Genomic DNA, 230686 nt, shown 5'->3' with positions numbered 1-230686 from the left:
CAGCAATGGCACTGCCGTAGCAATCCCAGGCCCGACATACTTCGCTGCATACACCTTCGTCGAAACACCAACCGGGGGATTGAACATGAAGATTGGCTTTATCGGTGTGGGAAGCATGGCCAGAGCGATCATTCCGTTGCTCATCCGGGCCGGCCATCACGTATCGGCATGGAACCGTAGTCACGCTGCGATGATGGATCTTGAGGGAGTAAGCGTTCTCGAATCACCGTCCTCGGCATTTCAGCAAAAGGTCGTCATCAACATGCTTGCCGATGATGCCGCCGTCAGGGAGGTGCTGCTGTCCAGCGCAGCCCTGGAAAACGCAGACAGGGCTTGCGTGCATATCGTGATGTCGACTTTGTCGCCTTCGATCATGGTGGAGTTGCAGGGCATACATGATGCAATCGGCATTGAATTGATCGCGGCGCCGGTTTTCGGTGTGCCTGCCGTGGCGGCAAATGGCGAGTTGAATATCCTTGCGGCCGGATCGCAGGTAGCTGTCTCGAGGGTCCAACCGCTGTTTGACCTACTCGGGAAAAAGACCTGGTATTTGGGCGATCAACCTGAACTGGCGTGTATCGCGAAAATCGCCGGCAACATGATGATCACTCAAGCCATCCAGTCGCTGGGCGAAGCAACAGAACTTGTTCAACGCCATGGACTGAGCCCCTCGATGTTCCTCAACCTCATGACCCAGACTCTGTTCACCGGCCCTGGTTACCAGCGCTATGGGCAGAACATCGTGCACAGACGTTTTGAACCGGGTTTCAAACTGTCTCTTGGCCTCAAGGATATAAATCTGGCTATTGATGCGGCACGTCTCAAGCGCCTGGAACTGCCTGCAGCCGATGCCGTGCGATCGAAAATGACATCCGCAGTAGCCCGAGGAGATGGGCACAAGGACTGGTCGGTTTTCGCTACGCAGATAGTTACCCAATCAACCGATCATGCCCAGCAACCCTGGCGAAGCGCACCGATAAAACGTACGCGGCGTGGCAACTTCTGGGTGACCGAAGCCCGCGTTACCCAGAACGGTAAAAGCTTTCCGAAAGGTCCGATGTACGTAGCCTGGGAGTCCCCCGAGCACATCACTCAACCCTATCCTGTAGTGCTGGTGCATGGAGGCACGCTGCAAGGCACTGAATGGCTGGATACACCCGATGGTCGCCCGGGCTGGGCCCAGCGGTTCGTCGAAGCAGGCTTCGTAGTCTTTCGCGTCGACAGACCCGGCCACGGGCGATCGCCGTATCACCCCGACATCATGGGACCGATGGGTCCAGCGTTTTCCTATGAGCGCGCCCGCGAAGTTTACTTCCCAGAGGGAGGCGGAGAAACACAATGGCCGTTTGAGCTGGATGACGAAGCAGCGTTTGACGCCTTCATTGCAGCCTACGGTCCTATGCCGGCCGACCTCGGAACTTCGCAGAACCTGGACGCGGATCGACTGGCCGAACTGCTCGACAGAATCGGTAAGGCCATCATCGTTACGCATTCCGCTTCCGGGCCCAGTGGCTGGTTGGTCGCCGATCGTCGACCCGACCTGATCGCAGGGATTGTGGCGGTGGAACCTATGGGGCCGGTATTTGGCCACACGCCGGGTATAGGTAGCCTCGAATGGGGACTGACCGCCGCTCCTTTGACTTTTGATCCGCCTCGCAAGACGGCGGAGCAAGTCCGCACAGCAGAACCATCAACCCTGAAAATTCCCGGGTTGCAGGGCGTTCCGGTAGCGCTGGTGACAGGTGAGACATCAGCGTTTGCTGCTTACGCATCCACCATCGTCCCTTTCCTGCGAAATGCCGGTGCCAACATTCACCACCTGGATCTACCGGCGCTCGGTATTCACGGCAACGGCCACGGATTGATTTATGAACGCAATTCAGATTCGGCTTTCAAGGTAGTCACGCAGTGGCTGGAGAAATCGTTGAGCATGCCCGATCCCGCGTAAAGCGCCGGCTCAGGCTCTCCGTCCAATCATGAAGGGACCAAGGATGAGTACAGACAAGCCCCATAGAACAACTGCCACGAGGTTATCCATGGAAAATTCCGACATCACGCGTCAACTCTCTGCATTCAGACAAACCATCGACAATATCGACGCCGCGCTCATCCACATGCTTGCTGAACGATTCCGCTGTACTGATGAGGTCGGTTTGCTTAAAGCCCGACATCAATTGCCTGCGGTAGACAAGAACAGAGAGCTGCTTCAATACGAACGCCTGACAGCCCTCGCCCAAGAGGCCAAACTCGATACGGCCTTCGTCCAGAAGCTGATGCAGTTTGTCATCGGTGAAGTGGTCGACCGCCACAGACAATTTGCGGCCAGGCATGCCCCAGGATTATGCAAGGGCGCTGTCCTCAAACCTGAAAATACCGCCGTCTAACCCGCCGCCTACCTCCACTAGACGCCCTGGAATTGCCGATAGATCGCAGACAACTCGATAGAGACGCGACTGAATAAGCCCCTTCTCCGACCGATTCCTGAAGGCAATTAGACAATCAAGACGAGCAGAACCGCATGAAATGGCCAACGATCGATCAAATTCGCAGTTTCACTGTTTTACCCTCTGGCTACACATGGGATTACCTGAAACGCGAGGAGATCGATGTAGCGATAATTTTTTTCCAGACGTGGTTCCCCTCCATAAGGGTGGGGTTAGGGAGCCCTTTTGTGAACCAGCAATTTTATGAAGACAACGTAGTGCTCGAAAACGACCTAGAGCGGGGAATGTTCGCTATCGTGGTCCGCCAGAATCATGAAATCGTCGCGATAGCAACGTGGGAAAAAATTGACGGCGCTGATGTCATCTTCGGGCGAGTGGGCGCGGTAGCCAAACATCATAGACAAACCAAACTGGCCGTAGCTGCCCAAGACCTCGGAGAAAAAATGGGAAGGTTCATGGGCGCCGGCTTGATCTATGGTATGGCGACAACCCGCGCTCCGTATATGCAACAAGCATTGGAGCATGCGGGTTACAAAGCCGTAGGAATAATGCCTGGCTTCGACCAAGAGGAAGCAGAGCCAGGAATCGTGCGCAGGGTGTACGAAGTTATCTACGCAAAGCAACTCGCACCCCACTCCAATTTTCTGATTCCGTCAGTGCACAACCTTACACCTACCGTCGCTCGGCTATATGCAGAAATATTTCACGAAACAATCAAAATTGACTGAGAGGCAAACATAAAAACCAGCATGTTTCAGATCAAATAAAGATCCCCGCTCACGCTTATTGCGTTGCTCGGGAGCGCCGCTTTAGCTTGCGTGCCAAAAGAACGCGAAGGCGCACCGAATACCAGGTACTGCCATACTGGAGTCAGTCGCAGGTCACAATTCAAGATCACTCGCACACTCAATGCGATTGGGGGCAAAACTGGGGGGGCATATTTGATATTTTTCCGCCTGAAAATATCGTCCTAGAGCCAAGTCAAAATGTTTTTTGGCGACCCCGATAGCCTGTAACGGAATTCCACTGAGCCATTTTACAACAGTGCCAACAGTCTACTATCCGGGAAACCTGCGGTTTACTTGCCCAGTATGTTCTTCAACGCAGCGGTATGGCCGGCCGGGTCGTTTACGCTGGACATCACTTCGATGACGGTGATCTTCTCATCGTTCATAGTCATCAACGAGGCCATCAGTAGTTTCAGGCCGTTGAAATCGTCGGTGCCGTCCAGGCGGTACATCTTCAGGCCGTTCACCTGAATGGTCTTCTCGCTAGTCATGCGAAAGTTGGGTGATGCGGCCTGCTGCGTTTCCTTCACAGTATCCACGGCGAGGAGAAACGCAGCGTCCGGGGTGGTGCCCGCAGTCGGCGCCGGACCTTCGGTAACGATGATGGCTCGCTCGCTTTTCGGATCGAAGTACATCGTGCCGCCGTTATCGCTGTTCAAGGTACGGGCCTCGACGCCGTTCAACACGAACTTCAGCTTGCCGCCTGCCAGGGACACCGCTTGCGTATCCGATGCCGTCGTAGCGGTTTTTTCAGGCGAGGCAGCAACTGCCGTGGTGGCCGCGCCGCTCAAGGCAGCAAGCACGCACAAGGAACGGGTCCAGCCCAACAGCAAATGCTTCGACATTGATAGCGCCTTTGTTTTCAGGCCGTCGAATACCGACGGCCTGTCGTGCGAACAGCCTAGCTTACTGGCCGCACGACCAGTTCAGAAAGTGCCATCATCAAACGCCTGAGTCGTGAGACACAAACAGAGGCCATCAACTGCGCTTCGGACCTTGATCGCCGACATCAGGGCGTGCCGCCCAGCAAGCTCAACAACCGTTTGAAGTTATAGGCGAGCAGTAGCGTTAGCGCAGCAGGTCGATGTTCTCGTCGATTCGACCTTGAATGATGTCCAGGGTGTCTTGGGTGATCAAGCGTGGGGACAGGTTCTCGGCGATGGTTGCAAACTGGCTAGCGACGCGGCAAATATTGTCAATGATGCCCCCAGCAGTCTCCGCTGAGACCTCTGCTTCGTCCGCAAGTCTGAGCATCGCATCCCGGTCAACCTCCAAAGCCTCGCCCATCACGTCCATCTGATGATAACCACCCGGTCCCTCGCAAAAAGTCACGTCGTAGGCCGGCGCCAGCCGCCATGCACCGGACGGCGACATGACGTAGGCGAAGTTTTTGGGGTGGTCGTCTCGGTTGTTGAACGCGACATTAAAGACGGCACGCTCGAAGGCGATAGCTTTCTCTCGCACATCGTTGGTACACATCTGTGTCGCACGCAGGAAATTGACGTAGTCCAGGGCTCCCGGCGACTTGTAGTCCGCGCCGGTAAAGGCTGCAAGACTTTGCATGGGCACCCGCTGACCGTCTATTCGATCAAAGCGTTTACTCGCAAAGGCTGCCAGCCCGCCGGGCAGACTGAAGTGCTGCGTGTCCGGAGTCTGGATGCCACACATGCGCAAGCACTCGGCATAGACCATTTCGATAGCACACACTTCGGGATGTTCTTCTTTTGCCGGGAACTTGATCAGCCAGGCGTCAAAACCCGGCTTCGCGGCGGTGGTAAAGGCTCCATCTTGAGGATCGCGATAGACCAACGCCTTCGGCCTGGCGCCTTGAGGCGAGCCCCCCACCAGCAGCAATGTCTGCAGGAATTCCCCACCTTCACCCCTGAGAACTTCCCGAACCTCAGCGGCGAGCAGCTCAAGGGGGATATGCGCTTCTGGCTCCTGCCCCTCGGGCGCCACGGGTTCGAACGACATTGCCCCCATGGCATTGTTGCCAATATACGCCAGCCGTTCCAGAGGCCCTATGCGTGCTGTGTTGAGGCCGCGGCGCCTGAACAACCGATCCATCAGCAGCATGCCCCAACCGTCAGGCAACGAGTCATAAACAGGCCCTGGCAGGCCCAATTGGTGGGACGGAAAGCCTCGACGTAACTGGCCCCCCTCCAATGGAAGTGTGTAGGACGACAGCTCCAAACCTCTACGCTTCGCTTCACTGCTGTACTCAAACACAATCTGCGGGCGACCGGTAATGGCGGTCGTAGACACAAGTGTGCCCCACAGCCAACGTTCACCCCAGCCACCATAGAAGACGTCAACTTGCTCAAGCATTGTCGGACTTCCTCTTGGCACGATGACGATTGGCACTGTTTTCGTATCGGCGAATGTCTTCAAGGCTGTCCAGCTTTGGCAAAAACAGTCCCTCAAGCTCCTTGGTTCGCCCAAGGACCATGGCCACACGGACCACATTCTCGAACCCGACATTACGCCCAGCTTCAAGGTTGGAGACGGTATTGGTCCCGATACCGGCGCGACCCGCCACATCGGCTTGCGTCATCTGCAGAGCCAGCCGCTCCGTGCGCAAGCGATCGCAGAGTCGCTTGACGATCTCACTCGGCTTACTGAAGCTTAAATCCAGCATCACGTCCCTTCCGTTGCTGCACACCGTTTAATGCCCAAAATTATAGAATTAACCACTGCTCACTTCAATGCAGGTAATTCCCTGATTTTGTGATTTATCTCGGTTTTTTCGGCATTAAACACAGCTTACTGGAATTAACCGGCATTGAAGGATTCGCCACCGCTCCGATCTCTGCCGGATCAACCATGCGCCCAACTAGATTCATCGAGGCGAACTTTTAGCCGTCGCGCGATTGGAGAGAACCGGACAAGCGTGTCCATGGCTACCGCCTCAAGCCCCGAGGCTCAAGATCCCGTCGGCAAATCTCTGGGGCGCCTCTTGAGGCACGTTGTGGCCGATGTTTTCCAGGATTTCCCGGCGATACGGCCCGGTAAAATGACGGGCGAACGGGTCCTCTTCGGCAGGCGGATCAACCGCATCAGCGCCACCCTCCAGAACCAATGAAGGCACCGCGATCCTGGGTTGTGCGGCAAGCCGGGATTCTATGTTCCGATAGGCTGGATCTCCCTCGGCCAATCCGAAACGATGACGGTACGAGTGTGTTACCACGTCAACAAAGTCGTCGTTCTCAAACGCTGCAGCGGTCGTTTCGAACGCCTCCTGGGTGAACCTCCAGGTGGGCGACCACATGCGCCATAACAAGCGGCAGAAATCCTTTCTGTTCGAGGTCAATCCAGCGCGACCACGGTCACCGTGAAGATAATACTGATACCAGAGGAGGTGCTCAGCCTCGGGGGAAACAGGCTGGTGCGCTTCAGCGATATTCTGAATACTGTAGCCACCACAGCTGACCAAACCGCTTACCCGTTCCGGCCATAGCGCGGCGACGATGCAAGCCGCTCTTCCGCCCCAGTCATAACCCGCAAGTAAAGCTTTTTCGATTTTCAGTGCGTCGAGAAAAGCCAACAGGTCGGCTCCTATTGCCGCCTGCTCTCCAGAGCGCATCGTCTGCTCATCCAGAAATCGGGTGGGGCCGTAGCCACGCAGGTAAGGCGTCAAGCATCGCTTTCCAGCTGAAGCCAGGATCCTGGCGACTTCATCGTAGGCATGCACGTCATAGGGGAAGCCGTGGAGCAACACCACGGGCGCCCCGTCTAACGGACCGATCTCCAGATAGGCGATTTCCAGAACACCGGCTTTAACAGTTTTCATCATTGCCTCCTGCATGGCACCTGCGATCAAAAAATCGGACAAGGAAAAACAAGCCCATGCTCAATGAATCGATAACCTCGCCTTCCATCAGAAGCGAGAAGCGTCCCGCCCGGAATCGACGCCAGCGCACCGCCGAAGGTCCAGGAAAACCTTCAGGCATGGGCGCAATCGGGAATGGCGGCGCGGGCCGTATGGGAGGGCAATTCCGCGAACAGTTCCTGATACTCCGCGGCAAAATGGCTGAGGTGATAAAAACCCCATTGGGCGGCAGCGTCGCCGATCGACAGATGGGACGCCCGGGTAGACATCAAGGTCCGGCGCACACCGTTGAGCCTCACGGAGCGCAGATAGTTGAGCGGCGTGGTTTCGGCAACCGAGCGGAAGCTGTTCTGCACGGTACGCCGGCTCACCTGGAGGCGCTGGCAGAGGTCGTCCACGCTGGGCACGTTGTTCAGTTCCGCGGTCGCCAGGCGGTGGCATTTTTCGACGATATAACTGCGCGTCGAGCTTGGCGTGCGCTGCTGCTTGTCGCAGGCCGGATCGGTCATCAGTTGCAGCAACTCGCCGAGCATGGCCTGTTCCAGCGCCAGCTCGCGAGCTTGCGTCGGGTCGAGCTCTTCGCTTGAGAGGGCCAGGGAGAATGCCGCCAGCACGCGACGGCGGGCATCGGCATAACGTTGGGTGGGCAGCCTGATGACCGGCTGACGCAGCAATTGACCGATTTCCTTTGCCGAGGTGGTTTGTGCCAGCGCCTGTTCGAACCATTCGCGCTCGAAGGTAATGGCCAGCAGCTCCATGCCCATCGGCATATGGAACATGAACTCCTCGCCCCCGTGCAGGAAGAACAGGCTGCTGTCGTCGACCTCCCGCCCTTGCATCCGGATCGAACCCGGAACCGTGATGGGCACGGCGAAACACATCTTGCCCCGGGGCGCGACGCCGTGCTGCACGACACGCTGGTTGATCTTCTCGCGAAATACGTGGCAGCGCGCGGTGCTCAGCTGTATGAGCGAGCTCTCGGCCGAGCCGGCGGTCAGTTGGTTGTAATCCTGATTCCACTCCTGGACGGTAGCGGCGTGGACATGAATATCGCGGAAATGGCTGATGTTGTGGTTCTTCATGATGACGAAAGCCTCTGCCGATATTCTTGTTATTGGGATCGTCTTTGTGCGCAATATTCTCACGATAGGAGAATTCTGCAAATTTATTTGGCTGGCTGTCAGCACTCATGCCGGAACGCTTCGGGACGGCCAGCCAATGTGCCGATTCGGGCTACCGGCCACGCACGGGCGACGGGGATGATCGGAACACTGAAACCGACATCCCGAGAGACCGTCATGAGTGAAGCCAAACTTGAATCCCTGCATTTTGCGGATGCCCCGCGGATTACCTCCGCCATTCCCGGCCCCAGGACCATCGAGGCCCTGGCGTTATCGGCGCGTACCGAGTCGATGGCACGCGGCGGCGGACGCATGCCCGTGGCCATGGACCGGGCTTTTGGCGCGACCTTCAAGGACCCCGATGGCAACACCTATATCGACCTGTCCGCGGGCGTGGGCGTCAGCAGTGTAGGTCGCTGCCACCCGAAGGTCGTGCAAGCGATCCGTGAACAGTCCGAAGTGCTGATGCACGCCTTGGAAGTGAACAGTACCCGGCGCACCGAACTGGCGGCGAAGATTGCCGAAATCGCCCCCGACGGCTTGCGCGGCGATTGCATCACGTTCTTCACGCAAAGCGGCAGCGACGCGCTGGAAGCCGCGGTCAAGTTCGCCAAGCGCATTACCGGGCGGCATCAGATCATCGCTTTCCACGGTGGCTACCACGGCGTCTGGAACGCCTCGGGCGCGCTGACCACCGGCACGGCCTACCGCAAGGGCTACGGCGCCCAGATGGGCGGAGTCATTCATGCGCCCTACCCTTACGCCTATCGTTTTCCCTTCGACACCACGCACAAAAGCGCCGAGCAGATCGCCGGCGAATACGTGGATTACTTGCTGAACACCCCTTACACCGCCGCCGATGACGTGGCCGCGGTAATCGTCGAACCGGTCCAGGGCGAAGGCGGCTACGTGCCTCCGTCGCCAGAGTTCCTGCAATTGTTGCGCAAGGCCTGCGACCGCAGTGGCGCGTTGCTGATCGTCGATGAAGTGCAGTCCGGCGCGGGACGCACCGGCAAGATGTGGGCGGTCGAACATTCAGGCGTGAAGCCCGACATGCTCACCTTCGGCAAGGGCATCGGCAGCGACCTGCCGATGGCGGGCCTGATCATGCGCTCGGACCTGGCGGCGGCGATTCCTGACGGCTCGGTGCCCAATACCTTTGCCGCCAACTCACTCTCGGCGGCAGTGGCGCTGACCAATATCAGCATCCTCCAGGACCCCGAGCTCGACCTGCTCAACCGCGCCCACACGCTCGGGCTGGAAGCGCAGGAACGCATCCGCGGTTTCGACAGCCCGTTCATCGGCGAGGTACGCGGTCGCGGCCTGATGATCGGCATCGAGCTGGTCGAGGACCCGGTCACCAAAGCGCCGCTGGCGCCGGCCAGGATCGGCCAACTGATGGGCTACCTGCTGAACCACGGCGTGCTGATGATTCCCTGCGGTCGCTACAGCAACGTGATGCGGGTGATGCCTTCGCTGACGATCCCACGCTCGCTGTTCTTCAAGGCCCTGGACATTTTTGGCGACGCCCTGGCCACCCTCAAGGCATGACCGTCCACTTCAATTTATTACGGACTGCAAAATGACCCAGCACTTCAAGCACTTCATCGAAGGCGCGGCCTTCGAAGCCTCAGACGGCCGCCGCATCCCCCTCGTCGACCCAGTGACGGAACAGGCCTACGGCAGCTCCGCGCGTGGCACCGCCGAAGACGTCGACCGTGCGGTGAACGCTGCACTCGACCAGCTTGAGCGTGGCGCCTGGAGCCGGCTTGACGGCGCCCAGCGCGCGCGACTGCTGTCGAAACTGGCTGACCTGGTCGAGCGCGACACCGAACAGCTCGCCGACCTCGACGCCAATGCCATCGGCCGCTCCCCCCTCGAACCGCGCCGGATGGACATCCCCAACGCCGTTGCGAACCTGCGCGCCGCCGCCGGCTGGGCCAATCAGCTGGAGGGCCGGACCATCCCCTCCGGCGGCTATTTCGGCACCAGGACCCTGTCGTATACGGTGCGCGAACCGGTGGGCGTGGTCGGCGCCATCGTCCCTTGGAACTCGCCGTTGATGATCACCGTCTGGAAGCTCGCCGCGTTACTCGCGGCAGGCTGCACGGTGGTCATCAAGCCTTCGGAAGAAACCCCGCAATCGGCCCTGCACCTGGCGGCGCTGGCCCAGGAAGCGGGCTTCCCCGACGGGGTGATCAACGTGGTCACCGGTTACGGCGATGAAGTCGGCCGTGCCCTGTGCGAACACCCCCACGTTGCCAAGATCAGCTTCACCGGCAGCCCCGAAGCGGGTCGCGAAATCCAGCGCACCGCCGGTGTGCTGTTCAAGCGCGTCGCCCTGGAGCTGGGCGGCAAGAGTCCGCAGATTGTCTTCGACGACGCCCCCTTCGACGATGCGCTGCACGGCTGCTCGCTCGGCCTGTTCGTCAACCAGGGACAGATCTGCGCGGCCGGCTCGCGCATCCTGGTCCAGCGCGGCATCGCCGAGCGCTTCGCCGTGGCGCTTGCCGATGCGGCACGAGCGGTCAAGGTCGGCGATCCTCGGCAAGCTGGCATACAGATGGGCCCCGTGGCCAAAAAAGCCCAGTTCGAGCGCGTCAACCGGTACATCCAACTGGGCATCGAGCAAGGTGCCACGCTGTTGGCTGGCGGCGTATCGACGCCCGAAAGGGGCTGGTTTGTCCAGCCGACCATCTTTGCCAATGCACGCAATGACATGGCGATCGCCCGGGACGAGATCTTCGGCCCGGTCGGCACCGTGATCACTTTCGACAGCGAAGATGAGGCGCTTGCCTTGGCCAACGATTCTGCTTACGGCCTCGCGGCGACGGTCTGGACCCACGACCTGGCAAAAGCGCATCGCGTGGCTGGCGCGGTGAAGGCCGGTGCTGTGGGTGTCAACTGCTGGAGCCCGCTGGATGCCAATCTGCCTTGGGGCGGGGTGAAAGCCAGCGGCATTGGCCGTGAAGGCGGATTCGCCGGCGCGTTGGCCTACACCGAAGAGAAAGTCATCACCTTATTGCTGCCCACCTGACAGCCATCCCTGCACTGACCGAGCGACCCTCGATGCGCTGATTAGCCGTGGGTCGCTCAGGTGCATTTTTGTTACCGATGGAGAGACCGCGATGAATCCGGCAAATCAAACAGCTGTTGATCGGTATCCGACGTCCCTGCGACTCCTGCATTGGGTGCGCGCCGTGCTCATCGCTGGCCTGCTCTGGGCAGGCTGGCACATGACCGGGCTGGATGACGAAGTGGCGAGCAAGTACGAGCTTTATTATCCGTGGCACAAATCGTTCGGGGTGTTGGCATTCTTGCTGGTGCTGGTCCAGATCGTCTTGCGCGTGCGAACCCCCAGGCTGCCGCAGCCGCCGGAATCATTGGCGCGCTATGAACGGATATCGTCAAGGCTTGCGCACCGTACCTTGTATGCGCTGCTGGTGATCGTGCCGTTGATGGGCTATTCGATGTCGAGCACCTACACGATGAGCGACGGGGTGTTCTTCTTTGGCGTTAACCTTCCGGAGCTGCTTGGAAAAAATGACGATTGGTTCGTCGTCTTCCAATGGCTGCACAAGGTGCTCGCCTACACGCTGCTCGGCCTGATCCTGGTGCATGTCGCCGGCGCGCTCAAGCACCGGTTCCTCGACCGCGATCCCCGACGCGACGTGCTGCGCCGCATGCTCTGACGGCCTCGGCCTGATCACTTCTCCCACCGGATGCGCCACGGTGAGTGGCGCATCCGGATCAAGCTACCCGCAACGGATGCCGCGAACGGCGACTCAGAACGTCACCCACACGATGAACTGCAGATACGTGTTGGTCGAGGCGCTGCCGCTTTGCAGACCGCCGTCGCCCAGCCACTTCCTCGGTTTGTAGAAACCCACCAGCGGCGAAAGCGTGACGTTGTCGGTCACACTCCAATCCAGGTACAGGTCGACCTCCCGCGCGCTGAAATCCTGCGCGTCGCGGTCGGAGAGCTGGTCGTAGTGAAAGTACATGGCGTTGAGAGTCAGCCTGTCAGTCGGCTGGACCGAGAGCAGCACGTCGTTGATCTGCATGTTCGAGGTCACCGAGGCGGCATAATTCGCCGCGACCTCACCCTGGTAGCGTTTGCGAAAACCGCCCTGGAAGAGAAAGTCCCAACCTTGCGAATAGCGTGAATACCGATAGCTCACCGCCGGTTGCCATCGAGCCTCGGTGAAGGTGTAGCCCGCATCGAAGAACATCGCCCGCTGCGACCCGGAACGTTTTTCCTGGCGCGCCACTTCGAAGGCGAAGTCGGCATTCACGATGCCCGCATTGCCCTGGCCACGGATGCTGTAGATGTCCATACCCTTGCGTTCAAGTCGATCGGCAAAGGCGTATCGCTCGTTGACATCGAGGCCGTGTACATACGTCGAACCGATCGAGCCGATGGGCGTCGTGTAGTCGAGGGTCGCAGCCGCCACTTCGGTCTCCGACTGCCCGGGGTTGTCCGATTTCAGCCATATCAGGCTGCCGTGGAGCCCCTGCGTTCCGCCCAGTTTCAGGACCGCGGTGTTGCCGAACGCCAGTCGTGGGCCAAGGTAGAAGGCACCGCCCCGATCGAACCGGCCATCCGCGACGCCGGCGATGGGGCTGAAGGCCTTGCCGGGCGCAAAGCCGTCGTCGGTGATCAGGAATCCATCCACCGTGACGATTTGTCGGCCGAAGGAGAAATCAACGCCGTCAGTCCCTAGCGCCGGGATAAGGTCACCTGATTTCCAGCCCAGGTAGGCGTCCTCCACGGCGGTTCTTCTTTCATCACCGACCGTGAGGCTTCCGGCGTCGCCATCGCCCCAGGACCCTGTGCTGATCAGGCTGAACCCACCGTAGACCGAGCCGACACCGAGCTTGTTGGTCGTGCCGTTTACACCGTACTTGGCGAAGCCTTCCTGCCACCGCATGCTGCCGGGTTCCTCCTGCGGGTTGGCAAGATAATTCTTCTCACTGCCGAACCAGCCGAACCCCGCCCAGAGATCGGCGTTCAGCACGGTTGCACCATCGTCCTCGCTGTAGAACTCATAGGCCTGTGCCTGCGGCTCCAATGTACAGACTGCGAGCAGTGAAATTGACAGGGCATAAGGGGGGGTGCGCATGACGTCTCTCCTGTTCTTATATTTATGAGGCGAGTCATGAGTGTTCCGATTCGGGCTGCCCATGCGGTAGCCCAAATCAGCATGTGCAAAGGGCTGGCCGCCCATTCCCGTGGCGCAATTTCTCGCTGCCGCAAAATATTTCCGATGACCTTATCGGTTGCCGTTTTGGGCTACGGCCTCGACATGCGCCGCCCCTATGCTGGGGCCATAAGAACGCATAAGAACGAGGAACCCGTCATGTCCCCATTACCGCTGCTACGTCAGGGGCTTTGCCTGCTGGCCGTCGTCGCCTGCAGTGCCCTGCCATCGGTAGTTACCGCCCACCATTCATTTGCGCTTTTCGACCAGACCAGGACGGTCACGGTCAAGGGCGTCGTCGAGCGCTTCGCCTGGACCAATCCGCACGTCACGATTTACCTCGATACGCCCGGCCCGCCGCCCCAGCGATTCAAGATCGAGACCGGCAGCGTCAACGCTTTGCAGCGCGCCGGCTGGAGCGCCGACTCGATCAAGGCCGGCGAGAGCGCCGAGGTGACCTTCAAACCGCTGAAAAACGGTGACCCGGGCGGGTTGCTGCTGGAAATCAGGATCGGTGAAGTCGTGCTCTCTGGCGGCGGATAGAAGAAGCAAGGCTGACCACCGAACTGAACCGTCCAGCAGCGTGGAGACCTTTCAATGAAACCGACACGAACCTTGAACGCGGCGATGATCTTCCTGGGCATCGCCCTCGCGACGGGTAGCGGGATATGCCGCGCCACGCCGTCCTCTTCCCCGAACGACAAACACAGCGTGGGCATCAGCGGCACCTGGGAAAGAACTCCGGACGACTGGTTCGGTGAAAACCCGGACGACCCGGTGCACCCGGGCGGGCCGATGGATCTGAAGCAACCCTATGCCAGCGCATACGCCGCGCTAAAAAAACAGCAGGCCGCCGCGAACGAAGCCGGGACGCCCATCGCGACGACCAGCTCTCGCTGCCTGCCCGAAGGAATGCCGACGTTGATGGCGGCGCTCTTCCCGATCCAGATCATTCACGACGACAAGCAAGTGATTGTCCTTGGGGAATACCTCCAGCAGGTGCGGCGGATTCCCCTGAACGAAGCAATGCCGGCGAAAGAGAAACTGACACCTGCCTACCAAGGCCATTCGCGCGGCCATTGGGAAGGCGACACGCTGGTGGTGGAAACACAACGTGTGCGCACGGACGTGACCTTCTACGACGTTCCCCACAGCGAAGAGATGAAGATCACCGAACGCATCCGGCTACGCGGGCCGGATCAGTTGGAGAACCAGGTCGTGATCGAAGATCCGCAAGTGCTCAAGACCCCGTATCACTTCACCTTCGACTACAAGCGCTCCAACTACGCCATCCAGGAGTACGTCTGCGAGAACAACCAGATCGTGATCGACAGCGAGGGCAAGGCGTCCCTCAGCCGCGAGTAAAGCCCTGTCGACGAATATTTTGGAGATGACCGGATTGAAACGATCGATAGCCATCAGCCTCCTTCGGCCAACGCTGCCCGGCGCCCTGCTCTCGCTGATCCTCATGTTCGACGCGTTCGCCGAGGTGCCACGCATGCCCACCGCCATCGCGGTGCCGCCCTCCGGCAAGCCACCGTTGTCGTCGGCGAAGTACCCGGGCACCGAACACAGCGACCTGGAGAAATACGACTACATCGAGGAAGAGTTTTACCTGCAAGGCGTCGCCCCGGCCATTACCGCTGCGGGCGAAACGCTGCTGGAGGCGCCTTACACCACACGCCTGCTGGTACGCAGACCGGCAGATCCCGCACGCTTCAATGGCACGGTGGTGATCGAGCCGTTCAGCTGGTTTGGCGAACGCGGCGCCGGATGGATCCTGACTCGCAACTACTTGCTGCGTCGAGGTTACGCTTACGTCGGGTACACGCTGAACATGAACAAGCCGGCGGTCGATCCCAAGTTCATCTCGGAGACCGCGGCGGCCGAAGCCGAGCAGATCGCCCAGTACGGACGGATCGTGAACCTCGAATTCATGCGTCGTTTCGACTACTCACGCTACGCCCCACTGGGTGCCTACTACGATCCCCAGCGCTTCACTCGTGGCGAAGGCCCCGACCCCTTCATTCCACAATCCCAGGGCATCGCGGCGCAACTGGCGTTGCTGTTGAAGACCGATGGACCACAGAGCCCCTTGGCTGGCTTCGATGTGCAGCGCATCTATGTCAACAGCTGGGCAGTGACAGCGCAGGTCTGGATGGACTATCTCGACCAGGGCCGGCATCAGCAATGGCGCATGCCCGACGCACGGCCGCTGATCGATGGCTACATGACGGGACGCATGGCCTATGGCGAGGTCGGCGGCGAGGTCATCCGGATGCCAAGCCGGATGCCCGAGGGCGTACCGTTCGTGACCGTCTACAGCCAGTCCGAGCTGATGCACGACATTCTCGAAGGCATCGATCTGCCAGCGGATACTGACAGCCCACAGGTTCGCTATTACGAAGTGACCGGTATGCCACATCTACGGCTGGCTGACCTCGGTACGGAGCATACCGAACGGGTCGCGGCCGATATCGGCAAGGGTGACGACCCACAGTGCCGGACGCTGTACGACGAACCCGCGGAGCTGGTCGTCTCGGCGCTCCTCGATGGCCTGGACAAATGGGTCCGCGAGCGCAAACCCATGCCCAAGGCTGCGCGCGTCGTCCGCGAGGGCAAATCCGCCGCCCGCGATCCCGCCACCCACAACCTGCAAGGCGGTGTACGCCCGCCGTGGGTCCAGGTGCCCAGCGCGACCTACCTGACTGAACAGGAAACCGGCTGCGGGCTGATCTACGACACCAAGGTGCCCTACTCCAGGGAAATGCTTCGCCAGCGCTACGCAAACTTCAGCCAATACGAGCAAGCTTTCGAAGACGCCAAGAGCGTATCGGTCAAGCAACGCTATCTCCTTCCGGAAGACGCGCCGGGCCTGCGTCCGATCGCAAGGCCGGAAGACTTCTAAATCCATTGTGGAAGCACAGCAGATGTCAGCAGAACTCATCATCGCCTGGATCTACGCGTCACCATTGAGCACCGCCATCAGGGACATGTCCTGGGTCGTGCCGACGGTACAGAGCGTCCATATCCTGGCCATCGCAGTGATCTTCGGCGCCGCGGTGATTTCCGACCTTCGGTTGGCCGGCGCGCTTGCCACCGATGAACCCTCGCGTGGCGTCATCGCGCGTTATTACCCGTGGATGCGCAACGCCCTCGGCATCCTGCTCCTCACCGGGCTGGTGATGATCATTGGCGAGCCGGACCGCGTGCTGGTCAACACCACGTTCTGGCTGAAGATGTTGCTGGTCATTGGCGTGTTCACGCTGGCCTGGTCGATCCGGCGTCCGTTGCTGCGGCCCGCCGATGGCGATGACGAGAAGCGTCCGGTCAAGGCGCTGGCCTGGCTCTCCATTGTTTTGTGGTGCGTCGTGATCATCTGCGGTCGCTGGATCGCCTACTGATTCCGCGTTTTCAACGAAAGCTCTCAGGTATTCGTCATGGATCTTCAAGCATTACTGCAACCCCTCGAGGCCAGCGCATTAGCCGCCCAGATCCGCGAGTCGGCTTCCGTTTTTCCCGCCCTGGAATCGGTACACGTGATCGGCATTGCCCTCGTGTTCGGAACCATCGCCGTTGTCGACTTGCGCCTGCTTGGCATTGCCTCCCATCGTCGAAGCGCGCTACGGCTTATCGAGGAATTGCTGCCCTACACCTGGGTCGCCTTCGCCGCCTGCTTGATCACCGGGCTGCTGATGTTTGTCTCCAACGCGACCACCTATGCGCAGAACAGCGTGTTCTGGTGGAAGATGGGCGTGTTGCTGCTGGCGGGGCTCAATATGGGGATATTCCACCTGGGCGCCTATCGCCGCATCGATGAATGGGACACGACACTGCCGCCCCCCGGCCCGGCGCGCCTCGCAGGTTTCAGCTCGTTGACGCTGTGGGTGAGCGTGATCTGCCTGGGCCGCTGGATCGGGTTCGTCTGATGGCTGACTTGCCGCGAGACTGGGCCGGCCGTTATTGCTATGCGTTCACATCAACGACCGTACGCCCGCGCACCTTTCCTTCCAGCACCTGAGCGGCGACCTCTGGAACCTGCGCCAGGCCGACGACCTGGGTGGTCCGGGCGAGCTTGTTCACGTCGAGATCCCGGGCCAGTCGCGACCATGCTTGCAGGCGAACCTCTTGCGGAGCATTCACCGAATCGATACCGGCAAGGGTCACGTTGCGCAGGATGAAGGGCAGCACCGAGCCGGGCAGATCCGCCCCCTGGGCCAGGCCGAAAGCGGCGACAACGCCACGATATCGAGTCTGTGCCAAGGCATTGACCAGGGTATGGCTGCCGACCGAATCGATGACGCCGGCCCAACGCTCCTTGGCAACCGGAGCACCCGGCTCGGACAAGGTATGGCGATCGATGATCTCGCCGGCACCGAGATCGCGCAGGTAATCGGCTTCTTCCTGGCGGCCGGTCGAGGCAATCACCCGATAGCCCAGGCCGGACAACAGTGCGATTGCCACCGAGCCCGCGCCGCCGTTGGCGCCGGTCACCAGAACGTCGCCACGCTCAGGCGTCAGGCCGCCATGTTCCAGAGCCAACACGCTGAGCATCGCGGTGTAGCCGGCGGTGCCGATGGCCATGGCCTGGCGGGTCGAAAAAACTTCCGGAACCTTCACCAGCCAGTCGCCGCTCACCCGCGCCTTCTGGGCAAAGCCGCCGTGGTGGGTCTGGCTCAGCCCCCAACCGTTGAGCAGCACCCGATCGCCAGCCTGGAAACCGGCATGACTGGAGCTTTCGACAACGCCGGCAAAGTCGATGCCGGGGATCAGCGGAAATTGGCGGATCACTGGTGTGCGACCGCTAAGCGCCAAGGCGTCCTTGTAATTGACGGTGGAGTACTCGATCGCGACGGTGACGTCGCCGGGCATCAGGTCCTCGTCCTTGAAGTCGACCAGGCGGGTGGAAATCACGTCAGCGGTTTTGGTGCAAAGCAGCGCTTTGAAGGTCATTGTTGGTTTCCTCTTCATTTTGAGCGGGTCGCGGCCAACGCAGCGAATGCGGGCCCTGGCCCGGCTGGCAATTCACGCGAGCTGCAGGGCCTTGCGGATGCCCGTGTCCAGCACGCCAGCCGGCGCGAAGCGACGCATGAACTGCAACTGCGCGGCTGTCTTGCCGGCGGTGTAACGCAGCTTCGGCCGCTCGGCGCGAGCCGCCTTGAGCACCACGTCAGCCACCACGTCGGGGCCCTCGGCGGTCGCCATCGCCTGGTTGACGACCTTGGTTACCTTAACCCGAATGTCCTCATACACGTCCAGCTTGGCGTCAGCCTGCAGGCTGTTGCTTTCGAATGCCGTGCGCGTATAGCCGGGCTCGATGACGACCACCCGGATGCCATGGGTACGCAACTCGTGATCCAGCGCTTGAGAATAGCCATCCACCGCATGTTTGCTGGCCACGTAGAGCGCCACATAAGGTACGGATACGACACCAAGAATGGAGCCGATGTTGATGATTCGACCGACGCCCTGACGTCGCATGTGGGGCACAACGGCGCGGGTCATGCGCACGACACCGAGGAAATTGGTATCGAAGACGGCCTTGGCCTGCTCGATCGAGCTTTCTTCCGCCGCGGCCGGGGCGAGTCCGAAACCGGCATTGTTGACCAGCAAATCGATGCGCCCTTCCCGGCGCAGCAGCTCGCCGACAGCGGCTTCGACGCTGGCGTCGTCGGTTACGTCCAGCGCCAGCATCGAAAATGCCTGATGAACCGCCGGTGTACCTCGCCGGCTGGTGCCATATACGGTGTAGCCGGCCGCCGCGAGCTTGTTCGCGATGGCCTCACCGATGCCGGACGAAGCGCCGGTCACCAACGCTACGGATTTAGTAATGGTCATACAGTGTTCCTCTGGCTGCCTGGCGGGATCCGGCATCAACGCGTGTCGGGGAACTCTATGATGATGATCATAATTATAGACGTCAATACTTTTGATTTCGACTGACATCTAATTTACCAGAACGACACGCAGGCATCACCGCCAGCGGCAGATCGACGCGGTGCATTGCGTTGAGTGAGAATCGTCGTCGGCCCGCGCCACTAAACGCTTGGAAACACCGGGTGACGGTGAGGGGAAGACCGCAGGCTCGATGGAGAGGCATGCGCCCCTCCACCTCCGCCGTTTACTCGCGCGCTTGTATCAAGCCAGCAGATCGTTCGAGCTCAAGGAATTGACGCCTAGCAACTGAATCTCGAAATCCGCGTTCAGGTCGCCATTGACGTTGCCGTAAAGCACGTGGTCGACGAAGCGTAATTGCCCGGCCCCGGTAAAATCAGCCGAGTCGATAAAGCTGAACGTATCGTTCAGCGCGGTCAGTGTGTCGGCATCCAATCCCGAAAGATCGATTTTATCGCCCTGCAGAGCGCTGAAATCAAAAATGACATCACGCGCGCTACCGCTGCCCAGGTCATCGAGCGCAGTGAAAACAAACTGGTCGGCTCCATCACCACCGATGAGGGTGTCTGTTCCAATCCCGCCGATGAGTATGTCATTGCCAGCGCCGCCTTCGAGCTGGTCGTTGCCGGCACCACCTTCCAGGGTGTCCGCACCACCCAGGCCATCGAGTACGTTGGCTGCGCTGTTACCGGTCAGTCTGTTGTCCAGCCCGTTGCCGATAAGCGTGAGGGAGTCGGTATAGAGCAACTGGCCGTCTTCGATATTGGCCGACAAGGTGTAGTTCACCGAGGTACGGATCAGGTCATGACCTTCGTCGGCAAGCTCGACGACCGTGTCGCCAGCATTGTCGACCACGTAGTTGTCATCCCCCAGGCCGCCTATCAGCGTGTCCTGCCCCGCTCCGCCATTGACGACGTTGTTGCCGGCGTTGCCGGTCAGCACGTTGGACAGTTCGTTGCCGCCGGCGTTGACGTTGGCGTTGCCGGTCAACGTCAGGTTTTCCAGGTTGTTGCCCAGTCGCCAGGCCACCGATGAAACGACGGTGTCGATTTCATCGGCCACGGTGCTCGCTTCATTGACGACATCACCGACGTTGTCGACCACGTAAGTATCAGCACCGGCGCCCCCTTCCAGGGTATCCGCACCACCAAGGCCATCGAGTATGTTGGCGGCGCTGTTACCGGTCAGCCTGTTGTCCAGCGCGTTGCCGATAAGCGTGAGGGAGTCGGTATAGAGCAACTGGCCGTCTTCGATATTGGCCGACAAGGTGTAGTTCACCGAGGTACGGATCAGGTCATGACCTTCGTCGGCAAGCTCGACGACCGTGTCGCCAGCATTGTCGACCACGTAGTTGTCATCCCCCAGGCCGCCTATCAGCGTGTCCTGCCCCGCTCCGCCATTGACGACGTTGTTGCCGGCGTTGCCGGTCAGCACGTTGGACAGTTCGTTGCCGCCGGCGTTGACGTTGGCGTTGCCGATCAACGTCAGGTTTTCCAGGTTGTTGCCCAGTCGCCAGGCCACCGATGAACGAACGGTGTCGATTTCATCGGCCACGGTGCTGGCTTCGTTGATGACATCGCCGACGTTGTCGACGAGGTAGGTGTCACCACCAGCGCCGCCGGTCAGGGTATCCGCACCACTGCCGCCGTCGAGGATATTGGCCTCGGCGTTCCCGGTGATGCGGTTGTTCAGCGCGTTGCCGGTTGCATTCAGGTTGCCGCTGCCGATCAACTTCAGGTTCTCGAAGTTGGCACCCAGGGTATAGCTGACGGTTGAAAGAACACTGTCGATCTCCGTAAGCGAAGCATCTCGCTCAATGATCGTGTCGGACAGGCTGTCGATGTAATAACTGTCGTTGCCGGCACCGCCGTCGAGGATGTCCGCACCACCGAGGCCGTTGAGCACGTTGCCGGCACTGTTACCGGTCAGTCTGTTGTCCAGCGCGTTGCCGATAAGCGTGAGGGAATCGTTATAGAGCAGCTGGCCGTCTTCGATATTGGCTGACAAGGTGTAGTTTACCGAGGTACGGATCAGGTCATGACCTTCGTCGGCAAGCTCGACGACCGTGTCGCCAGCATTGTCGACCACGTAGTTGTCGTCCCCCAGGCCGCCTATCAGCGTGTCCTGCCCCGCTCCACCATTGACGACGTTGTTGCCGGCGTTGCCGGTCAGCACGTTGGACAGTTCGTTGCCGGCGGCGTTGACGTTGGCGTCGCCGGTCAACGTCAGGTTTTCCAGGTTGTTGCCCAGTCGCCAGGCCACCGATGAAACGACGGTGTCGATTTCATCGGCCACGGTGCTGGCTTCGTTGATGACATCGCCGACGTTGTCGACGAGGTAGGTGTCACCACCAGCGCCGCCGGTCAGGGTATCCACACCACTGCCACCGTCGATGATATTGGCCTCGGCGTTCCCGGTGATGCGGTTGTTCAGGGCGTTGCCGGTTGCATTCAGGTTGCCGCTGCCGATCAGCTTCAGGTTTTCGAAGTTGGCACCCAGGGTATAGCTGACGGCTGAAAGGACACTGTCGATCTGCGTGAGCGAGGCATCTCGCTCAATGATCGTGTCGGACAGGCTGTCGATGTAATAACTGTCGTTACCGGCGCCGCCGTCGAGGGTGTCCGCACCACCGAGGCCGTTGAGTACGTTGCCCAGTTCGTTACCGATCAGCGTGTCATCGTAGGCTGAACCGACCGCATTCTCGATTTTTGCGCCATAGGCGATTGCCAACCCTTCGTTGAAGAGAGTCAGCGTGTTGACGTTCAAGAACGCCTGGCCGATCTTGCTGAACGCGCCCTCATTCAGATTGATGCGTACCGCTGCCGCCTGATTACTCGCGTCGATGGTGTCATTGCCGCCGGCATCCCAGATCGTCTCGAAAACCGACTGGCCAGCAGCCCAGCTATAGGTGTTATTCCCGGTCTGCCATTGGTTATTCGCCCCATAAAGGCTCTGTATGGCGGCGATGTCGAGCAGCATCGGCGTGGTCGGTTCATAGAGGTACGGGTCGTTGTAACTCATGACGGTGTAACGTACGTCGTCAAACTCGGTAGCAAGCACCGTGGGATTGAAGCCGCTGGTGGAAAACGGATGTTTGAGGCCCAGCGCGTGCCCGATCTCATGCACAAAGGTCAAGTAGTCGTAGGATCCTTTGACGGGCGCTGGATCATTCGTCGACGGGCCGATCCAGACATCACCGGCAGTAGGGCTGGTGCCAGGCATATAAGCCCAGGCGGCGACACCGTCATCCATCCCTTGGTAACCACCAAATCGCAAGTCACCGACATTGCTGAAGGATTCGCCGACCTGCGTGAACTGAATGTTGGCAACCGAACTCCACGCACCCAGCGCGCTGACGACGCTGTTCTGCTGGGCCGGAGTCAGGACGTAGGTGGCCAGGTCCTCGTTGTTGTTGCTGTAATCGAAGGTGAAACGTGAATTATCGGTAATGAAGCTGTACGTCAATGAGGTAACGGGCATGCAATTGTTCGTGGAATTGCCTGACCAATAAGTGCCGTAAAGCAAACTATCGACTTGCGCATTGCCGGTCAGGCTGGCAGACGAAACAGATGAATAACCGAAAAATGGACTGGGCATGGGAGCTTCCTGTGGGCAATCTGCGGTCTATCCTGGATGCGACCGCTACAAAGGGATCATTTTGCATCAGAAACTGACACATTAATATCATTTGGCCATTATTGTGCCGAACGGTCTGACCAAGGCGCAACCAGCCAGTCGTTGGCCTTGCGGATGTCCTCGTCTGCCAATCTTCCACTCCAGCGATGCAGCACGAGCAGACTGGTCACGAACCGGTATTGGGACTGATAGAAATCGCGTCGTGCACGAAACTCTTCCTGGATGCTATCCAGCACGTCCACGGCATGCTTGACGCCGTAGTTGAAGGCTTTTTCGGTGGCTACCCGGGACTTTTCCGCGGACTCCAGGGCGCGTCGGGTCGCCTTGATACGGCTGAGTTCGGCCGTCATGCCCAGATAGGCAGTGCGAGTTTCCTTGATGACCTGGCGGCGCAAGGCCTCCAGTTCCTGCTGGGCGACCTCCTTGTCGCTTTCCGAACTGGACACCCGTGCGCGGGTGGAGCCGCCACTGTAGAGGGGCACTTGCAAATCAAGGGAAGCGACCAGGTTATCCGTGCGGGGAGCCAAGGCACCTTCGTAACCGATGTCACTGCGTTGCGCCGTGAGATTCAGGCCCAGCCTGGGCAGATGACCGGCCCTGGCTTCACCAACAGCCGCCTCGGCTGCAAGGATACTGTGTTCGCGGGCATGCAGTGCCGGGTTGCTATCGAGCGCTGCATGCACCCAATAGTCCTGCGCTTGCGCCGGCAGGCTGAAAGCAGGATTTTCTGCGATGCGCTTGAACGGCTCATGGACATCACGCCCCACCAGCTCGGAAATGGCCTCACGACTGATCGCGACCTTGTTGCTGGCTTCGATCTCGTCTGCCTTGAGCGCATCCACGCGGGCCTCGAGATCAAGCCTGTCGGTTACCATCGCCATCTGGCGCGCATACAAGGCATTTATTCGCTTGAGGTTGCGCTCGGTTGCGTCCAGTTCACTGCGCACCAGGGACAGTTCGTCCTCGGCCGCGAGAACGGCAAAGTAGCGTTCAGACAAATCGATACTGGCCTGCACCTGGGTGTCGTCGGATTCGTATTCACTCTGCCGCGCCAACTCCACATATTTGCGGTAGCTGCGCCAGACCTGCGGATCGTAGATCACTTGGTTGAGCACCACGGCCATGCGCTTGCCGTTGTACTGGATGCGGCTGACATCATCGTCACGCCGGCTGCGATTGACGCTACCACTGGCGTTGAGCTGCGGCAGCAGTTGGCCGAACGCGGCGCGTTCGTTGCCCTTCCCGCTGCGAACCAAGGCCTGTGCTCGCAGAACGCGTGGATCGGCGCCCTGCGCTTCCTGATGCAATTGCCACAGATCCACGTGGGAAGACGTTGGCCCGCTGTCCGCAAGGGCGCCGAGCGATGCGAGGATCGCGCACAGGATGATCAGGGATCTCATGTCAATCCTCGATCATCGAACGGGCGAAAGCATTGCTGGCAGGCTGCATCAGGTACTCCAACAACGTCCGCGCCCCTGTGTTGATCAGCACTTCGACCGGCATCCCCGGCACCAGGGCACGATCGCCCAGCGCCTGGCGTCCCTTGTCGGTCAACGCTACACGCGCCAGGTAATAAGCAGTGCCGGTGTCCTGGTTGACCAGACGATCCGCCGATATCTGCACCAGTTGCCCTTCGATGACAGGGGTGGTGCTGCTCTTGAACGCGCTGAAGCGAATGTCCGCCAGCCTGCCCGGCGCGATACGGTCGATGTCCACGGTCGAAACCTGCGCCTCGACAATCAGCTCTTCATTGGCCGGGACAATGTCCAACAGGGCGGTCCCAGGGCTGACCACGGCGCCCAGGGTGTGCACGGTCATCCCTATGACCCGGCCTGACTCCGGGGCGAGAATGTCGGTGCGCTGGTCGCGATCCTGCAAGGTGGCCAGTCGTTCGCGCAACTCGTAGACCTTGCTTCGCGCTTCACCCAGCAAACCTGCCACTTCACTGGCGAAGGTTTTTTTCAATTGGAGAATCTTCAGTTGTGCTTCGTCCGCATGGACGCGCGCTCGTGCGCTCTCCGACTGGCTTTCGGCTATTTCAGCCTGCAAGCGCGACAGGCTGCGCTCTTGCTCGCGCAGACGTTGTTTATCCACGTAGCCTTCGGCCAACAATGCACGCAGGTCGACAATCTCTTCTTCATAAGACGTGGCCAGCGCTTGCTTGCTGGCGACGATGGCCTTATAGCCTCGAATCTGCTCTTCGATCTGGCCGATGGACTTCTCCTGCAAGGCGATTTCGCCCTGCAGCGAGGTCCTTCGGGCCTGGAAGATCCGCGCTTCACTGTCGCGGGCTTCGCGAACGCGCGGGTCGGCGGGGTCGAGGGTGGACACGGCCAGCGGCTCCGGCAATGCGTCACGCTCCGCCACCAGTCGGGCTTCGAGTTCGAGCGCAGCAATCAATTGGCTGCGCATCGCCTCCATTTCCGAACGGGCCTGGGTATTGTCGAGCACCAGCAGCACATCGCCCGCTTTCACCAGGTCACCCTCACGCACACGTAGCTCGCGCACGATGCCGCCTTCCAGATGCTGCACAGTCTTGCGATAGCTTTTTACCGTGACCACACCCGGCGCGAGGGCTGCGCTGTCCAGCGGCGCCAGGGCCGCCCAGCCACCAAACAGGCCAAAGGTGACCAGCAGCAGGAAGTAACCGATGCGCCGTACCGGCCTGTCATCTATGGCCAACCCGGCCACATCAACGGAAAACTGCTTACTGTTTTGCATAAAGCTGCCCATCCGCATCCTGCGGCTCAATGGCTCCAGCCTGGCGAGCCGCTGGCGTAGCGCCCTGCAGCCGCGCCATGACACTGTCGCGAGGCCCGAACAGGCTCCTTTCGCCATGGTTGAGAACCAGTAATTTATCCACCTGGGCCAATACCCCGGATCGATGGGTAATGACAAACACCGTGGCCCGGCTCTGCCTGAGCTTTCGCAGCGCCTCGGCGAGCATTTTTTCTCCGGCGTCGTCCAGGTTGGAATTCGGTTCATCGAGCACTACCAGGCGCGGTTCCCCGTACAAGGCGCGGGCCAGCCCGACACGCTGGCGCTGCCCGCCGGACAGCCCACCGCCGTTGGCGCCAATCAGCGTGTCGTAGCCATCGGGCAATTGCAGCACCATCTCATGCACCCCGGCCATGCGTGCGGCGGCGACCACCGCAGCAGCATTCATCGGGCCGAAACGCGAAATGTTCTGGCTGATGGTGCCTTCGAACAGTTCGATGTCCTGCGGCAAGTAACCGATATACGCCCCCAGCTCCTCCCGGCGCCATTGGCTGATGTCCGCGCCGTCCAGGCGCACGGTGCCGGTCAGGCTTGGCCAGATTCCCAGCAACGCCCGGGCCAGCGTCGATTTGCCTGCACCACTGGGGCCAATGATGCCCACTGCTTCTCCAGGAGCTACGTTGAAGTCCAGGCCACGGATAATCGGTTTGCGACTGCCCGGTGAGCCGACCGAAAGGCCCTCGACGCGGACCGCACCCTCCGGTGCAGGCAGTGACATGCGCTCCGGATCCGCGGCGTGCCTGGCCAGCAACTCATGCAGCCGTGCGTATTGCGAGCGTGCGCCCAGGAAGTTTTTCCACACGCCAATCAACTGGTCGATGGGGGCCAGCGCGCGGCCCAGCAAAATGGAGCCGGCAATCATCAGTCCGGGCGTGATTTCATGATTGATCGTCAAGTAAGCGCCCAGGCCCAACACCAGCGATTGCACAATCTGGCGGAACGTCCTGGATATCGCCGCAACGGTCGTGGCGCGGTCGCTGGCCAGGCTTTGCAGGGATAACACCGTATGGACCCGCCTGCTCCAGTGTTCGCGAAGGCTGGCAAGCATGCCCATCGACTCGACCACCTCGGCATTGCGCAAGCTTTTGTTGGTAAAAGCGGTGGCGGCCATCTGCTCGCGATTGGCATCCTGCAGCGGCACTTGCGTGAGCTTTTCGTTGACGAAGGCCAGCGCTCCCAGCAGGACCGCGCTCAACAATCCCATCCAACCGTACCAGGGATGGAAGATGAACATGACGGCCAGATAGATAGGAATCCATGGCGTATCGAAAAACGCAAAGAGACCGTTGCCGGTCAGGAACTGGCGCAACGCGTTCAGGTCGCTCAATGGCTGTGCGGTGGCGTCCATGCCGCTGGTATTGAGTGCCTGCCTGAAACTGGCGTCGAACAGACGCTGCCCCAGCAGCGTGTCGAGGCGCGTGCTGATGCGTACCATGATCCGCGAACGAACCCATTCCAGGCCGCCCATCGTGCTCATCAACAGCAACATGATCAGCGTCAGCATCAACAGGGTGGACAGGCTGGCGCTGGCTACCGCGCGGTCATACACCTGCAACATGTAGAACGAGGGGACCAGCATCAGCAAATTGACAAAAAAACTGAAAAAGGCCACGGAAAGAAAGCTGCCCTTGCATGCGACAAGCGCGCCTTCCAACTCGGTCCGGGTGTGGGCTGACATGGTTCATTCCCTGAGGTCCGCTTATGTTCAAACCTGCGAGGATCGTAGGGAGTACAGATACACGAACGCCTTCAAAAGCAATCGCAGGACAGGTCGCAAACGCCTGCGCGACAAAGATTATGTGCGCTGTATCGGCAAACACGAGCAGTTCTGAAGGGAAACTTTTCAGCTGCGACAACCGGCTAAATTACGAGCCCGCAGGCTTTCGCCGGCAGGATGATCTATACCTACTGGTGTACGCACCCGGGCTACACGACAATAAAGACATGCCCGGGAAGCACGGCCGAACCGCCAGGCAAACACCGCCTTCCCCGGCACTGGCCTGAACGATAATGTACCCGCGTCGCGCATGTAGAATGGCGGCCCTTTTTTCAATGCCTGAAGTATCGACCATGAGCCGGATCCCACGCGTATTGAATGGTCGTCCCAAAGCACTCTGGCGGCTCTGCTTTTCGCTATTGTCATTGGTTATCCTTCATGCGCACGGCGAGCCACAAGTCATCGAGCTGCACATCCCGGACGCACCGCCGCTGACGTTCATCAACGACCCCAAGGGGTACGGCATCGTCGGTGACGTCGCGGTGCAGGCGATTACCCGGGCCGGGTACACGCCAAAGATCCACCTCCTGCCCTGGGCCAGGGCACAGAAACATGTCAGCGAAGAACACGACTACCTGATAGCTCCCTTGTCGCGCATTCCCGTGCGCGAGGAGCGCTTCACCTGGATCGCTTCGATCATGCCCATGGAGCGCGCCTTCTTCAGCCTCGACCGGCAGGTCACCAGTTTCGACCAGGCGAAAGCAACCTACCGCAAGATCGGCGTCGGCCTGGGCAGTGCACAAGAGGACATCCTGCGCGCCGAAGGCTTCAGCGACGAACAGATCTATCCGCTGGCCATCGGTGACAACCCTGCCCAGATGCTGTTGATGGGACGTATCGATGCCTGGTTCAACGGTGTTCCGGAGAGTCGCTACATCTGGCCGAAGGTGTCCAGGCGCAAACTGCTGATGAGCCCGGTTGGCAGCAGCGCCGACCTCTATCTGGCGTGTTCCAGGCGCTGCTCCGAAAAAATCGTCGAAGACTTGCGTGGGGCCGTGGAGGCGCTGCGCAAGGACGGCACGATCAAGCGGATACGTGAGGTATATCTGCCTGACTAAGTAGCCGGCTGGGACCGATCCACTGCACAGTTGCCGTATGCCATGGCTCATCAATGGCTTATATCATTCCGAATGATAGTTACCTTTGCTTCATTCGATTCGTTCCTTTCAGCCTTGCCACGCATCATCCGCCCATCTCAATACACTTGGCGGATGCTATCCATGGAACATTCACTTTCTAAATTGCGCTTTCCCCTGGCACTGTTGGCAGTGCTGGTGATCAGCGCGTGCGGCAAGACCCCCGACACGGCAGCTTCGATGCCGGCGGCCAAAGTCAGTGTGGCCAAGGTACTGGAGCAACCCGTCAACGAATGGGACGAGTTCACCGGGCGCCTCGAAGCGCCGGAAACCGTCGAGATCCGCCCGCGCGTTTCCGGGCAGATCGATGAAGTGGCCTTCACCGAAGGCGCGCTAGTCAAGAAAGGCGACCTGCTGTTCCAGATCGACCCGCGCCCGTTCCAGGCTGAAGTGCGTCGTCTCGAAGCCCAGCTCGCCCAGGCTCGTGCCACCGCGACCCGCAGCGAGAACGAGGCCCAGCGTGGCGAACGCCTGCGCTTGAGCAATGCGATCTCCGCTGAACTGGCGGATTCGCGCACCACCGCAGCCCAGGAAGCCCGCGCCGCCGTGGCCGGCATCCAGGCGCAACTGGACCTGGCCAAGCTGAACCTGAGCTTCACCCGGGTCACCTCGCCCATCAACGGCCGTGTCAGCCGGGCGGAAATCACCGCCGGCAACCTCGTGACCGCCGACGTCACGCCACTGACCAGCGTGGTCTCCACTGACAAGGTCTACGCCTATTTCGACGCCGACGAGCGCGTCTTCCTCAAGTACACCCAACTCGCCCGCCAAGGCCAGCGCGGCCAGGCCACGCCGGTCTACATGGGCCTGTCCAACGAGGAAGGCAACCCGCACCTGGGCCAGATGAACTTCGTCGACAACCAGGTCAACCCGCAGACCGGCACCATCCGTGGCCGCGCGGTGTTCGACAACAAGGACGGCGCCTATACCCCTGGCCTGTACGCCCGGCTGAAACTGGTGGGCAGCGGCACCTACTCCGCCGTGCTGATCAACGACGAAGCCGTCGGCACCGACCTGGGCAAGAAATTCGTGCTGGTGATGGACGCCGACAACAAGCCGGCGTACCGCGCCGTCGAGCTGGGGCCGAAAATCGAAGGCCTGCGCATCGTGCGCAACGGCCTGAGCAAGGACGACACCATTATCGTCAAGGGGCTGCAACGGGCCCGTCCGGGTTCGCCGGTCACGCCTGAAACCGTGCCGATGGCCAGCGAGCAGACCCTCGCCGCCCTGGCACAACAACGTAAAGCGCTCGAAGCCAGCAACCTGCCCCAGGTCGCGCCCAACAAGGCAGCGTCCGGCTCGGCAGGCAAACTGGCCTCTGCGTCCCCACGCGGCTAAGGGACTGAACTCAAGATGAAATTTTCCCAGTTCTTCATTTCTCGGCCGATCTTCGCAGCGGTGCTCTCGCTGCTGATCCTGATCGCCGGCGCGATCTCGCTATTCCAGTTGCCGATCAGCGAATACCCCGAAGTCGTGCCGCCGACCGTGGTCGTGCGCGCCAACTTCCCCGGTGCCAACCCCAAGGTCATCGGTGAAACCGTAGCAGCGCCTCTGGAACAAGCCATCACCGGTGTCGAGAACATGCTCTACATGTCCTCGCAGTCCACCGCCGACGGCAAGATCACCCTGACCATCACCTTCGCCCTGGGCACCGACCTGGACAACGCCCAGGTGCAGGTACAGAACCGCGTCACCCGCACCGAGCCCAAGTTGCCGGAGGAAGTGACCCGGATTGGCATCACGGTGGACAAGGCCTCGCCCGACCTGACGATGGTCGTGCACTTGACCTCGCCGGACAAACGCTACGACATGCTTTATCTGTCCAACTACGCCTTGCTCAACATCAAGGATGAACTGGCGCGCCTCGGCGGCGTCGGTGATGTGCAGTTGTTCGGCATGGGCGATTATTCCTTGCGGGTCTGGCTCGATCCGAACAAGACCGCGTCGCGCAACCTGACCGCCACCGACGTTGTCACGGCGATCCGCGAACAGAACCGCCAGGTTGCCGCCGGTGCCCTTGGCGCGCCTCCAGCGCCGAATGCCCAGGCGTTCCAACTCTCGGTCAACACCCAGGGTCGCCTGGTCAGCGAGGAAGAGTTCGAGAACATCATCATCCGTTCCGGCGCCAATGGTGAAATCACGCGCCTGAAAGACATCGCCCGGGTGGAGCTGGGTTCCAGCCAATACGCCCTGCGCTCGTTGCTCGACAACCAGCCGGCAGTGGCGATCCCGATCTTCCAGCGCCCTGGTTCCAACGCCATCCAGATTTCCAACGATGTGCGCGAGAAAATGGAGGAGCTGAAGAAAGGCTTCCCGGCCGGCATGGACTACAGCATCGTCTATGACCCGACGATCTTCGTGCGCGGCTCCATTGAAGCGGTGGTGCACACCCTGTTCGAAGCGCTGATCCTCGTGGTGCTGGTGGTGATCCTGTTCCTGCAGACCTGGCGCGCCTCGATCATCCCGCTGGTGGCGGTGCCGGTGTCACTGATCGGTACATTCGCGGTCATGCACCTGTTCGGCTTCTCACTCAACGCGCTGTCGCTGTTCGGGCTGGTACTGGCCATCGGTATCGTCGTCGACGATGCCATCGTGGTGGTGGAGAACGTCGAGCGGAACATCGGCCTAGGACTTACGCCGGTGGAAGCCACCAAGCGTGCCATGGGTGAAGTGACCGGGCCGATCATCGCAACGGCACTCGTACTGTGTGCGGTGTTCGTTCCCGCCGCCTTCATCAGCGGCTTGACCGGGCAGTTCTATAAACAGTTTGCCTTGACCATTGCCATCTCGACGGTGATCTCGGCGTTCAACTCGCTGACCCTGTCGCCAGCCCTGGCCGCGGTCTTGCTCAAGAGCCATGACGCGCCGAAGGACCGTTTCTCGCGGTTCCTCGACAAGATTTTCGGCGGCTGGCTGTTCCGACCGTTCAACCGCTTCTTCGACCGCGCCAGCCACAGCTACGTAGGCGCCGTCGGCCGCGTGATCCGCAGCAGCGGCATTGCCCTGATCCTTTACGCAGGCTTGATGGTTCTGACCTTCTTTGGTTTTTCCAGCACGCCGACCGGTTTCGTACCCGGCCAGGACAAGCAATACCTGGTGGCCTTCGCGCAACTGCCGGACGCCGCGAGCCTGGACCGCACCGAGGATGTGATCAAGCGCATGTCCGAGATGGCCCTCAAGCAGCCGGGCGTTGAAAGCGCGGTGGCCTTCCCGGGTCTGTCGATCAACGGCTTCACCAACAGCCCGAACGCCGGCATCGTCTTCGTCACCCTCAAGCCCTTCGATGAGCGCAAGGACCCGAGCATGTCGGCCGGTGCCATCGCCGGTGCGTTGAACGGCCAGTATTCGGAGATCCAGGAAGCCTACATGGCGATCTTCCCGCCGCCGCCGGTACAGGGCCTGGGTACGATCGGTGGTTTCCGCCTGCAAATCGAAGACCGGGGCAACCTGGGCTACGACGAGCTGTACAAAGAAACGATGAACATCATCACCAAGAGCCACAACGTGCCGGAACTGGCCGGGTTGTTCACCAGCTACACGGTGAACGTGCCTCAGGTCGATGCCGCCATCGACCGTGAAAAAGCCAAGACCCACGGCGTAGCCGTCAGCGACATCTTCGATACCCTGCAGATCTACCTGGGCTCGCTGTATGCCAACGACTTCAACCGCTTCGGCCGTACCTACCAGGTCAACGTCCAGGCCGAGCAGCAATTCCGCCTCGAGTCGGACCAGATCGGCCAGCTCAAGGTGCGCAACAACCGTGGCGAGATGATCCCGCTAGCGACCTTCATCAAGGTCAGCGACACCTCGGGGCCGGACCGCGTGATGCACTACAACGGCTTCATCACCGCTGAAATCAACGGTGCCGCCGCCCCGGGCTACAGCTCCGGCCAGGCTGAAAAAGCCATCGAGAAACTGCTCAAGGACGAATTGCCCAACGGCATGACCTACGAGTGGACCGACCTGACGTACCAGCAGATTCTTTCGGGCAACACCGCGCTGTTCGTGTTCCCGCTCTGCGTACTGCTGGCGTTCCTGGTGCTCGCCGCCCAATACGAAAGCTGGAGCCTGCCGTTGGCGGTGATCCTGATCGTACCGATGACGCTGCTGTCGGCGATTACCGGGGTGATTCTTTCCGGTGGCGACAACAACATCTTCACCCAGATCGGCTTGATCGTACTGGTGGGACTGGCCTGTAAGAACGCGATTCTGATCGTCGAGTTCGCCAAGGATAAACAGCTCGAAGGCATGACTCCGCTGGCCGCCGTACTGGAAGCCTGCCGTCTGCGTCTGCGGCCGATCCTGATGACCTCCTTCGCCTTCATCATGGGCGTGGTGCCCCTGGTGTTCTCCAGCGGCGCCGGTGCGGAAATGCGCCACGCCATGGGTGTCGCGGTGTTCTCGGGCATGCTTGGGGTGACCTTCTTCGGCCTGCTGCTGACCCCGGTGTTCTACGTATTGATCCGTAACTTCGTCGAGCGCAGCGAGGCCCGCAAAGCGGCCCGGGCCTTGAAACTGGAGGCGCAACAATGAGTTTGAAAGCGTTCGTGCCGAGCTTGCTGGTCCTGGCATTGAGTGCCTGCGCCGTGGGCCCGGACTACCAGGCACCGAAAACGGAGGCGGCCAACATCACGGCCGCCACCGACGGCGCCGCCGGCCAGAAGAACTTCGACCGCGCCCGGTTCGAAGGTATCTGGTGGCAGCAGTTCGACGACCCGACCCTCAACGCGCTGGTGACTCGCTCACTGGAAGGCAACCGCGAGTTGCGCGTGGCCTTCGCCCGCCTGCGGGCCGCCCGGGCAATTCGCGACGACGCCAGCAATGACGCCATGCCGACCATCACCAGCCGCGCCAGCAGCGAGTTGGGCAAAGGCCAGAACCCGATGGGGCAGACCGACGACCGGGTCAACTCCGAGCGTTACGACCTGGGCCTGGACATGGCCTGGGAACTGGACCTGTTCGGCCGCATCCAGCGCAACCTGGAAGCGACCGATGCCGACCAGCAGGCCGCCGAGGCCGACCTCTATCAGTTGCAGGTGAGCATGATCGCCGAACTGGTGGACGCCTACGGCCAACTGCGCGGCGCCCAGCTGCGTGAAAAAATCGCCCTGGCCAACCTGCAGAACCAGCAGGAGTCGCGCAAGATCACCGAAAGCCTGCGTGATGCCGGCGTCGGCGATCAGCTCGACGTGGTGCGTGCCGATGCGCGCCTGGCCGCGGTGGAAGCCAGCGTGCCGCAACTGCAAGCCGAACAGGCGCGCCAACGCAACCGCATCGCGACATTGCTGGGCGAGCGTCCAGACAAGCTGAGCGTGGACCTGAGCCCTAAACAGCTGCCGGCGATTGCCAAGGCACTGCCGATTGGCGACCCCGGTCAACTGCTGCAACGCCGTCCGGATGTCCTGAGTGCCGAGCGTCAACTGGCGGCCGCCACGGCGCGCATCGGCGTCGCCAAGGCCGACCTGTTTCCGCGGGTCAGCCTCAGCGGTTTCCTCGGCTTCACCGCCGGGCGCGGCTCGCAGATCGGTTCCTCGGCGGCCAATGCCTGGGCACTGGGTCCGAGCATTACCTGGGCCGCGTTCGACCTGGGCAGTGTGCGAGCGCGCTTGCGCGGTGCCAGCGCCGAGGCTGATGGCGCCCTGGCGAACTATGAACAGCAGGTGCTGCTGGCCCTGGAAGAATCGGAAAACGCCTTCAGCGATTACGGCAAACGCCAACAGCGGCTGATCTCGCTGATCCGCCAGAGCGAATCGAGCCGCGCGGCCGCCAACCTAGCCGAGATTCGCTACCGCGAAGGCACCGAGGACTTCCTCGTGCTGCTCGACGCCCAGCGTGAACGCCTCGCTGCAGAAGACAGCCAGGCCCAGGCCGAAGTGGAGCTGTATCGCGGCATCGTCGCGATCTACAAGGCCTTGGGCGGCGGCTGGCAACCGGAAACCGTGGCCAGCAACTGAGCCCTCCCCAACCGAGCTCCTTTGGTTGGCCGCAACCAACCAATCCCTTTGCCCCGCGTCTCATTCGGTCGCGGGGCTTTTTTTGGCTGTCGCCAGTCTCGCTCCCTTGGAAGGTTCAACTGCTCTAGTGTGGGAGCGAGCTTGCTCGCGATAGCGGTGTGTCAGTCAATATCCATGTCACTGCCCCACCGCCATCGCGAGCCAGCTCGCTCCCACAGGTCCTTCACCGCTATTGAGGTTTGACTCAAGCCCGGACCTGACCGAAGCTTGCGACATTTCACGCTTCTGGTTACGGATTACCTGAATGTCCTCGTCTCGCCGCTATCTGCTCCTCAGCCTCGCCGTCGTCCTGGCCATCGGCCTCGTCGCGATATGGCTACGCAGCACCACGCCGCAAATCCCCGAAGCAATCAAGCGTGGCTACAGTGAGGCCCTGGACAACGCCCGCAACGGGCAGCCCGGCGCGGCGCGGATGCTTTACCAGCAACTCGGACGCCCGGACCTCTCGCCCAAGCGCCGCGTACGCTTGCACGCCGAGCTGCCCAACTACCCGAGCCCCCAGGCGCTGAAACTGGCGCAAGCGGACTTGCACAGCGAATCGCCACAGGTGCGCCGCGCGGCCATCGACAGCATCGTCGGGCTGGTGCCGAACGCCCAGCGCAGCCTGTTGCTCGGCCCGCTCCTGGACGATAACGAGCCGGATGTCCGGTTTGCCGCCGTGAATGCCCTGCTGGGCCTGTCGCCAGATGAACTGGGCCTGTATTTCGGCGCGATGCAGATCGCCGCCGATACCTGGAAGCAGGTGCTCAACGACGCTCCGCCCACCACCGAGTCGCTCTATCAGCTCGCCCGGCTGTACCTGCATAACGCTGATCTGAAAAAAGCCCAGCAGGCGCTGGAGCAGGCCCTGCGCCTGCAGCCGGACAACCTGCCGGCGCTGGTCATGCAGGTCGATGTGCTGGACCGACAAGGCCAGGCCGAAGCTGCACGACAACTGCTCGCCCGGCAGTTGCAAACCCAGCCGGCATCGGCTTATCTGCAACATGCGCTGGGCATGTGGCTGCTCCAGCACGGGCAGACCGAATACGCCGTGCTTGGCCTGGCCAAGGCGGTGGAGCTTGAGCCTGAGAACCGGCACTACCGCTATGACCTGGCGACCACTTTGCACGCCGAGCAGGAGGTGGAAGCCGCGCAGAAACAGCTACAGGAAATCGTCCAGCGCTACCCTGCCGATCGCAAGGCGCGGGTATTGCTGATCAATTATTGGAAGGAGACCGGTCAGTTGCAGCATGTCCAGGTTTTATTGGCCCAACTGGAACAACTGAACCCCGACGACCCCGCGATACAACAAGGCCTGTAGGCCCATTTGCGCGGGTGGAAAGTTGTGCAGCAGTGCGCGTTTTGTCAAAGGAAGCGGAACCGCCATCACTGCCAAAGGTCAAGTGTTCAGGCAGTTCATTTTCAGGCGATACCCCGCCTGCTGCCCACTTCCCTAGTCATGAGAGGGTTATTTTTGATTACATCTAACGAGTCGATCAGCGCAAAAGCCGCCACCGGTATCGAAGGGCTGGACGATGTCCTTTCCGGTGGTTTGTCCCGGGGCCACGTGTTTCTCCTGGAGGGAGAACCGGGTACCGGCAAGACCACGGTCGCGTTGCATTTCCTGATGGCCGGCGCCAAGGCCGGCGAACGCTCGTTGTACATCACGCTATCGGAAACCGAGCGTGAATTGCGTCAGGGCGCAGCCTCACATGGGTGGACGCTGGATGAAAACATCCACATTTTCGAGCTGACCCCGCCCGAGAGCCTGCTCAACGCCGACCAGCAGCAGAGCCTGCTGTATTCCTCGGACCTGGAACTGGGGGAAGCGACCCGACAGATCTTCGAAGTGGTGGAGCGCATCAAGCCGACCCGGGTCGTGCTGGACAGTCTTTCGGAGATCCGCCTGCTGGCGCAAAGCTCCCTGCGCTATCGTCGGCAGATCCTCGCGATCAAACACTACTTCGTGCGTTATGACGCCACGGTCCTGCTCCTGGATGACCTCACCACCGAGTCCCTGGACAAGACCGTGCACAGCGTGGCCCACGGCGTCATCCGCCTCGAGGAACTGACCCCCAACTACGGTGCCGAACGGCGCCGGCTGCGGGTGGTCAAGTATCGCGGGCAGAAATACCGTGGCGGCTACCACGATTTCACCATCATGAGCGACGGCCTGCACGTCTTCCCTCGCCTGGTGGCCGCCGAGCATCGCGGCCAGTACCTGCGTCAGCAGCTGTCCAGCGGCATCGCCGAAATGGACGCGCTGTTGGGCGGTGGCATCGAGACCGGCTCCAGCACGCTGATCCTCGGCCCGGCCGGTACCGGCAAATCGCTGATCTCGTTGATCTTTGCTGCAGCTGCCGTGCTGCGCGGAGAAAAAGCCGCGCTGTTCATCTTCGATGAAGAGTTGGGCCTGCTGTTCGAGCGCATGAAAAACATCGGCATCGATCTGCACGAATTGCAAAAAACCGGCAATCTGCTGATCGAGCAAGTCGATGCCGCAGAGTTGTCTCCGGGTGAGTTTTCCCATCGTGTGCGGCGTTGCGTCAGTGACGGCAATATCAAGACCGTGGTGATCGACAGCATCAACGGCTACCAGGCCGCCATGCCGGAAGAAAACGCCCTGGTCCTGCACATGCATGAGCTGTTGCTCTACCTCAATCGCAAAGGCGCGGCGACCTTCATGACCGTCGCGCAACACGGTCTGGTGGGCGACATGCAGGCGCCGGTGGACATTACCTATCTGGCCGACACCGTTATCCTGTTGCGTTACTTCGAAGCGCTGGGCAAGGTTCGCCGCGCGATATCCATTATCAAGAAACGTACCGGCAGCCATGAATCGACCATCCGTGAATACCGCATCAGCAAACAGGGCATGACCATTGGCGAACCGCTTGACGCTTTCCAAGGCGTATTGCGCGGCGTACCTACCTATGTGGGCGCGGATAACCCGCTGCTCGGGGATGATACCCAGTGATGTCGGCCGAGCCACTGTCCGAGCGGGCGCTGATTCTCGCGCCGCTGGGACGGGACAGCCAGATTGCCCTCATGATTCTCAAGGAAGCCGGTTTCAACGGCCTCGTTTGCAGTCACCTGGGCCATTTGTGCGAAGAATTGGGGCAAGGTGCCGGGCTTTTGGTGATCTCATCGGAAGCCCTCGTCGGACCGGATCTGGAAACCCTGTTCCAGCACATCGAACAGCAGCCGGCCTGGTCCGATTTACCCATTGTCCTGCTGACTCATCACGGCGGCCCGGAGCAGAACCCCGTGGCACGCATCGGCGTGCAGCTGGGCAACGTGACGTTCCTGGAGCGCCCGTTCCATCCGGTGACGCTCGTCAGCCTGGTGACCACGGCGCTGCGCGGACGCCGCAGGCAATACGAAGCGCGGGACCGGCTGATCGATCTGAGCAACAGCGAGCTGCGCCTGCAAACGACCCTCGAAACCCTGGAACAACAGGTCGAGGAGCGCACCGCCCAGCTGCGTCATAACGAAGAAGCTCTGCGCCAGTCACAGAAAATGGAAGCGGTCGGCCAACTCACCGGCGGCATCGCCCATGACTTCAACAACATGCTCACCGGCATCATCGGTAGCCTCGAATTGCTGCGCCGACGCCTGGCCCGCGGCCGCACCGAAGACCTCGACAGCCTGATCGACCTGGGTGTGACCTCGGCCAATCGGGCGGCTGGCCTGACGCATCGGCTGCTGGCTTTTTCCCGGCGGCAATCGCTGGACTCCAAGGCTGTGCAAATGAACACGCTGGTGCTGTCCATGGGCGAGTTGCTGCAACGCAGCCTCAACGAGAGCATCCGCCTGGAGATGCAACTGGACGAACAGCTGTGGATCGCCGAAGCCGATCCCAATCAACTGGAAAGCGCCCTGCTCAACCTGGTACTCAACGCCCGCGATGCGATGCCGGGTGGCGGCAAACTGCTGGTGCAGACGTTCAATCGATACCTGGACACCGGCTTCACCGATGCCTACACCAACCTTGAGCCCGGGGACTACGTGGTGTTAAGCGTGCAGGACAGCGGTTGCGGCATGCCCGAATCGGTGATTAACCGCGCGTTCGATCCGTTCTTCACGACCAAGCCTATCGGCCAGGGCACCGGCCTGGGCCTTTCGATGATCTATGGCTTCAGCAAGCAGTCCCGTGGCCACGTGACCATCGACAGCGAGGTCGACAAAGGCACCACCGTGAACCTTTATCTGCCGCGCTTTGTGGGCGAGGAGATACACGAACCGGCCGTCGCCACCCAGCAGGCGCCTTATGCGCAGGATGGCGAAACCGTGCTCATCGTCGAAGATGATGCGGCGGTGCGGGTGCTGGTCAGCGCAGTGCTGAGCGAGTTGGGCTACGCCTTCGTCGAGGCCGGCGACGCAAACGCGGCGATGCCGATCCTGCAATCGAACCAGCGCATCGACCTGTTGATCAGCGATGTGGGCCTGCCCGGCATGAATGGGCGGCAACTGGCGGAAATCGGCCGGCAGATCCGCCCCGATCTCAAAGTGCTGTTCATCACCGGCTACGCCGAACACGCGGCCGTGCGCGGCGGTTTCCTCGACCCTGGCATGCAGATGATCACCAAACCATTCACGTTTGATCTGTTGACGGCGAAGGTACGGGAGATGATCAAGGTTTGAGACCTCCACGGGCGCCGAATCAACGCCTCCAGCCAGGCTGGCGACTCTTACGGCTGTACGTCGCTCCCACAGGGGTTCCATGTATGCCGTGAGGCTGTGTCTGCCCAAAATCCAATGTGGGAGCGAGCTTGCTCGCGATAGCGGTGGGTTAGCTGCGCAAGTGCTGGCATTTACCACGCTGTTGCTCTGCTTTTGATGTTGATCTCGGCGCCCCGTTAACCACGCTGGCCGAACGCAGGCATTGTGCAGTGGGCATCCCGGCATGGATGCCGGGATAGCCGCGCTGGGCCAGGGACGGCCCTTCGCGGCGGGCCCACGGAGCAATGCCGGAGTGAGGGCACACCGAGCCTAGGCGAGGTGCCGAGTGGTGGGGCAAAGCGTTTTGGGTTACTTTTTGGCGTCTGAAAAAAGTGACCCGCCGTAAGGGCGGAACCCTAAGTAGCCGTTACCGCAGAAACGGATATACACCCATTGAAGCCCAAACAACCGGCTGACTACGACAACATCCCCTGCATGATCTCCTGCAACACATCCAGATCAAACGGCTTATCCAGAATCGGCGCCTTGCGCGTGATAGGGCTGTCAGTCTCACGCACTTCTTGAGCATACCCACTGATAAAGATGACCTTCAGATCTGGACGCAACCTCACCGCAGGCTCGGCGATCTGCACCCCGGAAATCCCCCCCGGCAGACGGAAGTCGGTAATCATCATGTCCAAGTGAGGCTTGCTCGCCAGAATCTCGAACGCCTGCTCGCCGTTTTCAGCCTGGAGCACCCGATATCCTTCGCCAGACAGGTACGCCGACAGCACCATCAGGATCGACGGATCATCCTCGACAATCAGTACAACGTCTTGCGCATCTTCACTCATGAGAAGCCTTTGTTGGATCAATAGCTGCTGATACGACCTTGGGGCCACTCAGAGGTTGCGTCCGTTCGCCAGTTTTCTGAAAAGGCAGACAAACGCGAAACAACGCCCCTTCGTTGAGGCGGCTATTGACCGTGATGATACCGCCATGGGCGGTGACAATCTGCTCGGAGATGAACAAGCCCAGCCCCAGGCCAGCGGTGGCGGCCTTGGAAGACACCCGCTCGAACTGTTGGAAGATGCGCTTCTGGTTCTCTTCGCTGATGCCGATACCGTGATCCTGCACTTCGATGCAGGCGTGGTCGGGCGTCTGGTAGACGCGCACCTCGATCGGGCTCTTGCTGCCATAACGCAACGCGTTGGTCAGCAGGTTCGAGACCACCTGCTCGATACGAAACTCATCCCAGTGCCCTTCCACCATAGGCTCGGCGGTACAACTCACGGAGCATTCGGCGGCAGCGATCTGCGGCTGGAAGTTGCGCAGCAGGTTCTCCACCAGCGCCGTCAGGTTGAAGCGAGTCGGACGGATGGACAACTTGCCGGTACGAATCCGGGACACGTCCAGCATGTCCTCGATCAAGCGGATCAGGCTCTTGATCTGGCGCTCATCGCGTTCAACCATCGCCTTGATCTTGTCCAGGGTGAACGCCGAAGCGTTGTCGCGCGCCAGGTGCATCTTGCGCAACTGCGTTTCCAGGATCAGGCCGTTGAGCGGCGTACGGACCTCATGGGCGACGATCGACATGAAATCGTCGCGCATGCGCACCGCCTGCTCGAGCTCGCCACGGGTGGCTTGCAACTGCTGGAGCAATTGCTCCTGCTCCCGGCGACTCTGCTCGAGAGCGAGCACCTGCTCCTTCATCGCCTTGCGCTGGCGATAGAGCTCGACGAACACGCTGACCTTGCTTTTGACCGCGTGGGTGTCCAGCGGCTTATGCAGGAAATCCACCGCGCCGCTTTCATAGCCCGTGAACGCATAGTTGCGCTCGCGGCCGGCGGCACTGACAAAAATGATCGGGATACTGCGGGTCTTTTCCGTGCCGCGCATCAGCTCTGCGAGTTCGAAGCCGTTCATGCCCGGCATCTGCACATCAATGATCGCCAGGGCAAAATCGTGTTGCAAAAGCAGCGACAGCGCTTCATCCGCCGACAAGGCCTTGAAGACCTCGCGGTCTTCGCGCTTGATCAGCGCTTCCAGGGCCAACAGATTCTCCGGCAGATCATCGACGATCAGCAGTTTGGCTTGAATATCTCTTGGCATGTGGTTCATTCCAGCCCGGCCAGCAATTGGCCGATGCCCTGTAAAGTTAGGATATGGTCGGGCTCGTGCAACGCAAGCGCCGCTTCGGGCATGGTGGAAACCTGTGCCTCCTTCGGGTCCTGGACGACGGTGATGCCGCCCAGCTCTTTCACCCTGGCCAACCCCTTGGCGCCGTCACTGTTGGCACCGGTCAAGACCACTGCCAGCAGACCAGGACCATAGACATCGGCGGCCGACTCGAACAACACGTCGATCGATGGCCGCGAATGGTGCACCGGCGCTTCAAGGCTCAGTGACAGGCTGCGATCAGCCTCGATCGACAGATGATATCCGGGTGTTGCGACATACAAGGTGCCCGGGCGTATGTCTTGCTTGTCCCGGGCTTCTTCGACGGGTATCGCCAGGCGATGACGAAACACCTGGGCCAACTGGCTGTTGCGTTCGTCGGGCAAATGCAGCACCACGAGGACAGGCAGGGTGAAGCCCTTGCGCAGAGGCGTGAAGATGTTGAGCAGCGCTTCGACGCCTCCGGCGGAAGCGCCGACCACGATAGCCTCGATCAGGGGCCTGGATCTGTCCGTCATTGGGCTCATAACTTGCGATAGATCCGTTCCTGTTTGACCAGCGGCTCGAATTGCTTGCCGAAAGCCGAAAAGTCCAGTGTTTCCTTACTGCCCAGCACCAGGAAACCACGATGGCAAAGGGACTCATGAAACAGTCCGAATGCGCGATCTTGCAGCTTTTTATTAAAATAAATCAATACGTTACGACATGAAATCAATTGAGTTTCAGAAAATACACTGTCCGTCGCCAGGCTGTGATCGGCAAAGGTCACGTTCTGACGCAGGGTTTTGTCGAACATGGCGTAATCGTAGGCGGCCGTGTAGTAGTCGGCAAACGAACGCCGGCCTCCGGCGAGCTGGTAATTCTGGGTGTAGGCCCGGACATTTTCCAGGGAAAAAATGCCTTGCTTGGCTTTCTCCAGTGACCGCGGGTTGATGTCCGTGGCGTAGATCAGCGTACGGTCCAACAGCCCTTCTTCGTGCAGCAGGATCGCCATGGAGTAGACCTCTTCACCGGTGCTGCAGCCGGCGATCCAGATCTTGATCGACGGATAGGTCTTGAGCAGCGGCACCACTTCCTCGCGAATGGCCAGGAAGTGCGCAGGGTCGCGAAACATCTCGCTGACCGGAATCGCCAGCAGTTGGAGCAATTGCATGAACGCGCCCGGGTCGTGCAGCACGCGCTCTTGCAAGGCCGAGATGGTCTTGCATTCGAACTGATTCAACGCATGCAGGACCCGACGCTTGATGGAGGCGCCGGAATAGTCACGAAAGTCGTAGCTGTACTTCAGATAGATCGCTTCGATCAACAAACGAAGTTCGATGTCAGTGTTTCGTTCCACTAGATTCTTTCCATATTCGGCAACCACACGCGAATCAGTGAGAACAGCCGATCCAGGTCGATCGGCTTGGCCAGGTAATCGTTGGAGCCCGCCGCCAGGCAACGCTCCTGGTCATCCTTCATGGCCTTGGCGGTCACGGCGATGATCGGCAACTTGCGCCAGCGGGGGTCCTTGCGGATCAGCGCGGTGGCTTCAAAGCCGTCCATTTCGGGCATCATCACGTCCATCAGCACCAGATCGATATCCTCGACTTCGTTCAGGCGTTCGATCGCTTCGTAACCGTTACGGCCGATGACCACGACGGCGCCTTTCGCCTCCAGGGCGCTGGTCAGGGCGAAAATGTTGCGCACATCGTCGTCCACCAGCAGCACCTTGCGGCCTTCGAAAACCTTGTCGCGGCTGCGGGCGGTCTGCAGCATCCGCTGTCGTTCATGGGACAACCGCGATTCGACTTTGTGCAGAAAGAGTGTGACTTCGTCCAGCAGGCGTTCCGGCGAGCGCGCGCCCTTGATGATGATCGAGCGCGAATATTTGCGCAGTTCGGCTTCTTCATCACGGGTCAGGTTGCGCCCGGTGTAGACGATCACCGGCGGAAACGAGCAGATCTCTTCGCTGGACATGCGCTTGAGCAAATCATTGCCGAGCATATCCGGCAGCTTGAGATCGATGATCATGCAGTCATAGACATGCGTGCGCAGCAGGTCCAGGGCCTGCTGCGCCAGGCCGACGGCGGTGATCTCGATGTCATCGTCGCCGATCAGCCGGGTAATGCTGTCGCGCTGCAAGTCATCGTCTTCCACCAGCAGCACGCGCTTGACCTTCTGGGTCAACTTGGCTTCCAGGCGTGCGAAAACATCCTTGAGCTCTTCTCGGGTCGTCGGTTTGACGGCATAACCGATGGCGCCCATGTGCATCGCCGCTTCGACGCGGTCCTCGACGGAAATGACGTGCACCGGGATGTGCCGGGTCTGGGCCTGCTCCTTGAGCCGCTGCAACACGGTCAGCCCGGAATGGTCCGGCAGGCGCATGTCCAGCAGGATCGCGTCCGGGCTCAGTTGCAAGGCCAGGTCAAAGCCTTCGTCAGCGCCATGGGCAACCAGGCATTGGTAGCCGAGTTCATGGGCCAGATCGAACAGGATCCGGGCGAACTTCGGTTCGTCTTCGATAACCAGAATGCAACGGGTATCGAAAGGCGCCTTGTCCCGGTCATCGGCGAACTGCGGGACAGGAGTTTCCACCTCGGCGATCAGTGCCGGAGCCGGCACACGGGCCGGGGCCGGGGCAGTGGTCGTCGGGGTGAACGCCATCGGTTCGACAGGCGCCTCCCCTGGCTCGACATAACGCTCAGGCATTACCAGCGTGAACACACTGCCCTGCCCCGGCTCGCTGGAGACCGAGATCGAGCCGCCGAGCAACGTCGCCAGGTCGCGGGAAATCGACAGTCCCAGGCCGGTGCCGCCGTAACGCCGATTGGTGGTGCCGTCGGCCTGGCGGAACGCCTCGAAAATACTCTGCTGCTGGTCGGCGGCGATGCCGATCCCCGAATCGCGCACCATGAACGCGATACCCGAGCCAGGCTGGCCGGTGACGGTCAGGCAGACGGAACCCTGCTCGGTGAACTTCACCGCATTGGACAAAAGGTTCTTGAGCACCTGCTCCAGGCGCTGGCGATCGGTATACAGCATCGACGGCGCGCCAGGCTGCAACTGCACCTCGAAACTCAGGCCCTTGTCGGCCGCCAACGGCTTGAACATGTCCCGCAGCCCTTCGACCAGGCGAGGCACGCTGGTGTTTTCCGGGCGCACCTCGAGTTTTCCGGCCTCGACCTTGGAAATGTCCAGGATGTCGTTGATCAGGTTCAGCAAGTCATTGCCGGCGGAGTAGATCGATTCGGCAAACTTGACCTGTTCGTCGCTGAGGTTCTTCTGCGGGTTCTCCGCCAGCAGCTTGGACAGGATCAACGAGCTGTTCAGCGGCGTGCGCAGCTCATGGGACATATTGGCGAGGAACTCGGACTTGTACTTGCTCGAACGCTGCAGCTCTTCGGCGCGCTCCTGCAACTGGATCTGGGCCAGGTTCAACTCGCTGTTCTTCTGGTCCATGGCGTCGCGCTGCTCGGCCAACTGCTCGTTGGTCTGCTCCAGCTCCTGTTGCTGGGCTTCCAGGTGGGCCTGGGATTCCTTGAGGATGCGCGACTGTTCTTCGAGCTCTTCGTTGGCCGTCTTGAGTTCTTCCTGCTGCACCTGCAGCTCTTCGTTGAGTTGCTGGGTTTCGGCCAGTACTTCTTGCAGACGCTGACGGTACCGGGCCGCCTCGATGGAGGTACCGATGTTGCCGGCGACCAGTTCCAGCAACTCGGTGTCCCGCCCGGTCAGGGGACGCAGGAAGCCCAGCTCGATGACACCATTGATGCGGTCGTCGTCACGGGTCGGCACCACCATCACGCAGTTGGGCAGCCCTTGGCCGAGCCCTGAGCTGACCTTGAGATAATCGCGTGGCACGTCATCCAGATGGATGAGTCGTCCTTGGCGTACGGCCTGTCCGACGATGCCCTCGCCGTCCATGACCACCTGGTGTTGTTCGTCGTCTTCCCGGGACATGCCATAGGTGGCGATGCGCTTGAGCACGCCGTTTTCTTCCCGCGCATACAGCGCGGCAACGACGCTGCCCAGGTACTGGGCGCAGAACTGCAGGATGTTGCGCCCCAACAGATTCAGCGTCAGTTGGCCGAGCACCTGCTCGGCCAGTTGAGTCTGGCCGTTGCGCAACCACGCCTGCTTTTCCAGATGCAGGGCGCTTTCTTGCTGGACTTTCAGGCTCGCGCTGTAGTTGCTCGACAGGGCCAGCAGATCGCGCCGCCCCACGTAAGCCAGCAACCCGCTGATGGCTGCGACGAAGAGCAAATACAGGGCAATGCTCCAGAGCGTGGTGGTACGCACCTGCTCGTTGCGCTCGGCGCGCAACTGCTGCTCGGTTGCGACGATGTCTTCGAAGGTCGTGCGGATCTCGTCCGTCAGCCGTTTGCCACGCCCCTTCTTCACCGCACCGCGGTAATCACCGCTGCTGCGCTGCAGGTCGATCATGCTCTGGGCATAGTTGGCCCATTCCGTCTGCAGTGCCTGGACCTTACGCAGGCGATCGGTCTGGACGGGATTGTCGGCTGTCAGTTCCAACAATGTATCCAGCGCCACGGCGATGCGCGGCTTGGCCACCTCGTAAGGGTCGAGGAAATGCTCATCGCCGCTCAGCAGGTAACCGCGCATGCCGGTTTCCAGATCGACGCTCAGCTTCAGCGCTTCATTGGCATTGTTGATGACCCTGTCGGTGTGCCCGACCCACTGGATCACCGACAGCAGATAAGTGATCAACACGATGAAAAACACCGCGCTGAGTGCGCCCATGCCCAGTGGCAGGCTGATATTGCGGCTCAGGAGTTTACGAAAACTTTGTTCGTCGACCGAAGACGAAGGAGTCATGGAAAAGGCCTTGGTGGACAGTTGAAGACGATGGAGTTTGCCCAAAAATACGGGTTGGATCCACACATCTGACAAGGCAATGCCACAATTTCCTGACGGTACGACCGGGTCATAAGGATGCGACTATCCTTGTCAGCTCTTGTACTATAGATCCTTTCTTGTACAACCTCGGGAACTTGTGCCGCTTCGCGACTTCTCATGCATACGGCTACTTTTGCCGCGCCCCTACCGATTCCATCTTCCGAGAAGTCTATTATGTCCGTCCCCGCCTCTGACACCCCCTCCACCATCCTGGTAGTCGAAGACGACAACATCGTGCGCATGTTGATCGTCGACGTGCTGGAGGAACTGGAATACAAGGTTTTGGAGGCTGACGGCTGTGAGCAGGCGCTTGAGTTTCTGCGCAATGAAGCTCAGCCCATCGCCCTGATGATGACGGACGTCGGCCTGCCGGTCATGGACGGCCGCGAACTGGCGAAACAGGCCCAACTGGCCAGGCCAGGGCTGCCGATCCTGTTCGCCAGCGGTTACGCCGAAAGCATCGATGTGCCCGAAGGCATGAACGTGATCGGCAAACCCTTCTCCATCGACCAACTACGCGACAAGGTCAAAAAGATTCTTTCTTGAGCCCAGGCGCATTCTTGGTCACTATCGGCGCCCCGCGCGCCGACCGCGCCTGACCCGCCTCAAGGAATGTCCGTCATGTCTCATCCCACCGCCACCAAGGTCCTGGTGATCGGCTATGTCTGGCCCGAGCCACGCTCATCGGCGGCCGGTGGGCATGTCATGCAGTTGTTGGAGGCTTTTCTCGGGCAAGGCTGGGACATCACCTTCAGCAGCCCGGCCAGGCCCGGGGAAAACCGCGCCGACCTGATCGCCCTGGGCATCCGCGAGGTACCGATCGAGCTCAATAGCAGCAGTTTCGACGCGTTCATCAGCGAACTCGCGCCCGATGTCGTCCTGTTCGACCAGTACATGATGGAAGAACAGTTTGGCTGGCGAGTCGAGAAGCACTGCCCCGACGCCCTGCGCGTGCTGGAAACCTCCGATCTGCAAAGCCTGCGTCACGCGCGGCACCAGCGCTTGAAGGATCGCTTGAAAGCTGATGAAGCCGGCGAGGATTTCAGCGACCTGTTCGCCCCCGCCCTGCGCGAAGAATTCGAGCTCATGGCCGACACCGACCTGGCCAAACGGGAAATTGCCGCCCTGTATCGATGCGATCTGAACCTGATGGTGTCCGAGGTCGAGATCGAGCTGTTGGTGGAGCACTTCAAGGTGCCCCGTGAACTGTTGCTCTGGTGCCCCTTGATGCTCGACCTGCCTGAGCAAGCCTTCGTACCTTTCGAAGAACGGGCGAACTTCCTCAGCATCGGCAATTTCCGCCATGCACCGAACTGGGACGCCGTACTCTGGATGAAAAATGCCGTGTGGCCGCTGATTCGCCAGCGACTGCCCGGTGCACAGCTGCATCTGTATGGCGCCTACACCCCGCCCAAGGCCGCAGCGCTGCATAACCCGGCCCAAGGCTTCCACATCATGAACTGGGCGGAGGACGCCTTGCAGGTCATGTCCGCGGCGCGCATCTGCCTGGCCCCCCTGCGTTTCGGCGCAGGCATCAAGGGCAAACTGATCGAAGCCATGCTCTGCGGCACGCCCAGCGTCACCACGCCCATCGGTGCCGAAGCCATGCACGCCGGCATGCCTTGGCCCGGTGTCATCGCGCAGAGCGCCGAGGACATTGCCAGCGCCGCCGTGCAGTTGTATAGCGATCAGGCACGCTGGGCCGATGCCCAGGATGCCGGGCTGGCTTTGCTGGCGGCGCGCTTTCGCCGGCAGGTGCACGGCCCGGCGCTGATCGACAGCATCAACGCCTGTCGTGCCGATCTGTCGCGCCGACGCCGGGACAACTTCACCGGCAGCATGCTGCGCCATCATCAGCACAAGAGCACCCAGTACATGTCCCAGTGGATCGAAGAGAAGAACCGCAACAGCTGACCGGCCTTCTCCCGGGGCTGGAACCTGCGCGGCGAAGGGGGCATTATCCAGCGGCGATAACAATAAAAGCGCCAGGCCCATGACCCGAACAGCCAGAGTCACCGACCCTTCCTACGAGTTGATGGACGACCACAACGGGCTGTCCATCATCTATCGCCAGCACGGCTTTCCCTGCCCGCTGGTGCGCTGGCATTTCCACAAGGAATACGAGCTGCACCTGATCGTCGCCAGTTCGGGCAAAGTCTTCATCGGCGACTACATCGGCAATTTTTCTCCGCAGTCGCTGTTCCTTACCGGCCCCAACCTGCCCCACAACTGGATCAGCCAGGTGGCGGAGGACGAAGTGGTGCCCAAGCGCGACATGCTGGTGAACTTCACCGATGAGCTGTTTGAAAGCGGCAACCAGGTGTTCGCCGAGCTCAAGACCCTCGCTCCGCTGCTGGAGCGTGCCCAGCACGGCATCGAATTTCGCTGCAAGCGCACCATCCGCCAGGCCATGACGTTGATGCAACGCATCGCCGACGCCCAGGGCATGAGCCGACTGGGCTATTTTTTCATTCTCATGGAGCTGCTGGCGGCCTGCGACGACTTCCAACTGCTTTCGGGCGCCACCACGCCCCACGCGGCGGACGAGCACAGCATCGACCGCACCAACCGCGCGGTGGATTACATCTTTGCCCACTACGCCAGGGAGTTGCCCCTGGAAGAAGTCGCCGAGCACCTGGGCATGAAACCCACCTATTTCAGCCGGGTTTTCAAGCAAGCCACGGGGCGTTGCTTCATCGAGTTCGTCAACCGACTGCGCATCAGCAAATCCTGCGAGTTGCTGGCCGATGGCGACAAACCGGTGACCGACGTGTGCTTCGAGTCGGGCTTCAACAATATTTCCAACTTCAACCGGCGCTTCCAGCAACTCAAGGGCATGACGCCATCTCATTATCGGCGGCTGGCGGTCCAGCGGCTGACCGAGCAGAACCAGGCCTGACCCACCCTCAGCCTTCCCCTTGTGGCGAGGGGATTTATCCCCGCTGGGCTGCGAAGCGGCCCCAAAATGTATTGGCCACTGCCGGGTGTCAGGCAGGACGCAGGGGGCCGCTTCGCGCCCCAACGGGGATAAATCCCCTCGCCACAAATGATTACCATCAAACCCACAGTGCAAAAAAGTATCAGTAAAAGTGCGACGAATGATTTGTCATGCAATCCATTGAGGGCTGTAATCAGCGCACATTCTTCCTCTCATCCGGAAGACACAAAAACAATAACTGTCCTTCTGCAGCCCGTGGGCGCGGAAAAGGAGTGCGCGATGAAACCTTCGGTAAAAGCTCTGCTTGTCTCCACCTGCATGACCCTCAGCAGCGTCAGTTTCGGCGCGCAAACCCTGACCATTGCCACCGTCAACAACAGCGACATGATCCGCATGCAAAAGCTCTCGAAGACCTTCGAGGCCGAGCACCCGGACATCACGCTGAACTGGGTGGTCCTCGAAGAAAAACGTCCTGCGTCAACGCCTGACCACCGACATCGCCACCCAGGGTGGACAGTTCGATGTGTTGACCATTGGCATGTACGAAGCCGCACTGTGGGGCGCCAAGGGCTGGCTGGAGCCCATGAAAGACCTGCCGGCTTCCTATGACCTGGACGACGTCTTCCCTTCCGTGCGTGATGGCCTGTCGGTCAAAGGCTCGTTGTACGCCCTGCCGTTCTATGCCGAAAGCTCGATCACCTATTACCGCACGGACCTGTTCAAGAACGCCGGGCTGAGCATGCCTGAGCATCCGACCTGGACCCAGATCGGTGAATTCGCGCAAAAGCTCACCGACAAGTCCAAGGAACAGTATGGTCTGTGCCTGCGGGGCAAGGCCGGTTGGGGCGAGAACATGGCGCTCATCACGACCCTGGCCAACGGTTTTGGCGCGCGCTGGTTCGATGAGAAGTGGCAGCCGGAATTCAATGGGCCTGAGTGGAAGGATGCCCTGAACTTCTATGTCGACAACATGAAGAAATCCGGCCCGCCGGGCGCTTCCAGCAACGGCTTCAACGAGAACCTGGCCCTGTTCAACAGCGGCAAGTGCGCGATTTGGGTCGATGCCAGCGTCGCCGGTTCGTTCGTGACCGACAAGACCCAGAGCAAGGTGGCCGATCACGTCGGGTTCACCTTCGCCCCCCACGAGAAAACCGACAAGGGCACTTCGTGGATGTACTCCTGGTCGCTGGCCATCCCGACCAGCTCCAAAGCCAAGGACGCGGCCAAGGTCTTCACCACTTGGGCAACGTCCAAGGAATACGGCCAACTGGTCGCCAAGACCGACGGCATTGCCAACGTACCGCCAGGCACCCGCGCCTCGACCTACAGCGACGAGTACATGAAGGCCGCGCCGTTTGCCAAGGTGACACTGGAGTCGTTGAAAGTCGCCGACCCGAAAGCACCGACGCTCAAGCCCGTGCCTTACATTGGCATCCAACTGGTGACCATTCCTGAATTCCAGGCCATCGGCACCCAGGTCGGCAAGTTCTTCTCCGGCGCGCTGACCGGCCAGCAGAGCGTGGACCAGGCATTGACCGCCGCGCAGTCCACCACCGAGCGCGAGATGAAACGCGCCGGGTATCCAAAGTAATCCACTTTCGCCTTTATGTGGGAGCGAGCTTGCTCGCGATGAGGTCGGCACATTCAACACTTTTGTTGCCTGACACTCCGCCATCGCGAGCAAGCTCGCTCCCACAGTGGATTTTCGTAGGCCTGCCTAAATCGGTTCAATGCCATGAATAGCTCAACGACAACCGCCAAAGCCCCCATCGAGATTGCTCCGCCGCCAGCCCGCAAGATCCGCCTGGCCAACCCCGGCTGGTTCCTGGTCAGCCCTTCGGTCGCCTTGTTGCTGCTGTGGATGATCGTGCCGCTGGGCATGACCGTCTATTTCTCGATGATCCGCTACAACCTGCTCTACCCCGGTGAAAACGAATTCGTCGGGCTGGAGAACTTCACTTACTTCCTGACCGATTCGGGCTTCATGCCCGGCGCCACCAATACCCTGCTGCTGGTGGGCAGCGTGCTGCTGATCAGTATCGTGCTCGGCGTGTTGATCAGCGCGTTGCTGGAGGCCAGCGAGTTTTTCGGTCGCGGCATCGTGCGGGTGTTGCTGATCTCGCCATTCTTCATCATGCCCACCGTCGGCGCGCTGATCTGGAAGAACCTGATCTTCCATCCGGTCTCCGGCATCCTCGCCTCGGTGTGGAAACTCTTCGGTGCCCAGCCGGTGGACTGGCTGGCGCATTACCCGTTGCTGTCGATCATCATCATCGTGTCGTGGCAATGGCTGCCCTTCGCGATCCTGATCCTGATGACCGCCATGCAGTCCCTCGACCAGGAACAGAAAGAAGCCGCGCGCCTGGACGGTGCCGGGCCGATCGCGATTTTCTGGCACCTGACCCTGCCACACCTGGCGCGTCCGATTGCCGTGGTGCTGATGATCGAGACGATTTTCCTGCTGTCGGTATTCGCCGAGATCTTCACCACCACCAACGGTGGCCCCGGCTACGCCTCCACCAACCTCGCCTACCTGATCTACAACCAGGCGCTGGTGCAGTTCGACGTCGGCATGGCGTCAGCCGGTGGTCTGATCGCCGTGGTGATCGCCAACATCGCCGCCATCATCCTGGTCCGGATGATCGGCAAAAACCTCACCGACAAGCATTGAGGCCGTCGCCATGACTCTTCAACAATCCCGTCGCCTGCAAAGCCTGCTGCTGGGCACGCTGGCCTGGGCCATCGCGATCCTGATCTTCTTTCCGATCTTCTGGATGGTGCTGACCAGCTTCAAGACCGAAATCGATGCCTTCGCCACGCCGCCGCAGTTCATCTTCGCGCCGACGCTGGAGAACTACCTGCACATCAACGAGCGCAGCAACTACTTCAGCTTCGCCTGGAACTCGGTGGTGATTTCCTTCAGCGCCACCGCCCTGTGCCTGCTGATCGCGGTGCCGGCGGCCTACTCCATGGCGTTCTACGAAACCCAGCGCACCAAAGGCACGCTGCTGTGGATGCTCTCCACCAAAATGCTGCCGCCGGTGGGCGTGCTGATGCCGATCTACCTGCTGGCCAAGCAGTTCGGCCTGTTGGACACGCGCCTCGCGCTGATCATCATCTACACCCTGATCAACCTGCCCATCGTGGTCTGGATGATTTACACCTACTTCAAGGACATCCCCCGCGACATCCTCGAAGCCGCGCGCCTGGACGGTGCCACCCTGTGGCAGGAAATGGTCCGCGTGCTGCTGCCGATCGCCAAGGGCGGCCTGGCGTCCACGGTGCTGCTGTCGCTGATCCTGTGCTGGAACGAGGCGTTCTGGTCGCTGAACCTCACCTCATCCAAAGCCGCGCCGCTGACGGCGCTGATCGCCTCGTATTCCAGCCCCGAAGGTCTGTTCTGGGCGAAGTTGTCCGCCGTCTCGACCCTGGCCTGCGCGCCGATCCTGATTTTCGGCTGGATCAGCCAGAAACAGCTGGTGCGCGGTTTGTCCTTCGGCGCGGTGAAGTAACGCGCCCTACCCAGTTATCAGAAGTGGAGGCCCATCATCATGGCCAACCTGAAAATCAAGAATCTGCAAAAAGGCTTCGAAGGCTTTTCCATCATCAAGGGCATCGACCTTGAAGTGAACGACCGCGAATTTGTGGTCTTCGTCGGCCCCTCGGGTTGTGGCAAGTCGACCCTGCTGCGGCTGATCGCCGGCCTGGAAGAAGTCAGCGACGGCACCATCGAGCTGGACGGCCGGGACATCACCGAAGTCAGCCCGGCCAAGCGCGACCTGGCGATGGTGTTCCAGACCTATGCCCTGTACCCGCACATGAGCGTGCGCAAGAACATGTCCTTCGCCCTCGACCTCGCCGGCGTGCCCAAGGCCGAGGTGGAAAAGAAAGTCAACGAAGCGGCGCGCATCCTCGAACTGGGACCGATGCTGGAGCGCAAGCCCAAGCAGCTGTCCGGCGGCCAGCGCCAGCGTGTGGCGATCGGCCGGGCCATCGTGCGCAACCCGAAAATCTTCCTGTTCGACGAGCCCTTGTCGAACCTCGACGCCGCTCTGCGCGTGCAGATGCGCCTGGAACTGGCGCGCCTGCATAAAGAGTTGCAGGCGACCATGATCTACGTGACCCACGACCAGGTCGAAGCGATGACCCTGGCCGACAAGGTGGTGGTGCTCAACGGCGGGCGCATCGAGCAGGTCGGCTCGCCGCTGGAGCTGTATCACCAGCCGGCCAACCTGTTCGTCGCCGGGTTCCTCGGCACGCCGAAGATGGGTTTTCTCAAGGGCAAGGTCACCGGCCTCGACGGCCTGGGTTGTGAAGTGCTGCTGGACGCCGGCACCCGCATCAGCCTGCCGCGCAGCGGCGCCAACCTGAGCGTCGGCGGCGCGGTAACCCTGGGGATTCGTCCGGAACACCTGAACCTGGCGCAACCGGGCGATTGCACGCTGCGGGTCACCGCCGATGTCAGCGAACGCCTGGGCAGCGACACCTTCTGCCATGTCGTCACCGCCTCCGGCGAAGCCCTGACCATGCGCGTGCGTGGTGACCTGGCGAGCCGTTTCGGCGAGCAACTGGAGCTGCACCTGGACGCCGAACACTGCCACTTATTCGATGCCGAAGGCGTAGCGGTTTCCCGCGCGCTGCGCGCTGCCGCCTGATTGCCGAGATTTGCGATGAAACTCAACCGACAGAACCTGCACAACCTCAACGCCGAGGTCGCCCTGCCCGCATACAACCTGGGCGACCGCCGCTTGGGCATCGCCCACATCGGGGTCGGCGGTTTCCACCGTGCGCACCAGGCGTATTACACCGATGCGTTGATGAACACCGGCGAAGGCCTCGACTGGGCTATCTGCGGCGTCGGCCTGCGCGCCGAAGATCGCCGGGCCCGGGATGATCTGGCTGGCCAGGACTACCTGTTCACCCTGTATGAACTGGGCGACACCGATGACACCGAAGTCCGGGTCATCGGCGCGATCGCCGACATGCTGTTGGCCGAGGATGGCGCCCAGGTCTTGATCGACAAACTGGCCGACCCGCAGATCCGCATCGTCTCGCTGACGATCACCGAGGGTGGTTATTGCATCGACGACAGCAACGGCGAATTCATGGCCCATCTGCCGCAGATCCAGCACGACCTGGCCCATCCGGACGAACCGCGGACCGTGTTCGGCTTCCTCTGCGCAGCGCTGGCCAAACGCCGGGCTAAGGGGACGCCGGCGTTCACCCTGATGTCCTGCGACAACCTGCCCCACAACGGCGCCGTCACGCGCAAGGCGCTGCTGGCGTTTGCCGCGTTGCGAGACCCCGAACTGAGACAATGGATCGAGCAGAACGTGAGCTTTCCCAACGCCATGGTCGATCGCATCACCCCGATGACCAGCAGCGCCCACCGCTTGCAGCTGCACGACGAGCATGGCATCGACGACGCTTGGCCAGTGGTGTGCGAACCCTTTGTGCAATGGGTGCTGGAGGACAAGTTCGTCAATGGTCGCCCGGCCTGGGAGAAGGTCGGCGTGCAGTTCACCGATGACGTTTCGCCCTATGAAGAGATGAAGATAAAGTTGCTCAACGGCAGCCATCTCGCGTTGACGTACCTGGGTTTCCTCAAGGGGTATCGTTTCGTCCACGAAACCATGAACGACCCGTTGTTCGTGCGTTACATCCGCGCCTACATGGACCTGGACGTGACGCCACAACTGGCCCCAGTGCCGGGCATCGACCTGACGGAATACAAGGACACCCTGGTGGAGCGCTTCTCCAACCAGGCCATCGCCGACCAGTTGGAACGGGTGTGTTCGGATGGCTCGTCGAAATTTCCCAAATTCACCGTGCCGACCATCAACCGCCTGATCGCCGACGGCGGCCAGACCCGCCGCGCGGCGCTGGTGGTGGCGGCCTGGGCTGTTTACCTCAAAGGGGTAGATGAAAATGGCACGACCTACTCGATCCCCGACCCACGCGCGGCGTTCTGCCAGGCGCTGGTGGCCGACGACGCGCTGGTGACCCAGAGAATGCTTGCAGTGGAAGAAATTTTTGGCACGGCCATCCCCCGTTCGCCCGAGTTCGTGGCAGCATTCGAATGGTGCTGCAACAGCTTGCGCGAGCAAGGGGTGAGCAAGACGCTTGAGCGGGTACTGGCTGATCAAGGCTAGATACAACCCGCTCTTGTGGTGAGGGGGTTTATCCCCGCTGGGTCGCGAAGCGGCCCCCGATAGACTGCCTGAAACACCGCAACAGCAGGTAAATTTTGGGGCCGCTTCGCAGCCCAGCGGGGATAAATCCCCTCGCCACAGGTTGTCCCTTACCACGGTGTTGTATCGACTGCTCTTTGATCCGAGGATTTCCATGGCAAACCAACAACTGTTCCTGGGCATCGACTGCGGCACCCAAGGCACCAAGGCGCTGATCCTCGACTCGATCAGCGGCCAGGTACTCGGCCAGGGCTCCGCCGCCCACGACATGATCAGCGGTGCCAACGGCCGCCGGGAACAAGACACCCGGCAATGGCTCGACGCGTTCACCCAGGCCACTCGGCAAGCGCTGGCGGATGCACAGGTCGATGGCCAGTCGATTCTCGGCATCGGCGTATCCGGCCAGCAGCACGGCCTGGTGTTGCTCGATGACCAGGGCCAGGTCCTGCGCCCGGCAAAACTGTGGTGCGATACCGAGACGACCGCGGAAAACGATCGTCTCCTGGCGCATCTCGGTGGTGAAGAAGGCAGCCTGGAACGCCTCGGTGTGGTGATCGCCCCGGGCTACACGGTGTCCAAACTGCTCTGGACCCGGGAACAGCACCCGCAGGTTTTCGAGCGGACCGCCAGCATCCTGCTGCCCCACGACTTCCTCAATTACTGGCTTACCGGGCGCCATTGCAGCGAGTATGGCGATGCCTCGGGCACCGGCTACTTCAACGTCCGTACCCGCCAATGGGATCGCGCGCTGCTGCGCCATATCGACCCCAGCGGCCGGCTGGAGTCGGCCTTGCCCGAGCTGATCGAGGCCCATCAGCCAGTCGGCAGGATCCTGCCCGAGATCGCCGCACAACTGGGCCTCAACCCCGACGCGGTGGTCGCCAGTGGCGGCGGCGACAACATGATGGGCGCCATCGGCACCGGCAACATCCAGCCCGGCGTGATCACCATGAGCCTCGGTTCCTCCGGCACGGTGTATGCGTATGGCGCGGAGCCCGTGGTCAGCCCGCAAGCATCCGTGGCGACGTTCTGTTCGTCGAGCGGCGGCTGGCTGCCGTTGATCTGCACCATGAACCTGACCAACGCCACCGGAGCGCTGCGCGAGCTGTTGGAACTGGACATCGATACGTTCAACACCCTGGTGACCCAGTCGCCGATCGGTGCCGAGGGCGTGTGCATGCTGCCGTTCCTCAATGGCGAGCGCGTCCCCGCCCTGCCCCATGCCACCGGCAGCCTGCTGGGCCTGACGACCACCAACCTGACCCGGGCCAACCTCTGCCGCGCGGTGGTCGAAGGCACGACCTTCGGCCTGCGTTATGGCCTCGACCTGCTCCGTGCCAACGGGCTCAAGGCCCAGAGCATTCGCCTGATCGGCGGCGGCTCGAAGAGCCCGGTCTGGCGACAGATCGTCGCCGACATCATGGACACCACCGTCATCTGCACCGAACAGAGCGAAGCCGCTGCCCTGGGCGGGGCGATCCAGGCGGCGTGGTGTCATGGCGCCGGGCAAGCCTCCCTGGCCGACCTGTGCGAGCGCTGCGTGAAGCTCGACCCGGCCAGCGAAACCCGCCCCGTCGCGACCCACGTCGCGGCGTCACAACAAGCCTACGAACGTTACCGGCAATACGTCGCAACCCTTTGAGAGCAAGCAATTATGTATCTGGTATGTGGTGAAGCGCTGTTTGATTTTTTCAGCGCAAACGAAGCGCAGACTCCGGCTTCGCAGGTGAATTTCAAGGCGCTCGCCGGTGGTTCACCGTTCAACGTGGCGGTGGGTTTGCGTCGGCTGGGGATCGAGTCGGCGCTGTTCACCGGGCTGTCTACCGACTATCTGGGCCGCCGCTTGAAACAGGTGCTGGTGGACGAAGGCGTCAGCACTCAATTTGCCCAGGACTTCGAGGCCCCCACCACCCTGGCCATGGTTGCTGTCGGCGCCAACGGCTCGCCCCACTACAGCTTCCGTGGCGAAGGCTGCGCAGACCGGCAATTGAGCGTGGAGCATTTGCCGACGCTGGGCCCGCGAGTGCGCGGCCTGCATGTGGGTTCGTTCTCATTGGTGGTGCAACCGGTGGGCGATACACTGCTGGCCCTGGTACAACGCGAAAGCGGCCGGCGCCTGATCAGCCTCGACCCGAACGTGCGGCTCAATCCGCAGCCAGACATCGAGTTGTGGCGTTCACGGATCGCGACGCTGGTGGAATATGCCGACCTGATCAAGGTCAGCGATGAGGACCTGAGCCTGCTCTACCCTGATCGGGATCCCCATGAAGTGATTGGTGGCTGGCTGGAGCACCGCTGTCAGTTAGCCTTCCTCACCCGTGGCGGCCAGGGCGCAACGGTGTTCAGCCGCCAGCATGGCGTATGGTCGCTTCCCGCCTGCCCGGTTCAGATCGCCGATACGGTGGGCGCGGGCGACACGTTCCAGGCTGCGCTGATCGCTTGGCTGACGGAACAGCAACTGGATCATGTGGAGGGTTTGCATTCGCTGAGCGCGGAGCAGATTGGGAAGATGCTGGACTTCGCCATGCGCGCTGCGGCGCTGACGTGCGGCAAAGTCGGGCCAGACCTGCCCTATCGGCAGCAACTGGTCTGAAACGAATCGAAAACTGGACGCCGGGTTCGAACAACGTCGGACCCGGTCGTCAGGTGTGCAAAGGTCGGGCGGTGCTTAACGCCCGCTCATCCGGTGTTGCTGGTGGAAATAGTTTGCGTGGCCGTGACCCTGGCCACGGTCGAGTTCGGTACGCAGTTCCGCAATCAGATCGTTGATGGCGCGGCAGCCGGTGAGCTTGGTGGCGTCAATATCGCTCTTGACCAACGCCACGCGGTCGGTCTCGTGGTCGTCGTAGATTTTAACGGTCATGGACAGATCAGGTGACAAGGTGCATTGCGAGCGTTTGGGCAGCAGGCTGCTTTCAATGATGTTTCGCATTTCGAGGGCAGATAAAAACATGGCAACTCTCTCCTTTTGAGGCAGCCAATTTATGTTCACGACGGCGGTATTTTCGTCCGATTCTTCCCTGCGGACAGGACTTCGAATGCCGTGCCGTTCGTTCATTTTGGCGTTTTCTGGTGTTGGAGCCCGTCATCGGACTCTGATATCAACCCGCAAGAAATATGCCTGTAGCCGTTTACATCGGTACTGTTACAAATCAGTTACTTAGCCAGCAGTTCCAGCGAAGCGGCCATGCAAAATGCAAGGAAACGCTGTTTTATCCATGCAAACTGCAATCGCCCGCTCGATCTGCCAAGCTCAGAGTAGCCACTATTTCGACTTCATGGGCGGCGCCCGTCGGCGACTTCAGGAAATCGGACGCACGGAGCCCTCTCAAGACGCAGCCACCGCCGCGCGCTCTGCCACATGGCCCAAGCTGTCGAAGTTGATGTTGGCGCCAGAGTTGATCGCCACCAGGGTCTGGCCTTGCGCTCCGCGGTCCGCCACGTAGCGCTTGATCCCCGCTACCGCCAGGGCGCCCGATGGCTCGGTGATCGAGCGGGTGTCGTCATAGATATCCCGGATCGCGGCGCAGAGCTGGTCGTTGCTGACGGTGATCACTTCATCGACGCAGAAACGACAGATATCGAAGCCATGGGCGCCGATCTGTGCGACGGCCACGCCGTCGGCGAATGTGCCGACGCTCGCTAGCGTCACCCGCTCCCCTGCTGCCAGTGCGGCCTGGAGGCATGCGGAGTGTTCCGACTCGACGCCAATGACGCGCACCTCCGGACGCAGGTATTTGACGTAAGCCGCCACCCCGGCAATCAAGCCGCCACCGCCGACCGGAACAAAAATGGCATCCAGCTGACCTGGGTGCTGGCGCAGGATCTCCATCGCGACGGTTCCCTGCCCGGCGATGACTTGCGGGTCATCGAACGGTGAGACGAATTCCCGCCCGGTCTGCCGAGCCAGGTCCAGGGCGAACTCCAGGGCGAATGGAAAACTCTCACCGTGCAGCAACGCTTCGGCCCCGCGACTGCGCACGCCGAGTACTTTCAGTTGCGGCGTCGTGCGCGGCATGACAATGCACGCCGAGATACCCAACGCTTGAGCCGCCAGCGCCACGCCTTGGGCGTGGTTGCCCGCCGATGCGGTGATCACGCCACGGCTGCGTTGCTCCGGGGTCAGTTGCACGAGCTTGTTATAAGCGCCGCGGATCTTGAACGAGAACGTCGGTTGCAAGTCCTCGCGCTTGAGCAGAATCCGGTTGCCCAAGAGCTGGGAAAGCGCCGCAGCCGCTTGCAGTGGCGTGGGCACCGCCAGTTCGTACACCGCAGCGGCAAGGATCTTCTTGACGTAGTGTTCCAGCAGCGTCTGCTCGGGGCTGGTTGGGGTCATGGCGGTCTCCTGGTCGGGTAAAGCCCTGGAGACAGAAAGAAAAAACCCGCCTCTAGGGCGGGTTGGGTGCAGTCGTCAGCTAGCCCGCCAGATAAGGAATGGCGGTAATAATGCTTGGCTGGCTGCGCAGTACGGTGGAATTCATGGTTGGAAACTAGCCGCGAGGGGCCGGGAAGTCAACGAAAAATCTCCAGTCCAAAGCGGTTCACTTGAGAAGCAGGTGAATCCGTGGCGAGGGGATTTAGCGAAACGTCGCACCGCCCCGCTGGGGTGCGAAGCAACCCTGAAACCTGCCACCAGGGAGTGCCAGGTTGGTCGCATTCAAGCTCTTTGGGGCTGCTGCGCAGCCCAGCGGGGATAAATCCCCTCGCCACAACTTCATAGCACGGCTATTGCTTCAGCCCGACCTTGTACAGCGCACCGTCATCGTCGTCCGTCAGCACATAGAGGAAACCATCCGGCCCCTGGCGAACATCGCGGATACGCTCCTTGAGCTCGCCGAGCAAACGTTCTTCATGAACGACCTTGTCGCCGTCGAACTCCAGGCGAATCAGGTCCCTGGAAACCAGCGCCCCGACAAACGCGTTGCGTTGCCAGGCCTTGAACCGGTCATTGTCGTAGAACGCCATGCCGCTGAGCCCTGGCGATACCTGCCAGACGTGATGGGGGCCGACGGTACCCTTCGCGGTCTTGCCTTGGGCCTCGGGAATCGGCGCGCCGGAATAGTTGTCACCGTGAGTCGCCAACGGCCAGCCATAGTTCTTGCCGCGCTCGATGATGTTCAGCTCGTCACCGCCCTTGGGACCATGCTCGTTTTCCCAAAGCGTGCCATTCCAGGGATTGAGCGCGGCGCCTTGGGGATTGCGCAAGCCGTAGGACCAGATCTCCGGACGGACGTTTTTCTGGCCCACGAAGGGGTTGTCGTCCGGCACCTTGCCGTCGGGATAGATCCGCACGATCTTGCCTTGCAGCTTGTCCAGGTCTTGTGCGGTCGGACGGTCGTTGTTTTCCCCCAGGGTGATGAACAGATAGCCGTCCCGGTCGAATACCAGGCGCGAACCGAAATGGTTGCCCGTCGAGAGCTTGGGTTGCTGGCGGAAAATCACGTCGAAGTTGTCCAGGCGCGTCATGTCGCTGGACAACTGCCCACGGCCCACCGCCGTGCCGGCCTTGCCATCCTCGCCCGCCTCGGCATACGACAGGTAGACGGTGCGATCCTGTTTGAAGTCCGGAGACAGCACAACATCCAGCAAACCACCCTGCCCCTTGGCCCAGACATCGGGAACACCGCTCAACGGTGCAGACAATTTCCCGTCGGCCTTCACCCATCGCAGGTTACCGGGACGCTCCGTGACCAGCATGCCCTGCTGGTCCGGCAGGAACGCCACGGACCAAGGCCGCTCCAGCCCCCGGGTGACCGTGGTGACTTCGACGGTGCCGTCCTCGGCCTTGAATTGCTGGACTGACGCGGCAGAAGCCGGCGTTGAAAGGGCCAGGGCAGCGCTGGCGCAAAGTGTTGCCAGGAATGTTTTACGCAACATGCACACTTCCTTCTGTGGTGGTGTTGATCGGCACGGTGTCTCAACGATTGCCGTTAATGGTGTGCCGGGGAGGCGTCGGCGACTCGATGGTCGGGCGTGGCGATCCCGCTGGCGGCCCGGAACGCGGGTAGCCGTTGCCGATGCCACCATTCTCCAGGGTCGGCGGCCGGGGCACCGGAACCGTCGGGTTGTTCCTTATGCCCGGCACGTTGGGCTGGGTGCCCTGCATGCTGTTCGGGTTGGCCCTACGAATCGGGCTGTTGTAGGGATTGTTGTTGCCCGGCAGGTTCTGCGCCACGAGTACTGGATCGGCGCCGGGCACAGCCGCCTGGGCGGTGGCTGCCGTCAGCAGCACCAGAGCGGCGAGTATCAGCCTGTTCATCGAGACCTTCCTGATTCATGAGATGGCACCCGCATTTCGAAAACACGCTACGCCGCAGGTTCGCCGTTGTTAAGCAAAATATCCTCATGAAGATGTAACCAGGCGTCTCCAACTCAGCGCCCCTGAAGGCCCCCAACCGCAGCCAGCCGGCGCCCGGCGGAAACTTTTCCAGAGACCCAAGGGTCACCAGAGAGACTATTCACCGGCAAGGAAACTCCACCATGGCACGGGCTATCTGGAAAGGCGCAATCAGTTTCGGGCTGGTCCACATTCCCGTGGCCCTGGTGTCGGCCACCGCGTCCCAGGGCGTGGATTTCGACTGGCTGGACAAACGCAGCATGGACCCGGTGGGCTACAAGCGGGTCAACAAGGTGACCGGCAAGGAGGTGACCAAGGACGACATTGTCAAAGGCGTGCAATATCAGAAAGGCCAATATGTGCTGATCAGCGAAGAGGAGATTCGCGCCGCCCACCCCAAGTCCACCCAGACCATCGATATCTTTTCCTTCGTCGACAGCGAGAAGATCCCGCTGCAGAACATCGAAAAGCCGTATTTCCTCGCGCCTGACAAACGGGGCGGCAAGGTCTACGCCCTGCTGCGCGAAACCCTGCTCAAGACCAACAAGGTCGCGCTGGCGAATGTGGTGATGCATACCCGCCAGCACCTGGCCGCGCTGATGCCCCTGGAATCGGCCCTGGTGCTGGTGCTGCTGCGCTGGCCCGCCGAAGTCCGCGAACTCGACGTCCTGGAACTGGGCGACGAAGTCACCAACCCGACGCTGGCGAAGGGCGAACTGGACATGGCCAAACGGCTGGTGGAAGACATGAGTGGCGACTGGGAACCCCAGGAGTATCGCGACAGTTTCCAGGAAAAGATCATGGAACTGGTGGAGAAAAAAGCCACCGAAGGCCGGCTCGAAGCGGTGGAAACCGACCCCGGCGAAGAACAGCGCAAGACCGCCGACGTCATCGACCTTACCGAGCTGCTCAAGCGCAGCCTCGGCGGCAAGGGCAAGACGGCGGAAAAACCTGCCGAAAAGCCTGCGGCAAAATCGACCAAGACGCGCAAATCCGCTCCTGCTAAAAAAGCCACCAAGGCCTCCCGGGGCTAACCCCCGGGCGCCTGTAATACAAGGGAATCTGTCATGGCCAAGGCCGAGAGTGAATATGCCCGCCTGTCCGCCGTGGAGGCGGATGAACCAACGACTCGTAGCCGTACCCGCCGGAATGCGCAGACCGACACGGGGCGAATCCCCGAACGTCTGTCGCCGCAGCTGGCCACACCGGTGGAGCAACCGCCGGCCGGTGAGTGGCGCTATGAAGTGCAGTTTCATGGCTACCGGTTGATGGCGCGTATCGAGAATGGCGAGGTCCGGCTGTTCAATCGCCACCATGCGGACTGGACCGATCGCCTCACGCTGCACGCCGACGCCCTGGCCCAGTTGAATCTGGGCGACAGCTGGCTCGACGGCGAACTGGTGCTGCTCGATGAGACCGGGCATTCCGACTTCCCTGCCCTGCGCCAGGCCTTCGAGATCGGCCGCAGCGTCGACATGCTGTATTTCCTTTTCGACGCACCGTTTCTCAATGGCGTCGACCTGCGCGACAAGCCGGTTGAAGAACGCCGCGCAGCCTTGAAAAATGCGCTCAAAAGCAACGCCAGCAAGCGCCTGCGGTTCTCCGAGGCGTTTTCCGCCAGCCAGCATGACATCTTCGAAAGCGCCAGCGCCCTGTCACTGGACAGCGTGGTTGGCAAGCGTCTGGGCAGCCCTTATGCCTCGGGACGGAACGCCGATTGGGTCAAACTCAAATGTCGGCTGCGCCAATGCTTCGTCATCGTCGGGTTCACCCGCCCGCAAGGCACGCGCAACGGCTTCGGCGCACTGTTGCTGGCGGTCAACGGGCCGTCGGGGCTGGTCTATGCCGGCCGGGTCGGCACGGGCTTCAGCCAATCCCAACTCAAACAACTGCATGAACAGCTATGTGCCTTGGAACGCGAAACGTCGCCACTCGACCAGCCGCTCAAAGGCGCACCGGCGCGCGGCGTGCATTGGGTCGAGCCGACGCAGGTCTGCGAAGTCGAATTTGCCGAATGGACCCGCGACGGGCTGGTGCGTCAGGCGGTGTTCCTCGATCTGCCGGGCGACCGGCAGGTCAGTCGAGTGACGCGTGAACAACCCATGCCCATCAAAGCCACGCCCGCCAAGCCCAAACGCCGCAGCAAGGCCGACACGGCGAAAGTCGACGGCGTGGTCATCACCCACCCGGACCGCGTCATCGACAGCGTCAGCGGTGTGCAGAAAGCCGAACTGGCCCAGTATTACCTGGACATCGCCCCCTGGATCCTGCCGCATCTCAAGTTGCGGCCGGTCTCCCTTGTACGGGCGCCGGAAGGCATTGGCGAGGAGCTGTTTTTCCAGAAGCACGCCGATCGCCTGGAAATCCCCCATATCAGGCAACTCGATCCGACGCTGGACCCGGGCCATGCGGCCCTGATGGAAATCGACAGCATCCATGCCCTGGTCGGCGCGGCGCAGATGGGCGCGGTGGAACTGCACACCTGGACGGCGACCCATGACCGGATCGAGACGCCCGATCTGTTTGTGCTGGACCTGGACCCGGATCCGTCGTTGCCCTGGAGCGCCATGCTCGACGCGACGCGCATGACCCTGTCAGTACTCGACGAGCTGGGTTTGCAGGGGTTTCTCAAGACCAGCGGCGGCAAAGGCATGCACGTGATCGTGCCACTGGCGCGTAGCGAGGGGTGGGACGTCACCAAGGCCTTTGCCAAGGCCATATCGCAGTTCCTGACCCGGCAGATGCCGCAACGGATCACCGCGACCATGGGCCCGAAAAACCGCGTGGGCAAGGTCTTTATCGACTACCTGCGCAACGCCCGCGGTGCCAGCACCGTCGCCGCTTATTCGGTGCGTGCCCGGCCGGGCCTGCCGGTTTCGGTACCGATCGCCCGGGACGAACTCGCCGGCCTGCGCAACGCGCAGCAATGGGATATCCATACCGCGCTGGAACGGGCCAAGGGCCTGGGCGCCGATCCGTGGGAAGGCTACAACCATCGCCAACGGATCACGGCGAAGATGTGGGAGCAGCTGGAGGCTGAAAAACCGGGCGGCTGAACCGTTCAGATCCAGATGAAGATCGCCAGCAGGCCGCCAAAGAACGCCCATTTCTGCAGGTAATACAGCTTGCGATTGCGCTTTTTCAGCGCTTTGCCTTGCAGGCGGATCTTGTACAGCCGGGAAAACGCCCGGTTCAGGCCACCGGTCCGGTCCCCGGCGTCATTCGGCGCGCCAGCGGCGGCCATCACGGTACGGCTGAACCAGCGATTGAAGGCGGTGGCCCAACCAAATCTCATCGGCCGCTCCACGTCGCAGAACAGGATGATGCGGTTCTGCGCCGTGGTGTTCTCGGCGTAATGGATGAACGTTTCGTCGAACACCACCGCCTCGCCGTCGCGCCAGTGATAGGCCTCGCCGTCGACATTGATATAGCAGCCGGCGTCGTTGGGTGTCTGCAGGCCCAGGTGGTAGCGATAAGACCCGGCATACGGATCGCGATGACGCACCAGCTTCGAACCCGGCGGCAGCTCGGCGAACATCGCGGCCTTGATCGAGCCGATGCTCTGCACCAGTTCGGTGGTGCGCGGGCACAGCTTCATCGCCGAGGGATGGCTGTCGCCATACCACTTCAGGTAGAAGCGCTTCCAGCCAGTCTTGAAAAACGAGTTGAAGCCCACGTCGTCATATTGATCGGAGCGTTTGATCTCCCCTGCTTGCAGCAGGCTCTGCCCTTCGGCGCGGATCTCTTCCCAATGCGCCTGCAAGGGGCTCAGGTCGGGAAACTGGGCCGGGCTCAGGAAAGGCCTGTTGGGCAGTTTCGAACACAGGTAGAGCAGGCAATTGATCGGCGCAAGGAAGGATGAGTGATCGCTCAGCTGGCGCCCGAGTTTATGCCGCACGCGCCCGCGCAGGTGCACATAGCCAATGGAAAGTACGTAGATTGCGACAATAATGAGCTTCACGGATTCGGTCAGGGTCCAGAAGTGAACAGGCTGCTTCTCCGGGGCCAGCCAAGCGGCAAGGGAGATGGCGTCGAGTGAGATGGCATTTTAGCCACAGTTGGCGATTTAAAGTTATCCCCGCGTTGTGAAAAACTGTCTTGCCTGGGTTACACCCTATCGTTAACGCGGCCAGATCAGTACAATCGCCGCCAACTATCAAGCGCCCCCTCTGGCTGACACCGGCAATCCCGGCTTCGGCGCATATCCACTCGGGCCAGGCGCTCCGTATGCAGCTGTCCTCTTATGCCGGATGGACCCTTGCGCCAGTGACCGCCAAGCCGCTTGCGCGGTCGCGACTTGCGCAAACAGGTACTGAACAGGTACTGCCGCACCCTTAGCTACTCTGAATGTTCCGCAGGATAAACCTTTGATCTCTACAGCTAACATCACGATGCAGTTCGGCGCCAAGCCACTGTTCGAAAACGTCTCTGTCAAGTTCGGCGCGGGTAACCGCTACGGCCTGATCGGCGCCAACGGTTGCGGCAAGTCGACCTTCATGAAAATCCTCGGCGGCGACCTCGAGCCGTCCGGCGGCCAAGTGATGCTCGAGCCGAACGTGCGCCTGGGTAAACTTCGCCAGGATCAGTTCGCCTACGAAGAATTCACCGTGATCGACACCGTGATCATGGGTCACGAAGAGCTGTGGAAGGTCAAGGCCGAGCGCGACCGCATCTATTCGCTGCCGGAAATGACCGAAGAAGACGGCATGGCCGTGGCTGAGCTGGAAACCGAATTTGCCGAGATGGACGGTTACACCGCCGAATCTCGCGCCGGTGAACTGCTGTTGGGCCTGGGGATTGGCATCGAGCAGCATTTCGGTCCGATGAGCGAAGTGTCGCCAGGCTGGAAACTGCGCGTATTGCTGGCCCAGGCGCTGTTCTCCGACCCGGAAGTGCTGCTGCTCGACGAGCCGACCAACCACCTGGATATCAACACCATCCGCTGGCTGGAAAACGTGCTGACCCAGCGTTCGAGCCTGATGATCATCATCTCCCACGACCGTCACTTCCTGAACAGTGTCTGCACCCACATGGCGGACCTGGACTACGGCGAGCTGCGCCTGTTCCCGGGCAACTACGACGAGTACATGACCGTGGCGACCCAGTCCCGCGAGCAACTGCTGTCGGACAACGCCAAGAAGAAAGCACAGATTTCCGAACTGCAGTCGTTCGTCAGCCGTTTCTCGGCCAACGCCTCGAAAGCCAAGCAGGCCACCTCCCGCGCCAAGCAGATCGACAAGATCCAGCTGGCCGAGGTCAAGCCATCGAGCCGCGTCAGTCCGTTCATCCGTTTCGAGCAGACCAAGAAGCTGCACCGCCAGGCGGTCATTGTCGAACGCATGGCCAAGGGTTTCGACGGCAAGCCGCTGTTCAAGGATTTCAGCTTCACCGTCGAAGCCGGTGAGCGCGTGGCGATCATTGGCCCGAACGGCATCGGCAAGACCACCTTGCTGCGCACCCTGGTCAATGAACTGGAACCGGATGCCGGTACCGTGAAATGGACCGACGCCGCAGAACTGGGCTACTACGCCCAGGACCACGCCCATGACTTCGAAGATGACGTCAACCTGTTCGACTGGATGGGTCAGTGGACCCAGGGTGGCGAGCAGCTGGTTCGTGGCACCTTGGGCCGCATGCTGTTTTCCAACGACGAGATCCTCAAGTCGGTCAAGGTCATCTCCGGTGGTGAACAAGGCCGCATGCTGTTCGGCAAGCTGATCCTGCAAAAGCCGAACGTGCTGGTGATGGACGAACCGACCAACCACCTGGACATGGAATCCATCGAAGCGCTGAACCTGGCGCTGGAAAACTATCCGGGCACGTTGATCTTCGTCAGCCACGACCGTGAGTTCGTGTCGTCCCTGGCAACCCGCATCATCGAGCTCAGCGCCGACGGCGTGGTCGACTTCAGCGGCACCTATGACGACTACCTGCGCAGCCAGGGTGTGTTGTTCTAAAACAGCCGCAAGCTGAAAGTGAAAGCCCTGTCCATGTGACAGGGCTTTTTTTTCATGACCGCGACGTAAAACCTGTGGGAGCGAGCTTGCTCGCGATGAGGCCCAGCCTGTCAGCATCTCATTGCGTGACCCACCGCCATCGCGAGCAAGCTCGCTCCCACAATGGCCCTGTTCCCATAGCAAAGTGGGTGACCTAGCTGACTATGAAGCTATCATTGATAGCGAACCGTTAGCCTGCTTCCTTTTCTCCCCCGCACGCGCCATGATGAAGCACTCTTACCGCTGCCCGCGAACGAGCTGCCATGCCAACGCCCCAGCCCGCCCCAAGTTCCCTGTCGATCACCTTGCAGATCGTCTCGATCGTTTTTTATACCTTCATCGCCTTCCTCTGCATCGGCCTGCCGATTGCCGTGTTGCCTGGGTATGTCCATGAGCAACTGGGCTTCAGCGCCGTGGTCGCCGGGCTGACCATTGGCTCGCAGTATCTGGCGACGTTGCTCAGCCGGCCCATGGCCGGGCGCCTGTCGGACAATGTCGGCACCAAGCGGGCGATCGTCTACGGCCTGGTGGGCATCCTGCTCAGTGGCGTGCTGACGCTGTTGTCGACGCTGCTGCAAAGCTTTCCGTTGCCCAGCCTGTTGATCCTGATTGCCGGGCGTTTGCTGCTCGGGGTCGCCCAAGGCTTGATCGGCGTCGGCACCATCAGCTGGTGCATGGGACAGGTCGGCGTGGAACACACCGCCCGCTCGATTTCCTGGAACGGCATCGCTTCCTATGGCGCCATCGCCATCGGCGCACCGCTGGGCGTGGTCATGGTCGGCGGCCTGGGTTTCGCCAGCCTGGGCATCGCCTTGTCCTTATTGGCTGGCGGCGCATTGCTGCTGATTCGCAACAAACCCTCGGTGCCGGTCGTTCGCGGCGAGCGCCTGCCCTTCTGGGCCGTGTTCGGACGCATTGCACCGTTCGGGACGAGCCTGTGCCTGGCCTCGATCGGCTATGGCACCCTGACCACCTTCATCACCCTGTTCTATCTCAGCCGAGGCTGGACCGGCGCCGCCTGGTGCCTGAGCGTTTTCGGCATCTGCTTCATCCTGTCACGGTTGCTGTTCATCTCCAGCATCGCCCGCTTCGGTGGCTTCAGTTCGGCCATTGTCTGCATGAGCATCGAGACCCTGGGCCTGGTGCTGCTGTGGCTGGCGCCGTCCACCGCATTCGCCCTGGTCGGCGCGGGGCTGGCGGGCTTCGGGTTGTCGCTGGTGTACCCGGCGCTGGGCGTGGAGGCTATCAAGCAGGTGCCCAACAGCAGCCGCGGCGCCGGGTTGAGCGCCTATGCGGTGTTCTTTGACCTGGCACTGGCGATTGCCGGACCGTTAATGGGCGCGGTGGCATTGAACCTGGGCTACTCGTCAATCTTTTTCTTCGCCGCCTTGCTGTCGATCATCGGCCTGGGCCTGACGCTCGTGCTGCGTCGGCGAGCCGAAAGCCCGCATCACTGATCGGCGGTCCGCAGGCCCGCGCGGGTCGGTTTTCCCAACGCCTGGCTGAAGAAGCGACTGGCTTCGGTGATCATCGTGCGGTGGATGTCCTTGCGATCAACGCCGTCGGCATCGGTGCACAGCGCCGGCATCGCGGCGATCTGCTCGTCCGTGCAGGGCGCCATGAAAACAAAGTGCCCCGCCCCGGCCAGGGTCTTGAAATCCGGCGCGGTAGGCAGCTTGCGCGCCAGGGCCGCAGCGTTCTTGTCGAAAGCCACCAGTTTGTCGCCGTCGCCGCTGTAGAGCAGCACCGGCACATGGACATCGGCCAGCGTGTGCCGACCAAACTTCAAACTCAACGGCGCCATCAGCAACAGCGCGCGGACCCTGGGATCGGCCACCGGATACAGGTCATCGCGGTCGGCGATCAGCTCACCCTGGGTATTGCAGGCGTCACGGTCATCCGGTCGCTCCTGGCAATAACGGCGCAGGCGATTGAGGTCCGGCGTGGCGCCGGACAGGATCAGCGCGGTTTCGCCACCGGCCGAATAGCCGATCACACCCACCTGCCCGGCGTTGACGAAGGGCGCCAGCATCGGGTCATTCAGCGTCACGGTGATGGCTTCGGAGATCTGGATCGGCCGCCCGTACAAGTTACTCAGCGTACCGAGCCGGCTGTGATCCTGGGCGTTATCACCGGGGTGAATCACCGCCACCACGACGAAGCCCTTGCGAGCCAGCGACGTGGCCAGATCATGCAGGGCCAGCGGCGTGCCGGTATTGCCGTGGGACAGCATCAGCAGCGGAAACCGCCCGATGGCGATCTGTGCATCCGCCGCCGCATCGATCTGATAGCCGCCCAACAGACTGGATTGCTCCTTCGCGGTGGAGGGGTAAAACGCGATGGCATGCATCGGCTGGTGGTCCAGCGGATCAGGAAAATCCAGCTCATGAAAGCCCGCGCTCCAATGCGGATGTGGCGCCGGCGCGGCCTGCACCGAACCGAGACCGCTGACCCAGCAAAACAGCAGCAGCGCACCAAGACGCATCATTGAATAGTCCACCCTCACCCACCCACCGGGAGCCACGTCGCTCGCCGCTCCGGCCATGCACGACCTGCGCCATGATTGCCAGCGCCAAATGCAGGAAAACCCTGCACCCCAGCCATCCGATGACGACGAGAATACAGGGTTTTCCGAAGGTTGCCCGCAGAGCTTGATGCCTCTACGCAAGCCTTACGCAGCGGCGAACTGCTGGCTGATCTGCAGCTTGGCCTCGCTGATGGCCTTGGTGCGCATGTCGTCACCGTAAGCCAGGCCTTCAGCGCGAACAAATTCGATGTCGGTAATGCCGAGGAAACCGAACATCAGCCTCAGGTATTGTTCATGCCCCACGCTGCTCGGTTGACCGGCATGCAGGCCGCCCGAGGTGGAAACGATGACCAGCTTCTTGTCGCCACACAGGCCTTCCGGGCCGGCTTCGGTGTAGCGGAAGGTCTGGCCGGCCACGGCGATGCGGTCGATCCAGGCTTTGAGTTGGGTCGGGATGCTGAAGTTGTACATCGGTGCTGCGATCACCACCGCGTCGGCAGCGAGGAACTCGGCCAGGGTCGACGCGCTGAGGTCAGCTTCGTGCTGTTGAGCGGCGTCGCGCAATTCGGCGCTGGTGCCGGCAGCGACCAGGGTCTGCGCGGAAAAGTGGCTGATGGCGTCAGCGGCCAGGTCACGATAGGTGACGTTGATAGCTGGCTCGGCGGCTTTCCAGGCTTGCACCAGTTCACGGCTCAGTTGGCGCGAAGCGGAGTTGTCGCCGAGGATGCTCGAATCGATGTGCAACAGTTTCATGTGAATGCTCTCCAAGTGAGGATCGCAACCAGGCGATCAATTGAGAACAATCCTATCGATGAAGCCAATCAGAAATAAGTCTGCAAGAATGTGATGGTTCGTTCCACTGACAGGACAATCGATTCGACATGCAAGACCTTAATGACCTTTATTACTTTGCCAAGGTGGTTGAAGCCGGTGGCTTCGCGGCCGCCGGGCGCTTGCTGGGCATCCCCAAGTCACGCTTGTCACGGCGAATCGCCGAGCTCGAAGAGCGCCTTGACGCCCGACTGCTGCAACGCACCACCCGCCAGTTGAAGCTGACCGCCGTGGGGGAACGTTACCTGCGTCATTGCCAGGCCATGTTGCTGGAAGCGGAAATGGCCGACGAAGCGGTGGCGAGCATGTCCAGCGAGCCCCGTGGGCGTTTGCGAGTGTCGAGCCCGGTGGGCCTGGCACACCAGTTCCTGCCGGTAATCATCGAAAGCTTCCTGGCAAAATACCCCCAGGTGCAGTTGGAGATGATCCTGCTCAACCGGCGCGTGGATCTGATCAGCGAGGGCATCGACGTCGCGTTGCGCGTCCGTGACCTGGGCGACGAAGACCCGCTGCTGATGACCCGGCGCTTGCGCCAGGCGCGCCTGACCCTGGTTGCCAGCCCGGCGCTCGTTGACGGGCGACAGATCGAAACCCCGGACGACCTCAGGCAATTGCCGGTGCTGGGAGCGCTGGAGGCGGATCGCCTGGTGCATGTGCGCTTGCTCAGTACCGCGGGGCAAAGCGTCGAGTTGGCCCTGGAGGCGCGCCTGGGCATCGACGACTTTATTGTGCGGCGCGCCTGCACCCTGACGGGCCTGGGCTTTACCTTGTTGCCGAGCATGTATTGCGAAGAAGAACTGCGCGACGGTCGACTGGTGGAGCTGTTGCCTGGATGGTCATCACCGGATGGCTGGCTCCAGGCGGTCTATCCTCACCGGCGCGGCATGCTGCCGGCGGTGCGCGCGTGGATCGATCATCTGGTGGAAGCTTTTGAACAATGTGGAGAAAGGACGCTATGAGCTTGAGCGAAGAGGACGTCGCGCGGTTTTGCCTGGGCTTGCCGGGCGCCCGGGAAGACTATAAGTGGGGCGGCGTGCGAGTATTTTCGATCGCCGGCAACAAGATGTTCGCCTTGCAGAACCTGCGGGGGGATTCGTTGGCGTTCAAGGTCGACAAGGACCTGTTTCTCGGCCATTGCGACCGCCCCGGTATTCATCCGGCGCCGTACCTGGCCAGGGCCCAATGGGTCATCATGCAAGTGCCCTACCCGCTGGGCGATGATGAGCTGCGCAGTTTGTTGCGACGTTCCCATCAGTTGGTGGTCAGCAAGTTGCCCAAGCGTACGCAGGTGGGGTTGTTGCTGTAGCGGCTCAGTCGGGTTGCGACCGCTGCATACCAATGTGGGAGCGAGCTTGCTCGCGATGGCGGCGCCACAGCCAATGAAGATGTTGGATGTACCGACGTCATCGCGAGCAAGCTCGCTCCCACAGGGGACGCGTACCGATCAGAACAACGCCAACAGATGGCCACCCAGGAACAACTGGTCGATCCAGAACCCCTGGTGCAACAACACGATGAACCAGAACACCACTTGAAACGACACTTTGCGGGTCTTGTGGCGAAACACCTGCTGGGCCAGCAGTGCGCCCGGCCAGCCACCGGCGAGTTCGACCGCGTGCAGAACGTTCTCCGGTGTGCGCCAGGCATCGGCGCGTGCCTTGCGCTTGTCGCTCCAGTAAAGCAGGAACGCCACGGCACTGACGACTCCGTAAGCCGTCATGGGCACCCACGACTCGCCCCGCAATCCAAGCAGCAGCGAGCCAGAAAGCGGCAACGCGCACAGAATCGCAAACACCATCAGCTTGAGGCGCAGGTTCTGCACGGCCCCGCCGGTGTTACGTGCGACTCGCCTGGCCGATTCGTTCAAGGCTGGGCAGCCGTCCAGTCGACCCAGCCGAATTGCCAGGTCGCCAGGATCAACAGGCCGAACGCAATCCGGTACCAGGCGAACACCGCATAACTGTGGCTGGCGATGAAGCGCAGCAGGCCCTTGACCGCGATCATGGCGAAGATGAACGCCGTGATGAAACCAATGGCAAACACCGGGAAATCCGCCGGGACGAACAGCTCGCGGTATTTATAACCCGAGTAGACCGCCGCGCCGACCATGGTTGGCATGGCCAGGAAGAACGAGAATTCGGTGGCGGTCTTGCGCGACAGGCCGAACAGCAGGCCGCCAATGATGGTCGCACCGGAGCGAGAGGTGCCGGGAATCATCGCGATGCACTGGGCCAGGCCGACTTTCAGCGCATCCTTCCAGGTCATGTCATCCACGGTTTCGGCGTGCACCGTGTGCTGGCGCCTCTCGGCCCAGAGCATCACCAGACCACCCAATACCAGTGCCGTGGCGACCGTGATCGGGTTGAACAGGTAATGGTGGATCCAGTCGGCAAGCAGTACGCCCAGTATCACCGCAGGAAAAAACGCGATCAACAGGTTGGCGGTGAATCGGCGCGCGCCGGGCTGGGTCGGCAGGCCCAGCACCACGTCGAAGATCTTGCGCCGAAACTCCCAGACCACCGCCAGGATCGCACCGAGCTGGATGATGATGTTGAACGCCATCGAGCGCTCCCCACCGAATTCAAGCAAGTCGGCGACGACGATCTGGTGCCCCGTACTGGAAATCGGCAGGAACTCCGTCAGCCCTTCTACCACGCCGAGAATCAATGCCGAAAAGGCCGTCCACAAATCCATTCATCCCCCAGAAAAGCCTGTCGTTTCAGGCCTTGTCGCTATTCAAATGTTACGCAAGTGCACGCAGCGGCTGCACGATAACCGCGACCTTGCAAAAAAAACCAATGAAAAATCAGAAGCGACTCAGGTTTTGCGCTGCGGGGCCGAAATCCTATCAGACAAGCCCTGATAACGCTGCCGCGTTATGACCCAGGTCAATCGCGCGTAGACGTCGAGCGTTAAAGTGCCGCCGTCGTTAATGACAAGAATAAAAACCGGAGTGACAGCGTATGAATAGCTTGCGCAGTGTATCGATCAGCCGACGCCTGTGGCTCATCCTGGTCGTGGCCATCGTGATGTTGTTCACGCTGGGCGCGTTCATGCTCAAGCAGATCCACACCGATCTGTATCAGGCCAAGGTGCAGAAAACCCAACATGTGGTCCAGACCGCCAGCGGCGTACTGAGCTATTACCATGGCCTGGAGACTGCCGGCACCCTGACGCGCGAGGCGGCGCAGAAGCAGGCGCTCAGCGCGGTGCGCGGCCTGCGTTATGACCAGAATGACTACTTCTGGATCAACGACCTGGCGCCGGTCATGGTCATGCACCCGACCAACCCGAAACTTGAAGGGCAGAACCTCTCGGCCATTCGCGATCCGAACGGTTTTGCGCTGTTCAACGAAATGGTCGCCATCGCCAAGGCCAAGGGCGCCGGCATGGTGAATTACCTCTGGCCCAAGCCGGGCGCCGAGGCACCGGTGGGGAAAACGTCCTATGTAAAACTGTTCGAGCCTTGGGGCTGGATCATCGGTTCCGGCGTGTACGTGGATGATGTACAGGCCGAATTCCGGTCCCAGTTGATCAAGGCTTCCTTGATCGGCCTGGCGATCACCTTGTTCATGGGCCTGCTGTTGACCCTGATCGTACGCAGCATCGTCCGGCCCCTGCAGGAGACAGTCAATGCCATGGCCAACATCGCCAGCGGCGAGAGCGACCTGACCCGCACCCTCGACACCCATGGCCAGGACGAAGTCACGCAATTGGCCAGGCACTTCAATGCCTTCACCGCCAAGCTGCGCCAGGTCGTGGGTCAGTTGCAGGCCTCAGCCAGTGAGTTGGGGCAATCGTCCAGCGACCTGGGCAACGATGCCGCCCAGGCCCAGCAGCGCAGCCAGCAGCAATCTCAACAGATGGAGCTGGTGGCGACCGCCATCAACGAAGTGACTTATGGCGTGCAGGATGTGGCGAAGAATGCCGAACATGCCGCCAGCGAAATGCGCGACGCCGAATCCCAGGCCCAGCAGGGCCAGGTGAACATCGACGGCAGCCTGCAGCAGATCGACCGGCTCTCCCAGACCATCGACCAGGCCGTGGAAGTGATCCGCACCCTGGCCAGCGAAAGCACCCAGATCGGCAGCGTGCTGGAAGTGATCCGCTCGATTGCCGAGCAGACCAACTTGCTGGCGCTCAACGCCGCCATTGAAGCCGCCCGCGCCGGCGAGCAAGGCCGTGGGTTTGCCGTGGTAGCTGATGAAGTGCGCTTGCTCGCCCAGCGCACGCAGAAGTCCACCGCTGAAATCCAGGCGATGATCGAGCGCCTGCAAAATCATTCCGAAGCCGCGGTGAAAGTCATCAGCGACAGCAGCCGTGCCTCGCAACTGACCATCGAGCAGGCCGGACTGGCCGGCGCCAGCCTCAACGCCATCGGCCAGGCCCTGCGCAACCTCAACAGCCTGAACGCCTCCATCGCCAGCGCCACCCTGCAACAGGCGCATGTGGTGGAAGACATCAACCAGAACGTCACCCAGGCCGCTGGCCTGTCCCACAGCACCGCCATGGCCGCGGAACAGTCGAGTGTGGCAAGCGCCCGCCTCAAAGGCCTGAGCGAACAACTGAACGGCCTGCTCAAGCAGTTTCGGGTCTGAGGCTGATGGTCCCACAATGGATTTGTGTTGGCCTCATATCTGTGTCCAGCGCAAATTCCCTGTGGGAGCGAGCTTGCTCGCGATGCGGTAGCACATTCAGCATTGATGCAAGCTGACCCACCGCCATCGCGAGCAAGCTCGCTCCCACGGGGGCTTGCGGTGGGCACAAGATCTGAGGGCAACACAAAACCAATGTGGGAGCGAGCCTGCTCGCGAAGGCGATAGCACAGCCAGCACCAGGATTGGAGCTCCGCCCGCCATAACGTTTACAATCCCCGCCCTCTTCGTCTTCCCCAAGGAACCGCCATGTCCGGGCTTGAACTGTTTGCCGCAGCCCTCGGCGTGATCGCTGTCTGGTTGACCGTCAAGCAGAATCCCTGGTGCTGGCCGATCGGCCTGGTCATGGTGCTGCTGTACAGCTGGTTCTTCTTCGACGTGAAGTTGTACTCCGACATGCTCTTACAGATGGTCTACGCCGTCCTGCAACTGTATGGCTGGTGGCAGTGGACCCGTGCCGGACACAATCACCACGGTCGGCAGGTGACGTATCTAGGTACGCCGTCAGTGCTGCTCAGCCTCGCCATCGGTGCGACGGGCAGTCTGATGCTCGGGGCGGCCATGGCGCACTGGACCGATGCTGCCCAACCCTGGCTCGACGCGGCGCTGACCGGTTTCAGCCTGGTGGCCCAGTGGTGGATGGCGCAAAAGCGTGTGCAGTGCTGGCCGCTGTGGATCGTCCTGGATGTGATTTTTGTCGGCCTGTTCGTCTACAAGGGCCTGTACCTGACCGCCGCGCTCTATGCCCTGTTTACCCTGCTGGCGGTGCAAGGCTGGCGGGAATGGCGCGCCGACCCGGCCCTGCGCACATGAAAGTAGTCGTACTGACCGGCCCGGAATCCAGCGGCAAGAGCTGGCTCGCCGGGCAATTGCAGGCGCATTTCGGTGGTTTGCGGGTGGACGAATACGTGCGCCACTTCATGGAGCAAACCCAGCGTGATACCTGCCTGGCCGACATCACCGATATCGCCACCGGGCAAGTCGCCTGGGAAGACGCGGCTCGCGCCCGGCAACCGGCGCTGCTGATCCTCGATACCCATCTGTTGAGCAATATCCTCTGGAGCCAGACCCTGTTCGGTGATTGCCCGGAATGGCTCGAACCCGCCTTGCTGGCGCGCCATTACGATTTGCATCTGCTGCTCAGCCCCGAGCAGGTCGAATGGGTCGGCGACGGTTTGCGCTGCCAGCCGGAGCTGGCAGAACGGGTGAGGTTTTTCGAGACCCTCAGCGACTGGCTGGTTCGCCACCAACAACCGTTCCTGTTGATTGAAGGCGACTGGGAGCAACGGCGCGAGCAAGCGTTTGCCGCCGTTGCGCGGCTCCTCCAGGCCTGAGGTTGTTTCATCGTTGAAACATCATTGATGCGCCGAGCCCAGATGCAAAGCCACTCCCATCCGTTACGACCCTGACTGTAAAGTCACTGATACACCACGCCCCGAACGCATGGATCCAGAGCCCTGCGGCAGCGGCGGCCCGTTGCGGGCCACGAGCCTGTCTCAGCGATGAAACAGGTTTCGCCCACGGATCTGCGCCCTTCTTACAAGCTATTGAATACGAAGTCTTTTTCAAACACGGCACAACACCTGCTCTTCCCTTCGCAGCGCTGACTAGGGCCAGCGTCCAGCGAAGAAGGAATCGATGTCATGGGGACTTCCAACAGAAATCTGACCTGTCTGTTGTTGATCGGCTGCGCCGTCGGTGCGACGACGCTCAGTCTGCCGGCCCAGGCCGAGGGTAACGGCGTCATCGTACTCGACCGCGACGTGCAACCGGTTCATTTCGGTCGCAATGGCGGCAAAGACCCCTACCCGACCACCGTCAATGCCAATCCGTCCGTCCGGATCAACCAGGCGACCGCCAGTACCGAGCTCAGCGACGGCGAATTTGCCGGTGTCGCCAGCGGCTCGACAATACGCAACACAATTACTCCGAATACTGGCGTGCAGGGCGTCAATGTCGTGACCAACCCCAACGGCATGCCGGGCATGAGTGCTGGCCACGGTGGCGGCAGCGGTGGCGCCATCTCGGGCACCATCAACCGCTCGCTGAGTTCTGGCCTGGCCCCTCTGGGTCGTTTGGCGGGAGGCCAGTGAGATGAATCCAACCTGGCTCATGGTTGTCCTGCTCGGCAGCTCCACCGTGCTCGCCGCCCCGGGCGTGGCGGTGGTCAACCAGGCCGACCTCGGAAATTCCGGCGGTCGTTACACCGGTAATTTCAACGTCAACCAGGCGGCCGGCGACCAGACGCAGCAGACCAACACCCGCGCCATCGCCATCGGCACCGATGCCCACGCAAGCACCGTCGTGCACCAGCGCCTCGATACGCCGGCCGACCCGTCGATGAACGCGAGCGCGCGTATCGGCGGCAGTTCTTTCACCAACGGCAACGGCGTGCTGGGCGTCAATCAGTCCGCCGGGGCCAACAACCAGATGGCCAATGTCATGCGCGTGGGTATCAGTGCCCACCCGCAGAGCATGGACGACAGCGCCCTTTCCCAACAGAACGTGGCGCTGGTACCGAACTCGGGAGCAACTGACACCCCAACCGGCAGTCGCCAGGTCGCCACCAGCGACCAGGCCTTCACCGGCAGCCGAGGGGTGATCCAGGTGAACCAGAGTGCCGGGGTGGGGAACCGCATGGCCAACACCCTGAGCATCCGGGTCGCAGACTGATCCGGCGCAGTGGATAAGAACGTACCGACACTTAACCAACGACACGCAAGGAGAAACACCATGAAACCTACAATGGCGCTCAAACCATTGGTTTTCGCTCTCGCCGCGGTCATGGCAATGGCTGCGCAGGCCGGCGGAAACGGTAACGGCCACGGCAACGGTCATGGCAACCATGGCCCTCAAGGGCCGACGCTGGATCAATTGCTGTCCATCAGCGCCGGCGCTGGGGCCACCGTGCTGGACGAGCAGAACAGCGACGGCAACGTAGTGACCAACCAGGCCACCCGCAACACCGCTGAAGCCACTGACTCGCTCAACGGCAGCAACGGCAATATGGGCGCCAACATCGCCGCCGGCGACGGCAATCAGCAAGACAATGCCGCCGCCCTGGCCACCGCCGACGAAAGCTTCATCTTCGGTTCGGCTGTCGCAGCGTCCAGCGCCACACAAGTCAATAACAACAACTATGTGAAGAACAACTCGACGCAGAACAACGCCTCGCTCACCAGCGCGGGCAACAACGGCTCCGGCAACATCGGCATCAACGTGACCGCCGGCAACTTCAACCAGCAGAAAAACAACCTGGCCATCGCCGTATCGGGCGGTCGTGTCGCCCAGGCTTCCGCCGCGGCCGACCAGTCGTCCACCGGCCTTGTCGTCGACAACAAAGGCGTGCGGACCTACAAGACCGACACCCTCACCAGCACCTCCGAGGCTTCCGGCACCTTCAAGGCCAAAGGCACCGGTACCGTCGAGGATGACGGCGGCTGGGGCAACAAGGGCGGTTACGGTGGTGGTCACGATGACGACAAGTTCAAGTTCTCCGCCGTGGGCACTTTCGAACTTGCCGGCAGCAATACCCAACAGGTGCTGACTCGCGACGGCTGGAAAAATCCGGTCTACAACAACGCCACCATGACCAACTCCATGAACGGCTTCTCCGGCAACGGCGGCGCCAACGTGTCGGCGGGCGTGGGCAACCAGCAAAGCAACTCGCTGTCGATTGCTGCCGGCTGCAAGGCTTGCATGTAAAAAGGTCCCCCTGTGGAAGAGCCCTGCTCGCGAAAGCATTGGATCAGTGACCTTTGTGTTGTCTGACACACTGCTATCGCGAGCAGGCTCGCTCCCACAGGGGCTTTTCCCCGGGTATCACCAGGCGTATCGACCATGCGTGCGACTGCCCTTTGCCTGTTGGTTTTGCTTGCCGGCTTGACCGAAGCCGCGCAGATGCCGGTCGCCGCCCTGCCTGGCGGCATGCTGGTCTACAAACCCGTGCAAAGCGTACGCGAGCGCAAGTTCAGCGACATCGTCGAGCAGAAGACCGATTTCAGTTGTGGCGCCGCCGCGCTGGCCACTGTGTTGCGCCAGGCCTATTGGCTGGACGTCGACGAAGAACATGTCATCAAGGGCATGCTGGTCAATGCCGACCAGGATCTGGTCCGCACCCAGGGTTTCTCCATGCTGGACATGAAGCGCTACGTGGAAACCATCGGCATGCGCGCTCGCGGCTATCGGATACCGCCGGAAAAACTCGCCGCGGTGACGATCCCGGTCGTGGTCCTGATGGAAATTCGTGGCTACAAGCACTTCGTGGTGCTGCAGCGGGCGGACAAGCGATGGGTGTATGTCGCCGACCCGGTGCTTGGCCACAAACGCTACGCCCATGACGAATTCGTAAAAGGCTGGAACGGCATTGTCTTCGCCATCGTCGGCCCCGGCTATGACAAGACCAACGCCTTGCGCAGCCCTCCGCAACCTCTGACAGCGCGCAACAAGCTGGACGGTTTTAACCCGGTCAAGGACGCGGAACTGATGGATTTCGGCTTCATCCAGAGCGACTTTTTCTAATCGCCGAACAACTGCCAATAAAAATACAAAAGGAGCAGGACGCTCCGGGAGCAACAGATGAAACGCTCATACTGGCTCACGCTGGCCTGCCTGGCCGCAACGACGTCGGGTCTTGCCCACGCCGGTTTCAAACCCATCGAAGTCCAGGACCAGGAGCTCGCCGAGCTGCGCGGTCGCTACGTCATGCCCGGACGAGTCATCAGTTTTGGCATCGTCATGAGCAGCACCTGGCGCAACGCCAGTGGCGACCTGATCGGCGCTTCCAGTTCCATGCAGATCCAGGCTGCAACGGTCAAACCGCAGTTCTACGTCTCCACGATCAAGCAGACCGGCAACGGCAGCGCCCCCGAACAGGGTGGCGGCACGATCACCGGCGGCGCCGGTCTCGGCTCGGGCCAGGGCGTAACCCAGAGCGTGCGCGCCGCGGGCGACGGCAACAGCGCGTACAACAATGTCAGCATCAACGTGAAAGAAAGCAGCCAGGCACCCGCCCTGGCGCCCGCCCAAGGCCAATTGCTCGACAAGGGCCAGACCATCAGCGGCAGCAACGCCGCCGGCAGCGTGGCGGTCACCGCCACCGGCAGCGGCGTGCAGATGGCGATCCAGGCCAACCACAACCAGGGCAGCACCCTGCAACAGGTGGCCCAGGGCGGCTTGCTGCAAAACACCCGCCTGCTGGGCAACGGCAACCTGGTCAACAACATGACCCAGCTCAACGTGGTGCTGAACAGCAACGGCCCCAGCGCCGGGGCATTGGACTGCAACCTGACGCAGCTGCGCGGCCTTCGAAACCTCGGATATTGAACTACGCTGATCTCCGATCATTGGGCTAACTAGGGACGGCATATTTCATGTATCGATCCGTATCGTTGCGCGCTGTGATGTGTTTAAGCACGATGTTTCCGGCGACCGTGCTGCAAGCGGCACCGGACGCGGACATCGAGGCCCTGAAGCAAGAACTTCTCGAGCTCAAGCAACGCTACGAGGTCCAGCAAAAAGCCCTGGCGGTACTCGAACAGCGAGTCCGCCAGGTCGAGGATCAACCCACTGTCCCGCCGCCCAAGCGCCTGGCCAAATCTCCCGCCGACATGAAAGGCAACCAAGGCGTGGCCGGCAGCGGCGCGGCAACGGCGGGTGGCAGTGGTTACGGGCAATCCCTGGCCGACGACTCGCAACCGGCCCAGAGCGTCTCCAACCTGTATGACGAAGCCAGCGGCTTTTTCGGCGGCGGCAAATTCAGCTTCGAAACCGGCGTGACCTACTCGCGCTACGACACCCGGCAACTGATCCTCAACGGCTTCCTGGCCCTGGATTCGATTTTCCTTGGCAACATCAACCTGGACCGGATCAAGGCAGACACCTGGACCCTGGACCTTACCGGTCGCTACAACTTCGACAATCGCTGGCAGTTCGACCTCAACGTGCCGGTGATCTACCGCGAGTCCACCTACCAGTCCGGTGGCGCCAACCAGGGCGCGGCCGGCGTCACCAGCGAAGAAACGGTGACCCGCGACCCCACCATCGGCGACGTCAATTTCGGCATTGCGTACAAGTTCATGGATGAATCGGTCAACAGCCCGGACGCCGTGGTGACCCTGCGCGTCAAGGCACCCACCGGCAAGGATCCGTTCGGCATCAAGCTGCGCCAGTCCCAGGCCAACACCAACCTGTTCGTGCCGGAAGACCTGCCCACCGGTAACGGCGTGTGGTCGATCACGCCCGGTATATCCCTGGTCAAGACCTTCGACCCGGCTGTACTGTTCGGCAGCCTGTCCTACACCCACAACTTCGAAGAATCGTTCGACGACATCAGTTCCACCGTCAACCAGGAAGTGCCAGGCAAGGTGCGCATCGGCGACAGCTTCCAGATCGGCGCGGGCATCGCCTTTGCCTTGAACGAGAAGATGAGCATGTCGTTCTCGGTCTCGGACCTGATCCAGAAGCAAAGCAAGCTCAAGCAGGACGGCGGGAACTGGGAATCGGTGGTCTCCAGCGACGCCAACGCCGGTTACTTCAACATCGGCATGACGGTGGCCGCCAGCGACAACCTGACCATCGTGCCCAACCTGTCCATCGGGCTGACCGACGATGCGCCGGACTTCACTTTCAGCCTGAAATTGCCGTATTACTTCTAAGGCCGGATGACGCCCCACGGCATTCCACTGTGGGAGCGAGCCTGCTCGCGAAGACGGTGTGTCAGTCGACATGATTGTGGCTGATCCGCCGCCTTCGCGAGCAGGCTCGCTCCCACTTTTTGACTGGTCGTTGGGCTGCTCAGCGAATCTGATGCTTGTGCAACAGCCGATAGAACGTCGGCCGCGACACGCCCAGCACGCGAGCCGCCACGCTGAGGTTATCGCTGTGGCGGTTGAGCACATCGCTCAACGCCTGGCGCTCGGCGCGGGTCTTGTAGTCTTCCAGGGTACCCATCGGTGCGGCGACGCCCAGCTGGCCGACAAGGCCAAGGTCGCGGGCCTCGATCTGCCGCCCTTCGGCCAGCACCAGGCCGCGACGGACGCGGTTGGCCAGTTCCCGCACATTGCCGGGCCAGTCGTGCATGCCCATCGCCACTAGCGCATCCTCGCTGAAACTGCGCGGTCGGCGACCGGTTTCGTGGCTGTAGAAATGGGCAAAGTGGCTGGCCAGCATCGACAGGTCGCCATGGCGTTCGCGCAGCGGTGCCATGACCACCTGCAAGACGTTGAGGCGGTAATACAGGTCCTCACGAAAACGCCGGTGCTCGATGGCCGCCTCCAGGTCGACATGCGTCGCCGCCAGCACCCTCACATCGACGGCAATCGGTTGGCTGCCGCCTACACGCTCGATGTGCTTTTCCTGCAAAAAACGCAGCAGGTTGGCCTGCAGCTCCAACGGCAGATCGCCGATCTCATCGAGAAACAACGTGCCGCCATGAGCGGCTTCGATCCGTCCGATCTTGCGTTGATGAGCGCCGGTAAACGCGCCCTTCTCGTGGCCGAACAGCTCGGACTGGATCAGGTGCTCGGGGATTGCGCCACAATTTATCGCGATGAACGGCTTGTTGCGCCGGTGCGATTGGCAATGCAGGGTGCGCGCAACCAACTCCTTGCCCGTGCCGCTTTCGCCTCGAATCAATACCGGTGACTCGGCGGGGGCCAGCTTGCCCAATAATTTGCGCAGCTCGCGAATCGGCTTGCTGTCGCCCAGCAGCTCATGTTCGGGCTGATTGATGTGAACCGCGCCCCGTCCCCTTAACCGCGCCATGCCGAATGCCCGGCCCAATGTCACCTGGACCCGGGAAACATCGAACGGCAGGGTATGGAAGTCAAAAAACCATTCGCAGACAAAATCGCCGACGTTTTGCAGGCGCAGCACTTCCTGGCTGAGCACGGCGATCCACTCGGCGCCGCTGCGGCGAATCAATTCCTTGACGGCCTCGGGGCGCTCCAGATGAAAAGGCTGCAGGCGCAACAAGCCGACGTCACACGTCCGGTCGCTGGCGTGCTCCAGGGAGCAACTGTCGACGTCCCAACCGATGTCGCGCAGACCCGGTAACAGGCGATAGCAATCATCGCAAGGATCGACCACGAGCAGACGACGCAACGCACTGGTTTCCATCACGACTGATCCTTGGCGCCAAAATAAGGAAATATGATTAGAAACAGGCGTTTGGCGAACCTGCATGTAACAGTAGCAAGAACTTGACACTTGCTTGTATCGATTAGTTATCAGGACATCAGAGAACCGGTTATAAGCGGGCGTTTCGTTAGTTCACCACGCTGCGAATCTTTCATCCCCCTTTCAAACAAAACTCCGAAAGCCTGGTCTGAAAGAAAATCGAAATTTATTCATCGATTGTGTGACCCGCTCCCGGGTTCGGGACATCAGTACAAGTAACCAGCCGCACGGTGCGCCCAACCGACGGCAGATCATTTGATTGGGCACTATTGAGAGATAACGCCATGAACGCCCCGCTCCGTATCAACGAAGCTCTTTTGATTGCCGACCGCGCATTCCGTCCTTTCCAATGCGTTGCCTGGGCGCCACAAGACGGTAACGGCGAGCTCAGCCTGACCGTCATCGACCGCACCAACACCCACATCGGCCGTACCCAGATCCCCAGCAGTGCCTATACGGACCCAGCGCAACTTGCCGACCTGTTGAAGCAGGCCCGTGCCGAGTTGAGCCAGGAAGGTTACAAGCTGCAATCGTGGTCGATGCCTGAATAAATCCATGACCAGCCGGTGATTGTTTGCCGGGTTTGGCATCGGATCGAAAGCCTTTGTCGGCATCGAGGCCGGATTTATCCGGCCCACGCTTGATATTCCTCTTTTGTTACGGCAATTTGCGCGCTTCTAATTAAAAGGAGCAGCCAATGTCCGGCCCAATGGCTCAAGCGTTCGCGCACAACTTTCTGGGGCATTCTCCGCGCTGGTACAAGGCGTGCATTATCACCTTCCTGATTCTCAACGCCGTGGTGTTGTCCACACTCGGCCCGGTCGTTACCGGCTGGCTGTTGGTTGTGGAGTTCATCTTCACCCTCGCCATGGCGCTGAAATGCTACCCGCTGATGCCGGGCGGACTATTGATGATCGAAGCCCTGGCCATGGGCATGACCACGCCCAAGGCCCTGTATGACGAACTGCTGCACAACTTCCCGGTCATCCTGCTGCTGATGTTCATGGTGGCGGGCATCTATTTCATGAAGGACCTGCTGCTGTTCCTGTTCTCGCGCCTGCTGCTGGGCGTGCGCTCCAAAGCGCTGCTCTCCTTGATGTTCTGCTTTCTCTCGGCGTTTCTCTCGGCGTTTCTCGATGCACTGACGGTCACCGCGGTGATCATCAGTGCCGCCGTCGGGTTCTATTCGGTGTATCACCGCGTTGCGTCCGGCAATGACCCGCGCCAGGACAGCAGCGTTGATGAAGACCATGACCTGCCTTCCCTGCACCATGAAGACCTGGACCAGTTCCGCGCGTTCTTGCGCAGCCTGCTCATGCACGGCGCCGTGGGCACCGCATTGGGGGGTGTCTGTACCTTGGTAGGCGAACCGCAGAACCTGCTGATCGGCCATGAAATGGGTTGGCATTTCGCGGAATTCTTCCTCAAGGTCGCACCGGTGTCGCTGCCGGTTCTGGTCGCCGGACTGGTGACCTGCGTGGCGCTGGAGAAGCTGCGCTGGTTCGGCTACGGCACGCTGCTGCCGGAGAATGTGCGAGCGGTTCTGGCCGATTACGCCGAACAGGACAATCACGATCGCACCGCGCGCCAACGCGCGGCACTCATCGTCCAGGGCCTCGCGGCGCTGCTCCTGATCGTCGCCCTGGCGTTGCACATTGCCGAGGTCGGCCTGATCGGCCTGGCAGTGATCGTCCTGATCACCGCCTTTACCGGAATCACTGACGAGCACCGACTCGGCAGCGCATTCAAGGACGCCATGCCGTTCACTGCGCTGCTGGTGGTGTTCTTTGCGGTGGTCGCGGTCATTCATGACCAGCAGCTGTTTACACCGCTGATCCAATGGGTCCTGGCCCTGCCGGCCGATCAGCAGCCGGGCATGCTGTTCATCGCCAATGGCCTGTTGTCGGCCATCAGCGACAACGTCTTCGTCGCCACCATCTACATCACCGAAGTGAAACAGGCCTTTGTTTCCGGTCACATGAGCCGCGAGCAGTTCGAGACCCTGGCGATCGCCATCAACACCGGCACCAATCTGCCCAGCGTCGCCACGCCAAACGGCCAGGCAGCGTTCCTGTTTCTGCTGACGTCGGCGATCGCTCCGCTGATCCGTCTGTCCTACGGTCGGATGGTCTGGATGGCCGTGCCGTATACGGTGGTGATGGGCGGCCTCGGCTGGTATGCAGTGACCTATTGGCTATAGAGCTATCGCTCGATACCGGTGATTTTTGTGGCGAGGGAGAGCTTGCTCCCCCTCGGTTGGGAAGAACCGCCAGAATGGGACCGCTACGCGGTCCAGCGGGAGCAAGCTCCCTCGCCACAAGAGCGCATGGCAGCCTGGCCTGGCAACAGGCAGCCTAACCCGGCAGGATGTACCGCTCGATCGCCAGCGCCGCGCCGTCCTCGGTATTGGCGGCGGTGATCACGTCAGCCTGACGCTTGATCGCCTCTTCCGCCTGCCCCATGGCAATCGACAGCCCCGCGCGATGGAACATCGCCGGGTCGTTGCCGCCGTCCCCCATGGCGGCGGTCTGTTCCAGCGGCACGCCAAGAAACTGCGCCAGGGTCGCCAGCGCCTCCCCTTTGTTCGCCTTCATCGCCGTCACGTCCAGGTAGATCGGTTGCGAACGCGAGACCTGGGCCTGGCCCTTGAGCAGCGGATGCAAGCGAGCCTCCAGTTCGACCAGCAGATCGGTATTGGCGCTGGTCGCAACGATTTTGTCGATGCGCTCAAGGTAAGGCTCGAAACTCTCGACTTCCAAAGGCGGATAACCCAGGCCACGGGTTTCAACCGGCACCATCGGCCCGTGGGCATCGCGCACCAGCCACTCGCCGTCGGCGAACACCCAGACCTCGATGCCCGGTTGATCGGCGTACAGGGCCAGGGTGCTCAACGCCGCTTCAGGCGGCAAGTAATGAACCGCGAGAAAACTGCCATCGGGGTGCACCAGCGTACCGCCGTTGAACGCCGCCGTGGGCAGGTCGACACCCAGGGCTTCGATCTGCTGCAACATCGCCCGGGGCGGACGCCCGGTAGCAAGACTGAACAGCACGCCGGCCTCACGCAAGGAGCGGACGGCTTCGATGGTGCGCTGGTTGAGGCTGTGGTCAGGAAGCAACAAAGTGCCGTCCATGTCACTGAGCAGGAAGCGGATCGGACGTTTCAACTGATCAGTCATCCGAGGCCATGCCAGACGCGACCATCGCGAGTCAACAGATCGTGCGCCGCCGCCGGGCCATCCTCGCCAGCCTGGTAAGGCTGGACGCTTGCATCCTCGCGCCAGGCATCAAGGAAGGGTTGCACCGCGCGCCAGCCGTTTTCAATGTTGTCGGCGCGCTGGAACAGCGTCTGGTCGCCCGTCAGGCAATCGTAGATCAGGGTCTCGTAACCCGTTGATGGCTGCATTTCAAAGAAGTCCTTGTAGGCAAAGCCCAACTCGATATTCGCCATGTCGAGTGCCGGCCCGGGCCGCTTGGCCAGCAGGTCGAACCACATGCCTTCGTTGGGCTGAATCTGGATTCTCAGGTACGTAGGTTGCAGTTCGTCGACCTCGGTGTCACGAAACTGCGCGTACGGCGCCGGCTTGAAGCAAATGACGATTTCCGTGTCGCGCACGCTCATGCGCTTGCCGGTGCGCAGGTAGAACGGCACGCCTACCCACCGCCAATTATCGATCATGACCTTGAGCGCAACGTAGGTTTCGGTGCTGCTGTCGGGCGCGACATTGGTTTCCTCGCGGTAACCGCTGACCGGGTTGCCGTTGATCTCACCCGCCGTGTACTGGCCGCGTACCGAGTTGGCCCGAGCCTGCTCGACCGACCAGGGCCGGATTGCGCCCACCACCTTGGCCTTTTCGCCTCGCACCGCGTCGGCGCCGAACGCGGCCGGCGGCTCCATGGCAACCATCGCCAGCAACTGGAACAGGTGATTGGGCACCATGTCCCGCAGGGCACCGGTATGTTCATAAAAGCTGCCACGGGTTTCCACGCCGACGGTCTCGGCGGCGGTAATCTGTACGTGGTCGATGTAGTGATTGTTCCAGAACGCCTCGAACAGGCTGTTGGAGAAACGGCTGACGAGAATGTTCTGCACCGTTTCCTTGCCCAGGTAATGGTCGATCCGGTAGATCTGCTTTTCACTCATCACCTTGAGCAGGCAGGCGTTGAGCGCCTCGGCAGTTTGCAGGTCGGAGCCGAACGGCTTCTCGATCACCACGCGCCGGAAGGCGTCATCCTGCTCCTGAAGCAGCCCGGCCGCGCCAAGGCGGCGGACCACTTCACTGAAAAAGCGTGGCGCGGTCGCCAGGTAGAAGACCGCATTGCCGGTGCCGCTGGCGGCGATCTTCGCCGCCAGCGCTTCGTAGGTACTGTCATCGAGAAAATCACCCTGGACGTAACTGATGCCCCGGGCCAGGCTGGCCCAAAGCACCGGATCGAGCGCCTGGTCGGGATCGCCGCCCTTGCTCGCCGCTTCGTTACGGATGAAATCCTCGAGTTTTTTTGCAAAATCCACGTCGCTGATAGCGTTGTGGTCGACACCAATGATCTGCAGGCCATCCCCCAACAACCCGTCACGACTCAGGTGGTAGAGCGCCGGCATGAGCAAACGCTTGACCAGGTCTCCATGAGCACCGAACAGGAACAACGTGGTCGGTGGTGCCGGTTCTGCCTTGGATTTCCTGCCGATCGAGGTCATTTTTTCGGCGTCTCCACATGGCCGCCAAAGCCGAAGCGCATGGCCGAGAGCATCTTGTCGCCATAGGTGGCTTGCTGGCGGGAGCGGAAACGGGCGAACAGCGAACTGGACAGCACCGGTACCGGCACCGCTTGCTCGATGGCCGCTTCGATGGTCCAGCGCCCTTCCCCGCTGTCGGCAACTTCGCCGGAGAAGCCATCGAGCTTCGGATCGCTGGCCAACGCATCAGCGGTCAGGTCCAGCAGCCAGGACGAAACCACGCTGCCACGCCGCCAGACCTCGGCGATATCGGCCAGGTTGAGGTCGAAACGCTGCTCCGGTGGCAGGCTTTCGCTGGATTTGGTCTTGAGGATGTCGAAGCCCTCTGCGAAGGCCTGCATCATTCCGTATTCGATACCGTTGTGGATCATCTTGACGAAATGACCGGAACCGGCCGGGCCCGCATGGATGTAGCCACGTTCGGCGCGGTCGTCGTCAGACTTGCGGTCACGGGTACGCGGGATATCGCCGATGCCCGGCGCGAGGCTTTCGAACAACGGGTCCAGGCGCCGCACGACTTCAGTGTCGCCGCCGATCATCATGCAATAGCCGCGCTCAAGCCCCCAGACGCCGCCGGAGGTACCGACGTCGATGTAGTTCAAGCCTTTTTCCGACAGCGCCTGGGCGCGCCGGATGTCGTCCTTGTAGTACGTGTTGCCGCCATCAATGATGACGTCCCCTGGCTCGAGCAGGTCGCTGAGCACGTTGATGGTGTCTTCGGTGGGTGCGCCGGCCGGCAGCATGACCCAGACAGCCCGAGGCTTCTCCAGGCCGGCGACCAGCGCCGGCAGGTCCGCGACGCCCGTCGCGCCTTCCTGGCTCAGGTTTTCGACAAAAGCGGCATTGCGGTCATAGACGACGGTGGTGTGCCCATTGAGCATCAGGCGCCGCGCAATATTGCCGCCCATGCGGCCCAGTCCAATGATCCCGAGTTGCATGTGCTGATGCTCCCTACTACAAATAAAGGTGTGTCAAAGGTTTAGCTCAAGGTGACTTGTGGAGGTTAGTCCAGAGCATTGCCGCATAGTTTCCGGGTAAATCGCCCGATCACAAAGGATAACGTTCAAAAACCGGCCGAAGACACGCGGACCATGAAAAATAAAAAAGTTCCATCAACGGGCAAAAGTATTCAGAATTGGTGCCGATAAAGAATTGTCGCCAAGAAACTGACGACATCTCTCTAGTTGATGTAGCCATTTGCGAGGTGAGCAATGGGCCCTGTCGTTACCGCACGTCCTCCACAAACCCTTTATGTGACCATTCGTCGCGACGAATTACGCCTGCTGAAGGAAGAGCGTGATCTGCTGCTTGATGAAGTGACGCAGTTGCGCATGCAGTTGCAACACGCACAGCTCTCACACCAGGGCCAGGCTTTGGCTCGCTGATCCTGTCCTCCGGGCAAGACACTTTGGTGACGCCGGGCAAACCGGTGTCACGCTGACAAAACACCGCACAACCTGTGGTGAGGAAGCTTGTTCCCCACCACAGAATCGCCCCTGCAACGCCGCTCCCAGGTGCACGCGACCGTTTTGCAGCTGAAAAACTCACGAAGTTTTCACACCTGGTCCGTAATAATCCTGCAATCACAAATAGTTACGGCGATGGCCCGTGCGCACCAGTCCGGTGCCGGCAGTCTCGTCGGTGAACGCTGGAGCGCTTGATGAGTGTGTTCAAACGCAGCAAAACGACTGCGAAAGGTTTCGATTGGGCCGGGTTCGGCTGGCTGTTTCTGTTCTTCTGGTATTTTTCCGGCATCACCCAACTGCTGATCCTGTCGAGCGGCACCGCCGGGTTCGCCGGGTTTCGCCAGGCCTTCGTGATGAGTGCGTTGTGGTTGGCACCGCTGCTGCTCTTCCCTGCCCGCACCCGCCTGCTCGCCGCGATCATCGGGATCGTGCTGTGGGCTTGCTCCATGGCCAGCCTGGGCTATTTCTTCATTTACCAGCAGGAATTTTCCCAAAGCGTCATCTTCATCATGTTCGAGTCGAACGTGTCCGAAGCCGGCGAATACATGACCCAGTATTTTGCCTGGTGGATGGTGCCGGCGTTCCTGGCGCATACCCTGGTCGGTTACTTCCTCTGGACGCGCCTGCGCCCGGTCTACCTGCCACGCAGCCAGGCCTGGGCGGCAGCGCTGGTCATCATGGTAGCCGTGGTCGGCTACCCGCTGACCAAGCAGACCCTGCGCACCGGCAGCCTGGCCAAGGGCTTCGAGAAGTTCGAGAGCCGCGTCGAGCCGGCGGTGCCCTGGCAGATGCTGGTAGCGTACCGCCGCTACACCGAACAGCTGGAAAACATGCAGGGCATGCTCCACAGCACCAGCAAGATTGCGCCCCTGCGCAACCTTCAGGACACCATGGCCAATGAGCCGGCCACCCTGGTGCTGGTCATCGGCGAATCGACCAACCGCCAGCGCATGAGCCTGTACGGCTATCCGAGAGAAACCACGCCGGAACTGGACAAGCTCAAGGATCAGCTCTCGGTCTTTGACAATGTCATTACCCCGCGCCCCTATACCATCGAGGCGCTGCAGCAGGTACTGACCTTCGCCGACGAGGAGAATCCGGACCTTTATCTCAGCACGCCATCGCTGGTGAGCATGATGAAACAGGCCGGCTACAAGACGTTCTGGATCACCAACCAACAGACCATGACCAAGCGCAACACCATGCTCACGACCTTTTCGCAACAAGCCGATGAGCAGGTCTACCTGAACAACAACCGCAACCAGAACGCCGCACAGTACGACGGCGACGTGATCGAGCCGTTCAACAAAGCCTTGGCCGACACCGCGCCGCGCAAGCTGATCGTGGTGCACCTGCTCGGCACCCACATGAGTTATCAGTACCGGTATCCGCCGACCTTCAACAAATTCACCGACCGCCAAGGCGTGCCTGCCGGGGTGCGTGACGATCAGGTGCCGACCTACAACAGCTACGACAACGCGGTGCTGTACAACGACTTCGTGGTGTCCAGCCTGATCAAGGACTACGCCAAGAGCGACCCCAACGGCTTCCTGCTGTATCTGTCGGACCATGGCGAAGACGTCTTCGATTCACCGGGCCATGGCACCCTGGGCCGCAACGAGGCCAAGCCGACAGCGCCGATGTACACCATCCCGTTCATGGCGTGGGCCTCGCCGAAGTGGCGCGAAACCCATGACTGGAACTTCGTCGGCGACCTGTCGCGGCCGTACAGCAGCTCGCACCTGATTCACACCTGGGCGGACATGGCGGGATTGAGCTTTGATGAGCTCGATCGCAGCAAGAGCCTGGTCAGCGATGACTTCAAGTCGCGGCCGCTGTTGATCGGCAACCCCTACGAGGACCAGCGCAAGGGGCTGATCGATTTCAGCCTGATGCAGCCCAAGGGGCCCGCGGGCCAGGTCGTGCAGAAATAGTCGAAAAGCCCACGGCCCACGTCTGGAGTAATGCGGTTCATTCCAGGCAATCGACAAACCCGTGGCGAGGGAGCTTGCTCCCGCTGGGCCGCGAAGCGGCCCCAAAACCTGCCAATGCGGAGCATCAGACACACCGCATCCGCCGGTTTACGACTGCTTCGCAGCCGAGCGGGAGCAAGCTCCCTCGCCACAGGTACATCATTTTTCCCAAGTGAACCGCATTGCGCGTCTAGAGGGGCTTGATCCAGAACAGCATGCGTCCGTGGGCCGGGTCGAACATGCCGGCGGCAAAGCCGAACTTGGCATAACTGGCCTGGGCCACGGCGTTGCCTTCCAGCACTTCCAGGGTGATCTTGCAGCATCCGCGCTGGCGGGCGATGTCTTCGACTTTCTGCAGCATCTTCTGGCTCAGGCCCAGTCCACGAAACGCCGGCATCACGGCAACATCGTGGACATTCACCAAAGGCCGGCAAGCGAAAGTCGAAAAACCCTCGAAACAGTTGACCAACCCCGCCGGCTCGCCATTGACGAACGCCAGCACACTGAAGGCATGGGGGCGCTTGGCCAGCTCTTCAGGCAGATGGGCCAACACCTCGGCCGGCAGCGAGTGCCCACCGCCCATCGGATCCTCGGCATAACCGTTGAGCACATGGCAGATCGCTTCGGCGTGGACCGGGTTGGTGTAGCTGGCTTGCAGTACAAGGATATCCTTGGCTTCTTCCATGATCTTCCATCTCGTTTCGATAAGGCCGACGGCTTGGCGTCGGCAGGGTCGGGTCAGGCGGGCTGACCAAAACGTTGCAGTTGCATTTCCTGAAGGCGACTGAGAGTACGGCGAAACGGGAATTGCAGATAGCCCTGCGTGTACAACTGGTCCATCGGCACCCGGGCCGACAGGTACAACGGCACTTTGCGGTCATAACATTCGTCGACCAAAGCAATGAAACGCCGTACGCCGTCGTCATGAATCGACAGCTGCGGCAGCTCGCGATCACCGGCCTCTACCCGCTCGACCCCGTCTTCGGTGCCTCGGGCAATACGCCCTTCGCGTTGTTCGGCGCTCAGGCAGGGTACGTCACTGAGAAGAATCGCCTTGAAACGATCGCACAGCGCCATGAAATCCAGCGCCGAGAACGGTTGCTCGCAAAGGTCGGGGTATCGGCTCCACAACACTGTATCGCTGGCCTGGACCGGAACGACCAGGCGATGGCCGACCTCGAGCGCCTGGTTGCAGGTTTTCTGCCCGGCGCTCAACTGGGCGAAAACCTCCGCCAACGGATCAGGCTGGGCCGGGTCACGCAGCCAGTAACGCTGCTGCAAGGCGCCCGGGTGCTGGCGATGATCCTGCCAGCCATTCACCGGCACGACCTGCATGTACTGCTTGATGGCCGCTATGGTCGGCAGGAAGCGCTCACGGTTGTGACCACTGGCATACAGCTCATCCGGCGGCAGGTTGGACGTGCTGACCACCACCATGCCCAGCTCGAACATCACCTGGAACAGGCGGCCGAGGATGATCGCATCGCCGATGTCGGTCACGAACAACTCGTCGAAGCACAACACCCGCACCTCTCGGCTCAGCTCCCGAGCCAGAGCCTGCAACGGATCTGGCGTGCCGGTGAGCTGGAACGAGCGCTGGTGCACCCAGGCCATGAAATGATGGAAATGCTGGCGACGGGCAGGAACCTCGAGGCTTTCATAAAAGCGATCCATGAGCCACGTCTTGCCCCGCCCGACCGGTCCCCACAGGTAAACACCCTGGATTGCCTTGCGGCCTTCGTGCAGCGCCTGGTGGCACTGCTCCAATGCCATGATTGCCAGCTCCTGGGCTTCGTCCTGGACGAAGCCGTGGTGTTCGATGGCATGCTGCCAGGCGCTCAAGGGGGAAGTGAAAGTCATGCGACCCGGGTCCGGAGGGGGAAGGTCTGGAGTATGCCATGCCTGTTGATTGAGAAAACCTGGACGAAACTGTGGCGAGGGGATTTATCCCCGTTGGGCTGCGCAGCGGCCCCAATTTGATCGGTCGCTGCGCAACCGAGCGGGGATAAATCCCCTCGCCACAACAGCGCTCCCCAGTCAGGCGGAAATATCCAGTCGACTGATCTTTCCCTGCTCATCGAGCCGGAAGGTGTAGCGCAACTCCAGTGGACTGCCGGGAAAGGTTCCGGAGATCAGGTTATGGACCAGCACCTTTCCGGTGCGTTGCTGCACGTTGAGGACTTCGACCCGCGGTTGGTAACGCCGCGCGGTATCATCCATCCACTGGGCGATGGCCTGGGTGCCGACCCGGTGGTTGCCTTCATCGAACACATTGGCATCCTCGGCGAAGAAACGCGTCACCGCCGAGCTGTCGCGAGCATTGGCGGCAGCGATGTAGCCGGCGATGGCCGGGGCCAGGGAAGAGACGGGATTGGACATGTCAGGGGCTCCTTGTTGTATCGATCCGGAGCCATCCTAGAACAGCGCTGTGTCAGTTTTTGTCAGGAGTAAAACGCCCCGCCTCATCGAGATTCATCAGCGCCAACCAGGCTCGCAACAAGTCACTGCGCCTGCCGGGGTAGCGCTCGCCCTGGGCGGTGGCTGAGGCAATCCGGTCGGTACGAAACGTCCGATAGGCACCGCGTAGTTCACACCAGGCCACCACCACCCGCGCCTCATTGAAAAAGCCCAGGGCCAGCGGCCAGATCAACCGCTGGCTGGGGGTCTTGTTGACGTCGGCGTAATCGATGTGCAATTTGGCCTGAGTGCGAATGGCCTGGCGGTAGACATTCAGCTCGACGGCGTTCTGCGGATAACCGTAGCCCGGTGGGCCGGGCAATACCGTGGGGTTGTGCAAGGCATCGCGCAAACCAGGGGCCAACACCGCCTCGACCTTTGCCAAAGCGTCGGCGGCGGCCTTGCCCAGTACCTCATCGCCACGCTGGTCGACGTAGCGCAAGCCCAGCACGATAGCTTCGATTTCATCGGCGGTGAACATCAGCGGCGGGAGGAACAGGCCGCTGCGCAGCACATAACCCATGCCCGCCTCGCCCTGGATCGGCGCGCCCAGGGCTGTCAGTTCGGCTATATCGCGATAAAGCGTGCGCTCGGACACCTTCAGCTCGGCCGCCAGCGTCGCGGCGGTAACCGGGCAGCGCTTGCCCCGCAAGACTTGCAACAAGGTCAGCAGCCGAGTGGTTCGCGACACGATGGCGGATCCAGGGAAAAGATGAAGCAGATTAGCAGAGGCTGGTGTCAGAAAGTGTCAGTAGACAAGGCATTGACCTGGACATTGTGGCGAGGGGATTTATCCCCGCTGGGCGCGCAGCGCCCCCGTCATTTTTGCGGTCGCTACGCAACCGAACGGGGATAAATCCCCTCGCCACAGGATTGCCGGTTTCCGAATATGCCATGAGTTATGGTACCTACACGTTTCTAACGCGAGAGAGCATTTCCATGCGCGGAATATTACGTTTGCCCCTCATCCTGATACTGCTCAGCCTGAGCGCCTGCGCCCTCTTCCCGCACCGCGACCCGCTGAATATCAACGTGGTCGGTATCGAGCCACTGCCCAGCGAGGGTCTGGAGATGCGCTTCGCGGTGAAACTGCGCTTGCAGAATCCCAACGAAACCGCCATCGACTACAGCGGTGCGGCACTGGATCTGGAGGTCAATGGCCGCACGTTGGCGACCGGCGTCAGTGACCAGAGCGGCTCGATCCCACGCTTTTCCGAAGCAATCCTGAGCATACCGGTGAGCATCTCGGCGTTTTCAGTGATCCGCCAGACCCTCGGTCTGAGCCAGACCCAGAGCCTGGACAACCTGCCCTACGTGCTCAAGGGCAAACTCGCCGGCGGCTTGTTCGGCACCCTGCGCTTCGTCGATCGCGGAACTCTTGACCTACCGAATTCCGCGGCCACCTGGTAACTCATGCAATGAAACGCACGCCCGGCTTGGCGCGCTCATCCACCACCAGCTCGAATACGTCGGGCCGGGCGTAGTGCCCGACCACGTCATAGTCGTAACGCGCCCGCACCAGCTCATCGGTATCGATTTCAGCGGTCAATAACCCGGCTGCGCCCTTCAACGGCCCGGCCAGCACGTCGCCCATGGGCCCGACAATCACGCTGCCGCCAGCGATCAACGGCCGCTCCGCCGGCCAGTTCGCCACCTCGATACCCAGCTCTGCCGGCGAGGCCTGGACCTGGCAGGCACTGACCACAAAGCAACGCCCTTCATGAGCGATATGCCGCATGCTCACCTGCCACATCTCCCGCTCATCCACCGTCGGCGCGCACCAGACGTCCACGCCCTTGGCATACATCGCGGTGCGCAGCAGCGGCATCATGTTTTCCCAGCACACTGCCGCGCCCACGCGCCCGACCTGGCTGTCGATCACCGGTAACGTCGAACCGTCGCCCTTGCCCCAGATCAGCCGCTCAGTGCCGGTGGGCATCAGCTTGCGATGCCTGGCGACCAGGCCGGCGTCCGGTTCGAAGTACAGCGCGGTGCAGTACAGCGTATTGCCGGCGCGCTCGATGACGCCCAGCACCAGGCTTGCCCCGGTTCGCGCCGAAAGCCCCGCCAGCGCCTCGGTTTCCGCACCGGGCACGTCGATGGCGTTGGCAAAGTAGCGGGCAAATGCTTCGCGCCCTTCCGGTAGCCGATAGCCAAGCTGGGTGCCAAAAGTCTCGCCCTTGGGGTAGCCGCCCAGCAGCGCCTCGGGCATGACCACCAGGCGTGCACCGGCCTCACGAATGGCGTCTTCGTAGGAAAGGATCTGCGCGAGGGTTTCATCCTTGCCGCCTGGCAGCGAGCCGATCTGCAGGGCAGCCACGATGGATTTGGGCATGATCTTCAACTCCGTGATTTCAAGTGTTGCTGATTCTCAGGCGCCGACGGATCATGAATAAAGCCCTGCCCGCTGCTAAAAGATATGAAGCAAATGAATATCGCTGATGTAGACCTGAACCTGCTCAAGGCCTTCGAAGCCCTGCACGACGAATCCAGTGCAAGCCGCGCCGCCCTGCGCCTGGGCGTCACTCAATCGGCCATCAGCGCCGCGCTGCGCAGGCTGCGCAGCGTGTACGACGATCAACTGTTCGTGCGCACCGGCCGCGGCCTGGCGCCGACGTTGCGGGCCAACCAGCTGAAACCGGTGATCAGCGAAGCGTTGGACAAATGCCGCCAGAGCCTGGCGATGATCGATCCGGGCGCCAGCCACTACGAGGGCCGTTCAGTCATCGTCGGGCTGTCGGATGATTTCGAAATTGCCTACGGCCGACGCTTGATCGAGGCGGTAGCCGAACGAGCGCCGGGGCTGCGCTTGATCTTTCGCCAGACCCACAGCCAGATCGTCGGTCGCGCCTTGATGGAGCGCAGCCTGGACCTGGCGATCACGGCGGGGGGATTTACCGAACGGCTATTGAGTCGCCAGGTTCTCGGCGAAGGCGGCTACGCCTGCCTGGTGGACCCTGCCAGCCTGACGGACGATCAGCAGGGCCTGAGCCTGGAAGCGTTCGTAGCGCGAGAGCATCTGCTGGTCTCATCCGGCGGTTTCATCGGCATTACCGATGAAGGACTGGCCGGGCTCGGCCTGAGCCGACGGGTGAGCGCGTCGACCACCCACTTCGCCGCGCTGCCGTTCCTGCTCAAGGGCAGCCAGGCTGTGGCGACCATTCCGGACCATGCCGCCAAGGCCATCGCGGCGCTCAGCGGCCTGTCGTTGTTGCCCTGCCCGCTGGCGTTGCCGCGCTACCCGATCGAGCTAGGGTGGCGGACCCATGCGCAGCGGGACCCGGCCGTGGACAAAGTGCGCGAGGCGATCGTTGCAACGTTCGGTTGAGGTTTATTTGCTCGCGGCCATCAGCCGATTGACCTCGCTGCGCACCATGTTGGCGTACTCCGGAGGCGACATGCCGTCCAGCTCGGCGCGCACCCACTCGGCCCATTTGCCCTTGCGCTTGGAGCGTTCGCCAAACAACCGCGCAGCGTCACCCTTGGCCTTGCCCAGGTTGTTTTGCCACAGCTCGAAAAGTCGGGATTTTTCATCTTCCAGCGCCGCGCGCTCGGCCAGGGGCTTGTCAGCCAGATTGAAACTCATGGGGAATTTCCTGTTGCGTAAATAGGCGCCATCTTACACCTTGCACAGAAACGTCTTAACCATGTTTTTGCCAGCGCGGCCCTGGGCCACGCCAACTGCTGCAACTTTTGCCCAAGCGCAACACTCCACTGTTCACTGCCATCAACCTCAAGGAGTACCTCAATGGCTCGCACAAGTGCCGCGCAAGCGAACGGAGAGCAAATCAAGGATCAAGCCTTCAGCGAACTGAAAGCATTGATTGAAGAGTCGGAGAAGCTGCTCAAGAGCGGTGCCGCCCTGGTTGGCGAGGACGCCGAGAACCTGCGCGAACAGATTTCACAGAAACTGCGCCAAGCCCTGGACTCGGTCGCCAGCGCGCGGGAACGCACGCGGCCGGTGGTTGACGCCACGCAAGCCTACATCGGCGGCCATCCCTGGCAGACAGTAGCGATTTCAGCGGGTTTCGGGCTCGTGGTGGGCTTGTTGCTGGGACGGCGCTGAGCGTCAGCCCAGCGGGTCTATTGCCCCGCCAGCTCGCGCAATTGGCCCAGTGTTTGCTCGTCCAGCACCATCCCCTGCTCGCTGGACTTGCTGCGCTCACGGTGTCGGCGATCCCCTGGCAACCGGCGCAATCCGACACCGTGCATCTGCCTGACCAATTCCTCGCTGCGTAGAGCGAAGTCCTGGCCGGCGGCCTTGCTCGGGTCAATCACGATCAACAGCTGCCCTGTCCAGGGTGTCTTGGCGCCCGGATGGTTGTGCCAGTCGAATTCGAAGGAAAAGTTGCCCCCCGTCAGCGCGGCCGCCAGCAGCTCCACCATCATCGACAACGCCGACCCCTTGTGCCCGCCAAACGGCAGTAGCGCGCCGCCCTCCAGAATCGCCTTCGGATCACAGGTCGGCTGACCGAGGCTATCCACCCCCATGCCGGGAGGCAATCGCTCACCTTTGCGCGCGGCAATCTGCACGTCGCCATGGGCGATGGCGCTGGTGGCGAGGTCGAAAACGATCGGCTCGCCGCCGTTGCGTGGGGCGGCGAAAGCAATGGGATTGGTACCGAACAATGGCCGATCCGCGCCATGGGGCACCACACAGGTCATGCTGTTGACCACGCTCAAGGCCACCAGGCCTTCATAGGCGAACGGCTCGACATCCGGCCAGAGCGCGGCGAAGTGGTGAGAGTTGCGTATCGCCAGCACCGCAATACCGGCGCTGCGAGCCTTGTCCACCAGCAATGGGCGCGCGGCGGCCAGGGCGGGCTGGGCAAAGCCATTGCAGGCGTCGACCCGGACGAATCCGGACGCGACATCTTCGACGATCGGCACCGCCTGGCCGTTGACCCAACCGCTGTTCAACGTCGAGACATACCCCGGCATGCGAAACACCCCATGGCTGTGGGCGCCATCGCGTTCGGCGCCGGCGCAGTTCTCAGCCAGGGTGCGGGCGACCTCGATCGAGGTGCCATGACGCAGGAAAATCTGCTCCAGCAAGCTCACCAGAGCGTCAAAGGACAAGCTGCCAGAACCGGAATGATTGGATGGTGCGGACATCTGAAGCTCCATAGTGATTGTTGGAGGTAGCAACAGCGTAGCGGGAACTGCCCCGTGGATCAGATACCGCGTTCGGGGCCCACGATCAACCTTGAGTGCGGTAACTATGTACCACCTTCGTTGATCGGGCGCTGGCTAGTCTAGCCGCTTCAACCACCGACGCGCCGCCTTGCGGTGCCTTGATCGAGAAGCAACATGGCCACTGAGACTCCCCCGCTATTATTTCCTGAGGTACTGGATGCCAGCCGCCTGGATCAACTGAGTCACAATCACGGGCTAACGCAGGCAGACCTTGAGTGGCTGCATCATGTGTCCCTGCCAAGCCACACACTACGCGAGGCGCAGCAGCCACCGATGCTGGCGGAAACGATTTTATGCGCAGGCGACGGGCACCCCCCGATAACGCTGGCGGGTTGTTTTACGCTCAGTGCCTGGCCAAGCGTCGACTCGCCGACTATCAGACCCGCTTTTCTCTATACACCGTATGGCGGGATCAAGAAATTCAGCAATCGGGAAACCCTCAAAAGCGCAATCGAGCAGATGCTGAAAAGCCCGGCGGACCGTGACGATCTGTTCCATTTCCTGGCGATTCCCCAGCGCAACAAACTCAACGCTGAAACTCATCTCAGGACGGCAATGCTGACCATCGACGGGGATGTTTTCATAACTCAGCTGGAATCCATCGAAGATGCGCAAAAGCTGAATGACCTGGCGATGGTGGACGAACTGACCAAACTACCCTCGCTGACTTCCATGTTCGACCGTGTTCTGAAGGAGGTGCTGTCGGGTATCGATCATAGACAGGTGCGCGTGACCCTCGGCGCGACTAGTACCCTGGAGGATCCGAAGGCCAGCCAGGTGACCAGAAACATGTCGTTGAGTCACGCGATCTTGTTTTACTTCCATCATCAGGGCTGGCCTTCAGGGCATACCGTCGATTTTTTCCACCACGAGATAAATCGCACGCTGGACAATGCGCGGTCTTGGGAAACGGCGGTAAAAATCGTCGCCCGCGAACTGATTCCCCAAATGACCGACGAAATTGACGCCTATTGGAATGCCCTGGGTCCGGGCCATATTTCACGCCGCCGCTTTCTGTCCCAGGTTATCAACGCGGCTTTGCGGGCGAATATCCTGGTCATGCGGGAAAAAAAGCAGCTGACTGCGGCGCAGAGCCAAGAGCTGCTTCGACTGTTCCGGCCATCACGCCCGGAAGAACGGCTGCTGTTTATCGAAACCATCCGGCTTTGGGAATATGAGCCGCACTACGTGGAGCTCGCGGGCTCGTTGATGGTCAGCTGTGATCGGTACTATCTGTATACCCCGGGTCAGGGTTTTCAGACAGTGGTCAACCATCAGGGTTTTGAAGAGGCACTGCTCAATACGTCCGCGCCTGCCGAGCGAAAGGAAGAACTCTATAGCCTCCTGAGCCTGGAAGAGCGCAACCGCTTCCTGCGCTTTGACAAGCCGCAGGTATCGGGCAAGGAAATTGCGCTGCCCATGTCCGAATTTCTGGCTGAAGCAATTATCGACAAACAGCTGAACAACCTTCATTACGCGCTGGAGATGTCCCGCCAAAGCGACGTGGATGTTAACGCATTGCTCGATAAGGCCCTGGATATACGCAGCTTTATCAACCCGCACCTGTTGAGGCAAAGAACCGATGGCCGATGGGGCACGCGCCCGTCTTTCTATGGAAACCTTCGACCGTCGAACCTGTTAGCCGATAAGGTCCAGCGAAAGATCCAGACGTATGCCAGTGTAGAACAGGCTGCCAACGAGCTGTTTTCCCAGTTACCGGTGTCCAACAAACCCTTGTTGCGCACAGCGCTGAAGGACCTGCCAGAAAAGCTGGCGAGTGTTTTCTCCCTGGGGATACAGGCCGAGGCCGAACTCAGGGACCTCAACGGAACACTGCCGCTTGCGGCGCGCAACCTCATCGACGCAGTTTTTGCTCACGACTCCAATTACCCGGACCGCAAGCAACGTACCGTGGTCAGAGGCTTCCGGCCAGATGTTTACTCGTTGAAACTGGCCTGCACCACGGAAAAAGAAACTGACGTCGTATCGCTGGCCAATTGTTTCTTGTTGACCGAGCGCGGCGGCCTGGATACGCCTCACTCGGGCATGGCTGTCTTTTGGACGCCCGCCGAAGGCTTACATGTTTTTTCGTCCGTCAAGCTGGCGACGGAGCAACTGAACCGACGCTTGCTCGATCCCCGAAAGCGTTTTGATTTACTGCAAAACCTCACTACGGCTCAGCGCCTCCCTCATCGGCAGTATCAAATCGAAGCGTTTGAACTGGTTGAGGACAATGTGCAGGTCAATCGGATGAGATCGTTCGTCAAGCAGCTTGAGGCTGAACATGATTACTCGAGCGCATTGGAAATCGGAAGTTGGCGCCGGACCGGGCCTGAATTGGAAAGAAACCTTGATGCGCTCCTGAAAAAAGGCGCACCCACCAATCTGACGCGCGCCGCGCAGATCGCCCGGACTATCCGCTGGCAACAGAAACTTCCCGCCTGGCTCGGCACGGCCTCCCTTGACGATCAACGTCTGCATATCGAGTTGCTTGAGCAATATAAAAACAGCGTGGACGATGACAAGGACTACCTGGACGGTATCGAACCCTTGCATGTTTATGTCGGGAAACAACTGAAGGAATTACTGGAAACACGCTTCGGCAAAAACGACCTTGATCCCGACGCGATTCAAATCACACCGAACCTTGCCTTGTTGGGGCCTGTCGGCACATTGGCCGAGTTTGCCCTGCGCCATGTCAACCTTATTCAAGGCACGGGATTTCAAGTGTCTTCAATGTCCACGCAGCAACTCCCCCTGGGTTTGAACGAGGCAACCATCAGGCAAATGTTGTTGTCATTGGATATCCCCACCACCTATGCAACTCGTGTCCGGAGTGAACTTGACGGGCGTTCCGCCAACTTCCAGCAGCGCAAGCAGCGATTCTGCCGACAATTACCCTGGCAACTTCTGCAGTGCGCCCATGCGTTGCATCTACAGCAGCATCTTTCCAGCAGCGCTTTCGACTTGATCCGCCAGGTGCTGGACATGCCTGACGCCGTCGCCCGCCAAGCGGTGGAAGGCGCCGGCGCGTTTATGCGTCCACTTGAACTGATCAAGACCGAGGGGGCCACGGCGGTCCAGGCACTCGGCCTTTACTTGATCGGGTCCAATGCCGACGCAAGTTCCCACGTTTTGTATGCGCCCTATCATGAAGGACACAACTTCATTGAGTTCAAGGACGAAGCGAGCATCGTCGCTGCGTTCAACAAGCCAGGGGCGCTTCAGGACTTGCTGATTCGCAGGCTCCCCGAGAACCAGCAAGCCAGTTTCAAAAACCTCTTCGCAGAGACGATTGGAAAGCTATCCGAAATCGCTCTGGCCTCGAACCCGATCCTGACAAACGTGCTGCATACCTTGTTCAACGACAATACAAAGCTGCTGCCGGCGATGCTCGCTACCCAAACAGATAGAGAACGTCAGTTTGACTGGGAAACGGTCACGCATCTGTTCAGCTCCGGCGTCAAGGCCCTAGGCCGGATGTTGTCCGGCAAGTTGGCTTTTATCGAAACGCTCTGGGACAGCTACAAAGACTTCTACGCTTCCTCCGAAGCCTTTCGGCAGGGTCGCTGGAAAGACGGCTTGCGCGACTTTATCGCCGGCGCGGCGGAAATGGTTTCACTTGGCCTGGTCAATCGCGACGACACCGGCGGACTTCTCGATCCCGCAACACCCTTGTCGCAGGACGCCCCGACCGTGATTCCACCGAAATGGGGCGAAATCAGTTCCACAGCGGCAGCGCGCACCGACCTGCAGGCATTCGAAGCTGCTGATGTCAGTCTCAAGGACCTCCAAGCGAATACCGCCGACGGTACCTACAAAGCGCTAGCATCCGCCAAGCTCTACGCCCCTGTCGCCGGCAAGGTTTTTCAGATAGCAAAAGCCCACGACCTCTGGCGCATCATCCATCCAGACGGTGAAGGCCCCGTTTTGAAGAACCCGCCTGATAGCCGGAAATGGGTGATTGACCCGCAACTGCAGAACATTCGCTATGGCAAGGCGATGTCGACATTGAGCAATACCTACAGCGATTACAGGGCCGCCAAATCCCTTAACATCGAAGCCCGGGGGATGACGGAAATACGTCTTAAATATCCGCACCACGCCTATGTGATTGTGCAAGCACTCGCGACGGCGAGGGGTTACTGCGCCAACACGCTTCACAACCTCAATCTGGTCAGACGCAACGTAATCCCGGGCTCTCGGATGGACAGATTTCTCAAAGGGTTCTTAGGCGTCAACACGGTCGAGAGCAGCCATGTGCAGAAGATACTCACGGCGGTCTCGCCGGTTTGCCAGGCATTGGCTGATCCAGCCTGGGAGTTACTGAATGGAGAGCGCATCGTTATTGGCTCCCTTAAATACATGCACGAAGGAGCGTCCGCCTTTGTGTTTGGGTCCAGGAAGACCGGAAAAATCTACCTTACCCAACATTTTTTCGCGATGAACCTGGGTTGGTACAGAACCGTCGTGCCGAACTCTTTTAATGTCGATGCTCACGCCCAGGCGGCGACATTCATCCACGAGCTTTCACATCAACTCTTCGATACGCTCGACATCGCTTATCTGGATATAGCCCGGCCATTTCCGGATCTGATATCTACGGTGACTCACTTCGCACAAAAGGAACATGACAAGCAAGTAGCGCTGCAACGCGATGGGTTTTCGCTGACCACTCCCCGGACGCGGCTGTTCATGGAACTGGACATAGCCACAAACACGCTAAAGAGCCTGGAGCTGTTTCCCGAACTTGACGACCGGGCACAGGAAATCCTTGAAATAACGGGCGCCAGCACCATGGACCAGGCGCGTGATGCATTCCTGGATCCGGTTCGGGCAGACAAACGCATCGATGTCCTACTGCGAAATGCTGACTCCATGACGCTGCTCATCTGTGAACTGGGGCGACAAATCGACCCGGGCCCGATCGCCATGCCATAGCTGGGCTATCCGATGCCCGAAAGGCAGGTGGATTTGATCTTTTTTTCACGCCGCTTGTGGGACGGTATGGCTCCAGGGGGCAGCAGCGGGCTTTATCACATGAAAAACAAGGGTATTTGATGCTTAATCGCCATGTCGGTTGTTCTCGGCAGCCGCCGTCGAAGGTTAGAATGCGGCAAACCAGGAACCGCCAATGACCGAACGAATACTCTCGGAAGCCGAATACGACGCCATCAGCGATGCGGCCGCGCATTGGTGCATGCGTTTGCACGCTGATGACTGCACCGATGCCGACCGTTTGGCGTTCAAGCAATGGCATGACGCCGACCCTCTGCACGCTTTCGAATACCAGGCCATGCTGGAAATCTGGGGCGTGGCCGAGCATCTGCCGCGTGTCGAATCCGCGCCGACCTTGCCAGCCCGGCGGCCACGGCCGCGTTGGAGCCGTCTGGCTGTCGCCGCCGCGGTGATCGCGCTGGGCTTGCCCCTGGCCGCATTTACCGGTTGGAACATGGGCTGGCTACCTGATTCCTACCAGCGCCTGGAAGCCGGTGCGAGCGTACGCCATGTCACGCTGGGCGACGGCAGCCAGGTGGAGCTCAATCTTGGCAGCGAACTGGTGTTCGCCAACTACAAGCATGAGCGTCGGGTCACGCTGAAAAAAGGCGAGGCGTTTTTTGATGTCAGTCACGACACCCGGCATCCTTTCGTCGTTCGGGCGGGCCAGGGCCAGGTACGCGTGACAGGCACCCGTTTCAACGTCTGGATGTATCAGGACCAGGTTCGGGTCACGCTGGTGGAAGGCTCGGTATGGGTGACCAGCAACATGAACGGCAATGCGGGCGGCTCGCAACTGGCACCGGGAATGCAGGCAAGCTACAGAATGGGCGATTTCCAACCGCAGGTACGCGAGATCGAACCCGGCGACAGCTCCCTGGCCTGGCGTAACGGCAAGCTGGTGCTGAATGACCTGGCCCTTTCCGACGCACTGCCATTGATCAATCGCTACCTCGACCGTCCCGTCATGCTGGCCGACCATGCTACCGGCACCCTGCGTGTCGGCGGTATCTACAACCTCAACGAAGTGAAGAACCTCGTGCCTTCGCTGCCCAAGGTCCTGCCGGTCTACCTGACCCGGAACCAGGACGGCAACGTGGTCCTCAATTCCATCGGCCATCGACCGGCCAACCATTAAAAAAGCCGCGCCCATACGGGTCGCGGCTTTTCTTCGGGGCTGAACCGCCTTACTGCGTCGCGACCCTGCCCGCCTCATCACGCTCGCGGATGACCTTGGCCTGGTAGCTCGGATCGGCCTTGATCTGCTGCTCGGTAAAGGGCAGCGTGCTCCACTGCCGCTTCGAGAACGCCTGGGTCTGGTCCGCCGAGTAAGGCGAGGCTGGATCACTGGAAATGGAAAACGCCAGCAGTCCCTGGGCCTGGGGGCCGCTGCCATCGAATGTCACCACTTGCAGATAGCTGGTGCCGCTGACCACTTCCCGCTTGCCGTTCGCCCCCGGCACACTCTGGATCGCGTTATAGATCCCCAGCTCCGCCGGGCCGCCGTGGATCGGCGTCTGCCGACCGCCCTGGCTGGCAACCTGGACGTCCCGCCAGTGGCTGTCCGCTGACAGCCCTGCCGATTTCACCGACTCCAGTGAAGCCAGCATGGCCTGGCGCAGCGCCTCGGCCACCGCGGGCCGCTCGATTGCCAGGCCCCGCGGGGTGTGTTGCGGATCTTTCGGATCGAACGCGACGCGCCAGGTATCAGGCACTGCTTGCAGCGCTTTCATGATCTGCTGGAAATGCACGAAGCCGACGCCGCTGTCCAGGCTCGCCGTGCGATCCCAGGCCTTCAGGCGGGTGCACACTTCAGTCAGAGCTACGGCATCAGCCTTCAGGTCCCCGGCGCAGAAGGCCAGCAGGTCCGGCATCAACTGGTCCGCCAGGTAAACCTGGTCGTCCATGACCATGCGCTGCAGCTCATCCACTTGCACCGGCTCGTCCTTGCCCAACTGGCCCAGCCGATCCAGCGCGAAACGTGCGCGCAACCCCAGCGGCTGGTCCTGCTGGCTGATCAGTGGCGAATAACCGGACAAAGGCTGAGCGGGATTGACCATCCAGGCCGAATCGTTGGAGTTCTGCACGTAATCACGACGCAGCAGCTGCGGCAGTTTGTCGGCGGCGTAGATGCCCTTTTGCGCGGCCTTGGGGTCCACGTCCCAGTTGCATTCGCTGCGCGAGCCATCCAGCACGATCAGTTTCAGCCCGGCCCTCGGATCACTGCACCGCGCCAGTTTGGCCGCGTCAACGTTGGGCACCACCGAAACGTTCATGTAGAGACTTTGTCCCTGGTCGTCCACCGCCAGGGTATTGACCCAGGGAATCCCGTGGATCCGCTGGACCGACGCCTGCAGATCCTTGAGCGTGACCGCCTGATTCATGGCGTACCACTGCGCCAGCACCCGATCGTTCTCCAGGTTCGCGTCCCGCAGGCTGTAGGCGAAGCGGTTGTCCCAGTCGAGCTTGCCGGGCCATTGCACGACCGGCCCGAATTGCGAGCCGTACACCACCCGCGAAACCGGCTTGACCTGCCCGTCGGCCTGCTTGACGTCCACCGTGACCACCTGCTGGCTCATCGGCACTGACTTGCCGTCCAGCAGATAGCGGGTCGGGTCCTTCGGGTCGAGCTGCAGGCGGTACAGCGTGAAATGCTTGGAGGTGTCGACGGTATGGGTCCAGGCCAAGTGCTGGCTGAAACCGATATTGATCATCGGCAAGCCGGGCAACGCGGCGCCCATGACATCCAGCTTGCCGGGAATGGTCAGGTGCATCTGATAAAAGCGCATGCCGCCCACCCATGGGAAATGGGGATTGGCCAATAACATGCCGCGACCGTTGAACGATCGTTCGCTGCCGATTGCCACGGCATTGCTGCCGCGGTCGAGGGCAAAGCGCTGCTGGCGGGTCGCGGCGACCTCGAAGCCGGACATCGAGGTGTCGGCCTGTGTGGTCGCCTTGGGCGGTTGCGCGCCCGCCACGGCCTCGGCGAACTGGCCGACGCCGCCTTCCACCAACAGGCGCCGGGTCAGTTTGACCAGGTCCAGCGCCGTGATTGGCCGCACCCATTCGCTGGCGCACTGTGCGGGCAAGCCCTGTGCCTTGCGCTCGGCCAGTGCGCGGTTGTAACCGGCCACGTAGCCTTCGACCAGTTGCTGCACCTGGGGCGTCTGGGCCTGCCAGAAACCGGATACGGCCTGCGGCGTGTTGAGCCAGCTGAAGAACAGGTCGCTGGCCCGGTTGGACCGCTGCTCCAGGGTGACCTGTTCGGGGCCGAAGTAACGCGAGCGCTGGCCGTTGACCGTCACGATCTCGTTGGCCAGCAGGCAAAGATTATCCTGGGCATACGCGTACCCGATGCCGTAGCCCAATCCACGCTCATTCTGGGCGCGTATGTGCGGCACGCCAAAACTGGTGCGGCGAATCTCGGCGGCGGCCTGCTCCACCTCTCCTCGCGCGTTGACAACGGTACTGACACCCAGGGCCATCCCCAGCAACGCACCCGCAAGGCAAAACCTCGATAACTGCCCGGACATTCTCACGCTCACTCCTGATCGAAAACCAATACGCCTCCCTTGGGAACGAACCGGATGAAAAAAATTTAACCGCGGGCAGCCGCCTGACTGCGGGACTTTGCAGATACCCAGGCATTTTTTTCACATCACCGCCTTCATGATTGTCCTCGCTCGTTCGTCCTATAGAGGAGAGCATTTCATGACCTTTTCTGATCAGGCTGTTAAGGAGTCTTTACATGCATAACGCACCAATGCCCATGGAGGGCAAGCCAGGACCGGCACGTATGTCAATGAGCACCACCAACAACGTCTTCGCCAAACCAACGGAACGCGGCGGCAATGAACACATCAGGCGTTTGCTCAAGAGCTACGGGCTGCGCACGAGCCTGATCCGCCTGAAGGTGATCGATGCGCTGCTCAAGGCCGCCGAAGAGAATCGGCAACTGGGGGTGCGGGGCGTGCATAGCCAGTTGCTGGGGCTGGACATTCCCTTGTCCTTCCTCAGTGTGCGCGAAGTGCTCAAGCGCCTGTGCAGCGAGGGGGTCGTCAGCCTCCATGCGGATAAAAGCTACAGCTTGCACCCAAGTGCGGTGGCCGTGCTCAACGCCAAGCAGTAGCCGGGGCTCAAGGCTTGACCTTGCGCCTCATCACCCCGTTGATCACCACCACGATGACCGCCACGGCGATAGCGATGTATTGAAACAGCTGCTCGCTGATCATGCCTTTACCTTGCATCCATGACAGCCCGAGCATGATTGCCAGGACAACAACGACCACCAGGATCGAGTATTTCAAACGTTGCGAATGAGTCATTTGCCAATTTCCTGAATGTATACGTGCTGTTTCCGCGCGCCTGCCAGGCTCGTGCCCGGTGCGATGACGAGGCCGCAAACGGATGCCCATGGTACAGCCGTCGGAGCGTTTATGGCGCAGTTACGACAGGTCCTGAACCAACAATGTGCGCCATGAAGTTCAAGACCGCTGGCGATAGGCCGATAAAGACAAGTACGTCCGTTCCACTTGTCTCTAGAAAGCCGCCATCGTACAAGGAATTTCTACATGCCCGCATTCCGCACCATTCAAGCCCGCTATACGCTGTTCCTGGTTCTGTTCATCCTGGTGCTGTCCATCCTGACGGTGGTCGGTATCAGCTATCTGGTCGCGCCAAAGCTGCGCCAGACCGAGGAACAAGTGGCGCTGAACCGCATCGAAGAGGTCGCGGAACAGATCCAGGGCGAGCTGAACAAGGTGCAGGCACAGCAGCGGAGCATCACCCAGACCATCCCGCTGCTCGACAGCGACGCCATCGACAAGGTGTTGCCGGGCCTGGTGGATCAATACGGTGAACTGAAAGTGTTCGGCGGCGGGATCTGGCCACTGCCCAACCAGCGCGCCGAGGGTCGCAGCAAGTTCAGCACGTTCTGGCACCGCGACGCATCCGGCAAACTGGCGGTCAATACCTTCTGGAACAGCGACGCGGCGCCGAACTATTTCGAACAGCCGTGGCACAAGGGCGGCATGGCCACCCCTCCCGGCAAATGCGCCTGGGCCGCCGCCTACAAGGACGACGCCAGCGCCGAGCCGCGGACCAACTGCGCCATGGCGATCCAGAAGAACGGCGCGCCTTACGGCGTTTCCACCATTGACGTGACCCTGGGCTTTTTCAACGATCTGATCGCGCGCAAGGAAGCGGAACTGAGCGCCGAAATGCTGATCGTCGAAGCCGACGGCAAGATCATCAGCAACAGCTCGCGTATCAGCGGGCCGATCGTGCTGAAGAACATCAGCGAACTGGCGGCTACCTCGCCGTTCGCCGCCCAGGTCAAGGCCGGCCTGGCCAACCGTGACCAGCCGTTGCAACGGCTCGAGTTCGACAACAAGGGTGAGGCCAGCACGTTTTTCATGCGCCCCATCGAAGGCTCTCCATGGTTCCTCGCCACCGCCCTGCCGACCCGCCTGATCACCGCCCAGCGTGACGACGTGTTGAGCACGCTGAGCCTGCTGCAGATTCCACTGGTGATCCTGTTGGTGCTGATGCAGTTGTACGCCATCCGCCAACTGACCCACCGCATGAAGGTCCTCAAGGGCAATATTGACGCACTGTCCACTGGCGATGCCGACCTGACCCGACGCATCACCATCCGTGCCGAAGACGAACTGGGCGCCATTGGCCATTCGGTCAACCGGTTCATCGCCTATCTGCAAGACATGATCGGCGAAGTCACCCAGGCGACCGGCGCCATGGCCTCGGGCCTGGACAGCCTGCAGCGGAGTTCGGCCCACACCAGCGAAATCCTGATGCGCCACGCCTCGGAAACCGACCAGACCGTGACAGCCATCACCGAGATGAGCTCCACCGCTGAAAGCGTGGCGCAAAACGCCGCCGAGACGGCAGCGTTCACCCAGCGCGCCAATGAGCATGCCGATCGTTCGCGGGTCGTGGTTGGTGAAGCGTCCAACAGCGTCGTGGCACTGATCGATGAAGTCGCCAGCGCCACGCGCAAAGTCGAAGACATGCAGCAGGATGCGCAACGCATCACCGAGATTCTCGGCGTGATCGGCGCCATCGCCGGGCAGACCAACCTGTTGGCCCTCAACGCCGCCATCGAAGCGGCCCGGGCCGGCGAGCAGGGCCGTGGCTTCGCGGTAGTCGCCGACGAAGTCCGCGCCCTCGCCGCCCGCACCCAGGCCAGCACCTCGGAAATCAATGAAATGCTGACCCGCCTGACCCAGGGCGTAACCTCGTCGGTCGCGGCCATGGAAAACACCCAGGCCAGTTGCCAATCGGCGGCCGACGCCACGTCCCGGGTCAACTCGGGCCTGGATGAAATGGCCGGCTCCGTCAGCCAGATCAACAGCCTGAGCACTCAGATCGCCACCGCCGCCGAACAGCAGAGCGCAGTGACCGAGGAAATCAACCGCAGCATGGTGCAGATCCGCCATATGGTCGAGGAACTGGTGGAAAGCGGCCTGGCCAGCCAGAACAACACCCGCCAACTGCTGGAAGCCAACAGCCGGGTGAATGCGATCATGGGGCGGTTCAAGGTTCGCTGAATCTATCCCACCGTGGCGAGGGAGCTTGCTCCCGCTGGGCTTGCGCAGCAGCCCCTTTGGGCCTCGCCTCGGTGTGTCAGGCTGATCGAATAAAGCAATCCTGGGGCCGCTTCGCGGCCCAGCGGGAGCAAGCTCCCTCGCCACAGAGAGTTGCGTTCCCGAGCTGACAATTCTGTAATCCGCGCCTCAGCCTCGTGTCAGCCGCTCGCCGCTAGTCTGTTATCCTCCTGCCAAACTGTTCGCTACGAGACCGCTCCCATGGCCCATCCCCTGCACCTGCTCGCCTTGAGTACCCTGCTCATTTCCGCCCTGGCCCAGGCCGCCGAACCGGCGACCATCGATGTGCACCGCGATGCCAATTGCGGTTGCTGCAAGAAGTGGATATCCCACTTGCAGGAGAACGGTTTCAAGGTCAACGACCATGTCGAGGCCGACATGAGCGCGGTCAAGCAACGCCTCGGCGTCGCGCCCAACCTGCGTTCCTGCCACACCGCCGAAATCAACGGTAAATTCGTCGAAGGCCACGTTCCGGCCGAGCAAGTGCTGGCATTGAGCAAACGCGACGACCTGCTTGGCGTGGCCGCGCCCGGCATGCCGATGGGCTCGCCGGGCATGGAAATGGACGGCATGAGCGATGCCTACCAAGTGATCGGCCTGAAAAAAGACGGGACGCAAACCGTGGTGGCGGACTATCCGGCCCATTGATGGGCGAAGCGTATATCGGGCTGTTTTTTGCAGCGTTTGGCGCGGCGACCCTGCTGCCGTTGCAATCCGAGGCCCTGCTGGTGGGCCTGCTACTCAGCGAGCGTTACGCCATCTGGCTGCTGCTGGCAGTTGCAACCCTGGGCAACGTCCTCGGTTCGCTGGTGAACTGGTGGCTGGGCACACGCCTGGAACAGTTCAAGGATCGCCGCTGGTTTCCGGTCAGCCCGTCCCTCCTGGACAAGGCCCGTCGGCACTACCAGCGTTACGGCTACTGGTCGCTGCTGCTCAGTTGGCTGCCCATCATCGGCGATCCACTGACATTGGTCGCCGGCGTGATGGGGTGAGCCCTGGCGGCGCTTCCTGCTGATCGTGACGCTCGCCAAAGGCCTGCGTTATGGCGTGCTCACCTGGGCGACCCTCGGCTGGATGGGTTGAACGTTCCTGCGCTTGGGTTGCCTGTGGTTAATGTCGCCATAATCGAGCCGTTCCAGGATCGGCCGGTTGCCTCAAGGAGATTGCCCATGTCGCGTTTGACCGCCCGCTGGCTGCCCAGCCTGTTCCTCACCGCTGCCTTGCCAATGCTCGCCCAGGCCGCGAACCCGCCTGAAGGCCCGGCCTATGGCCCGCAGCTTGAGGGTTTCGAGTATCCCTATACGCTCAAGCATTTTGCCTTGCAGTCCCAGGGTAAATCGCTACAGATGGGCTATATGGACGTGCCCGCCCAAGGCAAGGCCAACGGCCGGACGGTGGTGCTGATGCATGGCAAGAATTTCTGCGCCGCCACCTGGGGCGATTCGATCAAGGCGCTCAGTGACGCCGGTTACCGGGTCATCGCCCCGGACCAGATCGGCTTTTGCACGTCGAGCAAGCCGGACCATTACCAGTACAGTTTCCAGCAGTTGGCGATCAACACCCAGGCCCTGCTCAAGGCCCTCGGCGTACAGAAGGCCATCGTGCTGGGCCACTCCACGGGTGGCATGCTTGCCACCCGCTATGCCTTGCAGTTCCCCGACCAGGTCGAACGCCTGGCGATGGTCAACCCCATCGGCCTCGAGGACTGGAAAGCCCTTGGCGTGCCTTACCGCACCGTGGACCAATGGTACGAGCGCGAGCTCAAACTCAGCGCCGAGGGCATTCGCAACTATGAGCGCAACACCTACTACGGCGGGCGCTGGAAACCGGAGTTCGAGCGTTGGGTCGACATGCTCGCCGGCTTGAACAAGGGCCCGGGACATACACAAGTGGCGTGGAATTCGGCGCTGATCTACGACATGATCTTCACCCAGCCGGTCTATTACGAGTTCAAGGACCTGAAGGTCCCCACGCTGCTGTTGATCGGGACGTCCGACACCACCGCCATCGGCAGTGACATCGCCCCGCCGGCCGTGAAAGCCCGGCTGGGCCGTTACGAGGTGCTGGGCAAACAGGTCGCCGGGCTGATCCCGCAGTCGACCCTGGTGGAATTCCCCAACCTGGGGCACGCGCCGCAAATGGAAGAGCCGGCGCGGTTCCACCAGGCCCTGCTCGGCTGGCTGGACAAACCCATTCCCTGATAGAGGTGTTCCATGGCGGTGCAAATAGCAGTCATCGACGATTGGCAGGACGTCGCCAGGGACGTGGTGGACTGGTCAGTGCTCGATGGCATCGGCGAAGTGACCTTCCTGCACGATTACCCCGCCGACCGCGACACCCTCGCCGAGCGCCTGCAACGCTTCGACGTCATCTGCGTGATGCGCGAGCGCACCCGCTTCGACGAAGAACTGCTGCGCCGCCTGCCCAACCTGAAGCTGTTGCTGACCGGCGGCATGCGCAACGCCGCCCTCGACCTCAAGGCTGCCGCGACACTGGGCATCCAGGTCTGCGGCACCGAGAGCTACAAGCACGCTGCGCCGGAACTGACCTGGGCGCTGGTCATGGCCCTGAGCCGCAATCTTGTAGCGGAAGCCAACGCCTTGCGCGCCGGACTGTGGCAACAAGGCCTGGGCGGTGATTTGCACGGCAAGACCCTAGCGATCCTGGGCCTGGGCAGCATCGGCACGCGCGTGGCGCAATTCGGCCAGGTGTTCGGCATGCGTGTGATCGCCTGGAGCGAGAACCTGACCGCCGAACGAGCCGCCGCAGCCGGCGTGACCTACGTGAGCAAGCAAGCGCTGTTCGAGCAGGCCGATGTCCTCTCGATCCACCTGGTGCTCAGCGAGCGCAGCCGGGGCTTGGTGGACGCTCAGGCCCTGGGCTGGATGAAACCCGAGGCGCTGCTGGTCAATACCGCGCGCGGGCCGATTGTCGACGAGGCGGCCCTCATCGACGCACTCCGGCACAAACGCCTGGCAGGCGCCGCGCTGGACGTATTCGCCGAGGAACCGTTGCCGTCCGAGCACCCGTTCCGAACCCTCGACAACGTGTTGGCCACACCTCACGTGGGTTATGTGAGCCGGCAGAATTATCAGCAGTTCTATGGCCAGATGATCGAGGACCTGCAGGCCTGGGCGGCTGGCAAGCCGATCCGGGTGCTGGCCCCGGCTTCATGAAAGTTTCCTGGTAGCCCCATGTGGGAGCGAGCCTGCTCGCGAAGGCGGTGTGTCAGTCGGGGATTTTGAATCTGATCCAGCGCTTTCGCGAGCAAGCTCGCTCCCACATTTGGGGGCCGTTGTTGCATCCTCAAGCCATCAAAACGCCTCCATCCAGCCCGCCCCCTTATGGTGCGGATCGCTGTTGAACCGCGCACGCGATTGAATCATTGCGCCCTCCCTACGCCCTGAATGTTTCAAACAACCTGCACTTCGTCGGTTCGTATTCCCCTCCTTCGTGTAAGACATTGCCGACAATCGACGTGATTGTCGGACAATTCGACGAACCGAACCGCAGCGCTCTAGCTTCTGACCTAGACTGCCTTTCCGTGGGGAAAACCGACCGGTCATCCGAAGGAAAAAAAGTCGAAACTTTTCACAACGGCGACAGGTCAGGTTAGAGGAAGGGCAACAACTGCTGGAGCATTCCTTGCAACGGCCCCCTCACCTGATTCGCTTCGCCGCATTGGGCAGCGCTTTGCTCTCCTTGCGTAGCGCTCGTGCGCCTGGCCGCAGGATTCGGCCAATGAAACAACAGCTCTGGCGCTTGCCGGAAACAGATCGAGAAATAGGAGTTATTTATGATCAGTGCTGCCTTGGAACCACAGCAAGTCCGCTCTCAACTACCGCCGGCGGCTGAATCGCCGACGGCACCGGTGCTGGCCACCGGAGGCAAGGCACTGCTCCCTGTCGTTCGACAGAACCCCAACCGCAAGAAAATCCTGTTCGTGACCTCGGAAATCGCCGACCTGGTCAAGACCGGTGGCCTGGGCGACGTTTCTTCCGCCCTGCCCCGGGCCATGGCCGGCCTGCATGATGTCCGGGTGCTGATCCCCGGGTATCCGCAAGTCATGAACAGCGGCAATCCGATCCATATCATCGGCGAACTGGGCGGCCACGCCGCGCTGCCGCCGTGCAAGATCGGCCGCATGGACATGGCCGACGGCCTGGTGATCTACGTCCTGATCTGTCCCGAACTGTATGCCCGCGAAGGCTCGCCCTACGGCGCCAACAATGGCCGCGACTGGCCGGACAACCACATCCGCTTCGCCCGCCTGGGCCTGGCCGCAGCCGACATCGCCGCCAACCTGGCGCAGATTCACTGGTGCCCGGACCTGGTCCATGCCCACGACTGGCCGGCCGGCCTGGCGCCCGCCTATATGCACTGGCGCGGTCAACGCACCCCGACCCTGTTCACCATCCACAACCTGGCGTACCAGGGCGTGGTCAGCCTGGCTTCCTGCCCGGAGCTGGGCATCCCGGAGCACGCGCTGCAACAGGAAGGCATGGAGTTCTACGGCAAGCTGTCGTTCCTCAAGGCCGGCATGGCCTATTCCAGCCATATCACCACGGTCAGCGCTACCTACGCCCAGGAAATCACCACCCCGGCGTTCGGCTGCGGGCTTGACGGATTTCTTGCCGCCAAAACCCAACAAGGCCTGCTCAGCGGGATTCCCAACGGCATTGACGAGAGCTGGGATTCGGCGACCGACTCACATCTCCAGCGCCAGTTCTCCATAGGCGACTGGGAAGGCAAAGCCGCCAACGCCGCCCACGTCCGTGAGCTGTTCGGCCTGGACCATACCAGTGGCCCGCTGTTCGCCGTGGTATCGCGCCTGGTTTACCAGAAAGGTCTTGACCTGACCGAAGCCGTTGCCGAATTCATCGTCGAGTCCGGCGGGCAGATCGCGATCATTGGTCGCGGCGAGCCCGAAGAAGAACAGGCCATGCGTGAACTGGCGCTGCGCTTCCCCGGCAAAGTCGGCGTGCGCATCGGCTTCAACGAAACCGATGCCCGGCGGATGTTCGCCGGCAGCGATTTCCTGTTGATGCCATCGCGCTACGAGCCCTGCGGCTTGAGCCAGATGTACGCCCAGCGCTTCGGCTCGCTGCCGGTGGCGCGCAATACCGGCGGACTGGCGGACACCATCGAGGATGGCATCACCGGGTTCCTGTTCGACGAATCCACCGTGGAAAGCTACCAGCAGGCCCTGAGCCGGGCTTTCAAGGTATTCGAGTTTCCCGAGCTGCTCAATGCCATGCGTTGCCGGGCGATGTCGGCCCCCTTCAACTGGTCCAAGGCCGTAGAGCCCTATGCCGAGCTTTACGAACAACTGGTAGCTAAATCGCTGGGAAAATCGGCCAGACAATGAGGTAACCGATGCCGTCAAGGACGCCTGAAACCTGGACCCACGGCGCGGTCTTGCTCGATTCCGAGCACACCCGCTTCGCGCTATGGGCCCCTGATGCCTTTTACGTCAGTGTCGAACTCGACACTGGAGAATCCATACCGATGCTGCCCCAGGCCAACGGCTGGTTCATGATCCAGGCCCGTTGCGCCGCTGGCACTCGTTACCGCTTCAACATCGACGGCGAGCTGGAGGTGCCCGACCCGGCCTCCCGCGCCCAGGACGGTGATATCGATCGCCACAGCGTGGTGGTCGATCCCCACGCCTATCAATGGCGACACACCAACTGGTCCGGTCGCCCCTGGTACGACGCCGTCATTTACGAACTGCACGTTGGCGCCCTCGGTGGTTTCGAAGGCGTCGAACAACAATTGGCACGCCTGGCCGGGCTTGGCGTGACCGCCATCGAACTGATGCCCCTGGCGCAGTTTCCCGGCGATCGCAACTGGGGCTACGACGGTGTACTGCCCTACGCTCCCCAGGCCTCCTATGGCACGCCGGACCAGCTCAAGCATCTGATCGACAGTGCCCACGGCCATGGCTTGGCGGTCATTATCGACGTGGTCTACAACCACTTCGGCCCCGATGGCAACTACCTGCACCGCTACGCCAAGGGTTTCTTTCGCGAAGACAAACACACGCCCTGGGGCGCGGCGATCGACTTCCGACGCCGCGAGGTCCGCGACTTCTTCATCGAAAACGCGCTGATGTGGTTGCTCGAATACCGTTTCGACGGCCTGCGCCTGGACGCCGTGCATGCGATAGAAGACCCGGACTTCCTCCAGGAGCTCGCCACCACGGTGCGCCAACAGGTCGACCCGACGCGCTACGTCTGGTTGACCGTCGAGAACGAACACAACCAGGCCAGCCTGCTGGAGCACGGCTACGACGCCCAGTGGAACGATGACGGGCACAATGCCTTGCACGTGCTGCTGACCGGCGAGACCGATGCCTATTACGCCGACTATGCCGAGCAGACCACGGAAAAGCTCGCGCGCTGCCTGAGCCAGGGGTTCGTGTTCCAGGGCCATACCAACCGCCACGGTGAATCCCGCGGCGAGCCCAGCGGCCACCTGCCGCCGAGCGCTTTCGTATTGTTCCTGCAAAACCACGACCAGATCGGCAACCGGGCCTTGGGCGAGCGCCTGCACCAGTTGGCCCCGCCACAGGCGCTGCAAGCCGCGACCGCCTTGTTGCTGCTGTCACCGATGATCCCGCTGTTGTTCATGGGCGATGAAGTGGTCGCCGAACAACCGTTCCTGTTCTTCACCAGCCACCATGGTGAACTGGCGGAGTTGGTGCGCGAAGGTCGACGCAACGAATTCAAGGCCTTTGCAGCCTTTGCCGATTCCGAGAAACGCGAGCGGATTCCCGACCCGAACGCGGCCGGCACGTTCGACGCTTCACGGCCCAACCTGGAAGCCCATCAACCGGAACAACTGGCCAGCGAAACCCTGTATCGCCAGTTATTGAAGATCCGTCGTGAGGAGATCGTCCCGCGCCTGCCCGCCGCCCATGCCCTGGGCGCGGATGTGCTGGGCCATGGCGCCGTCAGCGCGCGCTGGCAGATGGGCGACGGCAGCGTGTTGCGCATCGACCTGAACCTCAGCGACAAGCCCGTCGAACACAGCGCACCGCAAGATGCGCAGATTCTTTTCGAACATCCACCGCAGGCCATGGGTCTGTTGCAACAAGGGGTGCTCACGCCCCACAGCGCGCTGGTCAGTCTGACGCAAGCGACAACCTTGCCCAATATCACTGGAGAGCGCCTATGAGCGATGCGCAACTGGAAATCCTCGCTGGCCGAGCGGGCCTGGCGGTGGACTGGATCGATGCCAATGGCCGTGCCCAGAAAGTTTCACCCGCGGTGTTGCGCTCGGTCCTCACCGGCCTGGGGCATCCCGCCGGCACTGCCCAGGAAATCGACGCCAGCCTGTTGCAGTTGCAGGAAGACCAACAGAACCATCGCTTGCCGCCGCTGCTTACCGCAGACGCAGGCGTGAATGTCGATCTGAGCCGCTATTTCGAACCCGCGACCCCGTGCGAGATCCAGCTTGAAGATGGCGCGACGCTGAATCTGAAACTTGACGCCGACGCGACGCTCCCGGGGATCGTCCCGGTGGGCTATCAGCAGGTCAGTATTCAGGGCCAGCACTTCACCCTGGCGGTGGCGCCCGCCCGTTGCTACAGCGTGGCGGATGCGGTGGACGACCCGACCCCCAGGGTCTGGGGCCTGAGCGCGCAACTCTATTCCCTGCGCCGCCCCGGCGATGGCGGCTTCGGCGACACCCAGGCCCTGGAAGAACTGGCCCGGGTGGCCGGCGAACGGGGTGCCGACGCCCTGGCCATCAGCCCGATGCATGCCATGTTCAGCAGCGATACCGGGCGCTACAGCCCTTATTCGCCCTCCAGCCGGCTTTTTCTCAACAGCCTGTACGCCGCGCCCGGCACCATCCTCGGCGAGCGTGCGTTGCGCACGGCCATCGACGCCACCGGCTTGACCAACCAATTGCGCAGCCTCGAAGAGCAGCCGCTGATCGACTGGCCGGTGGCTGCCGAGGCCAAGCAGCGGGTGTTGCGTGCCCTGTACGAAGGATTCAGCCAGGGCGAACATCCGCTGCATGAGGATTTCAGCAGTTTCCGCCACAGCAGCGGCGAGGCCCTGGAAAACCATTGCCGCTTCGAAGCCCTCCAGGCCGATCGCGCCGCTCGGGGCGAAAGCCTCGACTGGCGCCAGTGGCCGCAGGAATGGCGCGATCCGCGCAGCGCCGCGCTGGCCCGTTTCGCCGAGGAGAACGCAGATGAAATCGGCTTCTACGCCTTCTGCCAATGGTTGATCGCCCGCTGCCTGGAGCGCGCCCAGAGCGCGGCGAAGTCCAGTGGCATGGGCATCGGCCTGATCGCCGATCTCGCCGTGGGCGCTGACGGCGCCGGCAGTCAGGCGTGGAGCCGCCAGGATGAATTGCTCGCCTCGCTCACCGTCGGCGCACCGCCGGACATCCTCAACCGCTCGGGCCAGGGCTGGGGTATCTCGGCGTTCTCGCCAGAGGGGCTCGTACGCAACGGTTTCCGCGCGTTCATAGAAATGTTGCGGGCCAATTTCGCCCACGCCGGCGGCTTGCGCATCGATCACATCATGGGCCTGCAACGATTGTGGGTGATCCCCAACGACGCCCCGCCCACCGATGGCGCCTACCTCTATTACCCGATCGATGATCTGCTGCGGCTGTTGGCCCTGGAATCCCATCGCCACCGGGCCATCGTGCTCGGCGAGGACCTTGGCACCGTGCCCGAAGGCCTGCGGGAAAAACTCGCCGCCCGCGCCATCCTCGGCATGCGCGTGCTGTTGTTCGAACAGGACAATACCCACTTCAAGCCGATCCTCGATTGGCCGGACGACGCCCTGGCCACCACCAGTACCCATGACCTGCCGACGCTGAACGGTTGGTGGCACGGTCACGACATCGACTGGAACGCCCGGCTGGACCTGATCGACTCCCACACCGAGATGGACTGGCGCCGGCACCGCCAACGCGAGCGTGACGGGTTACGCAATGCATTGAACCAGGACCCGCAGAATTTTCGCGAAGAACACCGCGAAACCGACCAGGTGCTGGACGCCAGCGTGCGCTTCCTCGGCCATACCCGCGCGCCGCTGGTGCTGCTGCCCCTGGAGGATGCCCTGGGTATCGACGAACAGGCCAACCTGCCCGGCACCACCGACACTCACCCCAACTGGCGGCGGCGCCTGGCTTTGGAAAGCCGCGCGCTGCTGGATGACCCGGACGCCGCACGGCGTCTGGAAATACTCGCCTGCGCGAGACTTCAGGCGAACGAGCGTGACCGATGAACCAGACACTGACCCAACCGCTGCAGGCCACCTTGCGCCTGCAATTTCATAAAGGCTTCACCCTCGACGATGCCGTAGCGCAAGTGCCGTATTTCGCAGCGCTGGGCATCAGCCACATCTATGCGTCTCCCCTGCTCAAGGCCCGAGCCGGGTCCATGCACGGCTACGACGTGGTCGATCCGACCCAGGTCAACCCGGAGCTGGGCGGAGAGGCTGCGCTCAAGCGCCTGGTCGCCACCTTGCGCGAGCACCGTATGGGCTTGATTCTCGACATCGTGTCCAACCATATGGCCGTTGGCGGCAACGACAACCCCTGGTGGCTGGACCTGCTGGAGTGGGGACGCTTGAGCCCCTATGGCGAATTCTTCGACATCCAGTGGCATTCCCCCGACCCGCTGATGGAAGGCCAGTTGCTGCTGCCATTCCTGGGCAGCGACTACGGTGTGGCGTTGCAGGAAGGCACGTTGAAACTGCGTTTTGATTCCGCCCAAGGCAGCTTCCATGTCGAGCATTACGAGCACCACTTCCCTATCTGCCCGATGCAATACGGTGAGCTGCTCAAGCCTGCGGACGCTCTGGAGCCCGAGCAGGTCGACGCGCTCAAAGCGCTGGCCGAGCGCTTCACCACGCTGAACTACCAGACCGACGCCCACTCCCTCGCCCGCCCGCTCCAGCAAGAGCTGCGCGATCTCGCCACGCAATCGGCCATTCTCAGCGCCATCGAAGACAACCTGCGCAGCTACGATTCGACCGAGCCTGCAGGTTTCGAGCGCCTGCACCAACTGCTGGAGCGCCAAAGCTACCGGCTCGCCAGCTGGCGCACGGCGGCGGACGATATCAACTGGCGACGCTTCTTTGATGTCAACGAACTGGGCGGCCTGCGGGTCGAGCGGCCGGCGGTGTTCGAGGCGACCCACGCCAAGATCTTCGAGCTGATCGCCGCGGGACTGGTGGACGGCCTGCGGATCGACCACATCGACGGCCTGGCCGACCCTCGCGGTTACTGCCGCAAGCTGCGCCGTCGCGTCGACTCGCTCTCCCCTTCGCGACACCTGCCGATTTTTGTCGAGAAAATCCTCGGCGACGGCGAAACCCTGCGCCGCGACTGGAACATCGATGGCAGCACCGGTTACGAGTTCATGAACCAGATTTCGCTGTTGCAACACGACCCGGCCGGCGCCGAGCCCCTCGCCGAGTTCTGGAGCCGGCACAGCGAGCGCCCGGCGCACTTCATCGAAGAGGCCCGCCTGGCCCGCCAGCAGATCCTCAACGGCTCTCTTGCCGGAGATTTCGAAAGCGTCGCACAGGCGCTGTTGCAAGTCGCCCGGGACGACGTGATGACCCGCGATCTGACCTTGGGCGCGATTCGTCGGGCGTTGCAGGAGTTGATCGTGCACTTCCCGGTGTATCGCACGTACATCAACCCGCTGGGACGCTCCGCCGAGGACGAGGTGTTTTTCCAGAAAGCGCTGGAAGGCGCCCGGCAAACCCTGAGCGAAGCCGATTGGCCAGTGCTCGACTGCCTGGCCGACTGGCTCGGTGGCATGCCGTGGCGCAGGCGACCTCGGGGCAGCGAGCGCAAACGGCTGCGCCACGCCTGCGTACGCTTCCAGCAACTGACATCGCCGGCAGCGGCCAAGGCTGTCGAGGACACTGCACTGTATCGCTCGGCGATGCTGCTTTCGCGCAATGACGTGGGCTACAACACCGAGCGCTTCAGTGCCCCGGCCGAGGAATTCCACGACGCCTGTCGGGAACGGCTCGAACACTTCCCAGACAACCTCGTCACCACCGCGACCCACGACCACAAGCGCGGCGAAGACACCCGAGCCCGGCTCGCAGTGATCAGCGAACGCCCGGACTGGTACACCGCCTGCGTGGAGCAATGGCGCATTCTCTCGCCGTCGCTGCACAGCGACCCGGCGGCCCCATCGGCCGGTGATGAACTGATCCTCTACCAGGCCCTGCTCGGAAGTTGGCCGCTGGACCTCGACCTACAGGACCCCAAAGCCCTGGCCGACTACAGCGAACGCTTGTGGCAATGGCAACGCAAGGCCCTGCGCGAAGCCAAGCTGCAAAGCAGCTGGGCGGCGGTCAACGATGCCTATGAGCAAGCCACCCAGATGTTCCTTGAACGGTTGCTGCTGTGCGACGAGGGCCTGCCGTTGCGCAGCGCCATCGCCGAGGCGGTCCAGGCCATCGCTCCGGCGGGCGCCCTCAACAGTCTGGCGCAAACCTTGCTGCGCATGACCGTACCCGGCGTCCCGGACCTGTACCAGGGCAACGAGTTCTGGGATTTCAGCCTGGTCGATCCGGACAACCGTCGCCCGGTGGACTTTAATGCTCGCCGGGAGGCGGTACAGGGCGACAGCTCACCGGCGACGCTGGTACGCGACTGGCGCGACGGTCGGGTCAAGCAGGCACTGATAGCGCGGACGCTGGCCTTGCGCGCCGAATACCCGCAGCTGTTTCGCCAAGGCAGCTATCAACCGCTGCCGGTGCTCGGCGAACACGCCGGCCGGGTGCTGGCGTTCATGCGTGAATACCAGCAGCAGCGGGCGATTGTGGTGGTCCCGGTGCACGCGGCCCGCCTGCTGGAAAACGGTGCCTTGCCCCACGTGGCTGCATCGGACTGGGGCGATACCCGGGTGTCGTTACCGTTCGCCGCCGAGGATGGAAAACTGAAGGGACTTTTTGCAAGCGCAGCAGTCACACCCCAAAGGGAGCTGATGGTCAGCGCCGCGCTGGGGGATTTCCCGGTCAATGTCTTTATTGAATCTTGAGTTTAGTCAGGAGCACTGCGATGAGTACCGACGATAAACGCATTCGTGAATTTGCCTATCAGATCTGGGAGTCGGAGGGTAAGCCCGCCGGGCAGGAAAAACGTCACTGGGAAATGGCGCGCAAACTGGCTGAAGCCGAGGCACTGGCGCCTAGCAAGCCGCCAAAAGCAGCGAGCAAGACCGCCGCCAGCAAGACTGACGGCACCAAGCCGGCACCCGCCAAGAGTGCTGCAACCAAGACGGCTGCGAAGAACACCACGCCCAAGGCCAAGCCTGCGGCCAAACCCTCCGCGGCGACTGCCGCAGTGGTCCCGCCCGCCGACAAGGCGGCCGCGAAAAAGCCACGAGCGGTGCGCAAACCACCGGCGGTCTGATCCAGCGAACTCATCGTTCTCAAGCCCGTGCTCCTTCCAACGAAGGGGCCTGCTTGTGGCATGGCGCTTTATCGTCTCGCCACAAGCGCAAGGCACGCAGTCCTGCGTGCGTCGCATCACCGAATCTGTCTTTTGCAGGAGCAACTATGACCCGTCCAAAAAAAACCACGCCGCCGCCCGTTATCGAGGCTTCGCGGATTCGTGAAGGGCTGCCGTTTCCGCTTGGCGCGACCTGGGATGGCCTGGGGGTCAATTTCGCGTTGTTCTCAGCCAACGCCACCAAGGTCGAACTGTGTATTTTTGATGACACCGGCGAAGTCGAACTCGAACGCATCGAGTTGCCGGAGTACACCGACGAGATTTACCACGGCTATCTGCCCGATGCCCATCCGGGGCTGATCTACGGCTATCGAGTCTATGGCCCTTACGATCCGGAGAATGGCCACCGCTTCAACCCCAACAAGTTGCTCATCGATCCCTACGCGAAACAGCTGGTGGGAGAACTGAAATGGTCCGAGGCCTTGTTCGGCTACACCATCGGTCACCCCGACGGCGACCTCAGTTTCGATGAACGCGACAGCGCCCCTTTTGTACCCAAGTGCAAGGTCATCGACCCGGCCCACACCTGGGGCAACGACCATCGCGTCAGCGTGCCGTGGGACAAGACCATCCTCTATGAGACCCATGTGCGCGGCATCACCATGCGCCATCCCGCGGTGCCTGAGCACCTGCGTGGCACCTTCGGCGGCCTGATGGTCGACGATGTACTCGAACATATCCGCAAGCTGGGGGTTTCTTCGGTCGAACTGATGCCCATCCATGCCTTTGTCAACGACCAGCACCTGCTGCACAAAGGCATGACCAATTACTGGGGCTACAACAGCATCGCCTTCTTCGCCCCGGACCCGCGTTACCTGGCCAGCGGCAAGATCGCCGAGTTCAAGGAAATGGTCGCGCACATGCACGAGGCCAATCTCGAAGTGATCCTCGACGTGGTCTACAACCACACCGCCGAGGGCAACGAACAGGGTCCGACCCTGTCCATGCGCGGGATCGACAATGCCTCGTACTACCGGCTCATGCCCGACGACAAGCGCTATTACATCAACGACTCGGGCACCGGCAACACCCTCGACCTGAGCCACCCGTGCGTGCTGCAGATGGTCACCGACTCCCTGCGCTACTGGGCCACGGAAATGCACGTCGATGGCTTCCGCTTCGACCTGGCGACTATTCTGGGTCGTTACCATGACGGTTTCGATGAGCGCCACAGCTTCCTCGTCGCCTGTCGCCAGGACCCAGTGCTGCGCCAGGTGAAACTGATCGCCGAACCTTGGGATTGCGGGCCTGGAGGTTACCAGGTCGGAGGGTTCCCGCCGGGCTGGGTCGAATGGAACGACAAATTCCGCGATACCGTGCGCGCCTTCTGGAAAGGCGACGACGGCCAACTCGCCGACTTCGCCAGCCGCATGACCGCTTCGGGCGAAATGTTCAACCAGCGCGGTCGACGCCCTTATGCCTCGGTGAACTTCGTCACCGCCCACGACGGCTTCACCTTGCACGACCTGGTGTCGTACAACGACAAACACAACGAAGCCAACGACGAAAACAACCAGGACGGCAGCAACAACAACCTGTCCTGGAACCATGGCGTCGAAGGTCCGACGGATGATCCCGAGATCAACGCGCTGCGCCATCGGCAGATGCGTAACTTCTTCGCAACGCTGTTGCTCGCCCAAGGCACGCCGATGATCGTCGCGGGCGATGAGTTCGCCCGCACCCAGCATGGCAACAACAATGCCTATTGCCAGGACAGCGAGATCGGCTGGGTCAACTGGGACCTGAGCGAGGATGGCGCGGCGCTGCTCAAGTTCGTCAAGCGCCTGATCAAGCTGCGTCTGACTTACCCGATCCTGCGGCGCGGACGCTTCCTGGTGGGCAATTACAACGAGGACATCGGCGTCAAGGATGTCACCTGGTTGGCCCCGGATGGCAACGAGATGACCATTGAACACTGGCAGGACGGCCAGAACCGCTGCCTGGGCATGCTGATGGACGGGCGCGCCCAGGAAACCGGTATCCGCCGCAAGGGGGCCGACGCGACCTTGTTGCTGGTCGTCAACGCACACCATGACATCGTCAACTTCCGCTTGCCGGAAGTGCCGGAAGGCAGTTTCTGGACGTGCATGGTGGACACCAACCAGCCGACGGTGCGCGGCCAGGAGCGCTTCGAGTTTGATGCCGAATACTCGGTGACCGGCCGCTCGTTGCTGTTGTTCGAGCTGCAACGCGAAGAAGAGGAATAAACACGGCAAATCGACAAAACCGCAGGGACGCGGTTTTTCTGGTCGCTCACACGACGCAGTCCGAATAAAAAAAAGCGGATCAGATACACAATCTGACGCGACGAAACCGCCAGCATAGTCAATACTTCGCGTACGGCGGTTCCAGGACTCGGAGCGCCGCGAATCACAGTCAGCCCTGCGGGGCGACGCCGGGCAGTCGGTCCGGTGCATGACTGAACGATTGAACAGCACAAGGACGTAGCCTCTATGAAACCCGCCTCCCGCTTGCAAGGCCGGCAGCACCCCCAGATATGGAACAGCGCGCCGCAACTGGCCGACATTCCCATCATCAGTACCCAGACACTCATACCCGCCGGCTCCCGGGCGGTCATCCTTGCCCCGCACCCGGGCGACGAGGTCGGTGCCTGCGGCGGACTGCTCCAGTTGTTGAGCAACCTGGACCATCCCATGCTACTGATCTCCGTCACCGACGGCAGCCTCGGCCACCCGGGTTCGCCATTATGGAACGATGAGCGGCTGCGCACGTTCCGCCCCCACCCCCAGGAAAGCGTCGACGCCCTGCATCGCCTGGGTGTGCCGCCCAACGGCCTGCAATGGGTGCGCGGCGGCTTCCCGGAAAAGAGCCTGGCCGAGCACGAGGAGCCACTGGCTGCGTTCATCGGTCATCATCTTCGTCCCGGTGATGTGATATTCAGCACCTGGCGCCAGGACGGCGACAGCGATCACGACACTGTCGGACGCGCCGGGGCCCAGGCAGCCGAAGTTATCGGTGCGGTGTTCAACGAACTGCCGGTATGGGCGTGGCATTGGCCCGTCCGCGAACAGAACAGGATCCCCTGGCATCGAGCTCGCAAACTGCGTCTGGATGTCTGGACCACCGCTCGCAAGCGCCACGCCATGCATGCTTACTCCAGCCAGCTCAACGGTGAACCGGCCAGCGGTATCGCGCCGCTGGTACCCCGGGTGATTCTTGACCGCATGGGTATGCCGTATGAAATCGTTTTCATCTGATTAGCCCCCCCGGTGTTCATGGGTTCGCGGCACTCAACCTTGTGGGAGCGAGCTTGCTCGCGATGACGGCCTGGCAGTCGGCCACGGTTTCGTTGACTGGGTACATATCCATTGCTGCGGTAACGGCCACTTAGGGTTCCGCCCTTACGGCGGCTCACTTTTGGAAGAGCGCCAAAAGTAAGCAAAAGCGCTTTGCCCCACCACTCGGCACCTCGCCTAGGCTCGGTGTGCCCTCACTCCGGCATTGCTCCGTGGGCCCGCCGCGAAGGGCCGTCCCTGGCCCAGCGCGGCTATCCCGGCATCCATGCCGGGATGCCCACTGCGCAATGCCTGCGTTCGGCCAACGTGGTTAACGGGGCGTTCAAGATCAAGATCAAGATCAAGATCAAGATCAAGATCAAGGTCTAAAGCGATGCTCCGGATGGCGCAGCTCCACTGTGGGAGCGAGCCTGCTCGCGAAGAGGCCAGTCGATTCAGCATCTTCAGCGCCTGAAACACCGCCATCGCGAGCAGGCTCGCTGCCACAGGATTTGGGTTGTGCCTGGATGTTCTGGATGGCGCGGACTTCACATTCAACAATTCCGGAACTGCCGCAGCCGCGGTCAGTCGCATGAACACATACGTCTGATTCAGGAGTGAACGTGACTGGCGATTCCAACTGGCAGGCCGAGCAACCCGCGGCAGTGGACACATCTGCGGCGGTTCATCGGCTGCGGGTCCTGACGGTCAACACGCATAAGGGGTTTACCGCCCTCAACCGCCGCTTCATCCTGCCCGAACTGCGCGAAGCGGTACGCAGCACGGGGGCCGACCTGGTATTTCTCCAGGAAGTGCTGGGTGAACACGACCGCCACGCGTCACGCTATGACAATTGGCCCCAGACCTCGCAGTACGAGTTCCTCGCCGACAGCATGTGGAGCGATTTCGCCTATGGCCGGAACGCGGTCTACCCCGACGGCCACCATGGCAATGCCCTGCTCTCCAAGTATCCGATTCGCCAGTTCCGCAATCTCGACGTGTCCATCACCGGCCCGGAGCGGCGCGGGTTGCTGCACTGTGTGCTGGACGTGCCAGGGCACGCCGAAGTCCATGGGATCTGCGTTCACCTGAGCCTGCTCGAAAGCCATCGCCAACTGCAGCTTCAATTGCTCTGCAAACTACTCGATTCGCTGCCCGAAAACGCGCCCGTCATCATTGCGGGGGATTTTAATGACTGGCAGCTGCGCGGCAACACCACCCTCGCCCGCCGCCGCTACCTGCACGAAGCCTTCGAACACCACCATGGCCGTCCGGCCAGGACCTATCCGGCGCGTTTTCCCCTGCTGCGCCTGGACCGCATCTATCTGCGCAACGCCACCAGCCATGCTCCGCAGATTCTCGGCAACAGACCTTGGACCCACCTGAGCGACCATTTGCCGCTGTCGGTGGAGGTGCACCTGTAGCCGAACTCACCGGCGCTGACCTGTAAGATCTGACAGTAGCGACCCTCATCATCGGTTGTTAGCGTGCCCCACATACAGCAAGCGTTGCCAGGCCCGTGAGCCTTCTGTAGAGCAACCGAGGCTGGATTGCGGCATGCCACGGATGCCGATGCAGAGGGAAAGCAGATGAGCTTGCGCAATCATGGCGTCAACCGGCTGTTCAATGCCTTGTGGCTGACTACACCGCTGTTGCTAGACGCTTCGCCCGCCATGGCGGCATGCACCCTGACGCCGACGGCAGGCAATGACAGTTATGTCTGCGACAGCGGCACCAGCCCCGGACTGACCGATCTGTCGGGAAACAACCGCCTGACGATGCCGGCCAACGGTAGCGGTGTGATCCAGGGAGACATCACCTTCGGCGCCGGAGCCGACTACGTCGAGATCAATCCCGACGGCATCGTGGCAGGCGGCGTGCAACAAGGCTCGGGCACCGATGATTTCGTCATGCGCGGCGGCAGCATCCAGTCACTGGCCCAGGGCGATGGGCTCGATACGTTCCTGATGACCGGCGGCACCATCGTCGGCGCGTTCGAAGACGGTGACGAGGCGACCATGACCGGTGGCACCATCGGCCGGGTCGACATGAAACTCGACGACAATATTTTCGACATGTCAGGTGGGCAGATTCTTGGCAATCTGGTGACCGGCTTTGGTCGGGACACCATTATCGTTAGCGCGGGACGCATCGGCGGCAATGTCAGCGTCAGCGGCGGTGACGACCGGATTGCCGTGAGCGGCGGCGAGATCATCGGCGAGGTTCGAGCCAGTTTCGGTAATGACCAACTGCAGTGGAGCGGCGGTCTCATCCGCTCCGCCATCCTGATGGGCGAAGGCAACGACACGGCGCTGTTGAGCAATCTGGATGAATCCATACTCGCCATCACACCCAGCCTGGATGGGGGGCTGGGCCAGGACACACTGGCTTTCGAAGCCAGCACTTCCGGCAGCGCTGCCCGCTATGTCAACTGGGAGACGGTCAACCTCACACAGGGCTCGCGCCTGGATTTGAACGACACGCTGGTCCTGGGCGACAGCGTTACCGGCACCGGCACGCTGAACATCGACGCAAGCAGCCTGTTGACGGCCAGCCAGGGCAGCATTCGCCCGTTCACCGCCGGCCAGATGGCGACGCTTGAAAATGCCGGAACCATCGACCTCGGCGCAGACAATACCCGCACCAGCGACACCCTTACCGTACAAGGCAACTACGTCGGCAATGGCGGTCAGTTGCGCCTGCAAACGCTGCTCGGCGCAGACGACTCGCCGAGCGACAGACTCGTCGTCGACGGCGGCACCCTCGGCGGTAGCACGGCCATCACCGTCACCAACATCGGCGGTGCAGGCGCCTTGACTACCCGCGACGGTATCGAGCTGGTCCAGGCTCAGGGTGGCGCCGTCAGCGACAGCGGGGCTTTTTCACTGGCGCGATCGGTGTCGGCCGGCGCGTTCGATTACCGTTTGTTCAAGGGCGGCGTGACCGGTAATGAAAACAGTTGGTACCTGCGCTCGACCGTGGTCGCCGGTCCGATCGCCGTGGCCAGCCCCACGCTGCCGGCCTTGCCCGTCGCCGTGCCGGGCGCAGCGCCCATTGCGCTGTACCGTCCGGAAGTACCCGTCTGGTCGGCGTTGCCGCCCGTCGCCGCCCAACTGACCCTGATGGCCCTGGGCACGTTCCATGATCGCCAGGGCGATCAACGCCTGCTGACGGAAACCGGTGCCTTCGGGGCCGGTTGGGGTCGTGTCTACGCCAAGGACCTCGATCAGACCTGGGCCGGCACGGTGGCACCGAGGTTCGACGGCTCCATCAAGGGCTTCCAGGTGGGCAACGACCTTTACAGCGCCCCGGTCTTCAATGGCCAGACCCAGCGCATCGGTTTTTTCGTCGGCCATAGCGAATTGAACGGCAACGTCGACGGCTACAACCTGGGGTTCGAAGGGCGGCGCGCCGGCAAGGTTGAACTCGACGGCGACAGTTATGGCTTGTACTGGACGCTGACCGATCCCTCCGGCGGCTACATCGACACGGTGGTCATGGGCACCCGGCTGAACGGTGACAACCGCTCCGAACGCGGCCTCAAGCTGGATAATCGCGGGCATGCGCTGACCCTTTCGGCGGAGGTCGGCTACCCGTTTGCCGTCGGCAATGACTGGATCGTCGAGCCACAGGCGCAGGTCATCCATCAGAAAATCTCCCTGGACACTCAGGATGATGGAATCTCCAGGGTCGAATTCGATTCCGACAGCGCCTGGACCGGCCGGCTCGGTGCCCGTCTCAAGGGGCGCTACCTGATCAGCGACACGCCGGTGGAGCCGTACCTGCGGGCCAATGTCTGGCACACGTTTTCCGGTACCGACACGGTGACGTTCGACAACGCCCAACGGATCGAGACCCAACAACGCAGCTCTACCGCCGACCTGGGCGCAGGCGTCATCGTCAGCCTTTCGCCTGCGGTCAGCGCCTATGCCGGGGTGGACTACGGCAATAACCTCGACAGCAACCAGCAACGCAGCGTGGCCGGCAATGTCGGCGTGCGGGTAAGCTGGTGAATGACCGCCTCCTGCGTGGCGAGGAGCAGGCATCCTTGCCACGCAGGCATCGCGCCCGGTTGGCTGAAAGGCATGGCCTCGCGTCCCGGCCCACTTAAAAAACACCTCCATTAAGGCGTATAACGCTAGAAGCGATTCATGGCCGCCGCTGCCCATGGCTCATTTCATTGATGGAGTAACGACATGACCACAGCCAACTTCCTCGCCAATCTGTTCCCCGGAGCCGCCGACATCCCGCCAGCCTACCGCCTCGAATGCCAGGTGGAGCAGCGCGAATACCTGGTCGACGGCGTCCTGAAGACCTGGCAGGGTCCGCTCGCCACGGTGCGCAGCCCGGTGTACCTGGCCGGCGCCGATGGCGATGAACAGGTGATTCTCGGCAGCACGCCATTGCTGGATGCCGAGACCGCCCTCACGGCCCTGGACGCTGCCGTCCGGGCCTATGATCGTGGCCAGGGCCAATGGCCGACCATGCGCGTCGCTGAACGCATCCGTCATGTCGAGACTTTCCTGGCGCGGATGCGCGAGCAGCGTGAGGCGGTGGTCAAGCTGCTGATGTGGGAGATCGGCAAAAACCTCAAGGATTCCCAGAAGGAATTCGACCGCACCTGCGACTATATCGTCGACACCATCAACGCCCTCAAGGAGCTGGACCGCCGCTCCAGCCGCTTCGAGCTGGAACAGGACACCCTCGGACAGATCCGTCGCGTACCATTGGGCGTGGCCCTGTGCATGGGCCCTTACAACTATCCGCTGAACGAAACCTTCACTACGCTGATCCCCGCGCTGATCATGGGCAACACGGTGGTGTTCAAGCCGGCCAAGCTTGGCGTACTGCTGGTTCGTCCGCTGCTGGAAGCGTTTCGCGACAGCTTCCCCGCCGGCGTGATCAACGTGATCTACGGCAGCGGCCGGGAAACCGTCAGCGCGCTGATGGCCAGCGGCAAGATCGACATATTCGCTTTCATCGGCACCAACAAGGCCGCCAGCGACCTGAAGAAACTCCATCCGCGCCCCCATCGCCTGCGCGCCGCGCTGGGGCTGGACGCGAAGAATCCCGGTCTGGTGTTGCCCGACGTCGACCTGGACAATGCCGTCAGCGAGGCACTCACCGGTTCGCTGTCTTTCAACGGCCAGCGCTGCACGGCGTTGAAAATCCTTTTCGTCCACGAAGACGTCGCCCCGGCTTTCATCGAGAAGTTTAATGCCAGGCTCGCTGCGCTGAAACCCGGCATGCCGTGGGAAGACGGCGTCGCACTGACGCCATTGCCCGAAGCGGGCAAGGTCGATTACCTGCATTCGCTGGTGGCCGATGCAGTTGCCAAGGGTGCGGGCGTCATGAACCCGCACGGCGGCGAATCCCGGGCTTCGTTTTTCTACCCGGCGGTACTCTATCCAGTGAACACCGCCATGCGGGTCTATCACGAAGAACAGTTCGGCCCGGTCGTGCCCATCGTGCCGTACCGCGACGTCAATACCGTGATCGACTACGTCCTCGAGTCCGACTTTGGCCAGCAACTGAGTATTTTCGGCACCGACCCGGCCACAGTCGGCAGGCTGGTGGACACCTTCGCCAACCAGGTCGGGCGCATCAACATCAACGCCCAATGCCAGCGTGGCCCGGACACCTTCCCGTTCAACGGCCGGAAAAACTCCGCCGAGGGCACATTGTCGGTTCACGACGCACTGCGGACCTTTTCGATCCGCACGCTGGTCGCCACCAAGTTCCAGGACAACAACAAGGCGCTGATCAGCGACATCATCCGTGAGCGGGATTCGAACTTCCTGACCACCGATTACATCTTCTGATCCGCGCCAGCCGTTACGTCAGGGCTGGGCGGCGCGACTTGATGCCCCAGCCCTGTTGCATGCCGGCAGCCGCCAGCAGGATGGCCGCCACGCCCAGCCATTGCAGCGGCTCAAGGCGATGGCCGAAGGCAAACCAGTCAACCAGGATCGCCGCGATCGGGTAAATAAAGGACAGAGCGCCCGTCACGGCAGTCGGCAAGCGTTGGATCGCGCTGTACAGCAGTACGTACATCACGCCGGTGTGAATCATGCCGAGGGTCAGCAGGCTGGCCCAGGCCTCGGGTTGCTGCGGCAAGGCCGAGAAATTCGCCCATGGCGCCAACAAGAGGATACCGGTGGCGACCTGGATCAACGCGATCAAGTGCGGCGGCGTGCCGGTCAGGCGCTTGATAATCAACGCCGCAACGGCGTACAGGAATGCCGCCCCCAGCGCCAGGGCGATGCCCGCCAGATAATCCTCGCCTCCCTGCCCCTGCTCGCCGTGGGCGCTGACAATGGCCAGCATCCCGAGAAACGACACCGCCAGCCAGAACAGCTTCTGCGCAGTGATCTTCTCTCCCAGGAACAGCGCGGCCAGCCCCACCAGCATGAAGGGCTGGACGTTGTACACCGCGGTGCCGATGGCGATCGAAGCGCGGGAGTATGAAGCGAACAACAACACCCAGTTACCGACGATCGCAACACCACTGAGCACCGCCAGCAGGAAGGTCGTGCGAGTCAGGATATCCCGGCGCAGGAAACCGAAACCGGCGCAGATCAGCAGCAACGTGCCGGCGCCAAACACGCAGCGCCAGAACACCACATCCAGCACCGGCTGGCCGGACACCAGCACGAACCAGCCGATGGTTCCGGAAATCAGCATGGCGGCAGTCATTTCGAGCGAACCGCGGCGTAGGGTCTTGTCCATCTTCAGGCTCCTTCAGTGAATGGACACAGTATGCCGACCTGCCTGCGTGCTTCTCCATGGTTTGAAAAAGGCTAGACTGGCTTTCGACCTTTTTTATCAAGGCAACTTCGAGCATTTGCCTAACGGAGCGAAAATGACTGACGACATCGACCAGACCCTCATCAGCGCCTTGATGGAAGACTCACGACGTTCCCTGAAGGCCTTGGCGAGCCTTAGCGGCCTGTCATCCCCCAGCGTTGCCGAACGCCTGCGCCGGCTGGAGGAACGTGGCGTGCTCAAGGGCTACACCGTCGAGGTCGACCCGAAGTGCTTTGGTTATCAACTCCAGGCCATCGTGCGCATCCGTCCGTTACCGGGGCAGTTGCAGGAAGTGGAGCGGCAGATCCAGGCCATCGGCGAATTCACCGAATGCGACAAGGTGACGGGGGAAGACTGTTTCATTGCGCGACTGCACGTGCGCTCGATGGAGCAGTTGGATGTGCTGTTGGACAAGTTGAATGTGCTTGCCGAAACCAATACGGCGATCGTCAAGAAGACACCGGTAAAGCGGCGCTTGCCGCCGATGGAGTGAGGGCTTTTGAAGTGACCGCATTTCGGTGGGAGCGAGCCTGCTCGCGAAAGCAATATCACAGTCGATGAAGATGTTGGATGTGCAGGCCTCTTCGCGCTCCCACAGGGGCCAGTATCCGAGTACAAAAAAACGGCGCCTTCCCTTTCGGGAAAACGCCGTTTTTTAGTTGAACAGCTCAGGCCATGACAGCCATCACTGCCCTATCAGTCGTCGCGACCCATCAACCCGAACAGCTGCAGCAGGCTGACAAACAGGTTGTAGATCGATACATACAGGCTGACGGTCGCCATGATGTAGTTACGCTCGCCGCCGTGGATGATGGCGCTGGTCTGGTAGAGGATGCAGACCGACGAGAACAGCACGAAGCCGGCGCTGATCGCCAGTTGCAGGCCGCTGATCTGGAAGAAGAAGCTGGCCACCACCGCACCCAGCAACACGAAGAAACCGGCGGTGATGAAACCGCTCAGGAAACTCATGTCCTTGCGCGAGATCAGCACGTAGGCCGACAGACCACCGAATACCAGCGCGGTCATGGCGAAGGCCGAGCTGACCACTTCGGCGCCGCCCTGCATGCCCAGGTAGCGGTTGAGGATCGGGCCGAGCAGGAAGCCCATGAAACCGGTCAGGGCGAAGGCCGAAACCAGGCCCCAGGCCGAATCGCGGAGCTTGTTGGTGAGGAAGAAAAGGCCGTAGAAACCGATCAGCACGACAAAGATGTTCGGGTAACCGACACGCATCTGTTGTGCGACGAAGGCCATCACACCGCTGAAAGCGAGCGTTAGAGCCAGCAAGCCATAAGTGTTGCGCAGGACGCGGCTAACCTCTAGCTGCTCAGCCTGCACGCTGTTGTTCACTGCGTAATCCTGTTCGCGCATGGCGACACTCCTCCGGGTTTGAAACATTCAGTGGCAAGGATAATAACAGACGCTCTGTAACAAGCTACGTAGAGAGTTTGACAGTGTGTTTCATTCGGGTATTATGGCGCCCGCAACGCAGTACGGAGGTGTGGCCGAGTGGTTTAAGGCAACGGTCTTGAAAACCGTCGACTGTAACAGGTCCATGAGTTCGAATCCCATCGCCTCCGCCATCTTCTAACGTTAAAGCCCTGATTATTCAGGGCTTTTTCGTGTCTGGCGTTTGAAAAAACAGTGACGGTCTTCACAAAGGAAACAGTGCATGCCATCCCCTACCCCACTCAAGGAAAGTAAAGTGACCAGCAAAACCATCGGTTCGATCGTCGCGGCAATTATCGGCGTGGTCCTGTTATGCGTGTTCTTTGGCAGCTGGTACACGGTTGATGAAACCGAGCGTGGCGTGCTTTTGCGCAACGGCGCCCTGGTTGGGGTGGTTGAACCGGGCCTGTCGTTCAAGACGCCTTTCATCGAGTCGGTCCGCCTGATCAGCACGCAGAGCCAGGTGACGTCCTATGACGACCTGCAGGCGTACAGCAAGGACCAGCAATCGGCCGAGCTCAAGGTGTCCGTGTCCTGGCATATCGCGCCTTCCGACGTGGCGAAGGTCTATACCCAGTTCAAGGACCTGGAAGGCATTCGCGACCGGATGATCAGCCGCCAGGTGCCGACGCAGGTGGAAAACGTGTTCGGCAAGTTCAACGCCGTCGCCGCCGTGCAGAACCGCGTGCAGCTGGTCAATGACATTTCGGCGGCGATCAAGGCAACGATCACCGGACCGGTGATCATCGACAGCGTCCAGGTTGAAAACATCGATTTCAGCGACGCCTACGAAAAAGCCATCGAAGCGCGCATGGCCGCCGAAGTGCAGGTCAAGACCCGTGAGCAGCAGCTCGCCACGGAGCAGGTCCAGGCTCAGATTCGGGTGACCCAGGCCCAGGCTGAAGCCGATTCGCAAGTTGCCCAGGCCAAGGCCGACGCGCTGGCCACCGAGCTGCGCGGCAAGGCTGAAGCCGAGGCGATCAAGGCGCGCGCGCAGGCGCTGGCCAGCAACCAGAATCTGGTGGAGCTGACCAAGGCCGAGCGCTGGAACGGTGAACTGCCCACCACCATGCTGCCTAACACCGCGCTGCCCTTCATCGATCTCAACAAGTAATGCCCCTCGGCGCGGCCAGTCATGGCCGCGCTTCCTCGCAGCGCAGTGTGCCCGGAGCACATCCGTCCGCCTCGTTGGCGCTACACTCTGCTCACTGACGCATCCGACGTTTGAACGTTAGCAGGGAGCTCGACGTGTACCCAGGCCAAAGCAGCTCGACGAAACACCCCGTCTCCCTTATCAAGAAATACAAATGGCCCGCCCTGTTGGCCACCGCGCTGGTTGTGTTTTCGGCCCTGATATTCTTCCTGATCAAGTCCTACACGGGCGACACCGCGACCTTCTTCGAGTCACGCGACTTCATCCGTCAGCTCAAACAAGCCGACGCCAACTGGAACGTGAAGATTCTCAGGAAAAAAATAGGCGTCAGCAACAACCTGTCACTCGCTCCACCAGCCGACGCGCAAAGCCGATGGGAGCAATTGGAACAACTGAACAGTTCCGGTCCACTGGCTGCACTTTGGGCGTCGAGACGCAACGGCTACATGGACGCGGTCAGGAACAAGACCCTGTTGGTGGAACAGTTCGAGCAGCACAATGCCAATCTGCGCGCCTCTCTGGATGCACTTCCGACGGTAGAGGATGAAATTCAGACGCTGCTGCAACAGATGAAGGATGACGGAGAAATCGCTCGGCTGACGGCAGCCTCCAATGTTCTCGACCTGGCGCTGACCACCTTGGAATACGCGCTTTATGTCACCTCGGACAAAGCCAGCGAACTGCAAGGACAGCTAAGCGAACTCGAACGCCAGATCGACCAGTTGCCCTCGTCCTATCGGCCGGCTTTCACCTCGCTGATCCGGCACGTCAAGACCGTCATCCAGGAACAGCCGCTGGTCAACGATCTGCTGGATCGCATCAGCGTCATCCCCGTCGCCCAGGAACTGGACAGCATCAACGAGCTGCTCAACGAAACGCAGCGCAGGACCGCCGCCACCGATCGCAAATATCATATGTACCTGGCCGTCTGCGCCAGTCTGATGGCGCTCTTGATGATCTACCTCGCCGTACGGCTGGTGCGCAGTTCTTCGCTCATCAACCAGATCAACCATGAGCTGCAAACGTCCAACGACAAGCTGGAGCAACGCGTGCAGGAGCGTACGCGCGAGTTGAAGGAGGCCGAGCGCGAGCTGGTGGACGCCGCGCGCATGGCAGGCATGGCCGAGATCGCCACGAACGTGTTGCACAACGTTGGCAATGTCCTCAACAGCGTCAACATCTCAGCGGAGCTGGTGACGCGCAAGTTGAAGAACAGCAAGACGCAAGGGCTGGGCAAAGCGGTAAGGATGATGAATGAACATGCCACGGACCTGGGCCAGTTCATCACCGAGGATGAAAAAGGCAAGTTGTTGCCTCGGTATTTCAATGAACTGGTGGATTCCATCGCCACCGAACAGGGATTGTTGATTGAAGAACTCGCGCAACTGACCAAAAGCATCGACCACATCAAGGAGATCGTCACGACTCAGCAGACCTATGCCGGGGCTGCGCGGCTGATCGAGCCGCTGAATGTGGCCGACCTGTTCGAAGATGCATTGCGTATGAATTCGGGGGCGCTCAGCCGACACCAGGTCACCGTGACCAAGGATTATCAGGACATTCCGATGATCATGGGCGACAAGCATCGCCTGCTGCTGATCCTGATCAATCTGATCAGCAATGCCAAGGCCGCCATGTCCAATGTCGAGCCGCCACGGGAAATGACCCTGGGGGTGCGCATCGTCGATCAGACAACGCTTTGCGTCAGCGTCAAGGATCGTGGCGAAGGGATCGCGCCTGAAAATCAGGCGAGGATCTTCAACCACGGATTCACGACCCGCAAGGATGGCCACGGTTTTGGCCTGCACAGCTGTGCCCTGGCAGCGGTGGAGATGAACGGTCGCCTGCAGGTTGAAAGCGACGGACCGGGGCAAGGCGCCCTGTTCACTCTGGAAATCCCGCTGGAGCTGGCGAGTTCCTGAGAACGGTCGGCGACGCGGCGAGCGTTCGACGCTCGCCGCGAAGTCAACGGAACGTCTGGTTACCTGACGTTCGCGGACGCAGCGCTGCGACGTCTCCTGGCGGGCAACGCGGCGGCATAGGCCAACGCTTCCTCACGCGAAGCAAAGGACCCCAACCGGTCCGCCTGGGTGCAGACCCTCCAGGGCCCGCTGTTCACGCTGAGCACGTCATAGCCGTTGATGTGCATTTTGGTCAGCATCGCAGTACTCATGATCGTCACCTCCTCAAGAAAACGGGGTTACCGTGCCTACCTTACTCCCGGTGCGCCCATAAGGGCCAACCGAGCGTCGCCACGCTGGCTCGTCAATGCCCGTCAGTCAGGATCGTGCTTCCATAACCAATCCCACAGACCGGGCAGGCGCACCGGCTGGGTGGCGTCCTTGAGGGTCCGCGCCATCGCTGCGCGCTCCAGCGCCTGGCGATCGTCATAGAAAGGTTTCGCGTAGGTCTTCAATCCGGTGGCCTGGGCGCTGTCGATCAGGATCTGCAGATACTCCCGCGCATGACGGGCGGTATAACGGTTGAGGTCATGGAAGGTCACTACCACCGGAATCACTCCATCCACCGCAGGCAACTGCCCGGCGGCGATGCGCTCACGCACCTCCGAGAGCTGGCGTAGCAGGTTTATCCGCCGGCGAGGACTCAGGGTAATGCCCCAGACCTTGCCATCGTTGGCGCTCAGGTCAGTCAGCAAAATATGCATGCCATGCCGCTGATAGGCGGCGAAGGTGCGCGGGTCATAGCTCCAGAATGGCGGCCGGACCAGAGTCGGCGGTGCGCCGGTAACCGCGGCGATGTCGGCTGCACCGTGGGCAAGCGAAAGCTCCAGCTCATCGGGGTCGAGGGATCGATGGTTGGTGTGCCAATGAGTAGCCGTGTGAAAACCCAGGACATGCCCCTCGCGCTGCTCACGCTGCAGCACCGAGCGACCGATGTCACTGCCACCGGCCCGTGGCGCTCGCGTCTGGACAAAAAACAGCGCCTTGATTCCCGGCTGCACCGGGTTGTCTGCAAGGGCGTCGAGCACGTCCAGGCTCGGGTTCCAGAAGGATGAGGCGCTGGGACCGTCATCGAATGTCAGGAGGAAACGGATCGGCGGCTGGACGCGCAAGCGTTGCTCGGTTTGCGCGGTCAGCGCGATGGGCGGGCCGATGCATCCCGACAGGCCGTTGGCAAGCAGCACCACAAGCAGTGCCTTGGCGATTTTATTCATGTCCTGCCTTTCTTCAGTGCCAAACCTGCGTCGCCTTCGATCCCTGGCACCGGTGTTGAAGCCCACCTTGGAGAAGGTTAACCGGGTTTGGTTCCTCACCATAAGCGCCTTCATTCACGGCGTGTGATACATCTCACGCGGCAGCCCTGCCCGCCCCGGTTTTGACCGTCCGGAAATTCGATGGAATTTTCCGAACGCCTCCGTATCCATCCGTATAGGATCAATTAGGGAGGATTTATGGGCGGTCCATCGCTTTACATCATCGACTACGTGCTCCATGGCGAGCCCAAGTCTTTCATCATTCGTGCAGAAGTGATGAATAACTCCGAAGCTTGGCACTGGGCCAGTTGCGATGCGGGTGTCGGACGTATACCCAAATTCGGCAGGGAAAAAGTCAAGCGGGTCTCCAAACCCATGGCAGAAAAATATGGCATTACCGATGTGCGCTGGCGAGCTTCCGTCGCGCCGTCCTGGGTCAGGGAGTCAGGCTGAAACAGACATGAACACGTCCGGCGTACCGATTGTCCAGTCGTGCGCCGGATATCGACCGATCAGAAATATCTCAACTACGCTTAACTGCAGCATGGCCCGCCGTCACTGGCGGGTTTTGTGCTGCCCCATCCTGACCTTAACGGAGGTGTGACATGTCTGAAAAAGAGTCCATCACCACCCTGCTCACCCTACTGGAATCGCGCCAGGCGCGGCTGACAGCCGCCTGCAAGGAAATTGCCGACTGGGTCGACCACCAGGGCGGGCACCCCGCCGCCGTACGAATCCGCGACCGACTCAATGATATCGAGAAGGACGCCCCCACAATCCAGAGCGCGCTGTCGTCATTGAAGCCCGCGGAACCGCCGCTGCCCAAGTTCCGTTAGCCATCGCCCCAGGCAGGTCTCCCCTGTTCCACGGTTGAAAAACAATGGAACGAGCACGTTTTTTGCGCCTCGATATCGTTAGGTATCGCTGCAAATCGTCTTGAAAGGGAGAACCATCATGAATGCCAAGGTCCTGCTTCTGATCGCCTGTGCCAGCCCCGCCAGCGTCCTGGCGCAAGGCTGTGACGTCATCACCCGGTCCCAGAGCCAGGCGGTGCCGGCAATCGAAACCCGCAGTTGCTACGAGTACAAGGGCGTCCCTGCCGAAGCCATCGGCTGGTCGTGCAGCAACGAAAGCAAGGGCACGCTCAGCACCGAGAAGAAACCCGTCGAACGCTGCGCCGAGGGTTATGTAGCCACCTGCCAGGCGAGGCTGACCCAGGAGGCCTTGGCCAATCCCCATTCCACCAGCAAGGACCGCAGTGGCAGCTCGGCGAATCTGCCGGACAATGCGCAGGTCACCCAGTACTACTACGGCGCAGAACAGCTTCAGCAAGCGAAAAAGGACTGCGAAACCACCGGCGGCCAATGGAAAAACCGTTGACCGAGGTGGCCCGCATGTCCCGATGTCAGCCCTTGCTGTGCTCGGGCGACGAAGGCGGATTTTTGATGCCTCGCGGCCCGGCCACACCCCAGATAATCAAACCCAGCACCGGCAGGATGACCAGCAGCAATGCCCAGCCTGCCTTGGTCCCGGCCGATTTGTCGCTGCGAAAGACGCTGACGATCGCCCACAGATCCAACAACAACACGATTACCGCAACCGCGATCCAGAAATAACTGGCTAGTTCAGACATGGCCTTATCCTCTTGTCAGTCTATGGATTAGGCATGACTGCTGCGGGACCGTTCAAAGAATCTGCCTGTTACCTGCGGCGAAAGGCGATGCAGCTACGAGCGTTCATTCAGATAGGCGACCCATTGCTCATAGGCCTCATGTTGGCGCCGGACGGCCTCATCCCAGGCAGTCCCGGACATTTGATGGACACAGATCAGCGCCATCATTTCTGACGTCGCTGTGTCGAGCTCGACTAAAAGCTCGTGGGATTTGATTTTGAAGTCTTCAACGGTGGTCATCTCTTCTCGCTCCCCCACTACGGGACCGGATCGTCCACCCAACATTGATACGTTTTTCCGGCGCTGATTCATTTTTTGCGATGACCGGTCGATGATCCGCAACACCGATAGCCACTGGTGAAATAAACGCAGCCTTTCATGGCTGCCCACGGTCCCAGCGGTATGAGCCGAAATACTTTCTGAACGCGCGGATGACGCAAGGCTCAAATATTGCAGTTATATTGCAATTTAATGACAGTCGGTAACTGGGCAACGTTTATGAAAATTCGAGCGACCGTCATCTGCGAAGAAAACCGCCACATCCTCTTGGTCCGTAAGCCCAAAAGCCGCTGGGCCTTGCCTGGCGGTACTGTCGAGCGCGGCGAGACGCATGCCGATGCCGCCCTGAGAGAACTCGCGGAGGAAACCGGACTGAGCGCCGAGAACCTGCTCTACCTGATGCGCATCAGCGATGGCGACACCGAACATCACGTCTTTGAAGCCTCGGTCAACGACTCGAAGGGCGCCAGGCCGCAGAATGAAATCAGCGACTGCTTGTGGCACCCCCTGGATGCCCTCGCCCAATTGCAGATGAAAAAGGGCATGCGGGAAATACTCGAGGCGTTTCGGCGCAGGTTGTAAAAACCCGGCGCAGCGGCCGGGTTCTGTGGAGCAATTTGCAAACTACTTCGCCCCGCCATTCTGGCGGTTCGTCTGGGCGTCCTGATCGGAACCGGGGTTTCCCGGCGGCGGGTTCCAGTCTTCCGGCCTCTCGCCAGTGCCCTGCTTTGGCTCGGATTCAGCCTGTTCAAGACCGGAATCATGACCTTCGCCAGTCTCAGGCGTTTTTTCATCAGGTCCCGGGTATGGCGCTTCCGGACCGTTGTTGTCGATTACCATGATGTTCTCCCGTATAGAGCGCAGGATCTGCGCATACCTTTGAGAGGGTTTGCTCGGGCGGGAAGTGCTATGGCGTCGACGAGCGGACCAAAAACGGCTGGTGGCCCTGGTGCTGCTCACTTAAGAGAAACGACAAACCCGTGGCGAGGGAGCTTGCTCCCGCTCGGCTGCGAAGCAGTCGTAAACCAACGGATGCGGTGTGTCTGATGCTCGGTGTTCAGCAGGTTTTGGGGCCGCTTCGCGACCCAGCGGGAGCAAGCTCCCTCGCCACGGGTCTGGGGTGATCAGCCGGGCTGTTTTTACGGTGCCCGGAAATGAAAAAGGGCTTGCCTCAGCTTTCGCTCGCAAACCCTTGATCTTGGATGGTGCCCGAAGCCGGAATCGAACCGGCACGCCCTTACGAGCGGGGGATTTTAAGTCCCATGCGTCTACCAGTTTCGCCATTCGGGCGGTAGCGCGGTCAAGCCGTGTGAAACTGTAAGATGTGCGTCTGACAGGATCCAGGCTGGTGCAACAGAGCGGGAAATATATACATCCCTCCCCTGTGAAGCAAGGTTGGCATTGGCCTTTTCAAGACAAAACCTTTCCTTGCCTGGAAATAAAAAAGCTCTGTAGATCAATAATCTACAGAGCTTTTAAAAAGTGGAGGCCGAAGTCGGAATCGAACCGGCGTAGGTGGATTTGCAATCCACTGCATAACCATTTTGCTATTCGGCCTCAAGACGCCTGATGCAATGCAACCACATCAACCGCATACAAACTGTATCGGAGTCCAACTCGCTTATAGCGCGCTATCTCCTTGAAAAAATTGAAGTTTTTTACGCCTCGATGCATTCGATGGGCGCAATTATGTACTCATTTGCCCAGGCTGACAACCCCTTGATTTCAAAAAAAATTTACCTGGCGGAGGGGCCAAGAGGGCTTTTCACAGGGCAACGCAACGGCCTGAAACCCTTCGTCCCCTCCTGCTCATCGGGAAACCATCGACTTAAACGGAACAACCTCCTTCACCTCGGTTCATTCGTTATGTCGTCCTTGAATCAGTAAAGGAGAACCATCATGACTGAACGCCCACAACTGGTGGCGAGCCGGGCTCCGGTGCCGACGCCTTCGCATCCCAATCTCGGCAAGCCGGAGCGCCTGATGTCGCTGGCGGCCGGTTCATTGTTGATCGCCAACGGCCTGCGCCAAGGCGGCCTCAAGGGCTGGCCGCAGGTATTGCTTGGCGTGTGTGCTGCCTGGCGTGCCTATTCCGGCACGTGCCGGGTCAAGCAGGCGCTGACGCATAGTCCGTTCGAGCAGACCTTCGAACAGGACCGTGACTGGGACGGCAGCAAGGTGATTTCCCGCAGCATTACGGTCGGCAAGCCCAGGGAGGAAGTGTTCGCGTTCTGCCGCGACCCGGCCAATCTGGGTGCGCTGATGCCCTGGATCGACGCCATCGAGCAGACCGGCGAACGCACTTATCGCTGGGTCGCCCATGGCCCGATGGACAAGACGTTGCATTGTGACCTCGAACAGTGCGAGCCCAAGGAAGACCGCAAGCTGCACTGGATCGCCGGGCCGGACAAACGATTCAAGCACGATATCCAGATGCATTTCAGCGATGCCCCGGGCGGGCGCGGTACGCAGATCAAAGTCATTGTCGCTTGCCAGACGCCGCTCGGCGCGGCTGGCTACGCGCTGGCGGCGGCGATTTCCCGGTTCTCGGACAAAGCCCTGTTGAATGTGCTGCGCAGCATCAAGCAGCAGCTTGAAACCGGAGAAGTCAGCACGAACAGGATGCGCCCGGAACAGACGCAGGATTTCCTCTTCGTGCACCCCGCCACGCGCGCGACTCAGGCACCCGCCAATGACTCATCCACTGAAAAATCCGAACTCAACGGAGGAACCGTCTGATGCGCGCATTGACTTGGCAAGGCCCCAACAAGCTTCAGGTCGAGACGGTCGACGACCCCTCCATCCTCAACCCTCGTGACGCCATCGTGCGGGTGATCCTGTCTTCGGTGTGCGGCTCGGATCTGCACCTGCTGGGCGGGTACGTGCCGACCATGCAGGCCGGTGACATCATTGGTCACGAGTTCATGGGCGAGGTGGTGGAGACCGGCTCGGCCGTCACCCAGTTCAAGAAAGGCGACCGGGTTGTCACGGTGTCGATTGTCGGCTGCGGAGAATGCGAGCACTGCCAGCGCTCGGACTTTTCCTGCTGTGACAATTCCAATCCGAACCCCACGGCGACAGACATTGCCTACGGCCAACCGGCGTGCGGCATCATCGGCTACAGCCATGCCTTCGGCGGTTATGCCGGCAGCCATGCGACTTATATCCGCGTGCCCTACGCCGACGTCAACCTGTTCAGCATTCCCGAAGGCGTCAGTGATGAGCAGGCAGTGTTTGTCTCCGACGCAGTGCCTACCGGCTATTTCGCCGCCGATAACGCCGACATTCAGCGCGGCGATACGGTAGCAGTCTGGGGCTGCGGCGGGGTCGGGTTGATGGCGATCACTAGTGCCTACCTGCTGGGCGCCGAACGGGTGATCGCCATCGACCGCTTTGCCGATCGCTTGCGCCTGGCCGAGGAAAAAGCCGGGGCCATCGCTCTCAACTACGAGACCACCGATGTGCATGCCGCCTTGCTGGAGCTGACCGGCGGCCGTGGTCCGGATCGTTGCATCGATTGCGTCGGCATGGAGGCCCACGGCACCGAGGTGGATTATTTCTACGACAAGACCAAACAGATGCTGCGCCTGCACACCGAGCGCGGAACCGTGCTGCGCCAGTCGATCCGCGCCTGCCGCAAAGGCGGGACGGTGTCGGTGGTCGGGGTCTATGGCGGCTTGTTGGACAAATTCCCGATGGGCGCGATCGTCAACAAGGCCCTGACCCTGCGTTCAGGCCAGCAACCGGGACAGCGCTACGTGAAGCGCTTGTTCGAACACATACAGAACGGTGAGCTGGACCCGTCCTACCTGCTGACCCATCCCATGGGGCTTGAGCAGTCGGTGGAGGGCTACGCGATGTTCAAGGAAAAACGCCAGGATTGTCTGCGGGCGGTATTCCGGCCGGAGTGAAGCTCGTGGCGAGGGAGCTTGCTCCCGCTCGGCTGCGCAGCAGTCGTAGACCGGCGGGCGCGGTTTGCCTGATCTACCGCGTCCGGCAATCTGGGGCCGCTGCGCAGCCCAGCGGGAGCAAGCTCCCTCGCCACGAAAGCGGATGCGCAGCCGGGCGATTTCCTCACGGAGCATTTTCCCCTTGCCCCGATCGACGCAGTGGTAGATAAGACACAGCTTTGTCGCCCTGCGAATGTTTCCATGCCCCGTATAGGTCTCCCCCAGGCTTCCAGTGTCCGCCTGCTCGTCTTCCTGCTGTTCTCCATCCAGCTGGCTTCCATGGGCGCGATGGAAATGAGCGGGCCGTTCTGGCCTGTGCATTTGCGCCAACTGACCAGCAACGATGCGCTGTTCAGCTTTGCCAGCACGGCGGTGTACGTCGGCCCGATGCTGGGCATCATCCTGACCAGTGCCTTCTGGGGGCGAATCGGTGATCGTTACGGCCACAAGCTGATGATGATCCGCGCGCTGGCCGGGCTCTCGTTGACGCAGCTCGGGCTGGCATTGAGCAGCGATATCTGGGTGATCCTGGTCCTGCGTTTCCTGCAAGGCGCCTTCGCCGGTTATATCGCCCCGGCCCAGGCCTATGGAGTGAGCATCGAGGCACCGTCGCGGCGGGCCAGGCTGTTTGCGATCCTGCAGATTTCCACGAACGTCGGTTCGTTGCTCGGGGCGGTGGTCGGCGGGCTGATTCTCGATTATGCGACGTTCTTCTCGATCAACATCGTCGCCTCGGGCCTCTGCGCCGCATGTACCGTCGTCGCGGCGCTGGCGTTGCCCAATATGGCGCCAGTAAAAATAGCAGTCCTGGTAGACAAGCCTCCCCTTCCGCCCAGACTGTTGAACCCGGCGATCAACTGGCTGCTGGGCATCATGGGCCTCCTGCTACTGGCGCGAATGCTGCCGCAGACTTCGTTTTCCTTGTACGTGGGGGCGACCTTCGAGGTCAGCAATGCCATGGTCGGGCTTTGCTACGGCTTGCTAGCCCTGGGCTTCATTCTTTGTGCGACGTCCTGGTCGCGCTACTTCGAACGGCGCAACCCGGCGCAAACGCTGCAGGCCATGGCGAGCATTGTCATCGGCCTGGTCATCGTCACCGCCGTGGCCGGCCTGACGCGCCAGCCGGTCGTCTTTGCCCTCGCCTATTTCATCTGGGGCCTGCTGTTGGGCGCAACCACGCCGGTGCTGACGGCGCTCATCTCCAGAAGCGTCGACAACAGTCGCCAAGGCCAGGCGCTGGGGTTGGCCCAAGGCGTTTCACAGACGGCATCGATCATTGGCATCTCCCTTGGCGCATTGCTCAGCCAGGTGTATGGCCTGGAGCACATTTTTCTTTATGTATGCCTCGCCTACGCAATTGCACTGGTGCCGTTGATGCTGCTGCGCCACAAACCGCTCGGAATCGCCGACAGGGCTGGCGAATAGCGACACAAACCGAAAATGCCGCCTATCAACCTTGCGCGGCACTGAGCGCCTCCACTACTATTGGGAATAATTCTCACTATCAAAAAATACAACAGCCATGAGCGATCCAGGGTCAGCGGTCAACGATTGTCACCTGCGCACCGTCGCAGACCTCTACAGCGGACACCATGGCTGGTTGTACGCCAGGCTTTATCGAAAACTGGGCAATGCGCTGGACGCCGCCGACCTGGCCCATGACACGTTCATTCGCATCCTCGCCTCGAAGGTGGCGGTGATCGAGGAACCGCGTGCGTACCTGAGCTGCGTCGCCGGGGGCATCCTGGTCAACTGGTTCCAGCGCAAGGCACTCGAACGCGCCTACCTCCAGGCACTGGCGACATTGCCCGAGCCCGAAGCGCCCTCGCCCGAACGACGCTTGCTGGTGCTCGAGACGCTGCATGAAATCGACGCCATGCTCGACACCCTGCCGCCCCTGGTAAAGCGTGCGTTCCTGCTGTCGCAGATCAACGGCCTGAAATATGACGACATCGCCACGCAACTCGGCGTTTCGCTGATCACCGTCAAGCGCTACATGAAACAGGCTTTCCTGCACTGCCTGATGCTGGTGGACTGAATGCCTGCCCATGACCGCCACGCCCTCGACCCGGCCATTCTCAACGAAGCCGCCGATTGGCTGATGCGCCTGAGCGAAGGCAGCGTCAACGACGCCGAACGCCTGGAGTGGGAACGCTGGCGCGCCAGCAGCCCGGCCCACCGCCAGGCCTGGGCGCGGGCCGAACTGCTGCTGAGCAAGCTGCAAGGCTTGCCGCCCGCGCTGGCGATGCCGGCGCTGGACCGCCCGAGCAATCCGGCGCGCCGTGCCGCCATCGGCAAGCTGGCCGCCCTGCTCGCCCTGGCGCCATTGGCCTGGGGCAGCTGGAAGCTCAACGACTGGCAACAGTGGACTGCCGATTACCGCGCTCCGGTGGGCGAGCGGCGCGACCTGACCCTGACCGACGGCACCCGCCTGACGTTGAACACCGACACCGCAATCGATGTGTTTTTCGACGAACACCAGCGCCTGCTGCTATTGCGCCGAGGCGAAATACTGGTCCAGACCGCAGCGGACCCGGCAGCGCTCGCCCGGCCGTTCCGGGTGCAGACCAGCGAAGGCCGGATGCAGGCGCTCGGGACGCGCTTCAGCGTTCGCGAAGATACCGGCCATACTCGCCTCGTCGTGCTGGAAGGCGCGGTGCGCATCGAGGTCAAGGGCATCGGCGAGCAAGTGGTCGGGGCTGGCCAGAGCAGCGGCTTTACCGCCCGGGGCATCGACGCCCTGAAACCCGTCGACAAGTCGGTGCTGGCCTGGACCCAGGGCATGCTGATGGCCGACAACATGCGCCTGACGGATTTCGTCAACGAACTGAGCCGTTATCGCAACGGCGTCCTGCGTTGCGACCCGGCGATCGCCAACCTGCGGATATCCGGCGCCTTTCCCCTGAACGACAGCCGGCAGACCCTGAACATGCTCGCCCGAACCTACCCCATCCGCGTCACATCCCGCCTGGGCGATTATTGGGTCATGCTGGCGCCGGCTTGAGCGCTGAAAAAATAATCGGGCGGGGCTGATACTTTTTTCAATCCTGGCTGGCTTAGAGAGCAAACCCTCTGCACAGGATCACCCCGCCATGCCCGTTGCCCGCCCCCTGCGTTCGGATCGCACGCTGAATCTGGCGATTCGCAGTGCCATGCTCAGCGTTGCACTTTCCACCTTGAGCCCGTGCACCTGGGCGGCACCGGGCGCGCCGCTGGACAACGTTGCCAGCCAGTCCTACAACATCCAGCCAGGTCCCTTGGGTGCCACGTTGTCGGCGTTCGCCGTGCAGGCCGGCATCGCCTTATCGTTTGAACCCTCCCTGACCCAAGGGTTGAACAGCCCGGGCCTTTCAGGCCAGTTCACCGCGCGTGAAGCGTTTACCCGATTGCTCGCCGGCAGCGGCCTGGAGCTGATCGCCCGCGACGATGGCAGCTACACCCTGGAAAAACCCGCCGGCGACGGTGGGCTGGCCCTTGCGCCAACTACCATCAATGCCGCCGAGGTGCGCCCCGGGGATTTGCCGGCGGCCTACAGCGGTGGCCAGGTGGCCCGTGGCGGCCGGGTTGGTCTGCTGGGGAACAAGGATCTGATGGACACGCCGTTCAGCGTCAGCAACTACACCTCGACCCTGATGAAGGACCAGCAGGCCGTGACCGCCGCCGATGTGCTGGAACGCGACTCCTCGGTGCGCTCCACCGGCCAGACCGGCGGCATCGTCGATTCGTTCTTCATTCGCGGTTTCCCGGTGGGCGAAGGTAACCTGGGTGAGCTGGCGTTCGACGGCGTGTACGGCGTGGCGCCGAACTACCGGGTGTTCACTGAATATGCCGAGCGCATCGAGGTCATCAAGGGCCCGGCGGCCCTGTTGTACGGCATGTCGCCCAACAGCGGCGTCGGTGGCGTGATCAACATCGTGCCCAAGCGCTCGCTGGACCAGGACCTGACCCGCGTTACCGCCAGCTACGCCATGGACACCCAGGCAGGCGGGCATGTCGATATCAGCCGCCGCTTCGGCGAGGAACGCCGCTTCGGTGTGCGCATCAACGGCAGCCTGCAGGGTGGCGACACCGCGATCGACAAGCAGTCCCGGGATGTCGGTATCGGTGCGATCTCCCTGGATTACCAGGGCGACCGGTTCAGGACCAGCCTGGACCTGATCAGCCAGGAAGAACAGTGGGACGCGCCCTCCCGGCCGTTTGCCATCGCCAGCGGTGTCGAGGTGCCTTCGGCGGCCAACGGGCGCAGCAACGTGACCCAGGAATGGGGCTGGTCCGAAACCCGCGACAAGTCGGCGCTGCTCAGTGGCGAATATGACCTGAGCGACAACCTGACGGTATTCGGCCACGCCGGGGGCGGCAAGTCCGATGTGGCACGACTGTCGGACCAGACCCCGACGATCCTCAACAGCGCCGGCGACACCCGCTCGATACCGGGCTACTACAAGTTCGAGGTGGAGCGTTACACCGTCGATGCCGGCGCCCGCGCCCGCTTCGAAACCGGTCCGGTCAGCCACAGCGCCACCTTGCAGGCCAGCCGCTATCGCGATGAATTGCGCCGAGGAATCAATTCTGGCGCCCCGGTCTTTTCGAATATCTATCACCCGGTGGCGCGCGACAAACCGTCCATCGCGTCGCCCGATGTGGCGAAGGTCTCGGATACCGAACTGTCCGGCGTGGCCCTGGCCGATACCCTGTCGATCCTCGATGAACGGGTCCAGGTGACGCTTGGCCTGCGCAAGCAGAGCATTGAATCAAACAACTACAACACTCTCGGAAATGTCACCAGCGCCTATGACGAAAGCGAAACCACGCCCTTGTTCGGCGCGGTGGTCAAGCCCTGGGAACATGTGTCGTTCTACTACAACTACATCGAAGGCCTGAGCAAGGGCGACACCGCGCCGGCCACTGCGAGCAACTCGGGCGAAATCTTCAAGCCCTACATCTCTCGCCAACAGGAGGTCGGGGTCAAGGTCGACTACGGCACGTTCACCTCGACCCTGGCGCTGTTCCAGATCAAGAAGCCCGCCGGCGAATTGACCAACGGCACGGCCGGTGGCGTGTATTCGGTCCAGGGCGAGCAGCGCAACCGCGGCATCGAACTGAACATGTTCGGCGAACTGCGCGAAGGCACCCGTCTGCTCGGTGGCGTCACCTTGCTCGACGGCGAACTCACCAAAAGCGGGACCGCCGCCAATCGTGGCAACAAACCGGTGGGCGTGCCCGAAGTGCAGGCCAACCTCTGGGCCGAATGGGACACCCCTTGGGTCCAGGGCCTGACGTTGACCAGTGGAGCGATCTACACCGGCAGCCAGTACGTCAACCAGGCCAATACCCAAGAGCTGGATCCGTGGACACGCTTTGATGCCGGCGCCCGCTACAGCACGGTGTTCGATGGCCGGCCGACCACGTTGCGCGCCACGGTGCAGAACGTATTCGACCGCGAATACTGGTCCGGCGTGGCCTCCTACGGCGCGTTCTCCCAAGGCGCGCCGCGCACCCTGTTGCTTTCAGCGACGGTCGACTTCTGATTGCGCCTCGCCCCGAGCAGCGCGTGCACCGCTGGCGGGGCGATCCCTGACAAGGTTCCAACCATGCAGATTCAATCCCTGACACGCTCATCGCTCATCGCCTGGCTGCTGGGCGCTGCCGCCCTGCTGCTGAGCGGCCTGGTGTTTTCAGACACCTTGCCCGCCACCAGAACCACCGTCACCGACTTGCTCGGCCGCCAGGTCCAGGTGCGCATTCCGGTGCAACGGGTGATCCTCGGCGAAGGTCGCCAGTTGTACCTGGTCGCGGCACTCGACACCGACAACCCGATCCGCCGCATCGTCGGCTGGCGCAAGGACCTGATCCAGTCCGACCCGGACACCTACGGCGCCTACCTGCGGCGGTATCCGGCAATTGCCCGGATCCCGACCTTCGGCGGTTTCGAAGACGGCACCTTCGACATCGAGCAAGCGATCAGCCAGCAACCGGACGTGATCGTCCTCAACATCGAGGCCCAACACGCCACCGAAGACGCGCGCTACATCGAGAAACTCGATGCGCTGGGCATTCCGGTGGTCTACGTCGACTTTCGCAATAACCCCATGCAGAACACCGAACCGACCATGCGCCTGTTTGGCCAGCTGTTCGGCGAAGAGGCACGTGCCGAGGCGTTCATCGCCTTTCGCAACCAGCAGATCCGTCGCGTCACCGATGTGATCCAGGCCCGCCAGCCGCCCCGCCCGAAAGTGTTCATCGAACGCATCGGCGGCTACACCGACGATTGCTGCCTGAGTTTCGGCAACGAGAATTTCGGCCGCTTCGTCGAGCTGGCCGGCGGGCGCAACATTGCCAGCGCAATCATTCCCAACACTTTTGGCCAGTTGAACGCGGAACAGGTGATCGTCGCCAATCCGGAACAGGTGGTGGTTACCAGCGCCAACTGGGAGGCCTTTGCGCCGGGCGGGCACTGGGTCGGTGTCGGGCCCGGTGCCGACCTGGCCGAGGCGCGGCGCAAATTGCAGTGGTACACCGCCCGCCCGGCCTATGCCGGGATCAAGGCCCAGCAAACCCAGGGCTTTCATGCCATCTGGCACCAGTTCTACAACAGCCCCTACCAGTTCATCGCCATCCAGCAACTGGCCAAGTGGTTCCATCCGGAGCTGTTCAGCGAACTGGACCCCGACGCGACGTTTCGCGAGTTCCACCAGCGCTTCTTGCCTGTGCCCTATGAGCCAGGCTATTTCGTCAGCCTCAAGCCCGCGCAGGCCCAACCATGAATGGCCGTATCGAGGGGATCGCCCTGGGCACGATTTACCGCGAGCAGGTCTGGCGCAAACGCTTGATCCTGCTCGGCCTGGCCCTGTTGCTGCTGTTCAGCGTGCTGCTCGACCTGGCCCTCGGCCCGGCCAGCTACAGCCTGGATGAAGTGCTGGGCGCGCTGTTCTCTCCCGATACCGCGGCGCCCCAGGTGCGGGTGGTGATGTGGGATATTCGCCTGCCGGTGGCGCTGATGGCCGTGGCCGTGGGCGCCGCGTTGTCCCTGGCCGGCGCGCAGATGCAGACCATCCTCAACAATCCGCTGGCGAGCCCATTCACCTTGGGCATCTCGGCGGCGGCCAGTTTCGGCGCGGCCCTGGGCCTGGCATTCGGCGTGGCCCTGGTGCCGGTGATCGCCCAATACATGGTGCCGCTCAATGCCTTTATCATGGCGATGCTCTCGGCACTGCTGATCCATGTGCTGAGCCTGCGCCGGGGCATGACCAGCGAAACCATCGTGCTGCTCGGTATCGCCCTGGTGTTCACCTTCAATGCGCTGTTGGCGCTGGTGCAGTTCTTCGCCACCGAGCAGGCCGTGGCCGCCGTGGTGTTCTGGACCATGGGCAGCCTGACCAAGGCCACCTGGCCGAAACTCGGCGTGATCTGCCTGGTAATCCTGGTCACCTTGCCGATTTTTGCCCGCCGCGCCTGGGCCATGACCGCCCTGCGCCTGGGCGATGAAAAAGCCGCGAGTTTCGGCATCAACGTGCGCAAGTTGCGCTTGCAGACGCTGATCATGGTCAGCCTGCTGGCCGCGTTTCCAGTGGCGTTTGTCGGCACCATCGGCTTCATCGGCCTGGTGGGGCCGCACATCGCCAGGATGCTGATCGGCGAAGACCAGCGTTTCTTCCTGCCGGCCTCACTGCTGACCGGCGCGCTGATCCTGTCGGCCAGTTCGGTGGTGAGCAAGACCCTGATACCCGGGGCGATCTTCCCGATCGGCGTGGTAACGTCACTGATCGGCGTGCCGTTCTTCATTTCTCTCATTCTGGGCGGCAGGAAACAGTCATGGTGACAATCGAGCTGCAAGGTGTCGGCGCTCGTTATGGTCGTCGGTCGATACTGGACGGGATCACTACGCCGCTGCTCACGGGTGGCGAGGTCGTGGCGGTGGTGGGCCCCAACGCGGCCGGAAAATCGACCTTGTTCAAACGCATCGCCGGCCTCATCGACGGCCCCGGCCATGTTCGCCTGGAGGGCTCGCGCAGAGGCCAGCAGGGCATTTGCTACATGCCGCAGAACCTCAACGCCAACGCCCGGCTGACGGTCTACGAATCGGTGCTGCTCGCGCGCAAACAGCAGGCGCCCGGCTGGACAGTGCAAGCCGATGAGCTGGAAGTGGTGGACCGCATCCTCGCGTCCCTGGGCATCAGTGATTTGTCGTTTCGCAACCTCGGTGAACTGAGCGGTGGGCAACAGCAACTGGTGTCGATCGCCCAGACGCTGGTGCGCGAGCCCGAAGTCCTGTTGATGGACGAACCCACCAGCGCCCTGGACATGCACCGTCAGGTCCAGGTCCTGAGCTTCATGCGCGCCCTCGCCCGCCAACATTCGATCATCGTGTTCATTGCCATTCACGACCTGAACCAGGCATTGCGCTTTGCCGACCAGGTGCTGGTCATCGCCGAGGGCACCCTGCAAGGCTGCGGTCGAAGTGAAGAAGTGATCACCGAGCAGATGCTGCGCAACGTGTATCGGGTCCAGGCCCGGATCGAACGCTGTTCAAGGGATGAGCGGCACATCATCGTGGACGACGTGGTTTGAGCGAGCAGCATGGCGAGGGAGCTTGCTCCCGCTCGGCTGCGCAGCAGTCGTAGACCGGCGGGCGCGGTTTGCCTGATATACCGTTTGCGGCAATCCAGGGCCGCTGCGCAGCCCAGCGGGAGCAAGCTCCCTCGCCACAACCGCGGGTGTGCACCTGTGTATCTTCGCAGCTTGGGCCGCCGCTGTTTTCTGCAGGATCAGATTCGCCACAGTCGATCCACGCTGGCAAATACAACGCATCACCGTGGCGAGGGAGCTTGCTCCCGCTCGGCTGCGCAGCAGTCGTAGACCGGCGGGCGCGGTCTGCCTGATATACCGTTTGCGGCAATCCGGGGCCGCTGCGCAGCCCAGCGGGAGCAAGCTCCCTCGCCACAACCGCGGGTGTGCACCTGTGTATCTTCGCAGCTTGGGCCGCCGCTGTTTTCTGCAGGATCAGATTCGCCACAGTCGATCCACGCTGGCAAATACAACGCATCACCGTGGCGAGGGAGCTTGCTCCCGCTCGGCTGCGCAGCAGTCGTAGACCGGCGGGCGCGGTTTGCCTGATATACCGTTTGCGGCAATCCGGGGCCGCTGCGCAGCCCAGCGGGAGCAAGCTCCCTCGCCACAACCGCGGGTGCGCACCTGTGTATCTTCGCAGCTTGGGCCGCCGCTGTTTTCTGCAGGATCAGATTCGCCACAGTCGATCCACGCTGGCAAATACAACGCATCACCGTGGCGAGGGAGCTTGCTCCCGCTCGGCTGCGCAGCAGTCGTAGACCGGCGGGCGCGGTTTGCCTGATATACCGTTTGCGGCAATCCAGGGCCGCTGCGCAGCCCAGCGGGAGCAAGCTCCCTCGCCACAACCGCGGGTGTGCACCTGTGTATCTTCGCAGCTTGGGCCGCCGCTGTTTTCTGCAGGATCAGATTCGCCACAGTCGATCCACGCTGGCAAATACAACGCATCACCGTGGCGAGGGAGCTTGCTCCCGCTCGGCTGCGCAGCAGTCGTAGACCGGCGGGCGCGGTTTGCCTGATATACCGTTTGCGGCAATCCAGGGCCGCTGCGCAGCCCAGCGGGAGCAAGCTCCCTCGCCACGATTTGAGGCAGTCGCGGCCCGGCGTTGTTATGGGTAACATAGCGGCCTTTCCCGCAGTCTTGCTGCGCCCTGCCGAATAAGCCCCCATTCCATGCCTTTTGAACTCAGCGTCGACCTCTCCACCCTCGCTATCCTCGCCGTCGTCGCGTTCATCGCCGGCTTCATCGACGCCATCGCCGGCGGTGGCGGGCTGCTGACCACGCCGGCGCTGTTGACCGCCGGCCTGCCACCGCACCTGGTGCTGGGCACCAACAAGCTCAGCTCGACCTTCGGCTCGGCCACGGCCAGTTTTACCTTTTACAAGCGCAAGCTGTTTCACCCACGGCAATGGACCCACGCCCTCGTCGGCACGCTGGTCGGTGCCTTGGTCGGCGCCGTCGTTGCTCATTACCTGCCCGCCGAGTGGCTGAACAAGATGCTGCCGGTGATTGTCTTTGCCTGTGGCCTGTACCTGTTGTTCGGCGGCACGCCCAAGGCACCGCTGGACAGCAATGCGCCGATCAAGAAGACCTGGCAGTCATCCCAGGGTTTCACCCTGGGTTTCTATGACGGCGTGGCCGGCCCGGGCACCGGTGCGTTCTGGACCGTCAGCAGCCTGCTGCTCTACCCCATCGACCTGGTCAAGGCCAGCGGCGTGGCGCGCAGCATGAACTTCGTCAGCAACATCGCGGCGCTGTCGGTGTTCATCTTCTCGGGCCAGGTGGATTGGATCATCGGCCTGAGCATGGGCCTGTCGGTGATGGTCGGCGCGTTCTTCGGCGCGCGCACCGCCATCAGCGGCGGCGCGAAGTTCATCCGCCCGGTGTTCATCACCGTGGTGCTGGGCCTGACAGTGCGCCTAGCCTGGCAGCACTGGTTCAGCGTGGCCTAGACGTCGGGCGACATACAGGTCGATCAGGTAGCGGGCGATGGAGCGCGAGGCTGGCAACGGCGGCAGGTCATGGACGTTGAACCATTGGGCGTCCTCGATCTCGTCTTCCTGGGGCACGATCTCACCGCCGGCATACTCGGCATGAAAACCCAGCATCATCGAATGGGGAAACGGCCAGCACTGGCTGCCCACGTACTGGATGTTCTTCACTTCGATGCTGACCTCCTCGCGCACCTCCCGCACCAGGCAATCCTCGGCCGACTCGCCCGGCTCGGCAAACCCGGCCAGGGTGCTGTAGACACCGCTGACAAAGCGCGGTGAACGCGCCAGCAAGACCTCATCGCCACGGGTAATCAGCACGATCATGCTTGGCGAGATTCGCGGGTAATGCCGCAGATCGCACGCCTCGCAGTACATCGCCCGCTCTCGCGGCACCTGGGTCATGCGCTGGCCGCAACTGCCACAAAAGCGATGTTCGCGAGCCCAGGTGCCGATCTGTGCCGCATAGCCCAACACCTTGAACAGCGTGTGGTCGTCCTCGAGCATGAAGGCCCGCAGGCCTTTCCAGTTGCAGCCGGGAATCTCCAGCGAGCTATGCAATTCCAGCAGGTAGACCGGCTCGCCATCGAGATGGCCGATCCCGTGCTCGGCGAGGATCGACACATCCTGGCGCTTGAGCCACTCGCGGGGAAACAACGCGCCGTTGTCGTCATAGAGAAAGCCCTCCGGGCTGCGGGCCACGGCCCAGCCGCCCGCGAGGTCGGTGTCGAGTACTGCGGTGGTCCAGCGTGAAGTCATGATCGATCAATCCAGAAATTCGGGTTTCTGTTTGCTCATATGGGCGGCCATGGCCACGCGCAAATCGTTGGATTGCAACATGGCGGCATTCCACGTGGCGACGTATTCCAGCCCGTCGTCGATGCCGTGGTCGCGCATGTAGCCGATCATTTCCTTGGTGCCGGCTATGGCGATCGGCGACTTGGCGGCGATTTCCCGGGCGATGCCCATCACCCCGTCAAGCAGGCTGGCGGTATCGCTGTAGACACGATTGACCAGACCCATGCTGCGCGCTTCGTCGGCACCAAAGGTGCGCCCCGTATAAGCGAGTTCACGCAGCATGCCGTCCCCGATGATCCGGGGCAAGCGTTGCAATGTGCCAACATCGGCCGCCATGCCGATGTCGATTTCCTTGATGGAGAACTGCGCATCCTCGGCCGCGTAGCGCATGTCGCAGGCAGAAATCAGGTCGATGGCTCCGCCCAGGCAATAACCCTGGATCGCCGCGAGAACCGGTTTGCGGCAATTGTCCACGGCGTTGAACGAGGCTTGCAGTTCGAGGATCTTGCGCCGCAGCACACGGGCATTGCGGCCGACGTCCTTGCCCAGTTCGTTCGCCACTCCGGCCAGCATCATCAGGTCGATGCCCGACGAAAAATGCTTGCCGGCACCGCTCAGGACCACCACCCGCACTTCGTCGGTATCGTCAATCCACCGGAAGATCTCGATGATCTCGCTCCAGAACGCGGCGTTCATGGCATTGATCTTGTCGGGGCGATTGATCTGCACATGGGCGATTTTGTCTGCAAGTTCGACGTGGAACGCTTGGTATTGCGACATGGCAGTGATCCTTTACCGGGTTGAAAAGAGGCCTGAACTATACCAAGCCATCGTCAAGGGACGTAGGCAGCGCATCGGCCAAAAGCGGGACTGATGGCCAACATGCAAAGGATCTCTGTGGTGAGGGGATTTATCCCCTCGCCACAAAAGTCTGGCGCGATTATGGTTTGTCGCGCGCCTGCAACTGCCCGTCCCACCCGCCGCCCAGCGCCGCGATCAGTTGCACGCTGGCGATCAACCGGCTCTGTTGCAGGCTCAGCACGCTGCGTTCGTTGCTCAGGGCGGTGGCCTGGACGGTCACCACGTCGAGGTAGCCGATCAAGCCGGCCCGGTACTGGTTCTGGGTCAGGCGCAGGGACTCGCGGGCGGCGTCGAGGGCTTCCTGGCGCACGCGGGCCTCGTCTTCGAGCACCTTGAGCTGGATCATGTAGTTCTCGACTTCGCGAAAACCGTCGAGCACGGTCTGCCGATAGGTCGCGACGGTCTGGTCGTACGCCGCAACGCTGCGGTCGACTTCCGCCGAGCGCTGGCCGCCGTCGAACAAGGTCATCGCCAGCTGTGGCCCGACCGACCAGAAGCGGTTCGGCACACTTATCCAGTTATCGTAGGTACTGCTGCTGTAGCCGCCACTCAGGCTCAGGGTCAGGTCCGGATAATAGGCCGCCTTCGCCACGCCGATGTTGGCGTTGGCCGCCATCACCGAGCGCTCGGCCGACGCGATGTCCGGGCGTCGTTCGAGCAACTGCGAGGGCACCGCCACCGGGACCTGCGGCAGCGCCGGGACGTTGTCGGTTTCGGCCAGGCTGAATTCGGCGGGAGGCAGGCCGATCAGCACGGCGATGGCATTTTCGAACTGGGCCCGCTGCCAGATCAGGTCGATCAGGTCGCCCTGGGTGGTCTTGAGCTGGTTCTGCGCCTGGGCCACCGCGTCCTTGCCCGAGACCCCGGCGCGGTACTGGTTTTCGGTCATTTTTAATGAGCGCTGATAGTTATCGACCGTGGTCTGCAACAAGCGCTTCTGTTGGTCGATGACCCGCAACTGCAAGTAGTTCTGCACCAGCTCCGACTGCTGGCTCAGGCGCATCGCCGCCAGGTCGGCAAAGCTGGCTTGCGCGCTGGCTTCATCGGCTTCCAGGGTGCGGCGCAACTTGCCCCAGACATCCGCTTCCCAACTCACCCCGGCCTGGGCGCTGTAGGTGTCGCGAATGCCGCTGGAAGAACTGCTCAGGCTCGAACTGCTGCTGCCGGTGCCTTGGCTGGAGCGGTTCTTGCCGACGGTCAGGTCGACCGTTGGAAAAAAAGCTCCCCGCGCGCTGCGCGCCAACGCCTGGGCCTGGCGATACTGGGCTTCGGCCTGGGCCACGGTCTGGTTGGATGCGTTGAGCTTTGCCACCAGCTCATTCAGCCGGGCGTCGCTGTACAGCTCCCACCAGGCGCCCCGGGCCAAGGCGTCGCTGGGGTTGGCCTGGCGCCACCCTTGGGCTTCCTTGTACTGCACCGGCGCAGCGGCCGCCGGGCGCTGGTAATCCGGGCCGATCGCGCAAGCGCTGAGCAGCGCCACACACAGCGCCAGGCTCAATACCCGCGAGCCACGGGCGGCTGCCAGCGGTGCGGCAAGGTTGAAAAGCGAACGGTCGGTCATAGCGGAGTTTCCAGGGCAGCATCGGTGCGCACCCCACGCCAGCGGTTGAAGCGGTGGCGCAGGTTATCGAGATAGAGGTAAACCACCGGCGTGGTGTAGAGCGTCAGGACCTGGCTGAACACCAGGCCGCCGATGATGGTCAGGCCCAGCGGCTGGCGCATCTCCGAACCTTCGGCACCGCCGAGCAACAGTGGCAAGGCACCGAGGATCGCCGCCACGGTCGTCATCAGGATCGGCCGCAAGCGCAACAGGCAGGCACTGCGGATCGACTCCAACGGCGTCTGGCCGGCGCGCTCCAGTTGCAGCGCGAGGTCGATCATCAGGATCGCGTTTTTCTTCACCACGCCAATCAGCAGGAACAGCCCCAGCAGCGAGATCAGGCTGAACTCGCTGCCCAGCACGTAGATCGACAGCAACGCGCCGACGCCGGCCGAAGGCAACGTGGACAGGATGGTCAACGGGTGGATGTAGCTTTCATACAGCACGCCCAGGACCAGATACACCGCCAGCAGCGCCCCAAGCACCATGAACGGCTGGCTTTTCTGGGTGGCGGCGAAAGCGTCGGCGGTCCCGGCCATTTTCGCGATGACGTCTTCGGGCATCCCCAGCTTGGCGATCGCCCGTTCAATGGCGGCCGTGCCCTGCTCCACGGTCACGCCTTCGGCCATGTCGAAGGAGATGCCCTCGGAAGCGAACTGGCCTTCGTGGCTGACCCGGTCGTCTTCCAGGCTGTTCTCGTAATGGGCAATTGCGGACAGCGGGACCCGCGCGCCATCGGCGGTAATCACCTGGACCTGTTCGAGGGTGTTGGGGTCCTGGGCGTATTTGGGGTTGACCTCCATGACCACCTGGTACTGGTTGAGGCTGTCGTAGATGGTTGATATCTGCCGCTGGCTGTAGGCGTTGTTCAACACCGATGTGACCATGTCCATGTCGATGCCCAGGCGCTTGGCCTGGTCGCGGTCGACAATCAGGGTTACCTGCTGTGCGCCGCCACCGTCACGGGCATCGATGGCGGTAAGCTCCGGCAAGGCGCGGAACGCCGCGACGACCTTGGGGTACCACTCGCGCAGCGACGCCAGGTCGGCGCTCTGCAGGATGTAGGAATATTGCGAGGTGGTCTGCTCGCGGCCGCCACCAAACTGCAGGTCCTGGTCGGCCATCAGCATCAACTGGCCGCCGGGCACCTTGGGCATCTCCTTGCGCAGGCGCTCGATGACTTTCTGCGCGGAAATCCGGCGCTCGTTGATCGGCTTGAGGCGCACCAGCATGAAGGCATTGTTGGTGCCGTTGTTGCCGCCGATAAAACCGGCCACGCTCTGGACGGCCTCGTCCTTGAGCACCGCGCGACGGAAGATTTCCATCTTCGGTTGCATCACGTTGAACGACAGCCCGTCGTCACCGCGCACGAAGCCGATCAACTGGCCGGTGTCCTGCTGGGGCATGAAGGTTTTCGGCACCACCACGTACAACGCGATGTTCACGCCAATGGTCACCAGCAGACTGAGCAAGGTCAGGCGCCGATGGCGCAGTACCCAGTCCAGCGTGCGCGCATAACCACGGACCATCCTTTCGTTGGCGCCCTGGCTCCAGCGCTGCAAGCGGTTCTCCTGCCCTGGCACATGAGGCTTGAGCCAACGCGCGCAGAGCATCGGCGTGAGCGTCAGGGACACGATGAGCGAGACGACGATGGCGGCCGCCAGGGTGATGGAAAACTCCCGGAACAGGCTCTCGACGATCCCGCCCATGAACAGGATCGACAGGAACACCGCCACCAGCGAGGCGTTCATCGACAGCAGCGTGAAGCCCACCTCCTCGGCTCCCAGGTACGCTGCCTTCAGCGGCGGCACGCCCTCATCGATGTGCCTGGAGATGTTTTCCAGCACCACGATGGCATCGTCCACCACCAGCCCGGTGGCGAGGATCAACGCCATCAGCGACAGATTGTTCAGTGAGAAACCGTACAGGTACATCACCGCGAACGTGCCCACCAGCGACACCGGCACCGCCAGGGTCGGGATCAGCGAAGCGCGGAAATTGCCGAGAAACAGGAACACCACCAGTACCACCAGGGCGACGGCGATCAGCAAGGTCATTTCCGCTTCGTGCAGGGTCGCCTTGATCACCGGCGAGCGATCCATCGCCAGGTTCAGCTTGACGCTGGCGGGCAACACGGCCTGCAAGGCCGGCAACTGGGCCTTGATCTCGTTGACGGTCTCGATGATGTTGGCACCGGCCTGGCGATTGATCACCAGCAACACGGCGGCATCGTCGTTGAAAAAACCGCTGTTGTAGCGATCCTCGACGCCGTCGCTGACCTTGGCCACGTCCTTGAGCCGCAATACCGAGCCGTCCTGGTAGCGGATGATCAGTGTTTCGTAATCCTTGGCCTTTTCCAATTGGTCGTTGGCCTGGACTTGCCACATCCGCTGGTCGTCCTCGACCGAGCCCTTGGGCCGGCGCACGTTGCTGTTGGCAATCGCCGTTCGCACGTCGTCCAGCGCCACGCCGTACTGGTTGAGCAATTGCGGCTCCAGTTCGATGCGCACCGCCGGCAGCGAACTGCCGCCGATCTGCACCTCGCCCACGCCCGACACCTGGGACAGGCTTTGGGACAGGATGGTCGAGGCCAGGTCGTAGAGCTGGCCTTTCTCCAGCACATCCGAGGTCAGCGACAGCACCATGATCGGCGCCTGGGACGGGTTGACCTTCTTGTAGGTCGGCATGCTGCGCATCCCGCTGGGCAGCAGGTTGCGCGAGGCATTGATGGCCGCCTGCACCTCCCGCGCCGCACCGTTGATGTCGCGGTCCAGGTCGAATTGCAGGATCACCCGGGTCGAGCCCTGGCTGGACCGACTGCTCATGGTGTTGACCCCGGCGATCGCGCCGAAGGAACGCTCCAACGGCGTCGCCACGGTGGAAGCCATCACCTCGGGACTCGCCCCCGGCAGGTTGGCCTGGACCACGATCACCGGGAAATCCATCTGCGGCAGCGGCGACACCGGCAGCAAGCCAAAGCACACACCGCCGAGCAGCATGATGGCGAAGCTCAGCAGCATGGTTGCTACCGGGCGGCGGATGAAGGGGCCGGAGAGGTTCATCAGCACCGGCTCCAGGCTTCAGGAAACTGACCGCAAGAAATGGCTGGCGCTTCGTGGCGAGGGGATTTATCCCCGCTGGGGTGCGCAGCAGCCCCTTTTGTGAGTGCTGCGCACTCAAGCGGGGATAAATCCCCTCGCCACAAAAGCCCTCTGCGGTTCAGGGAAGCGGTCATACCCGCACCTCTTTCTCCTCAGGCCGGGCAAACCGACGGCCCAGACGATCGAAGTACAGGTAGATCACAGGGGTGGTGAACAAGGTCAACACCTGGCTCACCAGCAACCCGCCCACCATCACCAGGCCCAACGGCTGGCGCAACTCGGCGCCGGAGCCGGTGGCGAGCATCAGGGGCACCGCGCCAAACAGCGCCGCCAGCGTGGTCATCAGGATTGGCCGGAAGCGCAGTAACGCGGCCTGGTAGATGGCCGTCTGCGGATCCAGACCCTGGTTGCGTTCGGCGTCCAGGGCGAAGTCGATCATCATGATCGCGTTTTTCTTGACGATGCCGATCAGCAGGATGATGCCGATGATTGCGATCATGCCCAGGTCATTGCCGGTGAGGATCAACGCCAGCAAAGCGCCGATGGCTGCCGACGGCAAGGTGGACAGGATGGTGATCGGGTGGATGTAACTTTCGTACAAGACCCCCAGCACGATGTACATGGTCACCACCGCCGCCAGGATCAGCAGCAAAGTGCTCGACAGCGATGCCTGGAACGCCTGCGCCGCGCCCTGGAACTCGGTCTGCACGCCCACTGGCATGCCGATGTCCTGCTGGACCTTTTCGATCAGCTCCACCGCGTGCCCGAGGGCCACGCCCGGCGCCAGGTTGAACGACATCATCACCGCCGGGAACTGGCCGATATGGGCGATAGCCAGTTGTGCCTGGCGCTCTTCGACACGGGCCAGGCTCGACAGGCGGACCTGGCCGCCATCAGTGGTCTTGACGTGGATCTGGTCCAGGGCCTGCGGCCCGATCCTTTCCCCGGCCTGGGCCTGAAGCACCACACGGTACTGGCTGGCCTGGGTATAGATGGTGGAGATCTGCCGCTGGCCAAAAGCGTCGTACAGCGCATCGGTGATGTTCGACACCGACACGCCCAGGCGTGACGCGGCATCGCGGTCGATGACCAGGTAGACCTGCAAGCCCTTGTCCTGCAGGTCACTGGCGACGTCGGTCAGTTCCGGCTGTTGGGCCAGGGCCTCGACCAGGCGACCGCTCCACAGGCTGAGCAACTCGGCGTCCGGCGACGACAGGCTGAACTGGTACTGGGTGCGGCTGACCCGGTCTTCGATGGTCAGGTCTTGCACCGGCTGCATGAACAGACGAATGCCCACCAGCCGGTCGAGCTGCGGTTGCAGGCGGGTGATGATCGCGCTGGCGCTGTCGTCCCGCTCGCTGTGGGGCTTGAGGTTGATCAGCAGACGTCCGCTGTTGAGCGTGGCGTTGTCGCCGTCGACCCCGATGTAAGAGGACAGACTCTGCACCGCCGGGTCGGCGAGGATGACCTTGGCCAGTTGCTGCTGGCGCTCGCTCATGGCGGCGAAGGAAATCGACTGCGGCGCTTCGGAAATGCCCTGGATAACGCCCGTGTCCTGCACCGGGAAAAAGCCCTTGGGCACGGCCAGGTACAACACCACCGTCAGCACCAGGCTGCCCACCGCCACCAGCAGGGTCAGCGGCTGATGCTTGAGCACCCATTGCAATTTGCGTCCGTAGGCGGCGATCAACCAGTCGATCCAGGCGCCGCTGGCCCGGTAGAAACGGCCCTGCTCCTGTTCCTTGGGCTCGCGCTTGAGCAAGCGGGCGCACATCATCGGCGTCAGGGTCAGGGACACCACCAGCGAGATCAGGATCGCCACCGCCAGGGTGATGGCGAACTCGCGGAACAATCGCCCGACCACGTCCGCCATGAACAACAGCGGGATCAGCACCGCGATCAACGACAGCGTCAGGGAAATCAGGGTGAAACCGATCTGCCGGGCGCCCTTCAGCGCGGCTTGCATCGGGCTGTCACCCTCCTCGATGAAGCGCGCAATGTTCTCCAGCATGACGATGGCATCGTCCACCACAAAACCGGTGGCGATGGTCAGGGCCATCAGGGTCAGGTTGTTGATGGAAAACCCGGCCAGGTACATCACCCCGAATGTACCGATCAGCGACAGCGGCACGGCTACCGACGGAATGATCGTGGCGCTGACCCGCCGCAGGAACAGGAACGTCACCATCACCACCAGGGCAATGGCGATCAGCAGTTCGTGCTGCACATCGGTGACGGAGGCGCGGATGGTCTGGGTGCGGTCGGTCAGCACGGTCACGTCGAGGCCGGCCGGCAGGTTATCGGTGATGCTTGGCAGCAGGGCCTTGATCCGGTCCACCACCTCGATGACGTTGGCCCCGGGCTGGCGCTGGATGTTCAGCAGCACGGCCTGGTTTTCGTTGGCCCAGGCGGCGAGGCGTTCGTTCTCCGCGCCATCGACGATCTGTGCCACGTCCTTGAGCCGCAACGGCGCGCCGTTGGCGTAGGCCAGGATCAGTTCGGCGTAGTCCTTGGGCGAGGTCAGCTGATCGTTGGCATCAAGCATCGAGACCCGGGTCGGGCCGTCGAAGTTGCCCTTCGGCTGGTTGACGTTGGAAGCGCCGATCAGGGTCCGCACATCGGCCAGGTTCAGCCCGGCGGCCGCGAGTGCCTCCGGGTTGACCTTGATCCGCACGGCCTGGCGCTGGCCGCCGGCGATGGTCACCATGCCGACGCCGCTGATCTGGGCGATCTTCTGCGCCATGCGCGTGTCCACCAGGTCATTGAGCTTGGGCAGCAGCATGGTCTTGGAGGTGATTGCCAGCGTCAGCACCGGGGTGTCCGCCGGGTTGACCTTGTTGTACACCGGCGGCGCCGGCAGATCGGTGGGCAACAGATTGGTCGCGGCGTTGATCGCGGCCTGCACCTGCTGCTCGGCGACGTCCATGTTGATGTCGAGGTTGAAGCGCAGGGTAATCACCGACGCCCCGCCGGAACTGGTGGAAGCCATCTGGGTGAGGCCCGGCATCTGCCCGAACTGCCGCTCCAGGGGTGCGGTCACGGCGCTGGTCATGACGTCGGGACTGGCGCCCGGGTACAGCGTCATCACGCGGATGGTCGGGTAATCGACCTGGGGCAATGCCGACACCGGCAGCAGCCGATAGGCAATCAGGCCGGCCAGGACAATCGCCAGCATGCTCAGCGTGGTGGCGACCGGGCGAAGAATGAACAGCCGCGAGAGATTCATGCGCCGCCCTTTTTCGCCTTATCGGCCACGGCCGGCTCAGTCGGGGCCGCGGCCGTCTTGCCTTGCAGGTGTTCGGTCGGCGTGGTCGGCACCTCCTGGCTGTCGTTGACCACTTCCACCTCGCTGCCCTCCTTCAAGCGGTCGGTGCCTTCGAGCACCACCCTGTCGCCGGCGGCGAGGCCCTCGGTGACAATGGTTTTTTCGCCATCGCTGGCGCCGATCTTGAGCTTCCTGATGGTGACTTTCTTGTCGCCATCAAGGGCGTAGACGAAGGTGCCGTTGGTGCCGAACTGGATGGCCGCGGTCGGCGCCAGGACCACCCCCTTGAGAGTATCGGCCAGCAGGCGCACGTTGACGAACTGGTTGGGAAACAGCGACTGGTCGCGGTTTTCGTAGCGCGCCTTGAATTTCAAGGTGCCGGTGGTGACGTCGATCTGGTTGTCCAGGCTTTGCAGCACACCGCTGGCCTGGAGTTTCACATCGCCACGGTCCCAGGCCTCGACCGGCAGCTTCGCCCCGCTGCGGTAGCGGGCGAGCACGGTTTCGAGGTTGTTTTCCGGCAGGGTGAACACCACGCTGATGGGTTGGGTCTGGGTGATGACGGCCAGGGCCGTGGTGTCGTTGGCGGCCACCAGGTTGCCGATGTCCAGTTGACGCAGACCTACGCGGCCACTGATCGGCGCGCGGATCCTGGTGAATTCCAGGTTGAGCTTGGCGTCGTTGACCGCCGCCTGGTTGGTCTTGACCGTCCCCTGGTACTGGCCCACCAGCGCAGCGGCGGTGTCAAGGGTCTGCTTGGCGATACTGTCTTCAGCGTACAGGCCGCGATAGCGTTCCAGGTCGACCTGGGCATTTTTCAGTTGGGCCTGGTTTTGCAGCAGCGTGCCTTCGGCCTGGAGCAAGGCGTTCTGGTACGGACGCGGGTCGATTTCCGCCAGCAGGTCGCCGGCCTTGACCATCTGCCCTTCTTCAAAGGCGATCTTCACCAACTCGCCGCCGACCCGGCTGCGAACATTGATCGTATTGAGCGCGGTGACGGTGCCCAGCGCCTTGTAATACAGGGGAAAATCCCCGGTGACCGCTGGTGCCACCCGAACCGGAATCGGCCCCGTCGCACCGCCAAACCCTGGCCGCATGCCACCCGAGCGTCCCGCGTGTCCAGCCGCGGCTTTCTGCTCTGCGCCGTTTTTCGGGTCGGTACTGGCGGGCCAGAACTTCCAGGCCAACAACGCGATGACCAGTACGACAAACAGGCCGAACAGCCAGCGACGGGATTTGCGGGAAACAGAGGATTGCATGGAGTGGTCAACCATTGGGCGCGTGAGCTTCTTTTACAGGAGGCTGAACGATAAGCACTGGCGGATATTTAGCAAAGCGCCTTTACCGGCAATTTACCTTGGGCTTACATTCTGTCTGGTCAGCTAAAGCCTTGAAACACAAATGAAAACGGCCTGGTCAGGCCAGGCCGTTAACAATTGTAATAAATACTTTATTTCAGAGCAGTTATTTCAGAGCGCTTATTTCAGAGCAGCGAGCGCAGCGTCGTAGTTCGGCTCTTCAGCGATTTCCTTGACCAGCTCGCTGTGCAGCACGGTGTCGTTTTCATCCAGCACCACCACGGCACGGGCGGTCAGGCCTTTGAGCGGGCCGTCGGCAATGGCAACGCCGTAGTTCTCAATGAACTCGGCACCGCGCAGGGTCGACAGGTTCTGCACGTTTTCCAAGCCTTCGGCACCACAGAAACGGGCCTGGGCGAACGGCAGGTCAGCGGAGATGCACAGCACTACGGTGTTGCTCAGGTCGTTGGCCTGGGCGTTGAACTTGCGCACGGAAGTGGCGCAGGTCGGCGTGTCGACGCTTGGGAAAATGTTCAGCACTTTGCGCTTGCCGGCGAAGTCCTTCAGGGAAACGTCCGACAGATTGCCGGCTACCAGGGAAAAGGCTGGCGCCTTGGAGCCGGCTTGGGGCAATTGGCCGTTGACTTGGACAGGGTTGCCTTTGAGAGTGACTTGAGCCATGAACGGATTCCTTCTGACAGGTTTGAAAATGGTGAGGCCGGAGTTAACCATGAAATGGTGCTCCGACCTATGCCTGCACACAAAAAGTCACGAGTGACCGGCTCTGCTATTTAGCCTTGAGCTGCAGATATGACTGATGCAGATCCGCCGCCCAGCCATCGATGACCCCTTTGACATCATCGGGCTTCATGACCTGGGACTCGTTCGACAACGGTTTACCCGTGCCCTTGCGCACCACCTGGGCGATTACCGCATTATTGCCACCGTCGAGAAACACCGCTTCGGTGCCCAGGGTGGTTTCCTGGTCACGAATGCCGCTGGCGGTGCTGACCGCGGCGGCCACCAGGGCGATCGGAATCACTTCGTAGGGTTTCAGGCCCTCGGTCTTGCTGCTGACCGCGGTGATCGCCGCCCGCACCACCAGGACACCCGGGCCAGGGCTGGTCGCCAGCGGCAGGGACTTGCCGGCTTCACGCTTGAGCGCCTGGTCGTAGTAGCTGGTGATGCCGGCCAATGTTGCCGACGGAATCTTCACCGTTGCTTGCGGCTTGGGGTACAGCTGGGTCGGTTCGATATAGATGCGGGAGTACTTCGCCAGATCGATCTTCGGATCGACCCAGCGCATCACCTCGGCCCCCGACGGCGATTTTTCTTCCTTGAGCCGGCTGTAGTCCCCCAGGAACCCGGAATACTCGTCCGGCTGGGTGACTTTGCTGGAGCAGCCAGCGAGCGCGAGCGAGGCAATGCAAACGGTGCCGATCATGGAGGCGAACTTCATGCTGTTACTCCTGTAAGCCACACCCGACGGGGGGCGCGGAACTACAGGTATAGCCAATAGCCAATGCGCGGGGTTTTGCCCGGCCAAGCGTATTCAGCTTCGCTCGCGCGGTATAAGACTCTGCAACTGCTGAGCGAGGAAATTTGCATCGAAGACGTAGGTGTCCGGATCCTTCAACCCGTTGGTCCTGCGCCATTGCCACTGCGTTGATGGCGGCTGGCAAACCAGGGAAATGCTGCCGTGGCGAGTGGCGGTCAGGCCGATGATCGACAAGGAAATCAACCCGCCCGCGCCCATCACATCCGGCACAAACTCAACCGGTTTACCGGTAATGGACAAGGTCAGTTTTTCCGTCTTGAAAGCCGACGTCTCGGCAGGAACACTCGGCCCATGGGCGACATACGCGCTACGACTCAACTCCAGCAGGTTCGGCGCCAGGACCGGCGCCAACCATTGCTCGATCTGCCCGTACAACGCCCCGATCCGCTCAGCCCATACTGCCGAGTGAGCCTGGTGTTGCTGCTTCTTGTGCGCTTCGCTGTCGGCGTAGTGACGGAGCATCTCGCCCAATTGCTGTACATCGTCCATGGCGCTGTCCTTTATCAAGGGGGGTGTTGCGAAGCGCGATGATGACAGGTTCGCACGGCGGCGTACGCAAAAGAACCGTACCGCCACCTTCGCGAGCAGGCTCGCTCCCACAGGGTTTCGGCCGGACACCGGTCCATTGTGGGAGCGAGCCTGCTCGCGAAGGGGCCTCAGTCTTTATTGGATAAATTACTGATGCTGCACCTGCACCATCGAGCTCACCTGCACCCGCGCGTGCATCTGCTCCGCCCCGCCGCCCCGGCGCATGCCGCGCACCGGGCAGGCGTCGAGGTAGTCCAGGCCGATCGCCAGTTTCAGATGGCGATCGGGACGGGTCAGGCGATTGGTTACGTCGAAGCTGTACCAGCCATCCCCCAGCCAGGCTTCAGCCCAGGCATGGCTCGCCAGGTGGTTTTCGTCTTCGGTGCACAGGTAGCCGGACACATACCGCGCCGGTACGCCCAGGCTGCGGGCACAAGCCACGAATGCATGGGCGTGGTCCTGGCAGACGCCGGCACCGCCGGCAAACGCCTCGGCCGCCGTGCTGCTGACCGCAGTAGTGCCGGGAAGGTAGGCCATGCGATCGGCGAGGCCATTCATCAAGTCGGCCAGCGCCGAACGATCACGCCGTGCCCCGCACTGGGCCATGGCGAAAGCAATGAGGCTTTCATCGGCCTGGCTGAGACGGCTGGTGCGCAGGAACGGCAGCGGTGACTGGCTGTCAGGCTCCATCTCCACGGTCTGGTCGATCTGCACTTCACCGTAAGCGGTCAGTACCAGAGCCCCATGAGGCTCGTCCATGGTCATGACATGCAGGATGTTGCCGTAAGGATCGAGCTGGCTGCGCACCAGGCGTGGCAACTCCAGGTGCCATTGCAGAATGCGCTGGCGCGGACTGTCCTTGGGCGTCAGGCGCAGGAACTGGATGCTGGTGCAGACTTCGTCGGCATAGCTGTAGGTCGTGTCGTGGCGAATGGACAATTTCATACCACCTCCAGGTAGGCATCGTGGACGGTCTGGCCCAGGTGGCGGATCTGGCCGATGAGTTCGGTCAGCCATTGATGCAGGCCCGACGCGAGAATCTCGTCGATGCCGGAATAACGCAGGCGCGCATTCAATTCCGCGGCCAGGCGCTGGGCCGGACGACCGTTGTTGCCAGGCAGGCTGGCGAGGATATGGTCCAGTTCTTCGATGCACGCATGCAGCGAGCGCGGCACGTCGGCCCGCAGCAGCAACATCTCCGAGACCTGCTCGGCGTTGGGCGCGTTACGGTAGATCTCGTTGAACGCCTCGAACGAAGACAGCGCCCGCAACAAGGCACTCCATTGGTAATAGCCGCGCGCCGAGTTGTCGCTGACCTCCTCCGACTCCTCGCCGAACATCTCGTAGCGCGCGTCCAGCAGGCGCAAGGTGTTGTCCGCGCGCTCGATGAAGGTTCCCAGGCGAATGAAACTGTAGGCGTCGTTGCGCATGATCGTGCCCGACGTCGCGCCGCGGAACAGGTGCGAACGCTCCTTGACCCATTCGCAGAAATGGCTGATGCCGTAGCGGCCCAGGCCGTTACTGGCGATGTTGCGCATCTCCAGCCAGGTGGCGTTGATGTTTTCCCACATGTCGGCGGTGATGCGCCCGCGCACCGCGTGGGCGTTGGTGCGCGCGGCACGCAGGCAGCTATAGATACTGCCGGGGTTGGCTTCATCCAGAGCAAAGAAATGCAGCATGCGCTCGCTGTTGAGCGCGTCATAACGGGCGTTGTAATCGTCCAGCGTACCGGCCGCCAGCAGCGACATCGCCAGCTCGGCATGCCCGTCGCTACGCCCGGCCTGGGGCATCAACGACAGCGAATAACTGACTTCGAGCATGCGCGCCAGGTTCTCGGCGCGCTCCAGGTAGCGGGACATCCAATAGAGGTCCGAAGCGGTTCTTGAAAGCATGTCTTAGTCCTCCACTACCCAAGTGTCCTTGGTGCCGCCGCCCTGGGACGAGTTCACCACCAGCGAGCCTTCGCGCAGCGCCACGCGGGTCAGGCCACCGGGCACCAGGCGGGTTTCCTTGCCGGACAGCACGAAGGGACGCAGGTCGATGTGGCGCGGGGCGATGCCGCTTTCGACAAAAGTCGGGCACGTGGACAGGCTCAAGGTCGGCTGGGCGATGTAGGCCTCCGGCCGGGCCTTGAGACGGGCACGAAAATCCTCGATTTCCGCTGCGGTGGCGGCCGGCCCCACCAGCATGCCGTAGCCGCCGGAGCCCTGGGTTTCCTTGACCACCAGGTCGGGCAGGTTCGCCAGCACATGGGACAGGTCCTGGGGTTTGCGGCACTGCCAGGTGGGCACGTTCTTCAGGATCGGTTCTTCAGTGAGGTAGAAGCGGATCATTTCGTCGACATAGGGGTAGATCGACTTGTCATCCGCCACGCCAGTGCCGACGGCGTTCGCCAGCACCACGTTGCCGGAACGATAGACCGCGACCAGCCCGGGCACGCCGAGCATCGAATCGGGATTGAACGACAGCGGATCGAGGTAGGCGTCGTCAAGGCGACGGTAAATCACATCCACCTGCTGGGGGCCGGCGGTGGTGCGCATATAGACGTGGTCGTCACGCACGAACAGGTCGGCGCCCTCTACCAGCTCCACGCCCATTTCCCGGGCCAGGAACGCATGTTCGAAATAGGCACTGTTGAAACGCCCCGGGGTCAGCACCACGGCGGTAGGGTTGTCGAGTGGGCTTGAGCTCTTGAGGGTATCGAGCAGCAGGTTCGGATAGTGGTCGATGGGCGCCACGCGCTGGGCGGCGAACAACTCGGGGAACAGACGCATCATCATCTTGCGGTCTTCGAGCATGTAGCTCACGCCGCTGGGCGTGCGCAGGTTGTCCTCCAGCACGTAGTAGCTGCCGTCGCCGTCGCGAACCAGGTCGACACCGGCAATGTGCGCGTAGATGCCACGATGCAGGTCCAGGCCCTGCATTGCGATCTGATAGCCCTCGTTAGCCAGCACTTGCTCGGCCGGAATGATGCCTTCCTTGAGGATGCGTTGCCCGTGGTAGATATCCGCCAGGAACATGTTCAGGGCCTGGACCCGCTGGATGCAGCCACGCTCAACCGTCTGCCATTCGCTGGCCTTGATGCTGCGGGGGATGATGTCGAAGGGGATCAGGCGCTCGGTGCCCTGCTCGTCGCCGTAGAGGGTGAACGTGATGCCTGCGCGATGAAACAGCAGGTCGGCTTCGCGGCGGCGTTGTTCCAACAGCTCCAGCGGCGTATCCGCCAGCCAGCGCGAGAAGGCTTGGTAATGCGGGCGGCAGTCACCCTGTGCGTCATACATTTCATTGAAAAAAGCGTGGGGCATAGCCAACTCCCAGCCGTGTCGTACACGGCATTTCTTATGACTTCGTCATTTCACCAGTCTGGCCTTGCCTTGTTTGATGAGCCTGTTCCTTGGAGCACCTCTTGGTTCTAGCGTCTGTGAGCCGTAGCAAACGCTGTGCCTAAGCGCGGGGGCATCCACACAATGCTGGAAAAAACGGCGCGCAACGCTGAAAAAGCGAAATTTCTTTTCTATTTCACGGCAAAAATCGGTTTGCAGGCTGAAACGTTTATTTCAGTGCCCGGCGTCGATACCTCAAACGGGTCGAATCGGTGCAGTCGGGCGGGAGTTTGGCCTCGGATGCCCTGAAAAGGGGAAATTTATACCCACACTGTAGCTGCCTATTCTCCTGAGTGCCTGCGCTCTGCCGAGCCCCAGCCTTCCGTCGCCTCCCCTCGCACAAATCCAAAGCCGCCACTTGCACCAACAGTATTATGGTATACCATCATACGCACAGACACTTTCCCCCGGAGCAGCTCATGAGTTTCGAAATTCGCAAGATCGTCAGCTATGTCGAAGAAACCTTCATCGAAGGTGGCAAGGCCACCGACAAGCCGGTGACCATGGTCGGGCTGGCCGTGGTCATGAAGAACCCTTGGCTGGGCCGTGGTTTTGTCGAAGACCTGAAACCCGAGATCCGCGCCAATTGCTCCGATCTCGGCGCGCTGATGGTCGAGCGCCTGGTGGGCATCATCGGCGGTGCGCAAAAGATCGAAGCCTATGGCAAGGCAGCGGTCGTCGGTGCCGACGGAGAGATCGAGCATGCCTCCGCCGTGATCCATACCCTGCGCTTCGGCAACCATTACCGCGAGGCGGTCAAGGCCAAGAGCTACCTGAGCTTCACCAACAAGCGCGGCGGCCCCGGCACCTCGATCCAGATCCCGATGATGCACAAGGACGACGAAGGCCTGCGCTCGCACTACATCACCCTGGAAATGCAGATCGAAGACGCTCCGCGCGCCGACGAAATCGTCGTGGTGCTGGGCTGCGCCGATGGCGGGCGCCTGCATCCACGCATCGGCAATCGCTACATCGACCTGGAAGAGCTGGCCGCCGAACAGGCCCAGTGAACCCACCGGGGCAACCACAATAAAAAAGGCATGCAGGAGCGCTCCATGATTCGGCTCACCGCTGAACTCACCCCGGCCGGCACCAGTTACCTGGCAACCGGCCAAGGCCAGCCCGTGGTCCTGATCCACGGCGTGGGCCTGAACAAAGAAATGTGGGGCGGCCAGGTCGTTGGCCTGGCCACGAAGTATCGCGTCATCGCCTACGACATGCTCGGCCATGGCGCCAGTCCGCGCCCTGCCACTGGCACTGGCCTGCTCGGGTACGCCGATCAGCTGCTGGAGTTGCTGGACCACTTGCAACTGCCCCAGGCCAGCGTGATCGGCTTTTCCATGGGCGGCCTGGTGGCACGCGCCTTCGCCTTGCATTACCCGCAACGCCTGCAAGGCCTGGTGGTGCTCAACAGCGTGTTCAACCGCAGCGCCGAACAACGTGCGGGGGTCATCGCCCGCACCGCCCAGGCCGCCGAGCATGGGCCGGACGCCAACGCCGAAGCCGCGCTGTCGCGCTGGTTCAGCCGCGAATACCAGGCGGCCAATCCGGCGCAGATCGCCGCGCTGCGCCAGACCCTGGCGCAGAACGATCCCCAGGGTTACCTGACCACCTATGAGCTGTTCGCCACCCAGGACATGTACCGCGCCGACGACCTGGGCAGCATCCAGGCGCCGACGTTGATTGCCACTGGCGAGCTGGACCCCGGCTCGACCCCGGAAATGGCCCGGCAACTGGCCGAGCGGATTCCCGGCGCCACGGTTGCCGTGCTCGCCGAGCAACGGCATATGATGCCGGTAGAGTCGCCGCGCCTGGTCAACCAGTTGTTGCTGGAATTCCTCGACACGGCCAACACCCGACAAAATCCAATAAAGGGGATCGTTGCATGACACTCGCACGCTTTTCGATGTGCATCGGCGGTGAATGGGTCGATGCGCTGTCCGGCAAGACTTTCGAGAGCCTGAACCCGGCGCTGGCCCAACCCTGGGCCGAGCTGCCCGACGCCGACGAAGCCGATGTCGATCGCGCCGTACAAGCCGCACAAACGGCTTTTGACAGCCCGGCCTGGCGCGGACTGACCGCCACTGCTCGGGGCAAACTGCTGCGCCGTCTCGGTGATCTGATCGCCGAAAACAAGGAGCAACTGGCCCAACTCGAAAGCCGCGACAACGGCAAGCTGATCCGTGAAACCCGCGGCCAGGTCGGCTACCTGCCGGAGTTTTTCCACTACACCGCAGGCCTCGCCGACAAGCTCGAAGGCGGCACCCTGCCCCTCGACAAGCCGGACCTGTTCGCCTACACCGTGCACGAAGCCATGGGGGTGGTCGCCGCGATCATCCCCTGGAACAGCCCGCTCTATCTCACCGCGATCAAGCTCGCCCCGGCGCTGGCGGCCGGCAATACCATCGTGATCAAGCCGTCCGAGCACGCCTCGGCGACGATCCTGGAGCTCGCTCGCCTGGCCCTGGAAGCCGGAATCCCGCCGGGCGTGGTCAACGTCATCACCGGCTACGGCCCGAGCACCGGCGCCGCCCTCACCCGCCACCCACTGGTACGCAAGATCGCCTTCACCGGCGGCGCGGCCACGGCCCGGCATGTGGTGCGCAGCAGCGCCGAGAACTTCGCCAAGCTGTCGTTGGAGCTGGGCGGCAAGTCGCCCAACATCATCTTTGCCGACGCCGACCTCGACAGCGCCATCAATGGTGCGATTGCCGGCATCTACGCCGCCTCCGGCCAGAGCTGCGTGTCCGGCTCGCGATTGCTGGTACAGGACGAAATCTACGACGAGTTTGTCTCACGACTGGTGGAGCGCGCCCAGCGCATTCGCATCGGCAATCCTCAGGAAGACGCCAGCGAAATGGGCCCCATGGCCACCGCGCAGCAACTGGCCGTAGTCGAGGGCCTGGTGGCCGACGCGATTGCCGAAGGCGCGCGCCTGCGCCTGGGCGGCAAGCGTCCGCCGAACCTGGGAGACGGCTGGTTCTACGAGCCGACCCTGTTCGAGTGCGATCACAATTCTATGAAAATCATGCAGGAAGAAGTCTTCGGCCCGGTGGCCTCGGTCATTCGTTTCAAGGACGAAGCCGAAGCCCTGGCGATCGCCAACGACTCGCAGTTCGGCCTCGCCGCCGGCATCTGGACGCGTGACCTGGGCCGCGCCCATCGCCTGGCCCGGGACGTGCGATCCGGGATTATCTGGGTCAACACCTACCGCGCGGTCTCGGCCATGGCGCCGATCGGCGGGTTCAAGAACAGTGGCTACGGACGCGAAAGCGGCATCGATTCAGTGCTGGCCTATACCGAGCTGAAAACGGTGTGGATCAACCTTTCCCAGGCGCCCATGCCTGACCCGTTCGTGATGCGCTAGGAGTCCTGAGAAATGATCGAACCCGGCATCTACAAAGAAGTCATGAGCTCGTTCCCGTCCGGCGTCACGGTGGTTACCACCCTGGACCCGGAGGGCAATATCGTCGGCATCACCGCCAGCGCTTTCAGCGCCTTGTCCATAGACCCGGCGCTGGTGCTGTTCTGCCCCAACTATGCCTCCGACACCTACCCGATCCTGCGCGACAGCAAGCAGTTCGCGATCCACTTGCTGTCCGCCGACCAGACCGCCGAAGCCTACGCCTTCGCCGGCAAAGGCAAGGACAAGGCCAAAGGCATCGACTGGCACCTGAGCGACCTGGGCAATCCATTGCTGGGTAAAGCCACGGCGATCATCGAGTGCGAACTGTGGCGCGAATACGATGGCGGCGATCACGCGATCATCGTCGGCGCGGTGAAGAACCTGATCCTGCCCGCGCAACCGGTCACGCCGATGATCTACCACAAAGGCAAGCTGGGCCCGCTGCCCGCGCTGGCTTGAGGGCTGCACATATCCCCACAGGTCCATCACTATTTTCGGAATCCGTATGAGCAACGAAAAATACCAGCAAGGCCTGAAGATCCGCACCCAGGTACTGGGCCAGGACTACGTCAACCGCGCCATCGAGAACGCCGACGATTTCACCCGGCCGCTGCAGGAAATGGTCACGGAATATTGCTGGGGCCATGTCTGGGGCCGCGAGGGTTTGTCGCTCAAGGAGCGCAGCATGATCAACCTGGCGATGATCTCGGCGCTCAATCGCCCGCACGAACTCAAGCTGCATGTGCGTGGCGCCTTGCGTAACGGACTGAGTCGTGAGCAAATACGCGAAATTCTGCTTCAGGTCGGCATTTATTGCGGCGTCCCCGCTGCCGTAGACAGTTTCCGGCTTGCCCGCGAAGCCTTCGCCGAAGCCGACGCCGAGGCCTCCAGTCAACCCTCGGCTGTTTGAACTGAACGAGCATGGATGTTTGCCCGTTTTGCATGGACAGCCACATCACAGAGCGGACCCCATGAAACGCCTGCCACTCGACGACAGCTTCAAGGTCAATCGCAACCCCGTTACCCTGCGCGAAATCGTGCTGGATAAACTGCGAAGCGCCATCATGAACTTCCAGCTGCTGCCGGGCGATCGCCTGGTCGAACGCGACCTGTGCGACCGCCTGGGCGTGAGCCGTACGTCGGTGCGTGAAGCCCTGCGTCACCTCGAATCCGAAGGCCTGGTGGAGTTCGCCGATGCCAAGGGTCCACGGGTGGCGATCATCACCCTAGCCGACGCCGGTGATATCTATGAGCTGCGGTGCGTGCTCGAAGGCTTGATCGTCCAGTTGTTCACCCTGCGGGCCAAGGCCAAGGACATCAAGGCCCTGGAAAAAGCCCTCGAGGAAAACCGCAAGGCCCTCAAGGACGGCGAGCTGCAGCAGGTGCTGGATTCGGTCCAGGGTTTCTACGACGTACTGCTTGAAGGTTCCGGCAATCACGTTGCCGCCACCCAGTTGCGCCAGTTGCAAGCGCGCATCAGCTACCTGCGGGCCACGTCAGTGTCCCAGGAAAACCGCCGTGGCAGCAGCAACCAGGAAATGGAACGCATGGTCGAGGCGATCAAAAGCGGCGATCCACTGGTGGCCCACCAGGCCTGCGTCGATCACGTACGCGCCGCCGCCAAGGTCGCGCTGGAATACCTCAAGCGCCAGCAGGAAGAGACTGGCAACATCCCGGAAATCACCGCGCCCATCGCGTTGAAAGAACCCCGCATAGGACGCTGATCATGTTCAGCCCGAGCTTTTGTCCAAAGTGTGGCGGCACTGACTTGAGCCAGCGCCTGCCAGCGGGCGATACCCATGAGCGGCTGATGTGCGGCGGCTGCGGCTACATCCATTACGTCAATCCGAAGATCATCGCCGGCTGCATCATCGAACAGGACGGCAAGTACCTGCTGTGCCAACGCGCTATCCCGCCGCGCCCAGGCACCTGGACACTGCCGGCCGGCTTCATGGAAGGCAACGAGACCACCGAGCAGGCGGCCCTGCGTGAAGTCTGGGAAGAGACCGGCGTGCGCGCCGAAATCATCTCGCCCTACTCGATTTTCAGCGTGCCGAAAATCAGCGAGGTGTACATCATCTTCCGCGCCATCGCGCTGGAGATCACCGGCGAGTTCGGCGCGGAAACCCTCGCCTGCCAATTCTTCGCTGCCGAAGACATTCCATGGGACAGCATCTATTATCCGGCCATCCGGCAGATCCTCGAACGTTACATCGAGGAACGCCAGGCCGGGGTCTACGGCATCTACATGGGCAACGACGACAGCGGCAAGATTCACTTCATCCGCTGACGCCTGCGATCAGGGCGCCACGCCCTCGACGATGATTACCTCGGCCCGCGCCACACCCTCACGATGCTCCTTCGCCTGCTGATACTCCTCGCAGTGATAGCAGGCCAGCGCCTGTTCGTAGGAATCGAATTCGATCACCACGCTGCGCTGCGGCGTGGCCCTGCCTTCCATCGCTTCGCTGCGTCCGCCCCGGGCGAGCATCCGTGCGCCATACAAGGCAAACGCCGCTGGCGCGCGCTGGGTGTATTGGCTGTATTGATCGGGGTCGCTGACATCCACATGAGCAATCCAGTACGCCTTCATAGTGACCTCTGTGTTTGTTTTGTATTATGGTATACCACAAGCCGTTTCCATCCTGCACCCTTCAAAACAAAGAGAGCCCGCCATGGCCTTTAACAGCATTGAGGAAATCATCGAAGACTACCGCCTGGGCAAGATGGTGTTGCTGGTGGATGACGAAGATCGGGAAAACGAAGGCGATTTGCTGCTCGCCGCCGATTGTTGCAATGCCCAGGCGATCAGCTTCATGGCCCGCGAAGCACGCGGGCTGATCTGCCTGACCCTGACCGATGAGCACTGCCAACGCCTGGGCCTCGAACAGATGGTGCCGAGCAACGGCAGCGTGTTCAGCACCGCGTTCACGGTGTCCATCGAGGCCGCCACGGGCGTGACCACCGGTATCTCCGCCGCTGACCGGGCGCGCACCGTCGCTGCCGCTGTTGCTCGTGACGCGGGGCCGGTCGACATTGTCCAGCCGGGGCATATCTTCCCCCTGCGGGCCAAGGAAGGCGGCGTATTGACCCGCGCCGGGCATACCGAAGCCGGTTGCGACCTGGCGCGCCTGGCAGGCTTCACGCCGGCATCGGTGATTGTCGAAGTCATGAACGATGACGGCACCATGGCCCGCCGCCCGGACCTGGAAATTTTCGCCCGCAAGCACGGGATCAGGATTGGCACCATCGCCGACCTGATCCACTACCGCCTGAGCACCGAGCACACGGTGGTGCGCATCGGTGAACGGGACTTGCCGACGGTGCATGGCACCTTCCGCCTGTTCACCTTCGAAGATCGCATCGAAGGCGGCGTGCACATGGCGATGGTCATGGGCGATATCCGTCGGGAAGAGCCGACGCTGGTGCGCGTGCATGTGATCGACCCACTGCGGGACCTGGTCGGTGCCGAGTACAACGGGCCTTCCAACTGGACCCTGTGGGCGGCGCTGCAACGGGTCGCCGAGGAAGGTCGTGGCGTGGTGGTGGTGCTGGCCAATCACGAGTCATCCCAAGCGCTGCTCGAACGTGTGCCGCAACTCACCCAGCCGCCCCGCCAGTTCAGCCGCTCCCAATCGCGCATCTATTCTGAAGTAGGCACTGGCGCGCAGATCCTCCAGGACCTGGGCGTTGGCAAGCTGCGGCACCTGGGGCCACCGCTCAAGTACGCGGGGCTGACCGGGTATGACCTGGAGGTGGTGGAGAGCATTCCTTTTACCGGGTAGGCAGGGACAGCACACATTTACCCACAACAGATCACCGAAATCCGCTCCAGGCAGATAGCCGGTACGGCAAAACCCTTGCAGAAAGTTTGGAATACCATAATATGATATTCCATCGACCGAACGCTTCTGCCTACCCTGGCGCGGTCACTTGCAAGACCCGCTTGACCCAAAGCTCCCGATAAGTGGGCGAATAGAAGCCCACTCAATAAACACAACAATGAGGGCGTGAACATGGTGTTGAAGAAAAGTGCAGCCGCAATTCTTTTTGCCGGCCTGCTGAGTGTCACCAGCCAGGCGACGATGGCCGCTGAAAGCGTCAACTTCGTCAGTTGGGGCGGCAGCACCCAGGACGCGCAGAAACAGGCCTGGGCCGATCCGTTCAGCAAGGCCAGCGGCATCACCGTGGTCCAGGACGGCCCGACCGACTATGGCAAGCTCAAGGCCATGGTCGAAAGCGGCAACGTGCAGTGGGACGTGGTCGATGTCGAGGCCGACTTCGCCCTGCGCGCCGCCGCCGAAGGCCTGCTCGAACCTCTCGATTTCTCGGTCATCCAACGCGACAAGATCGACCCGCGCTTCGTCTCCGACCACGGTGTCGGCTCCTTCTATTTCTCCTTCGTGCTCGGCTACAACGAAGGCAAGCTCGGTTCGGGCAAGCCAACGGATTGGTCCGCGCTGTTCGACACCAAGACCTACCCCGGCAAACGCGCCCTGTACAAATGGCCAAGCCCTGGCGTGCTGGAACTGGCCCTGCTGGCCGATGGCGTGACGCAGGACAAGCTCTATCCGCTGGACCTGGACCGCGCCTTCAAGAAACTCGACACCATCAAGAAAGACATCGTCTGGTGGGGCGGCGGCGCCCAGTCCCAGCAACTGCTCGCGTCCGGCGAAGCCAGCATCGGCCAATTCTGGAACGGCCGTATCTATGCCCTGCAACAAGACGGCGCTCCGGTCGGCGTGAGCTGGAAGCAGAACCTGGTCATGGCCGACATCCTGGTCATTCCAAAGGGCTCGAAAAACAAGGCCGCTGCCATGAAATTCCTGGCTAACGCCAGCAGCGCCAAGGGCCAGGCCGATTTCTCCAACCTGACCGCCTACGCCCCCGTCAACGTTGACAGCATCGCACGCCTGGATTCGGTGCTCGCCCCCAACCTGCCGACCGCCTACGCCAAGGATCAGATCACGCTGGATTTTGCGTACTGGGCCAAGAACGGTCAGGACATCGCGACACGGTGGAATGAATGGCTGGTCAAATGAAAATGGCGGCAGCGGCAACCCCTCGCACCGGGAGCGCCGTCGGCGCTGCCGGTTCGGCCGTGGCGCGCAAGCAGACGCCGTCGTTGATGCAACGCTGGCGCGGCGCCGGCAACCTGATTCCTGCGCTGCTGTTCCTCGGCCTGTTCTTCCTGGCGCCACTGATCGGCCTGCTGCTGCGCGGCGTGCTGGAACCCGTGCCGGGCCTGGGCAACTACGAGCAGCTGTTCGCGAACTCGGCTTACGCCCGGGTGCTGTTCAACACCTTTTCGGTGGCCGGGCTGGTGACGTTGTTCAGCCTGCTGCTGGGCTTCCCGCTGGCCTGGGCCATTACCCTGGTGCCCCGCGGCTGGGGCCGCTGGATGCTGAACATCGTCCTGCTGTCGATGTGGACCAGCCTGCTGGCCCGCACCTACTCCTGGCTGGTGCTGTTGCAGGCCTCGGGCGTGGTGAACAAAGCGTTGATGGCCCTGGGCATCATCGACCAGCCGCTGGAGATGGTGCACAACCTCACCGGCGTGGTGATCGGCATGAGCTACATCATGATCCCGTTCATCGTCCTGCCGTTGCAGGCGACCATGCAGGCCATCGACCCGATGATCCTGCAGGCCGGTTCGATTTGCGGCGCCAGCCCCTGGACCAATTTCTTCCGGGTGTTCCTGCCGCTGTGCCGGCCGGGGCTGTTCTCGGGTGGGCTGATGGTCTTCGTCATGTCCCTCGGTTACTACGTGACCCCGGCATTGCTGGGCGGCGCGCAGAACATGATGCTGCCGGAATTCATCATCCAGCAGGTGCAGTCATTCCTCAATTGGGGCCTGGCCAGTGCCGGTGCTGCCTTGTTGGTGGCGATCACGCTGGTGTTGTTCTACTTCTACCTGAGGCTCCAGCCGGAATCCCCGGTGGGCGCCAGCAACGCGAGGTAAGCCGCCATGCTCCTGACTCCCAATGCCATGAGCCGACGCATGCGGTTCGGCCTGTACTTCACCACCGGTGTGATCGCCTTGTTCCTGCTGCTGCCGATCGTATTCATCGTGCTGCTGTCGTTCGGCTCGTCGCAGTGGCTGGTGTTTCCGCCGCCAGGCTGGACCTTCAAATGGTACGGCCAGTTCTTCTCCAACCCGGACTGGATGAGCGCCGCGCTGACCAGCCTCAAGGTCGCGGTGCTGACCACCGTCTGCGCCGTGGCCCTGGGCCTGCCGACCGCGTTCGCGCTGGTGCGCGGGCGCTTCCCCGGCCGGGAAATGCTCTACGGCCTGTTCACCCTGCCGATGATCGTGCCGCTGGTGATCATCGCCGTGGCGGTCTACGCGCTGTTCCTGAAACTCGGCTACACCGGGACGATGTTTGCCTTCGTGGTCAGCCATGTGATCGTCGCGCTGCCGTTCACCATCATCTCGATCATCAACTCGCTCAAGCTGTTTGACCAATCCATCGAGGACGCGGCGGTGATCTGCGGCGCCTCGCGTCTGCAAGCGGTGTTCAAGGTGACGTTCCCGGCCATTCGCCCGGGCATGGTCGCCGGCGCGTTGTTCGCATTCCTGGTGTCGTGGGACGAGGTGGTGCTGAGCGTGATGATGGCCAGCCCGACCCTGCAGACCTTGCCGGTAAAAATGTGGACCACTTTGCGCCAGGACCTGACGCCTGTGATCGCCGTCGCTTCGACGCTGCTGATCGGCCTCTCGGTGCTGGTCATGGTGATCGCCGCCGCCCTGCGCCGGCGCAACGAAATCAGCGCCTGAGCGCCTAGGAGAATACGATGAGTGCCGTCAAAGACCCCGCACAGCGGAACGACAAGACCCTGGTCAGCCTGCGCAACCTGAACAAGCACTACGGCGACTTTGCCGCCGTGGACGATATATCCCTGGAGATCCAGGACGGTGAATTCCTGACCTTCCTCGGCTCCAGCGGCTCGGGCAAGAGCACCACCCTGTCGATGCTGGCCGGCTTCGAAACCCCCAGCAGCGGCGAGATCCTGGTGGACGGCAAATCCCTGGTCAACGTGCCGCCGCACAAGCGCGACATCGGCATGGTGTTCCAGCGCTATTCGTTGTTTCCGCATCTGTCGGTGCGCGACAACATCGCCTTCCCGCTGGCAATCCGCAAACTGGCCAGCGCCGAGCGCGAGCGCCGGGTCGATGCCATGCTCAAGCTGGTGCAACTGGAAGAGTTCGCCCATCGGCGCCCTTCGCAACTGTCCGGTGGCCAGCAGCAGCGCGTGGCGATTGCCCGGGCGCTGGTTTATGAACCGCGCATCCTGCTGATGGACGAACCCCTCGGCGCGTTGGACAAGAAGCTGCGCGAAGACTTGCAGGATGAACTGCGCCAGTTGCACCGCCGGCTGGGCATCACCATTGTCTACGTCACCCACGACCAGGAAGAAGCCATGCGCCTGTCCCAGCGCATCGCGATCTTCAGCCACGGCAAGATCGTCGGCCTGGGCAGCGGCTACGACCTCTACCAGAATCCACCGAATGCCTTTGTCGCCTCGTTCCTGGGCAACTCCAACTTCCTCAAGCTCAAGGCCCAGGGCAATGCCGCGGCGTCCTTCGAAGGCCAGTCGCTGTCGATCCGCCTGACCACCGGCCTGCAAACCGACCAGGACGTGCTGCTGATGGTCCGCCCGGAAAAGGCTCTGGCCCTGAGTGTCGAGCAGGCGACCCAAGACACCCTGCCGGCCGGCTGGAACGAAGTCTCGGCCAAGGTCGTGGAGGTGCTCTTTCTTGGCGAAAGCCAGACCTGCAGCGTAGTGACGTCCGGTGGCACGGCCATGACCGTCAAGGCGTTGTCCGCCGCCGGCATGCCGCTGAAGGCTGGCGACCCGGTGCGGGTGCGCTGGGCCGCCGCCGATGCCTGCGTCTACACCCAATGGGCCGAGAGTGACCTGAACAAGGCCGCCGGCGCCCACTGAGAACACTGCGTCATAACCGCCTGCGAGCGAGGACTGCGAAATGATCGATGCCAACCTCTACAAACAAGTCATGGGCTCGTTCCCGTCCGGCGTGACGGTGATCACCACGCTGGACGATGACGGGCAAATCGTCGGGCTGACCGCCAGCGCCTTCAGTTCATTGTCGATGGACCCGGCCCTGGTGCTGTTCTGCCCCAACTACAGCTCCGATTCCTATCCGGTGCTGATCAGGAACAAACGCTTCGCCATCCACGTGCTTTCCGGCGGCCAGCAGAACGAAGCCTACGCGTTCGCCCGCAAAGGCAAGGACAAGGCCCAGGGCATCGAATGGACCTTGAGCGAGTTGGGCAATCCGTTGTTGGGCAACGCCACCGCCATCATCGAATGCGAACTGTGGCGCGAATACGAGGGTGGCGATCACGCCATCATGGTCGGCGCCGTGAAGAACCTGATCGTGCCGCAACACACACCGGGGCCGCTGGTTTATTGCCACGGCAAGATGGGCACCCTGCCCGTCCTCGCCTGAACCGATCGTCAACAATAAAGAGAAAGCGCCATGAAATTTTCCCTGTTCGTACACATGGAGCGCTGGGACGAAAGCGTCAGCCATCGCCAGTTGTTCGAAGACCTCAGCGAGCTGACGCTGATGGCCGAAGCCGGCGGTTTCAGCACCGTGTGGATCGGCGAACACCACGCCATGGAATACACCATTTCGCCAAGCCCGATGCCGCTACTGGCGTACCTGGCCGGCAAGACCACGACCATTCACCTCGGCGCCGGCACCATCATCGCGCCGTTCTGGCACCCGCTACGGGTGGCTGGCGAATGCGCGTTGCTCGACGTTATCAGCAATGGCCGCATGGAAGTCGGGCTGGCCCGGGGCGCCTATCAGGTGGAATTCGATCGCATGGCCGGTGGCATGCCAGCCTCTTCCGGCGGCCAGGCATTGCGCGAAATGGTCCCGGTGGTGCGCGCCCTGTGGCAAGGCGACTACGCCCATGACGGCGAGATCTGGAAATTCCCCACTTCCACCTGCGTGCCCAAGCCCATCCGCAAGCCTCATCCGCCGATGTGGATCGCCGCCCGCGATCCTGACTCGCACAACTTCGCGGTCGCCAATGGCTGCAACGTGATGGTCACGCCTTTGATGAAAGGCGATGAAGAAGTCCTCGACCTGAAGAACAAATTCCAGGCCGCCCTGGACAACAATCCCGACGTGCCGCGTCCGCAATTGATGGTGCTGCGCCACACCCATGTGCACGCCGAGGACGATCCCGAGGGCTGGAAGATCGGTGCCCAGGCAATCTCGAAGTTCTATCGCACCTTCGACGCCTGGTTCGGCAACAAGCAGGTGCCGGTCAACGGCTTCCTGGCGCCGAGCCCGGAAGAAAAATTCGCCGAGCGCCCGGAGTTCCAGCTGGAGAACATCCGCAAGAACACCATGATCGGCACCCCGCAGGAAATCATCGAGCGGATAAAGTATTACCAGGAACTGGGCGTGGACGAGTTCAGCTTCTGGTGCGACAACAGCTTGCCGCATGCCGAGAAGAAAAAATCCCTGGAGTTGTTCATCCGGCAGGTGGTGCCGGCGTTTCGCTGATCCGTTACATCGCCTTCGCGAGCAGGCTCGCTCCCACAGGGTCTGGAACACCCGCAGCCTATGTGGGAGCGAGCCTGCTCGCGAAGGCGGATTGAAGCTGAAAAAAAATGCCCGGACATTTGATGCCCGGGCATTTTTATTCAAGCACTGCGATCAGAACGTCACGCTGGCGCTCAACTTGGCAGTACGCGGCTCGCCGACGTTGACCTGCAACTGGCTTCCGGTGGACGACGGGTAGTACTGCTTGTCGAACAGGTTGTCGACGTTCAATTGCAACGAGGTCTTTTGCCCGAACACCGGCGACTCCCAGCGCAGGAACGCGTCGGCGACGGTGTAGCTGCTGAGCCAGAAATCGTTGGCGTTGTTGGCGGCGCGTTCGCCGACATACCGCGCTCCGGCCCCGGCGTGCCAGGCGCCGAATTCGGCCGGCACGTTCAGATGGTGGCTCAGGTACAGGCTGGCGGTGTGCTTGGGAGCATCGGCCAGACGGTGACCTTCGTCCTCCGGATCGTCGAGGATTTCCGTATGGGTGTAGGCGTAAGTCCCGATCAGGTCCCAGCGGTCGGCGAGGCGGCCCGTGATGTCGAGTTCCAGACCCTGGGAACCTACCTTGCCGGCGGCTTCCGCCAGCGTCACGCCATTGACCGTGGAGGACGTCACGACGTTTTTCTTCACGATGTCGAACAGCGCAAGGTTGATATTCAAGCCCGGGAGCGGATCGTACTTTGCGCCGATTTCATAGCTGCGGCCCTCTTCCGGATCGAAGGTATTGCCGGCGTCGTCAACGTCGTCGTTCGGCTTGAAGGAGCGGCTGTAGTTGCCATACAGCGACAGGCTGTCGGTGGCTTTGTAAACCAGGCCGAGGAATGGCACGAAGGCGTCGCCGTTGTCATCGCGATTCACCACATAACGGCTGCCCAGCCCCTGATCGCTATATTGATCGTAGTGCTGGTAGCGCCCGCCAAAGACCAGGATCCAGCGGTCGTCCAGGTGCCAGTTGTCCTTCAGGTACACCGAGCTGGACGTCAGTTGGTTACTCAGGTTGCTCTGGGCGGGGTTGATGACGCTGGGCTGCGCCAAACCTCCGTACACCGGCGCCGTGATATCGAAGCCGCCCCGCACTGGCCCGCGGTAGGTCTTGCCACGGTACTGGTCAGACACCTGGTTATCGGCACCGATCAACAGGTCATGGCGCTGGCCGAACAGCTCCTGCTTGCCGATGAAATCCCAACTGGCGTAACGGGTTTCATCGTCGTAGTGGGCGCCGTTGGCGGCTCGCCGCAGAGTATTGCCGACCAGCGAGTTGGGCTGGGCAATCGCAAGACTGTAGCGGTCATTGTTCCAGCCGTAGGTCACCCGGGTTTTCCACGCTTCGCTCAGCTCGTACTCGAACCGCGCGGTGGCCGTCTCACGGATCCCGACGCTCTTGGCCCAAGGCTCGTCCAGGCGCTTGTCATAGTCGATGTCGGCCGGATGCCCATTCTTGAACACCGTGCCACGGTCAAACGGGTTGGAATATTCGTTGTACTCGTAGCTCAGGTTCAACGAAGCACGCTCACCGGTCCAGGCCAGCGATGGCGCCACCAGCGTGCTCTCATTGACGCCGTAGTTGCGCCAGTAATCCTCATGGCCGCGTTCGGCGATCAGGCGATAGGCCAACCCGGTGTCGCCCAACGGCCCGGTGGTGTCCAGGGCCATGGTGCCGCCGCCCTCGCTGTAGGCGGAGCCGCTCAGCGTGGTGCTCTGGGTGTATTCGGGCTTCTTGCTGATGACGTTGATCAGGCCACCCGGTTCCAGCGCGCCGTACAGCATTGAGGCCGGGCCCTTGAGCACTTCGACTCGCTCAGTGGTGGCGCTGAAGTTGTGGCCCAGGTTCGAACGCACACCATCGCGCAGGATCGAACCGTCATCGTTGGTGCCAAAACCGCGCTTGACCAGCGAGTCCCGCGAGTTGCCCAAGGTGTTGCCCTGGCTGACACCGCTGACGAACTTCATCGCGTCGTCCAGGGAGCGCACCTGGTAGTCCGCCAGGGTCTGCTGGGTCACCACGTTGATCGACTGCGCCTCTTCCTTGATCGGTACATCGCTCTTGCTCGCCGTGCTGGCTTGCGTCGCCGTGTAGCCTTCGTCCTGAATGATCCGACTGCCTTGCACATCCGTGGTGGGCAGTTCAAGGGTGTCCTGGGCCTTCAAGGGGCTTGCCATGAAACAGCAGGACAGCGCGGGTAAAACACATTTGACGAGGGCATTGCGGTAAGCGAGGGGGGTGGAACGATTCAAGACGCTGCACTCATGGGGGGGATGTGAATGAGAGCGAATATACTTTGAGAATCATTCCCAGTAAATCTTTTGTATCAAATTGATAGCGCCATACCCCTTGTGGGAGCGAGCTTGCTCGCGAAAGCGGTGGGTCTGCCAGCATTGATGTTGGCTGTACCTGCGCCTTCGCGAGCAAGCTCACTCCCACAAAGTGATATCAAATCGCCCTGCTACCCTAAAGCTTTGGCGCTCGCGGTCGAATGTATTCCATTCAGTGATTTTTTTGCCCAGGAGCAGCGGCATGCAGACGTTAAAGGCCTTGTACGAGTCTATCGAGATGCAATTCTTCGATACCCTCACCAAAAAGCTTTCAAGCCTTTTCCTGCTGGTCGTCGTCAGTGGCCTGCTGTACTGGGTCGCCGTCAGCGCCCGGGCCGATATTCTCGTGCAGTTGCGCACGGCCCAACTGGACGCCGCGCTGCTGGGCCAGATCGAGGATCGTCTCGACAGCCTCACCCATGCCCTGCTCTTCGGCGCGCTCCTGACGTTCGGCATGATCAGCTTCATGGTCTGGTATTTCCGCCACCTCATCGTGCGCCCCGTCACTGTAATGACCAAGGCGCTGGAAGAGATCGCCAACGGCGAAGGCGACTTGTCCAAGGACTTGCCGCTGGTCACCCATGACGAGATCCGCACGCTGGCCGCCACCTGCAACCGCTTCCTGGCCAAGCAGCGCGAGATCATCAGCAACGTCCAGGCCTTGACGGTGCACATTGCCGTGGAGTCGGCCCGTTCATTGAAGAACATCAGCGACTCCAGCGACAGCGCGACCCACCAGGCGCGCTTCGCCAAGGAAGTGATGGACCAGAGCAATACCGCCGTGGGCCGTATCGAAGAAGTGTCCCGCCAGACCCAGGGCATCTCCAGCACCACCGCGCAAAACCTGAACATGGCCCGCGATTCCTACGCCGAGTTGCTGGAAGTGACCGGCAACATCAGCGAGATCTCCAGCAGCCTGGGTGAATTCGCCACGCTGGTGGACGCGCTGAACCAGCGTTCGTCGAGCATCAAATCCATCGTCGGGCTGATCCAGCAGATTTCCGCCCAGACCAACCTGCTGGCGCTCAACGCCGCCATCGAAGCGGCGCGCGCCGGGGAAAGTGGTCGTGGCTTCGCCGTGGTCGCCGATGAAGTGCGCACCCTGGCGCAGAACGTCAGCCGGGCTACCGACGATATTTCGCGCAACATCGACGCGATGCTCCAGGAGGTCAGTTCCACCCACGAGCAGACCACCCAGATCAGCCACAGCGCCCGGGAAACCCAGAAGGTGGTGGAACGCGCCTCCGGCCATTTCGAGAGCATGATCGTCGACTTCGAGTCCACCAACGGCAAACTGGCGGATATCGCCGACCACATCCAGCAGTTCGCCGACTCCAACACCGGTATCAACGAACGCGTCACCCAGATCCATGCCGACAGCCAGTCGATCGACCAGCGCATGCAGCAGTCGGCGACCGCCACCCGCGATCTGTCCGGTGTTGCCGAGAAGGTCCAGACGCTGCTGGGCCGCTTCGTGCTCGGCCACGGCAAGCTTGACGCCGCCATCACCCGCGCCAGCGAATGCCGCGACACGCTTCAGGTTCAGCTGCAGGCGCTGCAGGAAGAAGGCGTCAACCTGTTCGACCAGAATTACCAGCTGATACCGGGTACCGATCCCAAGCAATACATGACCAGCTACACCGAACGCTTCGCCCGGGTCTGCCAGGAAGAATGCGACAAGCTGACCCGCAGCACGCCGGGCGGCAAGGTCTCGTTCATCGTCGATACGAAGGGCTATTGCCCGGTCAACAACAGCTGGGTGTCCAAGCAACCAACCGGCGACCGCGCGGTCGACCTGCCGGTGTGCCGCAACAAGCGGATCTTCAACGACCCGATCGGCCTGCGCGCGGCGGGCAACGTCCAGCGCTTCCTGCTCCAGACCTACCTGCGCGACACCGGGGAAATCATGACCGAGATCGACGTACCGTTCTTCTTTGGCGGCCGTCACTGGGGCAACCTGCGGGTGGGCTTTGATGCGGCGGTGTTGTTGGCTGACTGATCAAAGGATCAAGCCAGACGATTGTGGCGAGGGAGCTTGCTCCCGCTCGGCTGCGCAGCAGTCGCAAGACGGGTGATGCGGTCAGCCTGGAGAACCGCCGGGGCCTGCTACGCACGCCAGCGGGAGCAAGCTCCCTCGCCACATTGGCCTTTCTGCGCACATACAATCCTGAGTCTGCCCCACAAGGGCATCTGCGGCACCTGCAAATCCTGAGTCCAACCCAAAACAACTGTGGGAGCGAGCCTGCTCGCGAAGGCGCCGGGTCAGTCGACATCTTCATCGACTGACACTGCGCTATCGCGAGCAGGCTCGCTCCCACTGGGATTACTTCAGTTCAACAGCATTTGGGGCCACCCTTGCCACCGTAGCGGGCTTCCTGGCGTTCTCGGAAGAACGCCTCGTAGTCCATCAACGGCTTGTCGGGGTGCTTGGTTTGCATGTGCTCGACGTAGTTGTCGTAGTCGGGCATGCCGACCATCAGGCGGGCGGCCTGACCGAGGTATTTACCGAGGCGACTCAAGTCATTGAACATCGTTGCAATCCCCTGTCAAGCGTCCGGCAGCGCCTGGAATGGCGCTTCCTTGTCCGTGCGTTCCTTGGTGCCCCAAGCGGCGATGCCGACCTTGAGCGCGTAGAACAGGATGCTGAAGACCACGAACAGGAACAACACCGTCAGCGTTGCGTTGGTGTAGGCGTTGAACACCACGTGCTGCATCTGCTCGATGCTCTTGGCCGGGGCCAGGATCTGGCCGGCGGCCAGGGCATCGTTGTATTTGCGCGCCAGGGCCAGAAAGCCGATCGCCGGGTTGGCGTCGAACAGCTTGATCAGGCCTGCGGTGGTGGTGCAGATCAGCAGCCAGCTGGCCGGCAGCAGCGTGACCCAGACGTAGCGCTGGCGCTTCATCTTGATCAGCACCACGGTGCGAGCATCAGCGCGATACCGGCCAGCATCTGGTTGGAGATGCCGAACAGCGGCCACAAGGTGTTGATGCCGCCCAGCGGATCGATCACGCCCTGGTACAGCAAGTAACCCCACAGCGCGACGCAGCCGGCGGTGGCGATCAGTTGGCGGTCCACGATTCGGTGCGCTTGAGGGCCGGCACGAACGAGCCGAGCAGGTCCTGCAGCATGAACCGTCCGGCACGGGTGCCGGCGTCTACCGCGGTGAGGATGAACAGCGCTTCGAACAGGATCGCGAAGTGGTACCAGAACGCCATGGTGTTCTCACCCGGCAGCACCGAGTGGAGGATCTGCGCGATACCCACCGCCAGGGTCGGCGCACCGCCGGCACGGGCCAGGATGGTGGTCTCGCCGATGTCCTTGGCCACCGCTTGCAGCGCGTCGGGGGTGATTGCAAAACCCCAGCTGCTGACAGTCTGGGCCACGGCCACCACGTCCGAACCGACGATCGCCGCCGGGCTGTTCATGGCGAAGTACACGCCCGGTTCGATCACCGAGGCCGCGACCATCGCCATGATCGCCACGAACGATTCCATCAGCATGCCGCCGTAACCGATGTAGCGCGCGTTGGTTTCGTTATCCAGCAGCTTGGGCGTGGTGCCCGAGGAGATCAGCGCGTGGAAACCCGAGACCGCGCCGCAGGCGATGGTGATGAACAGGAACGGGAACAGCCCGCCCTTCCACACCGGCCCGGTGCCGTCGGTGAACTGGGTCAGCGCCGGCATTTTCAGCTCGGGCATGGTCACCAGGATGCCGATCGCCAGGGCGATGATGGTGCCGATCTTGAGGAAGGTCGACAAATAGTCCCGTGGCGCCAGGATCAGCCACACCGGCAGCACCGCGGCGACAAAACCGTAGCCGATCAGCATCCAGGTGATCTGGATCCCGGTGAAGGTGAAGGCCTTGGCCCAGACCGGGTCGGCGGCGATCTGCCCGCCCAGCCAGATCGAACCGAGCAGCAACAGCACGCCGATGAGCGAGATTTCACCGATGCGGCCCGGGCGGATGTAGCGCATGTAGATGCCCATGAACATCGCGATCGGGATGGTCGCCATCACCGTGAAGATGCCCCACGGGCTCTCGGCCAGGGCCTTGACCACGATCAGCGCCAGCACCGCGAGGATGATGATCATGATCAGGAAGCAGCCGAACAGCGCGATGGTGCCGGGGATGCGGCCCATTTCCTCGCGCACCATGTCGCCCAGCGAGCGACCGTTGCGGCGGGTCGACAGGAACAGGACCATGAAGTCCTGCACCGCACCGGCCAGCACCACGCCGGCGATCAGCCAGAGCGTGCCGGGCAGGTAGCCCATCTGCGCCGCCAGCACCGGCCCGACCAGCGGCCCCGCGCCGGCAATGGCCGCGAAGTGGTGGCCGAAGAGGATGTGCTTGTTGGTCGGGACGTAGTCCAGGCCATCGTTGTTGAGCACGGCGGGCGTGGCCCGGCGCGCATCGAGTTGCATCACGTTGTTGGCGATGAAGAGGCTGTAGTAGCGGTAGGCGACCAGGTAGATGGCCACGGCCGCGACGACGATCCAGAGGGCGTTGATCGGCTCTCCGCGGCGCAGGGCCACGACGCTCAGCGCACACGCTCCCAGAACAGCCACGGCAAACCAGGCGAGGTGTTTAACCAGACGGGTTGTCATTGCATGTCTCCTGCCGATATCCAAAGGATTGCGGCGATTGTTTTTATAGTGTGGCCCCGGCAATTCGGAGCTGGCCCAATATCCCTGCTGGCCGTCAATAAATAAATCCGTAGTACTACGTAGATGCCAATTCATCCTGTGTCCCCCTGTGGGAGCGAGCCTGCTCGCGAAGGCGTCGGATCAGTCAGCATTGTCGTTACCTGACACGCCGCCTTCGCGAGCAGGCTCGCTCCCACACAGGCTCGCTCCCACAGGTTTTATGTTTCGCCCATGGGTTTGGCATATGATGCCGCCATTCGCCTCCCCGCCGGATCCGGACAGGAGTACAGATGCTGCTCAAACACAAGATCGTCGCTCTCGGGATCCTGCCGCTGGTCCTGGCGATTGCCGTTATTGGTGCCTTGGTCATCTCGCTCAATCGCCAGTTGGGTGACCAACAGGCGCAACTGATCGAAGACAGTATCCTGGCCAGTAAACGCGCCGAACTGAAGAACTACGTCGAGATGGCGCAGAGCCTGATCGCCCCGTTGTACAACGACGGCCAGGGAGATGCGCGGGCGCAGCAGCAGGTGCTGGAAGAACTGCGCAAGCTCAGCTTTGGCATCAACGGTTATTTTTTCGTCTACGACCGCCAGGGTCGCAGCCTCATGCATGCCCGCCAGTCGGAGCTGGTGGGGCAATATCTCTGGGACATGAAGGATCCTCAAGGCCTGCCGGTCATCCAGGCCTTGCTCAAAAGCGCCGAATCAGGCGAAGGCTTTCAGCGCTACGCCTGGAACAAGCCCTCCTCCGGCCAGGTAACCGACAAGCTCGCCTACGTCGTGATGCTCGATCGTTGGGGCTGGATGCTCGGCACCGGGATCTACCTGGAAGACGTCGAACGCGCCACCCAGCAGGCTCGCGCCGAAGTGGCTCAGGGCATCCATACCACCATGCAGGCCATCGCCGCCATTGCGTTGGTGGCGGTGCTGCTGGTGTTTGCCGGCGGCATCACCCTCAATGTCAGCGAGCATCGCCTGGCCGATAAGAAACTGCAGCGCTTGAACCAGCGTATCGTCAGCTTGCAGGAGGAAGAGCGCTCACGGGTGTCGCGCGAGCTCCACGACGGGATCAGCCAGCTGTTGGTTTCGATCAAGTTCCAGTTCGAACTGGCCAGTCATGTGCTCGAGAACGGCCAGGAAAATGGCCTCGGCATCCTGAAGAATGCGACCGATCGACTGGGCGAAGCGATCGGTGAAATCCGCAGTATTTCCCATGATTTGCGCTCCTCGTTGCTTGATACCCTGGGCCTGCCCGCCGCCATCGGCCAGCTCGCGGCGGAATTCGAACAGCGCAGTGGCCTGGAAGTGTCCTACCGAAGCAACGAATTCGACTGTCGCCTGGAAAACGGCGCCCCGGTCTCGCTGTTCCGGATTGCCCAGGAGGCGCTGACCAACATCGAGCGACACGCCGGGGCGAAACGAGTCGCCATCACCCTGTTCGGTTCGGGCCAATCCCTGCGTCTGACCGTGGTGGATGACGGGATGGGCTTCAACGTCCCGCAGGTCGAGCGTGGTCACACCGGCATCGGCTTGCGTAACATCCGCGAACGGGTCGAGCATTTTGGCGGGCGGCTGGAAATGACCTCGGTTCCGGGACGAAGCGAACTGGATATCCTGTTGCCCATGACCCTGTCGGCCACGGAAAGTTGATGCGCGTTCATTTCCACAAGAGCACCTGCCCATGACCCTGCCCCCCGCCATACGCGTCGCCCTGGTCGACGATCACTCGCTGGTTCGTGATGGTATTCGCGCGCTGCTGTCCGTCATGCCCCGCCTGGACGTGGTCGGCGAAGCGGAGAACGGCGCGCAGGCGATCGACATGGTCGGGCGCTGCCAGCCGGACCTGCTGCTGATGGACATCGGCCTGAAGGACATGAACGGCCTCGAGCTGACCCGGCTGCTGGGCAAGCAATACCCCGGCTTGAAGATCCTCATCCTGAGCATGTACGACAATCATGAGTACATCAGTGAATCCGTGCGCGCCGGTGCCAGCGGCTACGTGCTGAAGAATTCACCTTCCAAGGAGATCATTGCCGCCATCGAAGCCATCATCGGCGGCGGCACCTTCTACAGCGCCGAGATCGCCCAGCGCCTCGCCACCGACCCGAACACCGACAGCGAACTGACGCCGCGCGAGAGCCAGGTCCTGGCGAAAATGGTCGAGGGGCTGAACAACAAGGAAATGGCCCGCGAACTGGACATCAGCGTACGCACCGTGGAAACCCACCGCCTGAGCATCCGCCGCAAACTCAATATCGACAAACCTGCGGCGCTGGTGAAATACGCGATCGATCACGGACTTGTTTCCCGCTAGCGAAGGAGCTTGCCTGGCTGCCTTCCGAGCAACACCAAAGCCACTACAAACGACAGCGCCACGGCGATGGCGCCGCCCAGGTAAACCGCACCAATGCCCCAGCCACTCGCCAACAGACCGGCCAGCGGGCTGGTGATGCCCAGGGCAATATCGAGAAAGGCGACATAGGCGCCCATGGCGAGACCGCGAGCCTGTGGTGGTGCACGCCGCACCGCCTCCACGCCAAAACCGGGAAACGCCAGGGAATAACCGAAACCGGTGAGTGCCGCCCCCAGGTAGGCGCTGGTCGCGCTGTTGGCGCTCCAGATCAGCAGCAGCCCAACGCTTTCGATCAACACACAGACCAGTGCCACACGGGCGCCGCCGATCTTGTCGGGAAGGTGTCCGAACAGCAGGCGCGCACCGATGAACGCCACGCCGAACGCGGTGAACGCCAACGAAGCGTTGCCCCACTCCCGGGCCGCGAACAACAGGGCGATAAACGCCGTGAGAACACCAAAACCGACGCTGCAGAACGCCAACCCCAGGCCGGGAACCCAGACGGCGCCGAGCATCTTGTAGAACGGTGTACGCCGGGTCGCCGTAGGGGCGACGGCGCGCACACCGGCGACAATCGCCAAGGCCAGCAGCGGCACGAACATCGAGGCCATGACGATGCCCACGAAGCCCCAACCGGCATTCAACGCAACACCGAGCGGCGCCCCCAGTGCGTAGGCGCCGTACATGGCGATGCCGTTCCAGGCCATGACCTTGCCGGCATGCTGCGGCCCCACCAGGCCAATGCCCCAGCCCATCGCTCCGGTGACGATGAGGCTTTCGCCGATCGCCAGCAGCACGCGACCGCCCGACAAAAGCCAGACCGACGTAACCGGCGCGGCAACGAACGCCAGGGAAAGCAGATAGACCAGCCCGGAAACGGCGGCCGTCACCAGCCCGGCCATGACCGCGCGCTTGCCGCCACGCAGGTCGGCAAAATTGCCGGCCCAGGCCCGTGACAGCAGCGCCGCGGCGAACTGTGCCCCGATCACCAGGCCGATCACCAGCGTACCCATGCCCAGCGTGTCATGCAGGTGCAGCGGCAAGACCGGCAATTGCATGCCGATGGTGAGGAAACCGACAAACACGGTCAGTGTGAGCGGCAACAGCTTGAGCGCCGGATTGGCCTCGACGGTCGCCCCGAGCGCCGAGGCGGCGCCGTGATGAAGATTTTCTTGAGTCATGACCCTACCCATGGAAAGAAAGCGAAGTGAAGTTGAACGGCGTCTGTGCAGCCGACTAGAATGCGATCAATTAGTCGCATTCAAGATACGAATAATCCGTCGCATTGCCTATTCGCATTCCTTTCGAGGTGCATGACCTTCATGTCCGAACGCCCAAGCCCGCAGATTTCCTCGCGCAAGCAGCCGAAACAGGCCCGCTCCACCGAACTCGTGGCGGCCGTCCTGGAGGCGGCTGTTCAGGTTCTGGCGAGCCACGGCGCACCGCGTTTCACCGTGGCTCGTGTGGCGGAGCGCGCGGGCGTCAGCGTCGGGTCGGTGTATCAATACTTCCCGAACAAGGCGGCGATCCTGTTCCGCTTGCAGAGTGACGAGTGGCAACAAACCACCGCCATGCTGCGGGACATCCTCGAGGACCAGGGCAAGCCGCCTCTGCAGCGATTGAGGGATCTGGTGCAGGCGTTTATCCAGTCCGAATGCGACGAGGCGCAGATACGCATCGCCCTCAATGACGCCGCCCCGCTCTACCGCGATGCCCCCGAACATCAAACGGCGCGAATCTCGGTGCAGCAATCGGTGAACGCTTTCATGCAACAAGTGCTGCCGGAAGCCAGCGTGCAGACCCGCGCCCTGGCCGGTGACCTGATCATCACCACGCTCGGTTCCGTGGGTAAGCGATTTTCGGCAACGCCACGCTCCAGCGAGGAAATCCGGGCCTATGCCGATGCCATGGCCGACATGTTCTGTGCCTATCTGGAGAGTCTGCGGCAGAAAGCCGTCGAGATAGCGCCAGGCTGACCGCTCGTCCCGACGATCCGGTGACAGCCCGCCGACACTTTTACTACACTCGCCCGTCTTGTCCCTCCCTTTGCGAGACGTCCGATCCATGAAAACCATAACAAGCACGATGACGTTCTGTAGCCTGCTGGCGTTCTGCGGCAGTGCCCTGGCCGAGCCAACCCCTTCGCATCTGGACAAGGTCCTGCAACAAGGTGAACTGCGGGTGTGCACGACGGGCGACTACAAGCCCTATACCTACAAGGCCGCATCGGGTGAATACGAGGGCATCGACATCGACATGGCCCGTTCCCTCGCCACCAGCCTCGGCGTCAAGGTGCAATGGGTCCAGACCACCTGGAAAACCCTGATGCCAGACATGTTGGCCGGCAGATGTGACATCGGCATGGGCGGGATTTCGGTGACCCTGGAACGGCAGAAAAAAGCCTATTTCAGCAGCACCCTGGACGTTGACGGCAAGATCCCCCTGGTGCGTTGCGAAGACCAGTCGCGCTACCAGACCATCGAGCAGATGAACCAGCCTTCGGTGCGTCTTGTCGAGCCGGCCGGCGGCACCAACGAAGCCTTCGTGCGGGCATTCCTGCCCAAGGGCCAGCTGGCTTTCCATGACAACGTGACCATATTCCAGGAGCTCCTGGAAAAACGCGCCGACGTGATGATCACCGACGCCTCCGAAGCGCTCTACCAGCAGAAACTCAAGCCTGGCCTGTGCGCCGTCAACCCGACCCAGTACCTGCAATATGGCGAGAAGGCCTACCTGCTGCCGCGCGATGACCACACCTGGAAAATGTACGTCGACCAGTGGCTGCACCTGAGCAAGGCCAATGGCAGCTACCAGAAAGTGATCGGACAATGGCTGGCGGTCCCCGGCGCCCAGTGATGTATCTGCAAATATAAAACCTGTGGGAGCGAGCCTGCTCGCGAAGGCGTCCGCTCAGTCGACATCATCATCGACTGACACACCGCTTTCGCGAGCAGGCTCGCTCCCACAAGAGCATCTGTGGCGCCTGCAGATCCTGAGTCCAACCCAAAACAACTGTGGGAGCGAGCTTGCTCGCGATGGCGCCAGATCAGTCGACATCTTCATCGACTGACACACCGCTTTCGCGAGCAGGCTCGCTCCCACAAGGGCATCTGTGGCACATGCAGATCCTGAGTCCAACCCAAAACAACTGTGGGAGCGAGCTTGCTCGCGATGGCGCCAGATCAGTCGACATTTTCATTGACTGACACACCGCTATCGCGAGCAAGCTCGCTCCCACAAGAGCATCTGTGGCGCATGCAAATCCAAAGTCCAACCCAAAACAACTGTGGGAGCGAGCTTGCTCGCGATGGCGCCAGATCAGTCGACATCTTCATCGACTGACACACCGCTTTCGCGAGCAGGCTCGCTCCCACAGGAACAGCACGGTCAGGCGTGTTCCCCTGACCTCACTGCCCCGCACGCACCTTGGCGATTTCGGCGTACATCATCTTCACCAGTTCACCGTCCAGGGATTTGGCGAATTTATCGATCACCGGTTGCACGCGTTCGCGGAAACGATCTTTCTCGGCCGGGGTGATTTCGTTGACGGCCATGGCGCCCGCCAGCGTCGCCTTGGCCTTGTCCATGCTCGCCGCGGTGACTTCACGCTGGAACTTCTGCGCCTCGCTCGCGGCCTCGCGAATCAGCGTCTTTTCATCGTCGTTGAGGCGGTTCCAGGTTTTCTGGCTGATGATCAACGACTGCGGATTGAAGATGTGGCCCGTCACCGAAAGGTACTTCTGCACCTCGTAGAATTTGTTGCCTTCAATCACCGTGAACGGGTTTTCCTGACCATCAATAGTGTGTTGCTCCAGGCCGGTATAGACCTCCGGGAAAGCCATCGGCACCGGGTTGGCACCCAGGGCACTGAAGGTTTCCAGATAGATCGGCGACTGGATGACGCGAACCTTCAAGCCCTGCATGTCCTCAAGTTTCGCCACCGGATGTTTGCTGTTGGTCAGGTGACGGAACCCCAGGTCCCAGTAACCCAGGCCGACCAGGCCCTTGCTGTCCAGCTGCGCCGCGAGTTTCTGGCCGACCGGCCCGTCGATGACCGCATGGGCTTCCTCGGCGTTGTTGAACAGGAACGGGAAATCGAGCATGGCGAAATCCGCGGCCTGGGCAGCGAGGATGCCGAGTTCAGCACCGTGATGTCCAGCGTGCCGCCTTGCAGGGCCGAGACGGTCTGCACGTCGCCGCCCAGGGTTCCGCCAGGGAACAGACGAACCTTGAGCTTGCCGCCACTCTTTTCACTGAGCAGGTCGGCAAACTTCTGCGCGCCTTGCCCTTGCGGATGTTCCTTGACGTTCTGGAAGGCAAAACGCAGGGTGCGCTCGCGGATCTCCGCGGCGTGGCCGGCCACGCTGCCGAGCAGCAAGCCCGTTGCGCAGGCCCCGGCCAGCAGGGTTTTCATCAGTTTTGGCATGTCAGTCTCCGATCTTTATTGTTGTTGGTTTCGAGCTGCTACGGATTGCACCGGCATCAACCGGTGAAGAACTTCAACGGGCCCAGGACGAGCTGAGGGAACAGCACCAGCAGGAACAGCACCGCAAATTGCGCAAGCATGAACGGCCACACGCCACGCACGATTTCCTCGAACTCCAGCTTCGCCACGCCGCAGACCACGTTGAGCACCGTGCCCACCGGCGGCGTGATCAGGCCAATCGCGGTGTTGATCAGAAACAGCACGCCGAAGTACACCGGGTCGATGCCCGCCTGGATCACCGCGGGCATCAGCACCGGCGTGAGGATGAGGATGGTCGGGGTCATGTCCATCACCGTGCCGACCAGGATGATCAGCGCCATCATCACCAGCAGCAGGAGGGTCTGGTTGTCCATGAACGGCGCCAGCAGGTCGGCCAACTGGCCCGGCAGGTCGGCGATGGTCACCAGCCACGACGAGACCATCGCGGCCGCCACCAGCAACATCACCACCGAGGTGGTCCTGGCCGACGACAGGATCACTTCGTACAGCTGGCTGACCTTCATTTCCCGGTAGATCACCAACGATACGAACAGCGAATAGACCGCCGCGACCACCGCCGCTTCCGTGGGGGTGAAGATGCCGAACTTGAGGCCGAGGATGATGATCAGCGGCAGGCCCATCGCCCAACTGCCGTCCAGCAATGTGCGCAATACCTCGGCACGGGAGCGCTTGGGCGCCGTCTCGACATTCTCGCGGCGGGAGATGAACCACCAGGCGATGGCGAGCCCGACACCGAGCATGAGCCCGGGCACAATTCCGGCCAGGAACAGTTTCGAGATCGATACCCCGGAGGCCACGCCAAAAACGATGAAACCGATGCTCGGCGGAATGACCGGCGCGATGGTGCTGCCGGCGGCGATCAGCCCGGCCGAACGCCCTCGGTTGTGCCCGGCCAGCACCATCATCGGTACCAGCAGCGCCGCCAGGGCCGCCGCATCAGCTACCGCCGAACCGGAAAGCGACGCCAACAGGCAGGAGGCGATGATCGCGACATAACCCAGGCCTCCGCGCTTGTGCCCCACCAGCGCCATGGCAATGTTGACGATGCGCTTGGACAGGCCGCCGACATTCATGACTTCGCCGGCCAGCATGAAGAACGGCACGGCCATCAACGGAAAGCTATCAGCGCCGTTGAGCAGGTTCTGCGCGATGATCTGGGCATCGAACAGGTCCAGGTAGAACATCAGCGCGACGCTGACCACCAGCAAGGCAAAGGCAATCGGCATACCCAGCGCCATGCTGCCCATCAACGACCCGAGGAAAATGGCCAAGGTCATGGGCGGCTACCTTTGAGGGTGTCGTGGTTGATTGCCGAAGCATCGCTGGCCGCGACCATCACCAACTCGTCATCCGCGAGTTTGCCGAACAGCGCCAGGTACAGTTCATACAGCAGAATGACGGTGGCGCTGACGCCGAACACCAGGCCGGCGGCGTAGAACAACGCCATCGACAGACCCGAAGCCGGCGCGACCACGTCCAGGTTGATCACCGCCTGTTGCCAGCTGCCGCTGACGATCAAGCCGCAGATATACAGCATCAGCAAATGGCTAATGACCAGGCAGGCACGCTTGCCGGCGGGCGGCAAGCGCTTGACCAGGCTGTTCATGCCCAGATGGGCGCGGTCCTTGAGCGCCACCAGGGCGCCGAGGAAAATCATCCAGACGAAGAACCAGCGCGACAGTTCTTCCGAAACGCTGATGCCGGAGTTGAACGCATAGCGCAGCACGACGTTGCCGAACACCAGCACGATCATCGCGACCATGCACAGGACAATCAGCAGCTTCAGCAGCTTGAAATACAAATCGACGACTTTTGTCATCTTGAAGACCTCACAGGTTGACCGAGCGCCGACATGCATCCGGCGCGATAAAGCGCAAACGCGTGCGCTATCGGATCGAAGCTGAAACGTCCCGGCAGATACCGGAGCTGGAGGCGTGAGACGGGGCGAAAGCCATTGGACGGGAGCGCATGAGGACCTCTGGTTTTTATTATGGCCTTGCCTGGGCACGGCGAGGCTGAGTGCCAGCTAAAATGTACTACCCAGTTAATCCGGTCAATAACCTTGCGGGGCTTGAGCACGGATCAAGACGGAACTAGCGTGCGATTATCGGTCACTGACCATCGGTCTATGGTCTGTTGACCGCTGCTTGCGGGGGATTTGTATCGCTGTGTATATGGGCAGCCAATTGATACGAATTCGCCGATTTCACGTCTTCCCGGCACACATCGCCGATACACCTGCGCGTTTAACTGCACACACCGGACGGCAGCACATAGGCGCTGCCACGGCCCACTCAATAACGCGCAAGGAGAATCACCATGTTCAATTTCTCGAAACTTTCATCCCTGGCAATCGCGCTGACGCTGGTTGGCGGTGTCGGCCTGTCGACGGCGGCCTCGGCCAAGAGCTCCCCTTCCCGTGGCCAGGCTGCGCAGCAGCTGGCTGAGGGTGGCTCTGATCGTCTGATGCAGAATCGCGTGGCTGAAGGCGGGGCTGATCGGTTGCAGGAGCTGCGTGAACGCAGCACTGCATGAAAGCGCTGTTGTGGCGAGGGAGCTTGCTCCCGCTCGGCTGCGCAGCAGTCGCCAACCTGCCAGCCGGTTATTGCTGGAGAACCGGGTTGAATGGTTTTGGGGCTGCTGCGCAGCCCAGCGGGAGCAAGCTCCCTCGCCACAAAAGCTCCAAACTCCAAACTCCAAACTCCAAACTCCAAACTCCAAGCTCCAAGCTCCAAGCCCCAGAGTTCAGGGTTCAGGGTTCAGGGCTTGATGTTTTTCAACTCATTGAGCAAACCCAGCAACTGCTGCATTTTTTCTTCGCCGAACTGTTCCTCGATCCGCCGGTAGTTGCTTTCCATGCCTTCGCTCATGGACACGAAACACTGCTGGCCGCGCTCGGTCAGGCCAACGAAAACCCGACGCTGGTCCTGGCTGGACTTCTGCCGCCGCACCAGCCCGTCGCGCTCCAGGCGAGTGAGCACGCCGGTCATGCTGGGCTTGAGGATGCAGGCCTGATGGGCGAGTTGGTGGCTCTCCAATTCACCCTGCTGGTGCAGAATGCGGATCACCCGCCACTGCTGCTCCGTAAGATCATGCTGGTTCAGCGCCGGACGAAAAAAAGCCATCGCCGCTTCGCGGGCTTGCAGCAGGGTCAGCGTCAGTGAGGGTCTCGGGTTGGCCATGTGCTAACTGTATGGATGGGCGAGTCGGCAGCTTAGTGTCGCCGGCAGGCAGCTGCAAGCGCTTCGCTTTTGTGGCGAGGGAGCTTGCTCCCGCTGGGCCGCGAAGCGACCCCAAAACCATTCAACCCCGCTGTCCAGGACGAAATGCATTGGCAGGCTTTACGACTGCTGCGCAGCCGAGCGGGAGCAAGCTCCCTCGCCACGGGTTAGTCGACCTATTTGAACAACATGCCCGACTGCCGCTGACGATACTCCCCCGGCGTCAGCCTGGCGTAACGCTGGAAAAACCGGCTGAAATACGCGGGATCCTTGAAGCCGAGCTGGTAGCAGATTTCATTGGCCGAGCTGCCGGTGAACAACAGCAGCCGCTTGGCCTCCTGCATCAGGCGCTCCATGATCAGACGCTTGGAAGGCAGGTCGGCGATTCGTCGACACACGTCGTTGAGGCGCGCCTCGGTCACGCCAATGTCCGCGGCATAACGCGACAGGGGCCAGTGTTGAAAATAATGCGCTTCGATCAATTCATTAAAACGGTGGAAGATCTTCAGGTCTTCATGCCGCGCCGGCCTGGCTTCCAGGGAGTTTGAGCACAGCCGCAGCAGGCTGATCATGATCAGCCGCGTCAAGCCGTCCAGCGCCGCGCTGCGCCCCGGCCGCCCGGCCGTCACCTCTTCGCTCAATGCCTCGAACAGGCAGTCCAGCCGCCGCACCTCCCCCGCCTGCTCCGGCCCCAACTGCGCCAGCGCGACGCAGGACGCCGGCATCTGCACGCCCGCCGGCGCCAGGCTCGGATCGGCATCGATCAATTGCCACACCAGTTGCTGACGCACCGTCAGCACGTGTCCGTCGCTGTCGGCTTCGGTAACAAAAGCGTGGGGAATGGTCGGCGGCGTAAGAAAAAACATCGGCCCTGACTCGACGTACTGCCGATCATCCAGATACACCCGCACGGTGCCGCTCTTGACGTAGTGAACCTGGAAGAACCGGTCATGCCGATGGACCGGCATGTTGCGCCCAAAGAAGCCGGCCAGGTTGGCGAGCCGGTCGTAATGCACTTCGGCATCGCTGTAGCGCTGGTCGTACACCTGACCAATGTTGATGTTCGGAATCGGCTGCCGGTCGGTCATCACGCATTACTCGTTTTTATTCTGATTCAGGTCACTGCCTGCGCTCATGCTGCGCCGAAATCGGCAAGGCAACCAGTGCCGGAAGATTCTGCCACGCTTGACGATAGTTAACATCTTAATTATAACTGTTAACACATTAACAATATCCGCAGAGCACTGGTCTCTGCCATCCCAGGAGACAAGCATGAGCCGTGCCCTGCATGACGTCGCGACCGGCACCCTGTTCGGGGTCGCGCTGAACTACCAGGGGCTGCTTAAGCAGCGCCTCGCCGAGTTCGAGCAAGCGCCTTACCAGAAGCCGCCGCTCAAGCCCGTGCTGTTCATCAAGACGCCGAACACCCGCAACCAGCACGAGGCCGAGGTGATTCATCCAGGCCAGGGCGAGCGCCTGCAACCCGGGCCGGCGTTGGGTGTGGTGATGGGCAAGTCCGCCAGTCGCGTCAGCGCCGACGAGGCGCTGGACTATGTGGCCGGCTACACGGTGGTCAATGAATTCAGCCTGCCGGAGGACAGCTACTACCGCCCCGCCGTCAAGGCCAAGTGCCGGGATGGCTTTTGCACCATCGGTCCCGACCTGGTGCCCAGCGCCAACGTGGCCGACCCCCACAGCCTGGCGGTCACGCTGTACGTCAACGGCGAGGTTCGCCAGCAGAACAACACGGCCAATTTCGTTCGCGACATCCCCCGCCTGATCGCCGAGATCAGCGAGTTCATGACCCTGCATGCCGGCGATGTCTTGATCACCGGCACGCCCGAGGGCCGGGTCGATGTACTGCCCGGCGATCGCGTCGAAGTGGACATCAGCGGCATCGGCCGACTCATCAATACCATCGTGGCCGAGGAAACAGGAGCAGCCTCATGAAACGCGCACGCATTCACTTTGAAGGCCGGGACCAGGCCGTCACGGTCGAGAACGATAACGCCGTGCGCCTGGCCGACGGTCGCCTGCTGGCCGACAACCAGGTGCAGTGGCTGCCCCCGGCCACCGGCAGCATGTTCGCCCTGGGCCTGAACTATGCCGATCACGCTGCGGAGTTGGCGTTCAAGCCGCCGACCGAACCGCTGGCCTTCATCAAGTCCCCCGGCACCTACACCGGCCACAACCAGATCACCTGGCGCCCCGACAACGTTGCCTACATGCACTACGAGTGCGAGCTGGTGGCGGTCATCGGCAAACCGGCGCGCAACGTCAAGCGCGAGGACGCGCTGGACTACCTGGCCGGCTACACCGTCTGCAACGACTACGCGATCCGCGACTACCTGGAAAACTACTACCGCCCCAACCTGCGGGTGAAGAACCGTGACGCCACGACACCGGTCGGCCCATACATCGTCGACGTTGCCGATGTTGCCGACCCAGGCAACCTGACCTTGCGCACCTGGATCAATGGCGAGTTGCGCCAGCAAGGCAGCACCAAGGACATGATCTTCGATATTCCCTACCTCATCGAATACCTGTCCAGCTTCATGACCCTGCAACCCGGCGACATGATCGCCACCGGCACGCCCGAAGGCCTGGGCGATGTGGTGCCGGGCGATGAAGTGATCGTGGAAGTGGAAGGCGTCGGTCGCCTGGTCAACACAATCGTCAGCGAAGCCGAGTTCTTCGCGTCCCGGAAAGAGGCTTGAGCAGCATGATCAAACACTGGATCGATGGCCGTGAGGTCGAGAGCAAAGACGTCTTCGTCAACTACAATCCCGCCACCGGCGAGGCCATTGGCGAAGTCGCCAGCGGCGGCGCCGAGGAAGTCGCCCAGGCTGTCGCGGCGGCCAAGGCTGCGTTTCCGAAATGGGCCAACACCCCCGCGAAAGAACGGGCCCGGCTGATGCGCAAGCTCGGCGAGCTGATCGAACAGAACGTGCCGAAACTGGCCGAACTGGAAACCCTCGACACCGGCTTGCCGATCCACCAGACCAAGAACGTGTTGATCCCAAGGGCCTCCCACAACTTCGATTTCTTCGCCGAAGTCTGCACCCGGATGGACGGTCACACCTACCCGGTCGACGACCAGATGCTCAACTACACCCTGTACCAGCCGGTGGGTGTCTGCGCCTTGGTCTCGCCGTGGAACGTGCCGTTCATGACCGCGACCTGGAAGACCGCGCCGTGCCTGGCACTGGGCAATACCGCCGTGCTGAAAATGTCCGAGCTGTCGCCGCTGACCGCCAACGAACTCGGGCGCCTGGCCGTCGAGGCGGGCATTCCCAACGGCGTGCTCAACGTGATCCAGGGCTACGGCGCCACGGCCGGCGATGCGTTGGTGCGTCACCCGGACGTGCGGGCGATTTCTTTCACCGGCGGCACCGCCACCGGCAAGAAAATCATGCAGACCGCTGGCCTTAAAAAGTACTCGATGGAACTGGGCGGCAAGTCACCGGTACTGATTTTCGAAGATGCCGATCTGGACCGTGCCCTCGACGCGGCACTGTTCACCATCTTCTCGTTGAACGGCGAGCGCTGCACCGCCGGCAGCCGGATCTTCATCCAGGAAAGTGTCTACCCACAATTCGTAGCCGAATTCGCCGCCCGCGCCAGACGCCTGATCGTCGGCGACCCGCAGGACCCCAAGACCCAGGTCGGCTCGATGATCACCCAGGCCCACTATGACAAGGTCACCGGCTACATCAGGATCGGTCTCGAAGAAGGCGCCACCCTGCTCGCCGGTGGCCTGGAGCGTCCGGCCAACCTGCCGGCGCATCTGAGTCGCGGCCAGTTCATCCAGCCGACGGTGTTCGCCGACGTGAACAACAACATGCGCATCGCCCAGGAAGAAATCTTCGGCCCGGTGGTGTGCCTGATCCCGTTCAAGGACCAGGCCGAAGCCTTGCGGTTGGCCAACGCTACCGAATATGGCCTGGCGTCCTATATCTGGACCCAGGACATCGGCAAGGCCCATCGCCTGGCTCATGGCATCGAGGCCGGCATGGTGTTCATCAACAGCCAGAACGTGCGCGACCTGCGCCAGCCTTTCGGTGGCGTAAAGGGTTCCGGAACCGGCCGCGAAGGCGGACAGTACAGCTTCGAAGTCTTCGCCGAGATCAAGAACGTGTGCATCTCCATGGGCAGCCATCATATTCCGCGGTGGGGGGTGTAGGCCCAGGAAAATCTGGTGATTAACTGTGGCGAGGGGATTCATCCCCGCTGGGCTGCGCAGCAGCCCCAAAGCCTGACCACACGGTGTGTCAGGCAATTTGAATTGGGGGCGCTTCGCACCCCAGCGGGGATAAATCCCCTCGCCACAAAAGCTCCAACACCAGGCAAGACCTGATTCACCGCTGTCCGAGATTCAAACCAAGAACAACATTTCAGGAGAATCATCATGGGCGAAGTCGTCCTGGCCGCGAAGATCTGCCACGTTCCCTCGATGTACCTGTCCGAGCTGCCCGGCAAGCATCACGGCTGCCGCGCGGCAGCGATTGCCGGGCACAAGGAAATCGGCCGCCGCGCCCGTGAACTGGGCGCCGATACCGCCGTGGTGTTCGACGTGCACTGGCTGGTCAACAGCGCTTATCACGTCAACAGCGGCGAGCATTTCAAAGGCATCTACACCAGCAACGAACTGCCGCACTTCATCAAGAACATGGAGTACGAATACCCGGGTTGCCCGGAGCTGGGCGAGTTGATCGCTGCCGAAGCCAATGCCGCCGATATCAGGACCCTGGCCCACAACATCCCCAGCCTCGAGCTGGAATACGGCACCTTGGTGCCGATGCGCTACATGCACATGGATGTACCGGCGGAGCAGAAATTCAACGTGGTGTCGATTGCCGCCTGGTGCGCCTGGCACCGCCTGCAGGACAGCTTCGCCTTCGGCGCCGCCGTACGCCGGGCCATCGAGAAAAGCGACCGCAAGGTCCTGGTCCTGGCCTCCGGCTCGCTGTCCCACCGTTTCTCCGACGACCGCAACGCCGAAGCCAACATCCACAACTGGACGCGCGAATTCGACAAGCAGGTCGATCTGCACGTCGTGAAGTTGTGGCGCGAAGGCCGCTGGAAGGAGTTCTGCGCCATGCTCCCGGACTACGCCGAACACTGCTTCGGCGAAGGCAAGATGCACGACACGGCGATGCTGCTGGGGCTGCTCGGCGGGCCGGACTACGCCAAACCCGCCGAAATCATCACCGAACCCTTCGGCAGCTCCGGAACCGGCCAGATCAACGCAATTTTCCCAGTCTGAACAGCAGCTGCAGGAGGCCCCCATGCCCCATTTCATCGCCGAGTACACCGACAACATCGAGCAGCAGGCCGACCTGCCCGGCCTGTTTGAGAAGGTCCACGTCTTGCTGGGCGACAGCGGCGTGTTTCCCTTGGGCGGCATCCGCAGCCGTGGCGTGCGCCTGGACACCTGGCGCATGGCCGACGGCAAGCACGATTACGCCTTTGTCCATATGACGCTCAAGGTCGGCCATGGTCGCGACCTGGCTACCCGGCAAAAGGTCGCGGAAAAACTCTTCGAACTGATCACCATGCACTTTGCCGACTTGCAGGCCCAACGCCTGCTGGCGTTGTCGTTCGAGATGATCGAACTGCACGAGCAGCTCAACTTCAAGGCCAACAACGTCCACGCCTTTCTCAAGGGCCAGCCCAGCTAGCCCGTTCGTCCCATCGGCCTCTCAGACAAAAAGTACAAGATCATGAGCACAGCCAATACTGCCGACACCGCCGGCACCCTCGCGCACGACCGCACCCATGCCAGCATCACCTGGCGGCTGATGCCGCTGTTGCTGGTCTGCTACCTCTTTGCCCACCTGGACCGCATCAACATCGGCTTCGCCAAGATGCAGATGAGCGCCGACCTGCAGTTCAGCGACACGGTCTATGGCTTCGGCGCCGGCCTGTTCTTCATCGCCTATGCGCTGTTCGGCGTGCCGAGCAACATGGCCCTGGACCGGGTCGGCCCGCGTCGCTGGATCGCCACGCTGATGGTGGTCTGGGGCGCGTTGTCGACCGGCATGTTCCTCATCGAAAGCGCCAGCGGGTTCTACGTTTTGCGCTTTCTGCTGGGCGTGGCCGAGGCTGGGTTCTTTCCAGGTATCCTGGTTTTTCTCAACCGTTGGTACCCGGCGCGGCGCCGGGCCCAGGTCACGGCGCTGTTTGCCATTGCGGTGCCGATGGCGGGCGTGATCGGCGGGCCATTGTCAGGCGGCATACTCGAACATTTCCATGACTTCGGCGGCCTGCGCGGCTGGCAATGGATGTTCATCATCGAAGGCTTGCCGGTGATCCTGCTCGGCCTGGTGGTGCTCAAGTGCCTGCCCGACAGCTTCGAGACGGTCAACTGGCTCAGCGCCGACGCCAAGCAGCAACTGCGCGAGCAACTGAGCCACGAAGAACAGCGCAAATCCATCACCTCGTTCTCGGCGATCCTTGGCAACCCGCAGGTCTGGCTGCTGGTGGCGGTGTATTTCGCGGTGATGCTGGCGGTCAACACCCTGGCGTTCTGGATGCCCACGTTGATCCATGGCGCCGGCATCGGCAGCGATGGCAAGGTCGGACTGCTCAGCGCCGTGCCTTACCTGGCTGGCTGTTTCTTCATGATCGGTTGCGGACGCTCGTCCGATCACCACCGCGAACGCCGCTGGCACCTGTGCGTGCCGCTGTTGATGGCGGCGGCCGGCATTGCCGTCGCCGGGCTTGCGCCGGCCAATCCGACCCTGGTGCTGGGCGGCCTGATCCTCGCCGGCATGGGCGCCAGCGCCGCGTTGCCGATGTTCTGGCAACTGCCACCGGCGTTCCTGTCCAACAGCACCCAGGCCGCCGGCATCGCACTGATCAGTTCCTTCGGCAGCATCGCTTCGTTTTTCGCGCCCTACCTGATCGGCTGGATGCGCGACACCACCCAGAGCGCCAGCCTGGCCCTTTACGTCCTGGCATTGCTCATCGCCCTTGGTGGCCTGTTGGTGCTGCGCACCCGGGCAGCCATCGTCAATCCACAATAGAGACCCTTGTCATGCTCGATCAAAGCCTCATCCAGCAAGCCGCCGCGCGCCTTGACCAAGCCGAATGCTCCCGGGAACAGGTGCGGCAATTTTCCCTCGATCATCCAGGCATCACCATCGATGACGCCTACGCCATCCAGCGCGCCTGGGTCGCGCAGAAAATCAACGACGGGCGCAAGCTGGTCGGCCACAAGATCGGCCTGACTTCCCGCGCGATGCAGGTCTCGTCGAATATCACCGAACCGGACTATGGCGCGCTGCTGGACGACATGTTTTTCGATGAAGGCAGCGACATTCCGTTCGAGCGCTTCATCGTGCCGCGCGTGGAAGTCGAGCTGGCGTTCATTCTCGGCAAGCCGCTCAAAGGCCCGAACGTGACGCTGTTCGACGTGCTTGATGCCACCGAATGGGTGATCCCGGCGCTGGAAATCATCGATGCGCGTATCCAGCAGATCGACCCGCAGACCAAGGTCACCCGCAAGGTCTTCGATACCATTTCCGACAACGCCGCCAATGCCGGCGTGGTCATGGGCGGCCGTGCCGTGCGGCCCACCGAGATCGACCTGCGCAAAGTGCCGGCAGTGCTCTATCGCAACGGTGTGATCGAGGAGTCCGGCGTTTCAGCGGCGGTGCTCAATCACCCGGCCAAGGGCGTGGCCTGGCTGGCGAACAAACTGGCGGCCTTCGACGTCACGCTGCAGCCGGGCCAGATCATCCTGGGTGGCTCTTTCACCCGCCCGGTGGCGGCCAATCCGGGCGATACCTTCCATGTCGACTACGACATGCTCGGCTCCATCGCCTGCCGTTTCGTCTGACCGGAGACTTCTCATGGACATGCCCGTCAATACCTTCAAGCAACGCCTGCGCAGCGGTGAGGCACAAATCGGCCTGTGGCTGGGCCTGGCCGACGCCTACTGCGCGGAGCTGGCGGCTAACGCCGGATTCGATTGGTTGCTGATCGACGGTGAACACGCGCCCAACGATCTGCGCACCCTGCTCGGCCAGCTCCAGGCCATCGCGCCCTACCCCGGCCAACCGGTGATTCGCCCGGTGATCGGCGACACGGCGCTGATCAAGCAACTGCTCGATATCGGCGCGCAAACGCTGTTGGTGCCGATGGTGGAAAGCGCCGCCCAAGCCAGCGAACTGGTGCGCGCCATGCACTACCCGCCCCACGGTGTACGCGGCGTCGGCAGCGCACTGGCCCGGGCCTCGCGCTGGAACAGCATTGCCAGCTACCTCGACCACGCCGATGAGCAGATGTGCCTGCTGGTGCAGATCGAAAGCTGCGAGGGACTCGCCAACCTCGACGCCATCGCCGCCGTCGAGGGCGTCGACGGGGTGTTCATCGGCCCGGCGGACTTGAGCGCATCGATGGGCCGTCGCGGCAATCCCGGCCACCCGCAAGTGCAAGCCGCCATCGAGGACGCCATCGCGCGCATTCGCCAGGCGGGCAAAGCGGCCGGGATCCTCAGCGCCGATGAGACACTCGCCCGGCGCTACATCGAACTCGGCGCAGCGTTTGTCGCGGTGGGCGTGGACACGACGGTGCTGATGCGCGGGTTACAGACGTTGGCCGCGACGTTCAAGAACACCCCAAAACCATCGACCGGCGGTGTCTACTGACTGACCCCTCACCACAAAAACCCGCTGGTCTGGAGCGGCCTTCTAGCGTTTGATCGTTTTGAGGTCGTTCAGCAACCCCAACAACGTCTGCAATTTCTCCTCCCCCAACCGCCCCTGCAGACGCTGGTAATTTTCCTCCATGCTCTGGCTCATCGAGTCGAAGCATGCCTGGCCCTGGGGTGCCAGGCGCACCAGCACGCGGCGCTGGTCCTGTTCGGCCTTGCGCCGCACGACCATGCCCGCTGCTTCCATGCGCACCAGTACGCCGGTCATGCTCGGCTTGAGGATGCAGGCCAGTTCGGCCAGGCGATTGATTTCCAGCTCGTCATGCTGGCTGAGGATGCGGATGACCCGCCACTGTTGCTCGGTCAACCCGTGCTGGTTCAGCGATGGACGGAAAAAAGCCATGGCCGCTTCGCGGGCCTGCAGCAGGGTCAAGGTCAGGGATTGCCGGGGTTTGGGCATGACATGTTTTCGCGCAAAATTAGTTAATGAGTTAACCAAATCTTATCAGCTTCGCGCTGGAACACTCAGCTTTGTGCGAACTGTTTGAAAACCCATAAAAAAGCCCCGCTTCTCTCGAGGCGGGGCTTCTTCATTCAGCGGTGTATCAGTTGGCCGTGACGACCGCCTGACCGCTCAGCGCCAGGTCGAGCAGTTCGCGGTTGGCGACTGCGTACATGGCGTAGTCGGTGCCGCTGGCGGCACGGATGTCCACCAGCATGGCGCGCCAGCGCTCGACCATCTCGTGGTGCTGCTCCAGCCACAGCGCCAGACGGGTTTCCACGTCCTGGCTACCGTCGCCCTCCTGCAGGACCGAGATGGTGATCGCCCGCTGCTGCCAGTCGATGTCATCGCGGAACGCTTCACGGGCCAGGGCCTGCCAGTTGTTTTCAACCGGCAAGGCGCTGATCTGTTGCAGGTACCAGGTGATGTCCAGCGCACTGCCCACGGCGAAGTAGGCCTTGGCCACATCGGCGGCGTTCTGGCCAGTGACGTCGGACGCCTCGATGATCGGTAGCAAGGTGTACAGGTGCGTGGTGCCGGCAACCATGCGCGCCAGCAACTCCGGCACCCCGGCGGCCACGTAGGCCTGGTAGCGGGTCTGCCAGCCTTCGCGGGTCGGGCCTTCCAGCAGTTCGTCGAGCTTGAGGCCCAACGCCGCCAGGTGCGGACCGAAGTGAGCGACGTCACGGGCAGCATTCTGCTCGTTGCGGCGGCTGCGCAGGAACCAGCGCGTGGCGCGACGGCCCAGGCGCATCAGCTCGTCCATCAGCTCCAGTTGCACGTCGGCGGAAACCTGGTGGTCCAGCGCTTCGATCTGACGGAACCAGTGCGGGAGATGGAAGATGTCCCGAACGATCACATAAGCCCCCGCCACGTTCGCCGGGCTCATGCCCGTCGACTCTTTCAACCGCTGGACGAAAGTAATGCCCATGTGGTTGACCAGGTCGTTGGCGATCTGGGTACTGACGATCTCGCGCTTCAGGCGATGGCGACGCATCGCTTCGGAGAACTTGCTCACCAGCGTTGGCGGGAAAGCAGTCTCCATGTCCCGGGTCAGGTAGTCATCGTCCGGCACCAGGGAGTTGAGCAGCGCTTCCTTGAGGTCGATCTTGCTGTAGGAGATCAGTACCGACAGCTCGGCACGGGTCAGGCCCTGGCCTGCCGCGACACGTTCGGCCAGTTGGTCTTCGGTCGGCAGGAACTCGATGGCACGGTCCAGCTTGCCACGGGCTTCCAGGTCGTTCATCAGGCGCTTGTATTCGGCGATCCGCACAAAGGCGCGGCGCGCCGCCAGGGACAGGGCCTGGGTCTGCTTGTAGTTGTTGCCCAACACCAGGCCGCCGACTTCGTCGGTCATGCTCGCCAGCAACTGGTTGCGTTGCTTGTCGGTCATGTCGCCGGCCTGCACCACTTCGTTGAGCAGGATCTTGATGTTCACTTCGTGGTCGGAGCAGTCCACGCCACCGGCGTTGTCGATGAAGTCGGTGTTGGTGGCGCCGCCATGCAGGCCGAATTCGACGCGACCGAGCTGGGTCATGCCCAGGTTGCCGCCCTCGCCCACCACCTTGCAGCGCAGCTCGTTACCGTTGACGCGCAGCGCATCGTTGGCCTTGTCGCCGACATCGGCGTGGCTTTCGGTGCTGGCCTTGACGTAGGTGCCGATACCGCCGTTCCACAACAGGTCCACCGGCGCCTTGAGCAAGGCGTTCAGCAGTTCGGTCGGGGTCAGCTTGTCGGCCTTGATGTCGAAGCGCTCTTTCATCTGCGGCGAAATCGCGATGCTCTTCGCGCTACGCGAGAAGATACCGCCACCTTCGGACATGATGCTGGTGTCGTAGTCGGTCCAGGCCGAACGCGGCAGGTCGAACAGACGCTTGCGCTCGGCAAAGCTGCTGGCCGGCTCCGGGTTCGGGTCGATGAAGATGTGCAGATGGTTGAAGGCCGCGACCAGTTGCAGCTTGTCGGACATCAGCAAGCCGTTGCCGAACACGTCGCCGGCCATGTCGCCAACGCCCACCACGGTGATGCTGTCTTCCTGCACGTTGATGCCGCGCTCGCGGAAGTGACGCTGTACGCCAACCCACGCGCCTTTGGCGGTGATGCCCATTTTCTTGTGGTCGTAGCCGGCCGAGCCGCCGGAGGCGAACGCGTCACCCAGCCAGAAGCCGTAGTCGATGGCGATGCCGTTGGCGATGTCGGAGAAGGTCGCGGTGCCTTTGTCCGCCGCCACCACCAGGTACGGGTCATCATCGTCATGCCGCACGACGTTGGCCGGCGGCACCAGGGCGCCGTCCTTCAGGTTGTCGGTGATGTCCAACAGACCCGAAATGAAAATGCGGTAGCAGGCGATGCCCTCGGCCGCGATCTCGTCCCGGCTGCCGCCCAATGGCAGGCGACGCGGCAGGAAACCGCCCTTGGCGCCCACCGGCACGATCACCGAGTTCTTCACTTGCTGGGCTTTTACCAGGCCGAGTACTTCGGTGCGGTAGTCTTCCTCGCGGTCGGACCAGCGCAGGCCACCGCGAGCGACGTTGCCGAAGCGCAGGTGCACGCCTTCGACCCGTGGCGAGTAGACGAAGATCTCGAACTTTGGCACCGGCTTCGGCAGTTCCGGAATCAGGTGCGGGTTGAACTTGAAGCTGAAGTACGCCTTGTTATGGCCGTTGGCGTCGGTCTGGTAGAAGTTGGTCCGCAGGGTCGCCTTGATCAGGTCCAGGTAACGACGCAGGATGCGGTCTTCGTTGAGTACCTGCACATCGTCGAGGGCCGTGAGGATCGCCTGTTCCAGACGCTGTTGCTTGTCTTCCAGGTCATCGCCGCTGAGCTTGCGCGCCAGGTAGAAACGGGTCTTGAACAACCGGGTCAGCTCGCGCGCGATATCGGTGTGGTTGTTCAGGGTGCTGGCGATATAGCCGAGGTCGAAGCCCAGGCGGATCTGCTTCAGGTAACGGGCGTAGGCACGCAGCAACGCCACGTCACGCCATGGCAGGCCGGCGGTCAGCACCAGGCGGTTGAACGCATCGTTCTCGGCATCGCCACGGACAATGTGGACGAAGGCGTCCTGCAGGGTGTCGTTGAGCTGCTGGATGTCGAGGTCGAGGCCTTCGGCGGCGGTGAACGCGAAATCGTGAATCCAGAACTCGCGGCCGTTGGTGTGGCGCAGGCGGTACGGGAACTCGCCCAGCACGCGCAGGCCGAGGTTTTCCAGGATCGGCAGCACGTCGGACAGCGCCAGCGGCGTGTCGGCGTGATACAGCTTGCAGTGCAGCTCACGCTGGCCGGACACCTGGCCCAACGGCTGGTAGAAGCTCATCACCAGCGGATTGGTTTCATTCAGGCTCAGCAGGTGTTGCATGTCCACCACAGCCGAGTGCGCGGCAAAACGCTCGCGGTAGCCGGCCGGAAAGCCTTTCGGGAAGTCCGACAGCACGTTGGTGCCCTGGGCTTCGCCGAAGCTCTCGATCACCAGGCTGGCGTAGTCGTCCTTCCAGCTGCGGCAGGCCTGCACGACTTCTTTTTCCAGCAGGACCGGGTCGATGTCGAGACGGTTTTTCGGGTCCACGCGCAGGATCAATTGCACGCGAGCCAGCACGGATTCGGAGAAGAACGTCCAGAACTCGCAGTCCGAGGCCTTCAGGCGATCCATCAGCACTTGCTGGATCTTCTGGCGCACTTCGGTGGAGTAGATGTCACGCGGCACATAGGCCAGGCAGTAGCAGAAACGACCGTACGGGTCCTTGCGCAGGAATACGCGGATCTTGTTGCGTTCCTGGATCTGCACGATGGACATCACGGTGCTGAACAGCTCGTCCACCGGGGTCTGGAAGAGGTCGTCACGGGGCAGCACTTCGACCACCTGGGCCAGTTCCTTGCCCAGGTGCGCCTTGGCCTGGAAGCCCGAACGACGTTCGATTTCCTCGACCTTGCGACGGATGTAAGGAATGACCCGCACGCTTTCGCCGTACACCGAAGAGGTGTACAGGCCCATGAAACGGCATTCCTTGATGACCTTGCCGTTGGCGTCGATTTCACGGATCGACACGTAGTCCGGGTAGGCCGGACGGTGCACACGGCTTGGATGCGCGGCCTTGGCGAACGACAACACGGTCGGTTCGCGCAGGTAATTGACCGCGTAGTCTTCGATGCGCAGGTCTTCGGCGGTCAGGCCGGCACGCAGCAATTTGGTCAGGCCGAGGAACGATGCAGGATCGTATTCGATGTGGCCGCCGTCGGCTTCATCGCGAACCACGAACTCTTCGTAGCCGAGGAAAGTGAAGTGGTTGCCCACCAGCCATTCCAGGAAGCTCTTGATTTCGGCTTTTTCGTCGGCATCGGTGGTATAGGCGCTGTTGTCCAGGCTCGCGAGGATTTCCCGGACCTTGGCTTTCATCGGCTCGAAATCGGCCACGGCCACGCGCACTTCGCCCAGCACCTGCTCAAGTTCCTTGCTCAGGACATTGAGTTCAGCGGCATTGGCGCAGCGGTCGATCTCCAGGTACATCAACGACTCTTGCAGCACGTCGTCGCCCTGGGTGCCTTTTGGCAGGATTTCCAGCAACTCGCCCTTGCTGCCGCGACGCACGCTCAGGACGGTGGTTTGCAGGGTATGGATGCTGTAGCCGCGACGGTTCAGCTCGGTGCGGACCGAGTCCACCAGAAATGGCAGGTCGTGGTGCAGCACTTCGACGGCGGTGTGGGTCGACTGCCAGCCGTGACGTTCATAATCGGGGTTGTAGACACGCACCTGCGGTTGCGCGTGGTCAAAGCGCTCAAGCAGGCGCCAGGCGGACAGGGTGCAGCCGGCGAGGTCGGACAACCGGCGCTGGGTGAGTTCATCGAGGGAAATGATGCCGAAGAATTGTTCAGCGAACAGCGCCACTTGTGGCAGTGCCTGTTCACTGATGTGCTGCGCCAGTGCCGCTTGCAGTTGGTGCTGGAAGTCGGCTTTGCTGGCTGCGGTGAAGAACGCCATCTGTGGTACTCCGCTTGGGCTTGTTATTGATGGTAGCGTCGCGTGCAACCCCTTTCGGGGCCGTCGGCCATCCTGTTCCTGATTCTCGGGCAGAGGAAACAGGATGACAGGTGGGTGAAGCTGGACGAGACCCGCAGGTCACATCCTTTTCCATGTAATTCCATGTCATGGACACCTGCAAAAAACACCCTCGGGTGGCCTTTGCAGGTGCACATCCGTTGCGCAGCTTAACGAGTGCGACAATGTGCCTGCTTGCAACGCTGCGACATATTCGGTCATCGGCTAGCTTTATGACCGCTCTGCATCGAACAACCCTAGCAGCCCGGAGCCCAAACGGCACCCGAAGGTGGTAATCCTGCAGAAAATCGTCCGGGCTGGCAGAATTCCCGTTTTCGCCCCCGCAAGGCTCATCGAGCCAGGAGCCCTCCCCATGCAAATGACCACCGCCCTGCTGATCGCCAACCCGTGCGACGACGAAGAGGACAACATGGCCATGCTCTGCTGCCACAGCAACCAGGGCGACATGTTCCTGATGACCCGCTATCCCGACGAAGACGAGCTGGAGATCACCCTCGACGGCGAGCCTTCGACGCTGGAAGGCGTCAAGGTCACCCTCAGCCCAACCCTGTTGAAAATCGAAATCGCCGCGGCGGACGTTGATGCGCTCAATGGTGATGACGTACTGGAGATAACCTACGATGCAAATGTGACGGATCTGGCGGAAGTCGAACTGACATTGCAGAACATCCTCAAGGGAACCGGTACTTACCTCAGCCAGCTCTGAGACCCCCGTGGCGAGGGAGCTTGCTCCCGCTGGGTTGCGCAGCAACCCCAAAACCAGGCACCAAAAATCCGCCAGGCAAACCGCGCCGGCCAATTTGCGACTGCTGCGCAGCCGAGCGGGAGCAAGCTCCCTCGCCACAGGGGGGCGGAGGCTTTATCCGCCGTCCTTCACCAGATTGCCATCCGCGTCATACACCCGATACTCATCGCTATCACCCGGCCCCCTCACATGATAACGGGCGTCATTGCCGTTATCCGGCACCTTCATGCTGGTGTAGGAGCCCAGTTTTTTGAACAGTTTGTTGTCTTGACTGATCAACACCAGGGCAGAACCACCGCCGGCCCGGGTGGCGGCTGCGTAGCGGGTCTGGAAGGCGTTGAGCCGGTCGTACTCCAGCGGCACCTTCAGCCTGCCGGACAGGTCGATGGCGCCGTAGCTGCCATCGCGCCCGACCACCGCCATGCCGTTGGAAAACGGCTCCACTTCGTCATAGGGCAACTTGATAGGCAGTCGCGCGCCCTGGCGATCGATAAACGCGAACTTCTTGCTTTTAACGTCCTGCACGAGCAGCGGTTGCTGCCCCACGAAGCGACCTGACGTGTTGTATCCCTCGGGGTTGATCCGCTTGCCGTCCAGGTTGTAGACATCCTGCCGGGTACGATCGGCGGAGCTGGCGTAGAGGTAACCCTCGCGGTACTCGATGCCGGAAAACTGCGTTGGCAGGATTTCCCTGCCCTCCAGGGTATAGGCGCCGTAAAGGCCTTCCATGAGATCGGTGCGTTTGCCGAGACGGGCAATGAACACCTTGCCGGCCACGGTGGGGTTGACGAATTTCATCGGCAAGATGAAACGATGCTTCCTGGCATCGTAGAGCCCATAAGGGCCGTTGGTTTCACGCTCCACCAGCAGCAGGCCATCGCCCAATGCCTCGGCGATGTACTCGAACGGCAGGTCCACGAGCTTGTTGCTACCCGTGGGAAAATAGGCGAACTGGCTGCGCAACGCCTGCCCGTCCGACTCCGGGTCGCTGGGTTTATCGGCTGAAAACAGCGTGTAGGCATCCGCCATCAGGCTGTCCTGTATCTGTACCCAACGGGGTTTGATCAGCCACTGGCCGGTCTCATCGATGAAGCCGTAGCGCTCGGTGCTCCGGTCCAGGGCGACGTAACGCGCCTGTGGCACGAGGACGTTGTCGACCTGGCCGAACTCAACGCTGTTGTCTTCCAGCGGCTCGAGCACATGAATGACGATACGTTGCGGGGTGGCCTCGAACTGGTACTCGACCTCGGTGTTTTTCAACGGCCCCACCTGGGCGACAAGCGCTTCGGTCAGGCGCTCCAGCTGTTGTTGCACCGCCTGAGCGGTCTTGAGTTGCTTGAGATCATCCTTGGTCTGTTGCAGCGCTTGGTAATAATCCTGCAACGCTGCGATATCGCCCTCGGAGGGAAACGTCCGCGAACTGCTGCCGTTGCTGTAGAGCGCCTTGCCCGTCCCATCCAGGCCCTGCACGACGAAGGTCGACGACTTCGGCGTACTCAAACGCACGGAGGCGCTCGCGTCGCCCAAGGCGGTGAGCTGGAAGGATTGGCCGTCGTCCAGCGTTACTTTCGGCTGATCCTTGTCCAGTTGCACTTTCCTGAACGCCGGATAGCTGCGGTAAGCAACCGTCAGGCCGATACTCGCCAGTGGCTTGTTGACATCGATCAGGAAGGCGTCATGGGACGCGATCAAGTCGTCAGACTCAATCTTCGGAGGTCCCTTGAGTTCGGCGAAGGCTTTTTCGCTGCCATCACGAAAGCGCAGGCGTTGCGGCAGGTACCGCTCGGCCACCGGCTCATCCGGGGTGGCGGCGCGCTTCCAGAGCGGATCGAGGCTGCTGGTGTCGAGCCTTGCTTCAGAGCCATCGGCAAACAGCCTCTGGGCAAAACGCAGGCCTTGGATCGTCGCCAGTTCAGCTTTCAGCTGCGCGCTGGTTAACGGGACAAACAGCGGCTCGTATTGCAACGACTGCTCGCCGGCAGACTCGCTCGTTTCGATGGACACGCTCAGTTGCGCATCACTGACCAACTCCAGGGACCGCAGGGTTTGCCCGGTGTCCTGAAGCAAATAGTTGAGGCGCTTTTCCACCTCGGGCAACGCCAGCGTGCCGATGTCTTCCACACCCCCTTCGTTGATTTCCGCGGCGACAAACCCTTCGTCTTGCGGCGCGCCACTGTGACGAAGCAGGGCGTAGGACATACCGCCCGCCCCCAATACGATCACACTCAATATCGACAGCAATCTCAAACGAGGCTGGGTAAGGTTCATGGTGGCTTCGGCAGTCAAGGGGCTGGGAACGTCAGGCAGCTAAACACACGGCCTGGCGCGCTGCAAATCGCTTGCTTGGCCCGGTTCTGACAAGGCCCGCCTGAAGCGTCGCCACGGGCCCGCTGCTGCGAAGCACCGTTGGTCGCACCTGTGACCCGCCGCCCTTGACGCCCGATGAGCTTCTGGTGTTTCCTGAAACCGGTTTCAGAGCCGCTAATAAATCCAATAAGCAGGTTTAAATCCGTGAATTCTTTTTCCGCCGCCCAGCGCAGCCGCGTGACCATGCTTGATGTCGCCGAGCGCGCCGGGGTCTCCAAGGCCAGCGTCTCGCGCTTCATTGGCGAAGACCGCGCCCTGCTCTCCGAAGCCATCGCCCGGCGCATCGAGCAGGCGATCGACGAGCTGGGCTACCGGCCCAACCAGATGGCCCGCGGCCTCAAGCGCGGGCGCACCCGCCTGATCGGCATGCTCGTGGCCGATATCCGCAACCCTTATTCGATTGCCGTGATGCATGGCGTGGAAACCGCCTGCCGTCGCCACGGCTACAGCCTGGTGGTGTGCAACACCGACCGCGATGACGAGCAGGAACGCCAGCACCTGGCGCTGCTGCGCGCCTACAACATCGAAGGGCTGATCGTGAACACCCTGGGTCATCACCGCGACGAACTGTTCGAGCTACGCAGCGAAATGCCCATGGTGCTGGTGGATCGCAAGGTCGACCGGCTCGACACCGACCTGGTCGGGCTGGACAACCCGGCGGCCGTCGAGATGGCCCTCGATCACCTTGACCAGCGCGGTTACCGCGACCTGCTGCTGGTGACCGAGCCATTCGATGGCACGAGCTCGCGGATCGAACGGGTCGAGAGTTTCAAGACCGGCATCGAGAGGCGTCCAGCCCTGGCCGGGGCCGTGGTGGAAACCGGCGATCAACTCCTCCCGCGCATCAGGACCTTTCTCGCCCAGCCGGACCGGGGGCCCAAGGCACTGTTCTGCGCCAACGGCATCGCCGCACTCGCCGCCACTCAGGTACTGCGCGACCTCGGTTGTCATTTGTTCAACGACATCGGCCTGATCGCCCTGGATGACCTGGATTGGTACCCCTTGGTGGGCAGCGGCATCACCGCCCTCGCCCAACCCACCGCCGAAATTGGCGCCCGTGCATTCGAATGCCTGCTCAAGCGCTTGCGCGGTGACAACGGGCCGGTGCAGACCCTGGATTTTGCGGCGCGGTTGATCGAGCGCGGGTCGACGCGGGGAGGTTCGCAGTGATCGGGCTGGCCCCTTCGCGAGCAGGCTCGCTCCCACACTGGATCGACGTCGCACTGGAGATCCCTGTGGGAGCGAGCCTGCTCGCGAAGCGGCCCTGAAGCAAAACCCTTTTTTTGAACAAAACTGAAACCGGTTTCAGAGGCACAACAACAAAGGTACAACAACAATGACCAGACCACACGTTTCCATCAGCCTCTCCAGCTTCGGCGCCGACCTCGTGCGCCAACGCGGCCAAGGCAGCTTTATCGAACTGCTGGCCGCCGCCGGTGCCTCGCGCATCGAATGGCGCGAAGAATTGCTCACTACCGAACAACCCGCTGAACTGGCCGCCGGCGCGCAAGCCCAGGGGCTGGCAAGCATCTATTCATCGCCACTCGAACTCTGGCTGCCCGGCCAACTCAGGCCCAATCCCGCTCTGCTGATCGCCTTGCAACGCTGCGAAGCGTTCGGCGCGTCCTGGCTGAAAGTGTCCCTCGGCCACTTCACCGATTCCCACGACCTCGCGGCCCTGGCGCCAATATTGGCGACCAGCCCGGTGCAACTGTTGGTGGAAAACGACCAGACCCTGCAGGGCGGACGGATCGAACCCCTGCAGCGTTTTTTCACGGCTGTTGAGGAGCAGGGGTTGCCCGTTGCCATGACCTTCGACATCGGCAACTGGCAGTGGCAGGACCAATCCGCCACCGTGGCGGCGCGTCAGCTCGGGCGGCATGTGGCATACGTACACTGCAAGGCCGTAGCCCGGCGTGACGACGGCAAGCTGATCGCCGTGCCCCCGGCGCTGGCAGACCTGCACCTGTGGGAACAATTGCTCAAGCACATGCCCGTCGGCGTGATGCGCGCCGCCGAGTATCCGCTGCAAGGCGACGACCTGGCGCAACTGACCGCTGAACATGTCGCCACCCTGTCCCGCCTCGGACAATCGCGCCGGGAGAGTGCTCATGCCTGAGTTCGATGTATTGTCGTTCGGCGAAACCATGGCGATGCTGGTGGCCGACCAGACCGGCGACCTGGCCAGCGTCGACCAGTTTCACAAACGCATCGCCGGGGCCGACAGCAATGTCGCCATCGGCTTGGCGCGGCTGGGGTTCCAGGTGGCCTGGCTCAGCCGGGTCGGTGCCGACTCCCTGGGGCGCTTCGTGGTGCAGACGCTGGAGAAAGAAGGCCTGGATTGCCGCCACGTGGCGGTCGATCCGGCGCACCCCACCGGATTCCAGTTCAAGTCCCGCACCGATGACGGCAGCGATCCGCAGGTCGAGTACTTCCGTCGCGGCTCGGCGGCGAGTCACCTTTCGATCGATTCCATCGCACCGGCCCTGCTCCGCGCCCGTCATCTGCACGCTACCGGCATCGTCCCGGCGCTGTCGGACACAGCCCGAGCAATGTCCTTCGAATTGATGAGCCGCATGCGCGAGGCCGGCCGCAGCCTGTCCTTCGACCCCAACCTGCGCCCGAGTCTGTGGGCCAGCGAAGCGTTGATGATCAGCGAGATCAACCGCCTTGCCGCCCTTGCCCACTGGGTCTTGCCGGGACTCGGCGAAGGTCGGTTGCTGAGCGGTTTTGACGACCCGGCCGACATCGCGGCCTTTTACCTGGACCAAGGTGCCGAAGTCGTGGTGATCAAGCTTGGCCCGGACGGCGCCTACTACCGCACCCAGCTGGACCAGGGATTTGTCGCCGGCGTGCCGGTGTCCAGGGTGGTGGACACGGTTGGCGCCGGCGATGGTTTTGCCGTCGGCCTGATCAGCGCGTTGCTCGAAGGCCGCGACGTCAGCGAGGCGGTACAGCGCGCCAACTGGATCGGCAGCCGCGCGGTGCAGAGCCGCGGGGACATGGAAGGCTTGCCGACACGCCAGGAATTATTGGCCGGATTTGAAACCGCCGATCGCGAGCAGGCTCGCTCCCACAAGTCCCGACGCTAAACCTGTGGGAGCGAGCCCGCTCGCGAAATAGCCACCGCAAACGCACCTGCTGAACAAAAACAACAAGCTCAGGAGTCACAACATGCAAACGCTCACTCTCGCCAGCCGCCGCTGGTGGTACATCATGCCCATCGTCTTCATCACCTACAGCCTGGCCTACCTCGACCGCGCCAACTATGGCTTCGCCGCCGCTTCGGGCATGGCCGAGGACCTGATGATCACCCCGGGGCTTTCCTCGTTGCTCGGCGCACTGTTCTTCCTCGGCTATTTTTTCTTCCAGGTGCCGGGAGCGATCTACGCGCAAAAGCACAGCGTCAAGAAGCTGATCTTCGTCAGCCTGATCCTCTGGGGCTCGCTGGCGACCCTCACCGGGGTGGTGTCCAACGCGTACTGGCTGATCGTGATCCGCTTCATGCTCGGCGTGGTGGAAGCCGCCGTGATGCCGGCGATGCTGGTCTATCTGTGTCACTGGTTCACCCGGGCCGAACGCTCGCGCGCCAACACTTTCCTGATCCTCGGCAATCCGGTGACCATGTTGTGGATGTCAGTGGTCTCAGGCTATCTGGTCGAGCAATTCGACTGGCGCTGGATGTTCATCATCGAAGGTCTGCCGGCGGTGCTCTGGGCCTTCGTCTGGTGGCGCCTGGCCGATGATCGCCCGGCCCAGGCCAAGTGGCTCAGCGACCAGGAGAAACGCGACCTGGAAACGGTGCTGGCGGCCGAACAGGTCGGCATCAAGGCAGTGAAAAACTATGCCGAGGCCTTCCGCTCGCCCAAGGTGATCATCCTGGCCCTGCAGTTTTTCTGCTGGAGCATCGGCGTCTACGGGTTTGTGCTGTGGTTGCCGTCGATCCTCAAGGCCGGCCTGAAAATGAACATGGTCGAGGCCGGGTGGCTGTCATCGCTGCCCTATCTGGCGGCGGTGTTCGCCATGCTGATCGTCTCCTGGGCGTCAGACAAGGTGCAGAAGCGCAAGCGTTTTGTCTGGCCGCCACTGCTGATCGCCTCCATCGCCTTCTATGCCTCCTATTTGCTCGGGGCGGAACATTTCTGGTGGTCCTACGCCTTGCTGGTGCTTGCCGGCGCGTGCATGTATGCACCCTACGGTCCGTTTTTCGCCATCGTTCCGGAAATCCTCCCGGCCAACGTTGCCGGCGGCGCCATGGCGCTGATCAACAGCATGGGCGCGCTGGGCTCGTTCGGCGGCTCATACCTGGTGGGTTACCTCAACGGCTCCACCGGCTCCACCGGCATGTCCTTCCTGCTGATGAGTGGCGCGTTGCTGCTGTCGGTGGTGCTGACCCTCGCCCTCAAGCCCGGCGCCAGTGACCGGGTCGTGTCCAAAACCGCGACGCCAAACCCGGCGCCAGCACGTTCCTGAATGAGGCTTCCCATGAAAAAACACGTGGTGTTGTACAAAACGCTGTCAGCGCAACTGATGGAGCGCCTGCAAGCGCAGGCCCAGGTCACCCTCATCGAACGCCTCGACGCCCAGGGCCTCGCGAAATTGCGCGAGGCCCTGCCCAGTGCGCATGGCTTGCTGGGCGCGAGCCTGAGGCTCGATGCGTCGCTGCTGGACCTGGCGCCTGACCTTGAGGCCATCGCCAGCGTTTCGGTCGGGGTCGACAACTACGACATCGATTACCTGAGCGAACGCCGGATCCTGCTCACCAACACGCCGGATGTATTGACCGAAACCACCGCCGATACCGGGTTCGCCTTGATCCTGGCGACGGCCCGACGCGTCGTCGAACTGGCCAACCTGGTTCGGGCCGGCCAATGGCAGCAAAGCATCGGCCCACGGCATTTCGGCAGCGATGTCCATGGCAAGACCCTGGGCATCGTCGGCATGGGCCGCATTGGCGAAGCCCTGGCCCAACGCGGCCACTTCGGCTTTGGCATGCCGGTGCTCTATCACAGCCACTCGCCCAAGCCTGCGGTGGAACAACGTTTCAATGCGCGCTACTGCGACCTCGATACTCTGCTGCACGAAGCCGACTTCATCTGCCTGACCTTGCCCCTGACCGCTGAGACCCAAGGGCTTATCGATGCACGGGCATTTGCGCGGATGCGTCCCGAAAGCATCTTCATCAATATCTCCCGGGGCAAGGTCGTGGACGAAGCGGCGATGATCGAAGCCCTGCGCAGCGGGCAGATCCGTGGCGCCGGGCTGGATGTGTTCGAACACGAACCCTTGAGCCCGGCCTCGCCACTGCTGCAGCTGGACAACGTGGTCGCGACGCCGCACATGGGCTCGGCGACCCACGAGACACGCGAGGCCATGGCGCGTTGCGCCGTGGACAACCTGCTGGCGGCGCTGGCGGGTGAGCGGCCGGTGAATCTGGTGAATCCGGGGGCCTGGAAAGGCTGAGTGGTTTTTTCCACGTGGCGAGGCGCTCGTTTCCTCGCCACCGTTCTACCTATGCCGAAATTTGATGAATGACTGGCGCTCCTCAGGCCCAGATCACGCTAATTACTCTCGCACCCTCTCCTTTCGAGAATGAGTAAACATCTCAACCCATTGAATTGGACAAGCAAAAAGCGAAGTTTCAACAGAAAAACCGGTTTCTTACAGGCGCGTCCTACTGTTCACCAAGACCAAACCTACGCAAGCATCGGAAGTTGCACCCTAGCCCATCCAAAAGCCTACTGTTATTAATTATGCACTTGCACACAACCGCGCAAGTCAGGTGATCGCGACGCGACACTGAGTCATCAACAGAGGAGTAAAACGATATGGGCAATAAACGCTCTGAAATAAATACCTTTGACGGCTTGCCGCAGGCCATGGGCTTTTCCAAAGGACTTCTGTTAACTGAAGCAAACTTTTTCGCCTCTCTGACCAACTGAAGTCACTGATCGATCAAGTGCCCTAAGCAGCGCCGAAAGGTTTATGCCTTTCGGCGCTCAGCAAACCAGAGGTTGCCATGTCTGAACGAGAACTAACAGCTCCCGAAGCCTTATTCAATATCATGTCCACTCTTCACGCGCTCGATTTCCGAGCTGAGGCACGATATACAACTCCGTCAAGACTGGTAGCAACTGCGGAGATTTTTGATGGCGACAACAATTTCATTCAGTCAGGCGCGGGCAAAGGGCCGGATGCATTAATAGGCGCGCTGGCTGAAAGCATCGAGCACTACAGCACCTTTCAAACCCATGAGTCGACATGGCACCAGACCGACGATATTGCCACTCAGGAGGCAACTTCACACGACGGCTTCTTTATCGGACTTCCCCGCAGTGAGGAGCCGATAGATTGTTTCACCCTCACCTCACTGGACAAAAAAGAAAAGCTGATCGTTCCAAGCGCTCTTTTATGCCCCGCGGTGGCCCAAAACATTTCCGATCACGCTAGCCCTACCCTACAATTCCTGTCTCGTTACTCATCCAATTCAGGCATTGCTTTCGGTTGTACAGAAAACGAAGCGCTACTGCATGGTATCCAGGAAGTAATCGAACGACATGTGTTGTCGCGTTTCTTCATGGCGGTATGCGGAATCGGCCCCAACATGCAACTGTATAACCCATCGAAGGGTTTGCTGGCCAAGGCGCTGTTAAACAACTCGTCCGCCTTGGAGCCTGCCGATGAACTCCAGATTATTATCGTGAAGGACGTATTTTCCGTTTACTTTGCCGTTGCATTTCCCAAAGCGGGCCCAGGAGACCAGCACCTATCGCCTATTGGCTCAGGCTGCTCGCTGGACATCTGCATCGCCATTCAGAGAGCGGTGACAGAACAATTCCAATCCAGGGATTTGTACGACGTTTTTGAAGAGTCAACGGACAGAAAAACTTTCAACCTATTGTCACGCTCAGACAAACTGAAAAATCTGATTGACTTGGCTCCGGTTAAAACCTTAAAGCTCCCTGAACTTGACTGCCCGTCACATGGCCACACCGAGTCCGTCTCAACACAATTGGAAACCCTACATAACGTCCTATCAGGTTCCGGTAAGAAAATATTTCACAGAACTGTAGCGCGCTACCCAAAAAACAGCACCGTCGCTCAAGCCTATATCCCAGGATTAGAGCGCTTCAATATCATTCGAAATGGGCGACTTGTTGTGCCCCAGCACATATTGCGCAATTGCTGATCGTCGAACCCTCCAAAAAACTCACAGATGATCGTATGCACCCTATGCAAACATTTATTAGAACAGCCTGCAAAAAACATACGACCCTTCTGTTAACGACCATCGCAACACTAATAACTCTCAAGTTGGTAGCGCTCGCCCCGCCCTTGCTTCTAGGGACCATCATCGACACGTTATATGGCAAAAGTGATGCAACGGCGAACACATTGCTCATGCTAACGGCGGGCCTTGTTGTCGCCGGATGCGCCCAAGCGATTATCAGCCCACTGCAAATCCATTTTCTATCAAAACTGGTTCAACAGGTTGTCATGGCCGCGTCTATTGAGTGGCTGACAAACCTGATGCGAAAGGAGTTTGCTCGATTCAACTCATGGCGAATAGGCCACTTCATAAAATCAGTCGAGCGTGGGATTAACGCTCACGAGCAGCTATTGACGTTTTTTGTCACCGTGGGACTGCCGTTGTGCCTGGAATTCCTGATTGTTGGCGGTGCGTTTTTTTACATGGGTGGCGGTGAAGTATTTGCGGGAATGACCGGTTTAGGAATCATCTATCTGGCTGCTACCCACAGGATTATCAGATGGCGCAGAAAACACATTGATACCGTCAACGAGCAGGAAGATGAATTGAGCGCTCATTTGTACAACACACTCAATGCCGGCAAAGCAATAAAGCTGGAAAATGCCGAGTCTACCGCGACACTTCCGTTAAACGAGGCTTTTAAAGGCTACGCCGACGCCGCGGTTGCCGCTGCAACCTCAGGTGGCTTTTTGAGTGCCGCCAAGATTCTGTTCGTCAGCCTCTCCACGGGCGGATTGCTAGGATGGGGGGTTATTGATCAACTTTCGAGCCAGCCCAGTATCAGTGTCGGGCAGCTGGTCGCCATTTTTTCAATCGCCGGAAGCTATCTGCTGAATATCGCAGCGTTGACGGAAGGTTATCGGGTAACGGATCAGTTTCTTGCCGATCAGCGCCGGCTTCGAAGCCTGCTTTCGCTCCCGAACTTTGACCATTGCGATCGGAAATCGGAGGTCTCTTTTCGGGAATCATCGACACTGATTCTGCAGCCATGCGTACTTACCGAAAACGACGACGTGCGATTGTCGATTACGCAAGCGCTGACTTTCATCCAGTGTCAATCAGTGGCGATCATCGGCCAGAGCGGTGCAGGCAAGTCTACTTTATTGGAGGTTCTCGCAGGCCTCGACCGGGAAACGCGAAATCAGCTCAGTATCGATGGCACCCCGGTTTCCCTGTTGAACCCTCGCGTTCATTTGGATTCGTTGAGGTATTGCCCTCAACAGCCCCGTTTTTTGGAAGGTCCCTTTGAACGTTCCGTTCTATTCGGCGCTAAATCGTCGTCTCGCCTCGACCAGGCAATACGTCGGCTGCAGCTACAAACAATCGTTTCTGACCGGACCATCGGTGAACACGCATCGAATATTTCAGGAGGTGAAGCCAAGCGTCTGTCGCTGCTGCGTCTTATCAACAAGCCTGGACGATTCAACTTGTTCGATGAGCCTAGTGCATCAATCGAGCCCGGGCTGACCAACGCCTTATGGGACCTGCTGTTTGATATTTTCTCAAAACAAGGGTTGATCTGTGTCACCCATGATTTTGATCATCTGTTGCGCTTTGATCGGGTGATTGTCCTGCACAACGGTGCAATCATTGACGACGGGCACTGGCGGGAGCTGGTCGACAGGCCAGCGATCAAATTGTTGCTTGATGACATTAAGACCGGGCCCTAGCCGAAATACGGGACATGGACCTGAACTCCAGCTTTCTGTAGAAGCTTGGCCCCCTCGTATTAGCGGTGGACAGGCGTCATTGAGGCTGAATGATCGATCGTCTTCGCGAGCAGGCTCGCTCCCACAGTGGGATCGGAGTATGCCGTGACAAACAGGTCGGCTGAATAAACCATCCAGGGCAGTTGTTTCCACACCACACCGAAGCCGATCACAAATCCGCACGCTCCATCAAAATCCCGTTAGTCGCCACCCCCCGCCATGCATTAAAGTATCGCCCCCAGCCCCGGCGTTATCCGAACGCCTGGGCCACCCTTTCCAGGAACAGTCACCGATGGAACATCGTGAAGCGCTGCTGGCGCTGCGAACCTTTCTTTCAACGCAGATTCTCGGCCAGGAAAAACTCATCGAGCGCCTGCTCATCGCCCTGCTCGCCGACGGCCACATGCTGGTGGAAGGCGCGCCCGGGCTGGCCAAGACCAAGGCGATCAAAGAGCTGGCCGAGGGCATCGAAGCGCAGTTCCATCGCATCCAGTTCACCCCCGACCTGTTGCCCGCCGACATCACCGGCACCGAGATCTATCGCCCGGAAACCGGCAGCTTCGTGTTCCAGCAAGGGCCGATCTTTCACAATCTGGTGCTGGCGGACGAAATCAACCGTGCCCCGGCCAAGGTCCAGTCGGCCCTTCTCGAAGCGATGGCCGAGCGGCAGGTCAGCGTCGGACGCAGTACTTATGAGCTGTCGCCACTGTTCCTGGTGATGGCCACGCAGAACCCGATCGAGCAGGAAGGCACCTACCCGCTGCCCGAAGCCCAGCTCGACCGGTTCCTGATGCACGTCAAGATCGGGTTTCCGGACGCCGCGGTCGAGCGCCGTATCCTGCAGCAGGCACGCGGTGAAGCGTTGAATGGCGAAACCAAGCCCGAGCGTCGCGTCAGCCAGCAGGCAATTTTTTCGGCGCGCAAGGAGATCCTCGGGCTGTACATGGCCGACGCCGTGGAGGAGTACCTGGTGCAACTGATCATGGCCACTCGCAACCCGGCCAAGTTCGACCCGGAGATGGCCGAGTGGATCGCCTACGGCGCCAGCCCGCGGGGCTCGATTGCCCTGGACCGCTGCGCCCGGGCCCACGCCTGGCTGGCCGGACGCGACTTCGTCAGCCCGGAAGACATCCAGGCCGTGCTGTTCGACGTGCTGCGCCATCGCATCATCCTGTCGTTCGAAGCCGAAGCCGCCGGCATCGACCAGGATCGGGTCGTGCAGCGGATTCTCGACGTCGTCGCTGTCGCTTGAGCATGAATCATGAATAACCCACTGGCGCCCGTCCCGGGCATCCGCGTCAGCCTCTCGGAGCTGATCGAGATGCGCCATCGCGTGCGCGAAGTGCAGTTGTTCTCCACCCCTGGCCAGCGCAGCCCGCTGATCGGCCTGCATCATTCCAAGCTGCGCGGGCGCGGCGTGGACTTCGATCAGGTGCGGGTCTACCAGGCCGGCGACGACGTGAGGACCATCGACTGGCGCGTCACCGCTCGAACCCAGGAGCCCCACACCAAACTTTTCCATGAAGAACGCGAACGGCCGATCTTCATCATGATCGAGCAAAGCCACCGCCTGTTCTTCGGTTCCGGGCAGGTCTTCAAGTCGGTACTCGCCGCCCAGGCCGCCAGCCTGATCGGCTGGGCCGCGCTGGGGCACAATGACCGGGTCGGCGGCCTGGTGTTCGGCAATAACAGCCACTACGAGGTCAAGCCGCGGCG

At 61.5% G+C, this 230686-nt stretch carries 191 protein-coding genes, 3 tRNA genes and 6 pseudogenes (1 of these 200 running past the window's edge); 126 read left to right on the top strand and 74 right to left on the bottom strand.

Annotated elements, in window-relative coordinates; all coding sequences use genetic code 11:
- Positions 1-85: 85 nt before the first annotated feature.
- The 3 genes from PSH78_RS12180 to PSH78_RS12170 all read left to right on the top strand — a co-directional run bounded on the left by PSH78_RS12180 (position 86) and on the right by PSH78_RS12170 (position 3172).
- The gene (locus tag PSH78_RS12180) at positions 86-1948 is read left to right on the top strand and encodes an NAD(P)-binding domain-containing protein (RefSeq protein WP_305500781.1); all 1863 of its coding nucleotides are present in this window, start codon (positions 86-88) and stop codon (positions 1946-1948) included.
- A gap of 88 nt (positions 1949-2036) precedes the next feature.
- Positions 2037-2384, top strand: coding sequence for a chorismate mutase (locus PSH78_RS12175; RefSeq protein WP_051065908.1), 348 nt, complete (start codon positions 2037-2039; stop codon positions 2382-2384).
- A 134-nt stretch (positions 2385-2518) separates the two neighbouring features.
- Positions 2519-3172 (top strand): hypothetical protein, encoded by a 654-nt coding sequence (locus PSH78_RS12170; protein ID WP_030138700.1) that lies wholly within the window; start codon positions 2519-2521, stop codon positions 3170-3172.
- Between the two features lie 350 nt (positions 3173-3522).
- On the opposite strand, the gene PSH78_RS12165 is transcribed toward PSH78_RS12170, so the two are convergent.
- The 5 genes from PSH78_RS12165 to PSH78_RS12145 form a co-directional block, all read right to left on the bottom strand.
- Positions 3523-4077 (bottom strand): hypothetical protein, encoded by a 555-nt coding sequence (locus PSH78_RS12165; RefSeq protein ID WP_305500776.1) that lies wholly within the window; start codon positions 4075-4077, stop codon positions 3523-3525.
- Between the two features lie 223 nt (positions 4078-4300).
- Complete coding sequence (locus PSH78_RS12160) at positions 4301-5560, bottom strand: type II toxin-antitoxin system HipA family toxin (protein ID WP_305500774.1); 1260 nt, start codon at positions 5558-5560, stop codon at positions 4301-4303.
- Positions 5553-5870, bottom strand: coding sequence for a helix-turn-helix domain-containing protein (locus PSH78_RS12155; protein WP_305500772.1), 318 nt, complete (start codon positions 5868-5870; stop codon positions 5553-5555). The genes PSH78_RS12160 and PSH78_RS12155 overlap by 8 nt, the downstream gene beginning before the upstream one ends.
- A gap of 270 nt (positions 5871-6140) precedes the next feature.
- On the bottom strand, positions 6141-7025 hold the full coding sequence (locus tag PSH78_RS12150) for an alpha/beta fold hydrolase (protein WP_305501232.1): 885 nt from the start codon (positions 7023-7025) through the stop codon (positions 6141-6143).
- Positions 7026-7174: 149 nt separating this feature from the next.
- Complete coding sequence (locus tag PSH78_RS12145; protein ID WP_305500771.1) at positions 7175-8143, bottom strand: helix-turn-helix domain-containing protein; 969 nt, start codon at positions 8141-8143, stop codon at positions 7175-7177.
- A 216-nt stretch (positions 8144-8359) separates the two neighbouring features.
- Between PSH78_RS12145 and PSH78_RS12140 the strand changes: the two genes are divergently transcribed.
- The 3 genes from PSH78_RS12140 to PSH78_RS12130 all read left to right on the top strand — a co-directional run bounded on the left by PSH78_RS12140 (position 8360) and on the right by PSH78_RS12130 (position 11874).
- Positions 8360-9733, top strand: a complete 1374-nt coding sequence (locus tag PSH78_RS12140) for an aspartate aminotransferase family protein (RefSeq protein ID WP_305500769.1) — start codon at positions 8360-8362, stop codon at positions 9731-9733.
- Positions 9734-9764: 31 nt separating this feature from the next.
- Positions 9765-11219, top strand: coding sequence for an aldehyde dehydrogenase (locus PSH78_RS12135; RefSeq protein WP_305500767.1), 1455 nt, complete (start codon positions 9765-9767; stop codon positions 11217-11219).
- 91 nt (positions 11220-11310) lie between these two features.
- Entirely contained in the window at positions 11311-11874 is a 564-nt protein-coding gene (locus tag PSH78_RS12130) for a cytochrome b (protein WP_305500766.1), read from the top strand.
- Positions 11875-11967: 93 nt separating this feature from the next.
- Here the strand turns inward: PSH78_RS12130 and PSH78_RS12125 are convergent, their stop codons facing one another.
- Positions 11968-13305: an alginate export family protein gene (locus PSH78_RS12125; RefSeq protein ID WP_305500764.1), complete on the bottom strand. Its 1338-nt coding sequence runs from the start codon at positions 13303-13305 to the stop codon at positions 11968-11970.
- Positions 13306-13542: 237 nt separating this feature from the next.
- On the opposite strand from PSH78_RS12125, the gene PSH78_RS12120 reads away from it, so the two are divergent.
- From PSH78_RS12120 to PSH78_RS12100, 5 genes are read left to right on the top strand one after another with little or no spacing between them, the layout of a single operon-like run.
- Positions 13543-13926, top strand: a complete 384-nt coding sequence (locus PSH78_RS12120) for a DUF6152 family protein (RefSeq protein ID WP_305500763.1) — start codon at positions 13543-13545, stop codon at positions 13924-13926.
- Positions 13927-13980: 54 nt separating this feature from the next.
- Positions 13981-14748 (top strand): hypothetical protein, encoded by a 768-nt coding sequence (locus PSH78_RS12115; RefSeq protein ID WP_305500762.1) that lies wholly within the window; start codon positions 13981-13983, stop codon positions 14746-14748.
- Between the two features lie 34 nt (positions 14749-14782).
- Complete coding sequence (locus PSH78_RS12110) at positions 14783-16291, top strand: alpha/beta hydrolase domain-containing protein (protein ID WP_305500760.1); 1509 nt, start codon at positions 14783-14785, stop codon at positions 16289-16291.
- 22 nt (positions 16292-16313) lie between these two features.
- The gene (locus tag PSH78_RS12105) at positions 16314-16787 is read left to right on the top strand and encodes a DUF6644 family protein (RefSeq protein WP_305500758.1); all 474 of its coding nucleotides are present in this window, start codon (positions 16314-16316) and stop codon (positions 16785-16787) included.
- A 36-nt stretch (positions 16788-16823) separates the two neighbouring features.
- The gene (locus tag PSH78_RS12100; protein ID WP_305500756.1) at positions 16824-17312 is read left to right on the top strand and encodes a DUF6644 family protein; all 489 of its coding nucleotides are present in this window, start codon (positions 16824-16826) and stop codon (positions 17310-17312) included.
- Positions 17313-17349: 37 nt separating this feature from the next.
- On the opposite strand, the gene PSH78_RS12095 is transcribed toward PSH78_RS12100, so the two are convergent.
- From PSH78_RS12095 to PSH78_RS12070, 6 genes are all read right to left on the bottom strand, one after another.
- A complete protein-coding gene (locus PSH78_RS12095; protein WP_305500754.1) occupies positions 17350-18336 on the bottom strand; it encodes an MDR family oxidoreductase in 987 nt (328 codons plus the stop codon).
- A 72-nt stretch (positions 18337-18408) separates the two neighbouring features.
- Positions 18409-19221, bottom strand: a complete 813-nt coding sequence (locus PSH78_RS12090; protein WP_305500753.1) for an oxidoreductase — start codon at positions 19219-19221, stop codon at positions 18409-18411.
- Positions 19222-19521: 300 nt separating this feature from the next.
- Entirely contained in the window at positions 19522-22875 is a 3354-nt protein-coding gene (locus tag PSH78_RS12085) for a M10 family metallopeptidase (RefSeq protein WP_305500751.1), read from the bottom strand.
- Between the two features lie 98 nt (positions 22876-22973).
- Positions 22974-24314, bottom strand: a complete 1341-nt coding sequence (locus PSH78_RS12080; RefSeq protein WP_305500749.1) for a TolC family protein — start codon at positions 24312-24314, stop codon at positions 22974-22976.
- A gap of 1 nt (position 24315) precedes the next feature.
- A complete protein-coding gene (locus PSH78_RS12075; RefSeq protein ID WP_305500747.1) occupies positions 24316-25635 on the bottom strand; it encodes an HlyD family type I secretion periplasmic adaptor subunit in 1320 nt (439 codons plus the stop codon).
- The gene (locus PSH78_RS12070; protein ID WP_305500746.1) at positions 25622-27370 is read right to left on the bottom strand and encodes a type I secretion system permease/ATPase; all 1749 of its coding nucleotides are present in this window, start codon (positions 27368-27370) and stop codon (positions 25622-25624) included. Before PSH78_RS12070 ends, PSH78_RS12075 begins: the two co-directional genes overlap by 14 nt.
- 392 nt (positions 27371-27762) lie before the next feature.
- On the opposite strand from PSH78_RS12070, the gene PSH78_RS12065 reads away from it, so the two are divergent.
- The 7 genes from PSH78_RS12065 to PSH78_RS12035 all read left to right on the top strand — a co-directional run bounded on the left by PSH78_RS12065 (position 27763) and on the right by PSH78_RS12035 (position 39242).
- Positions 27763-28527: an ABC transporter substrate-binding protein gene (locus tag PSH78_RS12065; RefSeq protein WP_305500745.1), complete on the top strand. Its 765-nt coding sequence runs from the start codon at positions 27763-27765 to the stop codon at positions 28525-28527.
- Positions 28528-28689: 162 nt separating this feature from the next.
- On the top strand, positions 28690-29943 hold the full coding sequence (mexE, locus tag PSH78_RS12060; protein ID WP_305500743.1) for a multidrug efflux RND transporter periplasmic adaptor subunit MexE: 1254 nt from the start codon (positions 28690-28692) through the stop codon (positions 29941-29943).
- A 15-nt stretch (positions 29944-29958) separates the two neighbouring features.
- On the top strand, positions 29959-33138 hold the full coding sequence (locus PSH78_RS12055) for an efflux RND transporter permease subunit (RefSeq protein ID WP_305500741.1): 3180 nt from the start codon (positions 29959-29961) through the stop codon (positions 33136-33138).
- Complete coding sequence (locus PSH78_RS12050; protein WP_305500739.1) at positions 33135-34559, top strand: efflux transporter outer membrane subunit; 1425 nt, start codon at positions 33135-33137, stop codon at positions 34557-34559. Before PSH78_RS12055 ends, PSH78_RS12050 begins: the two co-directional genes overlap by 4 nt.
- Positions 34560-34863: 304 nt before the next feature.
- Positions 34864-35919, top strand: a complete 1056-nt coding sequence (locus tag PSH78_RS12045; protein WP_305500738.1) for a tetratricopeptide repeat protein — start codon at positions 34864-34866, stop codon at positions 35917-35919.
- A 153-nt stretch (positions 35920-36072) separates the two neighbouring features.
- Positions 36073-37575: an ATPase domain-containing protein gene (locus PSH78_RS12040; RefSeq protein ID WP_305500736.1), complete on the top strand. Its 1503-nt coding sequence runs from the start codon at positions 36073-36075 to the stop codon at positions 37573-37575.
- Complete coding sequence (locus PSH78_RS12035; RefSeq protein ID WP_370871097.1) at positions 37575-39242, top strand: response regulator; 1668 nt, start codon at positions 37575-37577, stop codon at positions 39240-39242. Before PSH78_RS12040 ends, PSH78_RS12035 begins: the two co-directional genes overlap by 1 nt.
- A gap of 494 nt (positions 39243-39736) precedes the next feature.
- Here PSH78_RS12035 and PSH78_RS12030 read toward each other — a convergent pair whose 3' ends face one another.
- Genes PSH78_RS12030 through PSH78_RS12010 form a run of 5 tightly spaced genes read right to left on the bottom strand, consistent with a single transcriptional unit; the run spans position 39737 to position 46253 of the window.
- A complete protein-coding gene (locus tag PSH78_RS12030) occupies positions 39737-40114 on the bottom strand; it encodes a response regulator (RefSeq protein ID WP_305500732.1) in 378 nt (125 codons plus the stop codon).
- Entirely contained in the window at positions 40107-41372 is a 1266-nt protein-coding gene (locus PSH78_RS12025) for a hybrid sensor histidine kinase/response regulator (protein ID WP_305500731.1), read from the bottom strand. Before PSH78_RS12025 ends, PSH78_RS12030 begins: the two co-directional genes overlap by 8 nt.
- Before the next feature lie 5 nt (positions 41373-41377).
- On the bottom strand, positions 41378-41965 hold the full coding sequence (locus tag PSH78_RS12020) for a chemotaxis protein CheB (RefSeq protein WP_305500729.1): 588 nt from the start codon (positions 41963-41965) through the stop codon (positions 41378-41380).
- Positions 41962-42777: a protein-glutamate O-methyltransferase CheR gene (locus tag PSH78_RS12015; protein ID WP_305500728.1), complete on the bottom strand. Its 816-nt coding sequence runs from the start codon at positions 42775-42777 to the stop codon at positions 41962-41964. Before PSH78_RS12015 ends, PSH78_RS12020 begins: the two co-directional genes overlap by 4 nt.
- Entirely contained in the window at positions 42777-46253 is a 3477-nt protein-coding gene (locus PSH78_RS12010; RefSeq protein ID WP_305500726.1) for a response regulator, read from the bottom strand. Before PSH78_RS12010 ends, PSH78_RS12015 begins: the two co-directional genes overlap by 1 nt.
- A gap of 255 nt (positions 46254-46508) precedes the next feature.
- Here PSH78_RS12010 and PSH78_RS12005 point away from each other — a divergent pair, with 255 nt between their 5' ends.
- The 10 genes and pseudogenes from PSH78_RS12005 to PSH78_RS11960 all read left to right on the top strand — a co-directional run bounded on the left by PSH78_RS12005 (position 46509) and on the right by PSH78_RS11960 (position 58056).
- A complete protein-coding gene (locus PSH78_RS12005) occupies positions 46509-46880 on the top strand; it encodes a response regulator (RefSeq protein ID WP_305500724.1) in 372 nt (123 codons plus the stop codon).
- Between the two features lie 75 nt (positions 46881-46955).
- Positions 46956-48248 (top strand): glycosyltransferase, encoded by a 1293-nt coding sequence (locus tag PSH78_RS12000; protein WP_305500723.1) that lies wholly within the window; start codon positions 46956-46958, stop codon positions 48246-48248.
- A 79-nt stretch (positions 48249-48327) separates the two neighbouring features.
- Positions 48328-49233, top strand: a complete 906-nt coding sequence (locus PSH78_RS11995; RefSeq protein ID WP_305500721.1) for an AraC family transcriptional regulator — start codon at positions 48328-48330, stop codon at positions 49231-49233.
- 318 nt (positions 49234-49551) lie between these two features.
- Positions 49552-50863, top strand: a pseudogene (locus PSH78_RS11990) (sugar ABC transporter substrate-binding protein).
- A gap of 144 nt (positions 50864-51007) precedes the next feature.
- On the top strand, positions 51008-51943 hold the full coding sequence (locus PSH78_RS11985; RefSeq protein ID WP_053184628.1) for a carbohydrate ABC transporter permease: 936 nt from the start codon (positions 51008-51010) through the stop codon (positions 51941-51943).
- 10 nt (positions 51944-51953) lie between these two features.
- Positions 51954-52784, top strand: coding sequence for a carbohydrate ABC transporter permease (locus tag PSH78_RS11980; RefSeq protein WP_014338173.1), 831 nt, complete (start codon positions 51954-51956; stop codon positions 52782-52784).
- A 39-nt stretch (positions 52785-52823) separates the two neighbouring features.
- Positions 52824-53927 (top strand): ABC transporter ATP-binding protein, encoded by a 1104-nt coding sequence (locus PSH78_RS11975; protein ID WP_305500719.1) that lies wholly within the window; start codon positions 52824-52826, stop codon positions 53925-53927.
- 15 nt (positions 53928-53942) lie between these two features.
- Complete coding sequence (locus PSH78_RS11970; RefSeq protein ID WP_305500716.1) at positions 53943-55424, top strand: mannitol dehydrogenase family protein; 1482 nt, start codon at positions 53943-53945, stop codon at positions 55422-55424.
- 193 nt (positions 55425-55617) lie between these two features.
- Positions 55618-57105 carry a xylulokinase gene (gene xylB / locus PSH78_RS11965; protein WP_305500714.1) on the top strand — a complete coding sequence of 496 codons (1488 nt, stop codon included), beginning with the start codon at positions 55618-55620 and terminating at the stop codon, positions 57103-57105.
- Between the two features lie 12 nt (positions 57106-57117).
- Positions 57118-58056 (top strand): carbohydrate kinase, encoded by a 939-nt coding sequence (locus PSH78_RS11960; protein ID WP_305500712.1) that lies wholly within the window; start codon positions 57118-57120, stop codon positions 58054-58056.
- A gap of 75 nt (positions 58057-58131) precedes the next feature.
- Here PSH78_RS11960 and PSH78_RS11955 read toward each other — a convergent pair whose 3' ends face one another.
- The 4 genes from PSH78_RS11955 to PSH78_RS11940 all read right to left on the bottom strand — a co-directional run bounded on the left by PSH78_RS11955 (position 58132) and on the right by PSH78_RS11940 (position 61722).
- On the bottom strand, positions 58132-58416 hold the full coding sequence (locus PSH78_RS11955) for a DUF1652 domain-containing protein (protein ID WP_305501230.1): 285 nt from the start codon (positions 58414-58416) through the stop codon (positions 58132-58134).
- Between the two features lie 375 nt (positions 58417-58791).
- Positions 58792-59799 (bottom strand): threonine ammonia-lyase, biosynthetic, encoded by a 1008-nt coding sequence (gene ilvA, locus PSH78_RS11950; RefSeq protein ID WP_305500710.1) that lies wholly within the window; start codon positions 59797-59799, stop codon positions 58792-58794.
- Positions 59800-60188: 389 nt separating this feature from the next.
- The gene (locus PSH78_RS11945) at positions 60189-61340 is read right to left on the bottom strand and encodes a PQQ-dependent sugar dehydrogenase (protein WP_305500709.1); all 1152 of its coding nucleotides are present in this window, start codon (positions 61338-61340) and stop codon (positions 60189-60191) included.
- Between the two features lie 40 nt (positions 61341-61380).
- Positions 61381-61722, bottom strand: coding sequence for a hypothetical protein (locus PSH78_RS11940; protein WP_305500707.1), 342 nt, complete (start codon positions 61720-61722; stop codon positions 61381-61383).
- Positions 61723-61943: 221 nt separating this feature from the next.
- Between PSH78_RS11940 and PSH78_RS11935 the strand changes: the two genes are divergently transcribed.
- Positions 61944-62834: a Ku protein gene (locus PSH78_RS11935; RefSeq protein WP_305500705.1), complete on the top strand. Its 891-nt coding sequence runs from the start codon at positions 61944-61946 to the stop codon at positions 62832-62834.
- A 33-nt stretch (positions 62835-62867) separates the two neighbouring features.
- A complete protein-coding gene (ligD, locus tag PSH78_RS11930) occupies positions 62868-64856 on the top strand; it encodes a DNA ligase D (RefSeq protein ID WP_305500703.1) in 1989 nt (662 codons plus the stop codon).
- A 5-nt stretch (positions 64857-64861) separates the two neighbouring features.
- On the opposite strand, the gene lpxO is transcribed toward ligD, so the two are convergent.
- A complete protein-coding gene (lpxO, locus tag PSH78_RS11925; RefSeq protein ID WP_305500699.1) occupies positions 64862-65761 on the bottom strand; it encodes a lipid A hydroxylase LpxO in 900 nt (299 codons plus the stop codon).
- 406 nt (positions 65762-66167) lie between these two features.
- Between lpxO and PSH78_RS11920 the strand changes: the two genes are divergently transcribed.
- Together PSH78_RS11920 and PSH78_RS11915 are read left to right on the top strand one after the other, a co-directional pair.
- Positions 66168-67757, top strand: a complete 1590-nt coding sequence (locus PSH78_RS11920) for an ABC-F family ATPase (RefSeq protein ID WP_215005954.1) — start codon at positions 66168-66170, stop codon at positions 67755-67757.
- Between the two features lie 302 nt (positions 67758-68059).
- Positions 68060-69253, top strand: coding sequence for an MFS transporter (locus PSH78_RS11915; RefSeq protein ID WP_305500695.1), 1194 nt, complete (start codon positions 68060-68062; stop codon positions 69251-69253).
- Here the strand turns inward: PSH78_RS11915 and PSH78_RS11910 are convergent.
- Together PSH78_RS11910 and PSH78_RS11905 are read right to left on the bottom strand one after the other, a co-directional pair.
- Positions 69247-70284, bottom strand: a complete 1038-nt coding sequence (locus tag PSH78_RS11910; protein WP_305500694.1) for a dienelactone hydrolase — start codon at positions 70282-70284, stop codon at positions 69247-69249. The two genes, PSH78_RS11915 and PSH78_RS11910, sit on opposite strands and share 7 nt — an antisense overlap.
- A 183-nt stretch (positions 70285-70467) precedes the next feature.
- Positions 70468-71076: an FMN-dependent NADH-azoreductase gene (locus PSH78_RS11905; protein WP_305500692.1), complete on the bottom strand. Its 609-nt coding sequence runs from the start codon at positions 71074-71076 to the stop codon at positions 70468-70470.
- A 128-nt stretch (positions 71077-71204) separates the two neighbouring features.
- Here PSH78_RS11905 and PSH78_RS11900 point away from each other — a divergent pair, with 128 nt between their 5' ends.
- Together PSH78_RS11900 and PSH78_RS11895 are read left to right on the top strand one after the other, a co-directional pair.
- Entirely contained in the window at positions 71205-72113 is a 909-nt protein-coding gene (locus PSH78_RS11900; protein WP_305500691.1) for a LysR substrate-binding domain-containing protein, read from the top strand.
- The gene (locus tag PSH78_RS11895) at positions 72110-72460 is read left to right on the top strand and encodes an MmcQ/YjbR family DNA-binding protein (RefSeq protein ID WP_305500690.1); all 351 of its coding nucleotides are present in this window, start codon (positions 72110-72112) and stop codon (positions 72458-72460) included. The genes PSH78_RS11900 and PSH78_RS11895 overlap by 4 nt, the downstream gene beginning before the upstream one ends.
- Before the next feature lie 138 nt (positions 72461-72598).
- Here the strand turns inward: PSH78_RS11895 and PSH78_RS11890 are convergent, their stop codons facing one another.
- Complete coding sequence (locus PSH78_RS11890) at positions 72599-73021, bottom strand: DUF1294 domain-containing protein (RefSeq protein WP_305500688.1); 423 nt, start codon at positions 73019-73021, stop codon at positions 72599-72601.
- Positions 73018-73848 carry an undecaprenyl-diphosphate phosphatase gene (locus tag PSH78_RS11885; RefSeq protein WP_305500687.1) on the bottom strand — a complete coding sequence of 277 codons (831 nt, stop codon included), beginning with the start codon at positions 73846-73848 and terminating at the stop codon, positions 73018-73020. The genes PSH78_RS11890 and PSH78_RS11885 overlap by 4 nt, the downstream gene beginning before the upstream one ends.
- Before the next feature lie 269 nt (positions 73849-74117).
- Here PSH78_RS11885 and PSH78_RS11880 point away from each other — a divergent pair, with 269 nt between their 5' ends.
- The 9 genes from PSH78_RS11880 (at position 74118) to PSH78_RS11840 (ending at position 82465) form a co-directional block, all read left to right on the top strand.
- Positions 74118-75752 carry a methyl-accepting chemotaxis protein gene (locus PSH78_RS11880; RefSeq protein WP_305500685.1) on the top strand — a complete coding sequence of 545 codons (1635 nt, stop codon included), beginning with the start codon at positions 74118-74120 and terminating at the stop codon, positions 75750-75752.
- 306 nt (positions 75753-76058) lie between these two features.
- Positions 76059-76622 carry a nicotinamide riboside transporter PnuC gene (gene pnuC, locus PSH78_RS11875; protein WP_305500684.1) on the top strand — a complete coding sequence of 188 codons (564 nt, stop codon included), beginning with the start codon at positions 76059-76061 and terminating at the stop codon, positions 76620-76622.
- On the top strand, positions 76619-77143 hold the full coding sequence (locus PSH78_RS11870) for an AAA family ATPase (protein ID WP_305500682.1): 525 nt from the start codon (positions 76619-76621) through the stop codon (positions 77141-77143). Before pnuC ends, PSH78_RS11870 begins: the two co-directional genes overlap by 4 nt.
- 309 nt (positions 77144-77452) lie before the next feature.
- Positions 77453-77902 (top strand): hypothetical protein, encoded by a 450-nt coding sequence (locus PSH78_RS11865; RefSeq protein WP_305500681.1) that lies wholly within the window; start codon positions 77453-77455, stop codon positions 77900-77902.
- A gap of 1 nt (position 77903) precedes the next feature.
- The gene (locus tag PSH78_RS11860) at positions 77904-78482 is read left to right on the top strand and encodes an adhesin (protein ID WP_305500680.1); all 579 of its coding nucleotides are present in this window, start codon (positions 77904-77906) and stop codon (positions 78480-78482) included.
- Between the two features lie 60 nt (positions 78483-78542).
- Positions 78543-79514, top strand: coding sequence for a heme utilization protein (locus tag PSH78_RS11855; RefSeq protein WP_305500678.1), 972 nt, complete (start codon positions 78543-78545; stop codon positions 79512-79514).
- Positions 79515-79649: 135 nt separating this feature from the next.
- Positions 79650-80330 (top strand): C39 family peptidase, encoded by a 681-nt coding sequence (locus PSH78_RS11850; protein ID WP_305500676.1) that lies wholly within the window; start codon positions 79650-79652, stop codon positions 80328-80330.
- Between the two features lie 57 nt (positions 80331-80387).
- Positions 80388-81134 (top strand): hypothetical protein, encoded by a 747-nt coding sequence (locus PSH78_RS11845; protein WP_305500674.1) that lies wholly within the window; start codon positions 80388-80390, stop codon positions 81132-81134.
- 47 nt (positions 81135-81181) lie between these two features.
- Positions 81182-82465, top strand: coding sequence for a hypothetical protein (locus tag PSH78_RS11840; RefSeq protein WP_305500672.1), 1284 nt, complete (start codon positions 81182-81184; stop codon positions 82463-82465).
- A gap of 139 nt (positions 82466-82604) precedes the next feature.
- Here the strand turns inward: PSH78_RS11840 and PSH78_RS11835 are convergent, their stop codons facing one another.
- Positions 82605-83927 (bottom strand): sigma 54-interacting transcriptional regulator, encoded by a 1323-nt coding sequence (locus PSH78_RS11835; protein ID WP_370871096.1) that lies wholly within the window; start codon positions 83925-83927, stop codon positions 82605-82607.
- A gap of 344 nt (positions 83928-84271) precedes the next feature.
- Between PSH78_RS11835 and PSH78_RS11830 the strand changes: the two genes are divergently transcribed.
- Both PSH78_RS11830 and nhaB read left to right on the top strand, forming a co-directional pair.
- The gene (locus tag PSH78_RS11830) at positions 84272-84538 is read left to right on the top strand and encodes a hypothetical protein (RefSeq protein ID WP_030142711.1); all 267 of its coding nucleotides are present in this window, start codon (positions 84272-84274) and stop codon (positions 84536-84538) included.
- A gap of 146 nt (positions 84539-84684) precedes the next feature.
- Positions 84685-86187: a sodium/proton antiporter NhaB gene (gene nhaB, locus PSH78_RS11825; RefSeq protein ID WP_305500667.1), complete on the top strand. Its 1503-nt coding sequence runs from the start codon at positions 84685-84687 to the stop codon at positions 86185-86187.
- Positions 86188-86341: 154 nt separating this feature from the next.
- On the opposite strand, the gene PSH78_RS11820 is transcribed toward nhaB, so the two are convergent.
- From PSH78_RS11820 to gnd, 3 genes are read right to left on the bottom strand one after another with little or no spacing between them, the layout of a single operon-like run.
- Positions 86342-87163, bottom strand: coding sequence for an HAD family hydrolase (locus PSH78_RS11820; protein ID WP_305500666.1), 822 nt, complete (start codon positions 87161-87163; stop codon positions 86342-86344).
- Positions 87160-88680 carry a glucose-6-phosphate dehydrogenase gene (gene zwf, locus PSH78_RS11815; protein ID WP_305500664.1) on the bottom strand — a complete coding sequence of 507 codons (1521 nt, stop codon included), beginning with the start codon at positions 88678-88680 and terminating at the stop codon, positions 87160-87162. Before zwf ends, PSH78_RS11820 begins: the two co-directional genes overlap by 4 nt.
- Positions 88677-89657, bottom strand: coding sequence for a phosphogluconate dehydrogenase (NAD(+)-dependent, decarboxylating) (gene gnd, locus PSH78_RS11810; protein WP_305500662.1), 981 nt, complete (start codon positions 89655-89657; stop codon positions 88677-88679). The genes zwf and gnd overlap by 4 nt, the downstream gene beginning before the upstream one ends.
- 273 nt (positions 89658-89930) lie before the next feature.
- Between gnd and PSH78_RS11805 the strand changes: the two genes are divergently transcribed.
- On the top strand, positions 89931-90104 hold the full coding sequence (locus PSH78_RS11805) for a DUF6026 family protein (protein ID WP_305500661.1): 174 nt from the start codon (positions 89931-89933) through the stop codon (positions 90102-90104).
- 275 nt (positions 90105-90379) lie between these two features.
- Positions 90380-92119, top strand: a complete 1740-nt coding sequence (locus PSH78_RS11800; RefSeq protein ID WP_305500659.1) for a phosphoethanolamine transferase CptA — start codon at positions 90380-90382, stop codon at positions 92117-92119.
- A 229-nt stretch (positions 92120-92348) separates the two neighbouring features.
- On the opposite strand, the gene PSH78_RS11795 is transcribed toward PSH78_RS11800, so the two are convergent.
- From PSH78_RS11795 to PSH78_RS11780, 4 genes are all read right to left on the bottom strand, one after another.
- Complete coding sequence (locus PSH78_RS11795) at positions 92349-92843, bottom strand: GNAT family N-acetyltransferase (protein WP_305500657.1); 495 nt, start codon at positions 92841-92843, stop codon at positions 92349-92351.
- A 53-nt stretch (positions 92844-92896) separates the two neighbouring features.
- Positions 92897-94018, bottom strand: a complete 1122-nt coding sequence (gene zapE / locus PSH78_RS11790; RefSeq protein ID WP_305500655.1) for a cell division protein ZapE — start codon at positions 94016-94018, stop codon at positions 92897-92899.
- 177 nt (positions 94019-94195) lie between these two features.
- Positions 94196-94537 (bottom strand): nuclear transport factor 2 family protein, encoded by a 342-nt coding sequence (locus tag PSH78_RS11785; protein ID WP_305500653.1) that lies wholly within the window; start codon positions 94535-94537, stop codon positions 94196-94198.
- 52 nt (positions 94538-94589) lie between these two features.
- Complete coding sequence (locus tag PSH78_RS11780) at positions 94590-95306, bottom strand: YafY family protein (protein WP_305500652.1); 717 nt, start codon at positions 95304-95306, stop codon at positions 94590-94592.
- Between the two features lie 248 nt (positions 95307-95554).
- Between PSH78_RS11780 and PSH78_RS11775 the strand changes: the two genes are divergently transcribed.
- Positions 95555-96025, top strand: a complete 471-nt coding sequence (locus PSH78_RS11775; RefSeq protein WP_305500651.1) for an LEA type 2 family protein — start codon at positions 95555-95557, stop codon at positions 96023-96025.
- Position 96026: 1 nt separating this feature from the next.
- On the opposite strand, the gene PSH78_RS11770 is transcribed toward PSH78_RS11775, so the two are convergent.
- Positions 96027-96950, bottom strand: a complete 924-nt coding sequence (locus tag PSH78_RS11770) for a carbon-nitrogen hydrolase family protein (protein ID WP_305500650.1) — start codon at positions 96948-96950, stop codon at positions 96027-96029.
- Between the two features lie 84 nt (positions 96951-97034).
- On the opposite strand from PSH78_RS11770, the gene PSH78_RS11765 reads away from it, so the two are divergent.
- Positions 97035-97943, top strand: coding sequence for a LysR family transcriptional regulator (locus tag PSH78_RS11765; protein ID WP_305500649.1), 909 nt, complete (start codon positions 97035-97037; stop codon positions 97941-97943).
- Positions 97944-97946: 3 nt separating this feature from the next.
- On the opposite strand, the gene PSH78_RS11760 is transcribed toward PSH78_RS11765, so the two are convergent.
- Positions 97947-98201, bottom strand: a complete 255-nt coding sequence (locus PSH78_RS11760; protein ID WP_305500646.1) for a hypothetical protein — start codon at positions 98199-98201, stop codon at positions 97947-97949.
- 162 nt (positions 98202-98363) lie between these two features.
- Between PSH78_RS11760 and PSH78_RS11755 the strand changes: the two genes are divergently transcribed.
- A complete protein-coding gene (locus PSH78_RS11755) occupies positions 98364-98681 on the top strand; it encodes a YqjD family protein (RefSeq protein ID WP_305500644.1) in 318 nt (105 codons plus the stop codon).
- Positions 98682-98698: 17 nt separating this feature from the next.
- Here the strand turns inward: PSH78_RS11755 and PSH78_RS11750 are convergent, their stop codons facing one another.
- On the bottom strand, positions 98699-99730 hold the full coding sequence (locus PSH78_RS11750) for an Ldh family oxidoreductase (protein WP_305500642.1): 1032 nt from the start codon (positions 99728-99730) through the stop codon (positions 98699-98701).
- Between the two features lie 195 nt (positions 99731-99925).
- Here PSH78_RS11750 and PSH78_RS11745 point away from each other — a divergent pair, with 195 nt between their 5' ends.
- Both PSH78_RS11745 and PSH78_RS11740 read left to right on the top strand, forming a co-directional pair.
- Positions 99926-104752, top strand: coding sequence for a dermonecrotic toxin domain-containing protein (locus PSH78_RS11745; protein ID WP_305500640.1), 4827 nt, complete (start codon positions 99926-99928; stop codon positions 104750-104752).
- A gap of 193 nt (positions 104753-104945) precedes the next feature.
- Positions 104946-105947, top strand: a complete 1002-nt coding sequence (locus PSH78_RS11740; protein WP_305500638.1) for a FecR family protein — start codon at positions 104946-104948, stop codon at positions 105945-105947.
- A 49-nt stretch (positions 105948-105996) separates the two neighbouring features.
- On the opposite strand, the gene PSH78_RS11735 is transcribed toward PSH78_RS11740, so the two are convergent.
- Positions 105997-108345 (bottom strand): acylase, encoded by a 2349-nt coding sequence (locus PSH78_RS11735; protein WP_305500636.1) that lies wholly within the window; start codon positions 108343-108345, stop codon positions 105997-105999.
- A gap of 215 nt (positions 108346-108560) precedes the next feature.
- Between PSH78_RS11735 and PSH78_RS11730 the strand changes: the two genes are divergently transcribed.
- Positions 108561-108941, top strand: a complete 381-nt coding sequence (locus tag PSH78_RS11730; RefSeq protein WP_305500634.1) for a fe2+ zn2+ uptake regulation protein — start codon at positions 108561-108563, stop codon at positions 108939-108941.
- Between the two features lie 7 nt (positions 108942-108948).
- On the opposite strand, the gene PSH78_RS11725 is transcribed toward PSH78_RS11730, so the two are convergent.
- A complete protein-coding gene (locus PSH78_RS11725) occupies positions 108949-109137 on the bottom strand; it encodes a hypothetical protein (protein ID WP_181290153.1) in 189 nt (62 codons plus the stop codon).
- 246 nt (positions 109138-109383) lie between these two features.
- Between PSH78_RS11725 and PSH78_RS26630 the strand changes: the two are divergent.
- From PSH78_RS26630 to PSH78_RS11645, 17 genes and pseudogenes are all read left to right on the top strand, one after another.
- Positions 109384-110472: pseudogene (locus tag PSH78_RS26630) on the top strand (cache domain-containing protein); the annotation flags it as partial.
- Between the two features lie 378 nt (positions 110473-110850).
- A pseudogene (locus PSH78_RS26625) lies at positions 110851-111378 on the top strand (methyl-accepting chemotaxis protein); the annotation flags it as partial.
- A gap of 258 nt (positions 111379-111636) precedes the next feature.
- Positions 111637-112083, top strand: a complete 447-nt coding sequence (locus PSH78_RS11715) for a DUF411 domain-containing protein (RefSeq protein WP_305500630.1) — start codon at positions 111637-111639, stop codon at positions 112081-112083.
- A pseudogene (locus PSH78_RS11710) lies at positions 112083-112518 on the top strand (YqaA family protein). The gene PSH78_RS11715 and the pseudogene PSH78_RS11710 overlap by 1 nt, the downstream one beginning before the upstream one ends.
- An 86-nt stretch (positions 112519-112604) precedes the next feature.
- A complete protein-coding gene (locus tag PSH78_RS11705) occupies positions 112605-113636 on the top strand; it encodes an alpha/beta fold hydrolase (protein ID WP_305500629.1) in 1032 nt (343 codons plus the stop codon).
- A 12-nt stretch (positions 113637-113648) separates the two neighbouring features.
- Complete coding sequence (locus tag PSH78_RS11700; RefSeq protein WP_305500628.1) at positions 113649-114611, top strand: D-2-hydroxyacid dehydrogenase family protein; 963 nt, start codon at positions 113649-113651, stop codon at positions 114609-114611.
- A gap of 620 nt (positions 114612-115231) precedes the next feature.
- On the top strand, positions 115232-116803 hold the full coding sequence (glgA, locus tag PSH78_RS11695; protein WP_305500627.1) for a glycogen synthase GlgA: 1572 nt from the start codon (positions 115232-115234) through the stop codon (positions 116801-116803).
- An 8-nt stretch (positions 116804-116811) separates the two neighbouring features.
- Positions 116812-118614 (top strand): malto-oligosyltrehalose trehalohydrolase, encoded by a 1803-nt coding sequence (treZ, locus tag PSH78_RS11690; protein ID WP_305500625.1) that lies wholly within the window; start codon positions 116812-116814, stop codon positions 118612-118614.
- A complete protein-coding gene (gene malQ / locus PSH78_RS11685) occupies positions 118611-120689 on the top strand; it encodes a 4-alpha-glucanotransferase (protein WP_305500624.1) in 2079 nt (692 codons plus the stop codon). Before treZ ends, malQ begins: the two co-directional genes overlap by 4 nt.
- Positions 120686-123472 carry a malto-oligosyltrehalose synthase gene (locus PSH78_RS11680; RefSeq protein WP_305500622.1) on the top strand — a complete coding sequence of 929 codons (2787 nt, stop codon included), beginning with the start codon at positions 120686-120688 and terminating at the stop codon, positions 123470-123472. Before malQ ends, PSH78_RS11680 begins: the two co-directional genes overlap by 4 nt.
- 20 nt (positions 123473-123492) lie before the next feature.
- Entirely contained in the window at positions 123493-123846 is a 354-nt protein-coding gene (locus PSH78_RS11675; RefSeq protein WP_305500620.1) for a DUF2934 domain-containing protein, read from the top strand.
- Between the two features lie 146 nt (positions 123847-123992).
- On the top strand, positions 123993-126152 hold the full coding sequence (glgX, locus tag PSH78_RS11670) for a glycogen debranching protein GlgX (RefSeq protein WP_305500619.1): 2160 nt from the start codon (positions 123993-123995) through the stop codon (positions 126150-126152).
- A gap of 246 nt (positions 126153-126398) precedes the next feature.
- Positions 126399-127163: a PIG-L deacetylase family protein gene (locus tag PSH78_RS11665; RefSeq protein ID WP_305500618.1), complete on the top strand. Its 765-nt coding sequence runs from the start codon at positions 126399-126401 to the stop codon at positions 127161-127163.
- Positions 127164-127355: 192 nt separating this feature from the next.
- On the top strand, positions 127356-127571 hold the full coding sequence (locus PSH78_RS11660) for a nucleoid-structuring protein H-NS (RefSeq protein WP_305501446.1): 216 nt from the start codon (positions 127356-127358) through the stop codon (positions 127569-127571).
- A 233-nt stretch (positions 127572-127804) separates the two neighbouring features.
- Positions 127805-128605 (top strand): endonuclease/exonuclease/phosphatase family protein, encoded by an 801-nt coding sequence (locus tag PSH78_RS11655; RefSeq protein ID WP_305500616.1) that lies wholly within the window; start codon positions 127805-127807, stop codon positions 128603-128605.
- A gap of 165 nt (positions 128606-128770) precedes the next feature.
- Positions 128771-131194 carry an autotransporter outer membrane beta-barrel domain-containing protein gene (locus PSH78_RS11650; RefSeq protein WP_305500614.1) on the top strand — a complete coding sequence of 808 codons (2424 nt, stop codon included), beginning with the start codon at positions 128771-128773 and terminating at the stop codon, positions 131192-131194.
- A gap of 183 nt (positions 131195-131377) precedes the next feature.
- Positions 131378-133003: an NADP-dependent glyceraldehyde-3-phosphate dehydrogenase gene (locus tag PSH78_RS11645; RefSeq protein ID WP_305500612.1), complete on the top strand. Its 1626-nt coding sequence runs from the start codon at positions 131378-131380 to the stop codon at positions 133001-133003.
- A gap of 13 nt (positions 133004-133016) precedes the next feature.
- Here the strand turns inward: PSH78_RS11645 and PSH78_RS11640 are convergent, their stop codons facing one another.
- Entirely contained in the window at positions 133017-133910 is an 894-nt protein-coding gene (locus PSH78_RS11640; protein WP_305500610.1) for a DMT family transporter, read from the bottom strand.
- A 133-nt stretch (positions 133911-134043) separates the two neighbouring features.
- On the opposite strand from PSH78_RS11640, the gene PSH78_RS11635 reads away from it, so the two are divergent.
- Positions 134044-134481 carry an Lrp/AsnC family transcriptional regulator gene (locus PSH78_RS11635; protein WP_305500609.1) on the top strand — a complete coding sequence of 146 codons (438 nt, stop codon included), beginning with the start codon at positions 134044-134046 and terminating at the stop codon, positions 134479-134481.
- A 203-nt stretch (positions 134482-134684) separates the two neighbouring features.
- Here PSH78_RS11635 and PSH78_RS11630 read toward each other — a convergent pair whose 3' ends face one another.
- Positions 134685-135356, bottom strand: a complete 672-nt coding sequence (locus PSH78_RS11630; protein WP_186609995.1) for a Bax inhibitor-1/YccA family protein — start codon at positions 135354-135356, stop codon at positions 134685-134687.
- 124 nt (positions 135357-135480) lie between these two features.
- On the opposite strand from PSH78_RS11630, the gene PSH78_RS11625 reads away from it, so the two are divergent.
- The 3 genes from PSH78_RS11625 to PSH78_RS11615 all read left to right on the top strand — a co-directional run bounded on the left by PSH78_RS11625 (position 135481) and on the right by PSH78_RS11615 (position 138509).
- Positions 135481-135568, top strand: a tRNA-Ser gene (locus PSH78_RS11625).
- Positions 135569-135690: 122 nt separating this feature from the next.
- Complete coding sequence (locus tag PSH78_RS11620) at positions 135691-136548, top strand: SPFH domain-containing protein (RefSeq protein ID WP_305501228.1); 858 nt, start codon at positions 135691-135693, stop codon at positions 136546-136548.
- A gap of 134 nt (positions 136549-136682) precedes the next feature.
- A complete protein-coding gene (locus PSH78_RS11615; protein WP_305500608.1) occupies positions 136683-138509 on the top strand; it encodes a DAHL domain-containing protein in 1827 nt (608 codons plus the stop codon).
- 59 nt (positions 138510-138568) lie between these two features.
- Here the strand turns inward: PSH78_RS11615 and PSH78_RS11610 are convergent, their stop codons facing one another.
- Positions 138569-138760, bottom strand: a complete 192-nt coding sequence (locus tag PSH78_RS11610) for a DUF2188 domain-containing protein (RefSeq protein ID WP_305500606.1) — start codon at positions 138758-138760, stop codon at positions 138569-138571.
- A 102-nt stretch (positions 138761-138862) separates the two neighbouring features.
- A complete protein-coding gene (locus PSH78_RS11605; protein WP_305500603.1) occupies positions 138863-139762 on the bottom strand; it encodes a polysaccharide deacetylase family protein in 900 nt (299 codons plus the stop codon).
- Between the two features lie 237 nt (positions 139763-139999).
- Between PSH78_RS11605 and PSH78_RS11600 the strand changes: the two genes are divergently transcribed.
- From PSH78_RS11600 to PSH78_RS11590, 3 genes are all read left to right on the top strand, one after another.
- Complete coding sequence (locus tag PSH78_RS11600; RefSeq protein ID WP_305500602.1) at positions 140000-140254, top strand: DUF6555 family protein; 255 nt, start codon at positions 140000-140002, stop codon at positions 140252-140254.
- A gap of 152 nt (positions 140255-140406) precedes the next feature.
- On the top strand, positions 140407-140637 hold the full coding sequence (locus PSH78_RS11595) for a hypothetical protein (protein ID WP_305500600.1): 231 nt from the start codon (positions 140407-140409) through the stop codon (positions 140635-140637).
- A 118-nt stretch (positions 140638-140755) separates the two neighbouring features.
- Positions 140756-141181 (top strand): hypothetical protein, encoded by a 426-nt coding sequence (locus PSH78_RS11590; protein ID WP_305500598.1) that lies wholly within the window; start codon positions 140756-140758, stop codon positions 141179-141181.
- A gap of 25 nt (positions 141182-141206) precedes the next feature.
- Here PSH78_RS11590 and PSH78_RS11585 read toward each other — a convergent pair whose 3' ends face one another.
- Both PSH78_RS11585 and PSH78_RS11580 read right to left on the bottom strand, forming a co-directional pair.
- Positions 141207-141434: a PLD nuclease N-terminal domain-containing protein gene (locus tag PSH78_RS11585; protein ID WP_305500596.1), complete on the bottom strand. Its 228-nt coding sequence runs from the start codon at positions 141432-141434 to the stop codon at positions 141207-141209.
- Positions 141435-141527: 93 nt separating this feature from the next.
- A complete protein-coding gene (locus PSH78_RS11580; RefSeq protein WP_305500594.1) occupies positions 141528-141713 on the bottom strand; it encodes a hypothetical protein in 186 nt (61 codons plus the stop codon).
- A gap of 258 nt (positions 141714-141971) precedes the next feature.
- On the opposite strand from PSH78_RS11580, the gene PSH78_RS11575 reads away from it, so the two are divergent.
- Positions 141972-142334 carry an NUDIX hydrolase gene (locus tag PSH78_RS11575; RefSeq protein WP_305500592.1) on the top strand — a complete coding sequence of 121 codons (363 nt, stop codon included), beginning with the start codon at positions 141972-141974 and terminating at the stop codon, positions 142332-142334.
- 42 nt (positions 142335-142376) lie between these two features.
- Here PSH78_RS11575 and PSH78_RS11570 read toward each other — a convergent pair whose 3' ends face one another.
- The 3 genes from PSH78_RS11570 to PSH78_RS11560 all read right to left on the bottom strand — a co-directional run bounded on the left by PSH78_RS11570 (position 142377) and on the right by PSH78_RS11560 (position 143309).
- Complete coding sequence (locus tag PSH78_RS11570) at positions 142377-142592, bottom strand: hypothetical protein (RefSeq protein WP_305500591.1); 216 nt, start codon at positions 142590-142592, stop codon at positions 142377-142379.
- Positions 142593-142955: 363 nt separating this feature from the next.
- Positions 142956-143042 (bottom strand) — tRNA-Leu (locus tag PSH78_RS11565).
- Positions 143043-143235: 193 nt separating this feature from the next.
- Positions 143236-143309 (bottom strand) — tRNA-Cys (locus tag PSH78_RS11560).
- 342 nt (positions 143310-143651) lie between these two features.
- On the opposite strand from PSH78_RS11560, the gene PSH78_RS11555 reads away from it, so the two are divergent.
- From PSH78_RS11555 to PSH78_RS11510, 10 genes are all read left to right on the top strand, one after another.
- Positions 143652-144491 (top strand): SRPBCC family protein, encoded by an 840-nt coding sequence (locus PSH78_RS11555; protein ID WP_305500589.1) that lies wholly within the window; start codon positions 143652-143654, stop codon positions 144489-144491.
- On the top strand, positions 144491-145663 hold the full coding sequence (locus tag PSH78_RS11550) for a zinc-dependent alcohol dehydrogenase (RefSeq protein ID WP_305500588.1): 1173 nt from the start codon (positions 144491-144493) through the stop codon (positions 145661-145663). The genes PSH78_RS11555 and PSH78_RS11550 overlap by 1 nt, the downstream gene beginning before the upstream one ends.
- Before the next feature lie 240 nt (positions 145664-145903).
- Positions 145904-147127, top strand: coding sequence for an MFS transporter (locus PSH78_RS11545; RefSeq protein ID WP_305500586.1), 1224 nt, complete (start codon positions 145904-145906; stop codon positions 147125-147127).
- A 97-nt stretch (positions 147128-147224) separates the two neighbouring features.
- Positions 147225-147740 carry a sigma-70 family RNA polymerase sigma factor gene (locus PSH78_RS11540; RefSeq protein ID WP_305500585.1) on the top strand — a complete coding sequence of 172 codons (516 nt, stop codon included), beginning with the start codon at positions 147225-147227 and terminating at the stop codon, positions 147738-147740.
- Positions 147741-148706, top strand: a complete 966-nt coding sequence (locus PSH78_RS11535) for a FecR domain-containing protein (protein ID WP_305500582.1) — start codon at positions 147741-147743, stop codon at positions 148704-148706.
- A gap of 88 nt (positions 148707-148794) precedes the next feature.
- A complete protein-coding gene (locus PSH78_RS11530; RefSeq protein WP_305500580.1) occupies positions 148795-151230 on the top strand; it encodes a TonB-dependent receptor in 2436 nt (811 codons plus the stop codon).
- A gap of 63 nt (positions 151231-151293) precedes the next feature.
- Positions 151294-152466, top strand: coding sequence for an ABC transporter substrate-binding protein (locus PSH78_RS11525; protein WP_305500578.1), 1173 nt, complete (start codon positions 151294-151296; stop codon positions 152464-152466).
- Positions 152463-153521, top strand: coding sequence for an iron ABC transporter permease (locus PSH78_RS11520; RefSeq protein WP_305500577.1), 1059 nt, complete (start codon positions 152463-152465; stop codon positions 153519-153521). The genes PSH78_RS11525 and PSH78_RS11520 overlap by 4 nt, the downstream gene beginning before the upstream one ends.
- The gene (locus PSH78_RS11515; RefSeq protein ID WP_305500576.1) at positions 153515-154270 is read left to right on the top strand and encodes an ABC transporter ATP-binding protein; all 756 of its coding nucleotides are present in this window, start codon (positions 153515-153517) and stop codon (positions 154268-154270) included. The genes PSH78_RS11520 and PSH78_RS11515 overlap by 7 nt, the downstream gene beginning before the upstream one ends.
- A 1170-nt stretch (positions 154271-155440) precedes the next feature.
- Positions 155441-156220, top strand: coding sequence for a TSUP family transporter (locus PSH78_RS11510; protein ID WP_305500574.1), 780 nt, complete (start codon positions 155441-155443; stop codon positions 156218-156220).
- On the opposite strand, the gene nudC is transcribed toward PSH78_RS11510, so the two are convergent.
- From nudC to PSH78_RS11450, 12 genes are all read right to left on the bottom strand, one after another.
- Entirely contained in the window at positions 156188-157018 is an 831-nt protein-coding gene (gene nudC / locus PSH78_RS11505; protein ID WP_305500572.1) for an NAD(+) diphosphatase, read from the bottom strand. The genes PSH78_RS11510 and nudC overlap by 33 nt on opposite strands.
- Before the next feature lie 6 nt (positions 157019-157024).
- Positions 157025-157837 (bottom strand): crotonase/enoyl-CoA hydratase family protein, encoded by an 813-nt coding sequence (locus PSH78_RS11500; RefSeq protein ID WP_305500571.1) that lies wholly within the window; start codon positions 157835-157837, stop codon positions 157025-157027.
- Positions 157838-157997: 160 nt separating this feature from the next.
- Positions 157998-159479, bottom strand: a complete 1482-nt coding sequence (locus tag PSH78_RS11495) for an efflux transporter outer membrane subunit (RefSeq protein WP_305500569.1) — start codon at positions 159477-159479, stop codon at positions 157998-158000.
- Positions 159476-162580, bottom strand: a complete 3105-nt coding sequence (locus tag PSH78_RS11490; RefSeq protein WP_305500568.1) for an efflux RND transporter permease subunit — start codon at positions 162578-162580, stop codon at positions 159476-159478. Before PSH78_RS11490 ends, PSH78_RS11495 begins: the two co-directional genes overlap by 4 nt.
- Before the next feature lie 169 nt (positions 162581-162749).
- The gene (locus tag PSH78_RS11485; RefSeq protein WP_305500567.1) at positions 162750-165845 is read right to left on the bottom strand and encodes an MdtB/MuxB family multidrug efflux RND transporter permease subunit; all 3096 of its coding nucleotides are present in this window, start codon (positions 165843-165845) and stop codon (positions 162750-162752) included.
- Positions 165842-167158 (bottom strand): MdtA/MuxA family multidrug efflux RND transporter periplasmic adaptor subunit, encoded by a 1317-nt coding sequence (locus tag PSH78_RS11480; RefSeq protein ID WP_305500566.1) that lies wholly within the window; start codon positions 167156-167158, stop codon positions 165842-165844. Before PSH78_RS11480 ends, PSH78_RS11485 begins: the two co-directional genes overlap by 4 nt.
- Before the next feature lie 204 nt (positions 167159-167362).
- Positions 167363-167863 carry a thiol peroxidase gene (gene tpx / locus PSH78_RS11475; protein WP_305500565.1) on the bottom strand — a complete coding sequence of 167 codons (501 nt, stop codon included), beginning with the start codon at positions 167861-167863 and terminating at the stop codon, positions 167363-167365.
- 106 nt (positions 167864-167969) lie between these two features.
- Entirely contained in the window at positions 167970-168641 is a 672-nt protein-coding gene (locus tag PSH78_RS11470) for a DUF3313 domain-containing protein (RefSeq protein WP_305500564.1), read from the bottom strand.
- A gap of 93 nt (positions 168642-168734) precedes the next feature.
- Entirely contained in the window at positions 168735-169229 is a 495-nt protein-coding gene (locus PSH78_RS11465; protein ID WP_305500562.1) for a hypothetical protein, read from the bottom strand.
- Positions 169230-169415: 186 nt separating this feature from the next.
- Positions 169416-170213 carry a transglutaminase family protein gene (locus PSH78_RS11460; protein ID WP_305500560.1) on the bottom strand — a complete coding sequence of 266 codons (798 nt, stop codon included), beginning with the start codon at positions 170211-170213 and terminating at the stop codon, positions 169416-169418.
- Positions 170210-171160, bottom strand: coding sequence for an alpha-E domain-containing protein (locus PSH78_RS11455; RefSeq protein ID WP_305500558.1), 951 nt, complete (start codon positions 171158-171160; stop codon positions 170210-170212). The genes PSH78_RS11460 and PSH78_RS11455 overlap by 4 nt, the downstream gene beginning before the upstream one ends.
- Positions 171161-171163: 3 nt before the next feature.
- Positions 171164-172573 carry a circularly permuted type 2 ATP-grasp protein gene (locus tag PSH78_RS11450; RefSeq protein WP_305500557.1) on the bottom strand — a complete coding sequence of 470 codons (1410 nt, stop codon included), beginning with the start codon at positions 172571-172573 and terminating at the stop codon, positions 171164-171166.
- Positions 172574-173070: 497 nt separating this feature from the next.
- On the opposite strand from PSH78_RS11450, the gene PSH78_RS11445 reads away from it, so the two are divergent.
- From PSH78_RS11445 to PSH78_RS11415, 7 genes are all read left to right on the top strand, one after another.
- Complete coding sequence (locus PSH78_RS11445; RefSeq protein WP_305500555.1) at positions 173071-173661, top strand: amino acid synthesis family protein; 591 nt, start codon at positions 173071-173073, stop codon at positions 173659-173661.
- Between the two features lie 45 nt (positions 173662-173706).
- Complete coding sequence (locus tag PSH78_RS11440; RefSeq protein ID WP_305500553.1) at positions 173707-174540, top strand: alpha/beta fold hydrolase; 834 nt, start codon at positions 173707-173709, stop codon at positions 174538-174540.
- Positions 174537-176018, top strand: a complete 1482-nt coding sequence (locus tag PSH78_RS11435) for an aldehyde dehydrogenase (protein WP_305500552.1) — start codon at positions 174537-174539, stop codon at positions 176016-176018. The genes PSH78_RS11440 and PSH78_RS11435 overlap by 4 nt, the downstream gene beginning before the upstream one ends.
- 12 nt (positions 176019-176030) lie before the next feature.
- Complete coding sequence (locus tag PSH78_RS11430) at positions 176031-176516, top strand: flavin reductase family protein (protein WP_305500551.1); 486 nt, start codon at positions 176031-176033, stop codon at positions 176514-176516.
- Positions 176517-176562: 46 nt separating this feature from the next.
- The gene (locus PSH78_RS11425; RefSeq protein ID WP_305500549.1) at positions 176563-176967 is read left to right on the top strand and encodes a carboxymuconolactone decarboxylase family protein; all 405 of its coding nucleotides are present in this window, start codon (positions 176563-176565) and stop codon (positions 176965-176967) included.
- A gap of 61 nt (positions 176968-177028) precedes the next feature.
- Positions 177029-177781: a GntR family transcriptional regulator gene (locus PSH78_RS11420; RefSeq protein WP_305500548.1), complete on the top strand. Its 753-nt coding sequence runs from the start codon at positions 177029-177031 to the stop codon at positions 177779-177781.
- 2 nt (positions 177782-177783) lie between these two features.
- The gene (locus tag PSH78_RS11415) at positions 177784-178347 is read left to right on the top strand and encodes an NUDIX hydrolase (protein WP_305500547.1); all 564 of its coding nucleotides are present in this window, start codon (positions 177784-177786) and stop codon (positions 178345-178347) included.
- Positions 178348-178356: 9 nt separating this feature from the next.
- On the opposite strand, the gene PSH78_RS11410 is transcribed toward PSH78_RS11415, so the two are convergent.
- On the bottom strand, positions 178357-178650 hold the full coding sequence (locus PSH78_RS11410; protein WP_305500545.1) for a DUF1330 domain-containing protein: 294 nt from the start codon (positions 178648-178650) through the stop codon (positions 178357-178359).
- 82 nt (positions 178651-178732) lie between these two features.
- On the opposite strand from PSH78_RS11410, the gene ribBA reads away from it, so the two are divergent.
- From ribBA to PSH78_RS11375, 7 genes are all read left to right on the top strand, one after another.
- Positions 178733-179842 carry a bifunctional 3,4-dihydroxy-2-butanone-4-phosphate synthase/GTP cyclohydrolase II gene (gene ribBA / locus PSH78_RS11405; RefSeq protein ID WP_305500543.1) on the top strand — a complete coding sequence of 370 codons (1110 nt, stop codon included), beginning with the start codon at positions 178733-178735 and terminating at the stop codon, positions 179840-179842.
- A 231-nt stretch (positions 179843-180073) separates the two neighbouring features.
- Complete coding sequence (locus PSH78_RS11400; protein WP_305500541.1) at positions 180074-181099, top strand: ABC transporter substrate-binding protein; 1026 nt, start codon at positions 180074-180076, stop codon at positions 181097-181099.
- The gene (locus PSH78_RS11395; RefSeq protein ID WP_305501226.1) at positions 181096-182019 is read left to right on the top strand and encodes an ABC transporter permease; all 924 of its coding nucleotides are present in this window, start codon (positions 181096-181098) and stop codon (positions 182017-182019) included. Before PSH78_RS11400 ends, PSH78_RS11395 begins: the two co-directional genes overlap by 4 nt.
- Before the next feature lie 6 nt (positions 182020-182025).
- The gene (locus PSH78_RS11390; protein WP_030142570.1) at positions 182026-182835 is read left to right on the top strand and encodes an ABC transporter permease; all 810 of its coding nucleotides are present in this window, start codon (positions 182026-182028) and stop codon (positions 182833-182835) included.
- A 17-nt stretch (positions 182836-182852) separates the two neighbouring features.
- The gene (locus PSH78_RS11385; RefSeq protein WP_305500539.1) at positions 182853-184004 is read left to right on the top strand and encodes an ABC transporter ATP-binding protein; all 1152 of its coding nucleotides are present in this window, start codon (positions 182853-182855) and stop codon (positions 184002-184004) included.
- 40 nt (positions 184005-184044) lie between these two features.
- Positions 184045-184530 (top strand): flavin reductase family protein, encoded by a 486-nt coding sequence (locus tag PSH78_RS11380; RefSeq protein ID WP_305500537.1) that lies wholly within the window; start codon positions 184045-184047, stop codon positions 184528-184530.
- Positions 184531-184560: 30 nt separating this feature from the next.
- On the top strand, positions 184561-185604 hold the full coding sequence (locus tag PSH78_RS11375) for an LLM class flavin-dependent oxidoreductase (RefSeq protein ID WP_305500535.1): 1044 nt from the start codon (positions 184561-184563) through the stop codon (positions 185602-185604).
- A 153-nt stretch (positions 185605-185757) separates the two neighbouring features.
- Here the strand turns inward: PSH78_RS11375 and PSH78_RS11370 are convergent, their stop codons facing one another.
- Entirely contained in the window at positions 185758-187809 is a 2052-nt protein-coding gene (locus tag PSH78_RS11370) for a TonB-dependent siderophore receptor (protein ID WP_305500534.1), read from the bottom strand.
- Between the two features lie 355 nt (positions 187810-188164).
- Here PSH78_RS11370 and PSH78_RS11365 point away from each other — a divergent pair, with 355 nt between their 5' ends.
- Positions 188165-189961: a methyl-accepting chemotaxis protein gene (locus tag PSH78_RS11365; protein ID WP_305500532.1), complete on the top strand. Its 1797-nt coding sequence runs from the start codon at positions 188165-188167 to the stop codon at positions 189959-189961.
- 334 nt (positions 189962-190295) lie between these two features.
- Here PSH78_RS11365 and PSH78_RS11360 read toward each other — a convergent pair whose 3' ends face one another.
- The 3 genes and pseudogenes from PSH78_RS11360 to PSH78_RS11355 form a co-directional block, all read right to left on the bottom strand.
- Positions 190296-190493 carry a YbdD/YjiX family protein gene (locus tag PSH78_RS11360; protein WP_003201656.1) on the bottom strand — a complete coding sequence of 66 codons (198 nt, stop codon included), beginning with the start codon at positions 190491-190493 and terminating at the stop codon, positions 190296-190298.
- Between the two features lie 15 nt (positions 190494-190508).
- Positions 190509-190865 (bottom strand): hypothetical protein, encoded by a 357-nt coding sequence (locus tag PSH78_RS26620; RefSeq protein ID WP_370871094.1) that lies wholly within the window; start codon positions 190863-190865, stop codon positions 190509-190511.
- 5 nt (positions 190866-190870) lie between these two features.
- Positions 190871-192567 (bottom strand): annotated as a pseudogene (locus PSH78_RS11355) (carbon starvation CstA family protein).
- A gap of 329 nt (positions 192568-192896) precedes the next feature.
- Between PSH78_RS11355 and PSH78_RS11345 the strand changes: the two are divergent.
- Both PSH78_RS11345 and PSH78_RS11340 read left to right on the top strand, forming a co-directional pair.
- Complete coding sequence (locus tag PSH78_RS11345; protein WP_305500530.1) at positions 192897-194258, top strand: cache domain-containing protein; 1362 nt, start codon at positions 192897-192899, stop codon at positions 194256-194258.
- 31 nt (positions 194259-194289) lie between these two features.
- A complete protein-coding gene (locus tag PSH78_RS11340) occupies positions 194290-194922 on the top strand; it encodes a response regulator transcription factor (RefSeq protein ID WP_305500528.1) in 633 nt (210 codons plus the stop codon).
- On the opposite strand, the gene PSH78_RS11335 is transcribed toward PSH78_RS11340, so the two are convergent.
- Positions 194919-196142 carry an arabinose transporter gene (locus PSH78_RS11335; RefSeq protein ID WP_305500526.1) on the bottom strand — a complete coding sequence of 408 codons (1224 nt, stop codon included), beginning with the start codon at positions 196140-196142 and terminating at the stop codon, positions 194919-194921. The genes PSH78_RS11340 and PSH78_RS11335 overlap by 4 nt on opposite strands.
- A gap of 141 nt (positions 196143-196283) precedes the next feature.
- Between PSH78_RS11335 and PSH78_RS11330 the strand changes: the two genes are divergently transcribed.
- Positions 196284-196937: a TetR family transcriptional regulator gene (locus tag PSH78_RS11330; protein ID WP_305500524.1), complete on the top strand. Its 654-nt coding sequence runs from the start codon at positions 196284-196286 to the stop codon at positions 196935-196937.
- Positions 196938-197025: 88 nt separating this feature from the next.
- Positions 197026-197817 (top strand): transporter substrate-binding domain-containing protein, encoded by a 792-nt coding sequence (locus PSH78_RS11325; RefSeq protein ID WP_305500522.1) that lies wholly within the window; start codon positions 197026-197028, stop codon positions 197815-197817.
- A 551-nt stretch (positions 197818-198368) separates the two neighbouring features.
- On the opposite strand, the pseudogene PSH78_RS11315 reads toward PSH78_RS11325, so the two are convergent.
- The 3 genes and pseudogenes from PSH78_RS11315 to PSH78_RS11305 form a co-directional block, all read right to left on the bottom strand.
- A pseudogene (locus tag PSH78_RS11315) lies at positions 198369-199387 on the bottom strand (TRAP transporter substrate-binding protein).
- A 56-nt stretch (positions 199388-199443) separates the two neighbouring features.
- The gene (locus PSH78_RS11310) at positions 199444-200724 is read right to left on the bottom strand and encodes a TRAP transporter large permease subunit (RefSeq protein ID WP_305500520.1); all 1281 of its coding nucleotides are present in this window, start codon (positions 200722-200724) and stop codon (positions 199444-199446) included.
- Positions 200721-201266 (bottom strand): TRAP transporter small permease, encoded by a 546-nt coding sequence (locus PSH78_RS11305; protein WP_305500519.1) that lies wholly within the window; start codon positions 201264-201266, stop codon positions 200721-200723. The genes PSH78_RS11310 and PSH78_RS11305 overlap by 4 nt, the downstream gene beginning before the upstream one ends.
- A 500-nt stretch (positions 201267-201766) precedes the next feature.
- Between PSH78_RS11305 and PSH78_RS11300 the strand changes: the two genes are divergently transcribed.
- Positions 201767-201982, top strand: coding sequence for a phage infection protein (locus PSH78_RS11300; RefSeq protein ID WP_305500518.1), 216 nt, complete (start codon positions 201767-201769; stop codon positions 201980-201982).
- 224 nt (positions 201983-202206) lie between these two features.
- Here PSH78_RS11300 and hpaR (PSH78_RS11295) read toward each other — a convergent pair whose 3' ends face one another.
- Together hpaR (PSH78_RS11295) and hpaA are read right to left on the bottom strand one after the other, a co-directional pair.
- Positions 202207-202629 (bottom strand): homoprotocatechuate degradation operon regulator HpaR, encoded by a 423-nt coding sequence (gene hpaR, locus PSH78_RS11295; RefSeq protein ID WP_305500516.1) that lies wholly within the window; start codon positions 202627-202629, stop codon positions 202207-202209.
- 215 nt (positions 202630-202844) lie between these two features.
- A complete protein-coding gene (hpaA, locus tag PSH78_RS11290) occupies positions 202845-203756 on the bottom strand; it encodes a 4-hydroxyphenylacetate catabolism regulatory protein HpaA (protein WP_305500514.1) in 912 nt (303 codons plus the stop codon).
- Between the two features lie 184 nt (positions 203757-203940).
- Between hpaA and PSH78_RS11285 the strand changes: the two genes are divergently transcribed.
- The 8 genes from PSH78_RS11285 (at position 203941) to hpaI (ending at position 211322) form a co-directional block, all read left to right on the top strand.
- Positions 203941-204618 (top strand): fumarylacetoacetate hydrolase family protein, encoded by a 678-nt coding sequence (locus PSH78_RS11285; RefSeq protein ID WP_305500512.1) that lies wholly within the window; start codon positions 203941-203943, stop codon positions 204616-204618.
- A complete protein-coding gene (locus tag PSH78_RS11280) occupies positions 204615-205385 on the top strand; it encodes a fumarylacetoacetate hydrolase family protein (protein ID WP_305500511.1) in 771 nt (256 codons plus the stop codon). The genes PSH78_RS11285 and PSH78_RS11280 overlap by 4 nt, the downstream gene beginning before the upstream one ends.
- A 5-nt stretch (positions 205386-205390) precedes the next feature.
- Entirely contained in the window at positions 205391-206851 is a 1461-nt protein-coding gene (hpaE, locus tag PSH78_RS11275) for a 5-carboxymethyl-2-hydroxymuconate semialdehyde dehydrogenase (RefSeq protein ID WP_305500509.1), read from the top strand.
- Between the two features lie 225 nt (positions 206852-207076).
- Positions 207077-207934, top strand: a complete 858-nt coding sequence (hpaD, locus tag PSH78_RS11270; protein WP_305500507.1) for a 3,4-dihydroxyphenylacetate 2,3-dioxygenase — start codon at positions 207077-207079, stop codon at positions 207932-207934.
- A gap of 22 nt (positions 207935-207956) precedes the next feature.
- On the top strand, positions 207957-208349 hold the full coding sequence (locus PSH78_RS11265; RefSeq protein ID WP_305500505.1) for a 5-carboxymethyl-2-hydroxymuconate isomerase: 393 nt from the start codon (positions 207957-207959) through the stop codon (positions 208347-208349).
- 42 nt (positions 208350-208391) lie between these two features.
- Positions 208392-209696 (top strand): MFS transporter, encoded by a 1305-nt coding sequence (locus tag PSH78_RS11260; RefSeq protein WP_305500503.1) that lies wholly within the window; start codon positions 208392-208394, stop codon positions 209694-209696.
- A gap of 11 nt (positions 209697-209707) precedes the next feature.
- A complete protein-coding gene (gene hpaH, locus PSH78_RS11255; protein ID WP_305500501.1) occupies positions 209708-210511 on the top strand; it encodes a 2-oxo-hept-4-ene-1,7-dioate hydratase in 804 nt (267 codons plus the stop codon).
- Between the two features lie 13 nt (positions 210512-210524).
- Positions 210525-211322: a 4-hydroxy-2-oxoheptanedioate aldolase gene (gene hpaI / locus PSH78_RS11250; RefSeq protein ID WP_305500499.1), complete on the top strand. Its 798-nt coding sequence runs from the start codon at positions 210525-210527 to the stop codon at positions 211320-211322.
- 42 nt (positions 211323-211364) lie between these two features.
- Here hpaI and hpaR (PSH78_RS11245) read toward each other — a convergent pair whose 3' ends face one another.
- Positions 211365-211787, bottom strand: coding sequence for a homoprotocatechuate degradation operon regulator HpaR (hpaR, locus tag PSH78_RS11245; RefSeq protein WP_305500497.1), 423 nt, complete (start codon positions 211785-211787; stop codon positions 211365-211367).
- Positions 211788-211932: 145 nt separating this feature from the next.
- Positions 211933-216801 (bottom strand): NAD-glutamate dehydrogenase, encoded by a 4869-nt coding sequence (locus PSH78_RS11240; RefSeq protein ID WP_305500495.1) that lies wholly within the window; start codon positions 216799-216801, stop codon positions 211933-211935.
- Between the two features lie 430 nt (positions 216802-217231).
- On the opposite strand from PSH78_RS11240, the gene PSH78_RS11235 reads away from it, so the two are divergent.
- Complete coding sequence (locus PSH78_RS11235) at positions 217232-217585, top strand: hypothetical protein (RefSeq protein ID WP_305500493.1); 354 nt, start codon at positions 217232-217234, stop codon at positions 217583-217585.
- A gap of 153 nt (positions 217586-217738) precedes the next feature.
- Here the strand turns inward: PSH78_RS11235 and PSH78_RS11230 are convergent, their stop codons facing one another.
- Positions 217739-219892, bottom strand: coding sequence for a WG repeat-containing protein (locus PSH78_RS11230; RefSeq protein ID WP_370871092.1), 2154 nt, complete (start codon positions 219890-219892; stop codon positions 217739-217741).
- A gap of 243 nt (positions 219893-220135) precedes the next feature.
- Here PSH78_RS11230 and PSH78_RS11225 point away from each other — a divergent pair, with 243 nt between their 5' ends.
- From PSH78_RS11225 to PSH78_RS11185, 9 genes are all read left to right on the top strand, one after another.
- On the top strand, positions 220136-221161 hold the full coding sequence (locus PSH78_RS11225) for a LacI family DNA-binding transcriptional regulator (RefSeq protein ID WP_305500489.1): 1026 nt from the start codon (positions 220136-220138) through the stop codon (positions 221159-221161).
- 166 nt (positions 221162-221327) lie between these two features.
- On the top strand, positions 221328-222110 hold the full coding sequence (locus PSH78_RS11220) for an AP endonuclease (protein WP_305500488.1): 783 nt from the start codon (positions 221328-221330) through the stop codon (positions 222108-222110).
- Complete coding sequence (locus PSH78_RS11215) at positions 222103-223083, top strand: sugar kinase (RefSeq protein ID WP_305500486.1); 981 nt, start codon at positions 222103-222105, stop codon at positions 223081-223083. Before PSH78_RS11220 ends, PSH78_RS11215 begins: the two co-directional genes overlap by 8 nt.
- A gap of 82 nt (positions 223084-223165) precedes the next feature.
- On the top strand, positions 223166-224464 hold the full coding sequence (locus PSH78_RS11210; protein ID WP_305500484.1) for an MFS transporter: 1299 nt from the start codon (positions 223166-223168) through the stop codon (positions 224462-224464).
- 12 nt (positions 224465-224476) lie between these two features.
- A complete protein-coding gene (locus PSH78_RS11205) occupies positions 224477-225454 on the top strand; it encodes a D-glycerate dehydrogenase (protein ID WP_305500483.1) in 978 nt (325 codons plus the stop codon).
- A gap of 556 nt (positions 225455-226010) precedes the next feature.
- Positions 226011-227180, top strand: coding sequence for a YcaO-like family protein (locus PSH78_RS11200; RefSeq protein WP_305500482.1), 1170 nt, complete (start codon positions 226011-226013; stop codon positions 227178-227180).
- A 44-nt stretch (positions 227181-227224) separates the two neighbouring features.
- Positions 227225-228931 (top strand): ATP-binding cassette domain-containing protein, encoded by a 1707-nt coding sequence (locus tag PSH78_RS11195; RefSeq protein ID WP_305500481.1) that lies wholly within the window; start codon positions 227225-227227, stop codon positions 228929-228931.
- A gap of 331 nt (positions 228932-229262) precedes the next feature.
- The gene (locus PSH78_RS11190) at positions 229263-230222 is read left to right on the top strand and encodes a MoxR family ATPase (protein WP_039589986.1); all 960 of its coding nucleotides are present in this window, start codon (positions 229263-229265) and stop codon (positions 230220-230222) included.
- A gap of 9 nt (positions 230223-230231) precedes the next feature.
- Positions 230232-230686, top strand: partial view of a DUF58 domain-containing protein gene (locus tag PSH78_RS11185; RefSeq protein ID WP_305500480.1) — the 5' portion only. Its footprint extends 490 nt past the window's final position; the window shows 455 of its 945 coding nt (coding positions 1-455); it begins with the start codon at positions 230232-230234; the stop codon falls past the right edge of the window.

The sequence above is a fragment of the Pseudomonas sp. FP198 genome (assembly GCF_030687895.1).
Lineage (GTDB): Bacteria > Pseudomonadota > Gammaproteobacteria > Pseudomonadales > Pseudomonadaceae > Aquipseudomonas.
The sequence above is the reverse complement of the archived record's forward strand: the minus strand, read 5'-3'. Positions and strand labels throughout refer to the sequence as shown.

Bases quoted from the DNA above. Each gene is read 5' to 3' on its own strand.
- PSH78_RS11715 (WP_305500630.1), top strand. From the start codon at position 111,637: ATGGCCCATCCCCTGCACCTGCTCGCCTTGAGTACCCTGCTCATTTCC.
- PSH78_RS11805 (WP_305500661.1), top strand. From the start codon at position 89,931: ATGGGCCCTGTCGTTACCGCACGTCCTCCACAAACCCTTTATGTGACC.
- PSH78_RS12070 (WP_305500746.1), bottom strand. From the start codon at position 27,370: ATGTCAGCCCACACCCGGACCGAGTTGGAAGGCGCGCTTGTCGCATGC.
- PSH78_RS12005 (WP_305500724.1), top strand. From the start codon at position 46,509: ATGTCCGTCCCCGCCTCTGACACCCCCTCCACCATCCTGGTAGTCGAA.
- PSH78_RS11960 (WP_305500712.1), top strand. From the start codon at position 57,118: ATGTATCTGGTATGTGGTGAAGCGCTGTTTGATTTTTTCAGCGCAAAC.
- PSH78_RS11220 (WP_305500488.1), top strand. From the start codon at position 221,328: ATGACCAGACCACACGTTTCCATCAGCCTCTCCAGCTTCGGCGCCGAC.
- PSH78_RS11865 (WP_305500681.1), top strand. From the start codon at position 77,453: ATGGGGACTTCCAACAGAAATCTGACCTGTCTGTTGTTGATCGGCTGC.
- PSH78_RS11830 (WP_030142711.1), top strand. From the start codon at position 84,272: ATGAACGCCCCGCTCCGTATCAACGAAGCTCTTTTGATTGCCGACCGC.
- PSH78_RS11735 (WP_305500636.1), bottom strand. From the start codon at position 108,345: ATGTCCGGGCAGTTATCGAGGTTTTGCCTTGCGGGTGCGTTGCTGGGG.
- PSH78_RS11745 (WP_305500640.1), top strand. From the start codon at position 99,926: ATGGCCACTGAGACTCCCCCGCTATTATTTCCTGAGGTACTGGATGCC.
- PSH78_RS11570 (WP_305500591.1), bottom strand. From the start codon at position 142,592: ATGGTAATCGACAACAACGGTCCGGAAGCGCCATACCCGGGACCTGAT.
- PSH78_RS11840 (WP_305500672.1), top strand. From the start codon at position 81,182: ATGTATCGATCCGTATCGTTGCGCGCTGTGATGTGTTTAAGCACGATG.
- nhaB (WP_305500667.1), top strand. From the start codon at position 84,685: ATGTCCGGCCCAATGGCTCAAGCGTTCGCGCACAACTTTCTGGGGCAT.
- PSH78_RS11230 (WP_370871092.1), bottom strand. From the start codon at position 219,892: ATGAACCTTACCCAGCCTCGTTTGAGATTGCTGTCGATATTGAGTGTG.
- PSH78_RS11650 (WP_305500614.1), top strand. From the start codon at position 128,771: ATGAGCTTGCGCAATCATGGCGTCAACCGGCTGTTCAATGCCTTGTGG.
- PSH78_RS11590 (WP_305500598.1), top strand. From the start codon at position 140,756: ATGAATGCCAAGGTCCTGCTTCTGATCGCCTGTGCCAGCCCCGCCAGC.
- nudC (WP_305500572.1), bottom strand. From the start codon at position 157,018: ATGACTTCACGCTGGACCACCGCAGTACTCGACACCGACCTCGCGGGC.
- hpaD (WP_305500507.1), top strand. From the start codon at position 207,077: ATGGGCGAAGTCGTCCTGGCCGCGAAGATCTGCCACGTTCCCTCGATG.
- PSH78_RS11905 (WP_305500692.1), bottom strand. From the start codon at position 71,076: ATGAAACTGTTGCACATCGATTCGAGCATCCTCGGCGACAACTCCGCT.
- PSH78_RS11495 (WP_305500569.1), bottom strand. From the start codon at position 159,479: ATGACCGACCGTTCGCTTTTCAACCTTGCCGCACCGCTGGCAGCCGCC.
- PSH78_RS11770 (WP_305500650.1), bottom strand. From the start codon at position 96,950: ATGCCCAAATCCATCGTGGCTGCCCTGCAGATCGGCTCGCTGCCAGGC.
- PSH78_RS11420 (WP_305500548.1), top strand. From the start codon at position 177,029: ATGAAACGCCTGCCACTCGACGACAGCTTCAAGGTCAATCGCAACCCC.
- tpx (WP_305500565.1), bottom strand. From the start codon at position 167,863: ATGGCTCAAGTCACTCTCAAAGGCAACCCTGTCCAAGTCAACGGCCAA.
- PSH78_RS11460 (WP_305500560.1), bottom strand. From the start codon at position 170,213: ATGAAATTGTCCATTCGCCACGACACGACCTACAGCTATGCCGACGAA.
- PSH78_RS11325 (WP_305500522.1), top strand. From the start codon at position 197,026: ATGAAAACCATAACAAGCACGATGACGTTCTGTAGCCTGCTGGCGTTC.
- PSH78_RS11630 (WP_186609995.1), bottom strand. From the start codon at position 135,356: ATGCGCGAACAGGATTACGCAGTGAACAACAGCGTGCAGGCTGAGCAG.
- PSH78_RS11455 (WP_305500558.1), bottom strand. From the start codon at position 171,160: ATGCTTTCAAGAACCGCTTCGGACCTCTATTGGATGTCCCGCTACCTG.
- PSH78_RS11980 (WP_014338173.1), top strand. From the start codon at position 51,954: ATGACTCTTCAACAATCCCGTCGCCTGCAAAGCCTGCTGCTGGGCACG.
- PSH78_RS12160 (WP_305500774.1), bottom strand. From the start codon at position 5,560: ATGCTTGAGCAAGTTGACGTCTTCTATGGTGGCTGGGGTGAACGTTGG.
- PSH78_RS12010 (WP_305500726.1), bottom strand. From the start codon at position 46,253: ATGACTCCTTCGTCTTCGGTCGACGAACAAAGTTTTCGTAAACTCCTG.
- PSH78_RS11410 (WP_305500545.1), bottom strand. From the start codon at position 178,650: ATGAAGGCGTACTGGATTGCTCATGTGGATGTCAGCGACCCCGATCAA.
- PSH78_RS11525 (WP_305500578.1), top strand. From the start codon at position 151,294: ATGCAGATTCAATCCCTGACACGCTCATCGCTCATCGCCTGGCTGCTG.
- PSH78_RS11235 (WP_305500493.1), top strand. From the start codon at position 217,232: ATGCAAATGACCACCGCCCTGCTGATCGCCAACCCGTGCGACGACGAA.
- PSH78_RS11515 (WP_305500576.1), top strand. From the start codon at position 153,515: ATGGTGACAATCGAGCTGCAAGGTGTCGGCGCTCGTTATGGTCGTCGG.
- PSH78_RS11880 (WP_305500685.1), top strand. From the start codon at position 74,118: ATGAATAGCTTGCGCAGTGTATCGATCAGCCGACGCCTGTGGCTCATC.
- PSH78_RS11580 (WP_305500594.1), bottom strand. From the start codon at position 141,713: ATGACCACCGTTGAAGACTTCAAAATCAAATCCCACGAGCTTTTAGTC.
- PSH78_RS12105 (WP_305500758.1), top strand. From the start codon at position 16,314: ATGTCAGCAGAACTCATCATCGCCTGGATCTACGCGTCACCATTGAGC.
- PSH78_RS11775 (WP_305500651.1), top strand. From the start codon at position 95,555: ATGCGCGGAATATTACGTTTGCCCCTCATCCTGATACTGCTCAGCCTG.
- PSH78_RS11300 (WP_305500518.1), top strand. From the start codon at position 201,767: ATGTTCAATTTCTCGAAACTTTCATCCCTGGCAATCGCGCTGACGCTG.
- PSH78_RS11240 (WP_305500495.1), bottom strand. From the start codon at position 216,801: ATGGCGTTCTTCACCGCAGCCAGCAAAGCCGACTTCCAGCACCAACTG.
- PSH78_RS11470 (WP_305500564.1), bottom strand. From the start codon at position 168,641: ATGAAGTTCGCCTCCATGATCGGCACCGTTTGCATTGCCTCGCTCGCG.
- PSH78_RS11545 (WP_305500586.1), top strand. From the start codon at position 145,904: ATGCCCCGTATAGGTCTCCCCCAGGCTTCCAGTGTCCGCCTGCTCGTC.
- PSH78_RS11595 (WP_305500600.1), top strand. From the start codon at position 140,407: ATGTCTGAAAAAGAGTCCATCACCACCCTGCTCACCCTACTGGAATCG.
- PSH78_RS11895 (WP_305500690.1), top strand. From the start codon at position 72,110: ATGAGCTTGAGCGAAGAGGACGTCGCGCGGTTTTGCCTGGGCTTGCCG.
- PSH78_RS11995 (WP_305500721.1), top strand. From the start codon at position 48,328: ATGACCCGAACAGCCAGAGTCACCGACCCTTCCTACGAGTTGATGGAC.
- PSH78_RS11520 (WP_305500577.1), top strand. From the start codon at position 152,463: ATGAATGGCCGTATCGAGGGGATCGCCCTGGGCACGATTTACCGCGAG.
- PSH78_RS11335 (WP_305500526.1), bottom strand. From the start codon at position 196,142: ATGACTCAAGAAAATCTTCATCACGGCGCCGCCTCGGCGCTCGGGGCG.
- PSH78_RS11425 (WP_305500549.1), top strand. From the start codon at position 176,563: ATGAGCAACGAAAAATACCAGCAAGGCCTGAAGATCCGCACCCAGGTA.
- mexE (WP_305500743.1), top strand. From the start codon at position 28,690: ATGGAACATTCACTTTCTAAATTGCGCTTTCCCCTGGCACTGTTGGCA.
- hpaR (WP_305500516.1), bottom strand. From the start codon at position 202,629: ATGGCCAACCCGAGACCCTCACTGACGCTGACCCTGCTGCAAGCCCGC.
- PSH78_RS12050 (WP_305500739.1), top strand. From the start codon at position 33,135: ATGAGTTTGAAAGCGTTCGTGCCGAGCTTGCTGGTCCTGGCATTGAGT.
- PSH78_RS11555 (WP_305500589.1), top strand. From the start codon at position 143,652: ATGACTGAACGCCCACAACTGGTGGCGAGCCGGGCTCCGGTGCCGACG.
- xylB (WP_305500714.1), top strand. From the start codon at position 55,618: ATGGCAAACCAACAACTGTTCCTGGGCATCGACTGCGGCACCCAAGGC.
- ilvA (WP_305500710.1), bottom strand. From the start codon at position 59,799: ATGACCCCAACCAGCCCCGAGCAGACGCTGCTGGAACACTACGTCAAG.
- PSH78_RS12175 (WP_051065908.1), top strand. From the start codon at position 2,037: ATGGAAAATTCCGACATCACGCGTCAACTCTCTGCATTCAGACAAACC.
- PSH78_RS11915 (WP_305500695.1), top strand. From the start codon at position 68,060: ATGCCAACGCCCCAGCCCGCCCCAAGTTCCCTGTCGATCACCTTGCAG.
- PSH78_RS11760 (WP_305500646.1), bottom strand. From the start codon at position 98,201: ATGAGTTTCAATCTGGCTGACAAGCCCCTGGCCGAGCGCGCGGCGCTG.
- PSH78_RS11435 (WP_305500552.1), top strand. From the start codon at position 174,537: ATGACACTCGCACGCTTTTCGATGTGCATCGGCGGTGAATGGGTCGAT.
- PSH78_RS11575 (WP_305500592.1), top strand. From the start codon at position 141,972: ATGAAAATTCGAGCGACCGTCATCTGCGAAGAAAACCGCCACATCCTC.
- hpaI (WP_305500499.1), top strand. From the start codon at position 210,525: ATGGACATGCCCGTCAATACCTTCAAGCAACGCCTGCGCAGCGGTGAG.
- PSH78_RS11730 (WP_305500634.1), top strand. From the start codon at position 108,561: ATGCATAACGCACCAATGCCCATGGAGGGCAAGCCAGGACCGGCACGT.
- PSH78_RS11765 (WP_305500649.1), top strand. From the start codon at position 97,035: ATGAAGCAAATGAATATCGCTGATGTAGACCTGAACCTGCTCAAGGCC.
- PSH78_RS12080 (WP_305500749.1), bottom strand. From the start codon at position 24,314: ATGAGATCCCTGATCATCCTGTGCGCGATCCTCGCATCGCTCGGCGCC.
- PSH78_RS11345 (WP_305500530.1), top strand. From the start codon at position 192,897: ATGCTGCTCAAACACAAGATCGTCGCTCTCGGGATCCTGCCGCTGGTC.
- PSH78_RS11855 (WP_305500678.1), top strand. From the start codon at position 78,543: ATGAAACCTACAATGGCGCTCAAACCATTGGTTTTCGCTCTCGCCGCG.
- PSH78_RS11700 (WP_305500628.1), top strand. From the start codon at position 113,649: ATGGCGGTGCAAATAGCAGTCATCGACGATTGGCAGGACGTCGCCAGG.
- hpaE (WP_305500509.1), top strand. From the start codon at position 205,391: ATGATCAAACACTGGATCGATGGCCGTGAGGTCGAGAGCAAAGACGTC.
- PSH78_RS12095 (WP_305500754.1), bottom strand. From the start codon at position 18,336: ATGACCTTCAAAGCGCTGCTTTGCACCAAAACCGCTGACGTGATTTCC.
- PSH78_RS11380 (WP_305500537.1), top strand. From the start codon at position 184,045: ATGATCGATGCCAACCTCTACAAACAAGTCATGGGCTCGTTCCCGTCC.
- PSH78_RS11835 (WP_370871096.1), bottom strand. From the start codon at position 83,927: ATGGAAACCAGTGCGTTGCGTCGTCTGCTCGTGGTCGATCCTTGCGAT.
- PSH78_RS11190 (WP_039589986.1), top strand. From the start codon at position 229,263: ATGGAACATCGTGAAGCGCTGCTGGCGCTGCGAACCTTTCTTTCAACG.
- PSH78_RS11210 (WP_305500484.1), top strand. From the start codon at position 223,166: ATGCAAACGCTCACTCTCGCCAGCCGCCGCTGGTGGTACATCATGCCC.
- PSH78_RS12130 (WP_305500766.1), top strand. From the start codon at position 11,311: ATGAATCCGGCAAATCAAACAGCTGTTGATCGGTATCCGACGTCCCTG.
- PSH78_RS11860 (WP_305500680.1), top strand. From the start codon at position 77,904: ATGAATCCAACCTGGCTCATGGTTGTCCTGCTCGGCAGCTCCACCGTG.
- PSH78_RS11725 (WP_181290153.1), bottom strand. From the start codon at position 109,137: ATGACTCATTCGCAACGTTTGAAATACTCGATCCTGGTGGTCGTTGTT.
- PSH78_RS11610 (WP_305500606.1), bottom strand. From the start codon at position 138,760: ATGAGTACTGCGATGCTGACCAAAATGCACATCAACGGCTATGACGTG.
- PSH78_RS11600 (WP_305500602.1), top strand. From the start codon at position 140,000: ATGGGCGGTCCATCGCTTTACATCATCGACTACGTGCTCCATGGCGAG.
- PSH78_RS11260 (WP_305500503.1), top strand. From the start codon at position 208,392: ATGAGCACAGCCAATACTGCCGACACCGCCGGCACCCTCGCGCACGAC.
- PSH78_RS11910 (WP_305500694.1), bottom strand. From the start codon at position 70,284: ATGATGCGTCTTGGTGCGCTGCTGCTGTTTTGCTGGGTCAGCGGTCTC.
- PSH78_RS11265 (WP_305500505.1), top strand. From the start codon at position 207,957: ATGCCCCATTTCATCGCCGAGTACACCGACAACATCGAGCAGCAGGCC.
- PSH78_RS11750 (WP_305500642.1), bottom strand. From the start codon at position 99,730: ATGTCCGCACCATCCAATCATTCCGGTTCTGGCAGCTTGTCCTTTGAC.
- zwf (WP_305500664.1), bottom strand. From the start codon at position 88,680: ATGACCTCGATCGGCAGGAAATCCAAGGCAGAACCGGCACCACCGACC.
- PSH78_RS11975 (WP_305500719.1), top strand. From the start codon at position 52,824: ATGGCCAACCTGAAAATCAAGAATCTGCAAAAAGGCTTCGAAGGCTTT.
- PSH78_RS11940 (WP_305500707.1), bottom strand. From the start codon at position 61,722: ATGAACAGGCTGATACTCGCCGCTCTGGTGCTGCTGACGGCAGCCACC.
- PSH78_RS11480 (WP_305500566.1), bottom strand. From the start codon at position 167,158: ATGGTTGACCACTCCATGCAATCCTCTGTTTCCCGCAAATCCCGTCGC.
- PSH78_RS12145 (WP_305500771.1), bottom strand. From the start codon at position 8,143: ATGAAGAACCACAACATCAGCCATTTCCGCGATATTCATGTCCACGCC.
- PSH78_RS11985 (WP_053184628.1), top strand. From the start codon at position 51,008: ATGAATAGCTCAACGACAACCGCCAAAGCCCCCATCGAGATTGCTCCG.
- hpaH (WP_305500501.1), top strand. From the start codon at position 209,708: ATGCTCGATCAAAGCCTCATCCAGCAAGCCGCCGCGCGCCTTGACCAA.
- PSH78_RS11510 (WP_305500574.1), top strand. From the start codon at position 155,441: ATGCCTTTTGAACTCAGCGTCGACCTCTCCACCCTCGCTATCCTCGCC.
- PSH78_RS11430 (WP_305500551.1), top strand. From the start codon at position 176,031: ATGATCGAACCCGGCATCTACAAAGAAGTCATGAGCTCGTTCCCGTCC.
- PSH78_RS11465 (WP_305500562.1), bottom strand. From the start codon at position 169,229: ATGGACGATGTACAGCAATTGGGCGAGATGCTCCGTCACTACGCCGAC.
- PSH78_RS11800 (WP_305500659.1), top strand. From the start codon at position 90,380: ATGAGTGTGTTCAAACGCAGCAAAACGACTGCGAAAGGTTTCGATTGG.
- PSH78_RS11215 (WP_305500486.1), top strand. From the start codon at position 222,103: ATGCCTGAGTTCGATGTATTGTCGTTCGGCGAAACCATGGCGATGCTG.
- PSH78_RS12055 (WP_305500741.1), top strand. From the start codon at position 29,959: ATGAAATTTTCCCAGTTCTTCATTTCTCGGCCGATCTTCGCAGCGGTG.
- PSH78_RS12150 (WP_305501232.1), bottom strand. From the start codon at position 7,025: ATGATGAAAACTGTTAAAGCCGGTGTTCTGGAAATCGCCTATCTGGAG.
- PSH78_RS12155 (WP_305500772.1), bottom strand. From the start codon at position 5,870: ATGCTGGATTTAAGCTTCAGTAAGCCGAGTGAGATCGTCAAGCGACTC.
- PSH78_RS11550 (WP_305500588.1), top strand. From the start codon at position 144,491: ATGCGCGCATTGACTTGGCAAGGCCCCAACAAGCTTCAGGTCGAGACG.
- PSH78_RS12000 (WP_305500723.1), top strand. From the start codon at position 46,956: ATGTCTCATCCCACCGCCACCAAGGTCCTGGTGATCGGCTATGTCTGG.
- PSH78_RS11665 (WP_305500618.1), top strand. From the start codon at position 126,399: ATGAAACCCGCCTCCCGCTTGCAAGGCCGGCAGCACCCCCAGATATGG.
- PSH78_RS11705 (WP_305500629.1), top strand. From the start codon at position 112,605: ATGTCGCGTTTGACCGCCCGCTGGCTGCCCAGCCTGTTCCTCACCGCT.
- pnuC (WP_305500684.1), top strand. From the start codon at position 76,059: ATGTCCGGGCTTGAACTGTTTGCCGCAGCCCTCGGCGTGATCGCTGTC.
- PSH78_RS11675 (WP_305500620.1), top strand. From the start codon at position 123,493: ATGAGTACCGACGATAAACGCATTCGTGAATTTGCCTATCAGATCTGG.
- PSH78_RS11370 (WP_305500534.1), bottom strand. From the start codon at position 187,809: ATGGCAAGCCCCTTGAAGGCCCAGGACACCCTTGAACTGCCCACCACG.
- PSH78_RS11640 (WP_305500610.1), bottom strand. From the start codon at position 133,910: ATGGACAAGACCCTACGCCGCGGTTCGCTCGAAATGACTGCCGCCATG.
- PSH78_RS11285 (WP_305500512.1), top strand. From the start codon at position 203,941: ATGAGCCGTGCCCTGCATGACGTCGCGACCGGCACCCTGTTCGGGGTC.
- PSH78_RS11205 (WP_305500483.1), top strand. From the start codon at position 224,477: ATGAAAAAACACGTGGTGTTGTACAAAACGCTGTCAGCGCAACTGATG.
- PSH78_RS12020 (WP_305500729.1), bottom strand. From the start codon at position 41,965: ATGAGCCCAATGACGGACAGATCCAGGCCCCTGATCGAGGCTATCGTG.
- ligD (WP_305500703.1), top strand. From the start codon at position 62,868: ATGGCCAAGGCCGAGAGTGAATATGCCCGCCTGTCCGCCGTGGAGGCG.
- hpaA (WP_305500514.1), bottom strand. From the start codon at position 203,756: ATGACCGACCGGCAGCCGATTCCGAACATCAACATTGGTCAGGTGTAC.
- PSH78_RS11365 (WP_305500532.1), top strand. From the start codon at position 188,165: ATGCAGACGTTAAAGGCCTTGTACGAGTCTATCGAGATGCAATTCTTC.
- PSH78_RS12075 (WP_305500747.1), bottom strand. From the start codon at position 25,635: ATGCAAAACAGTAAGCAGTTTTCCGTTGATGTGGCCGGGTTGGCCATA.
- PSH78_RS11755 (WP_305500644.1), top strand. From the start codon at position 98,364: ATGGCTCGCACAAGTGCCGCGCAAGCGAACGGAGAGCAAATCAAGGAT.
- PSH78_RS11340 (WP_305500528.1), top strand. From the start codon at position 194,290: ATGACCCTGCCCCCCGCCATACGCGTCGCCCTGGTCGACGATCACTCG.
- gnd (WP_305500662.1), bottom strand. From the start codon at position 89,657: ATGCAACTCGGGATCATTGGACTGGGCCGCATGGGCGGCAATATTGCG.
- PSH78_RS11200 (WP_305500482.1), top strand. From the start codon at position 226,011: ATGTCTGAACGAGAACTAACAGCTCCCGAAGCCTTATTCAATATCATG.
- PSH78_RS11395 (WP_305501226.1), top strand. From the start codon at position 181,096: ATGAAAATGGCGGCAGCGGCAACCCCTCGCACCGGGAGCGCCGTCGGC.
- zapE (WP_305500655.1), bottom strand. From the start codon at position 94,018: ATGACTTTCACTTCCCCCTTGAGCGCCTGGCAGCATGCCATCGAACAC.
- ribBA (WP_305500543.1), top strand. From the start codon at position 178,733: ATGGCCTTTAACAGCATTGAGGAAATCATCGAAGACTACCGCCTGGGC.
- PSH78_RS11585 (WP_305500596.1), bottom strand. From the start codon at position 141,434: ATGTCTGAACTAGCCAGTTATTTCTGGATCGCGGTTGCGGTAATCGTG.
- PSH78_RS11440 (WP_305500553.1), top strand. From the start codon at position 173,707: ATGATTCGGCTCACCGCTGAACTCACCCCGGCCGGCACCAGTTACCTG.
- PSH78_RS12085 (WP_305500751.1), bottom strand. From the start codon at position 22,875: ATGCCCAGTCCATTTTTCGGTTATTCATCTGTTTCGTCTGCCAGCCTG.
- PSH78_RS11820 (WP_305500666.1), bottom strand. From the start codon at position 87,163: ATGACTGATCAGTTGAAACGTCCGATCCGCTTCCTGCTCAGTGACATG.
- PSH78_RS11360 (WP_003201656.1), bottom strand. From the start codon at position 190,493: ATGTTCAATGACTTGAGTCGCCTCGGTAAATACCTCGGTCAGGCCGCC.
- PSH78_RS12140 (WP_305500769.1), top strand. From the start codon at position 8,360: ATGAGTGAAGCCAAACTTGAATCCCTGCATTTTGCGGATGCCCCGCGG.
- PSH78_RS11945 (WP_305500709.1), bottom strand. From the start codon at position 61,340: ATGTTGCGTAAAACATTCCTGGCAACACTTTGCGCCAGCGCTGCCCTG.
- PSH78_RS12090 (WP_305500753.1), bottom strand. From the start codon at position 19,221: ATGACCATTACTAAATCCGTAGCGTTGGTGACCGGCGCTTCGTCCGGC.
- PSH78_RS11535 (WP_305500582.1), top strand. From the start codon at position 147,741: ATGCCTGCCCATGACCGCCACGCCCTCGACCCGGCCATTCTCAACGAA.
- PSH78_RS12125 (WP_305500764.1), bottom strand. From the start codon at position 13,305: ATGCGCACCCCCCCTTATGCCCTGTCAATTTCACTGCTCGCAGTCTGT.
- PSH78_RS11450 (WP_305500557.1), bottom strand. From the start codon at position 172,573: ATGCCCCACGCTTTTTTCAATGAAATGTATGACGCACAGGGTGACTGC.
- PSH78_RS11530 (WP_305500580.1), top strand. From the start codon at position 148,795: ATGCCCGTTGCCCGCCCCCTGCGTTCGGATCGCACGCTGAATCTGGCG.
- PSH78_RS11680 (WP_305500622.1), top strand. From the start codon at position 120,686: ATGAACCAGACACTGACCCAACCGCTGCAGGCCACCTTGCGCCTGCAA.
- PSH78_RS12035 (WP_370871097.1), top strand. From the start codon at position 37,575: ATGTCGGCCGAGCCACTGTCCGAGCGGGCGCTGATTCTCGCGCCGCTG.
- PSH78_RS12030 (WP_305500732.1), bottom strand. From the start codon at position 40,114: ATGAGTGAAGATGCGCAAGACGTTGTACTGATTGTCGAGGATGATCCG.
- malQ (WP_305500624.1), top strand. From the start codon at position 118,611: ATGAGCGATGCGCAACTGGAAATCCTCGCTGGCCGAGCGGGCCTGGCG.
- PSH78_RS11485 (WP_305500567.1), bottom strand. From the start codon at position 165,845: ATGAATCTCTCGCGGCTGTTCATTCTTCGCCCGGTCGCCACCACGCTG.
- PSH78_RS11935 (WP_305500705.1), top strand. From the start codon at position 61,944: ATGGCACGGGCTATCTGGAAAGGCGCAATCAGTTTCGGGCTGGTCCAC.
- PSH78_RS11500 (WP_305500571.1), bottom strand. From the start codon at position 157,837: ATGTCGCAATACCAAGCGTTCCACGTCGAACTTGCAGACAAAATCGCC.
- PSH78_RS12115 (WP_305500762.1), top strand. From the start codon at position 13,981: ATGAAACCGACACGAACCTTGAACGCGGCGATGATCTTCCTGGGCATC.
- PSH78_RS11645 (WP_305500612.1), top strand. From the start codon at position 131,378: ATGACCACAGCCAACTTCCTCGCCAATCTGTTCCCCGGAGCCGCCGAC.
- hpaR (WP_305500497.1), bottom strand. From the start codon at position 211,787: ATGCCCAAACCCCGGCAATCCCTGACCTTGACCCTGCTGCAGGCCCGC.
- PSH78_RS12045 (WP_305500738.1), top strand. From the start codon at position 34,864: ATGTCCTCGTCTCGCCGCTATCTGCTCCTCAGCCTCGCCGTCGTCCTG.
- PSH78_RS11330 (WP_305500524.1), top strand. From the start codon at position 196,284: ATGTCCGAACGCCCAAGCCCGCAGATTTCCTCGCGCAAGCAGCCGAAA.
- PSH78_RS11385 (WP_305500539.1), top strand. From the start codon at position 182,853: ATGAGTGCCGTCAAAGACCCCGCACAGCGGAACGACAAGACCCTGGTC.
- PSH78_RS11785 (WP_305500653.1), bottom strand. From the start codon at position 94,537: ATGTCCAATCCCGTCTCTTCCCTGGCCCCGGCCATCGCCGGCTACATC.
- PSH78_RS11390 (WP_030142570.1), top strand. From the start codon at position 182,026: ATGCTCCTGACTCCCAATGCCATGAGCCGACGCATGCGGTTCGGCCTG.
- PSH78_RS12180 (WP_305500781.1), top strand. From the start codon at position 86: ATGAAGATTGGCTTTATCGGTGTGGGAAGCATGGCCAGAGCGATCATT.
- PSH78_RS11310 (WP_305500520.1), bottom strand. From the start codon at position 200,724: ATGACCTTGGCCATTTTCCTCGGGTCGTTGATGGGCAGCATGGCGCTG.
- PSH78_RS11445 (WP_305500555.1), top strand. From the start codon at position 173,071: ATGAGTTTCGAAATTCGCAAGATCGTCAGCTATGTCGAAGAAACCTTC.
- PSH78_RS11900 (WP_305500691.1), top strand. From the start codon at position 71,205: ATGCAAGACCTTAATGACCTTTATTACTTTGCCAAGGTGGTTGAAGCC.
- PSH78_RS11280 (WP_305500511.1), top strand. From the start codon at position 204,615: ATGAAACGCGCACGCATTCACTTTGAAGGCCGGGACCAGGCCGTCACG.
- glgA (WP_305500627.1), top strand. From the start codon at position 115,232: ATGATCAGTGCTGCCTTGGAACCACAGCAAGTCCGCTCTCAACTACCG.
- PSH78_RS11970 (WP_305500716.1), top strand. From the start codon at position 53,943: ATGAAACTCAACCGACAGAACCTGCACAACCTCAACGCCGAGGTCGCC.
- treZ (WP_305500625.1), top strand. From the start codon at position 116,812: ATGCCGTCAAGGACGCCTGAAACCTGGACCCACGGCGCGGTCTTGCTC.
- PSH78_RS11740 (WP_305500638.1), top strand. From the start codon at position 104,946: ATGACCGAACGAATACTCTCGGAAGCCGAATACGACGCCATCAGCGAT.
- PSH78_RS26620 (WP_370871094.1), bottom strand. From the start codon at position 190,865: ATGAAGCGCCAGCGCTACGTCTGGGTCACGCTGCTGCCGGCCAGCTGG.
- PSH78_RS12165 (WP_305500776.1), bottom strand. From the start codon at position 4,077: ATGTCGAAGCATTTGCTGTTGGGCTGGACCCGTTCCTTGTGCGTGCTT.
- PSH78_RS11955 (WP_305501230.1), bottom strand. From the start codon at position 58,416: ATGTTTTTATCTGCCCTCGAAATGCGAAACATCATTGAAAGCAGCCTG.
- PSH78_RS12120 (WP_305500763.1), top strand. From the start codon at position 13,543: ATGTCCCCATTACCGCTGCTACGTCAGGGGCTTTGCCTGCTGGCCGTC.
- PSH78_RS12170 (WP_030138700.1), top strand. From the start codon at position 2,519: ATGAAATGGCCAACGATCGATCAAATTCGCAGTTTCACTGTTTTACCC.
- PSH78_RS11795 (WP_305500657.1), bottom strand. From the start codon at position 92,843: ATGGAAGAAGCCAAGGATATCCTTGTACTGCAAGCCAGCTACACCAAC.
- glgX (WP_305500619.1), top strand. From the start codon at position 123,993: ATGACCCGTCCAAAAAAAACCACGCCGCCGCCCGTTATCGAGGCTTCG.
- PSH78_RS12025 (WP_305500731.1), bottom strand. From the start codon at position 41,372: ATGCCAAGAGATATTCAAGCCAAACTGCTGATCGTCGATGATCTGCCG.
- PSH78_RS11415 (WP_305500547.1), top strand. From the start codon at position 177,784: ATGTTCAGCCCGAGCTTTTGTCCAAAGTGTGGCGGCACTGACTTGAGC.
- PSH78_RS11540 (WP_305500585.1), top strand. From the start codon at position 147,225: ATGAGCGATCCAGGGTCAGCGGTCAACGATTGTCACCTGCGCACCGTC.
- PSH78_RS11870 (WP_305500682.1), top strand. From the start codon at position 76,619: ATGAAAGTAGTCGTACTGACCGGCCCGGAATCCAGCGGCAAGAGCTGG.
- PSH78_RS12100 (WP_305500756.1), top strand. From the start codon at position 16,824: ATGGATCTTCAAGCATTACTGCAACCCCTCGAGGCCAGCGCATTAGCC.
- PSH78_RS11850 (WP_305500676.1), top strand. From the start codon at position 79,650: ATGCGTGCGACTGCCCTTTGCCTGTTGGTTTTGCTTGCCGGCTTGACC.
- PSH78_RS11195 (WP_305500481.1), top strand. From the start codon at position 227,225: ATGCAAACATTTATTAGAACAGCCTGCAAAAAACATACGACCCTTCTG.
- PSH78_RS11845 (WP_305500674.1), top strand. From the start codon at position 80,388: ATGAAACGCTCATACTGGCTCACGCTGGCCTGCCTGGCCGCAACGACG.
- PSH78_RS11605 (WP_305500603.1), bottom strand. From the start codon at position 139,762: ATGAATAAAATCGCCAAGGCACTGCTTGTGGTGCTGCTTGCCAACGGC.
- PSH78_RS11400 (WP_305500541.1), top strand. From the start codon at position 180,074: ATGGTGTTGAAGAAAAGTGCAGCCGCAATTCTTTTTGCCGGCCTGCTG.
- PSH78_RS11375 (WP_305500535.1), top strand. From the start codon at position 184,561: ATGAAATTTTCCCTGTTCGTACACATGGAGCGCTGGGACGAAAGCGTC.
- PSH78_RS12065 (WP_305500745.1), top strand. From the start codon at position 27,763: ATGAGCCGGATCCCACGCGTATTGAATGGTCGTCCCAAAGCACTCTGG.
- PSH78_RS11305 (WP_305500519.1), bottom strand. From the start codon at position 201,266: ATGACAAAAGTCGTCGATTTGTATTTCAAGCTGCTGAAGCTGCTGATT.
- PSH78_RS11885 (WP_305500687.1), bottom strand. From the start codon at position 73,848: ATGGATTTGTGGACGGCCTTTTCGGCATTGATTCTCGGCGTGGTAGAA.
- PSH78_RS11635 (WP_305500609.1), top strand. From the start codon at position 134,044: ATGACTGACGACATCGACCAGACCCTCATCAGCGCCTTGATGGAAGAC.
- PSH78_RS12135 (WP_305500767.1), top strand. From the start codon at position 9,765: ATGACCCAGCACTTCAAGCACTTCATCGAAGGCGCGGCCTTCGAAGCC.
- PSH78_RS11490 (WP_305500568.1), bottom strand. From the start codon at position 162,580: ATGAACCTCTCCGGCCCCTTCATCCGCCGCCCGGTAGCAACCATGCTG.